The 228,366-nt window shown below is 65.6% G+C and carries 206 protein-coding genes, 8 tRNA genes and 6 pseudogenes (2 of these 220 only partly in view); 98 read left to right on the forward strand and 122 right to left on the reverse strand.

The window, feature by feature from the left end; genetic code table 11:
• Positions 1-354, forward strand: the 3' portion of a protein-coding gene (locus tag ACSYHF_RS11940; protein ID WP_447575686.1) for a hypothetical protein. Its footprint begins 288 nt before the window's first position; the window shows 354 of its 642 coding nt (coding positions 289-642); its start codon lies beyond the left edge, outside the window; the stop codon is at positions 352-354.
• Positions 355-432: 78 nt separating this feature from the next.
• On the opposite strand, the gene ACSYHF_RS11945 is transcribed toward ACSYHF_RS11940, so the two are convergent.
• Positions 433-3,159: a TonB-dependent receptor plug domain-containing protein gene (locus tag ACSYHF_RS11945; protein WP_262220930.1), complete on the reverse strand. Its 2,727-nt coding sequence runs from the start codon at positions 3,157-3,159 to the stop codon at positions 433-435.
• A 179-nt stretch (positions 3,160-3,338) separates the two neighbouring features.
• Here ACSYHF_RS11945 and ACSYHF_RS11950 point away from each other — a divergent pair, with 179 nt between their 5' ends.
• Positions 3,339-3,974 (forward strand): GNAT family N-acetyltransferase, encoded by a 636-nt coding sequence (locus ACSYHF_RS11950; RefSeq protein ID WP_134955676.1) that lies wholly within the window; start codon positions 3,339-3,341, stop codon positions 3,972-3,974.
• Here the strand turns inward: ACSYHF_RS11950 and ACSYHF_RS11955 are convergent.
• On the reverse strand, positions 3,971-4,750 hold the full coding sequence (locus ACSYHF_RS11955; protein ID WP_053499550.1) for a CDP-diacylglycerol diphosphatase: 780 nt from the start codon (positions 4,748-4,750) through the stop codon (positions 3,971-3,973). The genes ACSYHF_RS11950 and ACSYHF_RS11955 overlap by 4 nt on opposite strands.
• A 68-nt stretch (positions 4,751-4,818) precedes the next feature.
• The gene (locus tag ACSYHF_RS11960; RefSeq protein WP_447575687.1) at positions 4,819-5,478 is read right to left on the reverse strand and encodes a decarboxylase; all 660 of its coding nucleotides are present in this window, start codon (positions 5,476-5,478) and stop codon (positions 4,819-4,821) included.
• 169 nt (positions 5,479-5,647) lie between these two features.
• Here ACSYHF_RS11960 and ACSYHF_RS11965 point away from each other — a divergent pair, with 169 nt between their 5' ends.
• Positions 5,648-5,944 (forward strand): hypothetical protein, encoded by a 297-nt coding sequence (locus ACSYHF_RS11965; protein ID WP_005417035.1) that lies wholly within the window; start codon positions 5,648-5,650, stop codon positions 5,942-5,944.
• Between the two features lie 98 nt (positions 5,945-6,042).
• On the opposite strand, the gene ACSYHF_RS11970 is transcribed toward ACSYHF_RS11965, so the two are convergent.
• The 5 genes from ACSYHF_RS11970 to lldP all read right to left on the reverse strand — a co-directional run bounded on the left by ACSYHF_RS11970 (position 6,043) and on the right by lldP (position 12,361).
• Positions 6,043-6,927, reverse strand: a complete 885-nt coding sequence (locus ACSYHF_RS11970) for a hypothetical protein (RefSeq protein WP_188239353.1) — start codon at positions 6,925-6,927, stop codon at positions 6,043-6,045.
• Positions 6,928-7,037: 110 nt separating this feature from the next.
• Positions 7,038-8,744, reverse strand: coding sequence for a D-lactate dehydrogenase (dld, locus tag ACSYHF_RS11975; protein ID WP_447575688.1), 1,707 nt, complete (start codon positions 8,742-8,744; stop codon positions 7,038-7,040).
• Positions 8,741-9,880, reverse strand: a complete 1,140-nt coding sequence (lldD, locus tag ACSYHF_RS11980; RefSeq protein WP_262220925.1) for an FMN-dependent L-lactate dehydrogenase LldD — start codon at positions 9,878-9,880, stop codon at positions 8,741-8,743. Before lldD ends, dld begins: the two co-directional genes overlap by 4 nt.
• A gap of 4 nt (positions 9,881-9,884) precedes the next feature.
• Positions 9,885-10,649: a transcriptional regulator LldR gene (lldR, locus tag ACSYHF_RS11985; protein WP_005417039.1), complete on the reverse strand. Its 765-nt coding sequence runs from the start codon at positions 10,647-10,649 to the stop codon at positions 9,885-9,887.
• A gap of 53 nt (positions 10,650-10,702) precedes the next feature.
• Positions 10,703-12,361 carry an L-lactate permease gene (lldP, locus tag ACSYHF_RS11990; RefSeq protein WP_134956075.1) on the reverse strand — a complete coding sequence of 553 codons (1,659 nt, stop codon included), beginning with the start codon at positions 12,359-12,361 and terminating at the stop codon, positions 10,703-10,705.
• 239 nt (positions 12,362-12,600) lie between these two features.
• Here lldP and ACSYHF_RS11995 point away from each other — a divergent pair, with 239 nt between their 5' ends.
• Positions 12,601-12,993 carry a hypothetical protein gene (locus ACSYHF_RS11995; RefSeq protein ID WP_049422813.1) on the forward strand — a complete coding sequence of 131 codons (393 nt, stop codon included), beginning with the start codon at positions 12,601-12,603 and terminating at the stop codon, positions 12,991-12,993.
• A gap of 70 nt (positions 12,994-13,063) precedes the next feature.
• Here ACSYHF_RS11995 and ACSYHF_RS12000 read toward each other — a convergent pair whose 3' ends face one another.
• Both ACSYHF_RS12000 and ACSYHF_RS12005 read right to left on the reverse strand, forming a co-directional pair.
• Positions 13,064-13,513, reverse strand: a complete 450-nt coding sequence (locus ACSYHF_RS12000) for an MgtC/SapB family protein (protein WP_049422814.1) — start codon at positions 13,511-13,513, stop codon at positions 13,064-13,066.
• A 129-nt stretch (positions 13,514-13,642) separates the two neighbouring features.
• A complete protein-coding gene (locus ACSYHF_RS12005; protein ID WP_134956074.1) occupies positions 13,643-14,401 on the reverse strand; it encodes an SDR family NAD(P)-dependent oxidoreductase in 759 nt (252 codons plus the stop codon).
• Between the two features lie 320 nt (positions 14,402-14,721).
• Here ACSYHF_RS12005 and ACSYHF_RS12010 point away from each other — a divergent pair, with 320 nt between their 5' ends.
• Positions 14,722-15,675 carry a helix-turn-helix transcriptional regulator gene (locus ACSYHF_RS12010; protein WP_053499560.1) on the forward strand — a complete coding sequence of 318 codons (954 nt, stop codon included), beginning with the start codon at positions 14,722-14,724 and terminating at the stop codon, positions 15,673-15,675.
• Between the two features lie 251 nt (positions 15,676-15,926).
• Positions 15,927-16,391: an SMI1/KNR4 family protein gene (locus ACSYHF_RS12015; protein WP_134956073.1), complete on the forward strand. Its 465-nt coding sequence runs from the start codon at positions 15,927-15,929 to the stop codon at positions 16,389-16,391.
• A gap of 72 nt (positions 16,392-16,463) precedes the next feature.
• Here ACSYHF_RS12015 and ACSYHF_RS12020 read toward each other — a convergent pair whose 3' ends face one another.
• From ACSYHF_RS12020 to ACSYHF_RS12030, 3 genes are all read right to left on the reverse strand, one after another.
• A complete protein-coding gene (locus ACSYHF_RS12020) occupies positions 16,464-18,374 on the reverse strand; it encodes a CocE/NonD family hydrolase (RefSeq protein ID WP_070489901.1) in 1,911 nt (636 codons plus the stop codon).
• Between the two features lie 221 nt (positions 18,375-18,595).
• The gene (locus ACSYHF_RS12025) at positions 18,596-18,982 is read right to left on the reverse strand and encodes a DUF4440 domain-containing protein (RefSeq protein WP_005417047.1); all 387 of its coding nucleotides are present in this window, start codon (positions 18,980-18,982) and stop codon (positions 18,596-18,598) included.
• Positions 18,979-20,340: an MFS transporter gene (locus ACSYHF_RS12030; protein ID WP_111177310.1), complete on the reverse strand. Its 1,362-nt coding sequence runs from the start codon at positions 20,338-20,340 to the stop codon at positions 18,979-18,981. The genes ACSYHF_RS12025 and ACSYHF_RS12030 overlap by 4 nt, the downstream gene beginning before the upstream one ends.
• Before the next feature lie 105 nt (positions 20,341-20,445).
• Between ACSYHF_RS12030 and ACSYHF_RS12035 the strand changes: the two genes are divergently transcribed.
• Complete coding sequence (locus tag ACSYHF_RS12035; protein ID WP_053499568.1) at positions 20,446-21,342, forward strand: LysR family transcriptional regulator; 897 nt, start codon at positions 20,446-20,448, stop codon at positions 21,340-21,342.
• Between the two features lie 99 nt (positions 21,343-21,441).
• Here ACSYHF_RS12035 and ACSYHF_RS12040 read toward each other — a convergent pair whose 3' ends face one another.
• Complete coding sequence (locus tag ACSYHF_RS12040) at positions 21,442-24,237, reverse strand: beta-glucosidase family protein (RefSeq protein ID WP_188239357.1); 2,796 nt, start codon at positions 24,235-24,237, stop codon at positions 21,442-21,444.
• Positions 24,238-24,575: 338 nt separating this feature from the next.
• On the opposite strand from ACSYHF_RS12040, the gene ACSYHF_RS12045 reads away from it, so the two are divergent.
• Positions 24,576-25,010 (forward strand): VOC family protein, encoded by a 435-nt coding sequence (locus tag ACSYHF_RS12045; RefSeq protein ID WP_005417059.1) that lies wholly within the window; start codon positions 24,576-24,578, stop codon positions 25,008-25,010.
• Positions 25,011-25,314: 304 nt separating this feature from the next.
• A complete protein-coding gene (locus ACSYHF_RS12050; RefSeq protein ID WP_065178503.1) occupies positions 25,315-26,019 on the forward strand; it encodes an AraC family transcriptional regulator in 705 nt (234 codons plus the stop codon).
• A gap of 9 nt (positions 26,020-26,028) precedes the next feature.
• On the opposite strand, the gene ACSYHF_RS12055 is transcribed toward ACSYHF_RS12050, so the two are convergent.
• Positions 26,029-26,907 (reverse strand): sterol desaturase family protein, encoded by an 879-nt coding sequence (locus ACSYHF_RS12055; RefSeq protein ID WP_329916199.1) that lies wholly within the window; start codon positions 26,905-26,907, stop codon positions 26,029-26,031.
• A 140-nt stretch (positions 26,908-27,047) separates the two neighbouring features.
• Here ACSYHF_RS12055 and ACSYHF_RS12060 point away from each other — a divergent pair, with 140 nt between their 5' ends.
• The 8 genes from ACSYHF_RS12060 to ACSYHF_RS12095 all read left to right on the forward strand — a co-directional run bounded on the left by ACSYHF_RS12060 (position 27,048) and on the right by ACSYHF_RS12095 (position 37,141).
• Positions 27,048-27,998, forward strand: a complete 951-nt coding sequence (locus ACSYHF_RS12060) for a LysR family transcriptional regulator (protein ID WP_329916198.1) — start codon at positions 27,048-27,050, stop codon at positions 27,996-27,998.
• Positions 27,999-28,090: 92 nt separating this feature from the next.
• Positions 28,091-28,741 (forward strand): DsbA family oxidoreductase, encoded by a 651-nt coding sequence (locus tag ACSYHF_RS12065; protein ID WP_053499638.1) that lies wholly within the window; start codon positions 28,091-28,093, stop codon positions 28,739-28,741.
• Between the two features lie 36 nt (positions 28,742-28,777).
• Positions 28,778-29,785 (forward strand): cyclase family protein, encoded by a 1,008-nt coding sequence (locus ACSYHF_RS12070; protein ID WP_111128822.1) that lies wholly within the window; start codon positions 28,778-28,780, stop codon positions 29,783-29,785.
• A 311-nt stretch (positions 29,786-30,096) separates the two neighbouring features.
• Entirely contained in the window at positions 30,097-30,711 is a 615-nt protein-coding gene (gene imuA, locus ACSYHF_RS12075) for a translesion DNA synthesis-associated protein ImuA (protein ID WP_111128823.1), read from the forward strand.
• A 9-nt stretch (positions 30,712-30,720) separates the two neighbouring features.
• Complete coding sequence (locus ACSYHF_RS12080) at positions 30,721-32,130, forward strand: Y-family DNA polymerase (RefSeq protein WP_069138256.1); 1,410 nt, start codon at positions 30,721-30,723, stop codon at positions 32,128-32,130.
• Between the two features lie 6 nt (positions 32,131-32,136).
• Positions 32,137-35,247 carry an error-prone DNA polymerase gene (locus tag ACSYHF_RS12085; protein ID WP_447575689.1) on the forward strand — a complete coding sequence of 1,037 codons (3,111 nt, stop codon included), beginning with the start codon at positions 32,137-32,139 and terminating at the stop codon, positions 35,245-35,247.
• Positions 35,248-35,328: 81 nt separating this feature from the next.
• The gene (locus ACSYHF_RS12090) at positions 35,329-35,835 is read left to right on the forward strand and encodes a hypothetical protein (RefSeq protein ID WP_005417089.1); all 507 of its coding nucleotides are present in this window, start codon (positions 35,329-35,331) and stop codon (positions 35,833-35,835) included.
• 340 nt (positions 35,836-36,175) lie between these two features.
• Entirely contained in the window at positions 36,176-37,141 is a 966-nt protein-coding gene (locus tag ACSYHF_RS12095; RefSeq protein WP_253137552.1) for an IS110 family transposase, read from the forward strand.
• A gap of 54 nt (positions 37,142-37,195) precedes the next feature.
• Here the strand turns inward: ACSYHF_RS12095 and ptsJ are convergent, their stop codons facing one another.
• On the reverse strand, positions 37,196-38,482 hold the full coding sequence (ptsJ, locus tag ACSYHF_RS12100) for a MocR-like B6 salvage transcription factor PtsJ (protein WP_053499651.1): 1,287 nt from the start codon (positions 38,480-38,482) through the stop codon (positions 37,196-37,198).
• 76 nt (positions 38,483-38,558) lie between these two features.
• Here ptsJ and ACSYHF_RS12105 point away from each other — a divergent pair, with 76 nt between their 5' ends.
• The 7 genes and pseudogenes from ACSYHF_RS12105 to ACSYHF_RS12135 all read left to right on the forward strand — a co-directional run bounded on the left by ACSYHF_RS12105 (position 38,559) and on the right by ACSYHF_RS12135 (position 42,076).
• Positions 38,559-39,332, forward strand: coding sequence for a YggS family pyridoxal phosphate-dependent enzyme (locus tag ACSYHF_RS12105; protein ID WP_005417091.1), 774 nt, complete (start codon positions 38,559-38,561; stop codon positions 39,330-39,332).
• On the forward strand, positions 39,329-40,030 hold the full coding sequence (locus ACSYHF_RS12110) for a glutamine amidotransferase (protein ID WP_005417093.1): 702 nt from the start codon (positions 39,329-39,331) through the stop codon (positions 40,028-40,030). The genes ACSYHF_RS12105 and ACSYHF_RS12110 overlap by 4 nt, the downstream gene beginning before the upstream one ends.
• Positions 40,027-40,251 (forward strand): hypothetical protein, encoded by a 225-nt coding sequence (locus ACSYHF_RS12115; RefSeq protein WP_005417095.1) that lies wholly within the window; start codon positions 40,027-40,029, stop codon positions 40,249-40,251. Before ACSYHF_RS12110 ends, ACSYHF_RS12115 begins: the two co-directional genes overlap by 4 nt.
• A gap of 108 nt (positions 40,252-40,359) precedes the next feature.
• Positions 40,360-40,866 (forward strand): hypothetical protein, encoded by a 507-nt coding sequence (locus tag ACSYHF_RS12120; protein ID WP_447575690.1) that lies wholly within the window; start codon positions 40,360-40,362, stop codon positions 40,864-40,866.
• Between the two features lie 125 nt (positions 40,867-40,991).
• Positions 40,992-41,198 (forward strand): annotated as a pseudogene (locus tag ACSYHF_RS12125) (RNA polymerase sigma factor); the annotation flags it as partial.
• Between the two features lies 1 nt (position 41,199).
• Positions 41,200-41,370: pseudogene (locus tag ACSYHF_RS12130) on the forward strand (ChaN family lipoprotein); the annotation flags it as partial.
• The gene (locus tag ACSYHF_RS12135) at positions 41,363-42,076 is read left to right on the forward strand and encodes an energy transducer TonB family protein (protein WP_005417103.1); all 714 of its coding nucleotides are present in this window, start codon (positions 41,363-41,365) and stop codon (positions 42,074-42,076) included. The pseudogene ACSYHF_RS12130 and the gene ACSYHF_RS12135, both read left to right, overlap by 8 nt.
• A gap of 216 nt (positions 42,077-42,292) precedes the next feature.
• Here ACSYHF_RS12135 and ACSYHF_RS12140 read toward each other — a convergent pair whose 3' ends face one another.
• The 7 genes from ACSYHF_RS12140 to ACSYHF_RS12170 all read right to left on the reverse strand — a co-directional run bounded on the left by ACSYHF_RS12140 (position 42,293) and on the right by ACSYHF_RS12170 (position 51,730).
• Positions 42,293-43,195, reverse strand: coding sequence for a cation diffusion facilitator family transporter (locus tag ACSYHF_RS12140; protein ID WP_053499656.1), 903 nt, complete (start codon positions 43,193-43,195; stop codon positions 42,293-42,295).
• A 28-nt stretch (positions 43,196-43,223) separates the two neighbouring features.
• Positions 43,224-45,512: an Orn/Lys/Arg family decarboxylase gene (locus ACSYHF_RS12145; RefSeq protein ID WP_262233569.1), complete on the reverse strand. Its 2,289-nt coding sequence runs from the start codon at positions 45,510-45,512 to the stop codon at positions 43,224-43,226.
• Between the two features lie 20 nt (positions 45,513-45,532).
• The gene (gene adiC, locus ACSYHF_RS12150; protein ID WP_005410068.1) at positions 45,533-46,885 is read right to left on the reverse strand and encodes an arginine/agmatine antiporter; all 1,353 of its coding nucleotides are present in this window, start codon (positions 46,883-46,885) and stop codon (positions 45,533-45,535) included.
• A gap of 76 nt (positions 46,886-46,961) precedes the next feature.
• On the reverse strand, positions 46,962-48,392 hold the full coding sequence (locus ACSYHF_RS12155) for a DcaP family trimeric outer membrane transporter (RefSeq protein WP_065196105.1): 1,431 nt from the start codon (positions 48,390-48,392) through the stop codon (positions 46,962-46,964).
• A 514-nt stretch (positions 48,393-48,906) separates the two neighbouring features.
• Positions 48,907-49,746, reverse strand: coding sequence for a thiol:disulfide interchange protein DsbG (gene dsbG, locus ACSYHF_RS12160; RefSeq protein ID WP_095377155.1), 840 nt, complete (start codon positions 49,744-49,746; stop codon positions 48,907-48,909).
• Between the two features lie 30 nt (positions 49,747-49,776).
• Positions 49,777-50,580: a redoxin family protein gene (locus ACSYHF_RS12165; protein WP_032954270.1), complete on the reverse strand. Its 804-nt coding sequence runs from the start codon at positions 50,578-50,580 to the stop codon at positions 49,777-49,779.
• An 82-nt stretch (positions 50,581-50,662) separates the two neighbouring features.
• Complete coding sequence (locus ACSYHF_RS12170; protein ID WP_005417111.1) at positions 50,663-51,730, reverse strand: GlxA family transcriptional regulator; 1,068 nt, start codon at positions 51,728-51,730, stop codon at positions 50,663-50,665.
• Between the two features lie 186 nt (positions 51,731-51,916).
• Between ACSYHF_RS12170 and ACSYHF_RS12175 the strand changes: the two genes are divergently transcribed.
• From ACSYHF_RS12175 to ACSYHF_RS12205, 7 genes are all read left to right on the forward strand, one after another.
• A complete protein-coding gene (locus tag ACSYHF_RS12175) occupies positions 51,917-52,315 on the forward strand; it encodes a heavy metal-responsive transcriptional regulator (RefSeq protein WP_005417119.1) in 399 nt (132 codons plus the stop codon).
• A 103-nt stretch (positions 52,316-52,418) separates the two neighbouring features.
• Positions 52,419-52,494: transfer RNA gene (locus ACSYHF_RS12180), tRNA-Ala, on the forward strand.
• A gap of 54 nt (positions 52,495-52,548) precedes the next feature.
• Positions 52,549-52,624 (forward strand) — tRNA-Glu (locus ACSYHF_RS12185).
• Positions 52,625-52,809: 185 nt separating this feature from the next.
• Positions 52,810-52,885, forward strand: a tRNA-Ala gene (locus tag ACSYHF_RS12190).
• A gap of 49 nt (positions 52,886-52,934) precedes the next feature.
• Positions 52,935-53,010: transfer RNA gene (locus tag ACSYHF_RS12195), tRNA-Glu, on the forward strand.
• A gap of 44 nt (positions 53,011-53,054) precedes the next feature.
• Positions 53,055-53,130: transfer RNA gene (locus tag ACSYHF_RS12200), tRNA-Ala, on the forward strand.
• 47 nt (positions 53,131-53,177) lie between these two features.
• Positions 53,178-53,253: transfer RNA gene (locus ACSYHF_RS12205), tRNA-Glu, on the forward strand.
• A 95-nt stretch (positions 53,254-53,348) separates the two neighbouring features.
• On the opposite strand, the gene ACSYHF_RS12210 is transcribed toward ACSYHF_RS12205, so the two are convergent.
• Positions 53,349-53,765 carry a GNAT family N-acetyltransferase gene (locus tag ACSYHF_RS12210; RefSeq protein WP_053500686.1) on the reverse strand — a complete coding sequence of 139 codons (417 nt, stop codon included), beginning with the start codon at positions 53,763-53,765 and terminating at the stop codon, positions 53,349-53,351.
• A 76-nt stretch (positions 53,766-53,841) separates the two neighbouring features.
• Here ACSYHF_RS12210 and ACSYHF_RS12215 point away from each other — a divergent pair, with 76 nt between their 5' ends.
• Positions 53,842-54,798 carry an SOS response-associated peptidase family protein gene (locus tag ACSYHF_RS12215; RefSeq protein ID WP_005417123.1) on the forward strand — a complete coding sequence of 319 codons (957 nt, stop codon included), beginning with the start codon at positions 53,842-53,844 and terminating at the stop codon, positions 54,796-54,798.
• Positions 54,799-54,922: 124 nt separating this feature from the next.
• Here the strand turns inward: ACSYHF_RS12215 and ACSYHF_RS12220 are convergent, their stop codons facing one another.
• Positions 54,923-55,303 carry a response regulator gene (locus ACSYHF_RS12220; protein ID WP_447575691.1) on the reverse strand — a complete coding sequence of 127 codons (381 nt, stop codon included), beginning with the start codon at positions 55,301-55,303 and terminating at the stop codon, positions 54,923-54,925.
• Between the two features lie 132 nt (positions 55,304-55,435).
• Between ACSYHF_RS12220 and ACSYHF_RS12225 the strand changes: the two genes are divergently transcribed.
• The 3 genes and pseudogenes from ACSYHF_RS12225 to ACSYHF_RS12235 all read left to right on the forward strand — a co-directional run.
• Positions 55,436-55,521, forward strand: a tRNA-Leu gene (locus ACSYHF_RS12225).
• A 70-nt stretch (positions 55,522-55,591) separates the two neighbouring features.
• Entirely contained in the window at positions 55,592-55,837 is a 246-nt protein-coding gene (locus ACSYHF_RS12230; protein WP_329847471.1) for a hypothetical protein, read from the forward strand.
• A pseudogene (locus ACSYHF_RS12235) lies at positions 55,791-55,996 on the forward strand (GGDEF domain-containing protein); the annotation flags it as partial. The gene ACSYHF_RS12230 and the pseudogene ACSYHF_RS12235, both read left to right, overlap by 47 nt.
• Before the next feature lie 30 nt (positions 55,997-56,026).
• Here ACSYHF_RS12235 and ACSYHF_RS12240 read toward each other — a convergent pair.
• Positions 56,027-57,853: a methyl-accepting chemotaxis protein gene (locus tag ACSYHF_RS12240; RefSeq protein ID WP_069138247.1), complete on the reverse strand. Its 1,827-nt coding sequence runs from the start codon at positions 57,851-57,853 to the stop codon at positions 56,027-56,029.
• A gap of 532 nt (positions 57,854-58,385) precedes the next feature.
• Here ACSYHF_RS12240 and ACSYHF_RS12245 point away from each other — a divergent pair.
• The gene (locus ACSYHF_RS12245) at positions 58,386-59,474 is read left to right on the forward strand and encodes a DUF5694 domain-containing protein (protein WP_065185760.1); all 1,089 of its coding nucleotides are present in this window, start codon (positions 58,386-58,388) and stop codon (positions 59,472-59,474) included.
• A gap of 101 nt (positions 59,475-59,575) precedes the next feature.
• On the forward strand, positions 59,576-59,824 hold the full coding sequence (locus ACSYHF_RS12250) for a putative quinol monooxygenase (RefSeq protein ID WP_447575692.1): 249 nt from the start codon (positions 59,576-59,578) through the stop codon (positions 59,822-59,824).
• On the opposite strand, the gene ACSYHF_RS12255 is transcribed toward ACSYHF_RS12250, so the two are convergent.
• The 15 genes from ACSYHF_RS12255 to ppsR all read right to left on the reverse strand — a co-directional run bounded on the left by ACSYHF_RS12255 (position 59,766) and on the right by ppsR (position 74,345).
• The gene (locus ACSYHF_RS12255) at positions 59,766-60,068 is read right to left on the reverse strand and encodes a hypothetical protein (protein ID WP_032954271.1); all 303 of its coding nucleotides are present in this window, start codon (positions 60,066-60,068) and stop codon (positions 59,766-59,768) included. The two genes, ACSYHF_RS12250 and ACSYHF_RS12255, sit on opposite strands and share 59 nt — an antisense overlap.
• Before the next feature lie 62 nt (positions 60,069-60,130).
• On the reverse strand, positions 60,131-62,320 hold the full coding sequence (locus tag ACSYHF_RS12260; protein ID WP_065178518.1) for a PAS domain S-box protein: 2,190 nt from the start codon (positions 62,318-62,320) through the stop codon (positions 60,131-60,133).
• 208 nt (positions 62,321-62,528) lie between these two features.
• A complete protein-coding gene (locus ACSYHF_RS12265) occupies positions 62,529-64,916 on the reverse strand; it encodes a Tex family protein (RefSeq protein WP_447575693.1) in 2,388 nt (795 codons plus the stop codon).
• 207 nt (positions 64,917-65,123) lie between these two features.
• Entirely contained in the window at positions 65,124-65,339 is a 216-nt protein-coding gene (locus ACSYHF_RS12270) for a hypothetical protein (RefSeq protein WP_005417149.1), read from the reverse strand.
• A gap of 385 nt (positions 65,340-65,724) precedes the next feature.
• A complete protein-coding gene (locus ACSYHF_RS12275) occupies positions 65,725-66,129 on the reverse strand; it encodes a hypothetical protein (protein WP_088123871.1) in 405 nt (134 codons plus the stop codon).
• A 44-nt stretch (positions 66,130-66,173) separates the two neighbouring features.
• Positions 66,174-66,332, reverse strand: coding sequence for a PspC domain-containing protein (locus ACSYHF_RS12280; RefSeq protein WP_194430536.1), 159 nt, complete (start codon positions 66,330-66,332; stop codon positions 66,174-66,176).
• 112 nt (positions 66,333-66,444) lie between these two features.
• Positions 66,445-66,813 (reverse strand): YfeK family protein, encoded by a 369-nt coding sequence (locus ACSYHF_RS12285; RefSeq protein ID WP_447575694.1) that lies wholly within the window; start codon positions 66,811-66,813, stop codon positions 66,445-66,447.
• A 33-nt stretch (positions 66,814-66,846) separates the two neighbouring features.
• A complete protein-coding gene (gene phaC / locus ACSYHF_RS12290) occupies positions 66,847-67,914 on the reverse strand; it encodes a class III poly(R)-hydroxyalkanoic acid synthase subunit PhaC (protein ID WP_005417157.1) in 1,068 nt (355 codons plus the stop codon).
• Positions 67,911-68,960, reverse strand: coding sequence for a class III poly(R)-hydroxyalkanoic acid synthase subunit PhaE (phaE, locus tag ACSYHF_RS12295; RefSeq protein ID WP_447575695.1), 1,050 nt, complete (start codon positions 68,958-68,960; stop codon positions 67,911-67,913). Before phaE ends, phaC begins: the two co-directional genes overlap by 4 nt.
• Before the next feature lie 22 nt (positions 68,961-68,982).
• A complete protein-coding gene (locus ACSYHF_RS12300; RefSeq protein WP_134955482.1) occupies positions 68,983-69,597 on the reverse strand; it encodes a CDP-alcohol phosphatidyltransferase family protein in 615 nt (204 codons plus the stop codon).
• 528 nt (positions 69,598-70,125) lie between these two features.
• Entirely contained in the window at positions 70,126-71,487 is a 1,362-nt protein-coding gene (locus ACSYHF_RS12305) for an MATE family efflux transporter (RefSeq protein ID WP_188239369.1), read from the reverse strand.
• Between the two features lie 117 nt (positions 71,488-71,604).
• Positions 71,605-72,219: a DUF2239 family protein gene (locus ACSYHF_RS12310; protein WP_138951821.1), complete on the reverse strand. Its 615-nt coding sequence runs from the start codon at positions 72,217-72,219 to the stop codon at positions 71,605-71,607.
• Positions 72,220-72,362: 143 nt separating this feature from the next.
• Entirely contained in the window at positions 72,363-72,851 is a 489-nt protein-coding gene (locus ACSYHF_RS12315; protein ID WP_005417168.1) for an NUDIX hydrolase, read from the reverse strand.
• A gap of 42 nt (positions 72,852-72,893) precedes the next feature.
• Positions 72,894-73,403, reverse strand: a complete 510-nt coding sequence (locus ACSYHF_RS12320) for a DUF1249 domain-containing protein (RefSeq protein WP_032954273.1) — start codon at positions 73,401-73,403, stop codon at positions 72,894-72,896.
• 120 nt (positions 73,404-73,523) lie between these two features.
• Positions 73,524-74,345 (reverse strand): posphoenolpyruvate synthetase regulatory kinase/phosphorylase PpsR, encoded by an 822-nt coding sequence (gene ppsR / locus ACSYHF_RS12325; protein WP_005417170.1) that lies wholly within the window; start codon positions 74,343-74,345, stop codon positions 73,524-73,526.
• Positions 74,346-74,489: 144 nt separating this feature from the next.
• On the opposite strand from ppsR, the gene ppsA reads away from it, so the two are divergent.
• Entirely contained in the window at positions 74,490-76,868 is a 2,379-nt protein-coding gene (ppsA, locus tag ACSYHF_RS12330; RefSeq protein WP_005417171.1) for a phosphoenolpyruvate synthase, read from the forward strand.
• 145 nt (positions 76,869-77,013) lie between these two features.
• Positions 77,014-77,907, forward strand: coding sequence for a mechanosensitive ion channel family protein (locus ACSYHF_RS12335; protein WP_134955480.1), 894 nt, complete (start codon positions 77,014-77,016; stop codon positions 77,905-77,907).
• A gap of 131 nt (positions 77,908-78,038) precedes the next feature.
• Here ACSYHF_RS12335 and ACSYHF_RS12340 read toward each other — a convergent pair whose 3' ends face one another.
• The 4 genes from ACSYHF_RS12340 to tadA form a co-directional block, all read right to left on the reverse strand.
• Positions 78,039-79,154, reverse strand: a complete 1,116-nt coding sequence (locus tag ACSYHF_RS12340) for an alkene reductase (RefSeq protein WP_134955479.1) — start codon at positions 79,152-79,154, stop codon at positions 78,039-78,041.
• 207 nt (positions 79,155-79,361) lie between these two features.
• A complete protein-coding gene (locus tag ACSYHF_RS12345; protein ID WP_005417175.1) occupies positions 79,362-80,234 on the reverse strand; it encodes an EcsC family protein in 873 nt (290 codons plus the stop codon).
• Between the two features lie 144 nt (positions 80,235-80,378).
• Entirely contained in the window at positions 80,379-80,951 is a 573-nt protein-coding gene (orn, locus tag ACSYHF_RS12350; protein WP_053499815.1) for an oligoribonuclease, read from the reverse strand.
• A 75-nt stretch (positions 80,952-81,026) separates the two neighbouring features.
• Positions 81,027-81,551, reverse strand: a complete 525-nt coding sequence (gene tadA / locus ACSYHF_RS12355) for a tRNA adenosine(34) deaminase TadA (RefSeq protein WP_005417177.1) — start codon at positions 81,549-81,551, stop codon at positions 81,027-81,029.
• Between the two features lie 184 nt (positions 81,552-81,735).
• On the opposite strand from tadA, the gene ACSYHF_RS12360 reads away from it, so the two are divergent.
• Positions 81,736-82,173, forward strand: a complete 438-nt coding sequence (locus tag ACSYHF_RS12360; protein WP_053499819.1) for an acetyltransferase — start codon at positions 81,736-81,738, stop codon at positions 82,171-82,173.
• Positions 82,174-82,207: 34 nt separating this feature from the next.
• Here the strand turns inward: ACSYHF_RS12360 and ACSYHF_RS12365 are convergent, their stop codons facing one another.
• Positions 82,208-82,714, reverse strand: coding sequence for a GNAT family N-acetyltransferase (locus tag ACSYHF_RS12365; RefSeq protein ID WP_447575696.1), 507 nt, complete (start codon positions 82,712-82,714; stop codon positions 82,208-82,210).
• A gap of 246 nt (positions 82,715-82,960) precedes the next feature.
• On the opposite strand from ACSYHF_RS12365, the gene ACSYHF_RS12370 reads away from it, so the two are divergent.
• From ACSYHF_RS12370 to ACSYHF_RS12380, 3 genes are read left to right on the forward strand one after another with little or no spacing between them, the layout of a single operon-like run.
• A complete protein-coding gene (locus ACSYHF_RS12370) occupies positions 82,961-83,632 on the forward strand; it encodes a hypothetical protein (RefSeq protein ID WP_134955476.1) in 672 nt (223 codons plus the stop codon).
• A 43-nt stretch (positions 83,633-83,675) separates the two neighbouring features.
• Positions 83,676-84,329, forward strand: coding sequence for a hypothetical protein (locus tag ACSYHF_RS12375; protein WP_111127280.1), 654 nt, complete (start codon positions 83,676-83,678; stop codon positions 84,327-84,329).
• Positions 84,326-85,651 (forward strand): XVIPCD domain-containing protein, encoded by a 1,326-nt coding sequence (locus tag ACSYHF_RS12380; RefSeq protein WP_111174905.1) that lies wholly within the window; start codon positions 84,326-84,328, stop codon positions 85,649-85,651. The genes ACSYHF_RS12375 and ACSYHF_RS12380 overlap by 4 nt, the downstream gene beginning before the upstream one ends.
• 52 nt (positions 85,652-85,703) lie before the next feature.
• Here ACSYHF_RS12380 and ACSYHF_RS12385 read toward each other — a convergent pair whose 3' ends face one another.
• The 23 genes and pseudogenes from ACSYHF_RS12385 to ACSYHF_RS12495 all read right to left on the reverse strand — a co-directional run bounded on the left by ACSYHF_RS12385 (position 85,704) and on the right by ACSYHF_RS12495 (position 107,951).
• Complete coding sequence (locus ACSYHF_RS12385) at positions 85,704-86,966, reverse strand: hypothetical protein (RefSeq protein WP_428993044.1); 1,263 nt, start codon at positions 86,964-86,966, stop codon at positions 85,704-85,706.
• A gap of 97 nt (positions 86,967-87,063) precedes the next feature.
• Entirely contained in the window at positions 87,064-88,071 is a 1,008-nt protein-coding gene (locus tag ACSYHF_RS12390) for an XVIPCD domain-containing protein (protein ID WP_095377169.1), read from the reverse strand.
• Between the two features lie 57 nt (positions 88,072-88,128).
• Positions 88,129-88,665, reverse strand: coding sequence for a hypothetical protein (locus ACSYHF_RS12395; protein ID WP_032954278.1), 537 nt, complete (start codon positions 88,663-88,665; stop codon positions 88,129-88,131).
• Positions 88,666-89,155: 490 nt separating this feature from the next.
• Positions 89,156-90,169: a hypothetical protein gene (locus ACSYHF_RS12400; RefSeq protein WP_065178529.1), complete on the reverse strand. Its 1,014-nt coding sequence runs from the start codon at positions 90,167-90,169 to the stop codon at positions 89,156-89,158.
• 184 nt (positions 90,170-90,353) lie between these two features.
• Entirely contained in the window at positions 90,354-90,797 is a 444-nt protein-coding gene (locus ACSYHF_RS12405) for a DUF4189 domain-containing protein (RefSeq protein WP_196769396.1), read from the reverse strand.
• Between the two features lie 195 nt (positions 90,798-90,992).
• Positions 90,993-91,523 (reverse strand): DUF4189 domain-containing protein, encoded by a 531-nt coding sequence (locus tag ACSYHF_RS12410; RefSeq protein ID WP_081280890.1) that lies wholly within the window; start codon positions 91,521-91,523, stop codon positions 90,993-90,995.
• A gap of 21 nt (positions 91,524-91,544) precedes the next feature.
• A pseudogene (locus ACSYHF_RS12415) lies at positions 91,545-92,634 on the reverse strand (type IV secretion system protein).
• Between the two features lie 96 nt (positions 92,635-92,730).
• A complete protein-coding gene (locus tag ACSYHF_RS12420) occupies positions 92,731-93,273 on the reverse strand; it encodes a DUF4189 domain-containing protein (RefSeq protein WP_310760807.1) in 543 nt (180 codons plus the stop codon).
• A 253-nt stretch (positions 93,274-93,526) separates the two neighbouring features.
• Positions 93,527-93,763: a hypothetical protein gene (locus tag ACSYHF_RS12425; RefSeq protein WP_231109097.1), complete on the reverse strand. Its 237-nt coding sequence runs from the start codon at positions 93,761-93,763 to the stop codon at positions 93,527-93,529.
• A 211-nt stretch (positions 93,764-93,974) separates the two neighbouring features.
• On the reverse strand, positions 93,975-94,583 hold the full coding sequence (locus ACSYHF_RS12430; protein ID WP_315974269.1) for a DUF4189 domain-containing protein: 609 nt from the start codon (positions 94,581-94,583) through the stop codon (positions 93,975-93,977).
• Positions 94,498-95,655 (reverse strand): type IV secretion system protein, encoded by a 1,158-nt coding sequence (locus ACSYHF_RS12435; RefSeq protein WP_065186154.1) that lies wholly within the window; start codon positions 95,653-95,655, stop codon positions 94,498-94,500. Before ACSYHF_RS12435 ends, ACSYHF_RS12430 begins: the two co-directional genes overlap by 86 nt.
• Positions 95,656-95,734: 79 nt before the next feature.
• Positions 95,735-96,532, reverse strand: a complete 798-nt coding sequence (locus tag ACSYHF_RS12440) for a hypothetical protein (protein WP_271162860.1) — start codon at positions 96,530-96,532, stop codon at positions 95,735-95,737.
• A gap of 45 nt (positions 96,533-96,577) precedes the next feature.
• A complete protein-coding gene (locus ACSYHF_RS12445; protein WP_447575697.1) occupies positions 96,578-99,019 on the reverse strand; it encodes a VirB4 family type IV secretion/conjugal transfer ATPase in 2,442 nt (813 codons plus the stop codon).
• An 81-nt stretch (positions 99,020-99,100) separates the two neighbouring features.
• Positions 99,101-99,409: a type IV secretion system protein VirB3 gene (locus ACSYHF_RS12450; protein ID WP_019660289.1), complete on the reverse strand. Its 309-nt coding sequence runs from the start codon at positions 99,407-99,409 to the stop codon at positions 99,101-99,103.
• Positions 99,402-99,812 carry a TrbC/VirB2 family protein gene (locus ACSYHF_RS12455; protein WP_049415067.1) on the reverse strand — a complete coding sequence of 137 codons (411 nt, stop codon included), beginning with the start codon at positions 99,810-99,812 and terminating at the stop codon, positions 99,402-99,404. The genes ACSYHF_RS12450 and ACSYHF_RS12455 overlap by 8 nt, the downstream gene beginning before the upstream one ends.
• 567 nt (positions 99,813-100,379) lie before the next feature.
• A pseudogene (locus ACSYHF_RS12460) lies at positions 100,380-100,857 on the reverse strand (lytic transglycosylase domain-containing protein); the annotation flags it as partial.
• 3 nt (positions 100,858-100,860) lie between these two features.
• Positions 100,861-101,904 carry a P-type DNA transfer ATPase VirB11 gene (virB11, locus tag ACSYHF_RS12465; RefSeq protein ID WP_049415061.1) on the reverse strand — a complete coding sequence of 348 codons (1,044 nt, stop codon included), beginning with the start codon at positions 101,902-101,904 and terminating at the stop codon, positions 100,861-100,863.
• A gap of 14 nt (positions 101,905-101,918) precedes the next feature.
• On the reverse strand, positions 101,919-103,190 hold the full coding sequence (locus ACSYHF_RS12470) for a TrbI/VirB10 family protein (RefSeq protein ID WP_053500185.1): 1,272 nt from the start codon (positions 103,188-103,190) through the stop codon (positions 101,919-101,921).
• The gene (locus ACSYHF_RS12475) at positions 103,187-103,966 is read right to left on the reverse strand and encodes a TrbG/VirB9 family P-type conjugative transfer protein (RefSeq protein WP_014037652.1); all 780 of its coding nucleotides are present in this window, start codon (positions 103,964-103,966) and stop codon (positions 103,187-103,189) included. Before ACSYHF_RS12475 ends, ACSYHF_RS12470 begins: the two co-directional genes overlap by 4 nt.
• Positions 103,963-105,018 (reverse strand): virB8 family protein, encoded by a 1,056-nt coding sequence (locus ACSYHF_RS12480; protein ID WP_019660295.1) that lies wholly within the window; start codon positions 105,016-105,018, stop codon positions 103,963-103,965. The genes ACSYHF_RS12475 and ACSYHF_RS12480 overlap by 4 nt, the downstream gene beginning before the upstream one ends.
• Positions 105,019-105,107: 89 nt before the next feature.
• Positions 105,108-105,554: a hypothetical protein gene (locus ACSYHF_RS12485; protein WP_095377175.1), complete on the reverse strand. Its 447-nt coding sequence runs from the start codon at positions 105,552-105,554 to the stop codon at positions 105,108-105,110.
• Positions 105,555-105,978: 424 nt separating this feature from the next.
• Complete coding sequence (locus ACSYHF_RS12490; protein WP_061480696.1) at positions 105,979-107,658, reverse strand: type IV secretory system conjugative DNA transfer family protein; 1,680 nt, start codon at positions 107,656-107,658, stop codon at positions 105,979-105,981.
• A gap of 35 nt (positions 107,659-107,693) precedes the next feature.
• Positions 107,694-107,951 carry a hypothetical protein gene (locus ACSYHF_RS12495; protein WP_005417248.1) on the reverse strand — a complete coding sequence of 86 codons (258 nt, stop codon included), beginning with the start codon at positions 107,949-107,951 and terminating at the stop codon, positions 107,694-107,696.
• 130 nt (positions 107,952-108,081) lie between these two features.
• Here ACSYHF_RS12495 and ACSYHF_RS12500 point away from each other — a divergent pair, with 130 nt between their 5' ends.
• From ACSYHF_RS12500 to ACSYHF_RS12530, 7 genes are all read left to right on the forward strand, one after another.
• Positions 108,082-108,501, forward strand: coding sequence for an HD domain-containing protein (locus ACSYHF_RS12500; RefSeq protein WP_049415052.1), 420 nt, complete (start codon positions 108,082-108,084; stop codon positions 108,499-108,501).
• Between the two features lie 127 nt (positions 108,502-108,628).
• Positions 108,629-109,840 carry an MFS transporter gene (locus ACSYHF_RS12505; RefSeq protein WP_447575698.1) on the forward strand — a complete coding sequence of 404 codons (1,212 nt, stop codon included), beginning with the start codon at positions 108,629-108,631 and terminating at the stop codon, positions 109,838-109,840.
• A 143-nt stretch (positions 109,841-109,983) separates the two neighbouring features.
• Entirely contained in the window at positions 109,984-110,253 is a 270-nt protein-coding gene (locus ACSYHF_RS12510) for a hypothetical protein (protein ID WP_447575699.1), read from the forward strand.
• A 124-nt stretch (positions 110,254-110,377) separates the two neighbouring features.
• Complete coding sequence (locus tag ACSYHF_RS12515; protein WP_005417256.1) at positions 110,378-110,623, forward strand: hypothetical protein; 246 nt, start codon at positions 110,378-110,380, stop codon at positions 110,621-110,623.
• A 113-nt stretch (positions 110,624-110,736) separates the two neighbouring features.
• Complete coding sequence (locus tag ACSYHF_RS12520; RefSeq protein ID WP_005417258.1) at positions 110,737-110,985, forward strand: hypothetical protein; 249 nt, start codon at positions 110,737-110,739, stop codon at positions 110,983-110,985.
• 16 nt (positions 110,986-111,001) lie between these two features.
• Complete coding sequence (locus ACSYHF_RS12525; RefSeq protein WP_005417260.1) at positions 111,002-111,178, forward strand: hypothetical protein; 177 nt, start codon at positions 111,002-111,004, stop codon at positions 111,176-111,178.
• Positions 111,179-111,363: 185 nt separating this feature from the next.
• Positions 111,364-113,067 (forward strand): hybrid sensor histidine kinase/response regulator, encoded by a 1,704-nt coding sequence (locus tag ACSYHF_RS12530; RefSeq protein WP_095377220.1) that lies wholly within the window; start codon positions 111,364-111,366, stop codon positions 113,065-113,067.
• Between the two features lie 8 nt (positions 113,068-113,075).
• Here the strand turns inward: ACSYHF_RS12530 and ACSYHF_RS12535 are convergent, their stop codons facing one another.
• Positions 113,076-114,599: an FAD-dependent monooxygenase gene (locus ACSYHF_RS12535; protein WP_111127298.1), complete on the reverse strand. Its 1,524-nt coding sequence runs from the start codon at positions 114,597-114,599 to the stop codon at positions 113,076-113,078.
• Positions 114,600-114,680: 81 nt separating this feature from the next.
• Between ACSYHF_RS12535 and ACSYHF_RS12540 the strand changes: the two genes are divergently transcribed.
• A complete protein-coding gene (locus tag ACSYHF_RS12540; protein WP_111127300.1) occupies positions 114,681-115,325 on the forward strand; it encodes a TetR/AcrR family transcriptional regulator in 645 nt (214 codons plus the stop codon).
• Positions 115,326-115,397: 72 nt separating this feature from the next.
• Positions 115,398-117,539, forward strand: coding sequence for a TonB-dependent siderophore receptor (locus ACSYHF_RS12545; protein ID WP_111174764.1), 2,142 nt, complete (start codon positions 115,398-115,400; stop codon positions 117,537-117,539).
• A 49-nt stretch (positions 117,540-117,588) separates the two neighbouring features.
• Here the strand turns inward: ACSYHF_RS12545 and ACSYHF_RS12550 are convergent, their stop codons facing one another.
• The 3 genes from ACSYHF_RS12550 to ACSYHF_RS12560 all read right to left on the reverse strand — a co-directional run bounded on the left by ACSYHF_RS12550 (position 117,589) and on the right by ACSYHF_RS12560 (position 120,281).
• A complete protein-coding gene (locus tag ACSYHF_RS12550) occupies positions 117,589-118,911 on the reverse strand; it encodes a Smlt3024 family type IV secretion system effector (protein ID WP_005417268.1) in 1,323 nt (440 codons plus the stop codon).
• A gap of 19 nt (positions 118,912-118,930) precedes the next feature.
• A complete protein-coding gene (locus tag ACSYHF_RS12555) occupies positions 118,931-119,797 on the reverse strand; it encodes a Smlt3025 familytype IV secretion system inhibitor (RefSeq protein WP_065179542.1) in 867 nt (288 codons plus the stop codon).
• Positions 119,798-119,873: 76 nt separating this feature from the next.
• Entirely contained in the window at positions 119,874-120,281 is a 408-nt protein-coding gene (locus tag ACSYHF_RS12560) for a hypothetical protein (RefSeq protein ID WP_065179543.1), read from the reverse strand.
• Between the two features lie 634 nt (positions 120,282-120,915).
• Here ACSYHF_RS12560 and ACSYHF_RS12565 point away from each other — a divergent pair.
• Positions 120,916-121,365: a DUF3592 domain-containing protein gene (locus ACSYHF_RS12565; RefSeq protein WP_005417274.1), complete on the forward strand. Its 450-nt coding sequence runs from the start codon at positions 120,916-120,918 to the stop codon at positions 121,363-121,365.
• Positions 121,366-121,420: 55 nt separating this feature from the next.
• Here the strand turns inward: ACSYHF_RS12565 and ACSYHF_RS12570 are convergent, their stop codons facing one another.
• A complete protein-coding gene (locus ACSYHF_RS12570; RefSeq protein ID WP_032954284.1) occupies positions 121,421-121,774 on the reverse strand; it encodes a winged helix-turn-helix transcriptional regulator in 354 nt (117 codons plus the stop codon).
• 101 nt (positions 121,775-121,875) lie between these two features.
• On the opposite strand from ACSYHF_RS12570, the gene acuI reads away from it, so the two are divergent.
• Both acuI and ACSYHF_RS12580 read left to right on the forward strand, forming a co-directional pair.
• Positions 121,876-122,865 carry an acrylyl-CoA reductase (NADPH) gene (acuI, locus tag ACSYHF_RS12575; RefSeq protein ID WP_005417278.1) on the forward strand — a complete coding sequence of 330 codons (990 nt, stop codon included), beginning with the start codon at positions 121,876-121,878 and terminating at the stop codon, positions 122,863-122,865.
• Between the two features lie 151 nt (positions 122,866-123,016).
• On the forward strand, positions 123,017-125,770 hold the full coding sequence (locus ACSYHF_RS12580; protein WP_111127310.1) for a UvrD-helicase domain-containing protein: 2,754 nt from the start codon (positions 123,017-123,019) through the stop codon (positions 125,768-125,770).
• A 257-nt stretch (positions 125,771-126,027) separates the two neighbouring features.
• Here the strand turns inward: ACSYHF_RS12580 and ACSYHF_RS12585 are convergent, their stop codons facing one another.
• A complete protein-coding gene (locus ACSYHF_RS12585; RefSeq protein ID WP_111127312.1) occupies positions 126,028-126,621 on the reverse strand; it encodes a suppressor of fused domain protein in 594 nt (197 codons plus the stop codon).
• A gap of 456 nt (positions 126,622-127,077) precedes the next feature.
• Here ACSYHF_RS12585 and ACSYHF_RS12590 point away from each other — a divergent pair.
• Both ACSYHF_RS12590 and ACSYHF_RS12595 read left to right on the forward strand, forming a co-directional pair.
• A pseudogene (locus ACSYHF_RS12590) lies at positions 127,078-127,556 on the forward strand (hypothetical protein); the annotation flags it as partial.
• A gap of 179 nt (positions 127,557-127,735) precedes the next feature.
• Positions 127,736-129,001, forward strand: a complete 1,266-nt coding sequence (locus ACSYHF_RS12595) for an ATP-binding protein (RefSeq protein ID WP_111127314.1) — start codon at positions 127,736-127,738, stop codon at positions 128,999-129,001.
• A gap of 5 nt (positions 129,002-129,006) precedes the next feature.
• On the opposite strand, the gene ACSYHF_RS12600 is transcribed toward ACSYHF_RS12595, so the two are convergent.
• The 3 genes from ACSYHF_RS12600 to ACSYHF_RS12610 form a co-directional block, all read right to left on the reverse strand.
• Complete coding sequence (locus tag ACSYHF_RS12600; RefSeq protein ID WP_111127316.1) at positions 129,007-129,459, reverse strand: type II toxin-antitoxin system YhaV family toxin; 453 nt, start codon at positions 129,457-129,459, stop codon at positions 129,007-129,009.
• A 54-nt stretch (positions 129,460-129,513) separates the two neighbouring features.
• Entirely contained in the window at positions 129,514-129,711 is a 198-nt protein-coding gene (locus ACSYHF_RS12605; RefSeq protein ID WP_111127318.1) for a hypothetical protein, read from the reverse strand.
• Positions 129,712-130,437: 726 nt separating this feature from the next.
• Positions 130,438-130,527: transfer RNA gene (locus tag ACSYHF_RS12610), tRNA-Ser, on the reverse strand.
• Between the two features lie 124 nt (positions 130,528-130,651).
• Here ACSYHF_RS12610 and ACSYHF_RS12615 point away from each other — a divergent pair.
• Positions 130,652-131,722, forward strand: coding sequence for a DUF4241 domain-containing protein (locus ACSYHF_RS12615; RefSeq protein ID WP_111127343.1), 1,071 nt, complete (start codon positions 130,652-130,654; stop codon positions 131,720-131,722).
• 81 nt (positions 131,723-131,803) lie between these two features.
• On the opposite strand, the gene ACSYHF_RS12620 is transcribed toward ACSYHF_RS12615, so the two are convergent.
• A complete protein-coding gene (locus tag ACSYHF_RS12620) occupies positions 131,804-132,796 on the reverse strand; it encodes a LysR family transcriptional regulator (protein WP_005410175.1) in 993 nt (330 codons plus the stop codon).
• A 127-nt stretch (positions 132,797-132,923) separates the two neighbouring features.
• Between ACSYHF_RS12620 and ACSYHF_RS12625 the strand changes: the two genes are divergently transcribed.
• On the forward strand, positions 132,924-133,511 hold the full coding sequence (locus ACSYHF_RS12625) for an FMN-dependent NADH-azoreductase (protein WP_005417285.1): 588 nt from the start codon (positions 132,924-132,926) through the stop codon (positions 133,509-133,511).
• A gap of 137 nt (positions 133,512-133,648) precedes the next feature.
• Positions 133,649-133,999 (forward strand): ligand-binding protein SH3, encoded by a 351-nt coding sequence (locus ACSYHF_RS12630; protein ID WP_111127345.1) that lies wholly within the window; start codon positions 133,649-133,651, stop codon positions 133,997-133,999.
• Between the two features lie 141 nt (positions 134,000-134,140).
• Here ACSYHF_RS12630 and serS read toward each other — a convergent pair whose 3' ends face one another.
• Complete coding sequence (gene serS / locus ACSYHF_RS12635) at positions 134,141-135,421, reverse strand: serine--tRNA ligase (RefSeq protein ID WP_005417289.1); 1,281 nt, start codon at positions 135,419-135,421, stop codon at positions 134,141-134,143.
• Positions 135,422-135,534: 113 nt separating this feature from the next.
• Here serS and ACSYHF_RS12640 point away from each other — a divergent pair, with 113 nt between their 5' ends.
• The gene (locus tag ACSYHF_RS12640; protein ID WP_005417291.1) at positions 135,535-136,173 is read left to right on the forward strand and encodes an energy transducer TonB; all 639 of its coding nucleotides are present in this window, start codon (positions 135,535-135,537) and stop codon (positions 136,171-136,173) included.
• A gap of 119 nt (positions 136,174-136,292) precedes the next feature.
• On the forward strand, positions 136,293-136,865 hold the full coding sequence (locus ACSYHF_RS12645; protein ID WP_005417293.1) for an energy transducer TonB: 573 nt from the start codon (positions 136,293-136,295) through the stop codon (positions 136,863-136,865).
• A gap of 186 nt (positions 136,866-137,051) precedes the next feature.
• Here the strand turns inward: ACSYHF_RS12645 and aroA are convergent, their stop codons facing one another.
• The 4 genes from aroA to ACSYHF_RS12665 all read right to left on the reverse strand — a co-directional run bounded on the left by aroA (position 137,052) and on the right by ACSYHF_RS12665 (position 141,759).
• Positions 137,052-138,359, reverse strand: a complete 1,308-nt coding sequence (gene aroA, locus ACSYHF_RS12650) for a 3-phosphoshikimate 1-carboxyvinyltransferase (RefSeq protein WP_065178647.1) — start codon at positions 138,357-138,359, stop codon at positions 137,052-137,054.
• A 76-nt stretch (positions 138,360-138,435) separates the two neighbouring features.
• Entirely contained in the window at positions 138,436-139,635 is a 1,200-nt protein-coding gene (gene pheA / locus ACSYHF_RS12655; protein ID WP_049414995.1) for a prephenate dehydratase, read from the reverse strand.
• Positions 139,636-139,686: 51 nt separating this feature from the next.
• Complete coding sequence (serC, locus tag ACSYHF_RS12660) at positions 139,687-140,772, reverse strand: 3-phosphoserine/phosphohydroxythreonine transaminase (RefSeq protein ID WP_447575700.1); 1,086 nt, start codon at positions 140,770-140,772, stop codon at positions 139,687-139,689.
• 180 nt (positions 140,773-140,952) lie between these two features.
• Complete coding sequence (locus tag ACSYHF_RS12665) at positions 140,953-141,759, reverse strand: FHA domain-containing protein (RefSeq protein WP_032954286.1); 807 nt, start codon at positions 141,757-141,759, stop codon at positions 140,953-140,955.
• 125 nt (positions 141,760-141,884) lie between these two features.
• Between ACSYHF_RS12665 and ACSYHF_RS12670 the strand changes: the two genes are divergently transcribed.
• From ACSYHF_RS12670 to ACSYHF_RS12680, 3 genes are all read left to right on the forward strand, one after another.
• A complete protein-coding gene (locus ACSYHF_RS12670) occupies positions 141,885-142,160 on the forward strand; it encodes a polyhydroxyalkanoic acid system family protein (RefSeq protein WP_005417302.1) in 276 nt (91 codons plus the stop codon).
• An 81-nt stretch (positions 142,161-142,241) separates the two neighbouring features.
• Complete coding sequence (locus tag ACSYHF_RS12675; RefSeq protein ID WP_053497278.1) at positions 142,242-142,733, forward strand: phasin family protein; 492 nt, start codon at positions 142,242-142,244, stop codon at positions 142,731-142,733.
• 236 nt (positions 142,734-142,969) lie between these two features.
• On the forward strand, positions 142,970-143,968 hold the full coding sequence (locus ACSYHF_RS12680; RefSeq protein WP_111127351.1) for a restriction endonuclease: 999 nt from the start codon (positions 142,970-142,972) through the stop codon (positions 143,966-143,968).
• Positions 143,969-144,133: 165 nt separating this feature from the next.
• On the opposite strand, the gene ACSYHF_RS12685 is transcribed toward ACSYHF_RS12680, so the two are convergent.
• Genes ACSYHF_RS12685 through ACSYHF_RS12700 form a run of 4 tightly spaced genes read right to left on the reverse strand, consistent with a single transcriptional unit; the run spans position 144,134 to position 146,937 of the window.
• Complete coding sequence (locus tag ACSYHF_RS12685; RefSeq protein WP_447575701.1) at positions 144,134-144,526, reverse strand: type II toxin-antitoxin system HicB family antitoxin; 393 nt, start codon at positions 144,524-144,526, stop codon at positions 144,134-144,136.
• Between the two features lie 8 nt (positions 144,527-144,534).
• Positions 144,535-144,795 (reverse strand): type II toxin-antitoxin system HicA family toxin, encoded by a 261-nt coding sequence (locus ACSYHF_RS12690; protein ID WP_447575702.1) that lies wholly within the window; start codon positions 144,793-144,795, stop codon positions 144,535-144,537.
• Between the two features lie 15 nt (positions 144,796-144,810).
• The gene (gene hutC, locus ACSYHF_RS12695; protein ID WP_005417312.1) at positions 144,811-145,539 is read right to left on the reverse strand and encodes a histidine utilization repressor; all 729 of its coding nucleotides are present in this window, start codon (positions 145,537-145,539) and stop codon (positions 144,811-144,813) included.
• 27 nt (positions 145,540-145,566) lie between these two features.
• Positions 145,567-146,937 (reverse strand): formimidoylglutamate deiminase, encoded by a 1,371-nt coding sequence (locus ACSYHF_RS12700; protein ID WP_262221649.1) that lies wholly within the window; start codon positions 146,935-146,937, stop codon positions 145,567-145,569.
• Between the two features lie 67 nt (positions 146,938-147,004).
• Here ACSYHF_RS12700 and hutI point away from each other — a divergent pair, with 67 nt between their 5' ends.
• From hutI to ACSYHF_RS12730, 6 genes are all read left to right on the forward strand, one after another.
• Complete coding sequence (hutI, locus tag ACSYHF_RS12705; protein ID WP_197598602.1) at positions 147,005-148,228, forward strand: imidazolonepropionase; 1,224 nt, start codon at positions 147,005-147,007, stop codon at positions 148,226-148,228.
• A complete protein-coding gene (gene hutH / locus ACSYHF_RS12710) occupies positions 148,225-149,766 on the forward strand; it encodes a histidine ammonia-lyase (protein WP_095377189.1) in 1,542 nt (513 codons plus the stop codon). The genes hutI and hutH overlap by 4 nt, the downstream gene beginning before the upstream one ends.
• The gene (gene hutG / locus ACSYHF_RS12715; RefSeq protein ID WP_197598601.1) at positions 149,763-150,617 is read left to right on the forward strand and encodes an N-formylglutamate deformylase; all 855 of its coding nucleotides are present in this window, start codon (positions 149,763-149,765) and stop codon (positions 150,615-150,617) included. The genes hutH and hutG overlap by 4 nt, the downstream gene beginning before the upstream one ends.
• On the forward strand, positions 150,614-152,281 hold the full coding sequence (gene hutU / locus ACSYHF_RS12720; protein WP_197598600.1) for a urocanate hydratase: 1,668 nt from the start codon (positions 150,614-150,616) through the stop codon (positions 152,279-152,281). The genes hutG and hutU overlap by 4 nt, the downstream gene beginning before the upstream one ends.
• Before the next feature lie 110 nt (positions 152,282-152,391).
• Complete coding sequence (locus ACSYHF_RS12725) at positions 152,392-153,828, forward strand: serine hydrolase domain-containing protein (RefSeq protein WP_447575703.1); 1,437 nt, start codon at positions 152,392-152,394, stop codon at positions 153,826-153,828.
• 192 nt (positions 153,829-154,020) lie between these two features.
• Entirely contained in the window at positions 154,021-156,132 is a 2,112-nt protein-coding gene (locus ACSYHF_RS12730) for a TonB-dependent receptor domain-containing protein (RefSeq protein WP_197598598.1), read from the forward strand.
• A gap of 46 nt (positions 156,133-156,178) precedes the next feature.
• Here ACSYHF_RS12730 and ACSYHF_RS12735 read toward each other — a convergent pair whose 3' ends face one another.
• The 4 genes from ACSYHF_RS12735 to ACSYHF_RS12750 form a co-directional block, all read right to left on the reverse strand.
• A complete protein-coding gene (locus ACSYHF_RS12735; protein WP_111127417.1) occupies positions 156,179-156,697 on the reverse strand; it encodes a hypothetical protein in 519 nt (172 codons plus the stop codon).
• A 195-nt stretch (positions 156,698-156,892) separates the two neighbouring features.
• On the reverse strand, positions 156,893-157,672 hold the full coding sequence (locus ACSYHF_RS12740) for a hypothetical protein (protein WP_065186176.1): 780 nt from the start codon (positions 157,670-157,672) through the stop codon (positions 156,893-156,895).
• 153 nt (positions 157,673-157,825) lie between these two features.
• Entirely contained in the window at positions 157,826-158,209 is a 384-nt protein-coding gene (locus tag ACSYHF_RS12745; protein ID WP_065186177.1) for a nuclear transport factor 2 family protein, read from the reverse strand.
• A gap of 53 nt (positions 158,210-158,262) precedes the next feature.
• Positions 158,263-158,838 (reverse strand): TetR/AcrR family transcriptional regulator, encoded by a 576-nt coding sequence (locus tag ACSYHF_RS12750; protein ID WP_005417331.1) that lies wholly within the window; start codon positions 158,836-158,838, stop codon positions 158,263-158,265.
• 69 nt (positions 158,839-158,907) lie between these two features.
• Here ACSYHF_RS12750 and ACSYHF_RS12755 point away from each other — a divergent pair, with 69 nt between their 5' ends.
• A complete protein-coding gene (locus ACSYHF_RS12755) occupies positions 158,908-159,453 on the forward strand; it encodes a thioesterase family protein (protein WP_053497299.1) in 546 nt (181 codons plus the stop codon).
• A 3-nt stretch (positions 159,454-159,456) separates the two neighbouring features.
• Here ACSYHF_RS12755 and ACSYHF_RS12760 read toward each other — a convergent pair whose 3' ends face one another.
• Both ACSYHF_RS12760 and ACSYHF_RS12765 read right to left on the reverse strand, forming a co-directional pair.
• Positions 159,457-160,134 carry a hypothetical protein gene (locus ACSYHF_RS12760; protein WP_005417335.1) on the reverse strand — a complete coding sequence of 226 codons (678 nt, stop codon included), beginning with the start codon at positions 160,132-160,134 and terminating at the stop codon, positions 159,457-159,459.
• A gap of 112 nt (positions 160,135-160,246) precedes the next feature.
• On the reverse strand, positions 160,247-161,377 hold the full coding sequence (locus ACSYHF_RS12765; RefSeq protein ID WP_188247662.1) for an agmatine deiminase family protein: 1,131 nt from the start codon (positions 161,375-161,377) through the stop codon (positions 160,247-160,249).
• Positions 161,378-161,481: 104 nt separating this feature from the next.
• Between ACSYHF_RS12765 and ACSYHF_RS12770 the strand changes: the two genes are divergently transcribed.
• Positions 161,482-162,342, forward strand: a complete 861-nt coding sequence (locus ACSYHF_RS12770) for a LysR family transcriptional regulator (RefSeq protein WP_005417348.1) — start codon at positions 161,482-161,484, stop codon at positions 162,340-162,342.
• A gap of 36 nt (positions 162,343-162,378) precedes the next feature.
• On the opposite strand, the gene ACSYHF_RS12775 is transcribed toward ACSYHF_RS12770, so the two are convergent.
• The 3 genes from ACSYHF_RS12775 to ACSYHF_RS12785 all read right to left on the reverse strand — a co-directional run bounded on the left by ACSYHF_RS12775 (position 162,379) and on the right by ACSYHF_RS12785 (position 164,756).
• Positions 162,379-162,855: a hypothetical protein gene (locus ACSYHF_RS12775; RefSeq protein WP_152427464.1), complete on the reverse strand. Its 477-nt coding sequence runs from the start codon at positions 162,853-162,855 to the stop codon at positions 162,379-162,381.
• Positions 162,856-162,943: 88 nt separating this feature from the next.
• Entirely contained in the window at positions 162,944-163,741 is a 798-nt protein-coding gene (locus ACSYHF_RS12780) for an SGNH/GDSL hydrolase family protein (RefSeq protein WP_197598597.1), read from the reverse strand.
• Between the two features lie 49 nt (positions 163,742-163,790).
• The gene (locus ACSYHF_RS12785; protein ID WP_065196069.1) at positions 163,791-164,756 is read right to left on the reverse strand and encodes a DUF2268 domain-containing putative Zn-dependent protease; all 966 of its coding nucleotides are present in this window, start codon (positions 164,754-164,756) and stop codon (positions 163,791-163,793) included.
• A gap of 138 nt (positions 164,757-164,894) precedes the next feature.
• Here ACSYHF_RS12785 and ACSYHF_RS12790 point away from each other — a divergent pair, with 138 nt between their 5' ends.
• Positions 164,895-165,878, forward strand: a complete 984-nt coding sequence (locus ACSYHF_RS12790; protein ID WP_197598596.1) for a hypothetical protein — start codon at positions 164,895-164,897, stop codon at positions 165,876-165,878.
• Positions 165,879-165,891: 13 nt separating this feature from the next.
• Here the strand turns inward: ACSYHF_RS12790 and ACSYHF_RS12795 are convergent, their stop codons facing one another.
• The 4 genes from ACSYHF_RS12795 to ACSYHF_RS12810 all read right to left on the reverse strand — a co-directional run bounded on the left by ACSYHF_RS12795 (position 165,892) and on the right by ACSYHF_RS12810 (position 171,379).
• Complete coding sequence (locus ACSYHF_RS12795) at positions 165,892-166,212, reverse strand: hypothetical protein (protein ID WP_005417358.1); 321 nt, start codon at positions 166,210-166,212, stop codon at positions 165,892-165,894.
• Positions 166,213-166,339: 127 nt separating this feature from the next.
• Positions 166,340-166,870, reverse strand: coding sequence for an FtsX-like permease family protein (locus ACSYHF_RS12800; protein WP_197598595.1), 531 nt, complete (start codon positions 166,868-166,870; stop codon positions 166,340-166,342).
• A gap of 48 nt (positions 166,871-166,918) precedes the next feature.
• Complete coding sequence (locus ACSYHF_RS12805) at positions 166,919-168,751, reverse strand: M3 family metallopeptidase (protein WP_197598641.1); 1,833 nt, start codon at positions 168,749-168,751, stop codon at positions 166,919-166,921.
• Positions 168,752-168,916: 165 nt separating this feature from the next.
• The gene (locus tag ACSYHF_RS12810; RefSeq protein WP_134955315.1) at positions 168,917-171,379 is read right to left on the reverse strand and encodes a S9 family peptidase; all 2,463 of its coding nucleotides are present in this window, start codon (positions 171,377-171,379) and stop codon (positions 168,917-168,919) included.
• 293 nt (positions 171,380-171,672) lie between these two features.
• Between ACSYHF_RS12810 and ACSYHF_RS12815 the strand changes: the two genes are divergently transcribed.
• Positions 171,673-172,344, forward strand: a complete 672-nt coding sequence (locus ACSYHF_RS12815; protein WP_134955314.1) for a hypothetical protein — start codon at positions 171,673-171,675, stop codon at positions 172,342-172,344.
• A 684-nt stretch (positions 172,345-173,028) separates the two neighbouring features.
• Here the strand turns inward: ACSYHF_RS12815 and ACSYHF_RS12820 are convergent.
• Positions 173,029-173,358 carry a hypothetical protein gene (locus tag ACSYHF_RS12820; protein WP_134955313.1) on the reverse strand — a complete coding sequence of 110 codons (330 nt, stop codon included), beginning with the start codon at positions 173,356-173,358 and terminating at the stop codon, positions 173,029-173,031.
• A gap of 238 nt (positions 173,359-173,596) precedes the next feature.
• On the opposite strand from ACSYHF_RS12820, the gene ACSYHF_RS12825 reads away from it, so the two are divergent.
• Together ACSYHF_RS12825 and ACSYHF_RS12830 are read left to right on the forward strand one after the other, a co-directional pair.
• Positions 173,597-174,373: a HipA family kinase gene (locus ACSYHF_RS12825; RefSeq protein ID WP_134955312.1), complete on the forward strand. Its 777-nt coding sequence runs from the start codon at positions 173,597-173,599 to the stop codon at positions 174,371-174,373.
• Positions 174,351-174,758: a DUF3037 domain-containing protein gene (locus ACSYHF_RS12830; protein ID WP_061480045.1), complete on the forward strand. Its 408-nt coding sequence runs from the start codon at positions 174,351-174,353 to the stop codon at positions 174,756-174,758. Before ACSYHF_RS12825 ends, ACSYHF_RS12830 begins: the two co-directional genes overlap by 23 nt.
• A 294-nt stretch (positions 174,759-175,052) precedes the next feature.
• On the opposite strand, the gene ACSYHF_RS12835 is transcribed toward ACSYHF_RS12830, so the two are convergent.
• From ACSYHF_RS12835 to ACSYHF_RS12845, 3 genes are all read right to left on the reverse strand, one after another.
• Entirely contained in the window at positions 175,053-175,337 is a 285-nt protein-coding gene (locus ACSYHF_RS12835; RefSeq protein WP_134955311.1) for a hypothetical protein, read from the reverse strand.
• Positions 175,338-175,384: 47 nt separating this feature from the next.
• On the reverse strand, positions 175,385-176,473 hold the full coding sequence (locus ACSYHF_RS12840; protein WP_095377201.1) for a lysozyme inhibitor LprI family protein: 1,089 nt from the start codon (positions 176,471-176,473) through the stop codon (positions 175,385-175,387).
• A gap of 124 nt (positions 176,474-176,597) precedes the next feature.
• Positions 176,598-179,126 carry a membrane-bound PQQ-dependent dehydrogenase, glucose/quinate/shikimate family gene (locus ACSYHF_RS12845; protein ID WP_134955511.1) on the reverse strand — a complete coding sequence of 843 codons (2,529 nt, stop codon included), beginning with the start codon at positions 179,124-179,126 and terminating at the stop codon, positions 176,598-176,600.
• Positions 179,127-179,339: 213 nt separating this feature from the next.
• On the opposite strand from ACSYHF_RS12845, the gene ACSYHF_RS12850 reads away from it, so the two are divergent.
• Positions 179,340-180,452, forward strand: coding sequence for a hypothetical protein (locus ACSYHF_RS12850; RefSeq protein WP_447575704.1), 1,113 nt, complete (start codon positions 179,340-179,342; stop codon positions 180,450-180,452).
• 54 nt (positions 180,453-180,506) lie between these two features.
• On the opposite strand, the gene gyrA is transcribed toward ACSYHF_RS12850, so the two are convergent.
• From gyrA to ligA, 6 genes are all read right to left on the reverse strand, one after another.
• Positions 180,507-183,221, reverse strand: coding sequence for a DNA gyrase subunit A (gyrA, locus tag ACSYHF_RS12855; protein ID WP_065178624.1), 2,715 nt, complete (start codon positions 183,219-183,221; stop codon positions 180,507-180,509).
• 259 nt (positions 183,222-183,480) lie between these two features.
• Entirely contained in the window at positions 183,481-184,545 is a 1,065-nt protein-coding gene (gene mtnA / locus ACSYHF_RS12860) for an S-methyl-5-thioribose-1-phosphate isomerase (protein WP_053497328.1), read from the reverse strand.
• A gap of 47 nt (positions 184,546-184,592) precedes the next feature.
• Positions 184,593-185,321 carry a DUF3011 domain-containing protein gene (locus ACSYHF_RS12865; protein ID WP_005417382.1) on the reverse strand — a complete coding sequence of 243 codons (729 nt, stop codon included), beginning with the start codon at positions 185,319-185,321 and terminating at the stop codon, positions 184,593-184,595.
• 138 nt (positions 185,322-185,459) lie between these two features.
• The gene (gene epmA, locus ACSYHF_RS12870) at positions 185,460-186,416 is read right to left on the reverse strand and encodes an EF-P lysine aminoacylase EpmA (protein ID WP_111127387.1); all 957 of its coding nucleotides are present in this window, start codon (positions 186,414-186,416) and stop codon (positions 185,460-185,462) included.
• Positions 186,413-186,898 (reverse strand): N-acetyltransferase family protein, encoded by a 486-nt coding sequence (locus ACSYHF_RS12875; RefSeq protein ID WP_447575705.1) that lies wholly within the window; start codon positions 186,896-186,898, stop codon positions 186,413-186,415. Before ACSYHF_RS12875 ends, epmA begins: the two co-directional genes overlap by 4 nt.
• A 50-nt stretch (positions 186,899-186,948) precedes the next feature.
• Positions 186,949-189,420: an NAD-dependent DNA ligase LigA gene (ligA, locus tag ACSYHF_RS12880; protein WP_447576440.1), complete on the reverse strand. Its 2,472-nt coding sequence runs from the start codon at positions 189,418-189,420 to the stop codon at positions 186,949-186,951.
• A 259-nt stretch (positions 189,421-189,679) separates the two neighbouring features.
• Between ligA and ACSYHF_RS12885 the strand changes: the two genes are divergently transcribed.
• Positions 189,680-190,804 carry a pyridoxal phosphate-dependent aminotransferase gene (locus ACSYHF_RS12885; protein WP_065178621.1) on the forward strand — a complete coding sequence of 375 codons (1,125 nt, stop codon included), beginning with the start codon at positions 189,680-189,682 and terminating at the stop codon, positions 190,802-190,804.
• Between the two features lie 117 nt (positions 190,805-190,921).
• On the opposite strand, the gene zipA is transcribed toward ACSYHF_RS12885, so the two are convergent.
• From zipA to ACSYHF_RS12915, 6 genes are all read right to left on the reverse strand, one after another.
• Positions 190,922-191,662: a cell division protein ZipA gene (gene zipA, locus ACSYHF_RS12890; protein WP_447575706.1), complete on the reverse strand. Its 741-nt coding sequence runs from the start codon at positions 191,660-191,662 to the stop codon at positions 190,922-190,924.
• A gap of 46 nt (positions 191,663-191,708) precedes the next feature.
• Positions 191,709-195,212: a chromosome segregation protein SMC gene (smc, locus tag ACSYHF_RS12895; RefSeq protein ID WP_375366998.1), complete on the reverse strand. Its 3,504-nt coding sequence runs from the start codon at positions 195,210-195,212 to the stop codon at positions 191,709-191,711.
• A 259-nt stretch (positions 195,213-195,471) separates the two neighbouring features.
• Positions 195,472-195,921, reverse strand: a complete 450-nt coding sequence (gene rplI / locus ACSYHF_RS12900; protein WP_005417398.1) for a 50S ribosomal protein L9 — start codon at positions 195,919-195,921, stop codon at positions 195,472-195,474.
• 104 nt (positions 195,922-196,025) lie between these two features.
• Positions 196,026-196,256 carry a 30S ribosomal protein S18 gene (gene rpsR, locus ACSYHF_RS12905; RefSeq protein ID WP_002804494.1) on the reverse strand — a complete coding sequence of 77 codons (231 nt, stop codon included), beginning with the start codon at positions 196,254-196,256 and terminating at the stop codon, positions 196,026-196,028.
• An 11-nt stretch (positions 196,257-196,267) separates the two neighbouring features.
• Complete coding sequence (gene rpsF, locus ACSYHF_RS12910; protein ID WP_005410228.1) at positions 196,268-196,705, reverse strand: 30S ribosomal protein S6; 438 nt, start codon at positions 196,703-196,705, stop codon at positions 196,268-196,270.
• A 241-nt stretch (positions 196,706-196,946) separates the two neighbouring features.
• Positions 196,947-197,285 carry a HesB/IscA family protein gene (locus ACSYHF_RS12915; RefSeq protein ID WP_005417401.1) on the reverse strand — a complete coding sequence of 113 codons (339 nt, stop codon included), beginning with the start codon at positions 197,283-197,285 and terminating at the stop codon, positions 196,947-196,949.
• A 128-nt stretch (positions 197,286-197,413) separates the two neighbouring features.
• Between ACSYHF_RS12915 and asnS the strand changes: the two genes are divergently transcribed.
• The 12 genes from asnS to ACSYHF_RS12975 all read left to right on the forward strand — a co-directional run bounded on the left by asnS (position 197,414) and on the right by ACSYHF_RS12975 (position 207,907).
• Positions 197,414-198,808 (forward strand): asparagine--tRNA ligase, encoded by a 1,395-nt coding sequence (asnS, locus tag ACSYHF_RS12920; protein ID WP_447575707.1) that lies wholly within the window; start codon positions 197,414-197,416, stop codon positions 198,806-198,808.
• A gap of 30 nt (positions 198,809-198,838) precedes the next feature.
• Positions 198,839-199,138 (forward strand): hypothetical protein, encoded by a 300-nt coding sequence (locus tag ACSYHF_RS12925; protein ID WP_005417403.1) that lies wholly within the window; start codon positions 198,839-198,841, stop codon positions 199,136-199,138.
• 5 nt (positions 199,139-199,143) lie between these two features.
• A complete protein-coding gene (locus tag ACSYHF_RS12930) occupies positions 199,144-199,458 on the forward strand; it encodes a hypothetical protein (RefSeq protein ID WP_005417404.1) in 315 nt (104 codons plus the stop codon).
• Between the two features lie 7 nt (positions 199,459-199,465).
• Complete coding sequence (locus ACSYHF_RS12935; protein WP_065178617.1) at positions 199,466-200,104, forward strand: FMN-binding negative transcriptional regulator; 639 nt, start codon at positions 199,466-199,468, stop codon at positions 200,102-200,104.
• Between the two features lie 72 nt (positions 200,105-200,176).
• On the forward strand, positions 200,177-200,839 hold the full coding sequence (gene can / locus ACSYHF_RS12940) for a carbonate dehydratase (RefSeq protein WP_005417406.1): 663 nt from the start codon (positions 200,177-200,179) through the stop codon (positions 200,837-200,839).
• Positions 200,840-200,859: 20 nt separating this feature from the next.
• Entirely contained in the window at positions 200,860-201,387 is a 528-nt protein-coding gene (locus ACSYHF_RS12945) for a 3-hydroxyanthranilate 3,4-dioxygenase (RefSeq protein WP_197598589.1), read from the forward strand.
• A 138-nt stretch (positions 201,388-201,525) separates the two neighbouring features.
• Positions 201,526-202,800 (forward strand): kynureninase, encoded by a 1,275-nt coding sequence (gene kynU, locus ACSYHF_RS12950; protein ID WP_329887659.1) that lies wholly within the window; start codon positions 201,526-201,528, stop codon positions 202,798-202,800.
• Between the two features lie 31 nt (positions 202,801-202,831).
• Complete coding sequence (locus tag ACSYHF_RS12955; RefSeq protein ID WP_111127397.1) at positions 202,832-204,199, forward strand: FAD-dependent oxidoreductase; 1,368 nt, start codon at positions 202,832-202,834, stop codon at positions 204,197-204,199.
• Positions 204,199-205,638, forward strand: coding sequence for an exodeoxyribonuclease I (sbcB, locus tag ACSYHF_RS12960; RefSeq protein WP_262233493.1), 1,440 nt, complete (start codon positions 204,199-204,201; stop codon positions 205,636-205,638). The genes ACSYHF_RS12955 and sbcB overlap by 1 nt, the downstream gene beginning before the upstream one ends.
• The gene (locus tag ACSYHF_RS12965; RefSeq protein WP_447575708.1) at positions 205,635-206,321 is read left to right on the forward strand and encodes a DUF2461 domain-containing protein; all 687 of its coding nucleotides are present in this window, start codon (positions 205,635-205,637) and stop codon (positions 206,319-206,321) included. Before sbcB ends, ACSYHF_RS12965 begins: the two co-directional genes overlap by 4 nt.
• The gene (locus ACSYHF_RS12970) at positions 206,321-207,313 is read left to right on the forward strand and encodes an aldo/keto reductase (RefSeq protein ID WP_005417412.1); all 993 of its coding nucleotides are present in this window, start codon (positions 206,321-206,323) and stop codon (positions 207,311-207,313) included. The genes ACSYHF_RS12965 and ACSYHF_RS12970 overlap by 1 nt, the downstream gene beginning before the upstream one ends.
• A 42-nt stretch (positions 207,314-207,355) precedes the next feature.
• Positions 207,356-207,907, forward strand: coding sequence for a DUF2939 domain-containing protein (locus ACSYHF_RS12975; protein WP_095379107.1), 552 nt, complete (start codon positions 207,356-207,358; stop codon positions 207,905-207,907).
• Between the two features lie 126 nt (positions 207,908-208,033).
• Here the strand turns inward: ACSYHF_RS12975 and ACSYHF_RS12980 are convergent, their stop codons facing one another.
• Both ACSYHF_RS12980 and ACSYHF_RS12985 read right to left on the reverse strand, forming a co-directional pair.
• On the reverse strand, positions 208,034-208,978 hold the full coding sequence (locus ACSYHF_RS12980) for a 5'-nucleotidase (RefSeq protein WP_005417414.1): 945 nt from the start codon (positions 208,976-208,978) through the stop codon (positions 208,034-208,036).
• 47 nt (positions 208,979-209,025) lie between these two features.
• Positions 209,026-209,799, reverse strand: a complete 774-nt coding sequence (locus tag ACSYHF_RS12985; protein ID WP_005417415.1) for an NAD kinase — start codon at positions 209,797-209,799, stop codon at positions 209,026-209,028.
• 492 nt (positions 209,800-210,291) lie between these two features.
• On the opposite strand from ACSYHF_RS12985, the gene ACSYHF_RS12990 reads away from it, so the two are divergent.
• A complete protein-coding gene (locus ACSYHF_RS12990) occupies positions 210,292-212,136 on the forward strand; it encodes a hypothetical protein (protein ID WP_447575709.1) in 1,845 nt (614 codons plus the stop codon).
• A 116-nt stretch (positions 212,137-212,252) separates the two neighbouring features.
• Here ACSYHF_RS12990 and ACSYHF_RS12995 read toward each other — a convergent pair whose 3' ends face one another.
• On the reverse strand, positions 212,253-217,229 hold the full coding sequence (locus ACSYHF_RS12995) for an NAD-glutamate dehydrogenase (protein WP_111176098.1): 4,977 nt from the start codon (positions 217,227-217,229) through the stop codon (positions 212,253-212,255).
• Between the two features lie 250 nt (positions 217,230-217,479).
• Between ACSYHF_RS12995 and ACSYHF_RS13000 the strand changes: the two genes are divergently transcribed.
• From ACSYHF_RS13000 to ACSYHF_RS13010, 3 genes are read left to right on the forward strand one after another with little or no spacing between them, the layout of a single operon-like run.
• Positions 217,480-218,136 carry a TetR/AcrR family transcriptional regulator gene (locus tag ACSYHF_RS13000; RefSeq protein ID WP_005417420.1) on the forward strand — a complete coding sequence of 219 codons (657 nt, stop codon included), beginning with the start codon at positions 217,480-217,482 and terminating at the stop codon, positions 218,134-218,136.
• The gene (locus tag ACSYHF_RS13005; RefSeq protein ID WP_069139730.1) at positions 218,136-219,404 is read left to right on the forward strand and encodes an efflux RND transporter periplasmic adaptor subunit; all 1,269 of its coding nucleotides are present in this window, start codon (positions 218,136-218,138) and stop codon (positions 219,402-219,404) included. The genes ACSYHF_RS13000 and ACSYHF_RS13005 overlap by 1 nt, the downstream gene beginning before the upstream one ends.
• A gap of 15 nt (positions 219,405-219,419) precedes the next feature.
• The gene (locus ACSYHF_RS13010; RefSeq protein WP_005417430.1) at positions 219,420-222,593 is read left to right on the forward strand and encodes a multidrug efflux RND transporter permease subunit; all 3,174 of its coding nucleotides are present in this window, start codon (positions 219,420-219,422) and stop codon (positions 222,591-222,593) included.
• 152 nt (positions 222,594-222,745) lie between these two features.
• Here the strand turns inward: ACSYHF_RS13010 and ACSYHF_RS13015 are convergent, their stop codons facing one another.
• Entirely contained in the window at positions 222,746-223,144 is a 399-nt protein-coding gene (locus ACSYHF_RS13015) for a hypothetical protein (RefSeq protein ID WP_229766042.1), read from the reverse strand.
• A gap of 122 nt (positions 223,145-223,266) precedes the next feature.
• Positions 223,267-224,415 carry an acyl-CoA dehydrogenase family protein gene (locus ACSYHF_RS13020; protein WP_005417433.1) on the reverse strand — a complete coding sequence of 383 codons (1,149 nt, stop codon included), beginning with the start codon at positions 224,413-224,415 and terminating at the stop codon, positions 223,267-223,269.
• Between the two features lie 152 nt (positions 224,416-224,567).
• On the opposite strand from ACSYHF_RS13020, the gene ACSYHF_RS13025 reads away from it, so the two are divergent.
• The 3 genes in view from ACSYHF_RS13025 to metH are tightly spaced (at most 57 nt apart) and all read left to right on the forward strand, a layout consistent with a single transcriptional unit that may run on beyond the window.
• A complete protein-coding gene (locus ACSYHF_RS13025) occupies positions 224,568-225,497 on the forward strand; it encodes an ArsR/SmtB family transcription factor (protein WP_049465810.1) in 930 nt (309 codons plus the stop codon).
• 13 nt (positions 225,498-225,510) lie between these two features.
• Positions 225,511-226,602: a homocysteine S-methyltransferase family protein gene (locus ACSYHF_RS13030; protein ID WP_262233489.1), complete on the forward strand. Its 1,092-nt coding sequence runs from the start codon at positions 225,511-225,513 to the stop codon at positions 226,600-226,602.
• Positions 226,603-226,659: 57 nt separating this feature from the next.
• Positions 226,660-228,366: the 5' portion of a methionine synthase gene (gene metH, locus ACSYHF_RS13035; protein ID WP_447575710.1), read on the forward strand. It continues 978 nt past the right edge of the window; 1,707 of the gene's 2,685 nt are visible here — the first part of the coding sequence; its start codon is at positions 226,660-226,662; its stop codon lies off the right edge, out of view.

Raw genomic sequence — 228,366 nt, forward strand, 5'->3', positions numbered from 1 at the left:
GCCCCCGCCGACGTTCTGCAGGCGCTGGGCGCGACGCCGGGCACCGCCCTGCGCTACCGCCGCGTACAGCTGGTCTGTGGCAGCCGCGTCCTCTCCGAGGCCGACAACTGGTACCTGCCGGACCATCTCAGCCCGGCCATGAACCAGGTGCTGGACAGCACCGACGAACCCTTTGGCCGCGTGGTCGGCCCGCTCGGCTTCCAGCGCCAGACCCTGGCCGACCAGACGTTCTGGCCACCGCGTGGCGAAGGCGACGACGGTGTGGTCCTGGAAGTGCGCGCGCTGCTGCGCGATCGCCAGCAGCAGCCCTTCAGCTACGTCATCGAGTCGTACCTGCAACAGGCGCTGCCCTAGGCGACCGCGCGCGCCATCACCGCGGTGTCTAGACAGCAGAAGGCCCGGCATTGCCGGGCCTTCTGTCTGCCCGCCCGGTCAGCGGAACCGGTAGTCCAGCTGCAGCCAGTATTGGCGGCCATACGGGTCGTAGTTGCCGACCGGGTAGAACGGCCAGCCGCCCCCGTTCCTGTCTGCCGGCGGGCGGCTGTCACGCAGGTTGTTGACGATCACGCCCACCGACAGGTTCTCGCCGAACTGGCGGAACACGCTGGCGTTGTAGGTCATGTACGGCGCGATGCGACCACTGCCATCGGTCTTCGGCAGTGAACCGAAACGATTGCCGTACAGCGTGGTGGTCCAGTCACCCTGGTTCCAGGTGATGCTGCCGTTAGCCTTGCTGCGCCACTGGTAATCATCCAGCGAATTGCGGATGTCACGCTCCGGATCATCGGAGAACTGCCGGTATTTGTGCTCCAGCACCACGGTGTAGGCCAGGCGCGTGGTGAAGCGGCCATAGCGGCCGGCATCGAAACGCCAGTTGCCCTTCAGGTCCAGGCCGCGCACCGATTCGGAGGCCGCGTTGATCGGATTGATCAGCACGCGGGTCACCTGGTCCGGCTGCACCGTGGCGTTGGACGGATTGCGGATCACCCGCGACAGTGCGTCCTGGCACAGCGGTGAACCGATATCGCGCGCTTCGCCGCCCAGCGTGCGGCCCAGGCGGCAATCGGCCTCGTCACGCAGGATACGGCTGGTATCGAGGCTGGTCACCTCGTTGTCGATGCGGATGTCGTAGTAGTCGGCGCTGAAATCCAGCCCGGACAGCGGCGACCAGACCACGCCGAAGCCGTACGACTTTGCGGTTTCCGGCTGCAACTGTGCGTTGGCGCGGTTGCTGTAGTCGATCGACAGGCCGTTGTAGTCGCAGTTGTCGTACGACTGGCCTGCAGTACGGCAGCGCCAGTAATCGGTCATGCCCGGGTTGTAGCCGCGGGTCTCGGTGGCGAACACGTAGTTCATGTCCGGCGCACGGAAGCTGGTCGCGGCAGAGCCGCGGATCAACAGGCTCTCGATCGGGCGGAACTCGACGCCGAAGCTCCAGGTCGCCTTGCCGATGTGCTCGCCGCCTGCGCGGTACTGGTCGTAGCGGCCGGCCAGCGTGGTGGTCAGCGATTGCAGCAACGGCAACTGCAGTTCAACGCCGGCCGCATAGCGATCGCGATCACCGCCGGCACCGATACCGGCGCTGGTGTTCCAGAACTCGCCGGTGCCCAGCCGCGGGTCCGGGCGGTTGCGGTAGCCCTGGCTGCCGGCCTCGACCACTGCGGCCAGCGCAGCATCGCCGCCCGGCAGTGCGAACAGGCGGCCATTGACACTGGCACTGAAGGTCTGCAGCCACGCCGCGTTGCGACTTTCCTGATAGTCGGACAGGCCCGCATACTCGTTCGGAGTCAAAGGCTTGAACAGGCGCACCGGGTCCGGCGCATAGACCTCCACGCCATTGCGCACGCCCAGCTTCGGGCCCAGCAGGTACTCGTTGATGCCGGCCAGCAGCACCGGGCGACGGGTTCGGTTCTCGTAGCGCGACCGGCTGTAGACCGCCTCGTAGTCCCAGCCGCTGTCGCCGATCTGGCCGCGTGCGCCCACGTTGAACGACCACGAGTTCTCCAGGAACCGATTGGCATTGCGCGGCAGGCCACCGATTTCTTCCGGCGCGAAGCGGCGGTACCAGCTCTCCAGGTTCCCGCTGTTCTGGTTGTAGAAGTAGTTGCGTGAGGACGTCCAGGTCGGCGCGCGCGTGTTGTTGTAGATGCGCGCGCTGCCCACGGCGACATCGGCGAACAGGTCGGTGGTGTCGTTGACGTGGAAGGTCAACAGGCCATAGCCATTGAGGTTGCGCTTCTGGGTCTGCACGGTCCAGTAGCTGGCGGCGGCCTCGTTGCTGCCGCAGTACCAGCCCTGGCGCGGGTTGTTGGCACGGAACACGCTGCCGCCATAAATGCCCGACGCTGCGTCGCAGCCGCTCACGCCCGGATCGATGTTGCGGCCGGTGGCAGCATTGCGGCGATAGGCGATCGCGGTCGCCTGCGGCGCCTTGCCGGCCGGATCATCGTCCAGTGAATCCATGAAGTCGCGTTGGCGCGCGTGGATCGCCTTGCGCACGTCGAACTCGAAGCCGAACAGCGCATCCCAACGCTCGCCGGAACTGCCACCGACCACCTGCGCGCGCTGGTTGTCACCCCCGCCCTGCTGGGTGCCGCCGGCGCGCACGTTCACGTCCACGCCTTCAAAGCGGTCCTTGAGGATGATGTTGACCACACCGGCGATGGCATCGGAGCCGTACACCGCCGACGCACCGGCCGCCAGCACCTCGATGCGCTCGATCAGCGCACTGGGGATGTTGGCCAGGTTGACCACGTTTACCGAGCCCTCGTAGGCCAGCGGATAGTCGGCCTGGCGGCGGCCGTTGACCAGCACCAGCGTGCGGTTCGGGCCCAGCCCGCGCAGGTTGATGGTGTTGGCGGCCGGGGTGAAGGTATTGCCGAAGTCCTCGCCCTGCACGTTGCCGGTGTTCTCGGTCAGCGCGCTCAGCGCATCGAAGGCATTGCGGTAGCCCTGCGCGTCGATCTGCTCGCGGCTGATCACCGTCACCGGCGAGGGCCCCTCGACACTGGCGCGCGGAATGCGCGAGCCGGTGACCTTCACTTCCTGCAATGTGGTGGGCGCGCTTTCCTGCGCGAAGGCCGGCAGCGAAACCAGCATCAGGGACGACAGTGCGAGCACCAGCGGACGCGGGCGCAGCGCCTTGGGGGAGGCGGACATGGGCTTCCTGGGGGGAGTTGGGCGGGTGGTAGCGGGAGCGGCCTGTGGGGCACATAACGATCCCGTAACGAAAGTGTCCTGAATGGGTGGTTTCAACGGAAATGACCAGGCCTGATGGCCTTATGCCTGAACCGAATCAGACGGACCCACGGCACCGCCACACTTTTGCAATGAATTGCATGGTCTGGCGCGCTTCCGATACGCATCGTGCATGGATGACCAACCGCGCCACCTACACTCACCTCGCCCCGCTGCGCCCCGTCCTGCGCCGCCACCTGCTGCACCTCCAGGCAACGCCCATCACCCTGCGTTCCTTCCAGCGCACCGATCTGCCGCGCTGGCGCAACTTCGACGACCGTCGCCAGCGCGGCCAACGGCCTTCCTACGGCATTGATGAAGAGGCCCGCTTCCTTGCCAGCGTCCATCGTTCACGCCTACAGGAAGACAACGATCTGCTGGTACTGGGCGTGTTCGACGACGCGCAGGGCATCCTGCACGACCAACTGCATGTCCGCCTGCAGTCACTGCATTCGCGCTGCGCAGAACTGCAGTCGCTGCAGCACCGCAACGCCCATCCACAGGCCGCACTGCGCGCGCTGTGCCCGTTCCTGTTCGACAATGTCGGCCTGCATCGCATCTTCGTACTGCTGCCACCGGGTTGCACCACCCCTTTCGCCCAGGCACTGCAGGCCCTGGGCTTCATGCGTGAAGGCATCCTGCGCGACTTCCACCTGGACGCCGAGGGATGGCATGACCGCCAGTTGCTGGCGCTTACCGCGCCAGCGTGGCGCAGCCACCTGCAGCGGATCGGCTAGCGCACCCGCTCCAGTGCCGCACCCGCGCCGGTCAGCACCGTGCAGGCGTGATCCTGCAGTTCTTCGCCGCTGGCATCGTTGCCGCTGGCGGCATCCACGCGGGTGGCCAGCAGGATGAAGCCGGGGCCACCCTGCACGTCATCGCGTCCGGCCACCACCAGGCTCCACTGGCCCACATCGCCTACGCCGCTCAGGCCATAGGCCAGCAGGTTGAGCGGATTGGCGGTCATTTCCGCACCGGGCAACAGATAGGCCTGGTACTGATGCCCGCGCAGAAGCACCGGCAACGGTGACCAGCGTGGCCCCAGGGCGCCGGCGTGTGCATCCAGGGCCTGCAGCACGTCCGTGCGCAGGCAATCGACATGGATATGCAACTGGTGCTGCGACCGTCCGTGCGGTGAATTCAGCGCCAGGCTGGCTACGTTGCGCGGTAATGGCTGGCCCAGGGCCTGTTCGGTGTGCGCGCGCGCCTGCCAGGCGGCCGCGAAATAGTTGGGCGCCCCACGCTGGTAAAGACCGCGGTTCTCGATGCCACTTACCTTGTCCAGCGGCATCAGCAGGAACTGGTAGTCACCGTGTGCATCCTTGACCAGCACGTCACGGCGGCCGGCCGCCGTCTCCACCCGCAGGCAGCTGCCGCGCGGGCCGTCAGCTGCCTGGCAGTCACGCTCGATCAGGCGCCACAGCGCATCGGAATGGACGGGCGGCGGAGGCGGCGCGCTCGCACAGGCGGACAACAGCAGCAGCGGCGACAGCAGCAACGAGCGCAGGGACACGGCGGCGACTCACGGAACAGGCACGGCAGGCGGCGCCGCACTGCATTCTAGCCAGCGCGGTGCTGCAATCAGTAGGTGCCGAACGGCACTTCAACCACGATCGGAGCCACGCCGTCGCCCGCCTGCAGGGTGTAGCGGTCCAGTGCGCCATCATCTTCGGCGTGCGGCTGGCGCTGGAAATGCAGGGGATAACGGTCATCACCCAGGCGCACGGCGCTGCCATCGGCCTCCAGCGCGGCACCTTCGGGAATCAGCAGCCCCCCCAGGTCGCTGTAGGCCCCCGGCACATCGGTGAAACCATAGTCAGCCAGTTCATCCACGCGCTGCATCGCATAGACGTGCGGCAGGTAGGGGCGTGCCGGGCTGCGGCCATTGCTGAGGTCGGTCACCCAGGCCTGTGGCAGGTGGTATTGCTCGCGCAGTGCGGCCACGCCCAGCGACGGGCTGGCCACCTGCAGGCAGCACACCGCGCGCTTGCCCTCACGATCGACAATGGCGAATCGATCGCCGCGGGTGGCGGCCTGCGGCAGCATCGCGAACGCCAGGTTGCGCTGGGCGGGTGCGTAGCCTGCCTCGGTCTGCAGGTTGCGCCAGGCACCGAACACCGGCGCTTTCGCAGCGGCGTCCGGCGTCGGCTCGATGGCAGAGGCGGCAAACGCCACGCCCAGCACCGACACTGCCAGTACTCTTCTCGCCCTGCGCTTGTCGCGCAAACTGCCTGCCGTCATAGCGTATCCAACACCTGCACCGGAATGGCCCGGCCTGCCCGCTGGCGTGCTGCCAGCCATCCCTCCCACTATGCAATGACCACGCTGTGCCGGCAATGACCGGAGTGCTGACGCCTTTCGCGCGACGGGTGCTATCGTTCCGCCATCTTCCCTGCGCAGGAGCGCTCGCATGTCCGCCTTCCGTCTGTCCCTGTTACTGCCTGCGTCGGCCCTGCTGCTGTCGGCCTGCGTCAGCACCCCTGGCCCGCAGGTCAAGGGTACCGGCCACTGCGATGCCAGCCAGCTGGGCTGGGCAATCGGCCAGCCGGCCAACGAACCCAACATCCGCCGCCTGTCCAGCGAGAGCGGCGCCGGCCTGGTCAACCCGATCGGCCCCAGCACCATCACCACGAAGGACATCCGCCAGGATCGCCTGCGCGTGTACGTGGACAAGGACAACATCATCACCGCTACCCGTTGCGAGTAAGCGCCGCCTCAGTTTTTGTAGAGCCGAGCCCACGCTCGGCTGCTCTGCGGTCGGGCCACGCGAGAACCCGAGTCGAGCATGGCTCGGCTCTCCAGGGCTCAGGGTTCGGTATACCCCGCGCAGTCCGGCAGCGCCTGGTCGGGGTGGAACATCCCCTCCCCGAAGCGGAACAGCCGCGTGTAGCTGCACACAGGGTCCTGCTCGGTGCGCAGGTCCTTCTTCTTCAGCGGGCCCTTGGCCAGCGAATCCTCGAAACGCGAAACGCCCGCCGGAAAGCGGGTTGCCACCGTCTGGTAGCGCAGCACCGGCATGCCCTCGGCCACCGGATCCAGCCCGAGCCTGGCCGAGAACCCGTATTCGTCGTGGCAGGCGCCTGCGCGCTGCTTCATGTCCTGCTCGCTGAAACACGCACGGATCATCGCATTGCCCAGCCATGGCACCGTCAGCACGTCGTCGTCCACCTGGATGTCGTCCTGCAGGTGGCGCACGCGTGCCAACTGCAGCGTGGACGCGTCGGCACCTCCACCGGAGTACATGGTGCTGAACTTGACGATGCCGCCTACCAGCACATTCTGGTGGGCGCGATGCTGCGGGTCGGTCACCGGCTCATCGCTGCCGATACCCGGAGCCAGGCGCACGATCCACGGCCACAGCGACAGCTCGCTTTCCTGCGGCACGTCGATGCTGACGTGGTAGGTATGCGCTTCGCTTTCGCCGGCCACCCGTTCAGAGACTTCCAGCGTCGTTGGCCGATCACCGTCCTCGGCCACCGGTTGCACACGCACGCACCAGACACGATCAAGCGTGCAGTACTGCGTGCGTACTTCGCCCTGCCCGCCCTGTTCCAGCACCTGCCCCAGCGGTTCCATCACGTTGCCGGCGGCATCGCGCTGCTGCGGCAGGATAGAAGACTGCGCCAGCGCCAGCAGCGGGGTCGCCAGCAATGCAGCGCACAGGGCGGCGCGGACGGGAATGGAAGGCATGGGCGGCTCCTGTGGCTGGGATTCCGATGGTAACCGTTACCCGGACGGCGGCGGACCTGCCCGGCATCGCCCTTGTAGCGTCGAGCCACGCTCGACTGCCCTGTCCGTCCTCAATGCCCACTGCAATCGCAGCTGCCCCACCCCTTCGCCTTCGAAGTGTGGCCAATACCCGGGTTGAAGGTATTGCTCGGGTCCAGCTGCCGGTAGAAACCTGCCAGCGCCGGCTTGGCCGGGTACAGGTGGCCGACGTTGTGCTCGGCCGGATACTCGGCGCCACGCTGGTCCAGCAGCGCCCACATCGCATGCTCGATCGCCACCGGGTCTTCGCCCTTGCGCGCGATGTAGTCCTGGTGGAACACGTGGCACAGGAAGTGGCCGTAGTACAGCTTGTGCAGCAGGCGGCCGTCGATATCGGCCGGCAACTGCTCGAACCAATCCGTATCGTCGCGGCGCAATGCGATATCCAGCGCGACGATGTCCTGCACCTGCTCACGATGCACTTCACGATAGCGGACTGCCGCACCGGCCACCGCGAAGCGATGCAGGAACGCCTTGCGTCCCTCCTCGGCCGTGCAGTGGAAATAGCCGCCTTCGTGCCCGGCGAAGAACCCGCGCAACCAGGCCTCGGTTTCCGCAGCGTCCTGGGCAGAGACCTTCAGCAACAGGTGATGCTCGTAGCGTTGCCGGAACTCGCCCATGCGCTTTGGCAGGTGCGAGGGCAGCAGGCCGGTCAGCACCTGCATCACCCGGTCGGTCACCCCGCGCAGGCCCAGCCGTTCGAACCAGCCATCGACGCGGCTCTTCAATGCGAACGCCGCGGGCACACGGGAGGTACCGAGGCGATCGATCAGCAGGAAGCTGTCCTTGCCGTAGCGCTCGCCGATGTCATAGGCATCGCGGTGAATGTACTCGCCCGCGATCGGCAGGCGCTCGAAGCCGGTCAGCAGCTGGCGACGGATCGCGGTGAGGCTGTCGGTGCGATTGCTGCCGATATAGAAGACCTCGGCAGCCTCCTTCTCGAAGGTGTCCAGGCGCACCGCGAACACTGCCAGCTTGCCGGCAGATCCCGCTGCCTCGAAGTGGCGGCTGGGATCCGCATTGAAGCGTGCGGGAGTATCGGCACCGACTTTGCGTACTTCCTCGGCATAGCGTGGATCGGAAGCCGCACGGCCGTCGCCATCGCCCACGTCGGCGGCCGTGTAGTCACCGGCCTGCAGGCGCTGCAGGATCTGCTCGGGCGTATCACCCAGCGCGATGCCCAGATGGTTGACCAGCTGCAACTGGCCCTGCGCATCGACCTGCGCATACAGCGCCAGCTCGGTGTAGGCCGGGCCACGTCGCACCAGCGCGCCACCGGAGTTGTTGCAGATGCCGCCCAGCACCGAGGCACCGATGCAGGACGAGCCGATCACCGAATGCGGTTCGCGACCCAGCGGGGCCAGCGTCTGCTCCAGGCGGTCCAGCGTGGCACCGGGCAGGCACAGCACCTGGCGGCCTTCGTTCAACAACTGGATGCCGGTCAGGCGCAGCGTGTTGACCAGCACGATCGGCCGGCCATAGTCATCGCCGTCCGGGGTCGAGCCGCCGGTCAGGCCGGTGTTGGCCGCCTGCAGGATGATCGCCGCGCCGCCCTGCACCGCTGCCTGCAGCACGTGCCACAGTTCCAGCAAGGTACCCGGACGCACCACCGCCAGTACCGGGCCATCGCCGAAGCGGTAGCCGCGACGGAAGCGGCGCGTGGCCTTGTCACCGGTCAGTACATGGCGACCGCCGACCGTATCGCGCAACTGCGCCAGCACCGCACCGTGGCCACTCATGGCAGGCTGGCCAGCGAATCGCGGCCGATGTCGGCGATGCGGCGCGCGCCGGTCAGCGTCATCGCCACGCGCATTTCCTTGGCGATCAGGTCCAGCAGGTTGGCCACCCCGGCTTCGCCCTGCGCAGCCAGCGCATAGACGAAGGCGCGACCCAGCAGCACGGTGTCGGCACCCAGCGCCAGCATGCGCACCACGTCCAGGCCGGTACGGATGCCCGAATCGGCGAGAATCTTCAGGTCGCCCTGCACCGCGTCGGCGATGGCCGGCAGTGCGCGTGCGGTGGACAGCACGCCGTCCAGCTGGCGGCCACCGTGGTTGGAGACCACGATGCCATCGGCACCGAACTTCACCGCATCACGCGCGTCATCCGGGTCGAGGATGCCCTTGATCACCATCGGGCCCTTCCAGAATTCGCGGATCCACTCCAGGTCCTTCCAGGAAATGGAGGGATCGAAGTTGCTGCCCAGCCAGCCGATGTAGTCCTCCAGCCCGGTCGGGTTGCCGCGGTAGTTGGAGATGTTGCCCAGGTCATGCGGGCGGCCGAACAGGCCCACGTCCCACGCCCAGTGCGGATGGGTGATGGCCTGGCCGATACGGCGCAGCGAGGCATTCGGGCCGCTCATGCCCGAGTGTGCATCGCGGTAGCGCGCGCCCGGCACCGGCATGTCCACGGTGAACACCAGCGTGGTCACGCCGGCGGCCTGCGCCCGCTCCAGCGCGTTGCGCATGAAGCCACGGTCGCGCAGCACGTACAGCTGGAACCACATCGGCCGCTGGATGGCCGGTGCCACTTCCTCGATCGGGCACACCGACACCGTGGACAGGGTGAACGGGATGCCGCGGCTGTCGGCCGCGCGCGCCGCCTGTACCTCGCCGCGCCGCGCATACATTCCGGTCAGGCCGACCGGCGCCAGCGCCACCGGCATCGCCAGTTTTTCGCCGAACAGCTCGGTTTTCAGGCTCAGGTCGGACATGTTGCGCAGGATGCGCTGGCGCAGCGCGATGTCGGACAGGTCGGAAACGTTGCGCTTCAGCGTGTGCTCGGCATACGCGCCGCCATCGATGTAGTGGAACAGGAACGGCGGCAGCCGGCGTTCGGCAGCAGCACGGTAATCGGTGGAGGCGGAGATGATCATGGGGTCAACCGTGGGGGGAAGGCAGGCGCGAGGCCCGCGCACGCCGGGCTTCGTTGTCATCGAGGGTGCGCAGCGTGGTGTGCACGAACTCGAGGTGGGCATGCGCGGCGGCGCGCGCGCGTTCGGGGTCGCCGGCCAGCACCGCATCCATCATCTCGCGGTGCTGGTCGGACAGCGGCGAGAAGGTCCTCGCCGAGGTGTAGAGCTTTTCGCGGCTCTGCGAGATGTTGGTCTGCAGCAGTTCGAACAGCCCGCGCATCACCTGCAGCAGCACCAGGTTGTGCGAGGCCTCGGCGATGGACAGGTGGAAGGCCGCGTCGGCCTCCGCCTCGCCAGTGGGGTCGTCCTTGCCGTGCGCGTCCATCATGGTCTGGAAGGCCTGTGCGATGCGCGCGCGGTCCTCGTCGGTGGCACGCAGCGCCGCATGCCAGGCGGTGGCACCTTCCAGCGCGTGGCGGATCTCCAGCACGTCGAAGCGGTATTCCGGGTCGCCCTGGAACAGCGGCAGGTACGGCGCCAGCGGTTCATCCAGCGCCTGCCGCGCGCGTGCCGCAGGCTCGGCCACGTAGGTGCCGCCACCGACCCGTGCGGTCAACAGGCCCTGGCTGGCCAGCTGCGCGATGGCCTCGCGCAGCGCGGTGCGCGAGACCCCCAGCTGCACCGCCAGGGTGCGCTCGGCCGGCAGCCGGTCGCCCGGCCGCAGCTGTTGTTCCTGCACCAGGCCGCGCAGCTGCGCAGCCACCTTGTCCGAAATACGTTGCGTGCTCATGGCGCCATTGTGGCCCGAAGCGCGCAGCGGGTGGTCGGCCAGCCGCGCATGGCTCAGGGAATCATCCAGGTCAGCCAGTAAGCCTGGGCCAGGGTGATCAGGCCGACCATCGTGGTGAAGATCAGGCTGTGCTTGACCGTGAAGCGGAACAGATCCGATTCCTTGCCGGCCAGGCCGACCGCTGCGCAGGCAATGGCGATCGACTGCGGCGAGATCATCTTGCCGGTGACACCGCCAGTGGTGTTGGCCGCCACCAGCAGCACGTCGGACACGCCGATCTGCTGCGCGGTGGTTGCCTGCAGGGCCGAGAACAGCGCATTGGACGAGGTATCCGAACCGGTCAGGAACACGCCCAGCCAGCCCAGGAATGGCGAGAAGAACGGGAACGCGTCGCCGGTGTGCGCCAATGCCAGCGCCAACGTGGCAGACAGTCCCGAGTAGTTGGCGATGAAGGCGAACGCCAGCACCATGCCAATCGAGTAGATCGGCATGCGCAGCTCGCGCACGGTTTCGCCAAAGGTGCGCAGCGCCGAACGGGCCGGCATGCGCAGCGCGATGATCGCGATCACCGCAGCGAGGATGATCGAGGTACCGGTGGCCGAGAACCAGTCGAACTTGTAGACGGCTTCGTAGCTCAACGGTGCATCCACGATCGGCGGCATCTTCTGCACCATCTGGTCCAGGCCCGGCACCGGGATCTTGAGCACCCAGCTTTCCAGCGGGCCACCCGCCGCGAACAGCGACTTGAACGGCTTGATGCTCCACAGCGTGACCATCGCGGTGAGGATCAGGAACGGCGACCACGCCCTGGCGATCTGGCCAACGCTGTAGCGGGGCGCTTCCAGTGCCTGTGCGGCCGCCTCGGCGCTGGTTTCGGTATCGAAGCGGAAGATCCGCACCGGCTTCCAGCGGCGCAGGAACAGGGTCAGGCACACCAGCGACGCCAGCGACGCGGTGATGTCCGGCAGTTCCGGGCCGATGAAGTTGGAGGTCAGGTACTGCGCGATGGCGAACGAGCCCCCCGCAACCAGCACCGCCGGCCACGTTTCCCTGATGCCGCGCCAGCCATCCATGATCGCCATGATCCAGAACAGCACGATGATGGTCAGGAACGGCAGCTGGCGGCCGGCCATCTGGCCGATCTCGAATGCGTCCAGGCCGGTGACCTGCCCTGCCACGATGATCGGAATGCCCATCGCGCCGAACGCTACCGGCGCAGTGTTGACGATCAGGCACAGGCCGGCGGCATACAGCGGCTTGAAGCCCAGCCCGACCAGCAGCGCTGCGGTGATCGCCACCGGCGCACCGAAGCCGGCCGCGCCTTCCAGAAAGGCACCAAACGCGAAACCGACCATCAGCATCTGCAGGCGCTGGTCTTCAGTCACGGACAGGATCGAGGCGCGGATGATGTCGAACTGCCCGGTCTTGACCGAAACTTTGTAGAGGAACACCGCACCGATGATGATCCACGCGATGGGCCACAGGCCGTAGACGAAACCGAAGCCGGCCGCGCCCAGCGCCTGCGGCACCGGCATGCGGTAGAACAGCAGGGCCACGCCGAGTGCGATGGCCACGGTGATCGTGCCGGCCAGCCAGCCCTTCATGCGCAGCACGGCCAGGGCAACGAAGAAGAACGCGATCGGCAGCAGCGCGATCAGGCTCGACAACCACAGGTTGCCAGCGGGGTCGTACAGGTGTTGCCAGGGCTGCATGAAGACTCTCGACTGGGGGACGGGTTCAACACCGCAGGGGTGGGCGGTCATGGGCTTCAGCATTATTGGTCGTACCAATAATGGATTTATGGAGCCACTGGACGCAGATTGAACCGCTGATTGCGCGAAGAGCCTATTAGACCATAGGGCTAGAATCAATTATTGGTACGACCATTAAGACGGTTGAGACCGTGGCGCGCATCCACCACACTGGATCCTGCCCCATCTCTGGTACACGAATGACACTCGCCCCCACCCGCGACCTGCAGTCCATGCAGCAACAGGCAGCTGACTGCCTGGCCGGCTACGCTGAAGCGAACCTTCTCAATCATGCAGGCTTGGATGCGCTCATCGCCCACCTGCGCGCATATCCGGATTCGGGCGAACCCATGGCCCTGCCAGACTGGGATCAGGCAGGCTCAGAGCTTCAGATCGCGGGTCGAGGCGATCCATTGCCGCCATCTCTGTTGGGGCAGATCGCCACAGACAAGCACGAGGAGTTGAATGACCTGATCTGTTCCTGCGTTGAAGTGGGAATCGCAGATCTGTACGGCGCTACGACGGATGTTCCTGACCAGATGCTGGCCAGAGCACTGGCCATCCTGCAGCGCAACACTTCGCAGCAGACCTGACTGCTTCAACTCCGCCTTGGAATCACGATCAGATCCCCCGAAGGGACTCTGATCCCACTCCCTCAACCCCTTAGATCTTCTTCTCCAACCGCCGCATCACCGCCAGCACCAGCACGCACAGCACGCTCACGCCGATGGCGATCACGTACTTGCTGATCCCCACCGCGATCCCGATGGCCGCCGCCATGATCAACGAGCTGGCCGTGGTCAGGCCGCTGACCTGGTCCTCGCGTGAGCCGCGCAGGATGGTGCCGGCGGCCACGAAGCCGACGCAGGCCACCACCGCTTCAATCAGGCGTACCGGATCGACCTGCAACAGGTCGCGGTAACGCTCCTGCTGGAAATGTTCGGCCACCGAGTCGCCGAGACCGACGATCAACGCGGCGGCCCCGGCGATCAACATGTGCGTTCGCAGGCCGGCGGCGTGCTTGCCCATTTCCCGCTCGACACCGAGCACACCGCCGAACAGCATCGCTGCGGCTACGCGCAGCAGGATCGAGACATCCTGGGTAAGTTCCATGGGCAGGCTCCGGGAATTTCCCTGAGCGTCGCGTGGAATGCGTGGCACAGAGGTGAAGGCCACCCCACAGTGCGTTCACCCGGTAGCGCCGGGCGATGCCCGGCGACCCCGTAACCCGCGTTCAGCGCATCACTGCGCGAGGTAGCCACCATCGATGGCGTAGTACGTGCCGGTCGCGAACGAGGCATCGTCGCTGGCCAGCCAGGCTACCAACGCGGCCACTTCCTGCGGCGTACCCAGCCGCTTCAACGCGTGCCGCCCTTCCAGCGTGGCGCGCACCTTCGGGTCCATCTTCTCCAGCAGCGGTGTGCTGATGAAGCCCGGCCCCACTGCGTTGACACGGATGCCGTCAGCCGCATGTTCCCACGCTGCGGTCTGGGTCAGCCCGACCACGCCGTGCTTGGCCGCCACGTACGCAGTGGAACCGGCATACCCCACTTGGCCCAGGATCGAGGCCATGTTGATGATGCTGCCGCCCGTGCCGGCCGCGCGCATGGCCTGGATCTGCGCACGCTGGCACAGGAACACGCTGGTGAGGTTGACATCGATCACGCGCTGCCAGCCATCAATCGGATAGTCGCCGCTGCTGGCCGCCGGCCCGCTGATGCCGGCGTTGTTGACCGCAACGTGCAGGCCGTCGAGTTCCTTGATCGTGCGCTGCACCGCTGCCTCCACCGCCGCGTCGTCGGTGACGTCCAGCGCGATGCCGATGGCCTGTGTGCCGGTGCTGCGCAACTGCGCCACGGTGGCATCCACTGCATCCTGCTTCAGGTCCCAGACCGAGATACGGGCACCGGATGCGGCCAGCGTCTGGGCCACGGCCAGGCCGATGCCCGACACGCCGCCGGTCACGATCGCGGTCTTGCCGGTCAACTGGTAATCAATCATCTCCATTCTCCATCGGTGGGGGTATCAAAGTGGCCTGCAACAGCCAACCCACCCACCCTACGCGCACGCCCGTGATGGTCGGGCTGACATCGCATCTCCAGATCGTTCCAGCCATGAAACCTCAACCGCAGTTTATGTATGGAACTACGTACGGATATGCGTGCAAAACGCCGGCGTATGTTCTTCGGCATTTTAACTTTGGCCGTAATCGCCAATCGTTTTGACCTTATCGAAGTCAAAAGCGCGCGAATCGCGGCGACAATGGGAAACGCTTCCAGATTCTTCGACACATTCAATTCAACCTGTGTTTGCGCAGAGCGATGTCCCGATATTTCACTTTTGCTGATTACCGCCAGTTCGGCGAACGCCATGGCTACGACTACCGGATCGAAGGGAGTGAACTGCGCGACGACCAATGGGCAGGGCGTGGCGACGTCCACGAACAGTCACTGCGCGGTGGCCTGGGCCTGATCGCCTCGGACGTGCACAACCGGTTCACCTACACGGCCACCGCTGTGCACGGTGCCGGCCTGACCATCCGCCTGATGCTTCAGGGCGAAGTGGATGTCCAGTTTCCTCGTCGCAAGGGGTTCACCCTGCGCGCCGGCACAGGCATGACCACCAGCCACCATGAACCTGTGTCGATGGCCGGGCTGCATCCCGGTGGCAGCCACCTGCGCGGGGTCAGCTTGAGCGTACCGGCCGATCTGGACGTGGACATGCTGCGCCTGCCGGCACTGCAACGGGTCCTTCATTCCCCTCTGCAGTGCCGCCACTGGGCCATTCCGCATGCCTTGCTGCCGACGCTCGCCCAACTGTTCGACAGCCCCTGGCAGGACGACATCGATGCGCTGTGGCGCGAAGGCGTGGCCCTGCAGGTGTTGGCCGTCGGCCTGCAGGCCGAGGATATGCAGACCGAGCATATACGCACGCTGCGCGCCGGCCAGCGCGAGCGGCTGGAGCGAGTGCGCAGCTATCTGCATGACGACCCCAGCCATGCCCACAGCCTGATCGAACTGGCCCAGCTGGCCTGCATGAGCCCCAGCTCCTTGCGCCGCCATTTTGCCCAGCAATATGGAAGCTCGGTGTTCGACTACCTGCATGAGCAGCGCATGCGCCATGCCGAACAGGGCCTGCGCGAAAACGGATGGACCGTCGAGCAGGCTGCCGCCGCCAGCGGCTACCGCCACCCCAGCAACTTCGCCGCCGCGTTCCGCAAGCGCTTCGGCCTGGTCCCCAGCCGCTGGCGTACGGGCCCGTCGAAGGTGGGCTGAAGGCCCGGGCCCTGGCAGGTGTCGACCTTGGTCGACACGCTCCTGCGCCATTGCGGATGCCGGCCAGCGGCCGGCACTACCACACCCGCCTGGATCCACCTGCCATGGCTCAGCCCTGGTAGGTGTCGACCTTGGTCGACACGCGCTGAAAGCGATCATATTCCCGGCACATCTTTGCGCATGTCGCAGATGCCCATTGCGGCGAAAGATGGGCCGCGGCATCGTAGTAAGGCTGACTACAGGGACTTCTCGTGGACAACCGAGATCAGCCAAGCACGCCTTACTTCATCCGATGCATCCAAAGTCCGTGGCTACCCGAGACAGGCGCGCATACGGACGATCTACGCAGCTTACAGGCACATTGGAGCGAGGCAGCGATTCCAGAGGGCTTCATACAGCTCCTGCGTTGGTCAAACGGTGGGCGCTGCGTGTTCCCTCATGCTTATGTCGACCTGTGGTCCATCGCCAGCATCATTCAGCTTAACGGCAGCTACCAGATCCGTCGTTATCTTGGCGACTCCCTGATGGGCATTGGAACGGACGGTGGATCGACGCTCATTGCGCTCGATCTCCGTTTGCTCAGACCCGGCCAGATCGTCTCATTCGATCTGGCCGATCTCGATATCAGCCAGGGCAAGCCCATCGCCGAATCTATTGCCGAACTCTTTCGTAAGTTCGACAGCGGCCTGCTGACTAGCGACAACCTTTATCCTTGAACATGGAAATGCCGGCCAGCGACCGGCACTACCACGTGCTACCAGGCACGGCCCGGCGTCACCCTGCGGGCCTCAATACACCGGTAGATCGATGTAGCTGGCCTGCGCCGCGCTGTGCCACACGCGCTGCGTGGCCTTCTGGTAATCGCCCGGCTTGGCCAGGTAGATGTTCGGCACGTAGGTCTGCGGGTTGCGGTCGTACAACGGGAACAAGCTGGACTGCACCTGCACCATCACCCGGTGGCCCTTCTGGAACGTGTGGTTGGCGTTGGGCAGGTCAAAACGGTACGGCAGCACCTGGTTGGCGGCCAGCGGCTTCGGATCGCTGAAGCTCTCGCGGTAGCGGCCACGGAAGATCGCCAGCGACACCGGCAACTCATAGCCCCCCATTTCCGGCGTCGACGCTTCCTGGTCCGGATACACGTCGATCAGCTTCACCACCCAGTCGCTGTCGGTGCCGCTGGTCGAGGCCTGCAGGTGCACCACCGGCGCGCCGCCGATGCGCAACGGCGCGGTCAGCGGTTCGGTGATGAAGGTCAGCACATCCGGACGGCCATCGACAAAGCGCTGGTCCTTGACCAGCCAGGTGGTCCACATGTCGCGGTCACCGAAGCGGACCGGGCGCGGCACGAACGGCACCGGCTTGGCCGGGTCGGACACGTATTCCTCGAAGTCGCCCTCGCCCGCCGCCGGTGCCTGGAACGCCAGCTTGCCGCCGGCGCGCAGGTACAGCGGCTTGCTGCTGGCGGCACATCCCTTGTCGCAGCTGCGCGGCCAACCCTTCAAGCGGTCCCAGTGGTTTTCGCCGGTGTTGTAGATCAGCACCGGTGGCGTATCGGCCTTCGGCGCGCCATCCACCAGGTACTGGTCGAAGAACGGCTTGAGCACGTCGCGGCGGAACTGCAGCGCGGTATCGCCGTCGAACTTCAGCGCACCCAGTTCGCTGCCGCTGTAGTTCACCTGGCTGTGTCGCCACGGGCCCATCACCAGGTAATTGCGGTTGTTGCCGCTATCGCGTCCTTCCATCGCCTGATAGGCGTGGTTGGCACCCCACATGTCCTCCTGGTCCCACAGGCCCTGCAGCCACATGGTCGGCACCTTCAGCGGTGTCCTTGCCATCACCGCGTCCAGCGCCTGGCCCTGCCAGAAGCCGTCATAGGCCGGATGCTCGACCAGCTTCTTCCACCAGGTCAGCTGGTCCACGCCGGTGAAACGCGCGTAGTCACCGGCCGAACCGATGCGCAGGAAGGTGCTGTAGTCGTCGTAGCCGAGGCTGGGCAGCGGGGTACCCTTGCCGCGCTTCTCGGTCTGCATGGCGAAGTAGTTGAAGTTGACCTGGCGGAACGCACCGTAGTTGAGCCAGTCGTCGCCCATCCAGCCATCGACCATCGGGCTCTGTGGTGCGGCCACCTTCAGTGCCGGGTGCGGGTCGGTCAGCGCCATCACCACGGTGAAGCCCTCGTACGACGAGCCGAGCATGCCGACCTTGCCATTGCTCTCCGGTACGTTCTTCACCAGCCAGTCGATGGTGTCCCAGGCGTCGGTGGAATGGTCGACTTTGGTGTTGTTCAACGGCCCGCGCAGCGGCCGGGTCATCACGTAATCGCCCTCGGAGCCATACTTGCCGCGGATATCCTGGAACACGCGGATGTAGCCGCCGTCGACAAACACCTCGTCACCCTGCGGCAACAGGTCGCGCATGCGCGGCGAATCACTGCGGCTGGCGCGACCGGCAGCATCATAGGGAGTCCGGGTCAGCAGGATCGGCGCATTGTGGGCGCCCTTGGGCACAACGATCACCGTATACAGCCTGGTGCCATCACGCATCGGCACCATCACCACGCGCTTGTCGTAGTCGCGACCGACATCGGGGGCAACGAACGGCTTGCCGCTGATATCCGGGGTCATCGGCGGGGTATCGGCGGCCAGCACGGTGCTGGACAGGCAAAGGGCAATGGCTACAGCGACGGCACGCACACGCATGGACAACCCCTCCCGGCAGGAAAGCCCCAAGCCTACTCCTGCCTGGCGCCGTGAAGTGTGTGCAGGCTTTGCATTCTTCGGTGGATGCGGGCAGGACTGATGGCACATGTGCCTGCGGTGCCGCTGCGCTCGTCGGCGAAAGGTAGTGCCGGCCGCTGGCCGGCAACCGCGTAACGCGCCCAGGATCATGAAGTTGCCGGCCAGCGGCCGGCACTACCCGATCAGGCTGCCGTTACTTCATGCAACGCCAGCCAACGCCAACGGCCGTCTTCCTGCCGCAGCACGGCCAGTGCTTCACGCCAGGCCATCCCACCTTCAGCAACGCCCTGCCCTTCACGGTAGCGCAGCATTGCCAACGGTGCCGGCACCGCAATGAACTGCAGGGCATCGATTTCGATACACAGGCCCGGGCGGGCACCGTGGCCGCCAGCGAACATGCCGGCCAGTGCTTCGCGGTCCAGGCGCTGCCCAGCAATACCGACCATGCTGAAGTCGGTGCAGAAATGATCCATCAGCGCATCCAGCGTACTGGCGGCTGCTTCCGCACGGAACCAGGCCTGCAGCTTGGCGATCAGATCATGGAACTCGTTCTCTGCGGTCATCGTCATTGCATTGTCTCGGGTTGGGAAAGAGAGATCGATTGCGAACGGCGCAGCAGCGCCATCGGCAGCAGCGTCATTGCAGCGGCCAAACCCAGCGCCACGCTGGTGGCGCGTGCCGGCAGCCATTGCATGGCCAATGCCAGCAGCAGTGCGATGGCGGCGGTGCCGAGGCAGAAGCTGAGCTGGCGGTTGAGGTTCCAGAGTGCACTGGCATCGCCCAACGCCTCACCTTCCACGCCATGGAAGGCCAGCGTCTGCGCGGTGCTGCTGCACAGGCTGCCGCCGGCGCCCATCAGCGCGAACAACAATCCGGCCAGCACGAAGGCCGGCTGCGGCAGCAGCGCCATCAACAACAGGCCGCCGGCCTGCAGGAGCATGCCGGCGCGCAGTACCGCGGCCGGACCGAAGCGAGCCAGCAGGCGCTTGCTGGCCATGATCGCGATGGCCGCAGCCAGCGCCCAGGGCAGCATCAGCGCGCCGATGCGTGCCGCGCTGTAACCGGCGTGGTGCAATTGCAGGGTACTGACCAGTTGGCTGCCGATGAACACACCGGGTACGGCGAGATACACCAGCATCGCCAGCCGCAGCCCGCGATGGGACAGCAACGACCAGCGCAGCAGTGGCTGCGCCTGCCGACGTGCATGCCGCAGGTGCGTCGCCGCCAGCAACAGCGCGGCCAGCAGCAACACGGCACCTGCACCGCGATGTCCCGATTCGCCCAGCCAGGTCAGCGCCAGCAGCAGCGCGCCCAGCGCCAGCATCGCGGTGGACAGGGCATAGGCCTGCAGGCGCGGCGCACTGCGCGCGCAGTCGGCCGGCATCCAGGCCAGCACCAGACCGATGGCCACCACCGCCAATGGCAGGCTGGCCCAGAGCACGCCGCGCCAGGACAGCCACTGCACCAGCAGCCCGCCCAGTGCCGGTGCCAGGGCCGGCACCAGAAGCGCCACCAGCAGGATGCGACGGGTCAGCGCGCCACGTTGCCCGGCCGTGCATTGCCGGTACGCCGCGGCTTGCGCCACGGGAATCAGCAGACCGCCGGCCAACCCCTGCAGCAGGCGCCATCCGAGCAGCCAGCCGATCCCCGATGCGGAACCTGCCAGCGCAGCGGCAACCGCGAACAACAGCAACGCCACCAGCAGCAAGCGACGCTCGCCACAGCGCGCGGCCAGCCACGGCGCCAGCGGAATCACCACGCTCAGGCCCAGCATGTACGCTGTGCCGACCCAGGCCAGGGTGCTGACGTCGGCGTGCAGCTCCACTGCCAATGCCGGATAGGCCACCGTGGCGATGAACATGTTGACCAGATCCAGGGCGAATACCAGCAGGAAGATCGCCTCATGGCGCAGGCGGGGGGACGGCATCGGCGGCGCTCCAGCGAGGAAGCAGCCAGCATGCCGTCCGGACCCCATTGGAAAAACACGACGGCAGCTGCAACACTGTCAAATCCGTTTTGACAATGGATCGCCATGGTCAGCCTTGATCGCTTCGATATCTTCCGTGCCGTGGTCGAAGCCGGCAGCCTGACCGCTGCGGCCGATCGGCTCGGCCTCAGCCGCGCGGTGGTCAGCTTCAACCTGAAGCGGCTGGAGCAGGAGCTGGGCGTGACCCTGCTGTTGCGCAGTACCCGCCACCTGTCCCTGACCGAGGCCGGCGAGCAGTTCCTGCAACATTGCGTGCAGGCATTGGATGCTGCGCAGGCGGCGATCGATGCCGCGCGCCGCGACCAGCACCAGCTGCAGGGCGTGCTGCGCCTGACCACCACACCGGAGTACGCCCAGCTACGCCTGATTCCCGCGTTGGAGGCGTTCCGCGCGCAGCACCCGGCCCTGCAGCTGCACCTTTCAACTTCTCCAGCGCCAGCGGACCTCATTCCCGAACGCTTCGACCTGGCGATCCGCCTCGGCCGCCTGCCGGATTCGGGCCTTCACGCCAGTGAACTGGAGCGCCACCCACTGTGCGCGGTGGCCGCTCCCTCGCTGCTGGCGCGCCTGCCCTCTGCCGAGGCTGCCGACGACCCGGCACAGCTGGGCACCCTGCCCCGCCTGGGCTATCCGCGCTTGGCCGATGTGCCGGTGATCGCGCCTGATGGCAGCGGCGCCCTGTTTGCCACCAACCCGGGCAACGCGGTGGTACGCGTGGATGGTGCCAGCAGCCTGCGCGCGTTCGCCCTGGCCGGCGCCGGGGTCACCGTGCTGCCACGCTGGCTGATCGAGGACGACCTGGCCCAGGACCGGCTGCGCCCGGTGCTGCGCCAGCACCGCTTCCCGCAGCAGAGTGTCTACGCGGTCTACCCGCACAGCACGCAGCCCTCACCGAAGGTACGGCAGCTGATTGATTTCCTGCGCGACCGGTTCGCCACATAAAAAGGGGACGGAGGGGATTAAGTCGTTTATGCATAAACGACTTAATCCCCTCCGTCCCCTTTTTCAGACACGGCCCTGTGCGGGCCGTGTCGTCAGGCATCAGCGCAGCACCTGCTCCACCAGCTGCACGTCCACGGTCTGCAGCGGCTCGGCGGCATTGCGCGCCAGCTGCACCTGGTAGGTGCCACCGTCGATCTTCCACTGGCGCGCCTGTGCATCGTAGTGGGCCAGGGTCTTCGGCTCGGCTTCGATGCGGATGCGGCGCTGTTCGCCCGGCTGCAGGTTCACCTTGTCGTAGCCGATCAGGCGGATCGGCGTGGTGCTGCCTGCCGGCAGCTTCAGGTACAGCTGGGCCACATCGGCGCCGGCGCGCTTGCCGGTATTGCGGATATCGACGCTGGCGACCAGGCGCGAGCCTTCCACGCTCACCTTCAGGTTGTCATAGGCGAACGAGGTGTAGGACAGGCCATGACCAAAGGCGAAGGTCGGGGTCAGGCCCTTGACCGCCATCCACTTGTAGCCGACGTTGGCGCCTTCGATATCGAAATCGAACACATCACCGAACGGCTTGGCCGGCTTGAAGCCGAGGCCATCGATATGCGGGCGCGGCAGCTGCGATTCGTCCGTCACCCAGGTCACCGGCAGGCGGCCCGACGGATTGACCTGACCGGTCAGCAGCGCGGCGATGCCTTCGCCGCCGCGGATGCCCGGGTACCAGGCCTGCAGCATCGCTGGCACCTGCGCCAGCCAAGGGGTGCGCACCGGGCCGTTGGTTTCCAGCACCAGCACGGTCTTCGGGTTTGCCGCGGCCACCGCCGAGATCAGTGCGTCCTGGTTGTCCGGCAGCTGCATGTCCGGCAGGTCCACCGATTCGGCGGCCCACTGCGTGGCAAACACAATGGCCACATCGGCCTGCGCGGCGGCCCTGGCCGCAGCGGCGGCATTGGTCCCGTCCACATACTCGATGGTTGCGTCAGGGCGCGCCGCACGCAGCGATTCCAGCGGCGAGGACGGGTGGAAGATCACCGGGCCCGGCCAGGTGGTCGGCAGCACGCCCGGCACCGCGTTGGTGCCCTTGGCGGTCACGCCCACCATCGAGGAACCACCGCCACCGATCACGCCCTTGTCGGCGTGGCCACCGATGATGACAATGCGCTTCACGCTGTCGGCCAGCGGCAGCAGGTTGCCTTCATTGCGCAGCAGCACGCTACCCTCTTCCACCGTGCGCTGGGCCACGGCAAAGCCGGCCTCGGCATCCACCTTCTGGTGCTGCGGCGGGTTGTCGAAGTTGCCGTGCAGGAACATCGTGCGCAGGATGCGCGTGACCATGTCATTCAGGCGCGCCTGCGGCACCACGCCGCCATGCACGGCCAGACGCAGCGGTTCGTCGAAGAACACCGCTGCGTCGAACACTTCACCGGCCGACTGCTGGTCCAGGCCGGCCAGCGCCGCCTTCGAACCGCTGTGCACGCCGCCCCAGTCGGACATCACGAAACCGGGGAACTTCCATTCCTGCTTCAGCACCTGGTTCATCAGGTAGCCGTTCTCGCAGCCGTAGGTGCCGTTGATCTTGTTGTACGAGCACATCGCCACGCCCGGGCGGCCAGCCTCCAGCGCAATCTCGAACGCCAGCAGGTCCGACTCGTGCATGGCCTGTTCGCCGATGCGCACGTCGTGGAAGTTGCGGCGGGTCTCCATGTCGTTCAGCGCGAAGTGCTTCATCGAGGAGATCACGTGCTGGCTCTGCACGCCCTGGATCAGCGCGCCGACCATCGAACCGGCCAGCAGCGGATCTTCACCGGCGTATTCAAAATTGCGGCCGTTGCGCGGGTCGCGCTGCAGGTTGACGCTGCCCGACAACAGGATGTTGAAACGCTGCTGCCACGCCTCGCGGCCCATGGTCGCGCCACCGGCGAAAGCCACTTCGCGGTTCCAGCTGGACGCGGTGGATGGGCCCGATGGCATCGCCGTGGCGAAATCACCCGGGCGGATGCCGCCCGGATTGGTCACGCCGACGCCGGCATCGGCCGACTGCTGCGACGGAATGCCCAGCCGCGCCACGCCCGGCACGAAACCGGCCGAACCGACCGCGCCTTCCGGCAGTGGGCCACCATCCTTGCCCAGCCCGAAGTAGCTGTGCAGCATCTGGAACTTCTCATCCTCGGTCATCGCCTTCAGCAGCAGCGCGGCGCGCGCATCGGCGTTGAGGGTGGTGTCCATCCACGGCCTGTCGCCATGCGTGTCGGCGGCATAGGCCAGTGTCAGCAGGGTGGCGCGCAAGGCGCTGCCTTCCACCTTGAACGGCGCGCTGCTGGCGGCCTGGAAACCATCGCTGAAATAGCTGGCATCGGCTTCCAGCGCCACACGCGCCGGATCGAAGCCGGCGGCCTTGGCCGATTCACCGGCCACCGCGCCGAGCAGCACCGCCGGTGCACCCAGCCGCGAACGGGTGACCAGCGCTGGCAGCTGCGCGGCACCTGCACCGGCATCGGTATAGACCGCCACGGTGTGGCGGCCATCGTCCAGGCGCAGGTAGTTCAGGCCCGGCTGGTCCGGGCCGGATTCAGCGGCGATCGGCAGCCGGGTCAGTACGGCCTGGCCGCGCTGGGTCTGGCCATCATCCCTGCCCGCGGCAATGAAGCGGTATTCGTAACCCAGTCCGTCGGCCAGCACCTGCAGCGGATCGACCTGGCCGATGCCGCGCTGCACCTGACGCACGCTCACCGCGTCCACCTGCAGGGTCTTCAGCTGGGCGGCCAGGGCCGGCATCGCCTCGGCGGTCGGGGCCTGTTCCAGGGTCAGCACGGTGAACGCGGCAGGGTCGGCCCAGGCCGGAGCGGCCAGTGCAGCGGACAGGGCCAGGGACAGTACAAGCTGCTTTGTAAACGTTTTCATCGACGGGCGTAATTCCGTTGCCAAGGCAATCGGTCCAGGGAAAGTGCCGCCGAAGGGTGCAGCGTTCATGCCGCGCAGGGGTTGCCAGGCAACCTCCCGCAGGCCGAAGGACGGGCCGGTCTGCGCGCGGGACCCTCCTCCCGGCGTGACAACCTGCCTGCCCGGGCCGCGCAGGGCGACCCAATCCTGTGAAGATTGTGCGAGGGCGTTCACACCTGTCAACAGGACCTAAGTCACAGGGGCGATCCCAGCCTGCAGTTATCAGGCCATCACCGGCGGTCATCAGCGCGCCGTGCGAGGCTGCCGATAATGAAGGTCCCTGGCCACGAACCGAGCCCATGACCGTCCACCGCGACTTCGACCATCTCTGGCGCGACCGCTGCGATACCTCCAGCCAGCGCGCACCGCGCGTGCTGATCCGGGTGTTCGTGGCCCCCGGTGAGCTGGAACGCAGCGTGTCCTTCTACGAGCAGCTGCAGGGCGTGGTGGCCGATGCGGGCTTTCCGTTTCCGGAGGCCGGGCTGCGCCTGGCCATGGTCGGTGCGTTCCTGTTGATCGAGGGCAGCGAGGCGGCGCTGGCGCCGTTCACCTCGACCACGGGGACACTGCTGGTCGATGACGTTCGGCCTTATCACGACAAACTGGTTGCCGCCGGCGCCGAGATCATCTTCCCGTTGCAGGTGGTCCCGACCGGGGCGGCGTTCAATGCGGTGCATCCCGATGGCACGGTGGTCGAGTACGTGCATCACCGGCCGGATCCGCAGGGGCGGTGAGGGGGCGAACGGCCAGGCTGCGCCCGGCCCCCGCGGTAGTGCCGGCCGCTGGCCGGCAACCTCAGAAGCAACAGCCGAAGCAAAAGCGGGCTTCCTGTGGGATGGCGGGGTGGGTCCGGTTGCGGGGGACGCCGTGAATCCGTCCCTGGAGGCTCGGTCGCGCCATCCATGGCGCTCACGCCCCCGCAACCGGACCCACCCCGCCTTCGACAGTTCGTCGCAATCTGCAGTAGATCCACGCCATGCGTGGATGCTCTTCGATCAATCGTCGAATTACTCGATTTCGATGGAGATTCATCCACGCATGGTGTGGATCTACAATCCCTCCATGCCCTCCCCCGCCCTGCCCTGGAATGGCACGCTGCTGCTGGATGCTCACGTGGCCGTGTTGCAGGGACGTGCCGGTGACAGCGATGTACACGCGCACTATGCCCATCAGCTGCTGTTGAGCGAAGCCACTCCCTGGCACGTCGAGATCGACGGTGTGCGCCAGCAGGGCCAACGGCTGTGGGTGCCGTCGTTCCGGCCGCACGCGATCCTGTCGGCACCGGACGCGGGCTGCACGGTGTTCCTTGAGCCGGCGCATGCCGACCTCGAACAGATCCAGCAGCACCTGCACTCGCTGCCCGGCACTGCGGCCGGGCTGCACCGCTGGCTGCCACGGCTGAGCCGCGCGCAGCCACTGGACCGGCGGGTAGAGGCGGCGCTGGCCCGCATCAGCCACTACCTGCCTGGCCCGGTGCCGGCTGCCGACATCGCCGGAGCCGCGCACCTGTCGACCAGCCAGCTGCACCGGCGTTTCCAGTCCGACCTGGCGGTGACCCTGCGCGGCTGGGTGCTGTGGCAGCGTTTGCGTACCGCGCTCGCGCACCACCTGCAGGGGCACAGTCTGACCGCCAGCGCGCATGCCGCCGGCTTCGCCGACCTGGCCCATCTCTCGCGCAGCCTGCGCCGCATGTTCGGCATCGGTGCCGCACAGCTGCAGGGCCTGCAGTTGCGCGCGACCTGACACGGCCGATCACCCACGCCTGCGCAGGCCTTCGGGCAGCTCCGGCACCTCGCCATGCGGCAGTTCACGAAACGGCGCCAGCAGCTGCCCCGCGTAATCGCGTGGATAGTCAGGTTGGCTGCCGATGCCGAGGTCGCGTTGCTGCAGTCGATAGCCCGGCGCATCGAAGGCGGTCCCCAGCAGGTGATCCCAGACGGTCAGGAACAGGCCGAAGTTGACGTCACCGGCGGTGCCGTAACGTATGTGATGGAAGCGATGCAGCGGTGCCCACGCCATCACCCGGCCCAGCACACCCGGGCGCATGTCCACGTTGGAGTGCTGCAGCAGCAGCTGGATGGCGATGGCAAACGCCAGCACCGCAGCCACCGGCATCGGCAGGCCCAGCAGCAACAATGGCAGCACGCCGCCCACCGCTTCGGCCGCCTGGTGCAGCGGGTGTTTCATCAGGCCGTTGAAGCCATACATGCGGGTCACGCTGTGATGCACCGCATGCAGGCGCCACAACCAGCCGATGCGATGGCTTGCGTAGTGCACCAGGGTGATGCCGAGATCGGCAGCGATGATCGCCACCAGTACCTGCAGCGCGAATGGCCACTGCAGCGGCCACAACTGCCACGGAATGATCGCCGCCAGCAGCGGCACCGCCGCGATCGACAACAGGTTCAGGCCTTCGTTGACCAGCGCGTGCAGGGCGTCACGCACACGGTCGCCGTGGTCACGGTTGAACGCAGGGTCATACGGCCAGGCGCGCTCGGCAACGAACGAAACCGCAATGGCGATCGCCAGCAGGGCCAGCAGCCACAACGGATCGCCATGGCAGTGGCCGACCCAGACGACGGCAGTGGCGACGAATCCAAGCAGGAACAGCGGGGCATACAGGCGGAGCATCCAGTGCTTCATGGGCAACCCGGGAAGTGAGGGGCCTGCATGCTGGCGTGGCGTGTGGGTTGCTGGCTTGAACAAACGGCGCAACCCGCGCCCCCGCAGAGAGACTGCCCTGGCCCGCACCGCGTTTCCTGCATCCACGCATGGCGTGGATCTACAATGGCGCCCTCATCGCGCCCGGGACCGGCATGGATTCCTTCAACCTGATGCGCGCCTTCCGCCGCATCGTCGAACGCGGCGGGCTGGCCCGCGCTGCCGAAGACCTGGGCATGTCGCCCGCCGGGCTCAGCAAACAGCTGCGCACGCTGGAAGCGCATCTGGGCGTGGTACTGCTGCAGCGGACCACGCGGCGCATGAGCCTGACCGAGACCGGCCACGCCTATTACCGTGAATGCTGCCGCCTGCTCGACGAACTGGACGCATTGGAACGTGGCATCGCCGAGCAGCGTGGCGAGGTGACCGGGCGCCTGCGCGTCAATGTGCCGCAGTCGTTCGCGCTGAGCACGCTGTCGCCGCTGCTGCCCCGCTTCCTGCAGCAGCATCCGCAGCTGTCGCTGGATCTGGTGATGGAAGATCGCCTGCTCGACGCGGTCGGCGAAGGTTTCGATGTGTCGCTACGACTGCGTGCCGAGCTGGATGATTCACGCTTGGTGGCACGCCGGCTGGCCTCGCTGCAGCAGGTGCTGTGCGCGGCGCCGTCCTACCTGCGGCAGCATCCAGCACCGCAGGCAGTAGGGGATCTGCAGGCCCATAGCGTGCTGGCCTACAGCCTGTCCGACTCACCGGGCAGTTGGCCGCTGCTCGGCCCGGATGGCCAGGTGACGATCACCCTTCCGGCACGCGTGACCGTCAACAACAGCCTGCTGCTGCGTGACCTGCTGGTGGCGGGCATGGGCATCGGCGCCCTGCCTTCGTTCCTGGCCGCGCCGGCATTGGCGCGGGGCGAACTGCAGCAGGTGCTGCCCGACTACCGCTATCCGCCGCGCTTCGTGCATGCGGTCTACCCCACCTCGCGCCACCTGCAGCCCAAGGTGCGTGCCTTCATCGACTTCCTGCACGCCGAGCTGCCCGGCTGCGCCGGCCTGGATTCGTAACCGCCAGCGAAAACTGAGCTGCCCGCAGCGTGCTGTTTCGGCCACGCCGCGCTGCCTACTCTGCCGCCTCTCCTCTCACCGATGGCAGGCAGATGTCTCCCGTTCCTTCCCCCGCCACCGCAGCGCCGGTGGTCGATTTCTTCCACGACGTGGTCTGCGGCTGGTGCTTCGTGCTGGCCCCGCGCCTGCAGCAGGTCTCCGCCGAACTCGGCATCCAGGTGCGCCACCGCAGCTTCGTGCTGCAGGACTCGCGCGCGCAGATGGTCGAGGTGTTTGGCTCGATGGCGCGCGCCAAGGCGATCATCCTGCGCCACTGGACCGACTGCGCCGCGCATGAAGACATCGCGCGCATCGATATCGAAGGCATGCGCGCACAGGACTTCGAGTATCCGTCCGGCTGGCTCGGCGCACTGGCCTGCCAGACTGCAGGGCTGATCGGTGGCAATGATGCCCATGGCGCGATGTTCGACGCGGTGCAATGGGCGCACCTGCACCAGCACCGCAACATCGGCGATGCCGAAGTGCTGCTGGATATTGCCGAATCGCTGGGCCATCCACGTGGCGCCTTCGCTGACCACATGCGCAGCGACGCGGTGCGCCAGCGCGTGCAGGCCGATCGCGCCGAAGCTGCCGCGCTCGGCATCCGCTCCATCCCCACCGTGATCGGCGGCAACGGCCTGCGCCTGCAGACCCTGCCGCTCCCACACCTGCGCCAGGCCCTGGCGCCCCTGGTCGCGGCCTGAGCCGCCCCCTCCCCCACCCTGCAAGGAGATTTCCCCATGACCCCACGTACCCTGTCCACCGCGCTGGCCCTGCTGCTGGCCGCCACCGCCGCGTCCACCACCGTGTCCGCGCACGAACGCGTTCCCTCCGGCCAGCAGGTCGGCACCAGCCCGTGGGGGCCGAAGGACGAGATCGGCCGCCTCAACCTGATCACCGAAGCCTCGCGTGCGGCGATCCTGTCGCGGGTCAGCGGCGGCAAGGCCTATGACCTGGCCACCGAATACTACGTCGGCATGCCCAGCTGGCAGGATGCCGGCGACCCGCACTACCAGTTCTGGATGACCCACACCCCGCGCGGCACAGTGATGGACGATCCGATGGGCGTGGGCGAGGCCATGAACCTCACCCGCAGCTACACCGGCACCGCGTTCTCGATGTACAGCCACACCGGCACCCACATCGATGCGCTGAACCACTTCGGCATCCACGGGAAGATCTGGAACGGCTTCGAGGCCGACAAGCACCTCGGCGACCGCGGCTGGAATGTCACCGGCATCGAGAAATTCCCGCCGCTGATCGCGCGTGGCGTGCTGATCGACGTGGCCGGCGCCAAGGGCGTGGACATGCTGCCGGACAGCTACCGCGTCACTCGCCAGGACCTGAAGGATGCGCTGGCACGCCAGAAGGTGAAACTGCAGCAGGGTGACGTGGTGCTGATCCGCACCGGCCGGATGCGCCTGTTCGAGCAGCCCAGGGCCTACATGGCCAACCCGCCGGGCATGGGCCTGGACGCGGCACGCTTCCTGGTGGAAGACAGCGGCGCGATGATCGTCGGTGCCGACAACCTCAGCTTCGAGACCTTCCCCTCGGAGGTGTCCGACGATTACGTGCCGCTGCACACCTACCTGCTGGCTCAGCAGGGTGCGCCGATCATCGAGCTGGTGGCGCTGGACGAACTGGCCCGCGACAAGGTCTACGAATTCGCCTTCATCGGCGGCCCGCTGAAGATCCGTGGCGGCGATGCCGCGCCGCTGCGCCCGGTGGCGTTGCCGGTCCACCCGTAACCGCATCCTGTGGGTGCCGACCTTGGTCGGCACCGCGCTTTACCGCTATCCACGCATGGCGTGGATCTACCAGGCTGCGGCATGGATTTGCCGTGGCTCTCCAGTAGATCCACGCCATGCGTGGATGCTTTACCCCTTCAGCAACCTGAAACCCGGCCCTCCGATTTCATTAGTAATTCTACTTACAACGCGAGTAGCATGTCTGGTCTCAGCCCCTGATACCGGCTCGTCGATACTCGCGCCATGCCCGCCGTTTCCGCCCGTTCCTGCCGCTTCCAGCCCACCCGGCGCCTCCCTTGGAGGGCTGACTGATGGGTGCCGTCGTCGCCCTCGACCGGCTGCTGGACGGGCGCCAGCTGTGGCGCGGCCCGGCCCGCCAGGGCCCAGCCAGCGACCATCTGGCCAGCGGCCACCCGGCACTGGATGCACGCCTGCCCGGCGGCGGCTGGCCGGCCAGCGGACTGTGCGAGGTACTGCAGGCGGCGCCCGGCGTTGGCGAACTGGCGCTGGTATGGCCGGCACTGGCCAGGCTGAGCCAGCGCGACCGCCCGATCGTCCTGGTCGCTCCGCCCTACCGTCCGCATGCCCCGGCCTGGGCCGCCGCCGGGCTGGACCTGGGCCAGTTGCAGATCATCCAGGCCGCGCCGAAGCAGGCACTGTGGGCCGCCGAACAGTGCCTGCGCTCTGCGGCCTGCGCGGCGGTACTGTGCTGGCCGCATCAAGCCGACGACCGCGCCCTGCGCCGCCTGCAGGTGGCCGCCGACAGCGGCCAGTGCCTGGGCTTCGTGTTCCGCGAGGCGCAGGCCGCGCGCAATCCCTCCCCGGCCAGCCTGCGCCTGCAGCTCGACCACGGCCAGGTGCGGGTGCTGAAGTGCCGTGGCGGCCTGCCGCCGGCACAACCGTTGCCGCTGGCCATCGCCCACTGAGGACGCGCCATGCACTGGGCCTGCCTGTTGTTGCCGCAGTTGGCGCTGGACAGCGTGCTGCGCCTGCAGCCCGAACCGCAGCGGCCCTTGGTGCTGCTGCAGGGGCCGGCGCAGCGACGCGTGCTGCGCGCGGTCAGCCCGTCGGCACGTGCAGCAGGGCTGCGCCCGGGCATGCTGCTGTCGGCTGCACAGGTACTGGTGCAGGACATGCACCTGCACGACTACGACCCCAATGCCGAACAGCACACCCGGCAGCTGCTGGCCAGCTGGGCCTATGCCTACAGCTCGCAGGTCAGCCTCGATTTTCCGCATGCGCTGGTGCTGGAAATCGGTGCCAGCCGCGCCCTGTTCGGTGACTGGCTGACGATCCAGCAGCGCCTGCGCAACGAACTGCACGAACTCGGCTTCCGCCACCGCCTGGTGGCCGCGCCTACCCCACATGCCGCGCGCGTGCTGGCCAACGTCCACGATGGCCTCGGCCTTGATGCGCAGCAGCTGCCAGCGGCGCTGGCGCAGCTGCCCCTGGCGCGCTGCGGCCTGCCCAGCGAGGCGGTGACGGTGCTTGGCCGTTCCGGCCTGCGCACGTTGGGCGCGGTGCTCAAGCTGCCGCGCGACAGCCTGGCCCGGCGCTTCGCCCCCGAGGTCCTGCAGCAGCTGGATGCATTGCGCGGGCTGCCCACCGCGCCATTGCGCTACTACCAGCCACCGGACCGTTTCGATGCGCGCATCGAATTCGAATACGAGATCGAATCCAGCCAGGCCCTGCTGTTCCCGCTGCGCCGCCTGCTGCTGGACCTGGCTGCCTTCCTGTGTTCGCGCGATGGCGGCGTGCAGCGCTTCGACCTGCATTTCGAGCATGACCTGTTGCCGGCCAGCGTGCTGACCATCGGCCTGTTGGCGCCCGAACGCGATCCCGCGTTGCTGTTCGAGATCGCGCGCAACCGCATGGAAGCGTTCGCCCTGCCCGCCGGCAGCCGCGCACTGCGCCTGCAGGCCGAACAGCTGCCACCGTTCGTGCCGGCCGCGCGTGACCTGTTCGACACCCGGCCGGCACAGGCGATGCCCTGGAACCAGCTGCGCGAGCGCCTGCGCGCGCGGCTGGGCGATGACGCCGTGCAGCCGCTGGCGGTGCAGGCCGACCATCGCCCCGAACGCGCCAGCGGCATCCAGCCAGCGGCCAGGCCGCCGGCATACTGGCCACTGCGCCCCGGTTGGCTGCTGGACACCCCACAGCCGCTGCGTGACCCGCGCCTGCGCATCATCGCCGGGCCGGAGCGGATCGAATCGGGCTGGTGGGACCAGGCTGACGCGCGCCGCGACTACTACGTGGTGGAAACCGCGCATGGCCAGCGCGGCTGGGCCTTCCGCGCGCGCAACGATCCGCATGCGCCGTGGATGCTGCACGGCTGGTTCGGCTGAGCCGCCATGCGCAGCGAACTGCCCGGCTACGCCGAACTGCACTGCCTGTCGGCCTTCAGTTTCCAGCGCGGTGCTTCGATCGCCGAAGAGTTGTTCGCGCGCGCCGCTGGCCAGGGCTACCGCGCGTTGGCGATCACCGACGAATGCTCGCTGGCCGGCATCGTGCGTGCCTGGCAAGCGGCGAAGGCGCATGGCGTGGCGCTGATCGTCGGTGCCGAATTCCAGGTCGAGGACGGGCCGAAGCTGGCCCTGCTGTGCACCGACCAGGCCGCCTATGCCGGGCTCTGCCAGTTGATCACGACCTGCCGGCGGCGGGCTGCCAAGGGCGAATACCGCTGCCTGCGCGACGATCTGCTCGGCCTGCCCGACGGTTTGTTGTGCCTGTGGCTGGACCGGCAGCCATCCGCCACCGATCTTGAATTGCTACGCACCGGCTTCGATGATCGGCTGTGGCTGGCGGTGGAACTGCACCGCGAACACGATGACGCACGCCGCCTGCAGCAGCTGCAGGCCTTCGGCGAACGCCACCGCCTGCCCCTGGTCGCCAGTGGCGATGTGCACATGCACGTGCGACGCCGCCGCGCCCTGCAGGACACGCTGACCGCGATCCGCCACCGCTGCAGCGTGGCCGAGGCCGGCTGGCGCCTGTTTCCCAATGGCGAGCGCCACCTGCGCCCGCGTACCGCGCTGGTCCAGCTGTATCCGCCCGAACTGCTGGCTGAAACCCTGCGCATCGCCGAGCGCTGCCACTTCACCCTGGAACAGCTGCAGTACACCTATCCGCGCGAGCTGGTGCCCGAAGGACACGATCCGGACAGCTGGCTGCGCGTGCTGGTCGAGCGCGGCATCCAGTGGCGCTGGAAAGGCGGCATCGAAGCGAAGCAACGCACGCAGATCGAGCACGAACTGGCGCTGATCAAGCAGAAGAACTACGCCTCCTACTTCCTCACCGTGCAGGACATCGTGCGCTTTGCGCGCAGCCAGGACATCCTCTGCCAGGGCCGTGGCTCAGCGGCCAACTCAGCGGTGTGCTTCGTGCTGGGCGTGACCGAGATCGACCCGGCACGCAGCAACCTGCTGTTCGAGCGCTTCATCTCCGCCGAGCGCGACGAACCACCGGATATCGACATCGACTTCGAGCACGAGCGGCGCGAGGAGGTGCTGCAGTACGTGTTCAAGCGCTACGGCCGCGAGCGCGCCGCACTGACCGCGGTGGCGATCAGCTACCGTGGCCGCAGCGCGATCCGCGACGTGGCCCGCGCGCTGGGCCTGCCGATGGACCAGGTCAACGAACTGGGCGCGGCGATGGACCACTGGGGCGGCAACATCCCGCTGCCGGAAACCCTGCGCGAGCGTGGCTTCGATCCGGACACGCCGTTGATGCGGCGCCTGCTGGCACTCACCGCAGAGCTGATCGATTTTCCGCGCCACCTGTCGCAGCACCCGGGCGGTTTCGTGATTTCCGAGCATCCACTGTCGACCCTGGTACCGGTGGAGAACGCGGCGATGGCCGACCGCACCGTCATCCAGTGGGACAAGGATGACCTGGATGCCACCGGCCTGATGAAGGTCGACTGCCTGGCATTGGGCATGCTCACGGCCATCCGCAAGTGCCTAGCGATGCTGCAGCAGCATGGCCTGCACAGCGGGCGCATGGATGCGATCCCCGACGAAGACACCCCCACCTACGACATGATCAGCGCCGCCGACACCATCGGCGTGTTCCAGATCGAGTCGCGCGCACAGATGGCGATGCTGCCGCGCATGCAGCCACGCAACTTCTACGATCTGGTGATCGAAGTGGCGATCGTGCGTCCCGGCCCGATCCAGGGCGACATGGTGCATCCCTACCTGGAGCGGCGCCGGATCCTGCGCGAACAAGGCCCGGACGCGTTGAACGACCCGGACAACCCGCTCTACCCACCGCAGCTGGAACGCGTGTTCGCGCGTACGCTGGGCGTGCCATTGTTCCAGGAGCAGGTGATGCAGCTGGCGGTGGATGCGGCCGGCTACACCCCGGGCGAGGCCGATGCCCTGCGCCGTTCGATGGCGGCCTGGAAGCGCCGCGGTGGGCTGGAACCACATCGCGAGAAACTGCTGGCCGGCATGCTGAGAAACAACTTCAGCCGCGAATACGGCGAGCACCTGTTCGAGCAGATCAAGGGATTCGGCGATTACGGTTTCCCGGAAAGTCATGCCGCCAGCTTCGCCCTGCTGACCTATGCCAGCTGCTGGCTGAAGTGCCATCATCCCGCCGCGTTCACTGCCAGCCTGATCAACAGCCAGCCGCTGGGTTTCTACAGCCCTGACCAGCTGCTGCAGGACGCGCGGCGGCATGGCATTACCGTTCTTCCCGTGGACGTACGCCACAGCGACTGGGACTGCACGCTGGACTTCAGCAGGGGGCCGGCGGCGATCCGTCTGGGCCTGCGTCTGATTGACGGCTGCAACGAAGATGCCGTGCAGGCCATCATGCGCGAGCGCGCGCGGCGCCCGTTCGACGACGTCGGCGACCTGTGCCAGCGCACCGCGCTGGACCGCCGCCAGCAGGGCCTGCTGGCCGATGCCGGCGCACTGCGCGGGCTCAGTGGCCATCGCCATCGTGCACGCTGGGATATCTCGGGCGTAGAGAACCGGCTGCCGCTGTTCGACCAGGCCCGTGCCACTGCCGAAGCCCGCGTGCCCCTGCCACTGCCCAGCGCCTGGGAGGACATGCAGGCCGACTACCGCAGCACCGGCACCACCCTCGGCCGCCACCCGATCTCGTTCCTGCGCGCGCAGCTGCGCAGCCGCGGCTGCCTGGATGCCGCGCAGCTGGCCGGGCACGGCCATGGCCGCCGCGTGCGCATCGCCGGACTGGTGCGCATGCGCCAGCGCCCGCAGACCGCCAGTGGCGTTACCTTCCTCACCCTTGAAGACGAGACCGGGATGGTCAACGCCGTGGTCTGGCGCCACCTGGCCGACCGCCAGCACCGGGTGCTGGTCGACACCCAGCTGATGCAGATCGATGGCCGCCTGGAGCGCGTTGATGGCGTGCAGCATGTCATCGTGCAGCGCATGCACTGCCTGGATGAGCTGCTGCAGGGACTGCGCAGCCACAGCCGCGATTTCCACTGACGATACAGATCGTCACACAACGAACTGGCCTTTGCCCGCTGGCATCCGCTATCGTCGGCCTATCCAAGGAAGGACGACCCGATGCCCCGTGTGCTGCTGCTGACCACCCTGGTGGTCTCGACCCTTGCCCTGCTCGTTTCCGGCTGGACCGCCTGGAGCCTGCATCGCAGCCAATCGCCTGAGCGGATCATCGAAGCGCGTGGCCTGGTCATCCACGATGGCACTGGCCAACCACGGCTGATCCTCGGTGCGCCGGTGCCGGACCCCCTCAGCAGGGGCCGCACCCAGGGACCGCGTGCAACTGCGCTGTCCGGCCTGATCCTGCTTGGCCCCGACGGTTCCGAGCGCGGCGGTTATGGCACCAGCGACCGCGGGGGCGAAGCCCTGCTCACTCTGGACGATGCCACTGGCACCACCGAAGTCTTCAAGGTCGTCGCCAATCCGGACCGTGGCGCCAGCCTGATGGTCAAGCACCAGAACAATACCGGCGCCATGCTCACGTCCTGGCAGGGCAAGCCGGAGCTGATGTTCGTCGATGACAGTGGCCAGTCCTACTACGTGCGCCCCAACGCCAACGCCGCGCCCTGATCTGCTTCTAGCGTCGAGCCATGCTCGACTTTGTTTCGCCCCTGTAGCGCCGAGCCATGCTCGGCTGCTTCTAGCAACAGCAGCCGAGCATGGCTCGGCTCTTGTGTCTCGGATGGTGCCCTGATCAGGCACAATTCCCCGGTGACCCGGGAGGCTCCGATGACGCTGCCTCGGCTCTTAAGCCTTTGAGCTTGCAAAGTAGATTCAGCGCGTCGGCGGCCTGACACCGCCTTGGAACTTGAACGGTATCTTAGGCCCACCCTTGGGTGAGAGCCTGTACTCACAAGGGCAAGTCTGGCGGCTTCCGATCACGATCGTAAGTTCAAGCTGGAGCGAAATCATGCAATTTATCGGCATCGACGCTGCCAAGGCGACCTTTGATATCGCCTTGCCGCTGCCTGATGGCAAATATCGAACCAAGGCCAAACTCCCCAATTCAGCCAAGGGCTTTAATGAGCTTCTTGCTTGGCGCGCCAAGCATGCGCCGAACGCGGCGGTAGGCATGGAGGCCACCGGTATCTACCACGAAGCTTTGGCGCGAACCTTGGTGGAAGCAGGGGTGGTGGTTCATGTGGCCAATCCCGCCCGGGTAAAGGCGTTTGGACAGGCGGAGGGCATCCGGACCAAGACGGACCGCAGCGATGCCAAGCTGATTGCCCGGTTCTTTGAGGCGCAGCGCTCGGAGAAGTTGCATCCCTACGTTCCGCCGACCCCCTCGGAGGTGAAACTGCGTGCCTTGGTACGGCGTCGAGATGACCTCCAGGAAATGCTGCAGATGGAGCGCAATCGCCTGGACGTTGCCGACATCTCGGTCCAGCAAGGGATCAAGGATGTGATCCAGACGCTGGAGGAGCAGATCAAGCAGGTCCAGAAGGCGATTGAGGACCATATCGATAACGATCCGGACCTGCGCCAGCGTCATCACCTGCTTACCAGCATTCCCGGTGTAGGCAACACCAGCAGTGCCCAGCTGCTGGCCATGCTGGGGGATCTAAGCAAATACAGCGACGTGCGCCAGGTGGTTGCCCACGCAGGCCTGAATCCGGCCCAGCGTCAATCAGGAAACTACGAAGGCAAATCCCACATATCACGCGTGGGCGACGCCAATTTCCGCAAAAAGCTGTACATGCCGGCGTTGACCGGGAAGACCTACAACCCCAGGCTGAAGTCCTTTGCAGACCGGCTCAGCGCGAAAGGGAAGCCCTTCAAGGTCGTCATGTGTGCGGTGATGCGCAAGCTCATCCATCTGGTTTGGGGCGTACTGAAAAGCGGCCGCCCATTTGAGCCTGACGGCGCCCTTGCCTAGGCAAGGGCAACACGGTATCTACAAAGGTGAAGTAGCGTCGAGCATGGCTGGGCGCTATACCCCACACACCGCCGCCAGGTCATCGGCCAGCTGCCGCAGCTGCGCCGCCCCCAGCGCCGCGCAGGTGATGCGCAGGCCATGCGCTGGTGCAGCCACCGCAAACACTTCGCCAGCACGCACATGCCATCCGCGCGCAGCCAGCGCCAGCACCTGTGGATGGCTGTCGGCCGGCAACGGCAGCCACAGGTTCAATCCCTCCATCGGCAACGGCGTCGGCACGCCACGCACGCGCAGCAGTTCCTGTAGCGACTGCAGGCGCTGCTGGTACCGCTCGCCTGCCGAGGCGATCTTTGCCCGCTGCGGCGCCGATGCCAGCACCGAAGTGGCGGCATCCTGCAGCAGATGACTGACCCAACCGATGCCGGACGCCAATCGCAACCGCAACCGCATCGCGGTCTCGTCATCACAGGCCAGCCAGGCCAGGCGCAGGTCGGGGCCGAGCGGCTTGGACAGCGAACGCAGCAGCGCCCAGCGCCGGCCATCCAGCGGCAGTACCGAGTGGTAGGCCTGCTGCGAGAGCAGTGCGTAGTGGTCATCGATCAGCACCGCCACCTGCGGATAGGCCGCCAGCAGCTGGCGCAACGCCCGTGCCCGCTTCGCATCCAGGCTGGCCCCGGTCGGATTGTGCGCCCGTGGGGTCAACAGCACCGCGCGTGCACCGGCCTCCAGCGCCTGTCGCAGCGATTCGACCTGCATGCCATGCGCATCCATCGTCACCGGCAACGGCGCATGGCCGACGGCATTGAGCACATTGAGGCTACCGAGGAAGCATGGATCCTCCACCGCGATGCGATCGCCCGGCAGCAGCCATGCCGCCAACAGGCGCTCGATGCCATCGACCGCGCCATGGGTCAGCTCCAGCGCGTACCCCTCGGGGCAATCCGCATCTAGCGAGGCGCGTGCCAACGCCTGCAACCTCGGGTCGACCGTGCCCACGCCGTACAACCGCGGTGCCGCCGCGGCCAGGCGCAGGCTGGGCAACAGGCGCGGATCCGGATTGCCACCGGCCAGGTCCTGCAGCGCCAACCCCGGCGTACTGCCCTCGCGCGCCAGCATCGGCGGCAGGCCACGCACCACCGTGCCGCGCCGGCCTGCGGTGCTGGCCAGGCCGGCCGCGTCCAATCGCTTGTAGGCGGCGGCCACGGTGTTGCGATTGACCCCCAGCTGATCGGCCAGATCGCGAACCGGCGGCAGCACGCTGCCGGCCGGCAGACGGCCTTTGCCGATGCCATCGCGGATGCTGTCGAAGATCGACTCGGCGCTATGCCCGGTGATTTTCATTTTGTCCTATGCCAAAATAATTCTTGTCCTGTGCCAGTGTATCCCACCCTGGCCGCCCTGCATTGGAGGTGCCCGCATGCCCCTTGCCGCCGCCGACTGGCCCGTCGCCCAGTCTGTTGAACAGATCGCCGCCAACCTGGGTACGGTGCGCCAACGCATCGCCGATGCGTGTGCCCGCGTCGGCCGGGACCCGGCCAGCGTGCGCCTGCTGCCGGTCAGCAAGACCGTCGATGACGCCCGCATCCGCATGGCGGTGGCCGCCGGTTGCCGCGAGCTGGGCGAGAACAAGGTGCAGGAGGCGCAACGCAAGGCCGAGACGATGGCCGATCTGGGCGTGCACTGGTCGGTGATCGGGCATCTGCAGACCAACAAGGCGCGCTACGTGGCGCGCTTCGCCAGCGAGTTCCAGGCGCTTGACAGCCTGCGCGTGGCCGAAGCGCTGCAGCAGCGCCTGCAGCTGGAAGACCGCACGCTGGATGTTTTCGTGCAGGTCAACACCTCCGCCGAACCCAGCAAGTACGGACTGGAACCCGCTGCCGTCGAGGCATTCGTGCAGCAGCTGCCAGTCTTCGACCGGCTACGCGTGCGTGGCCTGATGACTCTGGCCATCTTCACTCCCGAAGTCGAACGTGTGCGCGCGTGCTTCGTGCGCCTGCGCGAACTGCGCGAGCAGCTGCAGCGTACCGCCCCACCCGGCATCGACCTGTCGCAGCTGTCGATGGGCATGTCCGGCGACTTCGAGGTGGCCATCGAGGAAGGCGCCACCGTGGTCCGTGTCGGCCAGGCCATCTTCGGCGCACGCGCCACCCCGGACAGTTTCTACTGGCCCAGCAATGGAGCCCCGGCATGAAGCACGCGGTTGTCCTGCAACACGTTGCCTTCGAGGACCTTGGCACCCTGCAACCGTTGCTGCTGGCCCAGAGCTGGCAGCTGCAGGTGCTGCAGGCGGGTGTAGATGCACTCGATCCGGCCGAAGCGGCTGACCTGCTGGTGGTGCTGGGTGGCCCGATCAGCGTCAACGATGTTGATGTTTACCCGTTCCTCAACGATAGCATCGCGCTGTTGCAAGGGCGTTTGCAGCAGCAGCGGCCCACGCTGGGCATCTGCCTGGGCGCGCAGCTGATGGCACGTGCACTCGGTGCCGATGTCGCCGCCAGTGGTGGCAAGGAGATCGGCTTTGCGCCACTGCTGCTCACCGATGACGGTCAGCGCTCGCCACTGCAGGCCCTGCAGGGCATTCCGGTACTGCATTGGCATGGCGAGGCGTTCGAACTCCCAGCGGGTGCACGCCGCCTGGCCAGCACGCCGGCCTGCCGCCACCAGGCTTTTGCCATCGGTAACCATGCGCTGGCACTGCAATGCCATCCGGAGCTGGACGCGCGCCAGTTCGAGCGCTGGCTGATCGGTCACACCCTGGAACTGGCGCAGGCCGGCATCGATCCGAACGACCTGCGCACGCAGGCGCGTCGCTATGGCGCGCCACTGGCCGCGGCCGCCACCGCGATGTTCGACCATTGGCTGCAGGACCTGCCGGAGCTACCGCGATGAACTACCGATTGCAGATCCACCGCGATGGCGCCTACTGGGGCCACTTCGACTGCAGCGGCCCCGATGCCATGCAACGCATGGACGCCATCGCCGCACAGCTGCCTGCAGACCAGGGCTTCCAGCTGAAACGGCAGAAAGGCATCGGCGAAGAGCGCATCCTGTCCAGCAATGCCGATGGCCTGCGCGTACTGGCTTCGCAGATCCAGTACCGCGACCTCTGACGATCGTCACGGTAGTGCCGGCCGCTGGCCGGCACCCGACGGGCAACAGATTTGCCGGCCAGCGGCCCGCACTACCCCGGCTGTTCGCCCGCGTGCGAAGCTTCACCCATGCTTACCCTGCAACGCGGCAGCCACTACGGACTGCTCATCGCACCGCGCTGGCCCTCTACCCGCATCCAGCTGGAAGAAGAAGTGCTGCAACGTTTGCTCGACGCGCAGGCATTGCTGCCTGCCGGGCTGGGCCTGCTCGTCACGCGCGGCTTCGAACCCAGCCACAGCCGGCTCGGCAGCTTCCGTCGTGGCGTGCGTTGGCTCGGCATCGCGGTGTTCCGCGCCTGCTATCCGCAGCGCCATGATGAAGTCGGTGCCATCTTCGGCGCCAACGGCCACGACATCGATGGCCGTCATATCGATGTCTCAGTGGTATTGCACGGCAAGCGGCTGCGGCTGCTGCCACTGGGCGTGTTCACCCCGCCGCGCTGGCAGCAGCGTCGCACCGCCCGCCATGCCGAAGCGATCGCCCGGGTGAAGCGCAGCCTCCAGCACTGCGGTTTCGAGCTGCATCACAACCCCACCGAAGCCCTGCAGATCCACTGCGATTATCGTCCGCGCTGACCTCGCAGTCGGCCACGCATGCCGTGCCTTGCGCTCACGGATGCAAATGATTCTCTTTTGCTGTAAGATGTAGCCGCTGCCCTTGCCGCCGCGGGCTGTTCCCTTTCCCAGTTGTCGCCCGCCCCGTGTCCACGCCTGTCGAACCGACGGATGTCGCGCAGCTGTGCGCGGCCCACTACCGGCCGCTGCACGCCCATGTCCGCCGTAAACTCCCGCAACGCAGCGACGCCGATGATGTCGTCCAGGAGACCTGGCTGCGCGTCGTCAGAATCGCCGCCAGTGGCCTGCTGAGCAATGGCCGCGCTTACCTGTACCGCGTCGCCCACAACCTGAGCCGCGGCACCCGCGCTGCTGGTGGCCGGTCGCTGGCATGTACTGCGCGGTACTGGCATGCCGGGCTACCTGCCAGCGGGCACACCAGCGCTGGTGATCGCGCTCGCTTCAGTCGGTGCATCCGTCGATGCGGCCGACGCCGACCTGCTATGGGTGCTGGACGATGAGTGAGCGCGGCCAACACTGGCAGGCGATCGCCATCAGCATTGGGCTTCACCTGTTGCCCCTGCTGCTGTTGGTGCACTGGGTGGCCGCGCCGCCATTGCTGCCGCCGCCCGAGCAGGACGTGCGCATCAGCCTGCGCCTGCTGGCACCGGCGACGCCGCCGCAGCCAGTGGAAGAACGCCAGGCCGACACCCCCAGCCAGGCGCAGCAGGCGCGCGCATCCCAACCCACGAAGTCACCCCCTCCACCGAAGCCCACCGCCGCACGCGAGGGCGAAGTGGCCGCCAGCGAACGCAGTGGCGCTGGCCGGCAAGCCCTGCCGGTCGCCCCGCCTGCGGCCGCGACCGATGCAAGTCCCGCACCGGCATCGATCACGGCCGCGCCGCCCGCTCCCGACGCCCCACCGGCGGACTTCCAGGCCGGCGCCGCCAGCGACCAGTGGGAAGCCCGCCTGATGGCGCGGCTGGAGCGCTATCGCTACTACCCTGCTGCGGCCCGCTCACGGCGCCAGCAGGGCACTGCCTGGGTCAGGGCCAGCATCGATCGCCAGGGACGCCTGCTGGCCCTGCGGTTGGAGCAGTCCAGTGGCCAGCCGATGCTTGACGGCGCCGCACTGCAGACCTTCCGCCGCGCGCAGCCGCTGCCGCCCATTCCCGATGAACTGAAGGCACCACAGGAACTGGTGGTGCCGGTGGAGTACTACCTGCGCTAGGCGTTGTGGAACTGTGCTGCAGTCTGCAACCTCAACCCAGGTTCAGGTCAAACACATCCGGCGCAACAGAGCAGTCCGCCGTGTGCAACGATCGCAGCGTGCTGTATCGCCGGGCCCATGCCCGGCTGCTCCATGCGAACGGCAGCCGAGCATGGGCTCGGCTCTACAGGGGAACAGAACCTGGCCGGGCGAGGCCCCGGCGCGAAAGAGGCAAGGCTACGTCCACGCCGGATCCGCAGTGAAATCGATGGTCAACCAGAACGTGCTGCCCCGCGCATCCAGCCGCACGGCGATCTCATCGCGCATCGCATCGACCTCGCCCACCGAGCCCAATGGCGTACCGGGGTCTGCCAGCACATGGATCTCGATGAAGCGCATCCGCCCCATCTTCGCCACGTGGCTGGTGAAACCGGCATAGCCACGCTCGGACACGAATGCCTGCATTACCTGCTGCACGCGCCGGTCCAGGTCATCCGGCGCCACCTGCAGCACTTCGCGCATGGCCTTCCATGCACTGCGCGCCGGCACTGGCAGTACCGCCAGGCTGATCAACGCCAGCACGATCGAATCCAGGTACGGGACCCAGTGGTGCCACTCGCCGCCATGCAGGACAAGGGCCAGCACGAAGGCCAGCACCACCGCCAGGCTCATCAATCCACCCAGCAGCCAGCCTCTTACATCCAGCCACAACAACGCCGAGCGCAGGCGCCGCGCACGCTGCGCGACGAACGTCGCCATTGCCAGGTTGCTGGCACTCAGCAGCGCCGCCCACCACAGCGCGGGCCCGAATTTCACTTCGTGCCCGCCCGTGGTCAAGCCGATGACCGCGTTGGCCAGCGCGTACACGCAGGCCAGCGACAGGATCACCCCGCCGAGTGCCTCGACCATCGGCTCCAGATGCCAATAGCCGTACTGGAAGCGCGGGCTCTGCTCCCGCGCCACCAGCCGCAGTACCGACAACGACACCAGGGTCAAGGCAACGTCGACCAGGCTGTACACGCCGTCGAACAGGATCGCCTGCGATCCCACCAGCAGGCCACCGATGAAGCCGACCGCGCTCACCGCGATGGTCACCCCGATGGAGAACTTCAGGATGCGTTGCTCGCGCGCGGTATCCATCGCTCGCCGAAGGGCCGACCGTCCCCGGTCAGGCCTTCAGCACCTCCACCCTGTACGAGGTCACATCGCCATCGTGCTCGATGATGAGCCCGTGCACATCCGACTCGAAGCCCGGGAAACGCGCATTCTGTTCACGGGCAATACGCAGTGACTGGATGATCGGCTCGTCGCTGTCGCCGAATCGCTCGCCCGGCATGATGGTCGGAATGCCCGGCGGATACGGCACCAGCATGGTCGCCGCGACGCGACCACTGAGCTGCTCGATGTCGACCCGCTCGATCTCGCCCTTCACCAGGTGGTTGTAGGCATCGGCCGGGGTCATCACCGGCGTCGGCAGATCCACGTACATCTCGCGCATCACCTTGGCGACCTCGAATTCCTGGTTGAACGCGTGCAATGCATCGCACAGGTCACGCAGTCCCCAGCCAGCGTAGGCAATCGGATAGTCCGCCGCCAGCGTCGGCAATGCCTGGCTCAACGGCGCGTTGCAGTCGTACAGCTCCTTGAAGGCCATCAGCTCGGTGACCAGCGTGCTCCACTTGCCCTTGGTGATGCCCATCGAGAACAGGAACAGCACCGAATACAGGTTGGTCTTCTCCACAGTGATGCCGCGGCCCCACAGGAACTTGCTCAGCACCGCCGCCGGAATGCCCAGCGTGCCCATGCTGCCGTCCATCGCCAGGCCCGGGGTCAGCAGGGTCACTTTGATCGGGTCGATCAGCACGTAGTCATCGACCAGATTCTCGAAGCCGTGCCAGTGCGCATCCGGCTGCAGGTACCACTCCTCGCGCTTGGCCACCAGCGGAGCCGGCGTATCGCCCTTGTCCAGGCTGCGCTCGACCTTGGTCGGCTGCCACACACTGAACCACCAGTCGTCGCGCCCGAGGTCGTCACGCACGTGCAGCATCGCGCGGCGGAAGGCGATCGCCTCGTCATGCATTTCCTGCACCAGCGAACGGCCGGCCTCGCCCTCCATCATCTTCGAGGCCACGTCACAGGCCGCGATCACCCCATAATGCGGGCTGGTCGAGGTGTGCATCATGAACGACTCGTTGAAGCGCTCGGCATCCAGGTCGCGCTGCGCCGAGTTGCGTACGTGGATCATCGACGCCTGCGAGAACGCGGCCAGCAACTTGTGGGTGGAATGCGTGGTGAAGATGATCGCATCCTGCTCGCGCGGCTTGCCCTTGGCCATGCCGTAGTGGTTCTCATAGAACGGATGGAACGCGGCGTAGGCGTACCAGGCTTCGTCGAAGTGCAGGAAGTCGACCGCGCTGCCGATTTCGTCGGCGATCTTCTCGGCGTTGTAGCACAGGCCGTCGTAGGTCGAGTTGGTCACCACTGCAATGCGCGGCTTGGAACCGGCCTTGTAGGCCTGGCTGGCCAGCGGGTTGGCGGCGATGCGCTGCTGCAGCGATTCCGGTGTGAACTGATCCAGGCTGATCGGGCCGATGATGCCGTGTGCGTTGCGGCTTGGGGTGAAGTACACCGGCACCGCGCCGGTCATGATCAGCGCGTGCAGCAGCGACTTGTGGCAGTTGCGGTCGACGAACACCACGTCGCCGCGGGCCACCGTGCCATGCCAGACGATCTTGTTGGCGGTGGAGGTGCCATTGGTGACGAAGAAGGTATGGTCGGCACCGAAGTTGCGCGCCGCCTCTTCCTCGGCATCCTTGATCGGGCCGGTGTGATCCAGCAGTGAGCCCAGCTCCGGCACCGAGATCGACAGATCGCTGCGCAGGGTGTTCTCACCGTAGAACTGGTGGAACGCACGGCCGACCGGCGACTTGGTGAATGCCACGCCGCCTGCATGGCCCGGCGTATGCCAGGAGTAGTTCGACTCTGCCGCATGATGGATCAGCGCCTTGAAGAACGGCGGCAAGAGATTCTTCATGTAGTCTTCGGCCGCGCGCATCACCTGCCGCGAGATGAAGCTCTTGGTGTCTTCAAACAGGAAGATGAAGCCGTGGATGTACTTGAGCAGCTTGCTCGGCACCTTTTCGATGGTGCGGCGCTCGCCGTACAGGAACACCGGCAGGTTGGCGCGGCGCGCACTCTGCTCGCGCAGGAAGGCGGTGAGGCGCTGGAACTCGCCATCCACCTCTTCGCTGCCATCGATCGAGATCAGCACCGCCGAGGCCGCCACGTAGGTACGGGCTCCGGCACGCGCATCATCCAGGTTCAGCCCGCACAGCACCCGCTGGTCGTTGCTGCGCAGCTCTTCCACCAGGGCGCGGATCAGGATGCCGCCGATGCGCGGCGACTCGTAGTCGTTGTCGATGACAATGACCGGGTAGTCCAGGGACTTGAAGTACACGTTGATTCTCCTTGTCGAACTCAGGAACGCTGGGCGCCGGCGCTGATGGCCGATGCCTCGCGGGCGCGCTGCCGCTGCTGGCGGCGCTCCTCGCTGAAGAAGGGATAGAACACGGTGATGAACAGCACGAACAGGAAGGCGTATTGCACGATGGTTCCCGACGAGCCGTAGATCGCCCACAGGCAGTACACGACGGTCAGGCTGGTGAGGGTCCAGAACGCACCGGTATGGACCAGGGTGTGCGAACGCTCGACCACGAAGTAGCAGGCCACGCACGAGTAGATGTAGGGCAGCAGGGTCAGCACCACGGCCGCCGACGTGATCACGTCGAACTGGGCCGACGCGGTTTCCGAGGTGGACGTCACCAGCACCGCCAGGGTCATCAGCACCGCCACGATCAGCACGCCCTTGACCGGCACGTCGTCCTTGTTGGTCTTGCTGAAGATGCTCGGGAACAGGCCATCATCCGAGGCCGCCTTGGCACTCTGCGCGGTCAGCAGGATCCAGCCGCCCAGCGAACCGGCAGCGCCGATGAAGGCGCACAGGCTGACCAGCGCGCCGCCCCAGCCGCCGACCGCCTTGGCCGCCGCCAGCGCGAACGGCGCGTCGGAGGTCTGCAGCTCGCCATTGGGCACCATGCCCATGATCACTGAGGAACTGGCGATGTAGGCGATGGCAGCCAGGAACACACCGGCCAGCGTCGCGCGGGCGACGTTCTTCTCCGGATTTTCGACCACACCGGCAGTCACCGATGCAGACTCGACACCGATGAAGGCCCACAGGGTCAGTGCCGCGGCACTGGAGATCGCACCGAAGTTGGACTCACCGGACACGTTGTAGGCGCCCTTGAAAATGTCGGCATCGAAGAAGAACCAGCCGAAAATGGCGATGCCCAGGATCGGCACCAGCGCGAAACTGGTGGTGACCGTCTGCACACGGCTGACGAAGGCCGGGCCGATCACGTTGGCAAAGCTCAGCGCCCACACCAGGATCAGCACCGCGATGCAGCGCACCAGCGGCTCGGACAGGATCGGGAAGAAGTAGCTGAAGTAGCCCACCGCGGCGATCGGTATGGCAACGTTGCCGATCCAGTTGGCGAACCAGTAGATGGTATTGGTCTGGAAGCCCATGTAAGGCCCGAACCAGTCACGCGCATAGGCATACGGACCGCCCGCCTTCGGCGCCAGCTTGCCCAGCTTGGCGAATACGAAGGCCAGCAACAGCGCACCGGCCGTGGTGATCAGCCAGCCCCAGATCGATGCGGTACCGATCTTGGCCAGGCTGGACGGCAACAGGAACACGCCTGAGCCCATCATGTTGCCGGCGACGAGGAAGGTGGCTCCGACCACCCCGATTTTCTTTGCTTCTGCCATGACAATCTCCTGTACTGGCATGAGCCCGGTGCGGCCGGGCGTGGGGACGGTTGCGCTGGCGTAACGCCGCTGGCGCTTACTTGATGAAGTTGTATTGCAGGCTGCCCTGCACCCGGACCGTGTCGCCGCGCGCGCCGCCCTGCTGTTCCAGGCGGCCGTACAGCAGCTCCATGCCCATCGTCCACGACGGCGCCGGGCTCCAGATCAGGTTGAACACGCCGTATCGGCTCTGCCGGAAGGCGTCGGCAGCGAGTGCCGCGTTCCGCTCCAGGGTCAGCTGGCCGAAGATCAGGTTCGAACGCCACAGCTCGGACCAGTAATGCGTGTAGCCGACGAAGCCGCCGTGCAGGTCCAGCGCGTCGAGACGGCCATCGGCACCGACCACCGCGTCCAGCCCGGAGCCGGTCAGGTCCGCGGTGTAGCGGCTGAGGCCGCGCCCGCCGAGCGCGCCGAACAGCAACAGATCGCGCTCGCCTACCGATGCCGAGCCACTGAACTGCAGGCCGCCGGCCATGCGCCGGTCGCGCTCGCCCTCGCCGTCATAGGCCAGGCTGCGCGCCACCGCGCCCAGCTGAAGATGGCCCCAGTCACGCTCCATGCGTGCGGTCACGGTCACATCCGGCAGCCGGTTCACTGCGGCCCGTTCATCACTGGCACCGGCCAGTTCGGTCTTGGGGTCTTCGGCGGCCAGCGTCAGGGTGTTGCCCTTGCCCATCGCGAAGCTGTGGTGGATGCCGGCCACCAGCAGATAGCCGGCGCCGCCGGGACCGGCGAAGTCGAGCGTGTCGGGCAGGCTGTCCGGGTCCATGAAACTGGAGTAACCGTAGCCGGCATAGGTATTGCCAAGCTGGCCATACGCGTGGCGCAGGCGGAACGCGTAGCCATCGCTGCTGCCGAAGAAATCATTCTCCAGGTAGAAGCGCAGGTTGCCGTGCGTGGTCGGGCGCCGCGCCTCGAAGCTGAAGCGGGTCTGCTTGGCGTGGATATTGAAATTGGAAACATCGCGATGGCTGCCGCCCACCGGCATCGACGAAGGGATGAACTGATCCTCGTCACCGGCCGCGCGCGAATCTGCAATCGCATCGAGCTTGGCATAGCCGCCAATGCGGATCACCGTGTCAGTACCTGGAATGGCAAAGAAGCCCTTCAGATCCGGGTCGGTCGGCCCAGCGGCGCTGTCGGGACGCGAGGCCGCCGTTGAGGGATCGGCCACCGATTCGCGCTGCGGCAGCACCGGTTGCGCCACACCCGGCACCTGGGTGGGATGCAGCAGGTTGGCGCTGCTGCCAGGTGGTGTCACCGGCGCCGCTACCTGCGCAGCGGCCGCGACAGCGCCCTCGCGTTGTTCGAGCTGATCCAGGCGCTTCTGCATGCCCTCCAGTGCCTGCCGCATGGCAGCGATTTCCTGGCGCAATGCGTGCGCATCCTCCTGGCCATTCTGCTGCGCATATGCTGGCGTGACCGCCAGCGCGGTCAGGCAGGCCAGACTCAGTACCGCAAAGCGCATTGCATCCTCCCTGGACGAACATTCGCAGCGCACTGACGGCGCGCGCGCAGGCGCAGCTCCGACGTTGCGTTGCCGTTGCTGGAAATGCGGGTACTGCGTCGACGACACCGGCCAGCCTGCGCGTGGCAGGCAACAGGACGATGACACTGCCCCGCCCGTACCGATATCGACGCCATCAGGGCCGCACTGCCGGAGAGGTGGCGACCGCAGCAGTCTGGGTAACAACCAGGGAGTGAGAACGTCGTGAATGGCTGTGCCGACTGCCCCGGTTCAGGGAGTGTCAGGCGCGGCATCCCTGGCGCGTTGACGCTGTATTCCATGCGTCACAGGCTAGTCCGCCTGTCGTTTTTGGCCTTGATTGGAATCAAGGCGCGATGCTTGATGTCAGTCACGATTCAGACGTGACGACGAACAGGTGGTGCGCAGCCTGCATCACCCGCACAAGTGACGAAACGCAACAGGCCCGCATGCTGCCATGCGGGCCTGTGGTGTCGCATCACGACATGGGTGCCGATCAGCGTGGGCCCAGCACCGTCTGCAGGTCAGCGCCCTGTGGCAGGCCGGCGCGACGCTGCACCTGGCCCTGTGCATCCTGGAACAGGATGCCCGGCGTGCCCTGGAAGCCCATTTCAATCATCAGCACCTGGTTGGCGTCGAGCTTGGCGGCGATCTCGCGGCTGATGCTCGGCAGGGCCTTGATGCCACCTCGGTCGAACTGGTGTTCGTTCTCCAGCAAGGCCGCACTCGGGTCACGCGCAGACAGGATGGCCGCAGCCTTGGCCGGGCTGTCCTCGCGAATCACGCCGACCATGATGTGGCGCAACTGCACCTTGCCGGCGTCGACCCACGGACGCGCCGCTTCCCAGAACTTGTGGCAGTACGGGCAGTTGGCATCACTGAAGGTATAGACCACGCGCGGCGCATCGGCCTTGCCGTCACGCACCCAGGCACTGGCCTCCAGCTTGGTCCACATCTTGGCCGACATCGGTGCTGCGACCAGCTTCTCCACCGCCTCGGCGGCCACGTCGTTGCCCTCGGCATCGAACAGGCTGCCTACCAGCACATGCTTGCCGTCGGCGGTGACATAGGCTGCGGCCGGCTGCTGCCCGCCCACCACGCCAGCGAATCCACGCAGGCCACCCGGTGCATCGAACTCGGCAACGACTTCAAAACCGTGCTTCTCGATGCCTTTCAGCACTGCGGGGCGCTCGCCCTTGGCCGCTGGGGCCTGAGCGCTCGCTGCCGGCGCGGTCGCCTTGCCCGGCGGGGTCTGGGCCTGGCTGCAGGCGGCCAATGCCAGCATGACCGGCAGCAACAGCACCGCCGGAGCGATGCGCAGGGAAGTCGACAACATGGGAACTCCGTAGTGAGATGCCCGCGCAGGCTACCGCAGCCGGCGCAGTTTGTGTTCAAGACCCGCCGCCGTCAGTTCGCCAAGGTGCAGTTCACGCAGGCGGCCTTCGGCGTCGAAGAACAGCGTCGACGGATAGGCTTGTACACCCAGCACGGTTGACGCCGACGCGGTATCGTCCAGCAATACGTTGCCCAGCCAGAGCTGTTCGGATGCGATGAAACCCTTCACTTCGTCCAGGGTTTCCCCCTGGTTGAGGAACACGAACTGCACGTCAGTGTGGGTCTGCTGTGCGGATGCCAGTACCGGCATCTCGCGACGGCAGGGACCACACCAGCTGGCCCAGAGATTCAGCACCACCGGTTTGCCACGGAACTGCTGCAGATCGATCCTGCGCCCCTGCAGATCGGCCACCTGTACCGCCGGCAGCGGCATCCGCTGCTCCTGCCATGTTGCCAGCAGGTGGCTGCCCGCCGCCCACAGCACCACACCCACCAGCGCGCCCGCCAACACCGGCGCACGTAACGCGCGCCACAACCGCAGCCGCCAGGTGCCCCACGCCAGGCCCGCAACCAGCACGACTGCAAGGTGATACCCACCGTCGGCGATCTGCAGGATGCTCCAGGGGGCCTCACGGTAGAGCGCGAAGTTCAAGGCCACGAAGCTGATGCGTCCACACAGCAGGCCGATCAGCAACATGTCCAGGACCAAGCTGGCCCCGGAAGGCACTGCCATCCCGTCCTTCGGCCGCGGCCACAGGTGGGCCACCGCCATGGCCAGCAGCACGCACATCAGGATCAGCACCACCGGCATCGGCACCGGTCCAACACTCGACATCAACCCACCTGTCCCATCATCTCGTTGCCTGCATGGTCAAAGCGTCGCGCCCAGGTTGCAAGTGCGACGCCCAACGCCGGCTTCAGGCCGCGCTGCGCGGCATCTGCATGCCAGGCGCCGGTTGCAGCCCGCGCAGGCTGCCCGCCACCGACGACAACAGCGGCCGTTCGCGCCGTTTGTTGTTGACCTGCCGCCGATAGTTGGCCGGCGTCATTCCAACAATGCGCAGGAACAGGCGGCGGAATGCGCTCTGGTCTGCATAGCCCACACCCCAGGCCACTTCATCGATACCCGCCCCCTGTTGCAGCAATGTCTGCGCCTTGGCGATACGCAACCGCTGGCAATACTCGATCGGACGCAGGCCGGTGGCCTTCAGGAAGCGCCGCTGCAGAGTCCGTGGCTCCAGTCCGGAGACCTCGCAGATCGCTCCGAGCGTGGCCCCACGCGCAGCGGTGGTATGCAGCCAGCGTTGCGCCTTCAGTACGTCGCGATCGCCGTGGGCGAAGTTGGCACTGAAACGCTCCAGATCCTGCTGGATCGCCGCGGGCACCGTGATCCCCAACTGCTGCGCCACGGAACTCGCTACGCCCTGGCCGTGCAGCCGGTACAGCAGCCGCAGGGCGAGGAAGCGCCAAGCCTGGGAACCGGCCACTGTCAGCAGATCACCGTCGTCGACCAGCGCGCGCTCACTGGGCACCCAGCTGGCCGACTGCCCCTGCAGGCCCGGATGGCGCCCGAGGTCCGGCCCACTGACGGTGCGCCCGGCAAGCAGACCCGCGCGTGCCAGCATGCTGACACCATCGCTGGCAGCTGCCAGCAGACTGCCGCCATCGTAATGCGCGCGCAGCCAATCCAGCAGGACCTCATCGGCGCGCAGGCAGACGCCTTGACTGATCTGGCCAGGCACGGCGATCACGGCGGGAATGTCCGCCTCGAGCATCTCCGCGCCGGCAATGCGATGCACGCCGGTCTGGCTGGCTGGCACGACCCAGCGGGTCACCAGGACACGCTTGAACGGGCGACGCTGCTGCTGGGCAAGCCGGTTGGCGACGTGTGCCATTTCGGTCAGCACCGAGGCCGCCGACGGGTCCCCTCCCGGGTACTCGACCACCGCGACCTCTACGAATCCCTCGTTCCTGAATCCTTCCACAGAGCATCTCCTCGGTTCGTTGCAGGCCATCCAGCGGCCGGTTCAGGCGCAGGGTAGGAACTGCCACGACGGCGGGGCTATGAAGAAAGTTGCAAAGTGCGCTGAATGCGCCGTCAGCGACGGGAGCTTGACCCTGGACCTGACTCCAGGCTTCAGAATGACCGGCAGCATCCGCAGGAATCCGCCATGAACATTGGTCAACTGGCGCGCCAGGCCGGCGTACCGATCGATACCGTGCGCTACTACGAGCGCCAGCAGTTGCTGCCCACCGCGGCACGCTCGGCCGGGGGCTATCGCATCTTCGGTGAGCAGGACCTGCGCCGGCTGCGCTTCATCCGCCGCGCCAAGACGCTGGGCTTCAGCCTGGAACAAATCGCCGAACTGCTGGCACTCAGTGATGGCCATCCGCAGGACATGGGCAGCGTGCGCGACGCGGCGCAAGCCCGACTGCAGGACATCGCGCAGCGCATGGCTGAACTGCAACGCATGCACAGCGCGCTCTCGCAGCTGGTCGACGCCTGCCCCGGCCACGGCACCCTGGATCAGTGCCCAATCCTGGCGGCGCTGACCGACGGCGCCGACTGAGTACGTGCGATCGTCGCCCCCCTCGCAACGCACGTGAAGAAAAGTGCAACAAATGCTTGCCAACCCTCTGGGGCAAGGCTATTATTTCGCTCCTCAGCGACGTGGGGCCATAGCTCAGCTGGGAGAGCGCCTGCATGGCATGCAGGAGGTCAGCGGTTCGATCCCGCTTGGCTCCACCAATCTTTCGGCATTAGGCCGTCGAAAGGTCGCTAAAGAACATTGATGAGAATTGCGTCCCCATCGTCTAGAGGCCTAGGACATCACCCTTTCACGGTGGCGACCGGGGTTCGAATCCCCGTGGGGACGCCACTCATCACGAACAACGAGGACCCGGCCGATAACCGGGTCTTTTTTGTTCACCGCCTACCGGCATTCAGGTTGTGGCGTTGCGGTTCCCCTGCCCTTGGTGGCAAAGGTTGAATCGGGACGAAAAAAGTTCGAAAAAAGCTTCCACAAACGTGAACACGCAGGTATGATAGGCGGCTCGGTAACACGGGGCCATAGCTCAGCTGGGAGAGCGCCTGCATGGCATGCAGGAGGTCAGCGGTTCGATCCCGCTTGGCTCCACCACTTTCGACATTAGGCCGTCGAAAGTTCTACAACTTGAAGTTTTTCGTGCGTCCCCATCGTCTAGAGGCCTAGGACATCACCCTTTCACGGTGGCGACCGGGGTTCGAATCCCCGTGGGGACGCCAGTTTCAAAACGGACTCTGCTCCTGGCAGATATCCAGAGTTTCATGGGGCCATAGCTCAGCTGGGAGAGCGCCTGCATGGCATGCAGGAGGTCAGCGGTTCGATCCCGCTTGGCTCCACCACTTCGACATTAGGCCGTCGAAGGATCTACAACTTGAAGTTTTCGTGCGTCCCCATCGTCTAGAGGCCTAGGACATCACCCTTTCACGGTGGCGACCGGGGTTCGAATCCCCGTGGGGACGCCAATTCTTGAAAACCCCGGCTTCGGCCGGGGTTTTTCTTTGCCCGCGATCTGCCATCAAACCTCCCTGCGCGTAGATGGCTTCACCCCGCCCATGGCTCAGAACCGCCGATACATCCCGATCGATGCCGGCGCAGTCGGTGCGAAACCAAACTGTGCATACAGCCGATGCGCCTCGCCATCGGCCAGCAGGCTGACGTACGCCGACGGCGGCAGGTTGGCCTGCATCCAGCCGTCCAGCCGCCGCATCACTTCCTTGCCCAGGCCCTGCCCCTGCAAACGCGGCAGCACCGCGATATCACAGACCTGCAGGTGGCAGCCGCCATCGCCGACGATACGGCCCATCGCCACAAGTTCTGCACCCTGGTAAGCGCACACGCCGAACAACGTATTGGGCAGCGCGCGGGCGGCTGCTTCGCGGGACTTGGCGCTGAGGCCTGCGAGCACGCGCAACTGGCAGTAGTCCTCGACCGTGGGTACGGCTTCGCGGAACTGGCAGGTGATGGAACCATTCATGCGGCATCTCCGGATGGGTCGGGCTATCCTGCCGCATCCACGTCGCAGCCGCTGCGACCCAGGCCCAAAGAGTCCCATGTGCTATTCCGCCCTGATCCGCGCTGACTACGCCAAGCTGGTACGCGAGTTCGGCGCCATCCTGTCGCTGGAGGACTTCGCCGAGCTGTACGCACACGATCCGGGCAAGAAGCGGCCGAAGACCCCGAAGGCGATGGATGACGGATTCGCCGGTGCGCGTACCGAACAGGGGCGGGACATCGTGGCGAAGATCCAGCAATGGCATGCGCAGGAGCAACAGGCACTGGAGGCCGAACTGGCCCGGCAACGCGAACGACGCGATATTGCCCATGCCACGCTGGCCACCCGGCCCACGCAGAAGGCGCGCAACGACCTGCGCGTGGCCGGCAACCGCATCGAGCGCGCACAGGCCCGGCTGGAAGACCTGCATCGGGTGCAGCTGCTGCCGCGTGACAACCGCATTTTCCCCGGCACCTACGCACCGGTGATGGTCAGCGAGAACGGCCAGCGCGTGATCAGGCCGATGCGCTACCAGTGCCGGCTGCCGGACAAGCCGGCGCGCAACGACGTGCTTTACCCCGGCACTTACAATGCGCGGCGCGACAGCCTGGAAGGTTACTGGCGGGGTGCGTTCGGACTGCGCCATGGCGTGGTGGTGGTACAGGCGTTCTACGAGCACGTGCCCCGCCACGCCATCGCCGGCCGCACCCTCGGTGCCGACGAAAAGGAACAGGACGTGGTACTCGAATTCCGTCCCGATCCGCCCCGCGACCTGCTGCTGGCCTGCCTCTGGGCAGAATGGGAAGGACCGGAAGGCCGCCTGCTGTCGTTTGCCACGATCACCGACGCACCGCCCAGCGACGTCGCCGCTGCCGGGCATGACCGCGGCGTAGTGCCGATCCGCAAGGAACACCTCGACGCCTGGCTCAACCCCGAACCGGATGACCTGGCGCGCCAGTACCGCATCCTCGACGACCGCGAGGAGATCCGTTACGTGTACGAGGAAGCGGGCTGAGCGCCGGACGCAATTGAAAAACCCCGCCTGGGCGGGGTTCCTGGATCAGGGGTTGCCGCCGAACATCGCAGACGCGAGCATTCAGCCGTCGGCAGTATCCCCCTGCCGGTCCGTGGCGGACGGCTCAGGCCTTGACGCTGGAGCGACCCACCGCTCGCGCCAGCGCGCGTGACAGATCAGCCGACAGGTACGGCTTGACCAGCAGCAGGCCGGCCAACATCGGCGCCGGCAGCTGCTCGGCCAGCATCCCGGTGGCCAGCACGAACGGAATGCCACGCGATGAAAGCGCTGCAGCCACCGGCTCACTGGTCTCGTTGCGGGCCAGCCGGTAATCCAGCAGGGCCACGTCAGGAGTGCTCTGCTCCAGCAGCCGCAGGGACTCGGACACACTCGCTGCGAGGCCAACCACGACCGCACCGGCATGCACCAGCTGCATCTGCAGCAGGGCCGCGCTCATTTCGTCGTTCTCGACCACCAGCACCCTCAGGTCCTGCAACACTGTCATCGGCTACCGCTCCTGGAGGCAATTGCACGCTGGGAGTATAGCTATCAAGGGGCCAATGCCGACAGAAACCGCCCTCATAGGCCCTCCTACTATGCATCGCCTGCCGACCTCGGTTACACTCGCACGCTGCCTGCCGGTGTGGCGGAATGGTATACGCAGCTGACTCAAAATCAGCCGGGGGTGACCCCATGAAGGTTCGAGTCCTTTCACCGGCACCACTGCATCAAAGGCCAGGTCCATGACCTGGCCTTTTGCATTTCCCGGGCCAGAGCGCCGACACTGGCAGGCATGCCCCAGCATGTCCTGCCCGCGCGATTGCCCCTCCTGCGGGCGTCCGACGCCGTCGCCCGGTCCCACTACTTCTCGCTGCCGGGCGTGATCGAGCACACCAGCTGGGGCGACGTTTCCGAACGGGCGATGGCGCTGCAGATCGCCCGCCATCTGCCTGACGCATCCGATCAGCGCCGGGCGCTGGGACGCCAACACCCTGCAGGCGGTCGCCGCGATCCTCGACGGCTGCCCGCAACGCAGTGATGACCTGCTGGCCCGCGACGGCGGCGAGGAATTCATCGCCACCCTGCGAGCGCCTGCGCGCCGCCGTGGAAACCGCCGCCCTGCCCGCCGCTGAGGCCCCATGTGACCATCAGCATCGGCGTAGCCTGGCAGGCTGCGCATGAGCAGGCCGACCCACGATGCCGGGGAACAACACTCCGACCGCCGGGCCTAGACCGCGCGCAGCACCGCCGCGCCATGCAGGTGCCCGGCCCCGCCCTGCACCCGGAAGCTGGCCACCGTCTGCAGCAGCTGCGCCGACTGCTCTTCCATGCTGCGCGCTGCGGCCGAGGCTTCCTCGACCAGCGCGGCGTTCTGCTGGGTGCCCTGATCGATCAGATCGACGGCATGGTTCATCTGCTGGATGTCGTCGCTCTGCTGCTGCGCGGCCGTGCTGATCTCGGACATCAGATCACTGACACGGCGCACATTGACCACGATCTCGTCCATGGTGCGTCCGGCGCTCTCAACCTGCGCGGTACCGGCGCCGACATTGGCCACCGACGCATCGATCAGCTGCTTGATCTCCTTCGCGGCACTGGCCGAGCGCTGCGACAGTTCGCGGATCTCGGTGGCGACCACGGCGAAGCCACGCCCGTGTTCGCCCGCACGCGCTGCTTCCACCGCCGCGTTCAACGCAAGGATGTTGGTCTGGAAAGCAATGCCGTCGATCACGCCGATGATGTCGACGATGCGCCGCGAGGACGCGTTGATCACGGCCATGGTCTCGACCACTTCGTGCACCACGTTGCCACCGCGGGCAGCGACATCAGCAGCACCACCGGCCAGCTGACTGGCCTGCCGTGCGTTGGTCGCGGTGCGCTGCACGGTCTCGGCCAGGCCCTTCATCGACACCGCGGTCTCCTCCAGCGACGCGGCCTGCTGCTCGGTGCGCTGCGACAGATCGCTGTTGCCCTGCGCGATCTCGGTGGCACCGACGGCGATGGTGTCGGCGGCGAACTTGATCTGGGCGATGATCGCGGCCATCGCCTCCACCAACGAATTCACGCCTTCGCACAGCTCGGCGATCGGCCCGTTCTTGTCGGCAGTGGCCACGCGCCGGGTCAGGTCGCCCTCCTTCGCGGCCGCCACCACTTCACGGGTCTGCGCCACGGCACGTTGCATGGCCTGGTTCTCATGCACCTGCGCGGTGATGTCGGTGGCGTACTTGACCACCTTGAACGGCTTTCCGTTGAGATCCAGGATCGGGTTGTAGGACGCCTGGATCCAGACCTCGCGCCCGCCCTTGCCGAGGCGCCGGTACTGGCCGGCATCGTATTCGCCACGGCCGAGCTTCTCCCAGAACTGGCGATACTCGGCACTGCCACGATACTCGGGCTCGACGAACAGCGAGTGGTGCTGGCCACGCACGTCGTCCAGGCTGTAGCCGGTGGCGGCCAGGAAGTTGTCGTTGGCCGAAAGGATGCGGCCGTCCATGCCGAACTCGATCACCGCCTGCGACTTGTCGATCGCCGCCAGCTGCCCGGCCGAGTCGGCTGCCTGCAGCTTCTGCGCAGTGATGTCGGTGGCGAACTTGACCACCTTGTATGGCCGCCCCTGCCGGTCCAGCACCGGGTTGTACGAGGCCTGGATCCAGATCTCGCGCTGGCCCTTGCCGAAGCGCCGGTACTGGCCAGCGTCATATTCGCCACGCCCCAGCCGCGCCCAGAACTCGCGGTACTCGGCGCTGCGCGCCTGCTCGGGATCGACGAACAGGGAATGATGCTTTCCCTGGATCTCCTCCAGCCGGTAGCCCATCGCCTGCAGGAAGTTGTCATTGGCCTGCAGGATGGTGCCATCGAGGGCGAACTCGATGACCGCCTGGACCCGGTGCAGCGCCGCGACCTGGGCTTCCAGCTCGGCACGGCCATCGGACACGGCCTCGGCGCCGGTGCGGTGCTGGGGAGCCAGCGCGCCCAGCAGGGCACGCCACGGCGACCAACGGGTATGCAGCTCGGCCGGCGCCTGCGCGCCCGCCGTGAAGCCTGGAATGAGCATTGTCTGATCCTCGGTGTCCGGTAAGCGGTTGCGACCCGACGGGCGGGATGCCCGGCGGCAACTTCAGGTGCCAGGGACTACAGGTGCCAACCGGCACCTCTCGAGCGACTGCCACGAACGTCTGCTGCGGGTGCGATCGGCATCTGGGAGCGGCGGAACACACAGCGCGGGCCGCCCATCGGGGACGGCCTGGGGTCCTGCGGCGGGTGACTGGAGCGGGATCCAGAGGGAGTATCGGCGAGGCGATCGGTGGCTTTAGCCGGATTACGCGACGTCCGTCGCAACTTCAGATGCGGCTGCAGGGACGCGGTAGACAATCGCGATGTACTTCACATTCTGCTCACGCTCGGCGGGGCACGGGGTGTCGTCACGGAACATATCGCGCGTTGCCGCCGTCACTGGGCATAGCCTTGCCCGGCACGCCGATGCAGTTCAAGCCCAAAAGGTTTGCATGACCAACGGGCGATTCCATGGCAGGTGAAAATGGCCAGCATGCAGCGAACCGCAGGACGCTCACTGACACGGAGATCGCATGTTCCCACGCTTGGCCAGCTTCCTGATCCTGGGCCTGTGCAGTACCGGCGCCCTCGCTGCCGATGCCACCTATCGGCCCGCCTTCCAGCCGGACCAGCTGAAGGGGCCGCCTGCAGGGCGACCGAACGAGGTACTGGTACTGGGCACCGCCCACCTGTCCGGCCTGCCCAAGTCCTTCCAGCCCGCCTTGCTTGAACCGTTGCTGCAGCGACTGGTCGCCTGGAAGCCCGGGCTGATCGCCACCGAAGACCTGTCCGGCCTCCAGTGCGATTCCATGCGTCGCTACCCGGAACGCTATGCGGAGAGCGTGGCCACCTACTGCTTCGACACCACCGCTGCGCAGGCTGCCACCGGCCTGGACGTGCCTTCAGCGAACGCCCAGGCCGAGCGCCTGCTTGCGACCTGGCCGGACGAGCCGACGCCCGCCCAGCGTCGTCGGCTCGCCGCATTGTTCCTGGCTGCGGGCGAACGCGGCTCGGCGCAGGTGCAATGGCTGCGCCTGCCTGCGTCCGAGCGCAAAGCCGGCGATGGGCTGACGCCGGCCCTGGTCGAGATCCTCGGCAAAGGCCTGGTCCGCCGCAATGAAACCAGCCTGATCGCCGCCGTCGTTGCCGCCCGCCTCGGGCATGAACGGCTGTGGGCCGTGGACGACCACACGGCCGATTCTCCCACACCGGCGGAGGATAAGGCGGCGGCCAGTGCAGCCATCACCGGTGCCTGGAACAATACGTACTTGCGGGCGCGACGGGAGGCCGATGAACGCCTCGTGGCCAATCTGGACAAGCCCGGTGGCGTCATGGCGCTGTATCAGGATTACAACAGCCCGGCGGCAGCGATGGCAGCGTACCAGAGCGACTTCGGCGCGACGCTCGTCGAGCCGTCCTCCAAGGCGTTCGGCCGGATGTATGTCGGTTACTGGGAAACCCGCAACCTGCGCATGGTCGCCAACATCCGCGACGTGCTGGGCCTGCACCCTGGCAGCCGAATGCTGGCCATCGTCGGTGCCTCGCACAAGGGCTACTACGAGGCCTACCTCAACCAGATGCACGACGTGCAGCTGGTCAGTACGGACGCAGTACTGCGTTGACCAGGATAGGTGCCGGCCATGCGCTGGCACTATCCTGCAAGGCCCGTCTGCAGGTGCCGACATGCTGAAAGTGATCGCCGAGGATCATCCATCCCGATGCCGTGGATACCGTGCTTCCCCTGTACCGCGAGCTGGTCGCATGCACGCAGCGAGAGCCGCTCTGCCTCGGCTATGAACTGTTCGTCGACCAGAAGGACCCCGGGCATTTCGTCTTCATCGAGCAATGGCCGGACCGCGACGCACTGGATATCCATTGCGCCAGCGAGCACTTCCAGCGTCTGGTGCCTCAGATCAACGCGTTCCAGCGCGCACCGTGCCGGGTCCTGCTGATGGACGCCGCACGGGTGTAGTGCCGGAAGCGAGACGCCCGCCGACGCTGCGGCCATGCCGCCACAGCAACAGGCAGGCTGCAACCGTGCAGGCCAGGCTCAGGACCAGCAGCGCGACCGCGCCTTGCTGCAGCACGGGCAACAACGCCTGCGCGTACGGGTCGCCGCGCAGCTGTTCGGCGCGCAGGCAGGTGGCCAGCGCCAGGCACCAGCCGATCAGGGCCGGAATGAACATGCGCACCGCAACCGGGTTCCAGGCATTCATGGGTTCACCTGCTTGAGTGGAGATGCGCGCAGTATTCGCGCGCGTCCTCTCACAGGCTGAGATCAGTCCTGGGCGGCATCGGCATCGTCGCCTGGAAGCCCCGACAGCTCGCCCTGCACCTGCACGTTGTTGCGCCCCAGCGCCTTGGCCCGGTAGCACTGTGCATCGGCAGCGGCCACTGCCTGGTCCACGCTCATGCCCCCCGCCAGGGGCGCGATGCCGATGCTGGCACCGACCCGCAGCCGGTGCTGATCCCATGGAATGGACAGCGCTGACAGGGTCTGCAGGAGCTCACCGCCGATCCGTGCGGCACGACGCGGCGTACACCCGGACAGGATCACCGCGAACTCGTCGCCGCCCAGCCGCGCCACCACGTCCGAATCACGCACACCATGTCGCAGCACACTGGCCACCGCCCACAGCACGGCATCGCCGGCCAGGTGGCCCCAGGTGTCGTTGACCGGCTTGAAGCGGTCCAGATCGATGTACATCAGCGAGGCGGCCTGCCCGGTGCGCTCGACGCGGGTGATCGCCTGCTGCAGGTGCACCTCGAAACCGCGGCGGTTGCTCAGTTCGGTGAGTGGATCGATCTCGGCCAGGTGGCGGGCTTCGCGCTGCCGCGCCCGCTGCTGGGTGTCGTCGCGCAGCACCCACACCGCGCCGCGCACATGGCCTTCGTCATCGCGCAGCCAGGCCCGCGTCAGATCCACCGGCACCGTTGCCGTGCCCAGGCGCAGCAGCAGGTCGGCATGCAGGTCCACCGCGTTGCTTTCCGGGTCCAGGAGTACCTGCACATCCAGCACCGAGCCGGGCGCGTACTCGGTGGTCAGCGCCAGCACGTCCTGCACCCTGTGCCCGGCCAGCGACAGCGCGCCATCACCGGCCAGGGTGCGTACCGCGGCCGCGTTGGCATAGTCGATGCGGCCGTCAAGGTTGACGCTGAGCACCAGGTCGGCCACCGCATCCAGGGTGATGCGACTGCGCTGTTCGCTCTCGAACAGGCGTTGCTCACTGCTGCGCTGGGCGGTGATGTCCTGGATCTGCGACACGAAATGCAGTGGCTGGCCATGCTCGCTGCGCACCAGCGACACTGACAGCCGCGCCCAGATGATGCGGCCGTCGCGGTCGAGATAGCGCTTTTCAAGGTGGTAATGGCTGCGCCGTCCGGCCAGCAGGTCCTGCACCAGGGCCAGGTCGGTCTGCAGGTCATCGGGATGGGTCAGGCGCTGGAAGTCGACCTGCAGCAGCTCTTCGCGCGGGTAACCCAGGATCCGGCACAGCGCATCATTGACGTCCAGCCAACGCCCCTCCAGCGACACCAGCGCCATGCCCAACGCCGCCGACGTGAATGCACCGGCGAACTTCTCCGCCGACAGCCGCGCCTCAGCCCGTGCCTGCAGGATCTCGGTGATGTCGATGGCCATGCCGACGTAGCCGATGCGTGCGCCATCGGCACCTTCCATGCGGCTGATCGACAGGCGCACCTGGCGTGGCAGGCCCTCCTTGCGCAGCAACGTCCACTGCCGCGAGTAGGTCTGCCCGTCAGCGCGAGCACTGAGCGCTTCGAACACGTCGGGAAGGTTGCCCTCGGCATCGGCCAGCGGCTCCAGCCAGGCTTTCAGTTCCTCCGGATCGTGGAACGCATCGAGCCGGCGCTGGCCGACCACCTCCGCTGCGCTGTAGCCCAGCAGGCGCTCCGCACCCGTGTTGAACAGGGTGATGGTGCCATCGGTATCGGTGGCGATCACCGCTACCTCATCGGACGCATCGACCACGGCCTGCAGGCGTTGCCGGGTCTCGGCCGCGTCCTGCCTCGCCTGCTGCAGCTCGGTGACGTCAGCATGCGCGCCGGCCATCCACAGCGGCTTGCCCTGCCCATCCCATTCGAAGACCCGCCCGCGGTCCTGGATCCAGATCCACTGCCCGTTCTTGTGGCGCATGCGCAGCAGGCAGGCGTAGTTGTCGCTGCGGCCTTCGAAATGCTCATCCAGCGCCGCATCGGACAGCGCGATGTCATCGGGATGGACCAGCTTCAGGAACGTCTTCTGGCAGATGGGTTGCAGCTCTTCCAGGCGGTAGCCGACGATCTCAGCCCAGCGCGCGTTGACCCGCATCTCGCCGGTCTGCACGTTCCATTCCCAGGTTCCCGCGGCGGTACCGTCGATGATCATCGCCAGGCGGCGACGCTCTTCCGCCAGCTCCTGCAGGCGGCGCTCCAGCAGTCCATTGCCGTGGGTGCCCTGGCCCGGCATCAATCCGGTCCCCTGCCGGCACGGGCAGGCGCCGACCGCAGCGGAACGCTGCGGCCTGCAACGAAGATGGCGGGTCGTGCTGGCGTCATGGCCCTCCCCAGCAACAGCGGGGTGGCCGGACGCCTCCCCTCAAGCGCAAGTGTGCGCAATCACGGGGAAAATCGACAAGTCCCCCGCCACGAATCAAGTGTGACGGGGAACGCGGTCCTCAACTGCGCTTGGCGCGGGCGAAGGCCTCGGCCAGGGCGTTGTTGGCCGGCCGCGCGGGCGCGGCGGGACGGCTGCCATTGCCTTGGCCCCGGTTCGGCCCGCGGTTCTGGCCGCCTGCATCGCGGCGCGGACCCTGCCCATGGCCGCGCTCATCACGCTGGCCCGGGCGGCTGGTCGCTTGCCCGGGGGTATCGTCCAGGCGCCGGGTCAGGGCGATGCGCTTGCGCGCCACGTCCACCTCCAGCACCTTCACCTTGACGATATCACCGGCCTTGACCACGTCGCGCGGGTCCTTCACGAACGTATCGGAAAGCGCCGAGATGTGGATCAGGCCGTCCTGGTGCACACCGATATCGACGAAGGCACCGAAGGCCGCCACGTTGCTGACCACACCCTCGAGCACCATGCCCTCGCGCAGGTCCTTGATGTCCTCGACGCCCTCGGCGAAGCGTGCCGCCTTGAACTCGGGACGTGGGTCTCGGCCCGGCTTCTCCAGTTCCTTGAGGATGTCACGCACGGTCGGCACGCCGAAGGTGGCATCGGTGAACTGCTCGGCCTTCAGGCCGCGCAGGAAGCTGCCATCACCGATCAGCGCCTTGATCGGGCGCGCGGTGCTGGCCACGATGCGCTCGACCACCGGGTAGGCTTCCGGGTGTACCGCCGAAGCATCCAGCGGCTCATCACCGTCGGCAATGCGCAGGAAGCCCGCGCACTGTTCAAAGGTCTTCTCGCCCAGGCGCGCGACCTTCAGCAGGTCCTTGCGGCGCTTGAACGGGCCGTTCGCATCACGGTGGCGCACGATGTTCTCGGCCACCGTGGCCGACAGGCCAGACACCCGCGACAACAGTGCAGCCGAAGCGGTGTTCACGTACACGCCCACCGCGTTCACGCAGTCCTCCACGCGGGCATCCAGCGCGCGCGCCAGGCGGTACTGGTCCACATCGTGCTGGTACTGGCCGACACCGATCGCCTTGGGTTCGATCTTCACCAGTTCGGCCAGCGGGTCCTGCAGGCGGCGGGCGATCGACACCGCCCCACGTAGCGACACGTCCAGCCCCGGGAACTCCCTGGCCGCGAACTCGGACGCCGAATACACCGACGCCCCGGCCTCGCTGACCACTACCTTCTGCAGCTTCGGGTTGGCAGCGGCCTTGATCGCTTCACCAGCCAGCTTGTCGGTTTCGCGGCTGGCGGTGCCGTTGCCGATCGCGATCAGTTCCACGTTGTGCTTGGCGCACAGCTGCTTGATCGTCTGCAGCGACTGCTCCCACTGGCGACGCGGCTCGTGCGGGTAGATGGTGTCGGTGGCGACCAGCTTGCCGGTGGCATCGACCACGGCGATCTTGCAGCCGGTGCGGATGCCCGGGTCCAGTCCGAGCACGGTCTTCGGGCCGGCGGGTGCCGCCAGCAACAGGTCCTTCAGGTTGTCGCCGAACACCGCGATGGCTTCGGCTTCGGCCTTTTCGCGGGCCTGGTTGAACAGGTCCAGCAGCAGATGGGTGTGCAGCTTGGCGCGCCAGGTCAGCCGGCACGCATCCAGCAGCCAGCGGTCGGCGGCACGGTCCTGGTCGGCGATGCCGGCCTTGCGCGCCACGCGTCCTTCGGCGTACTGATGGCCAGTCTCGGCATCGCTGCCCGGGTCCAGTTCCAGGAACAGGATCTCCTCGCGGCGCGCACGGAACAGTGCCAGCAAGCGATGCGACGGAATCTTCGCCAGCGCCTCGGCATGCTCGAAGTAGTCGCGGTACTTGGCGCCCTCGGTTTCCTTGCCCTCGGCGACGCGGGCACGGATCACCCCGGTCTCGCCCAGCCAGGTGCGCAGTTCACCGACCAGCGCGGCGTCTTCGCCCCAGCGCTCCATCAGGATCGCGCGCGCGCCTTCCAACGCGGCCTTGGTGTCGGCTACGCCCTTGTCGGCGTCGACGAAGGTGGCCGCGAACGTCTGCGGGTCCTGCGTCGGGTCGGCCAGCAGGCCATCGGCCAACGGCTCCAGGCCGGCCTCGCGGGCGATCTGCGCACGGGTGCGGCGCTTGGGCTTGTACGGCAGGTACAGGTCTTCCAGCCGGCTCTTGGTGTCGGCGGCCAGGATGTCATTGCGCAGCTCGTCACTGAGCTTGCCCTGCTCGCCGATGCTGGCCAGCACCGCCGCACGGCGGTCCTCCAGCTCGCGCAGGTAGGTCAGCCGGGTTTCCAGGTTGCGCAGCTGGGTGTCGTCCAGGCCACCGGTCACTTCCTTGCGGTAGCGCGCGATGAACGGAACGCTGGCGCCTTCGTCGAGCAGGCCGACTGCGGCGCGTACCTGGGCGGACTGGGCACCGATCTCGTCGGCGATGGTCTGGGCGATCTGCTGGGCGAGCGCGCTCTGGGCGTTCTTGGCGTCGTGCATTGCTTCAGGTCTGTGCCGCGTTTCGGGAAGCCCCCATTCTGGCAATCCGCGACGGAGCCGGACAAGGCATTGACAGGGGGCGAGGTTCAGCGGCGAAGCCGGATTGGACGCCGGCATCCTGGCAAAGAGCGGGCTCGGACTGGCCCGGGGCTGGGATGCCGGCGCGGGCGCGCGATGGTGGGCGCGCCCTGCCGCGTGTTGCGTCGGTCAGCGGTAGTGGCGAGCGGCGCGCTGCATGACGATGTCGTCACGCATGCCTTCCAGGGCCATCAGGCGGACCTTGCCGACACCCTGCAGTTCCATGAACCGCTCCGTGTAGAACTCCGGCCCCAGCGCGGTGTCGGCGCGGGATTTGCTGAAGCCGTAGGGCACCACGCCCTTCTCGCCATCCTTGCTACCACCGACATAAAGAACGATTGCCATGTGATGTATTCCTCCAAATTGCTACTGCGTACTGCGCTCGATGAGCGATGCTGCGAGCTCATCAAGGAAGAGCTTACCGCGTCGAACCTGACTGGAACGTCACGAAGGCTAATGACGATCGGTTGCATGCAGATGACTGCGGGATCGCTGCAGAATGCTTACGGATCTTTAACTTCCGGCTAACGAATCGGTGGGGGATTCCCGCCAACGGCGCAGCCCCTCGTGGGTGGTTTGGTTGGTCGCGGAAAGCCGGTTTCCTGTGGGCTGGCCGGGAGGGTGGGTAGGCCGGGGACGCCGTGAACCCAACCCGACCGACCAGCGCGAGGGTTTTGCATTTGACAACCAGGCATCACCACCCACGAGGGGCTGCGCCGTTGGCTGGAAACTACGGCCACCAACCACGCCCGAACCGGGCGAAATGATCGGCCGCGCGCTCGAACGGGTTGCGCGCGCTCACCCCGCCGCACAGCAGGTACACCGGCAGGTACAGCGGCCCCAGCACCATGTACTGGTAAACGTGCGCGCGCTCGTGGTCGTCCAGCCGGATCAGCGGCTCCACGCCCCACCCCGCCTGATGCGCATAGGTCCGGCAACAGATGCCGAGGTCATGGCCGGTATGCAGGATCACGTTGCCCAGGGTGATCGCACCGCCCGGCCCCCACGGCCAGTGATCGAACACCACGGCGCAGTCCCGCCCGCTCCAGCGCAGCGTCGCGCCGCCAAGCATGCCGGCCAAGCCGCCGATCAGGCCGATCAGTGTGTTGGGCAACGTCCATGCGGCGCCCAGCATCTGCAGCGCGCGCAGCCAGAGCGGCCAGGATCGAGCGGCGGTGTTCAATCCGCCTCGTTCGGAATCAGCAGCCACAGGATCAGGTAGATCAGAATGCCGGGGAAGGCGGCCGAGCCGATCGATACCAGCACGAACACGATCCGCACCAGGGTGGGGTTCCAGCCGAAGCGATGGGCAATGCCGCCCATCACGCCGGCAATCATGCGGTCGTTCAATGAACGCGACAGCGTCTTGGGCGTGGTGTTCACGGCGGTGTCTCCTCGGCTTGCGGGCAGAATCAGTCGAGCACGCCGCGACTCTACACCGCCTCCGTGTCTACGGCGTGCGGAGACGCAGCGCCTGCAGCCGCGCACCGAACCAGGCGGCCGCGGTCTGTTCAGGCTGCCCCGGGCACTGGATGCGGTAAGGCTTCCCGCTCATGCTGCTCTGGCTGGCGGCGCGCTCGATGAACTGCTCGGCGCTGTCCACCATGTCCTTCTTCAGCAGGTAGTCGTACTTGCGCTGCAGATGGGCGCGCGCATCGCCGCCGTCGTACCAGCTGCCATTGCGCTGGAAACGGCACTGCGAGCCGTCCAGGCTGGAAATCAGCTGGGCGATCTCCCGGCGTGCATCGGCACTGGGTGCGGGGTGGGCAAATTGTGCTGCCAGCAGTGCCGCAAGAATCAACGAAATCCGGTACGTCATCATCCCCCCAGGTCAGTCGAGCATGGCTCGACTCTACAGGTCACGCGCCTTCAACCAGCCATCGATCGTGGCCGGCACTTCGCGCTGGGCGCGGCCGGACACATAGATACCAATGTGGCCACCGCGGAAACTGGACTCGGTGTAGTCGTCCGTACCCAGGCGCCCACGCATCGCGCGCGAGGCGTCCGGCGGTACCAGATGGTCCTGCTCGGCATAGATGTTCAGCACCGGCAAGGTCACCTGCGACAGATCCACGGCTTCCTCGCCGATCCGCACCGTACCGTTCACCAGGCCGTTGCCCTGGTAGAACTGCTTGATGAAGTCACGGAACGCCTCGCCCGCCAGGTCCGGCGAATCGAAGATCCATTTTTCCATGCGCAGGAAATCCTCCAGCGCCGCCTTGTCGTCGAGGATATCGAGCAGACCGACGTACTTCTGCACGTTTAGGCGGAATGGCTTGAGCATCAGGTAGCTGGCATTCATCAGGTCAGCCGGTATGTTGCCCAGCGTATCCACCAGCAGATCCACGTCCACCTGCCGCGCCCAGTGCGAGAGCATGTTGTCGGCCGTCTGGAAATCGACCGGGGTGACCATGGTGATCAGCTTGCCCAGCTTCTCCCGGCGCAGCGCGGCATAGCACAGCGCGAACACACCGCCCTGGCAGATGCCGAGCAGGTCGATCGGGCCGCCACTGCGCACGCGCAGTGCATCCACCGCACCATCGATATAGCGCAGCAGATAGTCCTCCAGCGTCTGGAAGCGCTCCGAACGATCCGGGTAGCCCCAGTCCAGCACGTACACGTCCTGCCCGAGCGCCAACAGCTTCTGCACCAGGGAGCGGTCGGCCTGCAGGTCGACCATGTACGGCCGGTTGACCAGCGCGTAGACGATCAGCAGCGGCGTGCGCCGGGTCGGCGCCTGTTCGCCGACGAAGCGGTAGAGCACCACCTTGCCGTCGCGCCACACTTCCTCGCGGGCGGTCACGCCATAGTCAACGTCTTCCACCTGCGGCAGCAGCTTCAGCCCTTCCATCAGCTTGCGCTGCATGGCCAGGGTCTCCTGCATCAGGTCATCGGCGTTGAAGCCCAGCGGTCCCTTCATCGGTCACGTGCCCGTGAGGTGGTGCGAGATTCGGACTTTCTGGCAGCCGCCTTCTTTGCCGGCGCGGCCCTCTTCGCGGCCTTGCGGGCGGCTGGCTTCACCTTCGCCGGCGTCGGCTGCGCCACCGGATCGACCGCAGCGGTTCCAGCCAGCACCGCCACTTGTGCCTGCAGCCGGCGCAGGCCGCGCTCCAGCTCGGCGATGCGGCGGTGTGCGGCATCCATCTCGCTGCGGGTCGGCAGGCCGATACGTTCACTCATCTGTTCCACCTCGCGCTGCAGGCCGGCGCGCAGACGCATCTGCGCGTTGCCCAGCGAGGCGTACACCTGCTGGAACGGTTCGGACATGGCGACCTTGGCGTAGGCCTCCTCGGCCACTTCGATCCACAGGTCGAACATCGCGCGGGCGCTGGTCAGCTGGCTGCCCGGCTGTTCGTGCTCGGCCAGGCGCTGCTCGAACAGCGCAAATGCCTCGTCCAGTGCCCGCTTGATCTGGTCGACATAGGCGCGCGAATGCTGCTGGTATTCTTCCTGCGCACGCAGCAGGGCCTGCCAGCGCGCCTGGTGCTCGCGGCCGGGGCCGAATGCCGGGCTCTGCAGCCACGGGCCCGCCTGCAGCTGGAACTGCTGCAGCCATGCGGCGAATTCAGGTACTGCGGCACCGGCGTGGGTGCTGCCGCGGGCGCCCTGCAGCATCCATTGCAGCATGCCGTCGCCCTGCCCCTGCACCGCCTCGCGCCAGGCCTGGGCCACGTCGGCACTGCTGGCGTCGCGGCCGGCAAACCGAGCGGCGACCTCCTGCATGGTGCCGTACCAGCTGCCCGCCTGTTCGCGGAACCGGCGCATGGCATCTTCCGGCGCGCCGGGCGCCTGTTCGGGCAGCAATTGGCCCCACCAGTCAAACAACCGTTGCCAGCTGCCGGGGTCGTCACCGGCAGGTGCAGCGGGCGCGCCCGCATGGCGCAGAGCATCACCCCAGGCGCCGAAGTACTGCCGGGCCAGCGTCTCGAAATCGCTGCTGCCGGCATCGTGGGCCGAGCTGGTCATCGCAGGCCTCCGCAGGGCTGGCTCATGGCTTGGGGATACGCAGGGTCTTGCTGATCATCAGCGACCCGGACAGGGCGAACAACAGCACCATCGGGTGCAGCTGCCACGGTCCGATCTGCCACTGGCCGAACCAGATGTTCTGGCCGATGGCATCGGTGCCGGCGGCGATCGCCAGTACGATCACCAGCACCAGGCTGGTCGGGATCGGGGTGCCCTCGAAATACGCGACCTTGCCCTCATCGCCGGTCATTGCCTCGGCTGTGACGTTGTAGCGTGCCAGGCGGCTGACGCCGCAGCAGACGAAGTAGCTCAGCACCAGCCAGTCCCAGCCACCCTGCATGCCGCAGGCATAGGCCAGCGCCGCTGGGGCCACCCCGAAGGAGATCACGTCGGACAGCGAGTCCAGCTCGCGGCCCAGGGTGGAGCTGGACTTGCGCCAGCGCGCGATGCGCCCATCAAGGGCGTCGAAGATGAAGGCCAACGGGATCAGCGCCATGCCGAACAGCAGGTAGCCACGCTCGCCGTCCTGCAGGAAGCGCATGGCGGCAAATACCGCACCGGTGCCGCAGAAAGCATTGGCCAGGGTGAACCAGTCGGCCAGCTGGAATTCGCGCAGCATCGAGAAGTGACGTTTCATGGGGACTCACGGAGCATCAAGGCCCACAGGTTACCGCGAGCGCCGTCGCTGGTGACAGCGCTGACGGGGCCCACCCTTCACCGCCCCCTCACCCGCCCTCACCGGCGGTGAATTTTTCGCCACCCATCTTGACAGCCTAGGGGGGTGGCCCCTGTCGCGGCTTATCCACAAAGTTGCCCACGCGTAATCCACACCCCCTGTGGACAACCAGATCTCACCGACTGCGACGGTGGACATTTCCTCATCACCCTGACACGGGGTTTCCCTACTTCCCAAGCCGCGAGGTCGGCGCTATGGTCACCAGCGGGCCCGCCGCCGCCACGCGCGATTCCTGGTGACGGGCGATGATGATGCCGGATGCTTCCACCCTGGCCGCGCAGCTGCGAAGGCCCCGCCGCAGCGCTGCACTGGCGGTCAACACCCTGTGCTTGTACTTCCGCCTGCTGCTGGCGCAGCGGCGCTGAAGTGGTAGAGCCGGCCGCTGGCCGGCTGCACCTGCCATTCCGGAGTGCCGGCCAGCGGCCGGCACTACCCAGCGTGCACCCGCCGCCAACGCGCGAAGCACAACACCTGCATCACCAGCATGGCCAGCAACCCCAGCGGCCACGCCCACCACACGCCGGCCAGCCCGTGCTGCGCCTGCATCCACATCGCCAGCGGCAGTTCCACCAGCAGCACCGCTGCCATACCCAGCAACGCTGGCAACCATACCGTGCCGCTGCCGCGCATCACCCCGACAAGCACCGCGCTGATTCCCATCGCCAGCACGCCCCACACCACAGTGCGCAGCTGCAACGCAGCCAGCTCGCGCACATCGGCTGCCGCCAGGATCAGCCCGGTCAGCCCGCGCGCCAGCGCCACAACCAGCACCACCACCACGCTCAGCGTCGCCAGCGCCACCAGCACACCAGTCCGGGCGATGGCCGGCAGCCGTGCTGTACGCCCGGCGCCCATCGCATGCGCCGCGAGGATGGTGGCGGTGATCCCCAACGACATTGCCGGCAACTGCACCCAGTTCATCAGCTGGTTGACCGCACCGTAGGCGGCCGTAGCGGTGTAGCCGTAACGGTTGATCCAGCCCAGCAACACGATTTCGGCGACGGCCAGGCTGAGCATCTGCAGCGAGGAGGGTATGCCGATGCGCAGCATCGATCGGATGATCGCGCCATCGAAACGAATGGCATGCAACAACTCAGGGCCCGGTGCCAAGGGATGTCCTGCCCGATGCCAACGCAACAACAGCCAGCCCAGGGCCAACAGCGAGGCAAACGCCGCCGACACCGCCGCACTGGCCGATCCCAGCCGCGGCAGGCCGGCCCAGCCCAGAATCAGCAGCGGCGTGCACAGCAGGCCCACCGCCGTGGCCAGCAGCAGCGCATGCAGTGGCGTCTTCGCATCGCCTACTGCGCGGCTCACGGCAGTGGCCAGCCACAGGAGGAAAAACGCCGGCGCCGCCAGCAGCAGCACGCGCGCGTAGACGATGGACTCACCGAGGATCGGTGCCGGTGTACCCAGTGACATCAGAAGCTGTGGTGCGAAACCGCTCCCCAGAGCCATCACCAGCACCGACAGCACAAGGATCAGCGCCACCGCACTGCCAGCCACCGCGCGCACCTGCTGCGGCCGCCCCGCGCCCCAGGCGTGCCCGATCAGCACCATCGCGCCGGTCGCCAGGCCCATCACCAGGGCCAGCAGCAGGAAGAAGACCGGGAAGAACGCAGCGGCCACGGCCACCGCCTGGGTACCGAGCAGATGGCCGAGGTAGATGTTGTCCAGCGTGCCTGCGGCCAGCTGCAGCGCATTGGTCAGCAGCATCGGCAGCAGCAGGGCCAGGTAGGTGCGCCACAGAGGCGGCGCGACCAGGGGCGTGGGATGTACAGGGGAGTTCATGGGGTTCTCTGGGCAAGGCGCTGCCCTGCCCGGCGTTTCCACCAGCAAAGCAAGCACAGGGGACCGGGCCGTGGCCCGCGATCAGGTGGCGCCGCCGTTCAACGACGGCGCGATGGATCAGCCGTCAGCGCTGTCGAACGCCAGACGCAGGGCGTGGTCGCGCACATCCCTGGGCCAGGAATGCAGCACCGCTTCCAGGCCCGCACGGTCGTGCGCGAACAGCACGCGGATGGCCTCCTCGAAGCCCGGCAGGTCACCGGCGATGGTCTGCAGGAAGAGATAGGCGCGCTCGGCATCGCGACGCCGGCGGTCCTTGTCCGCACCGGCGCGGCTGGCCGCCTCCACCAGTTTTCGCAATGCCACCGAGGCGCCGCCCGGCTGCTCGGCCAGCCAGGCCCAATGGCGCGGCAGCAAGGTCACTTCACGGGCGACCACGCCCAGCTTGGGGCGGCCACGGCCACGCGGGGTCGCAGCGTCTTCGGCAGTGATTTCGGCATCCGCCTCGTCAGAGGGGGGAAACGCTTCGGTTACCCGCGCCAGCAGTTCCTCGTCACTGCCGCGCGTATCGAAATCGCGGGTGCGACCGGTGGCGTTGTCGAACACCAGCAATGGTCCGGCAGCGTTGTCGGCGCGCAGCCGCTTGAGCGCCAGTGCCGCCACTTCCGGGCTGCCGCAGGCAACGAGGCGATGGCCGTCGAAACAACTGAAGGGAGGGAGTCGGGACGCAGGCATGGCAATGGCATCAGAGGTGATGCGCGAATATTGCCCGGGTAATTTATGGCTGTCAATATTGCCCGGGCATTAATCGACCAAAAGAGCGTGCCAACCCAGATTGGCACTCCCCGGAATGGTTGGCACCTCCCCGCTTCACCGGGTCACAGCCGGCTGTAGGACCAACTGACCATGCGCCCGTCCTTGTACGGCATCACGCCGTGGAACGGGCGCGGGTCGGCGTCGAACACCAGCGGCAGGAAGTTGCGGTCGCCTTCCCACATCGGCAGCGTGTCCAGCTTGTCCAGATCTACCCACTCCAGCGTGCCTTCGTGGTTGCCGCCGTGCGGGGTACCTTCGAAGCTGTCGATGACGAACACGAAGCCCAGCCAGTCTTCGCCGTGCTTGCCGAAACCGGGCCAGCTGAGAGTGCCGCGCAGGCGCATGCCGGTGCAGTCGATGCCGGCTTCCTCGGCAATCTCGCGGCGCATGCTGGCCGCCACGTCCTCGTCCGCTTCGATCTTGCCACCCAGGCCGTTGTACTTGCCGAGGTGATGGTCACCGGGGCGCGTATTGCGATGGATCATCAGCACCTGGCGACGATCGGGCGACAGCACATAGCCCAGAGTGGCGACGATCGGGGTGTACGGCATGGGGCGGCATCCAGCGGCAGGTCAGCCCTGGATTATGGCCGATCAGCGCACGAGCGACAGGCGGCGCTCGGCAGGCGCACCGGCGCCATCGGGGTCACGGCGCAGCGTTGCGACGCCGTGGCCGCGCTCGGCCAGGTATTCCAGCCACTTGCCGAGGAAGGTGTTCATCCGCATGCGATGACTGATCAACTCCGCCGGCGGCGGGTACAGGCCCATGGTGTCCTGCCAGCGGCGGCCGACGTAGCAATGGGTGGTCTCGGCCTGGCGCGCGTCACGGTACAGGCGAACATAGGCCGAGGGATCCGGCTCGCCGGTGACCGGGTCGGCAATGTCGTAGGTCAGCCGCAGTTCCACCGTATAGCGGTGGCACTCGATCACGTCCAGGCGGACATCCAGGCCGTCGCCGATCGAGGAAATGTAGCTGCCCGCCGCCAGTCCCGCCGGTTCGAACAGGCGCACCAGATGGCGGTAGTTCTCCGCGTACAGGCCCATGAGCCAGCTCAGCCGGCTCAGGCGGGGAATGCGTTCGGTACGGGGCAAGGCTCGGGCCATGGGTCGATCCTACACGTTGGTGCTTCAACGTGGGGGCGCCTCAAGCCACAGCCAACCCGACGGTCGCTTTCATCGTGGTAGTGCCGGCCGCTGGCCGGCAGCCCCGCAGTGCGAAAAGGGTCAATACAGCTCGCGCTGCAGCCCCAATGTGGCCAGCACCTTGCTGGAAATCTCCTCGATCGAGGTGTGGGTGGTGCTCAGGGTCGGGATCCGCTCCATGCGGAACATGGTCTCGGCCGCGGCCACCTCGCGCTTGCAGGTGTCCAGGTTGGCGTAGCGCGAGTTCGGGCGGCGCTCCTGGCGGATCTGCTGCAGGCGGTCCGGATCGATGGTCAACCCGAACAGCTTGCGCCGGTAGTTGCGCAGGCGCGGCGGCAGGCGGTCGCTTTCCAGGTCTTCGTCGGTCAGCGGGTAGTTGGCCGCGCGCACTCCGTAATGCAGAGCCAGGTAGATGCAGGTGGGCGTCTTGCCGGCGCGCGACACCGCCACCAGGATCACGTCGGCATCGTCATAGTTCACTGCGATGCCGTCGTCATGGGTCAGGGCGAAGTTCATCGCGTTGATGCGGCGGTGGTACGTGTCGAAATCGACCATGCCGTGGGCCTGGCCGACCCGGGCCAGGCGAGGGCTGGCCAGTTCGCGCTCCAGCGGCTCGATGAACGGCGCGAACACATCCAGCATCAGGGCACCGCTGTCGGCCAGGATCAGGCTCAGGCTCTGGTCCACGCAGGAGTTCACCACGATCGGCCGGACCTGGTACCGCTCCCCCGCCGCCTGGATCCGGGCGCAGGCTTCACGCGCTTTTTCAGGGTCGTCGACAAACGACATCCGATCGGTAATGAAGCTGAACCCGGAGAACTGGGTCAGCAGGCTATGCCCAATGGTTTCAGCGGTGATACCGGTTCCATCGGAAACGTAGAACACCGGACGGATGGTCGACATGCGCGCTTTTACCCCCTACGAAGCTTAAAAAGGCCGCCAGCACAAGCTTGTGCCGACGGTGCTCTGCCCGGCATCATATCGGCTTCTTCCTACGGACGCGGCCACTCAGCCCGCCTCGGGCGATGGCCAAACGGAGCATCGCGCTTGAACGAGAACATCCTGTGGTTGCACGAACTGCGTCTGGCCGATCTGGCCCGCGTAGGCGGCAAGAATTCGTCCCTGGGCGAGATGATCGGCAACCTGGCCGGTCTGGGCGTTTCGGTGCCGGGCGGTTATGCCACCACCGCTGAAGCCTTCAAGGACTTCATCGCGCACAACGACCTGTCCAAGCGCATCTTCGACAGGCTGGCCACGCTGGACGTCGAGGACGTCAACGCGCTGACCGCAGCCGGCAAGGAAATCCGCGGCTGGGTAATCGACGCCCCGCTGCAGCCGCAGCTGGACCAGGACATCCGCACCGCCTACGCCAAGCTGAGCGCCGAGAATGGCGGCGGCGACGTGGCCGTGGCCGTGCGTTCGTCTGCCACTGCCGAGGATCTGCCGGATGCGTCCTTCGCCGGCCAGCAGGAAACCTTCCTCAACGTGACCGGTGCCGACGACGTCGTGCACAAGGTCAAGGAAGTGTTCGCCTCGCTGTACAACGACCGCGCCATCGCCTACCGCGTGCACCACGGCTTCAAGCATGAGGACGTGTTCCTGTCCGCCGGCGTGCAGCTGATGGTGCGTTCGGGCGTCGGTTCCTCCGGCGTGCTGTTCACCCTGGACACCGAATCCGGCTTCCGCGACGTGGTGTTCGTCACCTCCTCGTTCGGCTTGGGCGAGATGGTCGTGCAGGGCGCGGTCAATCCGGACGAATACTACGTCTACAAGCCCACCCTGCAGGCCGGCAAGCCGGCGATCCTGCGCCGCTCGCTCGGCAGCAAGGCGATCCGCATGGTGTATTCGGATGTCCCCGGTGAGCGCGTCCGTATCGAAGACACGCCGGCCGAACTGCGCACCACCTTCTCGATCAGCGACGAGGACGTGCAGGAACTGGCCAAGCAGGCGCTGGTCATCGAAAAGCACTACGGCCGCCCGATGGACATCGAGTGGGCCAAGGACGGTGTCAGCGGCAAGCTGTTCATCGTGCAGGCGCGCCCGGAAACGGTGAAGTCGCGCAGCCACGCCACCCAGATCGAGCGCTTCGCGCTGACCGAGAAGGGCGGCAAGGTGCTGGCCGAGGGCCGTGCCGTCGGCGCCAAGATCGGTTCGGGCGTGGCCCGCGTGGTGAAGACGCTGGACGACATGAACCGCGTGCAGCCCGGCGACGTGCTGATCGCCGACATGACCGATCCGGATTGGGAACCGGTGATGAAGCGCGCCTCGGCCATCGTCACCAACCGCGGTGGCCGCACCTGCCACGCCGCGATCATCGCGCGCGAGCTGGGCGTGCCGGCCGTGGTTGGTTCGGGCAACGCGACCCAGGTCATCGAAGATGGCCAGCTGGTCACCGTCAGCTGCGCTGAAGGCGATACCGGCTTCATCTACGAAGGCAAGCTCGGCTTTGAACGCACCACCACCGATCTGGGCAACATGCCGCCGGCGCCGCTGAAGATCATGATGAACGTGGCCAACCCGGAACGTGCCTTCGACTTCGGCCAGCTGCCGAACGCCGGCATCGGCCTGGCCCGCCTGGAAATGATCATCGCCAGCCACATCGGCATCCATCCGAATGCGCTGCTGGAATACGACCGCCAGGACGCCGCGACCAAGAAGAAGATCGACGAGAAGATCGCCGGCTACGGTGATCCGGTCAGCTTCTACGTCGACCGCCTGGCCGAAGGCATCGCCACCCTCACCGCCTCGGTCGCCCCGAACGCCGTGATCGTGCGCCTGTCGGACTTCAAGTCCAACGAGTACGCCAACCTGATCGGCGGCAGCAACTACGAGCCGCACGAAGAGAACCCGATGATCGGCTTCCGCGGCGCCAGCCGTTACGTCGATCCGAGCTTCTCGGCCGCCTTCGCGCTGGAGTGCAAGGCCGTGCTGCGCGTGCGCAACGAAATGGGCCTGGACAACCTGTGGGTCATGATTCCGTTCGTGCGCACCCTGGAAGAAGGCCGCAAGGTCATCGAGGTGCTGGAACAGAACGGCCTGAAGCAGGGCGAGAACGGCCTGAAGATCATCATGATGTGCGAAGTGCCGTCCAACGCACTGCTCGCCGATGAATTCCTGGAAATCTTCGACGGCTTCTCGATCGGCTCCAACGACCTGACCCAGCTGAGCCTGGGCCTGGACCGCGACTCGTCGATCGTCGCGCACCTGTTCGACGAACGTAACCCGGCAGTGAAGAAGCTGCTGTCGATGGCGATCAAGGCAGCACGTGCCAAGGGCAAGTACGTTGGCATCTGCGGCCAGGGCCCGTCCGATCACCCGGATCTGGCCGAATGGCTGATGCAGGAAGGCATCGAGTCGGTGTCGCTGAACCCGGACACCGTGGTTGATACCTGGCTGCGCCTGGCCAAGCTGAAGGCCAACGGCTGATGCCGTGATGGGCTGACGTCGCTTTCATCGACGTCCGCCCATACTGCTGCTGCACGCAAGCCCCGCCTCTGCGGGGCTTGCTGTTTCTGGCGTCCACGCACGCCCGGCCCCACGCAGACATCGCTACGCAGCAAAGGACTTCCGCATGATCGCCGCCGCACCTCCCGCCCCCGCCGCAACGCCCTGGTTCCACTCGCTCAACTGGGAGCGCCTGCTGGAAACCTACGGTGTGCCGTTACTGGCCGCCATCGTGGTGCTGCTGGTGGGCCTGTGGGTGGCGCGTCGCCTGTCCAACGCGATGCCGCGCGCCACAGCGCGCATGGGCGTGGACCCGATGCTGGGCAGCTTCCTGCGCAACGTGGTGTACGCCGCATCGCTGGTGATCGTGGTGGTGCTGGCCATCGGCACGCTGGGCGTGCAGATCACGCCGCTGCTGGCCGTGCTCGGCACCGCCGGCCTGGCCGTTGGCCTTGCCCTGAAGGATTCGCTGTCCAACATCGCCTCGGGCGTGATGCTGGTGACACTGCGGCCGTTCCGCGTCGGCGACGTAGTCACCGTTGCCGGACAGACCGGCACGGTGCGCGAAGTGCGCATCTTCCAGACCGTCATCACCGGTGCCGATAACCAGCACACCACCATTCCGAACACGTTGATCACCGCTGCACCGATCATCAACCTCACCGCCGAACCGACCCGCCGCGTCGAACTGGTGATCGGCATCGGCTATGAAGACAACATCCAGCTGGCGCGCGATACCGCGCTGGCGTTGATGAAGGCCGACCCACGCGTGCTGCAGACACCGGCACCGGACGTGGTGGTGTATGAGCTGGGCGCGCACGCCATCAACCTGGGCATCCGCTGCTACGTGAAGTCGGCCGACTGGTTCGGTACCAAGGTCACGCTGCTGGAGCAGCTGAAGCTGGGCTTCGACAAAGCCGGCATCAACATCCCGTATCCGCAGCAGGACATGCACCTTTACCTGCATGGCAAGGATGGCGGCGTGGTCGAGGCGGAGGCGCTGGTGCGCGACAAGCCCTGATCCCAAACAGAAATGCCGGCCAGCGGCCGGCACTACCCTGCCCCGCGCCCCCTGGTAGTGCCGGCCGCTGGCCGGCACCCACCCATCTCCATGCACCGGTAGTGCCGGCCGCTGGCCGGCAGCCTTCAGGATCAGGCCGCGACGCTCTCTTCCAGCGTCGGATAATCGGTGAAGCCCGCCGCGCCACCGCCAAAGAACGTCGCCCGATCCGGCGGGTTCAATTCCGCCCCCAGACGCAGACGCTCCGGCAAATCCGGGTTGGCGATGAACGGGCGACCGAAGCCGATCAAGTCGGCCCAGCCTTCAGCCAGTGCCTGCTCGGCGCGCTCGGCGGTGTACTTGCCGGCGTAGATCAGCGTGCCCGGGTAGACCATGCGCAGCGCCTGCTTGAACGCCACCGGCATCAGCGGTGCATCGTCCCAGTCAGCTTCGGCGATATGCAGGTAACCCACGCCCAGCTCACCCAGCAGGTGCGCCGCGGCCAGATAGGTGGCCTGCGGCGTATCGTCCACCGCACCCTGCAACGTGGTCAGTGGCGCCAGGCGCACGCCGACGCGATCACCACCGACCACCGCAACCACCGCCTGCACCACCTCGCGCAGGAACCGCAGGCGGTTCTGCAACGCGCCGCCATAGCCGTCGGTGCGCTGGTTGGCCTGCGAGTCGATGAACTGGTTGATCAGGTAGCCATTGGCACCGTGCAACTCCACGCCATCGAAGCCTGCGTCCAGCGCGCTGCGTGCCGCCTGGGCGTAGTCGGCGACGATGCCGGGAATCTCGTCTTCGCGCAGCGCGCGCGGCATCGAATGCTGGATCATTTCGCCCACCCCGGCTTCGGGACCTGCCCCGGTCGGGTCGACGAACACCTTCACGCCTTCCGCCAACAACGCCGACGACGACACCGGGGCGGCACCACCCGGCTGCAGGGCCACGTGCGAGACCCGGCCCACATGCCACAGCTGGGCGTAGATGCGGCCGCCAGCGGCGCGCACCGCATCGGTCACCCGACGCCAGCCCTGCACCTGTTCCGGGCTGTGGATGCCCGGGGTCCAGGCATAGCCCTGGCCCTGCGGGCTGATCTGGGTGCCCTCGCTGACGATCAGGCCGGCACTGGCGCGTTGGGCGTAGTAGGCGGCCATGTCCGCGGTGGCGACGTTGCCGTCGGCGGCACGCGAGCGGGTCATCGGCGGCATCACGATGCGGTTGGGCAGGGTCAAGGCGCCCAAGCGGTGGGGAGTGAACAACATGGCGGCGATCTCTTGCGGGGGGACTGCCGCAAAGGATGGGGATGCCAGCTGCCAGGCAACAGGCATGCACTGGCAAAACAATTGTTCCCCGAAGGCAAGGATGGCCCGCCGGGGGGCAGAGCCCCTTCCTGCGGAACGGGATCCGGCCCCGCGCGCAACCGGGGGCGGGTCCCTTTGCAACGCAAAGGGCTCCGACCGCGAAGCCGGTTACAGCGTGGGTTCGATCAGCACGCCGCCATGCGCCACGCGGTCATAGCAGGCGCGCACCACATCTTCCCCATACTTCAACTCCAGCCGGCGCACGATGAAGTGACCACGCGCCATGTCCTGGTAGTAATCGGTGAACATGGTATTCAGTGTTGCACCCGCGGCCGCACCAACGATCGGCACCGCCTGCGCAGCGAATTTCTCGGTAACAACCACGCCGAAGCGCGCCGCCACCTTCTCCACCATCTTCGCCAGCAGCTTGCCGGCTTCCTTCGGCGCCACGCCCAGCGTCAGGTCGCGGCCGGTCACCACCCGCCCGGCCAGCTCGGCCGACAGGTGGCGCATCACATCGGTGGTGAAGCCGCGGGCCAGGTAATAGCCCGTCTCGCTGGCGTCATCACGCGGCGAGTTGCCGCCCAGCGCGAACACCTCCAGGCACGCCTGGCGGGTGCTGAACTCGGACAGGTCAAACCCCTCGCTGCGGGCGACGTCGGCCACCGCACGCATCATGATCGTGGTCGACACCGGCAACTCGATGAGCAGGGCGGCAAAGCCGAAGGCACCGCCGACCGCACCGGAGGTGGCTGCCGCCAATTTGTGCCAGCGGGTCGACGCTCCCTTGCCGGGCGAGTTGTCCATGCTCCACAGGGCTGCCTGCGCCGACTTGGACAGTGCCGCCTGCACCGCACCGTGGATGCGGTTGGAGACCGAACTGGGCAGCGCCTTCACCGCGAACTCCAGCGGCGTACCGACCAGGTTCGCCATGCGCGCGGTCAGGGTCGGCGCTTCCAGCAGCGCCACCGCGCGCTGCAGGTCGGACCAGTCGCGGGCGTCATGGGCGATGTCGCGGGGAAGCAGGATGGGCTCGTTCATGGCGCCGATCTTAGCGCCCGGAAGTTGAACGGTTCGTCGTGGGTCACGACAGTAAGGCGCGGATCCCGCGCCTTGCCGGCCAGCGGCCGGCACTACCCGTTGGTGTGTCACCCGGTAGCGCCGGGCCATGCCCGACGGCGTCGTTCAGGCAGCCGGCAGGCCCGACAGCGCGCCCATGAACTGGCGGTAGTGGCGCAGCTCGGCGATCGAATCGTGTACATCGCTCAGCGCGGTATGGTTGCTGTTCTTGCCGACGCCGGCGGCCACGCTCGGCGCCCAGCGCTTGGCCAGTTCCTTCACCGTGGACACGTCCAGGTTGCGGTAGTGGAAGTACTTCTCCAGCCTCGGCATCTGGCGATGCAGGAAGCGGCGATCCTGGCAGATCGAGTTGCCGCACATCGGCGAAAGACCGGCCGGAATCCACTGCGCCAGGAAGTTCACCGTCTGCGCTTCGGCCTGGCCCAGGGTGGTGGTGCTGTCCACCACGCGCTGCCACAGGCCGGAACGACGGTGCTGGTTGCGGTTCCACTCATCCATCGCTTCCAGCGTTTCCAGCGGATGGTGGATGGCAAACTCGGGGCCTTCAGCCAGCACATTGAGCTGGGCATCGGTGACCACGGTGGCGATCTCGATGATCGAATCGTTGTCGGTATCCAACCCGGTCATCTCCAGGTCGATCCAGATCAGTCGCTCGTTGGCCGCGCCGGTGTCCGCCATTGTGTCGCCTCGTTGCTGGGCAGGCGCGCGGCCTACCGGTGAAGGAAAGAGGCGCCCATCATACCCGTTCGCCCCTCAGCCCTCGCCCGCATGGTCTTCCAGCAGCAACGGCGGCTTGCCGCGCTTGGCGCGGAAATAATTGGTCAGGCGCATGCTGGCCTCCTTGGCCAGCACCCCACCGTGGATTTCCACCCGGTGATTGTGCCGGGCATCACCCAGCAGGTCGAACACGCTGCCGCAGGCGCCGGTCTTGGGGTCGCTGGCGCCGTAGACCAAGCGGGCGACGCGTGCATGCACGATGGCCATCGCGCACATCGCGCAGGGTTCGAGGGTCACGTACAGGGTGCTGCCGAGCAGCCGATGATTGGCCAGCCGCGTGCCGCCGGCGCGCATGGCCACGATCTCGGCATGCGCACTGGGATCGTGCGAGGCGATGTTGAGGTTCCAGCCCTCGCCCAGCAGCTGGCCATCGGCGCCCACCAGTACCGCACCGACCGGAATCTCGTCGAACTCGCGCTGCGCACGCTCGGCCAGCGCCAGCGCATGGCGCATCCAGTGTTCATCGGCGTCGTGCACCGGTACACCCAGGGCATCGGTCATGGCGGTTCTCGCGTGTCTGCAGGGCCGGGATGGCCGCCGGGGCCGCATTGTACGCCCGCGGCCGTGCAGGCGGCGCGGGTATCGGCGGTGCCATTGCGCGCGACCGGTGGTCCAAGCAGCGAGCGCGCTGAAGCCAGGCTGCAGGCCTCATACTGAGCCCTTCCGCAAGCACCTTGGTGAACACATGACCACCCTCCGTCCCTCGCGCGCCGATGACGGCGCCGCCCTCGTCGACCTCTGGCGCCGTGCCGTCGACGCCACCCACGACTTCCTCAGCGCCGAAGACCGGCAGGCCATCGATGCCGAAGTCGCCAGCTTCCTGCCGCAGGCGCCGATGACCGTTGCGGTCGATGCACAGGATCGGCCACTGGGCTTCATGCTGATCGACGGCACGCACATGGAAGCGCTGTTCATCGATCCGGACGTGCGCGGCACTGGTATCGGCCGGCAACTGCTGCAGCACGCGCTGGCCCGGCATCCGCAGCTGAGTACCGACGTCAATGAGCAGAACGCACAGGCCGTCGGCTTCTACCTGCGCATGGGCTTCGTCGAAACCGGCCGCTCACCGCTAGATTCGCAGGGCCGTCCGTATCCCCTGATCCATCTCCGGCACAACGGCTGACATTGGACGGATATTCGAGGCCCGCCCCCGATCATCAGGCCGTGGCTTCGAATGCCGGTGAGTACTGTACCTCTCCCTGCGCCATCGACGGCCTCAGGTGCAGCGCCTGGAAGTACTCTGGCGGAACACCCGGCAGCACCAGGCCCGGCTCGGCGCGGAATCCGAATCGACCGTAGTACGCGGGTTCTCCCAGCAATACGCAGCCCTGCGCCCCCTGCTCACGCAGTGCATCAAGCGCCGCATGCATCAGCGCCGCGCCGACACCCTGCCCCTGCCATACTGGCAGCACCGAGATTGGTCCCAGGCCAAACCAGCCCGTACTGCCATCGCTGACCGTCACCGGCGACAAGGCAACATGCCCGACGACCTGCCCGTCCTTCTCGGCGACCAGCGAGAGACTCAGCTCTCCACGCGAACGCAGTGCATCCACAATGAACTGCTCGGTGTGGCTGCTGTGTGGGGCTTCGCGGAAGGCTGCCTCGGTGAGTGCGTGGATGACAGCGCGGTCTTCGCGGATTTCAGGGCGGATCGTGCAGTTCAAGGAGAGCGCCTTCAATGAAGTGATGGATATGTGAATGATTGATTTCAGTCACGGATTCAGCCGCAGACCTGCCTCCGGCAGCAATGCCAACGTGATGATCGCGAGCCTTGTGCGGCAAGCGATCCGCCCGGGCAATGCCTCGCCGGGGCGTCAAAAATCCGTCTCCAAGGGTGGCACAGCGCTCCCGGCACGTTCCATAATCGAGAAACCTGCCACCCAGGAAGGATAGATGGACATGGACGCACGATGCAGGCTCGCGCCATGCGTGTAGCTCGCCCCGAACCCAGGGGGCGGCCGCTGCTGGCATTGCTCGCCCTCGTCCCGCTGGCGGCATGTTCGCCCTACGCCGACGCCGAGCGTGACGTCGCCGCGGGTGGACGCGGCCTGGCCAAACTCAACCCGGCGCCGAAGCAGGCCTACGAACTGGTGCTGACACTGAAGGACGCGCCGGGCCCGTTCGCGATCGTGGAGGGCGTGGCCCAGTACGACGTCAGTAACTACGAAGACTGCGGGCGGATCATATGGTCCACCGGTACGGCAAGCCGCATTACCAGCCAGGAACCGGTGGAACTGCGCAGGGTTGGCGAGAACGAATACCGCGGTACGTTCTACCTCGACCGCATGCAGGATCAGGACTATTACGATCGCGGTACGTGCCACTGGACGCTGACCGGTGTTGGCGCGATGTTGCGTGCGACGAACGGCGAAGCCGATACGCGATTCCTGACGTTCATCGACAAGAAGCGCATGGACGCGGGGAGCCAGTTGACGCGGTACTACCCACGCGCCGACTACCCGCGGATCGAAGAGATCACCGGATACGGAGCAAGTGGCAAGGAAGATCCTTCGGCGTACAGGGAAGAGCTGCGCAATGCGCTGTTCTCAACCACCACCACTGTGCAGAGGCTTGTGCCATGAACTGCCAGTGCCACATTTCCCCCTACACACCAGGAGGCCGACATTGCGCCACAAGATGATTCCGTGCCTTGCTCTGCTTCTGTTGACCGCCTGCCATCCGGAGACCGCCATGAACCAGGAACGTGCCGCTGCTGAAGCCGATGTCGCCCAGGGTGGGCGCGGCCTCGCCAAGCTCAACCCCAGCCCGCGCAAGGCCTATGAACTGGTGCTGCGCCTGAAGGACGCCCCGGGTGATTTCGCTGTGGTTGAAGGCGTGGCCCAGTACGACGTCACCAACGAAGACCAGTGCGGCCACATCGAGCCGGCCACCGGCACGGCTGCTCGCATCACCAGCCAGGAGCCGGTGGAACTGCGCAAGGTCGCTGATGGCGAGTACCGCGGCACGCTGTATGCGGACCGCATGCTGGATGAAGACTACTACGGTCGTGGCGTGTGCAAGTGGGAGTTCACCGGCGCCGGGGCAATGCTGAAGGCAACGGGTGCTGAAGAAGAGACCCGTTTCCTGACTTTCGTCAAGGCGGAACCGCTGACTGAAGGCAAGACCCACACGCTTTACTATCCGGACGCAGCCTATCCGCGGGCACCACTTGCTGCCAACTATCCGGCCACCGGCAAGGCTGACCCGGCTGACTACGTTGCTGAACTTCAGGGCAAGTTGTTCACGATGAGTCTCAGCGCCAGCGAGGTCAACCCATGACCATCAGCACGCAGGATTATGCGGCGCTTTCCGACGATGCCTACAAGGATCGCGCTGTCGGCCGGAGGCGTCCGGGGGAAGAAGAGCTCGTCACGATCAACGGGCATGAATACAAGATTCTCGATCACGTCAATAATCGGCTCAATGGTTACCAAGGCACGGTTTATCAGCGAGCCGACACCAACGAGATCGTGGTCGCTCATCGCGGCACCGAGCAGATAGCTCGTGATGCCATCCTGACCGACGGCGGCATGGTCGTCGCCCGCACCAATGTGCAAGCGCCCGATGCCATTGCTTTGACCAAGAGTGCACTGGATTACGCGAAGCAGGACGCCGCCTTTGGAGGCCGTGCTCCTGAGGTCACCGTCACCGGTCACTCCCTCGGCGGCGCCCTGGCCCAGATTACCTCGCATCACTTCAACATCAAGGGTGAGACCTTCAACGCCTACGGCGCGGTCAGCCTCGGCTACCGCATCCCGGAAGGCGGCAACACCATGATCAATCATGTCATGGCCTCCGATCCGGTCAGCGCCGCCTCGCCGCACTTCGGCCAGGTGCGCATCTATGCCAAGCCGGAGGAGATCAGGACGCTGTCTGCTGCCGGTTTCAGCAACCACTCGTTGCGCGCCCTGATTCCAGACTACCCGGTCATCGCGGCAGCCAGTTCTTTGGGCTCCCACAAACTGGGTAACTTCCTCGATCAAGGCTCGGTGCTGAAGCACCCGGAAACCCAGACGCTGGCGAAAGACAACGCCAGGATGATCGAGGAGTACCGCGACAACCTGGAATCGCTGCGCAGCGGTATCACCCGTGCGGCGCGGGGCATTCCAGGCGGCGCCGTCGACCTGTACGACCACATCCGCGGCCCGCTGCAGCCCGGTGAGCCGGCACGCCGCGAAGCGGAGAAGAACGGCCATCACACCAGCATGCTGCGAATGGACGATGCCAACCATGTGGGCAACCCACTGTTCAACGACGCGATCCGTGGCGTGCACGCGCAGGATGTCCGCGTCGGCCGGGTACCAGACGTGATGAGCACGCAACTGGCAGGCAGCCTGGCCGCCGAAATGCACGCAGCAGGCGGCAAGCGCATCGACGAAGTGGTCATGAATGCCGATGCCTCGCGCAGCTTCGCCGTGCAGGGCCAGGGCGGCGACCCCGCCCACCTTCGCGTATCGGTCGATACGGCAGTGGCGATGAACACCCCGCTGGAACAGAGCAGCCAGCGCATCGACCAGCAGGCCGCCGACCAGCGCGTTACGCTGGAGCGCGACCAGCAGCTGGAACAGCAGCGGAACCAGACCCGCAGCCTGCAGGCCTGATGCAGCGCGGGAGCCGGTCAGCCCGGCTCCCGCATCACTTCGAGACTCCGGCTCAGGGGCCGGACGCTGCCATTGGCACGGATGCTGCGGCCGTCACGAACAGATCGGGCCCGGAATCCGGGAATCCGCCACAGGCGCGATCGCCGGGTGCCACCGGGTCACAGGGCCACTGCGCGCGCGCGACCTTCTCGCGCAGCTCGAAGCGATCACCGGTCCAGACCACGAACGCGATGTGCTCACGGTTCCAGTCACTGTAGGCGCGCGGACCACCCTTCTGCGCCGACTCCGGGTATTGCACGAACCAACGCATGGCCGGGCCGTACTGCAGCTTGCTGTGGTCCAGGCTGATCCGGCCCTCACGCGACAGCTGGCGCGCACGATCGGCCTCCGTGACCGGGGGCATCGTCGGCATGGCATCGGCGGTCACATCCCTCGGCGCCGCATCCCCGCGGACCTGGTACACACGCTGGGCTACATAAGCCTCGCGGCAATCACCCGCTGGCACACGAACCGGCTCCGCGCCGTACTCATCACGGTTGGCGACCTGGTCGCTGCAGGTGAACGGCGCCGACACCAGATAGAACGTGCTGTCGGCGTCGCGCCCTTCCAGCGAACGCACCCAGATGTCGCCCATCCGCACGATGAAGTCCGGGCGCTGGCCATAGCCCGGCACAGCCTTGAACCAGGCCTTCTGCCGCACCTCACGCTCGCGCCAGCTGCGCGGAAGGTGGATGTCCTGCGCGGGCAGCGCGACCAGCAACGCGGCCAGATGCGTCGGCATGGTGCCCTGGCAGGCGCCAATCAGCAGGTCGCCCTGGGTCGCCAGCCGCCCGGCCAGATCCACCGGGCAGCGGGCACCGAGCGCCCGCTCGGTCGCCTGCTCTGGCGGCAACGGCACGATGGCCAATGCCGACGGAGCGGGGGCTACCGCGGGAACGGTTGGCTCGACGGCGGCAGGCGGTGCAGCCACAGGCGCCGCCGCTGCGGGCGCAACGGGCGCCGGGTCCGCAGCCGACGCCGGCTGCGTGTCCACCACCGGTGTCGCAGGGGGTGTCACGGCAGCCGGTACTTCGGGAGCCGGCGCCGCGACAACGGCGTCGGCCGCCGTGGGCGCTGCAACGGGCGCCGCCCCTGCAGGCGCCTCAACGATTGCATCTGCAGCGGGGGGCGTCTCCACGGCGGGTGCCGCTGTCTCCTGAGCCTGTGCCGACGCTGCGGCAAGTCCAAGTGACAGCAGCCAGACCGCCGGCAAGCGGCGCACGGATGCAGTGCAGCGGGCAGCGGCGTGCCGGGTATTCGAGGGAACGATTCGCATGTGGTGTCCTTACGAGTGGGTTTCCATGTCGGCGCCACTGGGCGCCACGCGTCGTACGTAAAGCGCCTGCGGGCACTCTGCCCGCCGGCATCAGGTGCTACAGGGATCGAGAGCGCTGCTCCTGCTCGCGGGCGAGCGCGGCCGCGGGGTCCTGCTGGGCGACACTGGCGGCCAACTGCTGGCTGCTCTGCGCCAGCGGCTGCTGCGCCGCCTGTTCGCGCTCGACCGAAGCGCGCAGCATGGCCGGGTCACCCAGCGCGCCCTGCACGGCAAACAACGTGCGGCCGTCGTTGCCAGCCAGGAGATGATCGATGCGCGACATCCCCGCCTTCTGCGCGCTCAGCGCCAGTGCGCCGGCAGCATTGTCCAGTTCCTGCACGCTGCGCAGACCGCTTTGTGGTCCCATCTGCTGCAGATGGTGGCGGGCGCCCTGGAACAGGGCATGCCCCGGCGCGCCAGGCTGCGACATGTCGCGCACGGTGGCCTGCTGGGCCGGCGCCCCGACTTCGCCCCGCTCCAGCCGCGCCATCACATCAGGCGTCAGCTTCTGCTGCCACACCTCGAATCGCTGCTGGCGGGCCTCGATGCCGTTCAGGCCACCATTGATCGCGCGCGTCGCTTCGCGCACGTCCTCGCGCGCCGCTTCCGGCACCCGCGTCTGCCACTGCCACACGGCAATGCGGCCTGCGTGCTCGGGCTGCGCGGCCAGTTCCGGGTGGTTCACCAGGTCCAGATCCAGCGCCTTGCCGGCACGCTCGTAATTCTCCTTGCCGACCAGAGGCAGATAGCCACGGCCGTGATACTTCAGCGCATCGCCAGGCGCGTCATTGCCCATACGCCCGCCATACATCAGTTCGGCCAGGCTCTCCGGCCGCCCACGCAGCGCCTCCTGGCGAGCGCTCTCAAGCGCACCATTGCCATTGCGCCACGCCGCTTCCACCGGGATCTGCGAGATACCCCGGGTGAAGTTGAAACTTTCATTGAGCCGGCTCAGGCCACGGGACTCGTGCCCGGCCTGCGCCATGAAGTTGGCCAGTTCCCGGGACGAGGTCATGCCGGCCTCCGTGGCCTGCCGCAACAGCTGCGACTCCCTATCCTGCGACACGGTGAAACTCCTGCTCGATCATCGTTGGATACTCCCGCCTCCTCACCGGCATGGCACTCAGGGCAAGCTGACGTCGGCGACGACGGACGGATCGAAATCCTCGAACCGCACCCGGCCAAGTTCGGCGGCCGAGAAGTCACGCGTATGGGTGGCCTCGGTCTCGGTGTCGACCACCCTGCGCTGCACGCCATGCACCCAGCACGCCTGCTCGGCAGGTGCATACCGGAACGTGTAGACGCTGCTCCAGCGTTCGCGACTGCCGCCGTTGGTGATCACACTGAACGCACCATCCTCGATGGTCACGTACGCGAAGGGATCGCCGGCAATGCCTCCCCGGGTGGAACACGGCACCAGCTTGTCGTTGCGCGCCGCCAACTGCCATCGACCCGTGGCGTCGCCCAGCAGCAGCAACAGCACCCGGTTGGGACCGTGCTCGCCGGGCAGCAAGCCCTCCGGAGGAGGTTGGTCGATCACCAGCAGCTGGTCCTGGAAACCATTGCCGGTCAGATCACCGCGCACGGCTTCCAGCAGGTTCGCGCCGGACGGAACGAACGCCAAGGCATTGTCCATGTGTACGCCACTCCCCTTCTCCATCCCCTGCAACTCCTTCAATCCCGTCCTGCCAGTTCCCGAGCGGAGGCCGGAAACGGGGCGATGCCTCGCACGTGCCCTGCGGCCGCCATGGCGGATGATAGCCCCGAGCCCACGGCAACCGCGATGGTGGCAAGCGTCATCCGCAACGCGGCGGGTCAGAGTCCTCATGGACGGGAAAGCTCCTGCGTTCGATGGCACCTGTGCGTCGGGATTTTGACGCACACGCAGCTTACTTCGAGGAGGCGGCGCTCGTCGAAGGGGGCTTGGAATGAAAAGCGCACTTGATCACATAAAAAGCGCGGTTAACGTGAATGGTGGCTTATCCGACAATCAGACACGCGGTGGATGGCACCGCAGGTATGACTCGCATTCCCACATACGGTCTGGTCCGGCCGGGGCGATGTTGCACGGAAGGTCTGCGTCGCCTATGCGGATGGGTACTGGATCCTGCACGCGCCTTGTATCCGCGCGTCGTGGCCAGCAATCGCGATCAGCGCAACTGCTGGGCGCATGCGGCCCCCTGTGTGGCGTAGTCGCGGACGTAGCCGTCCGTCGCCAGCACCGTGATATCGCATCGATTGTTCACGTCACTGACGACATGCCCATGAGCATTCAACCCCTGCACACGCTCGCCACGATGCAGGTACAACGTGCGCAAACCATCGGCCCCATGCTCCACACGATCCGGTGGGCCCCACTTCCGCACGAATTCCTGCTCTGTCTTGCCGATCCACAGGTCCATGAGATTGTTGCGACCCACTCGGTTCGCTGCGCGACGCGACTCATCCAAAGCCCTGCTGGTTTCATTCTGGCCGCGCGCCACAGTCGCTTCAAGGCTACGCACAGTCCGATCCATTTCAGCGTCGGTCAGCCGATAGGTGAATGCTGGGCGTTTGCCGTCCTTCCACAGGCTGGCCCAGATGAAATCCACAGGCGATTGCCCGGCGTCACCGATGGAAAGGAAGCCACGCTTCATCATTTCCGCCGGCACCTTGGCCTTGGGATCAGGCCCCACGAGACAGGCAAAACGCACCAGTTGCACCTGCCAAGGAGCAATCGCCTCGGTTCGCGGTTCGAACTTATCCGGAGGGTCGTTCTCCATTGGCCGATCGCGCCACTGGATCAGACTCGTCCTGATGGCCACGGTGTTCCGTGAGCAGTTCACCCAGTACTTTCTGACCAATCGATTCGGTTTGGTCGCGTTCTCGTAGACGGTATCGACCTGGATCTCGTACACCGGCTCCGGCCCAGCAACGGGCTCACCGGGCTTTGGCGGCTTCCTGCGGCGCAACTGCTTCAGGTACGCGTTCTGCTCTGCCGGCGTGGCACGCTGAAGAAAACCGCCCAGATCCGAGCGGTCGGCGAGCGTTTGCGTATCGACCACCCATGCCTCGCGGTTCGGCGTTTCGCCACCGGTGAAGATGACCCAGCTATCAGTGGCTTGTGCCAGCGAAGCGAACAGCAGTCCGCCAATCAGCAAGGCAACACGGCCTGGATTCTGCATGATTCGTTCCTTCCAATGGCGCGAAGACTTGCGGCATCGCGGGTGGCGCCTAATAGCTCGACCTGGCGCGTCGCCTCGAGCGACGCCAACCCTCAGCACAATGCCGAATGGCATCCATGATGCGAAGACAAAGGGAGCGCGACGGCTTCGCCACGCCTGCAAGGCAAAGCATGCACGACCAAACTCAGAAGCTGTGAAATTCAGGCAGTGAGCACTCCGAGTAGGCCACGGCACAAGCGCCCCCCTGTGCATCCGTACACTTCTCTTTTGCCAGCGCTATGGCAGTTGATTTATCCACCGCGGAAGTGATTGATCCTTTGCCCCGGCTAGAGGACGGGACGACATACGCCACGCACTGATTGTAGTAACTAATGGCCACACGGCAGTCCTTTGCCCCTTCCGCTTGGCACCTCGTAATCGCTTGTCGCTCCGCGTCCAGCTTTGAGGGCTGTCCCGTGCTTGTACCAACGAGCGTAGAACTACCGGATTCAGCAATCGCTCCCCACCGCGTCACCCACTCGCCTGTGGGCGCTGCAGGCACATCTACGGACGCACCCGAAGATGCATCTGGAATTGGGGCACAACCCTCAACCCCCTGTCCGATCAGCACGGGCTCGGCGAGGCTCACACCAGATTCGACATCGGCAACGCCGCTGCCGAACCCTAGGGCTTGAGCCAATCTTCCGTAGCTATTGCCAATCAGCGAGATGGGATTTTGATGCAGTTGACCACGCCAGGACCAGCACCACAATGAACCCGAGCATGTAAACTCATCATCCTAGACACTCAAAAACAACCGCATCTTCACCTGGCAGACGTGCGCTTAAAACTCACGAAAAACGGGTTTTGAGCATTCCGAATAGGCGATCACACAGCTACCGCCACCAGTATCTCTGCAACTGCGAAGTGCGTTGGCCCTCACAGTATCAATGTCCACTGCAGTATTCACGGAGCCCCGACCTTTGCCTGTCGATGGAGCGGAATATGCGACACATTGATTGTAATAGCTCACAGTAGTCCTGCAGTCCCTCGCCCCTTCCGCCGCGCATTTTCTAATTGCGTCGGATTCAGCGGCGTCCTTACTCCTCTTGTTTGCCGAGGTTCCAACCAAATTCGAAGTCGGAGATTCCGCGACGGCCCCCCAAGTTGTGAGCCACTCCCCGGTCGGAACCGGCGGGGAGTCCACAGTCCCCGAAGCGGCACCGGAAGACGCGCCAGGTATTGGCGCACACCCTTGCACACCCTGTCCTCCGATAGGATAAAACCCTGAAGGACAACTCCCTCCTTCAGAGTAGGCTGAGAATGGAACAAGGAATGTCAGAGCGAAAGCCAGAAAGCCACGATTTAATCGCATTGGAATACCCCACAAACTGATTCAGACATTTACTGCGGGAGCATTGCCACGCTGCCCGGCCTGCGCGGGTGCATCCGTTGCACCGCTAAATCGTGGCATCGAGCTCTGAGCTGGCGTCTCGAACGCCTGGTTGTTGCTGGGAGCATTGGGCTTATACGAGGAGCCGCCAGTAGAGCCGGGCGGCTGCCCTTGAGGGCCCGGCTGGGCTGCTGGGGATCCGCCTATCTGCGAATATGCCATGAAGCTACCCAGCGTGCCCTGGAAGAACATCGCCGCCATTGGGGGAGCGGTCAGGATCAGGGTCGTGAGGATCAGGCCCATGCCGCCCTGCTGCATCGCCTGGCTGGTCATGCCGTCGCTGGAGGCGCCGTCGAGCAGGAACTTGTTGACCAGGGCGGTGGACCAGAACGCGGTCGAGACACGGATCACCATGTCCAGCGCGATCGATCCATTGCTGCCAGTACCGCCATCGAGAACATCGTGCCGATGCCATAGAACAGCCATCGCTGGAACAGCTGCTTGGTCTGGTCGAACAGCAGACACAGAATGAACAAGGGACCCAGGCCGATGAACAGCGCCAGCGCGACCTCGTAGAGCAGCAACATCGCACCAGCGGTGACCGCCGGGCCGCCGGTCCCCAGGCCAACCGCCCGCGAGGCACGATTCTTGTCGTCGCGCAGGTTGCCGTCATCGAGCACCTTGATCGCGTCAATGTCCGACAGGCCCGCCTGCATCCAGGCTAGGCTGGTGTCGATCTGATCCTCCGGCGAGTCATTCTTGCCGGTCACCACATAGGTGATCTCGTTCTTGAGTCCTTGATCAGGAAGTTTTTCAGGCTGCCAACGAACATCGCCATGCTGGTTGCGACACTGACGATCAGTGCCGCACGAGCCATGTTCGTCACCAGAATCATCATCGAATCGCGACTGCGACCCGTGACGATGCGGAATCCCTGGATCAGCACCCACAGGGTCATCAGTATCAGGGTGATGCTATCGACCCACGCCATCAGTTTGCCGAGCAATTCGATGCCGAACTCGTCAATCCTCTTGCGCGGATACGACAGGATCGACCGGAAGAACACGAAGTCCCCGACCGATCGGACCCACATGGCGTTTTGAGATAAGCATCCAGCCAACGCACATGCACTGAGCCTGATCACGAACGTGGCGCCGTTGAACAGACTTCAATTGGGTCAACTCAACTTTCAAAATTTTCGAAAAACTGGCTCGGAGCAATCAGCGTAAAAAACGGTGCACTTTTTGCCACTCGGATCCACGCACTTTCTCTGCGCTTCTGCAATCGCAATCCTCTTTTTTGGAGCACGGCCAACCGCAGATTGGGCTCCAGGTAAATCAGCAGATGGAACTAACCATGCCACGCATTGGTTTGAGTAGGATACCGTAACCTTGCAATCCCGTGCTCCACCACCAGCGCACCGCCGCATGGCTTCAGAAGCAGCAAGCTCTGCAGATCGCATATCTGAGACCATTCCCACCTCGGAAGTAGCAAGAGAGGTCGCTATCGCTCCCCAAGTGCTGATCCATTCGCCTGTGGGCCGAGGCGGCAAGGGTATCTGGTCACCTGATCCAGCAGCGCCACCAGGAATTGGAGCGCAGCCGCTCGCGCCCTGCCCCCCAATTGGGTAGAAGCCCGGAGGGCAACTTCCGCCCTCCGCACGACCAAGATTTGGAAGAAAGGCGCCAAGAACACCAAACGATGCCAACACAATGAACGGATACATGCGCATGATATGACGACTCTCCAATTTCTGCGGAAACGCTTCCGCTTTCAGTTAACGAGTGGGCGCATTTCCAAGCGCTCCGAGAGTATGGCTCGGCGCATCATGACTTGGCGCCACCTTCGGCATCGTCAACTGACTGCTCTCTGCGCGCCGCTCGGCACTCGTGGGATCAGTAGGCTTGTAACTACCCGGCGGCTGTCCATTAGGTCCCGGCGCAGCAGCCACCGGGCTGCCACCTATCTGCGAATATGCCATGAAGCTACCCAAGGTGCCCTGGAAGAACATGGCCGCCATTGGGGGGCGCAGTCAGAATCAAGGTCGTCAGGATCAATCCCATGCCGCCCTGCTGCATCGCCTGACTGGTCATACCGTCACTGGACGCGACCATGAGCGGGAACTTGTTCACAAGCGCTGTCATCCAGAACGAGGCCGACACGCGGATCACCATGTCCAGCGCGATAGATACCATCGCCGCAAGAACCACCATCGAGAACATGGTGCCTATGCCGTAGAACAACTACCTTTGAACAGCTGCTTGGCCTAGGCAAACAGCAGACAGAAGATGCACAGGGACCGCAGGACGAAGAACGAGGCCCAAAGCGACCTCGTACAGCAAACGCTCTGAATGTTGGTTTGGTCAATACTCGCTAACAAGCCGTAATGCGACCTCTAACAACTCATGCCTGTACGCCCCGGTCGCACTTCGCTCAGTAAGACTTGAAGAGCGGCTCAGTGCAGTCGGTATAGAGCACCTTGCATTGCCCAATGCTCTCCTTACTGCACGCAGCCAGCACATTCTGGGTTGCACTTTCGCGCGATGCTCCCGTGTTCGTCCTTACCTTCCGTCCTTCCTGCGCGGTCGCGTAGGCAACGCACTGGTTCTTGTAAGTTGTCAGGACTTTGCAGTCGGTCGCCCCATACTGCGCACATCGCTCTTGGGCTTCTGTCTCGGCTGCCGACTTATCCTTATGACCCTTGGATGCCCCCATGTCACCAGACGCAGGTGACAGAGAGATGGCACCCCACGTCTTGATCCAACGGCCGTCGGGCCTGGGCGCAGATGTGCCGCTCTCCCCCCCAGTTGGAATCGGGGCGCACCCACCGACACCCGGGCCACCGATTGGGTACTGACCTGGCGGGCAACGCCCTTCTGCAAATGCTTGGCCGGCAGCTACCAACGTAATCATCAGAAGAATCACGCGCGAAGCCAAAGACATATTTACCTCTTCATCAATTGCCGCTGATCTTATTCGCAGCCCGGAGCCCAGTCTCCTGGGGGGACAGCAGCCCCCCTTGCGGAACAGTGAGCCTGCCATTCCCAGCTGAATTACTGGTTTCCGGATTGACAGAATCCTGCTTCGAAGGAGCAGCTGGTGTATAGGTGCCGGGTGGACGCCCATCCGCACTCGGAGTAGCGGCTGCGCTACCACCTATCTGCGAATATGCCATGAAGCTACCCAAGGTGCCCTGGAAGAACATGGCCGCCATTGGGGGCGCAGTCAGAATCAAGGTCGTCAGGATCAATCCCATGCCACCCTGCTGCATCGCCTGACTGGTCATACCGTCACTGGACGCGCCCATGAGCGGGAACTTGTTCACAAGCGCTGTCATCCAGAACGAGGCCGACACGCGGATCACCATGTCCAGCGCGATAGATACCATCGCCGCCAGTACCGCCATGGAGAACATGGTTCCAATGCCGTAGAACAGCCATCGCTGGAACAGCTGCTTGGTCTGGTCGAACAGAAGGCAAAGAATGAACAGTGGTCCCAAGCCGATGAACAGGGCCATGGCGACCTCATACAGCAGCAACATGGAACCTGCCGTCACTGCAGGTCCGCCCGTGCCCAGGCCGATGAACCACATCGCACGGGTCTTGTCAGCCTGCAGCTCGGGATCATTGAGAATCTTGATCCCATCGATGCTGGACAGCGCCACCTGCATCCAGGCAAGGCTCTTGTCGATCTGCGCCTCGGGCTTCTCGTCCTTGCCGGTCACAACGTGCGTGATCAGGCCCTTCACGTCTTCCGTCAGGAATTCATGGAGGTCGCGGCCGAACATGCCCATGCTCGTCGCCACCGCCACGATCAGGGCGGCGCGCGCCATGTTGGTCACCAGGATCATCATCGAATCCCGGCTGCGGCCGGTGACGATCCGATAGCCCTGCACCAGCACCCACAGGGTCATCAGGGTCAGCGCGATGCCGCCGACCCACGTCATCATGTTCTCCATCAAATGGAAGCCGAACTTGCCAATCCTGTCGCGCAGGTAGTCAAGAATCAGCTTGAAGAACACGAAGTCGCCGATCGACTGGATACGCACAGCGTGCTCCATCAGATCCTGGAACCCGCCCGAAAAATCAAAGTTGGCAATCGACCTGATCGTCATTCCTGCAATCCCTTGGTAATACTGCTTTTCCACCGGTGGCGACGCCCATGCACTTGCTCCGCCTACCCCACCGCCGGCCTTAATCGATGGACAGTGCCGTCTTCAGCGCGACGGTCTTCACCAGATCGCTCGCAAGAGTCTTGGTGGGATCACCCTTGAGCGCCGCCTGTGCCACGATCTTCTGGTTGGCTTCCATTACTTCAATGTAGGCATCGTAAGAACGCATGCGTCCTTCCCAGCTCTGCGCTGCCACTTCCAGGTTGTTGGCCATGCGGGTCGCTTCGCTGTCCGAACCCTGGACGTTGCCCTGATCATTGCTGAGGATGCGCAGATCGAAAATTTCCTTCAGGCCCGACTCCATCTGGGGAATGGACTGCGCGAGGAACATGACCGAATCGTTGTACTTGCGATTCTGCATCATGCGGATGTTCACGCAGATCTGGGTCTGCTGTTCCTTGATGTCCCCGGTCGGATTGAACACAAGGCTCTTGAAGAGATCACCGGGCGAGAAACTGCTCTTGCTGCCACAGGTCTCCGCCACCAGATAGTCCGCAGGCACGGGTACCAACGGCTGCCCTTCCGGCAGGCCGATCTTGCGCATCTGCGCCTGCACCTTCACCAGCGCCTGAGCGTATTGGTCAAGCGTTCTCTTCCAGCGTTCTGCCTGCTCGGCATACTCGGCGGCGTCGGCCGTGTAACTCGTAATCGAATTCCTATACTCATAGATGGCCTGCAGCAGGTTCGAGTAATCGAACACCGGCCAGCCTGCGTTCGCCGTCGTGGTTGCCAATGACATCACGGCGCCCACTGCCAGCGCGCTCAGTCTCGTGCTGCGCGGCATACGGGCCTTCTTACTGTTCTTGTGCGGACTGTTCATCATCGTCTCCATAGTCGGTCGTTCAAGAGCGTCGGGACACCCGACTCACGCCACAGCTTCCGTACTTGCCGTCTTGCCCGAACCCTTTCGATTCTTGTAGAAATCTTCCAGCCACTGCTCCGGCGTCAGCTCATCCACGGTGATCCGGTTGCGGACTGCAGCGGTCTGCAACACCCGATGCATGATGTCGATGTTGTCGGTCGAGGCCGAGATCACCGAGAGGATGTCGTCCATGCCACGCAGGTTGAGCTGGCAGACGCTGGACGCATGGCCCTGCTTGACCAGGAAGCAGCGCGAGCGCTCGTCCAGGGCGGTAACCACCCTGAACTCGGCCTCGGTCAGCTTCAGGCCGTCCATGTAGTCGCTCTTGCTGGCATTCGGGTTCGGCAGCAGGATCAGCGTGGCGGTCTGCTCGATCAGCGCGGCGGAGATATCGCTCTTCAGCGCGTCCTCCGGGCTCTGCGTCGCGAAGATGCCAAGACCGTTCTGCTTACGGATGGTCTTCTGCTTGTTCTTCGCGAACTCCTTCAGGCCACCCTCGCCGTCCAGGATCTTCCAGAACTCGTCCATCACGTAGATCAGCGGACGACCATCGATCAGCGACTCCAGGCGGTGCAGCAGGTAGTTGATGACCGGCACACGCACTTCGGGGTTGTCGATGATGTCGGTGTAGTCGAAGCCGATGATATTGGCCTTGCTCAGGTCAACGGTATCGATCGGATTATCAAATACCCAGCCCAGCGAATTGCCCGAGGTCCAGCGGCGCATGCGCGCGTAGAGCCCATCGTCACCCATGTTGGGCAGGCTCTTCTGGAAATTGGTCATGCTGCGCAGATGCATCGGCGTATCGAGCATGCTTTCCACCGCGCGATAGATGTCTTCTTCCTCGCGGGCGCTGTACTCACGCTTGCCGGCCAGCACCTTGATCAGGTCGGCCAGGAACTGCACGTTGGCTTCGTTGTTCTCGCACTGGAACGGGTTGAAGCCGGTCGGCGCGCCGTTCTCCAGGGCCAGGTAGTTGCCTCCGCAGGCCCGCACGAAGATTTCCGCACCACGGTCCTTGTCGAAGAAGAAGATGGTCGGCGACGGCTCATACTTCTGCACCTGGCTGAGCAGGAAGTTGATCAGCGCGGTCTTACCGGTACCGGACTTGCCGATCACCATGGTGTTGGCGATCGCCTTCTCCCCCAGCGAGTTTTCCGACGGATGGGTCGCGTGGAAGTTGAAGTAGTACGGCTGGCCGTTGGTGGTCTGCAGCGTGGTGACGCAGTCGCCCCACGGGTTATTGTGCTGCTTGCCGGTCGCGAAGTTGTGCAGCGGCGACAGGCCCAGGAAGTTCAGCGAGCTGACATTGGCCAAGCGGGTGCGATAGCGCCAGTTGGCCGGCAGCTGCGAATAGAAGGACGAGGTGACCGCCAGGTCTTCCTTGGTCGACACGAAACCCGCATTGGACAGCTCGGCGCGCGTCGTGGCCACGTTCTGCGACAGTTTGGCCTGGCTGTCGCCGTAGACCGTCATGATGAAGTGGTACTCGCCCAGCACGAAATTACCCGACGACAGCTGGTCCATCGCCTGGTCCAGCTCGACGATCTGGCTGACTGCCTTGTCACCGGAGGAGATCATCATGCCCTTAGTGCGGTCGAGCACCTTGAGCGCGTCCTGACGCCCCATCGGGCTGAACGAATGGGTGATGACGTACTCGTAGTCCAGGTACTTCAGGCCGTTGAGGATGCCCGGGTAAGTCCCCTCGGCATACTCCTTGATGTTCAGGATGGCGCCGAAGTGGTTGGCACCATTAGGGGTATTGATGACGAAGTCACCGGTCTTGGACGAGAACATGTGCCGGCTGACCGGCAGGTAGTCCTTGATTGGTGCCGACAGCACCGGGACCGGCTCGTCAATGCGATTGATCAGGTAGCCGAACAGCTCCAGCGTTTCAGAGAACACCACGCCGTTCTTTGCCTCGTACATTCCCAGGCGGTACGGCGCGTAGTCGCGGATGACGGCCTCGACGTTGCCGGCCAGCTCCATCAACTTTTCTACTGCCTGCTCCTGCTCGGCGCGCAGCTTGTCCACGTTCGCCGACTTCTCGACGAAGCGCTTACCCGCCACCACGGGGCGATAGATCATGGTCAGGTACAGCTCGTTCTGCATGATGCGCTGCGAGGACAGCATGCCCATGTACTGATCGGACACGTCCTGGTTGAAGCGCTGCTTGTAGTTGCTCTTGCCCTTCAGCGTGCGGCGACGACGGATGTCATGCACCCAGAACGCCACGTTCACGAAGTCGGGAGCACGCAGCGTCTGCAGCAGGCGGTTGAACGTGTTGTGGCGATGCTCCAGCTCCCACTCCTCACGGCCGACGAACGGCAACCCTTCCAGATGCCAGGTCAGCAGGTAGTCGCCGCCCGTGGTCTTGACCACGTTCGGGGCGACGTGCGACGACAACGGGATAAACTCACTGATGGAGGTGTCAGGGCTGAACATACGACTGCTTCCAAAGAGGTAGTGCCAAGGAGTTACAAAGGACCCGGCGGGCGCGGACGCCCGCCAGGCCGGATCCGGACCTCAATCCATTCGGGCCGGCTTGTCGCGGTAATGGTTGGGGTTGAACACCCACATGCCATCGTGTTCCTGCACGTTGCGGACTTTCAGCTTGAACATCAGGCGCAGGCCCAACAGGCGGAAGATCATTTCGTCACGCTTGGCCATCTGCCGCATGATGAAGACCGCCACCGGAATGGTGAGCAGGAACCAGAAGTTCGTATACATGCTGAGCAGCAGCAAACCACCTGCCACCATGAAGAATGGCAGGTAAGGCACGCCCAGGAACATGGCCGGGCGCGTGCAGCCGCGGAACACGACGTTCTTATGCACTGTAGTACTGGATCGCGTTTTTGATCAGGTAGTAGCCAGTGCTGGTACCAGCACCGCACTTGCCATCACTACCTTCGCCCAGCAGCATGCGTGCGATCTGGCCAGCGGCACCGATCAGCACGCCACCGATCAGAATCGGCGCGACGTCACCGATGCGCTTGTGCGCGAAGGCGATCTGGTAGCCGGCGAAGATCACCGCAATGGTCACCACGGCGATTGAGGCCATGTTCAGCAGGCCGTTGATGTTGGAGAAGAAACCGCAGACCTTCTTGTCGGTGCCGCCGAAGTCGGGACTGGTGGCGAACACCTGCGGGGCGAACAGTGCGCCAACGAAGATCGTGGCCATCAGCAGGGTCTTCAGCGTGCGCTGGGCCTGGACGAGGTCGAGATTGGATCGCTTCATGGATTGATTTCCTTGTTGATGGACTAACACAACTGAATCGGCCAGCCGGGGGACTGGCCGCACCACGACTTCGTCAGAACACGAAGGCCGCATCCCCTGCGGGAATCTGCTGCACCGGTGCGGCCTGCACCGGCGCGTTGTACGAATTGTCGGTACCGGCCACAGGCTGGTTACGCTCGCTCCAGGGGCGCAACATCACCGGCCCTTCGTTGCCGACGCCAGCCGCACCCGGCAATTGCTGCGGCATGGCCATCGCCTGTGCGGGGCCCTGCTGCGGCATGCCGCCGGCCTGCTGCTGCGGATAGGCGCCCGCCTGGGCCGGCTGCGCCTGCGGCTGCATCATCCGATCCACCGAACCCAGTACCACCTTGGACAGCGCCTGGTCGGCGATGTTCAGCAGGCTGCCCCGCGCCATCGCCCCGGTGGACGGGTACACGACATAGGCGCGTGCGGGATCTTCCGACGGCACGTACACGGGGCCATTGGATTGAGCAACGATGCGCGCCTGCGCCGGCGAAACCAGCTGCGGGTGATGCTCGACCTTCACCGCGCGGCGCTCCCCCCGACTGACCACGTCGATCGGTGCGACACCATTGCCGGCAACCTGCTGGCCGCGGCGGATCGAGTCGTAGATCTTCTGCACGTAGCCGTGACGGAAGCCGGTTTCGAAGTTGCCCGAGTAGTAACAGCTGAACGACTTGCCCCAGTCACCACCGGAGCGCTTGTAGCACTCGGCGAGGATGCGCGAACCGGCCTGCAGGTTCGGGCACTGCTGGAAGGCCTTCTCGTAGGAATCCAGCCCGTATTTGCCCAGGTTGTAGCGATTGACCTGGGCCAGCCCGATCGAGAAGTTGTAGCCCTTCTCTTCCAGCATGCGCACCGTCGCCAGCGCTTCATCCAAGGCCTTGGGCTGGCGCACCAGTGCACCGCCGACCACGCCGATGGCGTAGGGATTGCGCGACGATTCGACATTGATGACGTGCTGCATCACATCCATCGATACGGCCATCTCCGGGCACGCCATCATTTCCAGTCCTGGCAGCATCCCTCAGCCCTCCTGCCCCTGGGCACGCCCAGGATTGAAGTCGATGCCGGTGATGTAGCGCGAGCCGGCATGCGCCTTGATATGCACGACGATATCGATCGTCATCATCAACAGCCGCTTGATCACGTTGAACTCCAGGCCCGAACCCTCGGCTGACGCCTTCACCATCAGTGCCAGCTGGTCCCAGGTCTGCTCCGGGCTGCCTGCATGGCAGCTGGTGATCGAGCCCGGGTGGCCAGACGCGCAGTTGCGGATGAAGTAGAACGCTTCGTCACCGCGCAGCTCGGCCAGGATGATGCGCTCGGGCTTCATGCGCAGGCAGGCTTCCATGCAGCTCTTGGCCGTGACATTGCTGGTGCTCTGCCCGCCCTTGGAATACAGCAGGTGCACGACATTGGGCTGGGTCAGGAACAGCTCGCGTGCGTCCTCGATGGTGACCAGGCGCTCGTTGTCCGGGATATGGTTGACCAGCGCCTTCATGAAGGTGGTCTTGCCGCTACCGGTCGCACCGGATACCACGATGTTCTTGCGGTACATCACCGCACGCCGGAAGAACTCGGCGTACTCGCGCGAATGGCGCAGCTCCAGCAGCTCGCGATCCTGCTCGCTGATGCTGCCATCACTCTCCAGGATCTGGTTGAAGAAGCCATCTTCGTGATACTGGCTGAGCGACTTGGTGTGCTTGGACGGCAGACGGATGGTGATCGACACCTTGCCTGCATCACATGCCGGCGGAATCACGAACTGCGCACGCTGGCCGGTGGGGAACGTGAGCGACACGACCGGATCGGCATCGGTGATGCGCTGGCCGGTGTTGCTCTCGTTCACCACCGCCGTGCAGAACTGCCGGGCCCGCTCGAAGGTCAGGCTCGGCACGTCCACCCGCTGCCACCCCGCCCGGGTTTCCAGGTACAGCTCACCGGGACGGTTGATGCAGATTTCCGTCACTTCCGGAGAGGTCATGTACTCGGCGATGCCCAGCACTTCGTACTGATAGCGCAGGAAATCGCTGGAGACGAGGGCGAGGGGTGACACTTCGGCGTCCATGATCGTTCGTTGGGTTACCGGCGGGGATGCAGCACGTTGGTGAAGTCGACGTCCTTGGCGACGTAGACGTTCACGATCGTGCCCTGGTTGATGGTGACGGTTGGCGGACGACGGTTGCTGCTGAGTGCCTCGTTGGCCAGGCGCTCCATCGTGCGTGCGGTAGCACTCTCGTAGGGCGACTGCACCGTCATGCCATTGTTGGCGATGGTCGTGGTCTCCGGACCGTGCTCGGCGGCCGCATACTTGAAGGCGTCGGAAATCAGGCTGATCATCAGCGCCGATGCGATACGGCTACCCCAGTGCGCGCTGTACTGGCCCGGATGACCGGCGCCACCCAGCTGATCCACGCCCGGGCTGGACATCGCAACGTCGATGCCATTCGGTGTGGTGATGCGATCCCAGATCACTTCCACGCGCTTGCCCATCGGACCGCCGCCGTAGGCGCCATAGATCTTGGAGCCCTTCGGCAGCAGCAGGTTACGGCCGTTGATCGAGTACACCGGCTCGGTCAGCAGGCACGAGGTGTAGCCGGCGAGGTCGGTGATGATGCGGGTTTCCAGCACGCAACGCAGGTAGGTGCCACGCACCAGCAGCGCATCGGGGCTTTGGATGTAGGTGGCGCTGGAGACATCCTCGACGTCCGGGCCGCGGCGAACCTTTGCGGGAGCGGTGTTGCCGTTCTGCGCCTGCAGCGTGGCGAGCATGGCCTGTTCGTAGGATGAAGGAGGACCCCCAGCCTGACCCTGCCCTTCACCCATGCCACCCACGCCACCGCCAGACCCGGCAATGCGGCGATCAAGCAGCGAGGGGCCACGCTCGATCTCGCGCTCCTGACGCGTGCCCATCATCGCTGGCGAAATGGCATTGCTCTCCTGCGGCGGCAGCGGTGGCAGCATCGGAATCGGGTCAGCGGGCTGCATCGCCTGCGACGGAACCGGATCCGTCTGCACGGCGTCCGGCAGCGTCGGCGTAGACACGCGCGCAACTTCCGGCACCTTCTGCACGGCATTCTTGTCATCCTGCCCCTTCCGGAACAGCAGGAAGCCCATGGCCACCAGCAGCAGCACGATACCGCCGAGGAACAGCAGCGCCTTGCGGTTCAACCGCTGCTCTTCGGCAGAGCGCAGCTGCGGCGCGGCCGCATCCAGATCCGGCGCAGGCTCGGCCTGGGTCGTGCCGAAGTAGGGATTCGACGGCGCGTCCGCGGCACCCTGTGCGCCGTACGGGCTCTGGCTCTCGTCGCGTCCGTTGTTCGGGTCGTTTCCGGGAGTGTTCTGCTGGCTCATTTCTTCACGTTCCTTCGCAGGCCGACGACGAAGTCGCCGTGGCGGATGACCAGGTACGGGTGCGTCCCGTGCACGATCAGCGTATTGCCTTCAACCGTGGTGTTGACCACGAAGTCTTCACCGTATTCCGTTTCACGACCGAACACCGCCGGGAAGATGCCGGTCTTGTACTCCGGCGAATTCGGCAGTTTCAGGTAGGTGAAACGACCATCGTCGTAGGCGTTGACCGGGATCAGCCACCCCATCTTCTTCGCCTTGCTGGTCGAATAGGAGTAGTTGAAGTTGTACTGCCGGTCCTTGGCCAGTTCCGAGCTCAACAACGGCTTGGCCTCTTCTTCGACCGCTTCCTGGGCGACACCGAACACGGTGTCGTTGGGATAGACGAAGGCGATCTTGTACTGCACGCCTGCACGGCGTGCCTGCTCCAGCTGGCGCCAGTCGGTGGCTACTACCTTCAGTTCGAAGATGTAGGAATGGGTCTCGGTGCGCACCATCATGTTGGTGTCGACGTCGACGTTCTTCGGCTTGAGGTAGAACACGTTCTCGCGACGGGTCAGTTCCCAGCCGCTGCTGAAGCCGGTGCTGTAGTCGAGGATCTTCTCGTTCGGGCTCAACTCGATCTGGGTGGTCAGGCCCAGGCCGGTGCGAACCGGATAGATGCGGTCCTTCTCGTACTCGTAGTGGTCAACCGCCTGCGCCATCGCCGCTGCTGAGAACAGCAACGACAACATCGACAGCAGCGCCAGCGCGCTTCCCCTGATATTTCGACTACTCATCGGTTGCTTGCTCCATCAGCAGTTCCGGTGGAATTGTTCTGCGCCGGCCTCATGGCCGGCTGTCCGGGCATGGCCTGCCCCGGCATTGCTTGCCCCTGCACCGGCTGACCCGGCATCGGTTGGCCCTGTACAGGCTGTCCCGGCATTGCCTGACCCGGTACCTGGCCGTTGGCTGGCACCGCGACCGGCTGGCCGGTGGCCGGGTCGATCATGGTGGCCGCGGCCGGATTGTTGGGATCGTAGACACCCTGCGCCTGCTGCGCGGCCTGCGCGGCCTGCTGCGCCTGTGCCTGCATGGCGCCGTCATCCGGCACCGGCACGCCACGCGAGTAGTCGTTGTCGACGCGGTACTCGGTGACCTGGAACGCCAGCGGATTGAGGATGCGATCCTGCTCGGACAACGCCAGGTTCTGGTTGTACTCGAAGCGCATCGTCACCAGCTGGTTGTCCAGGTAGGTAGAGACGCCGGTGCGCTTGTCCAGCAGGCTGCGCTGGATGCGCACCGAAGCGCCGCGGAAGCTGCCGTTCGGTTCTGCGCCCAGCGGCGTGATGCTGAGGATCTTGACCCGGATCGCGCGTTCGCGGCCATACATCACGAACGGGTTCTGCGGATTGTTGCCGGCATAGCGGACACGCATGGACTGCGCCACCGGATCGGTAGACATCACGAACACCAGTTCCCAGTCACGCAGCCCCATCACCGCCGAGTCGTACGATTCGCGCGCGAGCACGTACTGGGCGACGTTACTGCGATTGATCGCTTCGTTGGTGGTGATCGTCTCGCCCTGGAACGTGCCACTCAGGCGCGCGACGGTCGCGGTACCCGTGTAGGCATCGGCCATCACCAGGAACGGCACCTTCTCCTTCAGCGGCAGCATGTAGTAGTAGCCCCCCGCCAGCGCGAGCGACATCAGCAACGAGCCCGTGGCGACCCACCACGCGCGCCGCTCGCTGCGGCGCGCCATGTCGGCCACGGTGATCTCGTAGCTGACCGCCTTGGCGACCGACTGCTCGACCTTGGGACTATTGCCGGGATCCTTCTTGCGGAACATGGATTCTTCCGTACTGCTGAAACATCAATGGGCGTGGCACCCCTGCGACAGGCGCGGGGAGCGGCACGTTCGATGATTTCGAGGTGGGCTCAGGTGCCGCTCTTGGAATCAGCGCCCTGCGCCGACGCGGTCGGCGTCGAGCCAGCGCTCTGCACAACGATCTGGTTGCCAACGATGGAGACGGAGATGCCCTGCGCCGCATAGGCTGCGGTCAGATCGATCACGGCCTGCTGTGCGTTGGTGGTGTCGATGTTCGAGACCGCGCCATACAGAGTGAAATCCGAGCTGAGGCGGTAGTCCAGCGTGCGCCCGGAATCCTTGGCCCAGCGCTCGAGCATGGCTTTGAGCGTGCCATCCATCGGCGAGGCCTGGTAGACGTAGCTGGAGTACAGCGGAATTTCGGTCGTCGTCGCAGCAAAGCGGTTGACCGGCTTCCAGCGGCCTCCGAAATCCGGAGCGGACTTGGTGGCGCAACCGGCCACCATCAGCGCCGCCACTGCGGCGATGGACATTTTCGCGATAAACGCCTGATTCATACGGGCTTCACTTTGACGTACGAAAAAGCAGTCCCGAGCATTGGTCCCCTGGTCGTCCGGCGCTGCATCGCGCACGCCGGAATCGGAGGGACACGCTGTGTGCAGCGCACCCACTCCGGCTCCCCTGCAGCCCAAAGGCTGCCAACCAGGTCGCGGGGCCATCGGCGCAGCCGACAACACATCCGCATACCTCACCAACGTCGAAACCATCCTTGTTTCCATGGCACAAACTCCTGGCCACCCTGCTGCTACATCTTCGACATCCAGCACACACTTCTGGACGACATGCACAGGGTCGCACAACCACGCGTCAATTCCATGTCAGACAAGTCTGAAAATCCATGAACAAATGCCAAATTCTTGACCGAAATCACGAATTCACATCCTTAACTTCGAATCAAATTCACAAATTAAGCGTCGTGAATTAGACGTTCAGCATCGGAACGTCCACCTTCGGCAGCAGCCTCGAAGTGAAGTAGCGGTCCTTGTAGTAGCGGATCTTGTCGCACTTCACCGGATGCGGTATGCCCTCATACAGGAACACCTCCATGTCCGGCCCCATTGCCTTCAGCTCCTGCGGCAGCATCAGCGCGCGCCGTTCCTCGGTGAAGTTGTGGGTCTTCTCGCGGGCATGGGTGACGTTCTTCTTGCGCACCGTGGTGTAGCCCAGCATGTCCGAATAGTCATTGGCATCCTGTTGCTCACGCGGCGCGTACAGGATCTGCAGGGCATGGTTGGTGATGATGGTGCGTGACACTTCCCGGCCGTAGGTGGCGTCGAGCTGGGACATGCTCTGGATGATCGGCAGCAGGCGGATGTTGTAGCCAGCCATGTAGGACACCGCCGAGGCGATGATCTCCACTTTGCCGATCGAGGTGAATTCGTCCATCAGCAGCAGGCACTGGTACTTCAGGTCCGGGTTGGACTTGGGCAGTTCCTTGGTGTTGAGGTTGATCAGCTGGCTGAAGAACAGGTTGATGATCAGCCGGCTCTCGGCCAGCTTGTTCGGCTGGATGCCAATATAGATGGTCATCTTCTTCTTGCGGACATCGGTCAGCAGGAAGTCGTTGCAGCTGGTGGCCTTGTCCAGCACCGGATTGATCCAGGGATTGAGCGGTTCCTTGAAGGTGCCCAGGATCGAGGCGAAGGTCTCATCGGCCTGCGACAGCATGTTGGCGAATGCCGAACGTGCATTGGCGCTGAGGAACGGCCGCTCCGACAGGGTCTTGAGGTACTTCTTCAGGTCGGTGCCGTCGCCGGAGGACAGACGGTACACCGCACCGAGCGTGGGGGTGCCGGCGCCGCCCGGGAAACCGCTGCTGCGCTCGTCGTCCCAGTTCTCGAACAGGTACAGGGTGAAGGCCATGAACGCGTTGCGCGCCTGGCTGACCCAGAATTTCTGGTCCTCGGCCCCGTCCGGATACAGCATCGCGGCGATGCTCATCAGGTCCGACACGCGGAAGGCCGGATCATCGGAGACGTAACTGAGCGGGTTCCAGCGGTGCGTGCGCCGGTCCTCGGCGAAGGGATTGAACAGGTAGATTTCCTGGCCCTGGCTGGCGCGCCAGCCACTGGTCAGGTCGAAGTTCTCCTGCTTGATGTCCAGCACCACCAGCGATTCGCCGTACTCCAGCAGGTTCGGGATGACCACGCCCACGCCCTTGCCCGAGCGGGTCGGCGCGGCCAGGATCACGAACTGCTGGCCATCCAGGCGCACCAGCTTGCCGCCATGGCTGCCGACCACGATGCTCTGCCCGGTCTTCTTGAACATGCCGTGCTTGGCCAGGTCGGCGCCGGTGGCGAAGCGCGCGTCGCCGTGCAGCGAGCGCTTGTCCTTCTTCAGCAGCAGCACCAGGCCGGCCACCAGCAGCACCAGCAGGGGCAGGCCGAAGCCCACGTAGCCAGCCCATTTGATCTTGCCCACGAAGGGCGCGACCTGCGGTTGGCCGATGGCGTGGACGTACTGGTAGTAGGTGTTCCAGGTGAACAGCTGGGTGTCCAGCCCCAGGAACAGCAGGGTCAGATAGCCGGAAAACACGAAACCGAGCAGCAGGGTCGCCAGCGTGATGATGGCGATGAGCAGATACTTCTTACTGGGCAACACCCGAATCCTCCATGATGCGCACGCGGCGCGACGGCCTAGCGGTGGCGCCAGCGCGACGCCTTCTTCCGCAGGTGGTTCTCGTTTTCCAGCCCGGGCTCCTCGCCCTCTTCACGCACCAGTTGCAGCAAGCGTTGGCGCGCTTCGGCCAGTGATATCAGGTCGGTCAAACGATCCCCATCGTCGGCGACGACCGCATGGCCGACCACATCGCCGGGAGCGTACACCGGCTCGTAGGACACCGCTACCAGCTGATAGCGTCCACGGGTTTCCAGCACATGCCTGAATTCCTGCATCTCACTCCTCCTTGTCGGGGCAACACTGCGTCCCCTGCCTCGCCATCATGCCCGTGGCAGCGTCATGGGCGCATCCACAACCGCTGCGGCTTTTGCGCGAAACTGTGCGCGGATATCCAAGGAGACTGCAATGGACTGGGTAGCACTTGCCCGTACGCTGGCCACCGAGGCCCACGCGGGGCAGATCGACAAGGCCGGCCAGCCTTATATCGGCCATGTGGCGCGGGTGGCGGCCGCCGTGCGCGGCGACGATGACGCCGAAGTGGTGGCCTGGCTGCATGACGTGGCCGAGGACTGCCCGGCGTTTGCCGCGCGGATCGAGGTATTCCCTGCGCCGCTGCGCGAAGCGGTGCAACTGCTCAACCGCGATGCAGCTCCTGACGCGGACAGCTACTACGCGCGCATTGCCGCCCACCCGCTTGCATTGAAAGTGAAGCGCGCCGATCTGGATGACAACGCCGATCCACAGCGGCTGGCGATGCTGGACGGGACCACGGCAGGGCGCCTTCGCGACAAATACGCTCATGCCCGGGCGGCGCTGGGCATCTGAGCCGGCCGCGAGGCGGCGCGGAGGGCCGGCGTGTCACCGATCAAACGCTGATTTACCCTGAGTGCTGCTGCTCCTGTTGCAGTGCAGCAGTACAATGGACGGCTCCCCCGCCCCATCGCGCCCCCGCATGAGCCCCAACTCTTCCCTGGCTGCGCGGCTGACGCCCCGCCAGCGCACCCTGATCATCCTCGCCCTGTCGCTGGGTGGATTTGCCATCGGCACCAGCGAATTCGCCAGCATGGGGCTGATGCTGGAGATCAGCCGCGGCCTGTCGATTTCCGAAACCCAGGTCGGGCACCTGATCAGCGCCTACGCCATCGGCGTGGTGGTCGGTGCCCCGATCCTCGCCTTCGTGGGTGCCAGCTTCCCGCGCCGCAAGCTGCTGTTGGCGCTGATGGGCTTCTACGCGATCGGCAACCTGGCCAGCGCGCTGGCACCGAATTACGGCACGATGCTGGTGGCACGCTTCGTCGCCGGCCTGCCGCATGGCGCCTACTTCGGCGTTGCGATGCTGGTGGCCGCTGCGATCAGCCCTGCCGGCCAGCGCGGCCAGGCGATGTCGCGGGTGCTGCTGGGCCTGTCGATCGCGATCCTGGTCGGCAATCCGTTGACCACCTGGCTGGGCCAGCAGTTGAGCTGGCGCACCGCCTTTGCCCTGGTCAGCGTGCTGGCCATTGCCACGGTGGCGATGATCGCGCGCTTCCTGCTGCCGGACCCGGACGAAGTGCGTACCTCGCCGATGCGCGAACTGCGCGCCTTCAACACTCCCCAGGTGTGGCTGGCGCTGGCGATCGGTGCGGTCGGCTTCGCCGGCATGTTCTGCGTGTTCACCTACCTCGCACCCACCCTCGTGCAGGTCACCGGCGTGGCCGAATCGTGGATGCCGCTGGCAGTAGGCGTGTTCGGCATCGGCGCGATCATCGGCAACATCGCCGGTGGCTGGCTGGTGGACAAGTTCCATTTTAAGGCCGCCGCCGTGGTGCTGCTGTGGTCGATCGTGATGCTGCTGCTGTATCCGCTGGCCGCACAGTCGGTGTGGACCATCGGCCCGATGATCATCACGGTCGGCACCATGGGTGCGCTGGCGGCGGTGCTGCAGACGCGCCTGATGGACGTGGCCGGCGAAGCGCAGACGCTGGCGGCGGCCTCCAATCACGCCGCCTTCAATACCGCCAACGCACTCGGCCCGTGGCTGGGCGGCATGGCGATCAGCGCCGGCTTCAGCCCGGCCAGTACCGGCTATGTCGGTGCAGCCACCGCGATCGGCGGCCTGCTGCTGTGGTGCGTGGCGGTGATGCTGGACAGGAAGCACAAGACCGTCGCCGCCGGCAACCACTGAAGAACGGACGACCGCATCCACAGGTCGACCGGTCGACTGCGCGGTCTTCGTCGCGCTCCTGACGCGCGATGAACACATTTCGTGGATGTGCATTTGGGCACAGTGCAGCCGACGCCGTTTTCTCGGCCTGCACCGGACCCGCAATGCACCACCCTCGCGCCCCTGCCCGCCACGATGCCATCGCCTTGCAGGCCGGCATGCTGGGCAGCGTGTTGGGGGTGGCGTTGTCCAAGGCCATCGCCTTGTCCGCGTTGGCAGCCGATTCGATGATGGGGATCGGGCTGTGGGTGGTGGCCTGCGCACTGCTGGCTGCCTGGGCGCTCGCAGCCTATCTGGCCTGCCTGGCGCTGAGCCGTCGTGTGTTCGTGCTGATGGTGGCGCTGTGCATGGTGCTGATGATGTGCATCGCCTGACCCAGCAGGGGCCGGACTATCGCGCATTTGTTACAGAATAACAAGTGCAATGGGTCCGATTGTGCATGCCCGGCGTCACGGATTTGAATTCCATGACCATCCTGGCATTACCCGAGGCCACCCCATGAACCTGCAGCCTTCGTTCCGCGCCACCCTCACTGCCATCGCTCTGGCGTCGCTCAGCGCCTGCGCCACCTACGACGACAGCGCCATGCATCCGACCTGCCAAGAGTCACCCCATCTGAAGGATCTGCCACGCGAGGTCGCTGCCCGCGAGAGCCGTTGCAACAAGGGTGTGGAAGTGTGGTCGAGCGAGCGCGGCGGCAGTGACAAGCCGCTGGACCTGAGCGGAAAGAAAAAGGATCTCTGAAATGGAGCGCTGCCGGTTGCCGCAGCTGTCTTGATCATGTCCATGCACCTGGGCGACTGGCCCATCACAACCGGCGCGCGACGATGAGGTCTCCCCACCCTGTCGAGATTCAGATGCCGGACACTGCCCACCCTGTCATTCGCGCGTTCGAGGCCGTGTTCGATCTGTCAGGGGGCGTGCAGCGCATCACCGCGCTCACGGTCACCTGCCGGCATTGCACGTCGACCAGTTCGGCCAGTGAGGACAATCTGGTGCACTTGCCAGGTGGAGCATTGTTCCGCTGCGACGGGTGCGGCTGCCATCAACCGGTCAGCCATGCCCGTCTGTCGGACTGGCAACCGGCGTCGTTGCTGGGTATCTGAGGACCGCGACGTGGTAATGACTGTGGAACAGCGGAAAATACTCCAGGCCATCGCCGCTGCAGAACCGGTGCGCGGTGATGCCGCAACGTGGGCGGTGACCGCCGGATGGGCGGTACAGGCAGAGGACGGGGATATCGACCTCACCGAGGCTGGCCGGGATGCGCTCACCGCGCAGGCAGGTCGTGAGGGCTAGACCCGCCGCTCAGGCCAGCGTCGCCTCCCTTCGCGCTGCGCCGCGATAGCGGCAACCTGCGGAGCAAAGGGTGCATCCCTGCCACGTCGGCGGCGAAGTGGCGAGGCCTTTCATGTCGGCGGTGTGCAGAGCGTCATGACATGCGCTCGGCTATGCTGCGCCACCTTCCTGCGCCAATGGCGGCCATGCATCCTTTTCCCCTGCCAGTCTCTGCACCTGATCAGCTCGCCTACCGACTGCTGCAGGACAGTGACTGGGCCCGCTCGGCCACTGCCGCAAGCGCACCCGCCGAACTTCGCACGTTGCTGGCGATGATCCTGGATTCGCCAGAACCCCTGTGGCTTGCCTGGGGCAAGGAAGACAAGGCGTTCTTCTTCAATGATGCGTACCTGCCCATGCTGGGGGAAAAACTGCACGGCGCGATGGGCAATCGCCTGGAGGATGTCTGGGCGGACGTATGGCCGAACGTGGTGCAGGCCGTCAACGATGCCTTCGCCGGCACCAGCCGCAGCTTCAAGAACCTCCCACTGATGATGGATCGCGACGGCACGCTGCGTGAAACATTCTGGACGTTCTCCTATTCGCCGCTGCGCGTCGGCTGCGGCAGTGTGGCCGGCATCCTGTGCGTGGTCAGCGAACAGACCGAACGGGTGATCGAGCGCGACCTGCACAGCCGCCAGGTCGCGGCGATCACCGAGCAGGCGCGGGAGGCCCATCTGGAACTGGTGCGCGCCCGCGAGCAGCTGCGCCAGTCGCAGAAGCTGGAGGCGATCGGCCAGCTCACCGGCGGGGTGGCCCACGACTTCAACAACCTGCTGCAGGTCATCACCGGTTCGGTAGACATGCTCCTGCACACGTGGCCGGCAGACGACACCCGGCGCCGCTACATCCAGGCCATTGCAACAGCGTCGGACCGCGCCACCAAGCTGACCGCGCAACTGCTTGCATTCTCGCGTCGCCAGAGCCTGTCGCCGGAGGTCTTCGACCTCTGCGAAAGCGTGCACGCGCTCTCGGATATCATCACCACGGTACTTGGCGCGCGCATCCAGGTGTCGTTGACATTGCCCGATACACCGATGCCGGTACTGCTGGACCGGACCCAGCTGGACACCGCATTGATCAACATCGCGGTCAATGCCCGCGACGCGATCGAGGGACACGGCCGGGTGACCATCGAAGTGGAACGGGTAACCGCCGTGCCTTCGGTGCGCTTCGCCGCGCCGATGAAGGGCGACTTTGCCGCGATCAGTGTGACCGACACCGGAGCGGGCATCGACCCTGCGGTGGTTGACCGCATTTTCGAGCCCTTCTTCACCACCAAGAGCGTGGGCGCTGGGACCGGGCTCGGTCTCAGCCAGGTATTCGGCTTCGTCAAGCAGTCAGAAGGTGAGGTGGACGTGCAGAGCCAGGCCGGCGCCGGTACCCGCTTTACGCTGTACCTGCCGCTGGCGCAGGCAGGAGAAACGGCGGAACGGCCGGCGGCGCAATCGGGGCTGCAGCATGGGCATGGCGTCTGCGTGCTGGTGGTGGAAGACAACGTCGACGTGGCCGAATTTGCGGTGGGCGCCCTGCGCGAACTCGACTACAGCGTGGTCCTTGCACGCAATGCGGACGAGGCCCTGGCCGAGCTGGAACGGGATGCCGCGCGCTTCCATGTGGTGTTCAGCGACGTGGTAATGCCAGGCATGAACGGCCTGGATCTGGCCCGTGCCATCCGCGCCCGCTTCCCGGAGCTTCCGGTGATCCTCACCAGCGGCTACAGCGAATTGCTGGCGCGGGATCCTGGCCATGGCTTCACCCTGCTGCGCAAGCCGTACTCATTGAAGCAGCTGGCCTCGGTGATGACCGAGACCGCGCGCCGCGCGCTGGCTGTGATGGCATCGCCCTAGCCGGTCGCTCACCACGGCAAACCGAACCAGCGTTCCAGCGAAGACTCCAGCCCCGACGTGTCGCCGCCAGCATCGCAGGCCCAGGCCACAATACCGTCAGGGCGGACCAGCAACGCACCCAGTCCCATCGTATCGCGCGCCGTGGATATCACGCAGGGAACCGAGCGTTGCCAGCGCGCAAAGATCGGGCCGAGTGAAACGCCGGTATCGAGCCCCAGCAGCACGCCCTTCCCTGCGCGCAGCAGCTCCCCCATGCGATCGCCATTGGCCAGCTGGACGTCAGGCACGCTTTGGCCAACCCACGGATGCTCGCCGTTGAACACCGGTGGTTGTGCCACGCCCCACAACCGCTCAGCGAGATAGGTGGCACCGTCGCGGGTCGCGGCCAGGTCGGCGAAGACCGCCGCCAGCGCGCGCTGCCCTGGGCCTGGTCGCATCAACGCCACCTGCGCACGCGACCAGTCGAGCACCCGCGCGCCGATCGGATGGCGCTCCGCCTGATAGCTGTCCAGCAGCGTCTCGGCGACGTCGCCTCGCGCCACGGCGGCCAGCTTCCACCCCAGGTTCATCGCATCGCCGATGCCGAGATTCAGGCCCTGCCCTCCCAGCGGCGAATGCATGTGCGCCGCATCACCAGCCAACAGCACGCGGCCGCTGCGATAGGCCGTGGCCTGGCGCGCGGCATCGGTCCATGTGGTGGCCAGATGCAACGCGGTGATCGTTGCCTGGCGCCCGGACACCCGCCGCAGCAACGCCTGGGCGGCGTGCAGGTCCAGTGGCCCGCGGTGGCCTGCGCCACCGTCGAAATCGGCCAGCGCCAGCACGCCCGGCGGGTTGAAATTGCACATGCCGTATTCGGTGAACTGACGCCCCGGGGTGAGCACCGACGGATCGGCCAGCTCAACCTGCAGCGTGTACCCGGTGAACTCGGGCGCCGTCCCTGCGAACTCGAAGCCGGAGTGCTTGCGTACCGTGCTGCGGGCGCCATCGCAACCGACCAGCCATCGGCCCCGCATCAGCCCGCGACCGGTCTGCACCTGCATCTGTGCGTCGTGTGCCTGCACTGCCTGCACCGAACAGCCCCGCTCGATCTGCACACCCAGCGACACTGCGCGCTCGGCCAGCACCGTTTCCAGCGACTGAAGCTCCACCGCCATCTGGGTGGGTACCGGGGTCGGCAGGCGATCACGCCAGCGCCCGCTGTCCACGTCATCCAGCGCGAACGGAATGCCGGCGAAGTGGCCTCCCAGCGGCCGCGGTTGCGCCAGCCAATGGGCGGTGCCGGGCGGCGGTGCGCCCTTGTCCGGCTTCAGCACCTGGCGGGCTGCGACCGCGTCCAGCAGGCCGCGCCGATCCAGCGCTTCCAACGTGGGCGCGTTCAAGCCGCGCAGGCCAAAGGGCAGGCGCTTCAGGGCTGAATCGGGCGACTCAGCCTGCTCCAGCAGCAGGACCGAACAGCCGGCCTGGGCCAGCTCGCAGGACAGGAACAGGCCGACCGGGCCGGCCCCGGCAATGACAACGTCGTACAGCATCAGGTTCCCCCGCCTGCGCCGGCCCGGCGCTCTGGTGAGCACAATGTTACACTCGGTGTACGTTTACACAAGCCAACCGCCATGACCCCGCCCCAAGGCCGTCGCGAGCAACGCAAGGCACAGACCCGACAGGCAATTTCCGATGTCGCCACCGCGCTGATCATCCGGCGTGGCTTCGAGGCGGTGTCGATGTCCGAGATCGCCAAGGCCGCCGGGGTCTCGCGCAAGACAGTCTTCAACTATTTCGCCAGCAAGGAGGACCTGGTATTCGACCGCGACGAGGAGGCGCGGGCGTTGCTGCGCGAGGGCATGGCGGCGCGCCGCGGCATGACGCCGCTGGCCGCCTTCCAGTCTCTGGTGAGGGAGCTGCTCGACAGCGGCCATCCCCTGTTGCGGATCAACTCCGGTGCAGCGACCTTCTGGGCCACCGTGGCCGACAGTCCGGTGCTGGTGGCGCACGCGCGACGGCTGCAGGCACTGCTGGCCGACGACCTCACGCTGTTGATGGCAAGCGCGGTCGGGCGGCCAGCGGATGATGCCGAGGCACGCCTGGGTGCGGCGATGCTGCTGGCGTCGATGGTGGCGGCCTATCAGGGAGGCCTGGCCAGCCAGCAGGAGGGTGAGGATCCGCGCCAGGCGATGCTGCAGCTGATCGTGCGCGGCGGGACCGGCGTGCTGGTGGCCCTGGCCGGCACCCCGTATACCGACCCGGGCCCGCGTCCATAGCGCATTCGGGGGATAGGTCTCGAAGCACTGCAAATGCTAATCTTTCTCATTTGCAGCCCAGCCTCGTCCCTCATGCCCTTTCCAACCCCGCTCAAGCACGCCCTCTGCCTGGCGCTGCCCCTTTCCCTGGCTACACCTGCACTGGCTTCCGAGGCCTCCGCTGACACCCCGAAAGACCTGGACAAAGTGGAAGTCCGCGGCCGCGCGCAGACCCTGTACCGGGCCGACGATGCCGCTGTCGGCACCCGCACCGATACCCCGCTGGAACTGGTACCGCAGTCGATCCAGGTCGTGCCGCGCGAGCTGATCGACGACCAGGCGGCGCGCCAGGTCACCGATCTGTACCGCAGCATCAGCGGCATCAGCTTCTTCAGCTATGCCGGCGTCACCCTGCGCGGGTTCCGCCAGGAGAACGTGCTCTACGACGGCCTTCGCGGTGATCCCTATGCAGGCTTCTCGGTGCCGCAACTGTTCAATATCGAACGCGTGGAAGTGTTGAAAGGTCCGGCCGGTGCGCTGTACGGCGGTGGTGATGCGGGCGGTGTCATCAATTATGTAACGCGCAAGCCCAAGGCGCGCGCCGAACGCCGCATCGAGATGCAGGCAGGCGACAGGGACTTCCGCGCCGGATCGATCGAAGGCACCGGCCCCTTGAATGCCAGCGGCAGCATTCGCTATCGCGCCGGCCTGTATGCCGACAGCGAGCAGGGCGTGCGCTGGAATACCGACAGCGAAAGCGTGATCGGCGATGCCTCGCTGGCCTTCGATGTCGGCCAGACCGGCGAACTGGTGCTGCAGTTCACCGACATCACCCAGAACCTGGGCGGCAACCGCCTGCGCGGCGTGCCGGTGAACGATGCAGGCAGCTTCCTGACCGACCGGCGATGGAACCACAACGAGGCCAGTGACTTCCTCGACATGCGCGCCAAGGTCGCACTGGCGCAGTATCGTTTCGCACCGCGCGACAACCTGGACGTGGACATTGCCGCGCGCTGGTTCAGCAACAACGAGCACCAGATGTACCACGAGCCGATGGGGCTGATTGATCGTGATCGCGACGGCGTGGCCGAGTGGATGACGCGCCAGCTGCGCAACCAGATCCGCGACAACGAGGCCTTCACCGCCAGCGGCAATGCCGTCTGGCGGATCAACACCGGCCGTATCGAACACAAGGTGCTGTTCGGTGCCGACGTGTATCAGCTCGACGCCGACTTCACCGCGCAGACCGCCAACAGTGCCGACCTGACACGCGGCGCCGGCCCTGTGCGCGGCATCGACCTGTTCCACCCGGTCTATGGCGCGAGCACCTGGCACGACTACAACCTGGCCACCCTGCCCTGGCGCAGCACCGCCACCCGCAGCAAACGCTACGGCGGCTATCTGCAGGATGAGCTGGCACTGGGCACCCGCTGGCATGTGCTGGCCGGACTGCGCTGGGATGGCTTCAAGGATGAGGACCGCATGGGTGGCAGCAGCGTGGATGGCAATGCGCTCAGCTGGCGTCTGGGCAGCACCTTTGCCGCCCGGGACGGCGTGAACCTGTACGCCAACGTCGCCAGTGGCTTCGTGCCGCAGAGTGCCGCCAACCAGAATCCGGCGGCCGGTGGGCCCTTCGACGCTGAGCGCAGCAGGCAATGGGAAATCGGCCTGAAATCCCTGCTGGCCGACCGTGTGACCCTGAACATGGCGGCCTACCGCATCGACCGCAGCAACATCGTGCAGGCCACCGGCGAAGTGCGAGACGGCGTGAACCAGCTGGCCGCGCTGGGCCTGGTACGCAGCACAGGCATGGAACTGGACCTGCTGGCCGACGTGACCGAGCGCTGGGTGGTGAACCTGACCTATGCCTACAACGACGCACGGGTGAAGGACGCCGGACCGAATGGCATCACCAATGCCTCAGGCGACCGCTTCGCGAATGCGCCACGCAACAAGCTCGGCCTGTGGACACGCTACGACCTGCCGTCGATCAACTCGGCCATCGGCTTCGGCGCCGACCATGTGGGCGAGCGTGTCAGCCTGGATGGGCAGACGGTCAAGGCTTACACGGTATTCGACATGAGCTGGAAGACCACGTGGAAGCAGTGGCAGTTCCAGGCCAACGTCAAGAATCTGTTCGACAAGGTGTACGCAGCCAGTGGCTTCATCGAACGCAACGGGCACTTCCCGGGCGAGCCGCGGCGGGTGTATGTGCAGGCGGCCTACCGCTTCTGAGAAGGCCTTCCAGCAGAGCCGGGCGCCCGCGCGGCTCTGCTGCGTAACCTCAGCCCATCCGCATCGCAGGGTTGTCACGCGCGTGGACGTCGTTGTCCTGCTGGCGCTGCATGGTCGCCTGCTGTCGCTCCAGGCTGGCGGCCTCGATCTGCCGCAGCGAGTGTTCGACCGGCGTCTGCACTGCCGTGTCCGTAGGCATGACGGCTCGCAGATGCGCGGGATCGCTCATCTCGCCCTGCACCACGAACACGTTGCGGCCGGCCGGATGCTCGGCGGTCTGCGCGCTCAGCAGCACATGGTCGGCCCGTTCAAGCTGGTTGCGACGGGCCAATGCCATCACGCTCGCTACGAGGCGCTCGCTGTTCTCATCGTGGGTACGCCCGGCGCCGGCATCGATCGCGGCCACGCCTTCGCGCACCTGTTGCATCAGTGCGTAGTCGCGGTGGCCCGGACCAATGTCGGCCAGGCGGGTCGGTGCCTGCGAGGGATCCGGCACGTCGTCCACGGCGGCGGTCAGCGGGCTGCGGGTGATGGTCCGGTACGGGTCGTCCGGGTGGAACTGGGTGCGTTTTTCCTGGCGTTCCAGACGGACCTCGCGCGCGTCGTTGAGTTCGGCGATGCGGGCGGGGTCGGTGATCTCCCGCATCGACATGTGGCCGCCGCCCGCGCTGACACTGGCCCACTTCCTGTCCGCTGCGAAGTACATTGCGTAGTAGCTGTTGCCACCGATGACGTTCGGATCGACCGCCGAGCGCCCTTCCAATGCCTGAGTGGCTTCCAGCACGCTCAACCGGGTGAGGTACTGGCCGCCCTTCGCCCATCCCATCTGGCTGATGGCATCGACACTGGTATTGCCTACGCGCGGGCCGCCGGCGTAGTCGTTGTTGAGCATGTTGGTCCAGATCTGCTCCAGCTTCTCGGGGCCGCTCTTCTGTTCAGCCGCCTGCAGCAACACGCGCGGCGTCCAGCAGTTGGGATCGAGTTCATGCCGTTCAAATGCGCGGTCGTGAGCCAGCATCACGTCTTTGCCGGGAAGATTCAGTGCCAGGTCGGATCGCCCCTGCTCCATCCAAAACAGGCGTCGCTCCAGGTCCTGGCGCAGAAGCGTCTGCCCAAACATCTCCCATTGGCGCTCGCTCAGCTGCGCGTCGGGAAAGCCGGAGCCCTTGCCTTCCTGATGCCGGGCATACTCCTGTGCATAGCTGTTTGCAACGCGGCCAGGCAAGCTGTCGTTGCGAACCACGCCCAGCGCAAGCGTCCCATAGCCATCCGCGTCCGGCAGCTGCGACAGATAGTTCCAGTACAACTCGCGGTTTCCAGCCTTGGCATAGCTGGCCAGAATCTTGAGATTTTCTTGCGTCAATCCGCCCATCGCCTGCTCCTGAATGCACTCACTTCCGGACCCGGGAGCGCGCGAGAACATCCCGCACCGCATCTTCCATCCGCTTCCAGTCCGCCAGGAAGGCCCGCTTGTAGTTCAGCGAGATGGAAAGCTTGTTCTCCACATCCGAGAAATAGTGGAAGCACCCCGCGGCGGCTTGTCCCTGCTCACTGATGACCTGATCGCCCTGCAGTCGAACGCCGTCCCCCCGGAACGCCGTGTTTTCGCATTTGATGAATGTGGTCAGGTTGCCGTTGGGAGCGCGCGCGATGTACCAGTCATCTTCATAGGCAGGATTGCGGGTGGGCGGTTGTCCATAGCGTGCTTCGTACTCCTTCGAGAAAACCGCCATCCTCGTTTCATCGATGGCGTAAGGCGTCAGGCCCATGACATCGGGCTGCGCAATCCGCAGATCGAGCCGATCCCGAGGATCCTTTCGCTCCACCGACCCCTCCTCGGTGGATGCCTGGTTGGAGGACAAGCGCTCCAATGATGTTTCGATTGGCGCACGATCGATGTAGTCGATCGCCACAGCAATCTCCTTCCGGAAATCATTCGTACGCGGATTGGCCCGGGCGCCCGGCGCCGTCGGCTTCATGTCCGGCCACTCGATGACCAGCGTCACGCCCTCGCCTGGCCACGGTGCGATCTGGCTGTCCAGGTAGTTGGCCGGAATGCGGAAGGTATTCGGCCCGAGCTTCACGTCCACGGGCGCATCGGTATAGGTGTGGCCGTTGATCGTGCGGCCGGTCTGCGTTGCGCCGGACATGGCGGGATTCCTTTCGTGTTCGGTGGACGGTGACCGTGCACATGCGCTGGCGCTCACCGCGACGGCAAGTGCAAGCGTCAGGCAACGGCTCGGGGACATCACGTGCATGGGCATTCCATTGCAGGGTTCCAGCGCCACTATAAGGAGCCGGGCGTCAACGGAACAGGAACCGCATCGCAGCCCTTCATGGAACCAGGCAGCGCTCTACCTGCAGTGACAGCACTTGGCAGGCGTTGAACAGGCCCTCGACCACGGCGGCGGAGGGACAGCAGGCGGGATCGTCGCTCTCCCGCGCCACATGCGCAGCGTGCAGCACCGCGGTCAACGCCGTGATGCCCGAAATGCTTCGGGTCGCCAGGGCCATGTCGAAGGCGCGGCCGGGGCTCAGGCACATTTCACTCCAGGCCTCGCCATCAGCGCGCAGGTTCCTGCCGTGGCCTGCCAGATGTGCAAAGAATGCCGATGGCGTGACGAACTCGGCGGATTCGCGGAGCGCGTCCTCCAGCGTTTCGGCCAAGGCAGCGGGAAGATCGCGCACGGCGGCGCCCAGCAGCGCATGCAGGCGGGGATGGTCGGGAAGACGTTCGGGCATGACGGCAACCTCACGATGTGGCCACCTGCAGATGCAAGGTGGCGGACGGTGCGGGTTGGCGTGCCGGATACGTAGTACGAAAGCCGACGGGCCCTAAGACCCCCACGCACCATCCGCCATGAACTGACAGAGAGTGCATTGTCGTGATCGCAACATACGTTGCAACTACGACGCCTTGTACTACGTAAGTTCGAGACGCCAATCCCGGCCAGGGCGAGTGCCTTGGCGCGGCGATAATGGGCGCACTCCGTCGTGGATGGAAAGTAGGAAAAGTCCGCGCTGACACGTTCCTACGCTGGTTGCGTCACGGGATGGCGAACCGCCCACCGACTGACGCGCTTCGTTGGTACATCGCGCCTGCCTGCGCGTGGGACCCAACGATCACTTCGAGCCGGACACGACACACCGGCTATGGCGATCGCGCAGAAAGTCGCAATACGCACGGCCTTCCCTTCCAGCTCGAACACCATCGGCCCGCGCTGGAGACACACCGGGAACCGTTGCATGGAAGCGCCCAGAGCTATATTCGAGCGCGAGATCTGATCACAACGGAATGTGCGCGCCGCGCCATTTTCATACGAGATCCGCGAGCTGATGACTATAGTCGCCGACCTCAATGGATCAGGAGCTCATCATGGAATTCACTTCCTGGCGCAACATCCTTGTTGCCGCTGGTATAGCTGTCGCACTTTCCGTGGCCGCCTACAACGATCATCATCGTCATGCGCTTACTGATGGCGCTGAAGGGCGCGATGCGGTGGGCCTCGTCACCGAGGTGCATTGGGATGAGAAGAGGGGCAGAAAGAGCAACTTCGTCCTGAATGTCGAGTTCGAAACTGAAGACGGCCAATCACGCGTTGAGAAGATTGCGGTCTCCAACGACCTTGGTAATCGGATGCGTGCCACCGACGAGGCGGAGGAAATTGATATCCGCTACAACGCCAAAGACCCGTCCGTGGCGATGGCCGTTGGCGAAGCGGACAACTCCCTGCTGTTGTTGTGGCTGGCAATCGCCTCCGGGCTGGTCACCCTGGCACTGCTGGCCACCCGGGTGGTGCAGGGCCGGAAAGCGCAGCCGGCCTGACCCATCCAGGCGCGAGCGCATCCACCAATGCGCTCGCGCAGAGCCAAAAGTCTCTTCAACTCTGGCAATCGCCTTCCGTGCTTCCATGGCCGCGATAGGTCTCGCCCCACTCGCGCATGGCCAGCAGCACCGGCACCAGCGTGCGACCGAACTCGGACAGCTCGTATTCCACCTTGGGTGGCACTTCCGGATACACGTGGCGGATCACCACGCCATCGGCTTCCAGTTCACGCAGCTGGCTGGTGAGCATGGACTGGGTGGCATTAGGCACCCGCCGCGTCAGTTCCATGAAACGTCGCTTGCCGGTCATCAGGTGAAACAGAATGATCGGCTTCCACACGCCACCGATCACGGACAGCGTGACTTCCACCGCACACCCGCTCTTGCCATCCCAACGCCTGCTACGCATGCATACTCCGGAAAACCATAGTACCTACGGAAAATCATCGTTCTTGTTGCAATAGTGGCACGAGCCTAGCATGGCCCCATTCCATGAATGTGAGGCCATCCATGACGTTCAAAGCCCTGCTGACCGGCAAGACGAACAACCAGCTTTCGACCGAGCTGGTCGATTTCGACGAGGCGGACCTGATGGACGGCGATGTCCTGGTGCAGGTCGAGTACTCCACGCTCAACTACAAGGATGCGCTTGCGCTCACCGGCAAGAGTCCGATCATCCGGAGATTCCCGCTCATTCCCGGCATCGATCTGGCAGGCGTGGTACTGGAATCCAGCAGGGCCGACTTCAAGCCAGGCGACCGCGTCGTGCTCAATGGCTGGGACCTGAGCATGGGCCACCACGGCGGCCTGGCACAGCGCGCCCGCGTACGCGGCGAATGGCTCAACCGGATTCCTGGCAACCTGAGCACCCGTGACGCCATGGCCATCGGTACCGCTGGCTATACCGCGATGCTGTGCGTGCTGGCCCTGGAACATGCCGGGGTGACGCCCGAGAAGGGCGATGTGCTGGTGACTGGCGCCAACGGTGGCGTCGGCTCGATTGCGGTGGCGATCCTGTCGAAGCTGGGCTATCGCGTGGTAGCCGCCACCGGACGCCCGGAGCATGCTGAGTATCTGCACAACCTGGGTGCGGCCGAGATCATCGATCGTGCGCAGCTTTCGGAGCCGCGCGAGCGGCCGGTGAGTGCCGAACGCTGGGCCGGCGTGGTGGATGTGGCCGGCGGCCCTACCCTGGTCAACGCCATCGCCGAGACGAAGTATCGCGGTGCCGTGGCCGCGTGCGGCCTGGCGCAGAGCGACGCTCTGCACGGCTCGGTATTGCCCTTCATCCTGCGCAACGTGACCCTGGCCGGCGTGGATTCGGTGAATGCCCCACAAGAGGTTCGCCAGCGCGCCTGGGATCGGCTTGCGACCGACCTGGACCCGCAGAAGCTGGAAAGCACCGTGCAGCAGATCGGCCTCGCCGAGGTGCTGGATGTCTATGAGCAGATCATCCCCGGCAAGGTGCGCGGCCGCATCGTCGTGGATGTGAACGCCTGACGCCTGTCGCGCTGGCGAGGGTGCAATGCCATCGCTGGCTCACGCGCGCGACTGACCGGAAAACGCAGCGTGCCACGCCAAGCCGCCTTATCATGGGGCGGCAAGGGCGCTTTACGCCCGGTGACGTACGCAAGGCAGTATCTGGATGTCTATGGAATGGCGCCCCTCGGTCTGGGGCCAGCGTGTGACCCGCTCGCCGGACTGGCAGTTGCGGCTGGATGGCGAACAGCTCGCGCTTTTGATCGACGGCAGGCAATACCACCAGCATGTGGCGAACGAACACAGCGTGCGGGTCGTTCGCGGCGTGCTCTGGTCCCGGGTCGAACTGACGACCGAGCACGGTGAAGCACTGTCCGTGGATGGGCTGCCCAACAGCCAGGGCTCCGGGCTTGCCGCTGCCGTTCAGCACGTGCTTTTCGCGCGCTCCAGACGAGGGCGCAAGGCACTGTTTGAGCACGTTCTGGCGCAGATCCAGGCGTGGCTGGCCGAGGCAGATGCGCTTACCGACCGAGGCACCACCGGCCGCCGCTGGATCACGTACGAACAGCAGCAGGCGTTGCTGGCCGAACGCCCGTCCCTGCCCCTCACGTCAGCCGAGCTGGAGCAGCTGTTCCTCGACGAGGAGGTGCATGACGACCTGCACTCGGACCGCCACCGCATGGCACTGGATGCACTGCACGACTGGCAGCTGGATTGGCCCGCCATGTGGGCGGACGCCAATGAGGCAATGGCGACCCGTGAACTGGGTCTGGCCAAGCCCTTCCTGGACCGGGTCGAGAGCAGGCCGCTGACCGAGGAGCAGGCCCGCGCCGTCATCTGCTTCGACAACCGGGTGCAGGTCGTGGCCGCGGCCGGCTCTGGCAAGACCTCCACGATGGTTGCCAAGGCCGCTTATGCCATCGATCGCGGCTTTTTCCAGCCCGAACGGATTGTGATGCTCGCCTTCAACAAGGACGCCGCTCAGGAGCTGGAAGAGCGCGCGCAGCGATGCTTCGACCGGCTCGGCATGGGCGACACCATGGTGGAAGCCTGGACCTTCCACGCCCTGGGCCTGTCCCTCATCGCCAAGGCCACAGGGCGCAAGCCGGATATCCCGGAATGGGCGGTCGACGCGACGCTGGGCTTCAACAAGCTGGCCGAACTGGTGGACGACCTGAAGGACCGTTCGACCCACTTCCGCACCCAGTGGGACATGTTCCGCCTGGTGTTCGGACGCGATCTGCCGCCGTTGGGTGCCGACATGATGGCCGATGGTTACGACCGCGATGGCACGCCCTACATGCGTACCCTGCAGGGTGAGCGAGTGAAGAGCCTGGAAGAGTGCGTCATCGCCGACTGGCTGTTCTACAACGGCGTGGCGTACGACTACGAGCGGCGCTACGAGTTCGATACCGCGACGGATACCCACCGCCAGTATCGTCCTGACTTCTACTATCCGGACGCCCAGCTGTATCACGAGCACTTTGCGCTGGATGCCGATGGCCAGCCGCCGAAGCACTTTGCCAACTACAGCGAAGGGATGCGCTGGAAGCGGCAGCAGCATGCGGCACGCGGCACCGCACTGGTCGAAACGACGTCGTTCGGCCTGCGCAGTGGACAGGCCCTGCAGCATCTTGCCGAGCGGCTGGGTGCGTCTGGTGTCGAACTCGACCCGCACCCGGACCGCGAGCTGCCTGACCAGGGCGCCAAGCCGATGCCGGATGCAGACCTGATTGGCCTGATGCGCACCTTCATTGCGCATGCCAAGAGCAACTGCCTGACGCTGGATGACATGGCCGCACGCCTGCGGCAGATGCCTGAGGATCAGTTCAAGGAACGCTACCGGCGCTTCCTGGAGATCGCCGGGCCGGTTTTCCAGGCCTGGGACGATGCACTGGCTGACGAGCGCAGCATCGATTTCGAGGACATGCTCAACATGGCCGCCGGGCTGCTGGAACAGGGCCACTATGAATCACCCTACGATCTGGTGATGGCCGACGAATTCCAGGATGCCTCGCGCGCCCGTGCGCGCCTCTGCCGTGCGCTGGTCAGCCAACCGGGCCGCTATCTGTTTGCGGTGGGCGATGACTGGCAGTCGATCAATCGCTTCGCTGGCGCCGACGTTTCGGTGATGACCGGATTCCGTGAATGGATGGGGCATGGCCAGGTGCTGAAACTGGAGCAGACATTCCGATGCCCGCAGGCACTGTGTGATGTTTCCAGCCGCTTCATCAGCCGCAACCCCGCGCAGATCGCCAAGAAGGTCCGCTCTGCTGCGCCGGCAATGGGCCCGGTGCTGCAGGCGTTCCAGATGAACCGGCGTGAGGAGGTGCAGGATGGCGTTCGCCAATACCTGTCGAAACTGCACCAGCAACTATTGTCAGGCGCGGTGGCGCAGGGCCGCAACGGGCGCGTGACGGTCTTTGTTCTGGGGCGCTACCGCGCGGACCGCGGCGCGGTGCCTTCGGATTGGAAGACGGCCTTTGGCAGCACGATGGACGTCGAGTTCCTGACCGCACATCGATCGAAGGGGCGCGAGGCGGACTACGTGATCCTGCCGGGCATGATCAACCGCAGCTTCCCGAGCCTGCGCGCCGATGACCCGGTGCTTTCGCTGGCGATGCCGGATGGTGATACCTATCCGCTGAGCGAAGAACGACGCCTGTTCTATGTCGCGCTGACGCGTGCGCGACGGTCGGTTGCGATGTTCACCCTGCAGGGCAAGCACTCGCCATTCCTGGATGAGCTGGTGGAGGACGGGGCAGTGGAAATAACAAGCCTGTCTGGCGTGGCCGTCAATGAAGAACGCTGCTCAGTGTGCAAGGTTGGCGTGTTTGTGGACCGCAATGGACCGCATGGGGCTTTCCGGTCGTGCTCGAGCTATCCGTTGTGCCACAACAGGCCGAAGGGTGGACGACGCGGGTAAGTGCATTCATCTGCGCACTCAGCGCGGCGATGTTAGACCTGGCCAAACTTTCATCAAGAGTTATGCCCGGGGCTTGGTCCCGTCAGGGGATCGGCCATCCATGCCTGCAGCTGGACCTCGTCAACTTTCGATGGATGACCCCATGGAACAGTGGCATCTCGCGAGACCGCTGGCGTTGGTCCTACACCAGATCGAGGTGATGAGCGGCATCATGCCGCCCCTTCTCGACCGACCGACTCAGCCAGGGCGTCAACACCTCAATCCGGCACTGCCTGCTGCCTCGACATGTCCAGTATGTTCACATTCTGGTCGACGAGCCGGGCTTCAAAGGCGTCGCTGCCAAATTCCTGGATAAAAAAGCGCTCCTCCTCGTAGATCGAGATGCATTGAAGCCAGTTGACCTGCAGCGGCGGAATATCAAGCTGCGGAAAATGATCTTCATTCCAGAAGAATGGTACAGCCAGATAAACGTGAGGCATCCTTGGATTTGGAATGTAATCACGAAATATGTTCTCCACAACGCACCCCGGAAGTACAGATCTCTTATTCTTTATGATGTGGAGCGCGACTGACGCAACGGCATTCACCCAGTAGCCCTCAGAGGCGAGCGCTGCAGCACATAGCTCAACTCTCGTGAAGAGCTCATCGCCAGAACCTGTAATCAACGCAACCTCCGACACACCGATCGTTCCGATCGATACAATCTCCGGGTCGACGGGGTCTAGGCATGTCAGCATGTCGATTGACGCAGTCCCTGCCTCATCCAGGTATTCGCGGACCTGTGGTGTGCCGCCAAATATTTTCTGTTCGTACTTAGCTACCAATCTGCATTGAGCACTTGGGATAGGCATGTCTCACTCCGAACATCAGTCGATTGTACTTTTCCGTTCTCCTGGCCTCACGACAACGCGCTAGTCCTGTAGAGGCTGGAGTTGGGGTCAGACTTTCTATGTAACGCTGCCTCACACTGAGTAGCGCAGAGGCGAGGTCAATTCACAGCCCGACGGCATCGCACAAATCTAGGTCGAGGTTGGCGCCCTTATAGACACGCATGAGGCGCGGCAGTCTAACGAAGGGAGATGGCGAGTCAATGCAACTATGCGGAATCTGATGAAAGGTGGCGACGCAATTGAAACCACCGCTTCCATCTTTCCCCCACAAGGCCATACCGTTGGGCTGTGTTGGCTGTAACCAACTTTTGAACGTAAGAGTGCGCGAGGTACGGGGCTCCAGCGGACAAGGGGTCGATAGCGTCATGCTTGCGCTGTGATAGCTGACGGCATCCTTGTGCGGCGCATCGGCCGCTTGCCAACTACAGCGAAGGGATGCACTGGAAGCGCCAGCGGCATGTGGCGCGCGGCACCGCGCTGGTCCAGACGACGTCGTTTGGCCTGCGCAGTGGACATGCCCTGCAGGACCTTGCGGAGCGGATTGGTGCGCCTGACATCGAACTCGACCCGGACCCGGACCCGGACCCGGACCCGGACCATGAGCTGCCCGAACAGGGTGTCAAGCCAATGCCCGATGTGGACCTGATCGACTTAATGCGGACCTTCATTGCCCATGCCCTCAGGCTCTCTGCAATGCCTCCAGTCACTTCGTCAGCAGGAACCCCGCGCAGATCGTAAAGGAGGTTCGTTCTACTACACCGGCTATGAGCCCGGTGTTGCAGGCGTTCCAGATGAATCGACGCGAGGAGCTGCAGGATGGCGTTCGCCGGCACCTCGCCAAGCTGCATCAGCAGTTGTTGTCCGGGGCGGTGCTAGAGAAGCGGCGAAAGAGGATGGAGGCCCGGTCAGCATTCGCTGAAAGCAGATTAAGGGCTAAGTAGAGCCCCAGAACGCTCGAACAGCTTCGACGCGTGGACTTGGACTGGATCAAACCTAGCAACGCCGGTAGGCTACTACTGCGACGCGAAGGCGGCTCGAGTTCTCTTAGACCAATCACAAGGCAGTCACCACATCGATGTTCACCAAATCAATTTCCAACATTGAGACTGTTCATGCGATCCGGTCGGAGCTCAATGAAGCCTTTAGCCCGGGCGCACCCGTGCTTGAAAGGGATCTTTTCGCCGGCCGACTGGACCAGTTGCGCTTGCTGATTGATGCGGTGGAGCAGCGCGGTCGTCACGCGTTGATATTCGGAGAGCGAGGCGTTGGAAAAACATCTCTAGCAAACGTGCTGAACCTAGTCGTCCGCAATCCTCTCTTCAAAACCCTGTATGCAAAACTAAATGCCGAACCCGGGGAGAATTTTACTAGCCTTTGGAAAAAGATCTTCCGTAGGCTTATGACTGACGCGCGAGTGGACAGGGAGATCGCACAGCTATTCGAAAATATTTGCGATCAGCATTATGGCGAGCTATCTATTGACGACATTGTGGTGACGTTGAGCGCCATACCTGCAAGAGCATCGGCGCTGATCGTCATCGATGAATTCGACCGAATCCAATCGACCGAGGTCACGGCGGCGATTGCTGACACACTTAAGGCTCTCTCAGATTACTCGAGTCGGGCGACTATTGTCCTAGTTGGCGTAGCTGATGACGTTGGCCAACTTATCGAGGGGCATCGCTCCGTTGCCCGCGCGATGGTTCAGGTGAAGATGCCTCGAATGTCACAGCAGGAGCTGGCCCAGATTATTGCCACCCGCTACAAGCGTTGCGGCATGCGAGCAGATGAGGAAGCGATGTGGAAGATGACTTTCCTAGCGCGCGGACTGCCATTCTATGCGCAGCTTATCGGCATGCATTCCGGACGCGCGGCTCTCGATGAGCATCGTCGAGAGATCAATGCCGTTGACGTGAGCAGCGCGCTAAGCGCCTCTGTCAGCGAACTGGATCAGAGCATTCAAGATAGCTATATGAAGGCTATTCGCAGCCCACGTAATGATGCACTCTTTGCGCATGTGCTGCTCGCATGTGCGCTGGCCAAAGGAGACGAACTCGGTGCATTCCAGCAATCCGCGGTCACTCAACCCCTGAATCGCATCCTTCCAGGTAAGAACTACAAGCCAGCAACATTCGCGTCCCATATGAACGAATTCTGCAATGAGCAGAGGGGCGGCGTATTGCACCGAGATGGCGAATCAAGAAATTATCGCTATCGATTTAGCGACCCGCTTATGCAACCATTCGTCATACTGAAGGGCTTAGCAACCGGAATGATTGACGACGATACCGCCGAGGTCTATCAGAATCGTCGTCAGCTCGAACTTTCGGACCAATGGTGACTAGTCTAGGACTTAACTGCTAAAGAGGCCGCGTGCCTCTCTAGTTCTTCGAAATCGGACGGCACAGTTCCGCGCTTCAATAGGGCCTTAAATACGACATAGACATCGGTACGCGCCCCCGCCTTCCGAAGTGTATTCTCGTCGTTGTACCAGGCGTAGATGATAGTTCGCCTGTCGCTGCGGAACTGGAAGAACAATCGATATCTCGACGGCATGCCCCCTTTCACTCGACGCCATGCGGCACGACCAAGTGTACTCACGACATAATCAACGTGAGTTGGGTCCTGGGGTACACGCTCAAAAATTACCCGGTCAAGGCGATCGAGCAACTTCCAATCGGGAGAATCCGCGAATCCTTCTGGATCATCTTCAGCCTTACGCTCGACTGCAGCAAGAAGCTGCTCGTACTTTTCCAAGAAAAGGCGATGCGCCTTCAACTTCCATCCCTTGACGATCAAGCAGCCCCCTAGCTGAAGAATCGCAGCTCAACGAAAGCCGCGAGGGCGCCAAGCTTACCCCTCCGAGTGGGCGCCTTGGAAGCGCTCAGCCTTCAGTCGAAGGAGAGACACCCGGTCACGCAAGGCGGCCGTCAAATCAACGATCGCATCGCCAGACCTCACTTCCCTGTCGAACATGGACAGCATCAACGCCTCTGCCACCTCAACATCGTCGGCAAAGCTCAGATCAACAGATTTCGCAACGCCATTCATAATCACTCCTTGACTCCGGGCAGCACAAAGGGCAAGCAATCGCCCGCCCTCGAACCGTTAAAAGCCATAAATTTCTCGGTGTCAAGTCTATTGACAACTGTAAAAAGTGTCAACCTTTGGTAGCTAAGCAGCCGTCACCAGATTTGGTATCTGTCCCTTTGCACCTTCGCGCGGAGTCCACTCCCGGCCCCCAATACCCGCAACCGATTGATTTAACAAAACAAATTCTCAGAGAATCACCACCTCGCTAAGCTGGCGGCCTGCGCGGCTCCAGCCCTTCCTTGACCCGCTCCAACCCCTTCGCCCCCCGTCTCGGCCAAGCGCTGAGCCTATTGCAGGTGCTCGCGGGTCGGCGGCAGGCCGGGCAGCGGTTCGAGCGGTTCGCTCGGCCTGGTGTCCAGCAGCCGGGCCACGGCTGCTCGCAGGCGCAACTCTAGGTAGACCTGACCGCGCACCAGAGCTCGGCGTAGCGCTTGCGTTGGGCCAGGCTCGCCGCTCACACGTCTGTGCCTACAGCAACCAAAAGCTGCAGCGCTCAGCAGTTCCAGCTTGGGCTGGCCGACCGTCCTATCAGGGCTCGCCGCATCGGAAGCCATCATGGGCGCGGCTGAAAGTTCGGCAGCAGTTCGAGCAGAATCGACCTTTGCAGGTGGATGGGTAAGCGGGCGGGTAGCGAAAGCTGTAGAAACGAAAAAGCCCCTATTTCTAGGAGCTTTTTGCAAAGACTGGCGGAGAGAGTGGGATTCGAACCCACGGAAGGTTTGACCCTTCGCCGGTTTTCAAGACCGGTGCCTTAAACCGCTCGGCCATCTCTCCAATCGGGTCCCGGTCGCCCGGGCAGCGGCGTATTCTCGCACGTGAAGGGCATTTGCCCAAGACCACCCTTGCTCCCGACCTTCGCATCCGGCACGGTGGGGCCTTCACTGCAATCGGAGCCCCCATGGCCCATCTCGACCTGGCCAACCTGCGCACCACCCTGCTGGACGACACCCAGCTGGCCGCAGTGGCCCTGCACCGCACGTTCGCCGGGCACCTGCCGGTCAGCAGCGGGCACCTGGTGGTCTGCGATCCGCTGGTCCAGGCCGAAGCGCCCGCGCTGGCCGACTACACCGCCCCGCTGGGCCGGCATGCGGTCGAGATCATCGTGCACAGCGGCCGCCCGGCACTGGCCGTGGTCTGGTTCAAGCCCCGCGAAGCCCTCACGGCATCTGCCCTGCACTGGCAGATGGCGCGCTGGACCACGCAGGACCTGACCGGACTGGATGAGGACAGCTTCATCGGCTACCCGGTCGACGCCGGCATCGGCTGCTTCATGGACACCGACACCCAGCAGGCACTGCTGGCCCTGATCGAACGGGCCGATGGCGACGAAGGCGGCGAGTGGTCGGATGCGCTGATCGACCATGACGGCTTGGATGAGGGCGCCGAATACCGCCCTTGGGGCGAGGACTCACCATACGGCCTGGTCGTATTCACCAGCGGCTGGGGCGACGGCGTTTACCCCAGCTACTGGGCGCTGGATACGTCCGGCATTCCAGTCGCTCTGGTCACCGATTTCCTGTGCATCCAGAGCGGAGACGGGCGCGACGAGCGCGAGATCGCCGACCAGGCCTATCGCGACAGCCTCCCATACGAAGAGGCTGAAGCGCTGGCACGGCTTGTAGCGGCGGTGGAACGCGATGATGCTAACGCATTGCGCGACCTGCTGAAGGATGCGCCACAGCGCGCCAACCAGATCGAGCCTGGTTGCGGCGGCACCGCCGTGTTCGAGGCGATCCGTCTGGACCGCCCAGAGGCATTGCGGGTACTCCTGCAGGGCGGCGCGTTGCCGGCAATGCCCGAGCGGCTGCACATGAGCAAGGTGACCAGCTACCTGGACTATGCGCGCTTCCTGAAGAAGCCACGCAGCGCGGAGCTGATGGCGGTGCTGGAAGCACCGGTCATGGCCGAGCCCACACCGGCCGCACCGCCGCAGCGCAGCTTCTGGGACCGGTTGTTCGGGCGGAAGTGACCGGGGCCGGAAAGCAGCAACGCCGGGCATGGCCCGGCGCTACCGTTTCACAGATTGGCGGTGCAGTTGCGGGCAGGTGCCTCAGCCCGCATCCACTGCCAACGCGCCCAGCGCACTGGCCTTGATCCGCTCCTTGGCCTTTTCACAGGCGCCACCGCAATCCAGGCGCGAGGCCTCCAGCTGCGGCGGCAGGTGCTCGGCCAGGAAGTCGATGAACACGCGCACCGCCGGCAGCAGGCCGCGGCGCGAGGCGAACACGGCGTGGCACACGCCCTGCGGCAGTGACCAGTCCGGCAGCACCACTTCCAGCTCGCCGTTGCGCACGGCGTCGGCGCACACGGTCTCCGGCAGCATGGTGATGCCGAAACCGTCCTTCACCATGCTCTGCAGCAGCGGGAAGTCGAAACCGGCCACGCGCGGCTGCAAGTCGACCCGGCGCACTTCGCCTTCCGGGCCATGCAGTTCCCAGCGCTGGCGTGCTTCGTCTTCGCTGATGCTGAGGGTGACGTGCTGGGTGAGCTCTTCCGGGTCCTTGGGGCGTCCGGCGCGGTCCAGGTACTTCGGGCTGGCCACCAGCAGTTCCTGCACCTGGCCGAAGCTGCGCATCACCAGGCTGCCGTCGTCATCCAGGCGCGAACGCACGCGCAGGGCGACGTCGTAGCCTTCATTGATGATATCCACGCGGCGGTTGCTGATGTTCAGCTGCAGCCGCACCTTCGGGTACTGCTCAAGGAACTTGGGCAGCAGCTTGGGCAGCTGCATCTGCGCCAGTGACACCGGCACGCTGGCGCGCACCACGCCGCGCGGCTCCGCGCTGAGGCGGTCCACCACTTCGCGGGCGGCCTGGGCCTCGGCCAGCATTGTCTGCGCATGGCGATGCACGCTGGTGCCGACATCGGTGACCGCGAAACGGCGCGTGGAGCGCTGCAGCAGGCGTACCCCCAGGTCGGTTTCCAGCTGGCTGATGCGGCGGCTCAGGCGCGACTTGGGAATACCCAGTGCGCGCTCGGCGGCGGCGAATCCGCCGTGGTCGACCACCATCGCGAAGTAGTACAGGTCATTCAGGTCATGCATACCCGAGTTCCATATCTAGAACAATACGTGGCATTCAACCACCTTTATTCCGCCTTTGCAACAACCTATCGTTCTCTCCGTCGGCGGGGCCACCCCGCCCCTTCCTCCCAGAACACAGGTGACTGCCATGAAGCTTCTGCATCTCGACGCCAGCGTGCTTGGCGACAACTCCGTCTCGCGCCAGCTGTCGGCCGCTGTGGTCGCCCGCTTCGCCAGCCAGATCGATGGCCTGCAGGTCGATTATCGCGATCTTGACGCCAATCCGGTACCGCATCTGCGCAGCAGCTCGCTGGCCAAGACCGACGCGGCCGAGGCGACCGACGCTGAACAGGTGATGCAGCAGTTCCTGGACGCCGACATCGTGGTGATCGGCGCGCCGATGTACAACTTCAGCATTCCATCCACGCTGAAGGCCTGGATCGACCGCGTGGCCGTGGCCGGCCGCACCTTCAAGTACACCGAGAACGGCCCGGTGGGCCTGGCCGGTGGCAAGCGGGTGATCATCGCCAGCAGCCGTGGCGGCATCTACACCGACTCGCCGGCCGACTTCCAGGAGCCGTTCCTGCGCCAGGTGTTCGCCTTCATGGGCATCAACGAGGTCGAATTCGTGCGCGCCGAAGGCATCGCCTATTCGCCGCAGCACCGTGAAGACGCCATTGCCGGTGCGCTGGCGGCACTTCCGTCGCACGAAGCGGCCGAAGCCGTCGCTGCGTAACGCGTTCCAACGTTCGGCGCCCCTCTCTCCTCGTCTGGGCGCTGAACGCGGGCCGGGATCCCCTCCCCCATCCCGGCCCACCCTGGCGGCCCCGCTGTGCGGGGCCGTCTTCTTTTGCGACGCGCTAGGCTGGGGGCATGAACTACATCGTGACGGCTGCGCACCGCAGCGAATTTCCGCACCCGATCACCCTGCGCCGCGGCCAGGCGCTGGTAGTGGGCGAACGCTATGAAGGCCCGGAGGGCTGGGACGACTGGTTCCTGTGCGAGGCCGAGGGGCAGCAGCCCGGCTTCGTGCCGGCGCCGGTGATCGGCCGCGATGCGCAGGGTGGCGCGTTTGCCACCGAGGATTACTGCGCGCGGGAGCTGGATGTGGATCCGGGGCAGCTGCTGCGAGGGATGCGCACGCTTAACGGGTGGGCATGGTGCATGCCGGAGGCCGGCGAACCGGGATGGGTGCCGTTGGAGAAGCTGCGCGCTGTGGAGTGATCGCCGGGGTTCATCCACGCATGGCGTGGATCTACTGGGGCATCGTTGAATTCATGCCCGGCGCGTGCAACATCCTCAAGTAGATCCACGCCATGCGTGGGTACGGTGCCATGCAAGCATGGCACCCACCCAGCCAGAGAATCAGGCGATGGTTTCCAGGCCGCCCATGTACGGGCGCAGGGCCTCCGGCACGGTGATGCTGCCGTCGACGTTCTGGTAGTTCTCCATCACCGCGATCATCGCGCGGCCAACCGCCACGCCCGAGCCGTTCAGGGTATGCACCAGCTCAGGCTTGCCGGTGGCCGGGTTGCGCCAGCGCGCCTGCATGCGGCGGGCCTGGAAGTCACCACAGTTCGAGCACGAGGAGATCTCGCGGTAAGTCTCCTGCGACGGCAGCCAGACTTCCAGATCGTAGGTCTTCACCGCCGAGAAGCCCATGTCGCCGGTGCACAGCAGCACCTTGCGGTACGGCAGGCCCAGCTTTTCCAGCACCACTTCGGCACAGCGGGTCATGCGCTGGTGCTCGGCGTCGCTGTCTTCCGGGCGGCTGATCGAGACCAGCTCGACCTTCTCGAACTGGTGCTGGCGGATCATGCCGCGCACGTCGCGGCCCCCGCTGCCGGCCTCGGCACGGAAGCACATCGAGTGGGCGGTCATGCGCAGCGGCAGGCGCTCGGCGTCGACGATCTCGTCGCGCACGATGTTGGTCAGCGGCACTTCCGAGGTCGGGATCAGGTACCGCGTGGAGTCGCCCACGGCGGTCTTGAACAGGTCGTCCTCGAACTTCGGCAGCTGGCTGGTGCCACGCAGCGAATCGGCGTTGACCAGCAGCGGCACGTTGGTTTCCTCATAGCCGTGCTCACCGGTGTGCAGGTCGACCATGAACTGGGCCAGCGCACGGTGCAGGCGCGCGATCGGGCCGCGCAGTACGGTGAAGCGCGAGCCGGACAGCTTGGCCGCGGTCTCGCCGTCCAGCCAGCCGTTGCGCGCACCCAGCTCAACGTGGTCGAGCACCTTGAAGTCGAACTGGCGCGGAGTACCCCAGCGCGCCTGCTCGACATTGTCGTTCTCGTCGGCACCGGCCGGCACGTCATCGGCCGGCAGGTTCGGAATCCCCATAGAGATCGCTTCGATCTTCTCGCGCAGCTCGTCCAGCGCCACTTCCGAGGCCTTCAGCTCGTCGGCGAATGCAGCGACCTCGGCCATGATGGCCGACACGTCCTCGCCCTTGGCCTTGGCCTGGCCGATGGCCTTGGAACGGCTGTTGCGCAGGCTCTGCAGCTCCTGGGTACGCACCTGGATGCGCTTGCGATCGGCCTCCAGGGACTCCAGGGCAGACACGTCGAGCTCGAAGCCGCGGCTGGTGCGCAGGCGTTCGGCGAGGTCGGCGGGCTGGTGGCGGAGCAGGGCTGGATCAAGCATGGCAGGTGTCGTGGTGGGTATCAGGGATGGGATTATCGCTTGTTATACGGATTTCTGCCGCCCGGTTCATTCCCGCCGTGGCAGAATCGGGGCATTCCGTACTGGTCCGGTCCATGTCTGCACCCCGCTCGTCGTCCGCCAAGTCGTTTACCGTGCATATCCCGCGCAACGCCCTGAAGATCGCCGGCATCGCCTTCGGCGTGGGCGTACTGCTGTTCGTGCTGGTCTGGTACACCGGTCGCGACAAGGAATTCTTCCGCGCCGACCCGGCCGCACAGACCCCACAGGAGACGGCGCAGGTGGAACCGCTGCCCGAACCGCTGGCTGCGGCCGCCGGTTCCAGCGACATGCCCGATGCCAAGCCGGCCCCGGTCGAGGAGGAAGCCCCGAAGCTGGTCGAAACCCCGCCGCCACCGCCGGCGCCCGTCGCTGAAGCGGCCCCGGTCGCACCGGCCCCGGCGCCGGCTGCTACAGGCAACAGCCAGCCGATGCCGATTGCCGGCCAGTCGCCTCCACCGGCCTACCCGGCCGCCGCGCTGCGCGCCGGCGAGACCGGCAGCGTGGTGGTGCGCGTGGACGTGGATGCCACCGGCTATCCGAACAATGCCACGGTGATCCAGCGCAGCGGCTCACGCGAGCTCGACCGTGCCGCGACCGATGCGGTGCGCCGCTGGCGCTTCACCCCGGCGCAGAGCAACGGCCAGGCCGTACCGGGCAGCATTGAAGTGCCGTTCGACTTCAAGACCCAGTAACTGAACGTTTCCCGGCAGGCAAACTGAACCCTGCCGGTCGCGTTGACGCAACGCTGACACTTCCCGCCACTGGCCCGCGCAACACTCTCCCCGTCGTCCATTGACGGAAGGAGTTTGCGATGACCGCCACCACCCACGAAGACCTTCATTCGCCGCAGCTGCAGCAGGACGCCAGCGAACAGCACAAGCCCACGTCGCCCTGGATGTGGATCGCGCTGATCGTGGCGATGTTTGCCGCCGCGCTGCTCTGGCTGCGTCACTCGAACCAGGAAGACGTGGCGCCGGCACCGGTCGGCGAGCGCATGCTGCCCGCGCCCGAGCAGGCGCCGGTCGCCGATGTACAACAGCCTGCGGCCCGCCAGGCCGCAGCGGCCGGCAACCAGCGCAAGGCCCCCCCTGCCGTACGCAATCGCGAGGCACGCCCGCTGGCAGGCAACAGCAAGCCGACCTACCCCGCTGCCGCGCTGCGCAATGGCGTGCAGGGCAGCGTGATCGCCAGCCTGAATGTCGATGCCCGCGGCCAGGTCACCAATGCTGCGATTGTTTCGCGCAGCGGCGAGCGCAGCCGTGACCTGGATCGTGCGGTGCTGAGCGCCGTGCAGAACTGGAAGTTCCAGCCGGCGATGCATGAAGGCCGTGCAGTGGCCAGTGTGGTGCGGGTCCCGGTGGATTTCCGTACCGGACAGCGTTGATCGCGGACGAGGGGTTCGTGATGTTTAGACGGAGGCTTCGGCCTCCGTCCTTTTATGCGGAGAAGCGTGCCGACCAAGGTCGGCACCTACCGGGCGATGTGAGCGTGCCGACCGAGGTCGGCACCTACCGGACAGGGGGCGCGTGCCAACCATGGTTGGCACCTACCGGAAAACCTGATCGGCCGATCAGGCCAGGTTGAAGCCGGCGCTGCGCGCCAGGCCGTCGAAGTCCGGGAAGGAGGTGGCGACGTTGGCGATGTCGTTGATGCGCACTTCGCCGTCGCTGATCTGGCCGGCAATGGCAAACGCCATGGCAATACGGTGGTCACCGTGGCTTTCGATGGTGCCGCTGCCCAGGCGCACGCCCCCGTGCAGGGTGGCGCCGTCTTCGGTCTCGTCCACCTGCATGCCCAGCGCACGCAGGCCGGTGGCCATCGCCGCAAGGCGGTCGGATTCCTTCACTCGCAGTTCGGCCGCACCGCTCACCACGGTCTGGCCCTCGGCGGCCGCAGCGGCCACGAACAGCGCCGGGAACTCGTCGATCATGTCCGGCACGAGCGCTTCCGGAATGCGTGCGCCCTTCAGCGGGGCGTAGCGCACCACCAGGTCGGCCACCGGTTCACCGCCCTGTTCTGCCGGGTTCTCTTCGCTGATGTCCGCACCCATCAGGCGCAGCGCATGCAGCAGGCCAGTGCGACGCGGATTCAGGCCGACCTGCTTCAGGCGCAGCTCGGAGCCGGGAATGATGCTGGCGGCGACCAGGTAGAACGCGGCCGAAGAGAAATCGGCGGGCACCACGATATCCGTGGCGCGCAGGCGCTGGCCACCGCGCAGGCGGGCCTTGCCCGGCGAAAACGCGATGTCCACGCCGAATGCGGACAACATGCGCTCGGTGTAGTCGCGGGTCGGGTGCGGTTCGGTCACGCTGGTTTCGCCCTGCGCATACAGCCCGGCCAGCAGCACCGCCGACTTGACCTGCGCACTGGCCACCGGCGAGGCGAAATCGATGCCGTGCAGCGCTTGGCCACCATGCACGTGCAGCGGCGGCGTGCCGTCGTCCTGGGTGTCGATCCTTGCGCCCATCTGCGACAGCGGGCCGGTCACGCGGCGCATCGGGCGGCCGGACAGCGATTCATCGCCGATCAGCGTGCAGTCGAAGGCCTGGCCTGCCAGCAGGCCCGCCAGCAGGCGCATGCCGGTACCGGCATTGCCGCAGTCCAGCGGTGCCTGCGGTGCTTTCAGGCCGTCGATACCCACCCCATGCACGATGCGCTGCGACGGGCTGGGGGTTTCGATGCGCACCCCCAACTGGCTGAAGATGCGCGCGGTGGCGCGGGTGTCTTCGCCTTCCAGGAAGCCTTCGATGTGCGAGGTGCCATCGGCCAGCGCGGCAAACATCACCGAGCGGTGCGAGACCGACTTGTCGCCGGGAATGGTCAGGCTGCCCTGCAGCGGCTGGCCCTTGCGGGCAATCCAGTGTTGCGCGTTGCTCATCGTTCGATCATTCCGTAAACACCGGCAGCGCCGGCGATGCATCAGGGAGCGGCTGCTGTTGCCGCCACAGCAGCACTCAGGGCACGGCCACCGGATAGGAGCCCAGCACCTTGATCTGCGCCGAGTGCGCTTCCAGTTCGGCCAGCGCGGCCTGCATCGGCGCGTCGTCGATATGGCCGGCCAGGTCGATGAAGAAACCGTACTCCCACTTGCCGTGGTGTGACGGCCGCGACTCGATTCGGTTCATGCTGATGCCGTGGCGGGCGAACGGGCTGAGCACGTCGAACAGCGCACCGGGCTTGTCATGGATGAACACCAGCACCGAGGTGCGGTCGTGCCCGGAGGTCGGGAAAATGTTGCGACCCACCACCAGGAAGCGGGTGGTGTTGTCGGCATCGTTCTGGATCGGCTTGGTGACCACCTTCTTCAGGCCGTACACGTGGCCGGCACTCTCGCCGCCGATGGCCGCCGCGTCGTCGGCGTTGCGCGCACGACGCGCGCCTTCGGCGTTGCTCGACACCGGAATCTTCTCGGCCTTCGGCAGGTTGGCGCGCAGCCACGCCGAGGTCTGCATGAACGACTGCGGATGCGCGTAGATGCGCTCGATGTCCTCGATGCGGCCGCTGCGCGACATCAGGAACTGCTGCACGCGCAGTTCCACTTCGCCGCAGATCTTCAGGTTGGAGGTCAGGAACATGTCCAGGGTGATCTGGATGGTGCCCTGCCCCGAATTCTCCACCGGCACTACGCCGAAATCGGCGTTGCCCGCTTCCACTTCCTGGAACACCTCTTCGATGCTGGCCATCGGCAGGCCCAGCGCCGAGCGGCCGAAGTGCTTGAGCACGGCCTGCTGGCTGAAGGTGCCTTCCGGGCCGAGGTAACCGATCTTCAGCGGCTCCTGCTGGGCCAGGCAGGCCGACATGATCTCGCGGTAGACGTGCACCAGCAGTTCATCGCTGAGCGGGCCTTCGTTGCGGTCCACCACCATGCGCAGCACCTGCGCTTCGCGCTCGGGGCGGTAGTAGTCGACGGCGGCGGCGAGCTTGCCCTTGGCCTTGCCGACCTGGTGGGCGAAGCGCGCGCGCTCGGCGATCAGGCTCTGGATGTCGCGGTCGATCTGGTCGATCTTCGAGCGCACATCGGCCAGCGCCAGCGGCGCCAGGGTGGGTGCCGGGTTCGAGGTGGCCTTGGCCTTGCCCTTCGCCTTGGTGGGCACGCTGTCCTTGGCCGGTTCGGCCTTCTTCGGCGCCTTCTTGCTGGATTTGCTGCTTGCCATCGGAATTCCTTGTTGCGGGGCACGCACCCGACGGTGCGCGCCGTTCATTGCTCAGCCGTGACGCTGCTGGAAATCGGCCATGAAGGCGACCAGCGCCTCGGCCCCGGCCAGCGGCATGGCGTTGTACAGCGAGGCACGGATGCCACCGACGACCTTGTGCCCCTTCAGCGCCAGCAGGCCAGCGGCCTTGGCCTCGGCCACGAAGCGGGCATCGAGATCGGCATCGGGCAGGAAGAACGGGATGTTCATCCGCGAACGGGCCGCGTGTGCAACCTCATTGCGGTAGAAGCCGCCGGAACCGTCGATGGCGCCGTACACCAGCGCGGCCTTGGCGGCATTGCGCCTGGCGAACTCGGCCACGCCGCCCTCGGCCAGCATCCACTTGAACACCAGGCCGGCCAGGTACCAGTTCCAGGTTGGCGGGGTGTTGAGCATCGAATCGCGGGCGACATGCGAGCGGTAATCGAAGATGTCCGCGCGTGGCTGGCCACTGCGCTCGAGCAGGTCGCGGCGGATGATCATCACCGCGATGCCGACCGGGCCCAGGTTCTTCTGCGCGCCGGCATAGATCACGCCGTAGCGGCGCACGTCCAGCGGCTCGCTGGCGATGGACGAGCTGAAGTCGGCGATCAGCGGAACGTTGCCGGTGTCGGGCACATCACGGAACTCGACGCCGTGGATGGTCTCGTTGGCGGTGATGTGCACGTAGGCGGCATCGGGTGACAGCTGCCAGTCGGCGCGCGGCGGCAGCGTGCGATAGCCATCGGCCTCGCTGCTGGCGCCGATGTTGACGTCCACGTAAACACCGGCCTGCCTGACCGCGGTCTTGCCCCAGTGGCCACTGACCACGTAGTCGGCACGCTGGCCGGGGGCGGCGAAGTTCAGCGGGATCAACGCCTGCTGGGTGGTGGCACCACCGGACAGGAACAGCACCGCATAGTCTTCGGGAATATCGAGCAGGCGACGCAGGTCGGCCTCGGCCTCGGCGGCCACGGACATGAATTCCGCGCCGCGATGGCTCATTTCCACGATCGAAGCGCCGGACCCGTGCCAGTCCAGCATTTCCGCCTGCGCCTGGCGCAGGACCGATTCCGGCAAGGTCGCAGGGCCGGCACTGAAGTTGAACGCGCGCGTCATGTCACACCTGTGGGGCAAGACCCCTAGTATGCCGCAGTGCACCAGCCTTGCGGCCTTGTGCGGCAAGGGAAATTTGGTTTCATCGGAATCCATCGGCAACGCGACCAGGTAGTGCCGGCCGCTGGCCGGCAACCTAACGGATTCGGGGCGGCGGTTGCCGGCCAGCGGCCGGCACTACCGTCAGCGCGCGCCGAACCAGAGCAGCAGGCTGAGCAGCGCGGCCAGCAGCAGCGCACTGACCAGCAGCCACGGCCAGCGCCGCACCCTGCGCGGCGCAGCCGGCAGCACCGGCGCCTGTTCCACGTCCTCGCCCGACTCGTCCTCGACCGGCAACGACCGTCGGCGCGGATCATGCGGCACTTCCAGCACGAAACGGTGCTGGCCATCGAACACCACCTGGTCGCCGGCCTGCAGCCAGCAATGGCGCACGGCCACGCCATTGACGCGGGTGCCGTCGGCACTGCCGAGATCGCGCAGCAGCACGCGTTCGCCGTGCACTTCCACGCGGGCATGCTGCTCGGCAAAAGCCGGGTCATCGATGGCGATGTCGGCCTCGTTGCCACGCCCGATCAGGCGGGCCCGCGACAGGGTGAAGCTGCGGCCATGATGGAGACCGCCGACACCGCGCAGCAGCCGCTGCTGCTCGTCGCTGCCATCTTCGGCTTTCGGCGCAGGCGCCTGCAGCAGGCTTTCGACCTCGCCCTGCAGGACCATCTCCACGCCATCCACATACACCGCATCGCCTGCACGCAGCAGGGCCATCCGGCGTACCGGGCGACCGTTGACGTGGACGCCGCGGATGCCGTTGCCGACCTGCAGCCAGAGGCCGCGATCATCCATGCAGAACTGGGCCAGCAGCAGTGCGCCGTGGCCAGGATCTCCGAGCCGCACGCTGCCGTTGGCCTGGCGCACGATGCGCTGCACCCCGGGCCGCAAGGGCTGGTCGGGCTGTTGTTGTTGACTGAAGTGAACAAGCAGGTTCTGCACGCGGCGCAGCCTAGCAGGTTGGTCGCCAACGAAGAAGAACCCACGATGAGTGCTTGGCGCGGCGGCCCTTGATGCGCACAATGCTTGCCCTCTTCGACCATCCCCGCCCTGCGCCAGGAGCCTGCATGTCCACCATCGATGTCCGCCACGCCCACGCCCTGCCCGATGCACAGGCGCGCGCCGCGATCGAACAGGTCGCTGCCAAGCTGTCCGAGCGCTTTGGCCTGAAGTCGTCCTGGACCGCCGACGTACTGAACTTCTCCGGCAGCGGCGTGGACGGTGCGATCGAACTGCAGCCGGGCGCGGTGCGCGTAACCGCCAAACTGGGCTTCCTGCTGTCGGCGATGAAGGGCATGGTCGAAGGCGAGATCCAGCGTGTGCTGAAGGAAAAGCTGGGCTGAACCCCGGCGGCGGCCGTCACGGCCGTGCAACGCCGGTGCGCGCTACTCTCGGGGGCAGGCCCAACTCCCACGGGAAGTGCGATGAACCACTACGAGAACGACGACCGCCGCAACGACGATGCCTCTTTCGGTGACCAGGCCGAGCGCTTCTCGCGCAAGCTGAGCGATTCGGCCCAGCAGGTCTGGCTGGCCGGGTTGGGTGCGCTGGGTCGCGCCCAGGCCGAGGGCAGCCGCTTCTTCGACGGCCTTGTGAAGGAAGGCGAAGCCTGGGAAGCCCGCCGCCGTGAACGCAACGGCGACCAGGGCCCGGGCTGGCGTGACAATGTCGAGACCTCGCTGGACGAGGCCCGCGAGAAGGCCTCCGGCACCTGGAACAAGGTCGAGAAGGCCTTCGATGACCAGGTGCAGGGCGTACTCAAGCGCCTGCATGTACCCACCGCCGACGAAGTGACCGCGCTGGAGGCGCGCATTGATGCCCTGCACGCGCGCTTGGCCAAGCTGGAAAACCGCGCCGCGTCCGGCACCGATGCCCCTGCTCCGGGCAGCCATCAGTCACCGGACAGCGTGCCCTGACCACGATTGTTGCAATGCAATAAAAATTGATTGACAATCGCGAGCAACCCGCCAATCGCTTCGGCTGCCGTTTGTTCCCTCCCCTCACGGCTACAGGATTGGCGGGTTTTTCGTGCCCGCTGTACGTCGATCTGCGCGCTCCATCACGCTTTCTGTCAGGAACATCCTGACCCGGCCAGGCACCGCGACCTTTACACTGTCGTTCTCCGCTTTCGCCCCTTCCGCCCTACTCCTGCATGCTCCCCTGGATCCTGGCCCTGCTGTCGGCCCTGCTTAGCTGTTTCCTGGCCGTTGTCTATCTGTGGTGGGTCAAGCGGCGGCAGAAGGAGATGCAACTCGGCCTGCAGGCCCTGGCGGGCATGCATTGGCGCGAATTCTCCGTTCTGGTCAAGCGCATGCTGCGCGAACAGCGCGGCCTGCGTGAACTGATCGATCCGGCGGAAGAAGCCCGCGAGCCAAGCAGCGATTTCATGCTCAGCGATGGCCCCAACCACTGGCTGGTGTCGTGCAAGCACGGCCTGGCCTACCGCATCGGCACCGCCGCAGTGAACGAGCTGGGTGCGGCCGCGCGCCTGGCCGGCGCCAAGGGCGGCGTGCTGCTGACCGAAGGCCGCATCGAGCGCGACGGCCGCAGCGCCGCCGAGAAGCAGGCGGTTGAAGTGCTGGACGGCCCGCGCCTGTGGCCATTGCTGCAGCCTTACCTGCCCGGCGACATCGAAGCGCGCGTGCGCGCCAGCGCCCGGCACGAAGCGCTGCGCCGCATCGCCATCGCCGCACTGGGTTCGGCAACGCTGGGGCTGCTGGTTGGCCTGGGCCTGCAGGGCCTGCGTGTGGAAGAGGCCGCGCCGGTTGCTGCAGCGTCGGTGGTGGCGACGCCTTCAACCACGCCTGCGACCGTACCTGCCCCGAACGAGGCAGCCCCCGTAGCCGCCGCCGAGGCTGCCGTCGCCTCGGCGACCGACCCGCGCAGCAACCCCAATCCGGATGCAGCCACGCTGGATCGCTACCAGGCCGATCTGGCCCGCGCCCTGGCCGGCAAGCCCGGCATCGCCAGCGGTGTCTGGCTGACCCGGCAGACGCTGGCGATCAACCGCACCGGTGAACTGGAAAAGGTCTGGCCGCAGGTCTGTGAGGAAGTGCTGCACTACCCCGCCCTGCGCAACGTGCGCATCCAGCTCAATGCCCGCCCCGGCGTGGATGAGCCGGTGCGCTGGCGGCAGTGCGCTACGTATTGATGGGGCAACATCCACGCATGGCGCGGATCTACTGAATCCCGATACACGAATCTCTGGTAGATCCACGCCATGCGTGGATGCCTTTGCAGAGTCGAGCCACGCTCGACTCATCGCGCATCGCGCGAACAGCAGCCGAGCATGGGCTGGGCTCTACAAGGCGCCCGCTCAGCCCAATGCTGCGAGATGGGCGATGTAACTGGAGCGGGACTCGCCGGCCGCCTTGGCCTGCGCATCCAGCCTGGCCAGGATGCGACGCGGCAGGCTGATGTTGACCCGCTCGATGGTGTCGTCCAGCAGAGATGGATCAATGCAGATGTAGGCAAGAATCCAGGCCGTACCCCTGGGAGCCTCGGCGACGATCTTCTGTGGCGCAGAAGGACTGGGAATCGAGCGCCCCTCATCCAGGGCCGCATCGATCCAGGCAAGCGCAGACTCCTCGGCCGCGCTGAGTGCATCGTCAAGCGTGTCGGCTGCCGAGAAGCACCCCGGCAGATCGGGAACGATGACCCCCCACGCGGTGCGTTCATCGCCGGCCTCAATCAAGACTGGATAGCGCATGGGACCTCCTACGTCAGTCCTGCGAGCTTCCGCAACGCCTGAACCAGCCCCTTGTCCAGATCCTTTCTGGGGTGAGGCACGGTGATGATGCGAGGCCACTGCGGGTGCACGAATACATGATGGGATCCGCGAATCCTGCACAGGTCCAACCTGCCGCCTCCAGATCGCGGATGAGTTCCCTGCTCTTCATGCAGGGACGATACACATCGCACACACGCACCAACAGAGTTCAAGACGACAGCCGTACCGGACCAGTAGATCCACGCCATGCGTGGATGGAATCCCTAGCGAGCGCCCGGCGCGAAGCGCGCAACCAGGTCCCAGGCATCCCCCAGGAACACCTGCCGCACGCGGGTGATCGGCTGTTCACCGCGCCAGGTCAGGCGCTCGATCACCAGGCAGGCGGTGCCCGGTTTCACGTCCAGCAGCCTGGCCGTGGCGGTGTCCGCACCCCAGGCACTGATTCGATGCTGCGCGCGCGTCCAGGACACGTTCTGCAGCAACCAGCTGCCCGGCGCGGTGGTACTGAAATCGACTTCCAGTACCTCGGGCACACCCACCGGACTGATCAGGCGATGCTCCAGCGCCAGCGGACGGCCATCGGCCAGGTGCAGGCAGCGCATCGCCAGCAGCTTCTCGCTGCCGGCCAGCTCCACTTCACCGGCATTGCCGGCGTCGGCCAGGCGCAGCTCGCGCTGCAGCAGGCGGTACGCGTACTGATGGCCGCGCGAACCGACCTCCATCGCGATATCGGGAATCTCCAGCGCCACCTGCTCCAGGTGAGGCGGCTGACGCGCTACGAATGAACCGGCGCGACGGCGGCGCTCGATCATGCCGCTCTCGGCCAGCGCGGTCAGCACCTTGTTCACCGTCATCCGCGAGCAGCCGTACTGCTCCATCAGCTCGTGCTCGTAGGGAATACGGAAGCCCGGCGCCCACTCTCCGCTGAGGATGCGGCTTTCCAGATCGCTGCGGATACGCTGGTTGAGCGTGGCGGACTTGCTTGCCTTCACGTAATGGGATCCCGGTGGCGGAGGCGATCAGCCCAGCACGCCACGCAGGGCGGCGGCGAAGGCGGTGGTGATCGCCTCGCGCTGCAGGTGGCGGCCCTCGGCCACGCATTGGCGGCCATGGCGCCAGACCGATCGCAGCGCGCCATTACGTGCGGCGAACACCCAGCTGTCAAGCCATGCGTCATCCTGTCGCGCCTGCAGCGCCGGGTGTGCGGCATCCAGTTCGACCAGATCGGCACTGGCGCCGACCTGCAGGCCAGCGGCCACGCCCAGCGCCTGCGCTCCACCGCGCAGTGCGCCTTCGAACAGGAAACGACCGGTGCTGCGGCTGGCATCCGGCGCCAGTACATTGCGCCCGCGCAAGGTCAGCCGCTGGCCGTACTCAAGCAGGCGCAGTTCTTCGGCCGCATCGATCAGCACATTGGAATCGGAGCCGACGCCGAAGCGCCCGCCCTCGCGCGCGAACGCCTGCATCGGGAACAGGCCGTCACCCAGGTTGGCCTCGGTGATCGGGCACAGGCCGGCCACGGCCTGGCTGGCCACGATCGCCGCGCGCTCGTCGTCGGTGATGTGGGTGGCATGCACCAGGCACCAGCGCGCATCCACCGCCGCATGGTTGTACAGCCACTGCACCGGCCGCTGGCCGCTCCAGGCCAGGCAGGCCTCGACTTCGCGCACCTGCTCGGCGATATGGATGTGCACCGGGCCATCGGTGAGCGGCAGCAACGCACTCAGTTCTTCGCCGGTAACCGCGCGCAGGCTGTGCGGGGCAATGCCGAGCACCGCGTCGGGCAGCGCGGCCAATGCCGGCTTCGCGGCATCCAGCAGCTGCGCGAAACCGTCCACATCGTGGATCAGGCGACGCTGCGCTGGATTCGGCGGCGCCCCGCCGAAATCGGCATGCGCATAGAACACCGGCAGCAGGGTCAGGCCGATACCGGTCTGGTTGGCGGCGGCGGCAATCCGTGCACTCATCTCGGCACGGTTGGCATAGGCGTGGCCATCGGCCTCGTGATGCAGGTAATGGAACTCGCCGACCCGGGTGAAGCCGCTTTCCAGCATTTCCATGTAGGCCTGGGCGGCGATGGCCTGCACCGCATCCGGGCGCAGATGGGCCAGGAAGCGGTACATCAGCTCGCGCCAGCTCCAGAAGCTGTCGCCGTCACCGCCGCCGATCTCGGTCAGGCCGGCCATGCCGCGCTGGAAGGCGTGGCTGTGCAGGTTGGGCAGGCCCGGCACCAGGATGCCGACGCGGGTGTCACCGCCCTGCGGGGCCTGCCCCTTGCTGATTGCCGTGATGCGGCCGTCCCGCACCTGCAGGCGGACATCGCGGGCCCAGCCCTCGGCCAGCAGGGCGTGGGTGGCATGGAAACTGAGCAGGGAACGCGAATCGGACATGGCTGGACAACCCGAAATGGACGCCTATATTGTATAGACATATAAGCACAGCCGCGTTGTGGATGCCATGCACGTCGATACCCTCTGGTCCAACGTCCACCTGATCACCCTCGATGGCGAGGGCCTGGGTGTCATCCGCGATGGCGTACTGGCCTGCGCCGAGGGCCGCATCGTCCACGTCGGCGCTGCCGGCAGCGATGCGCACCTGCAGCCGACCACCCGCATCGACGGTGAAGGCCGCTGGATCTCGCCGGGCCTGATCGACTGCCACACCCACCTGGTCTACGCCGGCAACCGCGCCAACGAATTCGAGCAGCGCCTGCAGGGCGTCAGCTATGCCGAGATCGCCCGTGCCGGCGGCGGCATCGTCTCCACCGTGCGCGCCACCCGCGCTGCCACCCCGGAACAGCTGGCCGCCGAAAGCCGGCCGCGCCTGCTGGCGATGCGCGCCGAAGGCGTGACCACGATCGAAATCAAGTCCGGCTACGGCCTCACCCTGCCCGACGAGCGCAAGCAGCTGCAGGTGGCGCGTGCGCTGGGCGAGGAATGCCGGGTCAACGTGGTGACCACCTTCCTCGGCGCACACGCGGTTCCGCCGGGCCACGAGGCACAGGAGTACACCGACGAGGTGTGCGAGGTAATGATTCCGGCCATTGCTGCCGAAGGCCTGGCCGAAGCGGTGGACGTGTTCTGCGAGAACATCGCCTTCTCGCCCGCGCAGGCGCGGCAGGTGTTCGAGGCCGCCCGCGCGAACGGACTGGCGGTGAAGATCCACGCCGAACAGCTGAGCAACCAGCACGGTGCCGAGCTGGCGGCCAGCTTCGGTGCACTGTCGGCCGACCATATCGAACATCTGGACGATGCCGGGATCGCCGCGATGGCCGCTGCCGGTACCGTCGCCGTGCTGCTGCCCGGTGCTTTCTATTTCACCCGCGATACCACCCTGCCGCCGATCGCCGCGCTGCGTGCGGCCGGCGTGCCGCTGGCGCTGGCCACCGACAGCAACCCGGGCACTTCGCCGCTGACCAGCCCGCTGCTGGCGATGAACATGGGCGCCACCCTGTTCCGCCTGACCGTGGATGAGTGCATCGCCGGCTTCACCCGTGAAGCGGCGCGCGCACTGGGCCACGGCGAGCGCATCGGCCGCCTGGCGGTGGGCATGGACTGCGACCTGGCGATCTGGGATATCGATGCGCCCGCCGACCTGGTCTATCGCATTGGATTCAACCCGCTGCACGCGCGCGTGGCGCGCGGGCAGCCCGACCTGCCTGCCTCCTGGAGCAACACATGAGCAACACCCTGGTTCTTCGCCCCGGCCATGTCACTCTCGCCCAGTGGCGGCAGGTCTATCGCGGTGCGCCGCTGTCGCTGGACCCGGTCGCACTGCCGGTGGTGCGCGCCAGTGCTGCGGCGGTGGCCGCCATCGTCGCCAAGGGCGCACCGGTGTATGGCATCAACACCGGCTTCGGCAAGCTGGCCAGCGTGCGCATCGAGCGCGAAGACCTGGCCACCCTGCAGCGGAACATCGTGCTCTCGCATGCCGCCGGCGTGGGCGAGCCGATGCCGGCCAGCGTGGTGCGGTTGATGATGGCGCTGAAGCTGGTCAGCCTGGCGCAGGGCGCATCGGGCATTCGCGAGGAAACCCTGCTGCTGCTCGAAGCGATGCTGGTCAAGGGCGTATTGCCCGTGGTGCCGGCACAAGGCTCGGTGGGTGCCTCGGGCGATCTGGCGCCGCTCTCGCACCTGGCCAGCGTGATGCTGGGCGTGGGCGAAGCCTTCATCGATGGCGAGCGCCTGCCGGCGGTCGATGCCCTGGCACGTGCCGGCCTGCAGCCGATCGAACTGGGAGCGAAGGAAGGCCTTGCGCTGCTCAATGGCACGCAGTTCTCCACCGCCTACGCGCTGGCCGGCCTGTTCGAGATCGAGACCGTGTTCCAGGCCGCACTGGTCACCGGCGCGCTGTCGGTGGAAGCGGCCAAGGGCTCGGACACGCCGTTCGACCCGCGCATCCACGCCATCCGCGGCCAGCGCGGGCAGATTGCCACTGCCGCGACGCTGCGCACGCTGATGCAGGGCTCGGAGATCCGCGAATCGCACCGTGACAACGACGTGCGCGTGCAGGACCCGTACTGCCTGCGCTGCCAGCCGCAGGTGATGGGCGCGGCGCTGGACATCCTGCGCCAGGCCGCGACCACGCTGGAAATCGAAGCCAACGGCGTCTCCGACAATCCGCTGGTGTTCACCGACACCGGCGAAGCACTGTCCGGCGGCAACTTCCACGCCGAGCCGGTCGCCTTCGCCGCCGACATGCTGGCGATGGCGGTGTGCGAGATCGGCTCGATCAGCGAGCGCCGCCTGGCGATGCTGGTGGACCCGGCGCTGTCCGGCCTGCCGGCGTTCCTGACCCCGCGCCCGGGCCTGAATTCCGGCTTCATGATTCCGCAGGTGACCGCGGCTGCACTGGTCTCGGAAAACAAGCAGCGCGCCTACCCGGCCAGCGTTGATTCAATCCCGACCTCGGCCAACCAGGAAGACCATGTGTCGATGGCCGCGCACGGCGCACGCCGCCTGATGCAGATGGCCGAGAACGCCGCCAACGTGATCGGTATCGAACTGCTGGCCGCAGCACAGGGCTGCGACTTCCACGCCCCGCTGCGCTCCAGTGCCGCGCTGGAAAGCGTGCGCGCCAGCCTGCGTGCGCAGGTGCCGACACTGGAAGAAGACCGCTACTTCCATCCGGACATGGTGACCGCCACGAATCTGGTGCGCAGCGGTGCGCTGGCGCAGGGCCTGGGCGATCTGTTGCCGACCGTGGAACCGCAGGCATGACGACCCTTCCCGAATGGCTGACGGTGCACGAGGGCGACGCCCCCCTCATCGTCAGCTTCCCGCATACCGGCAGCGAGCTGCCGCACGACCTGATCGGCGACTACCACTCGCCGTGGCTGGCACGCCGCGACGCCGACTGGTGGGTGCACGAGCTGTACGACTTCGTGCGTGGCATGGGCGCGACCACGGTGCGCTCGGCAATCTCGCGTTCGGTGATCGACCTCAACCGCGATCCCAGCGGCGTGTCGCTGTACCCGGGCCAGAACACCACCGGCCTGTGCCCGCTGGCGACCTTCGACAACCAGCCGCTGTACCACGCCGGGCGCGAACCGGACGACGCAGAAATCGCCCGTCGCCGCGACACGTATTTCCTGCCTTACCACGATGCGCTGGCTTCGCAGATCACGCGCCTGCGTGCACGCCACGGCACCGTGGTGGTGTACGACGCGCACTCGATCCGCTCACACATCCCGCATCTGTTCGACGGGGAGCTGCCGCAGTTCAACCTGGGCACCGCTGGCCCGTCCGGCGCACCTGACACGTCCTGCGACAACGCCTTGAGCGACGTGGTGGAGAACCTGCTGAAGATCAGTGGCATGAGCCAGGTGCGCAACGGCCGTTTCAAGGGTGGCTGGATCACCCGCCACTACAGCAACATCGCCGGCGGCGTGCACAGCCTGCAGATGGAGCTGGCCTGCCGCGGCTACATGCACGAGCCCCTGCCGGACCAGGTGGACGAGCACAGCTGGCCCACCCCGCTCGACCCCGACCACGCCGCACCGCTGCGCCACACCCTGGCGCAGGTGCTCAATGCCTGCCTTGAATTCGCTACGAACCGGAGCGCCGCATGACCCGCAACGACCCGTCCCGCACCATCGCCGCGCCGACCGGCACCACGCTGAACGCCAAGAGCTGGCTGACCGAAGCGCCGCTGCGCATGCTGATGAACAACCTGCACCCCGATGTGGCCGAGCGCCCGCAGGAACTGGTGGTGTACGGCGGCATCGGCCGCGCCGCACGCGACTGGGAGAGCTTCGATGCCATCGTCGAAACGCTCAAGCGCCTGGACGACGACCAGACCCTGCTGGTGCAGTCGGGCAAGCCGGTGGGCGTGTTCCGCACCCACGCCGATGCGCCGCGCGTACTGATCGCCAATTCCAACCTGGTACCGCGCTGGGCCAACTGGGACCACTTCAACGAGCTGGATAGGAAGGGCCTGGCCATGTACGGCCAGATGACCGCAGGCAGCTGGATCTACATCGGCGCGCAGGGCATCGTGCAGGGCACCTACGAGACCTTCGTGGAGATGGGGCGCCAGCATTTCGGTGGCGACCTGACCGGGAAGTGGCTGTTCACCGGTGGCCTCGGCGGCATGGGCGGCGCACAGCCGCTGGCCGCCGTGATGGCCGGCGCCTCCTGCCTGGCCGTCGAGTGCCGCAAGAGCAGCATCGACATGCGCCTGCGCACCGGCTACCTGGATACCTGGACCGACAACCTGGACGAAGCGCTGCGCCTGATCGATGAAGCCTGCAAGGCCGGCACGCCGAAGTCGGTGGGCCTGCTCGGCAACGTCGCCGACGTGCTGGCCGAACTGCTCAAGCGGGGCGTGAAGCCGGACCTGCTGACCGACCAGACCTCCGCGCACGACCCGGTGAACGGCTACCTGCCGCAGGGCTGGACCGTCGAGCAATGGGACGAAAAGCGCGTGTCCGCGCCGAAGGAAGTGGAGAAAGCAGCGCGCGCGTCGATGGCCAACCATATCCGCGCCATGCTCGGCTTCCACGCACTCGGCGTGCCGACCGTGGACTACGGCAACAACCTGCGGCAGATGGCGCTGGAAGAAGGCGTGGAGAACGCGTTCGACTTCCCCGGCTTCGTGCCGGCCTACATCCGCCCGCTGTTCTGCCGCGGCATCGGCCCGTTCCGCTGGGCGGCACTGAGTGGCGACCCGGAAGACATCGCCAAGACCGATGCCAAGGTGAAGGAACTGATTCCGGACAATCCCCACCTGCACCGCTGGCTGGACATGGCCGCCGAGAAGATCAAGTTCCAGGGCCTGCCGGCGCGCATCTGCTGGGTCGGCCTGGGTGATCGCGATCGACTCGGACTGGCGTTCAACGAGATGGTCGCCAACGGCGAACTGAAGGCGCCGGTGGTGATCGGACGTGACCACCTGGACAGCGGCAGCGTGGCCTCGCCAAACCGCGAAACCGAAGCGATGGCCGATGGCTCCGACGCGGTGTCCGACTGGCCGCTGCTGAACGCCCTGCTCAACACCGCCAGCGGCGCGACCTGGGTCTCGCTGCACCATGGCGGCGGCGTGGGCATGGGCTTCTCCCAGCATGCCGGCATGGTGATCGTCTGCGACGGTACCGATGCAGCGGCGAAGCGGATTGGCCGCGTGCTGTGGAACGACCCAGCCACCGGCGTCATGCGCCACGCCGATGCGGGGTATGACATCGCGATCGACTGTGCGAAGGAAAAGGGACTGGATCTGCCGGCGATCCTGGGCTGATCGCAGGGGTGCCGGCCCGCGGCCGGCACTCCCTGATGCGGGAATCGGTGCCCTTGACCCGCTCTTCCGTCTTGACCACCATGCGCCATCACCGCTGATGGATCACCGCGATGTACCGCACCTTTGCTGCTGCATTGCTCTGCGTCCTGTTCGCTGCTCCGCCCGCATCAGCGAGTGACCTCTCCGCCGGCGTCTCTACCCAGCTCGACGCCCAACTGCAGGCCAACCTCGAACGCTACGGCATCGCCGGTCAGGCGGTACTGGTCGCCCACAACGGCCAGGTGCTGTACCAGGGCGCCAGCAGCGAACGTGATCGCGCTACGCACACACCTGCCGCCGTCGATTCCATCTTCGCCGCGCAGTCCATGGCTAAATTGCTGACAAGCACGCTGGTGATGCAACTGGTGGACCAGGGCAAGGTGGATCTTGACGCGCTGGCCAGCCGTTATGTTCCGGACCTGCCGATTGCATGGCAGGCGATCCACGTGCGTGATTTCCTCAACCACAGCTCGGGTATCGGCGAGTACTACAACCGGGTGGATAACCGCTGGGTGAGCAAGGGCTACCCCGGTGTAGCGCCTGACCTTGGCACTGCGCTGAAGGTGGCCGGCGCGACACCGATGCAGTTCGCCACCGGCAGCCGCGTGCAGTACACCCAGGCCAACTACCTGGTGCTGACGGCGTTGCTGGAAGCGCACTACCGCAAGCCCTACCCGACCATCGCGCGCAAACGCATCCTGCAGCCATTGAAGATGGCCAGCACCTCGTGGGGCGTTGCCAGCGTGCCGGCCCGGCGCGCGGCGGTGCCGTACATCGGCAAGGATGGCCAACTGCAGCCTGCCAATGAAGATCCCTGGCCGGACTACGGCTGGGGCCATGCCGATCTGCAGACCACCGTGGGCGACATGAACCGCTTCCTGCAGGCGCTGGCGACCGGCACGCTGGTGCGTACGGAGACCCTGGAAAAGCTCTGGCAGCCGCAGAAACTGAGCGGTGGCGGCAGCAATTTCTTCTCCACCGGATGGGACACCACCCGCAGCGACGGCTACACCCAGGTCGGCCATGATGGCGGCACCCGTGTACGTGCGCGGCTGGCCTACAAGGGCACGCTGGCCAGCGGCTACTGGGTATTCGTTTACCTCACCAACGGCAGCGCCCGCAATGTCTGGTCGAGCACGCTGGTGGAAAGCACGATGGCGGTCGCGGCGCCGCAGGCGTTTCCGCACGCGGTGCTGTCCGAGGGGCTGGTCGCGTATGCGCTGGATGATGATGCAGGCGCTGCCCAGGCGATACGCAGTTGGTTGCGCGATAACAACCGGGTGGCGGGCAGCGAGCTGGAACGAGCGATCAACGCCAGCGGCTATGCCATCCGCGAGAGCCTTGGTGCACGCAGGGCGTTGAAGGTATTCGCCCTCAACACCGAGCTGTATCCGGATTCGGCCAATGTGTGGGACAGCCTGGCCGAGTGTCATGCGGCATTGGGCGAGAAGGAAGCAGCTGATCAGTTCTACGCAAAGTCGAAGACGCTGACGAAACTCTCGCCATAGACCCTGCTGTAGAGCCGAGCCCATGCTTGGCTGCTCTTTGTCGCGATGGCAGACAACCCGCGCTGCGCGATTAGCCGAGCGCGGGCTCGGCTCTACAGGAACGCGGCGGGCGGCCATACGCCGCCGATGGGTGACGTGGCGCCGTCGACCTGTTAACTTGCGCGCCACCTTCGTGGTTTACAGCATTTCCGTATGTCGCTCTCGTCGTACCGCCCCATCCCCTCGCTGCTGTCTCTGACCGTTTCCCTTGGCCTCGCCTCCACTGCCGCTGCAGTCCCGCAGGCCACCACGCTGGATGCTGTGCAGGTCTCCGCTGCTGCCGATGCCAGCGCCCAAGCGCGCGAAGCGCTGAAGCGCATCCCCGGCGCCAGCAACGTCATCGACGTGGCCAAGGCCGATAGCCGCCTGTCCTCCAGCGCGGATGTGCTGGCCTACCAGCCGGGCATCAGTGCGCAGTCGCCGGGCAATGAGGGCACCAAGATCTCGATCCGCGGTTCGGGCATCAACCGTGGCCCGGGTGCGCATGCGTCTGGTATTGCAGTTTCGATCGACGGGCTGCCGCTGACCGGACCGGGCGGCACGCCCTACGAGCTGCTCGAACCGCTGTGGCTTTCACGCGTGGAAGTGCTGCGGGGCGCCAATGGTTTCGAGCGCGGCGCGCTGGCGCTGGGCGGTGCCATCGACTACGTCAGCCGCAGCGGCCGTGATTCGGCGGGCGTGCAGCTGCACTACGAAGCCGGCAGCCGTGGCTACCAGAAGCGCGGCCTCAGCTGGGGCGGCGTCAACGGCGATGTCGACTACTTCCTGGCCTACACCGATACCGAGTTCGACGGTTACCAGCGCCATGCGCACGGCGACGGCAAGGGCGCGATGGCCAACATCGGCTGGCAGATCACGCCCGATCTGCAGACGCGCTTCTTCGTGCGCTACCGCGAAACCAATCACGAAACGCCCGGTCGCTTGACCCGCGACCAGATCCGCAACGATCCACATGCCGCGAATGCGGCCAACCTGGCCATCGATGCGCGCCGCCCGCAGCCGGGCAGCACCTGGGTGGGCAATGTCACCACGCTGCAGATCGATGAGGATTCGTCGCTGCAGGCCGGGCTGGTCTACCACACCTACCCGATGGACTTGAACGAGAGCCTGTACCGCCAGCAGCTGGACTACGCCAACCTCAACGCCACACTGGACTACCGCCGCCGCCACCGGCTGTTCGGGCTGGACAACGAGACCACGGTCGGCCTGCGCGTCACCCATGACCTGGATGCCGATGTGCGCGAGTCGCTGCGCTTTGCCAGCAACGGCTATACCGCCGGCACGCGCACGCGCGACTTCCGCCACCACGGCACCGACAGCACACTGCACGTCAGCAACACCCTCGCCTTCAATGACCGCCTGCGCATGCAGGCTGGGCTGGCGCTGATCAACACCCGCCGCGATGTGCAGGTGACCTGGCCAAGCAGCAGCGGCCGCCTGCGTGACCACGACTGGGACTACGCACCGCGACTGGGCTTTACCTGGCAGCACAGCGCGCAAACCCAGTGGTTCGGCAACCTCAGCCGTTCGGTGGAGGCACCGCACCCGTGGTCGATGATCTGGGGCTCGAACCAGTACTTCGGGCCGGGCAATGGCCCGTCCACCGGCCGCCAGCGCGCGCCGGTGCCGATGCAGAACCAGACCGCCACCACGCTGGAACTGGGCGCGCGCGGTGACGCGGCGCTGGGTCGCTGGGAACTGACCGGCTACTACGCCCACGTGAATCACGAACTGCTGAGCGTCGAACTGCAACCGCTGCCGAACCTGTTCATCGCCGAGAACAATGCCAGCCCCACCGTGCACCGCGGTATCGAAGCCGGATTGGACAGCACGCTGTGGCAGGCTGCACCGGGCCGCCTGTCGCTGCGCCAGGCGTATACCTTCAGCGACTTCCGCTACCGCCACGATGCACGTTTCGGCAGCAACCGCCTGCCCGGCCTGCCGCGCCACGCCTACCAGGCCGAGCTGCGCTTCGATCATGCATCCGGCCTGTACGCGGCACTGAACACCGAATACGCCTCGCGCATCGCGGTGGACTATGCCAACAGCTACTGGGCCGACAGCCATGTGATCTTCGGCAGCCGCATCGGCTACAACGCCCCCGGCGGTCGCTGGCAGGCCTGGGCGGAGATGCGCAACATCGGCAACCGCCACTATGCCGCCACGGTCACACCGGGCTACGACGATGCCGGCAAGGATGTTGCGCGCTCGACCCCGGGCGAAGGTCGTGGCCTCTATGCAGGCGTGCGCTGGCGCTTTGAGTGATTGCCGCAGGCGGCGCCGGGTGTGATCCGGCGCCGTCGTTCCAGGGTCAGCCGATACGCCAGGACGGCAGGCGCTCGCTGCGCTTCCAGATGGAAGGCGCCAAGCCGACCAGCACCAGTGCCGCCAGCCACTTCGGTGAGGTATTGAGCAGTGTCGAGGTGAGCGAGCCATCGACGGGAGCCGCCATTTCCTGCCACGGGTTGTAGCCCAGGTAGACGACGCTGCCAGCCCACCACGACAACGCCAGGCCGATGCCCACCAGCAGCAGCGCCAGCGTGCGGCAGGTCCAGCGCTGCGAGGTGGTTCCCCACTCGCGGGACACCGCTACCAGCAGACCCACCACCAGCAGCGACACCAGTGCCACCAGGCCGATATCAACCTTCGGTCCAATGCGCTCATAGGCGCAGGCGCGGCATTGCGCCTCTTCCGCGGCAGTGCCGGCTTCAGCGCCATCGCCCTGCCCGGCTGCCGGCTGCGCCAGTGCTGCAAACGGCAACCACACCGCCAGCAGCGTCACCATGATCCAACGAAACAACGTCCTGTTCCTGCGTGCAGCGACATCCATGCGCTCTTCCTCGTCAGTGGTTGTGTGTCTCAGTGGGCGTTCGGCCATCCAGCGCCCCGGTTCCCGATGCAGTACGACAAGCTCCGGATAGGTGAAACCGCCAGGACACGAATCCTCGGCGACCGCGATCATAGCCCACTGTTCAGGGCGGCTGAAAACAGGTCGGGACCGGGCCATATGAAGGAAGCAACCGCATTACAGCCCCTGGATGACCTGCAGCAGGTGGCTCGCACCCGGCACGAGTTCCTGAGCAAGCCAGCCCAGCACCGCGAAGAACAGCAACAGGCCGATCAGCGGCCAGACCGTGTGCGACACGCATACCCGCCACCATCCCTGCTCGTGCATGCCCTGCATGCGCCGGTACAGGCCGCCGGCGATCGCCGCGTCCACCAGCAGTTCGGCCATCAGCACCGGCGCCGACCACACCACCCACACGCTGGCCAGCAGGACGGTCGCCACCAGCGCGACGATGCCGAGGATGGCCAGCAACGGCAAGCCCGCTTCGTCTTCAGCGAGCCCGGCCAACGGCAGCTCTCCGGCGTCGCCACTGCTCACCGATGCCGGCTCGTTCCACGAGGCCGACGCACCGCCACCGCCGGAACGGCCGCCGGCGCCGCTCCACGGTGATTCCACGGCACTGCCGCGAGGGGATGGGCTGCCACCGCCCACATCCGGCGACAGGCCATCCAGCACGTTGTCCCAACGCCAGCGGATCCAGATCCACATCAGCAGCAGGAACACGCCGTAGGCCAGCACTACGGCCATTGGGTAGCGAAACCACATCGCGTCGATACCGGCCAGGCGCAGCAGGTGCGAGGCAAGGAAACCGGCCGCACCGGTCAGGGCGACGATCAGTGCCATCTGCAGGCGTGGCCAACCGCGCTGCTGCAAGTGCCTGCGCGCACGCACGACTTCGCTGCCGCGGTTCATCGGCAATGTCAGTGGGCTGCGTGAAAAATGGCGCGAGCGCTTCATGCCGCCGCCAGGGGGCGGGAGGCATCGCGGCCAGGGACCTCGGGAACCTGATGCTGCATGCGGACATCCTTGCCGGGCACGCGTAGGCGGTGTTGGGCGGATTCTACCGCGGGCAGCTCCGCTGTCCAGACGGCGGTTCCAAGCGGCCGTTCCTCAGCTGCGATCAATGATCCGTTCGATGCGGCCACCCGCGAACACGAACTCGCTCTGGCCCTGCAGTTCCAGCTCAGTGCCCGCACGCGGTCCATCGGGAACATCCTGCGCGAACACGCCGCGCCAGCCAATCGTCGCCGTCGCCTGGTCGCCATCGAACACCAGCGCCAGCAAGCGCTGTTCGCGCTCCCGGAACAGGCGCGCAGACTGGCGTGCCAGTTCGCCAAAGGCATCGACGCCTTCGGTGACCATCGTCAGCTGGCCGCCGCTGTGGTTCTCGAAGCGTACGTTGTGCGCCAGCACCGCCAGCATGGCGTCGATATCGAAGCGGTTGTAGGCCTGCAGGTAGTGCTCGATCAACTGACGATGGTGCAATTCGTCCATGGCGGCATCCAGTCGTGGGCTGCTGGCGAGTCTGGCCTGTCGGCACCGGCCGATCAAGGCCGCGTGGCCGCCTTCAGCAGCTGCGCGGCCACCTGATCGAACGGGGCGATGTCCTGCAGCGCACGGCACATCGCCACCGCCCCCTCCACGCTGGCGATCACCAGGCTGGCTAGCTCAGCCGCTGCTGGCGGGGCGTGTCCTTCGGCGACGAATGCCGAGGCGAGGTGGCCGTGCCAGCGTGCGAACACCTCGGCGGCCGCCGCGCGGGGTTGGCTGGGTGTCGCCTCCACCGGCTCCTCCACGGCAGCGGCCAGCACCGGGCAGCCAGCGCGGAACCCGGAGCGCAGCAGACGCTCGCGCCACATCGCAAGGAACTGCTGCAGGCCCTGTACCGCCCCATCCTTCAACAGCTCCACCAGCAGCGCCTCCACCTTGTCGCCGGCCATGTGGGTGGCGCGCGCCAGCAGCTCCTGCTTGCCGCCGGGAAAGTGATGGTAGGTGGAGCCCAATGGCGCCTCGGCCAGCTTGGTCACTTCGCGGATGCTGGTGGCATTGAGGCCCACCCGCGCCAGCATCTGCGCCGCGGCATCGATCACGCGCTGTGGGGCATCGGACGGTCGCGGGCTCACGGCGGTCTCCTTGCTAAGACAGTCGTCATAGATTAGCGTACCGGCGATTCTATAACGGTCGTCATAGCCATGAATCTCTGGTTCCGCCTGCTCCACCTGCTGCTGTGCAGCCTGTTCCGGCCGAAGCTGGAGGCCCCGTTCGGGGTCTCGCGGCTGCAGTTCCGGGTGCTGCCCAACGACCTGGACAGCAACCTGCACATGACCAACGGCCGCTACTGGAACATCTTCGACCTGGGCCGGCTGGACCTGATCCTGCGCATGGGTCTGGGCCGGGTGGCGCTGCGCGAGAAATGGGCGCCGATCGTCGGCGCCGGCACCATCCAGTTCCGCCGCGAATTGAAGCCGTTCCAGCGCTTCACCCTGGAAACACGACTGGTGGGCTGGGTCGGCTCGCGCGGCATCATGGAGCAGCGCGTGCTGATCGGTGCCGAGCAGAAGATCGCCACGCGCGCGTTGCTGGTCACCGGCATCTACGACCGCCGCGCGCGCCAGTTCCTGGGCATGCCGAAGATGATGGAAGCGATCGGTGTGGTTGCCCCGCCCTCGCCGCCGCTCGGTGCGGCCGCCGAAGCGTTGCTGGCGGCCGATGCAGCGTTGAAGCAGGACGATGCCTGAGCTTCAGGGGGCGGCCAGCGGCACCGCGTGCAGTTTGCGCGATACGACCTGGGTGCGCCCTCCCACATGCAGCACGTACTCGAAGGACTGCCGCATGCGGCTGTACGCGCCACCCTCCGGCACGCCGTAGTTGGCGCCCACGCTGAGGGTATGCCGGCCTGGCGGCAACGGCTTGAGCATCACCCAGTAGCCGTCGGCGGCGGCCAGCCGTGAGTCTGCGTCATCGTCATCCATGCGGAAGCAGCCTTCACTGCGCACCCGATGCATGCGCATGTCGCCCAAGGGTTGGCCATCCAGCAGCACTACTGCACTGATCAGATAATCGTTGTTGACCGCCGCCCCCGCCTGCAGCTCCTTGCAGGACACAGACTCATCCACCTGGTAGTGCGCCATGTTGATGATCGGCAGCAACAGGTACTTGCCCGCCGGCACCACGCATTCGCGATGTGGCCGGAAACGGCCATTGGTGCCGGCCAGGTTCCAGACCGGGCCTTCCTGGCCCACATCGCATACACGGCCATCCGGGTCGAGATAGGGCGCGCCGCCCTGGGCGTCGGCCCAGCGCCACCAGCGGGCGGTCCATTCGGCCAGTGAAACTCCGGCCACCGGCTCACGCGTCAGCGGCGAAGGCGCCGCCGTGTCTGCACTGAACGCCGGTACGGCTGCCAGCAGCAGTGCCATCGTTGCGCCGCTGCGGCGCAGCCATCCCTGGATTCCCTTCCGCATCACCCACCCCATCGTCCCTGGCGGCCACGCTGCGTGGCCGGCTTCGGCGCCACTGTACCTTGGCCGACTACACCTTCGGTATGTTCTTGGTCACGCAATGGATGCCGCCACCGCCGCCGGCAATCGCATCGATGTCCACCTGCTCGATCACACGGCCGGGATACATGTCTTCCAGCAGTTCACGGCAGACACCATCGGCTTCGTCGTCACCGAACTGCGGCGCGACCACGGCGCCGTTGATCGGCAGGTAGTTGATGTAGCCCATGGCCAGATCGTCGTTGTCGCGGGTATGCACGTTGTCGCGCCCGTCCAGCGGCGGCGGCAGCGTGTGCACCTGCAGGCGACGGCCATCGGCATCGGTGGCCCCGCGCAGGATGTCCAGGTGCTCGCGGGTCAGATCGTAGTCGTAGGACTCCGGATCATTGTCCAGGTTGGCGATCACCACGCCCGGCCGCGCGAAGCGCGCATAGAAATCCACGTGCGCATCGGTGATGTCCTCGCCGGCGATGCCGGGCAGCCAGATCACCTTGCGCAGGCCGAGGTGGTGCTTCAGCTCCGCCTCGATATCCGCGCGCGACCAGTCCGGATTGCGGTTGCGGTTCACCCAGCAGCTCTCGGTGAGGATCGCGGTACCGTGGCCATCAACTTCGATGCCCCCGCCCTCGCCCACCAGGTCGCTTTCCAACAGCGTGGCGCCGGTCACCTGCGCCAGCCACGGCGCCACGGCGCCATCGTTGCGCGCCCTCTGCTTGCCGCCCCAGCCATTGAAGTTGAAGTCGACCAGGCCCAGCCCGCCCTGGCCATCCGTGACGAAGCAGCCGCCGTAATCGCGCACCCAGATGTCATCCAGCGGCACCTCGAGGAACTCGATGTTGTCGCGGCCGCAGCGGTCCTGCGCCTGCTTCAGCTGCTCCGGGCGGCACAGCACGCTGACCGGCTGGTGGCGGGCGATGGTGCGGGCCAGCCGTGCCACGGCGGTGTTCACCGCATCAGCCTGCGCGCCCCAGACCCGAGGCTGCGCGGCGAAGGCCAGGAAAACGCGCTCCTGCGGGCCGTGCTCGTCCGGCATGCGCCAGACGCCTGCACCCGGCCCCGCTGCGGACACGCGGCCCGGCAGCCCGGCCAGGCCCAGTGCGGCCAGTCCGCCAAGACCGGCGGCGCCGGCCAGCTGGGTGAGGAAATGACGACGGCTGCTCATGACAGGCTCCAGGGCCGATGTGGAATAGCGCCTATGCTGCGCTTGCCCATCCAAAAGCAAAAACGATAGATTCAGCCATCAATTGAACAGTTTTCCTAATCAGGATGCTCAAGCACTGGCCCCCGCTGAACGCGCTGCGTGGTTTCGAGGCGGCCGCCCGCCTGGGCAGCTTCCACCGGGCGGCCGAGGAACTGCACCTGACCCAGTCGGCCATCAGCCAGCAGATCCGGGGCCTGGAGGCGTCGCTGCAGCAGCCGTTGTTTTTCCGGCAGGGCCGCAGCGTCACCCTCACCGACGCCGGCATCGACCTGTTGGAAACCACCCAGTCGCTGCTGCGGCAGCTGGCCAGCGGCATCCGCCGGCTCGATCAGTACCGCAAGCCGAATCAACTGATCGTCAACACCAGCCCGGCCTTCGCCCGCCATTGGCTGGTGCCGCGCCTGGCCAGCTTCCACCGCCTGCACCCCGGCGCCGACCTGTGGCTGCTGACCAGCGAGGATGCGCCGGACATGACCACGCAGACGCTGGACGTGGCGGTACGCGACGACCTCGACTCACAGGCACAGTGCCAGCACCGCGTGCTGCTGCAGGACCGTCTCTATCCAGCCTGCCATCCGGCCCTTCTCGCCACGCCCGTGCACGAACGCCTGACCCTGCATGGCGAGCGCGAAATGGACTGGAGCCAGTGGCAGGTCCAGGGCGGCGCCGATGTCGGACAGCACCGCGAGGGCATGAACTTCTCCGAGCCCGGGCAGCTGCTGGATGCCGCCTGCCAAGGGCTGGGTATCGCACTGGTCAGCGAACTTCTTGCCGCGCGCGCCTGCGAGCAGGGCCTGCTGCAGCCGCTGGATGAGGCACGCGTGCGCGGCCCGCGCTGGAGCTGGCTGGTGCATGAGGACAGTGCGGCCGATCCGCTGGTGATCAGTTTCTGCGAGTGGCTGTTGGCAACAATGTCGCTCAAGTAGTACCCCGCCACCTGCAAGCACAGACTTCACGCGACTTTAGATTGCATCCTTCAGAACACGCTTCAATCTGCGCGAGTGCGATTCAACCGCTTTCCAATTCCAATCCCTCACGGGAGGAAGATCGATTCCACCGCGCTCTCTGGCGAAGGCGCCGCGTTCGGACATGCGATAGATACTTGCCAAGCAACTGGCGTCTTGATTCACCGGCAGAAAAACGTGTATTAGCCCCCATCCTGCAACGCTCGAGCGCATCTTCCCGCGATCTGGCCCCTTGGTCAGCTCAAATTCTCGGATGGTGACGTCACCATCCATATCGGGATATCTCACTCCGACAAAAACCGCTCCTCCTTTTACCTGCCGGAGCAATTCCGCATAGCTGCATAGATCCTCTGCGCTACCGAATCGCTGGAGAGTCTCGCCCGGCGTGGAGTAGATTTCGGTGACCAGCGACGGTGCGCGCTTGAAAATTGCGCGCGCCACAATCTCTACTACCGTGAGCGAAACAGCGCCCATCGTCCCTCCCGATCCAAATCAGCCATTCTGCAACAAACAAGCGCCAGCGACTGCGGCGTATGCGTCAATGTCTGACGTTCCGGCCTGACTATGGTGCTCCAGCATTCATGTCCCTGAGAGCTCGGCCAATCGCTGCCTCGGCCAGCGGCGCCATCACCGCATAGCCCTTCGCCGTGGGATGCACGCCATCCTCGGCCAGCTGCGGATCGAGGCCACCAGCCGCATTGGTCATCGGCGTGTAGTAGTCCAGATAGACCAGCTGCTTCGCATCGGCGTAGCGCTTCAATGCCGCGTTCAATGCGCGCACCTTGGGAGCAGGTGCCGTGCCCGGCAACCACGGGTAATCGCTGACCGGCAGCACCGATGCCAGTACCACGGCGATGCCATGTGCGCGTGCCAGGTCCACCATCGCGTGCAGGTTGTCTTCAATCATCGCCTGCGTGGACGGGCCGGTGTTGCCGGCGATGTCGTTGGTGCCGGCCAGGATCACCACCACCTGTGGCTTCAGGGCCAGCACGTCCTGCGGGAACCGCACCAGCATCTGCGCCGTGGTCTGGCCACTGATGCCGCGGTTGAGCCAGCCCTTGCCGGGAAAGAACGATGCGCTGCCTTCCCTGCCCCAGCCTTCGGTGATGGAATCACCGTAGAACACCACGCGTGGTTGCCCCGGTACAGCGGCAGGCAGTCGCGCGTTGGCGTCGCGATAACGCTGCAGTTGCGGCCAATCGGCCAGGCGCTGCTGCATGAAGCGCACTTCGTCCGCGCGCAGGCTTTCGACAGGCTCCAGCAGCAACGGGTTGATCGCGGGTATCTCGGCCGCCACCCCGTGGGCGCTCAGCGCGATACCGAGGGCAACTGCGGCCAGGCCGCCGGACAAGGAACGCATGGGGTCTCTCCCTTGAATGTCCGGGCCAGTCTAGCGCGCGGCCCCGCGCTTACCGCGCCGCCGACCGCGCGGCCACGCCGGTCACCTTGGCCGGCATCCACATGCCGGGCGTCCAGCCACTGGCAGCCAGGATTGCCTTCGGGTTGTCCTGCTGGATCAGCGCACGCACTGCATCGCGCTTGTCCTTGGCCTGCAGGTAATAGGCCTTGGCGATGCGGTAGCCCACCCAATACCCGAGGTCATAGGGCTCCTGCGAACCGGGCTTGTAGTTGTACAGCCACGGCGACAGATCGGTACTGTCCACATCCAGCGCAAAGGCGCTTTCAATGTGGACCTCGCGGCCGCGCGTCCATGCCGCATGGCGACTGTTGCCGACGTTGCCGGAAATCAATTCGGCGATGAATTCGGCGATGCCTTCGCCCAGCGAAACACGCAGCACCGTCGCATGCGGGTCGCCGGGCTCGAAATCGGTCAGGCCGGTCTGCTGGATGTGCACGTACTCGTGCGCGATCACGTGCACGAAACGGTCCTGCACGTTGGGATTCATGAAATCGGCTGCACACAGCGCTTCCAGGCCGATGATCACCCCACTCTTCGAGGTCAACCCGACCGGCCGACCACGGCCGACCGCAAGAGTCACCGGAGGAAACGCGGCCTGCGGATAGATCGCCTGCAGGTTGCCGAACACCTGCACCAGGCGCTGCTTCACCGCCGGCAGCTCCGCCAGGCAGCTGCGGCCCTGCACATACACCCCGGGCTGGCTGGCAATGGCTTCGGCCATGCGTTCGGGCGTGACCCGGCGCGCCTTCGCCAGTTCACTCAGGCCCGGACTGCCTTCGGCCAGGTAACCGGCCAGCTGGGCGACGCTGGGCTTGCCGCCGGTGCTGTCGTAGAGCGCGTAGAAGCGGCTGGCATCGGTGGTGAGGATCTGCGGCCCCGGCGGGGTACCCGCCGACGCCACGCCGACCGCCCCGGCACAGGCCAGGGCAAGCAGGCAACGCAGGAAGCTGGACATCGCTCCGTCCTTGGTGGAGTGCATGCGAAGCGCGCAATCTATCACTCCGCCCCGGCCACCGCAGCGGGTACATGCAGGCCCTTCGGGGCTGTGCCAGACTCACTCAGGCACCTGCCATGGATGATGGAGCACCGTACGATGATGATCGTTCCCGCGTACTGGGCCGAAGCCCGCCTGCAGGCCCGTTTCCGTGGCCGGCCGGTGGTCGTACGCCGCTTCGGCTGGTCCGATGAGGGTCCTGCCGAGGCCCAGGCCCACGCCGACCGCCGCGCCAACGAAGCCCTCAATGCCATCCTCGCCGGGCAGGCGCTGCCGCGTCGCGAAGTGCGCAGCAACTATGGCGTGGAGGGTGTGCCAATCCGCGAGCAGATCGTGCAGCGCGACGGCGATGTCATCATCACCCGCAACAGCTATGGCGCGTTGTGCCTCAACAGCCCCGACGTGCTGTTTGCCGACATCGACCATGCGCAGCCACCGGCCGGATGCGTGATACCGGCCATCGTGGCTGCGATCGTGCTGCTTGCCGGCGCCGTCATCGGCACCCTGCTCTGGCACTGGCTGGTGGGCCTGGTACTGGGCGTGGCGGCAGTGCTGCTGGTCAACGCGACACTGCTGATGCGGCGGAAGCAGCGCCTGGCCGCCGCCGGCGGTGCTGAAGGGCTTGCGCTGAAACGCGTGGACGCCTTCAGCGAACAGCATCCCGATTGGCACCTGCGTGCCTACCGCACACCCGCCGGGCTGCGCGTGCTGGCGATGCATGCCACGTTCTCACCGGAGGACGAGCAGCTCCAGGCATTCTTCAAGGCACTGGGCACCGACACCCTGTACGCGCGCATGTGCCGGCTGCAGCATTGTTTCCGTGCGCGACTGACACCGAAGCCGTGGCGCGTCGGCCTGAAGTACCGCATCCGGCCGCCGGTGGCCGCGTGGTCAGCCGAACAGGCCAACAATCCGGATCGACTGGCCTGGATTGCCGAGTACGAAAAGAAGAGTGCCGGCTTTGCCGCGTGCACCTACCTGCGCAGCTTCGGCGACACCTCCCGGGTGCATGCCAAGGCCGAGCATGTGCGCGAGCTGCACGATCGGCTGTCGCACGCGCAGGACCGGTTACCGCTGGCCTGAACGCAATGAGCGCTCAGTCCACGCCCTGCACGAACGGCTGCCCTGCCAGGGTAGTGCCCAGCCGCACCGCGATCTGCTGACCTTCCTTTTCGAAGGTCGTCGCGCACTGCTTGGCGCCCCTTTGGCATCCGACTTCCGGAAAGCCCTCGAGTGACTCAGGCGCGCCCTGAACCGGACTCACCTGCCACCCTGCCGCATCCATGAGGCGCTTGGCCTTGGCATAAGGCATGCCGGCGACAATGCCCAGCTGCGCCAGTTCGGAGGGGAGTGATTGGCCATGCAGGCTCGGCGTCATCACCAGCGCCAACACTGCGACAACACGTTTGGACTTCATAGGTGAAACCCATGGCAGACAGCAACAGGCCTGCAGCGTATCGCAGCTTCCGCACGCCATGGCACCCGCATCACATATGGTTACGCAATCGCAACGGCCAATGACACGAGGTCACCCTCCGGATCCATCAGGTACTGTTGAGAACCGCCACGGGGGCCTCGCGCGCCGCCCGCCGCGCCGGCACCCAGGCAGCCAGCTGCCCCAGGGCGAACACCAGCCCGACGCCCAGCACCAGGTACCCGGGATCGATGCGAGGTACCTCGTAGTAGCGCGAAACCCAGACATTCAACGCCAATGCCAGTACGCTGCCAGCGATCGCGCCGACGAAGGTCAGCATCAGATTCTCGATCATGAAGAAGCTGATCACATCGCGCCTGCGGGCACCCAACGCACGTCGTATGCCGATCTGCGGATAGCGCTTGCGGACCCAGAAGCTGGCCAGCCCATACACGCCCGTGCCGGTCACGATCAACAGCGAGATGCCGGTGCACAGGAAGATGATCGCCATGGTCTGGTCACGCCGGAAGTATTCCGCACGCAGTTCGCTGAAGCGCTGAACCCGGGGCAGCATCCGGTTCGCTTCGCGCGCGGCCAGCGCATTGCGGGCCGAGTCGAGGACCGCGGAAAGCGCGTCCGGCTCGCTGCGCACCGCGTACATCACCCGGGTGCCATCGGGAATCAGCGGCAGCAGCAGGCTGTCGCCTGTTCAGCGACCGCGCTTGCGCTCGATTTCCGCGTGCAGTCCCTGCAGCTGCGCCAGGTACTGCTGGAAGATGCCCAGATCCTCCTCGACCAGGCGTGACCAGTCGGGCTTCGTACTCAGCAACTGCTCGACCTGCTGCTGCGGTGGGCGATCAAAGCCCTCGCCCAGGACGGCCAGGTAGCGCTCCCTGAATCCCTCCGGATCCTGCTGGTCCTGGGCGAAGAGCTGCACCGCAATCAGTCCGGCATACAGGTAATTGGCCAGGTAAAGCGGATCCTCATACATCAGCCGCTTGGATATCCAGGTGCTGCGCAGCTCGGGATACTGCTCCGATGCGCCCCCGTACCTGCCCAGCACCTTCATCGTCAGCGTATCAAGCGCGTCTGCGTTGCCAACCTCATCGGCGGCCACGTCCTGATAGATGGACTGTTCCAGATCGGCCTCTTCAGACGATACGAACAGCTGCAGGATGATGTCATCGAGCAACGACTTCAGGTAATACGCCTTGGCACGTGGATCACTGGCCTGCCGGTAGAGCTGATCGCGGAACTTCAGTTCGTTGTAGATGGCGAAGGCCTCGGTCAACCACTTGTTGCCGTTGCGCTGGAATGATGATGCGCCGCCGCGCTGCATCCACTGGCCATGCATGGCATGGCCGGCTTCGTGAGCGATCTGGACATCCCCCTCCAGATCGCCCTGGCGATGGCCAACGAACAGCAACGAAGGCACGCCGGGGGCGCTGATCGAAAACGCATCCATCGCGCGCCGCCCTGCCGATCCGCCCAGATCCATGCGTCCGCCCGCAGGATCGAGCAGCCCGCGCAGCCCTGTCACGTAATCCGGCCCCAGCACCTGCATTGATACCGCCGCCGCATCACGCAACTGCGCCAGGTCAAGCGGCGGAGGAATATAGCCCGCATCAGGCAGGTCCATGTCCCAGATCTGTGGAGACGCCTGGCCCATGCGCTCAAGATGGGTCAACTGCATCTGCTGGTAGTTCCGCCGCAGCAGCGCGTGGCGCGCTACCGCCGCCAGTGTCGCGTCGACGGCGGCCTGATCCAGGCCCATGTGCCGGTAGCTGCGGTCAGGCGCAGTTCCATCGCCCAGCAGTTCCGACGCATGCTCGTTGAGGCGGACCAGGCCCAGCAGCACCGTTGCCATTTCGCTGCGCCGCGACGCCATTCCCTGCCAGTAGGCACGCCATGCCGCTTCGCGCAGTGAACGGTCCGGCAGGCGGGAAAGGGCTCTCGCGTCGGTGCGACTGTCGAGCGTGCGGCCTTCATGTTCGAAACGCGCAAAGGGGGCCGACTGCAGCAGCTGCCGGTGCAGACGCCCGAAGCTGTCCAGCGCCGGGTCAGCCAACGTGTCGACCGCATCCACCAGCGCTGCATTGGCCGGCTGCACATCCTCCCGCAACGCCCGTTCACGCAGGTCGGCATGCGGCCCGATCCAGGCAGCGTGCGCGGGCGCATCACGCAATGCCTGCTTGGCAATCGCCGCGATGCGTCCACATGTGCTGGCGACTTCGCCCTGGGTGTTGGCCAGCCGGGCATCGTCGGCATTGCGCGCGGCCTGAAGATGCAGGTAGCCATGGTGCCGGAGGCACTCGCCATACAGCTGTTCGGCCTGCTGGAACCTCACGTCTGGCGGCGCATGAAGTGCCTTGAGGGCATGGGTCCTCCGCTCGAGGTTCTGCCACGCCTCACGTTCCTGGGAGGCGCTGCCAAAGTAGCTGCGGTCATCTGCCCGCAGAGCCTGCGCTTCCACTCCGTGTGTCATCCCGGCCAACAGCGTCGCGATGACAAAAGTGATGGCGCGCATCCCATTGCGATGCATCGATGTCTCCTGGTCTGTTTCCACTCCCAGCTTAGCAGCCCGGGTGGACCCGGATGCCGCATGGCAGGTGGCTTCCCGATTCCCGATTGCGCATCCGGATCCAGGCCGTCTGCCCACTCACATCCCGATACAGCAAGGCCGCCTTGAGGCGGCCTTCCCGTTCCATTACTTGGCGTTCTTCACGTAGGTGTCGAACCAGTTCAGCATTTCCGCCACCAGCTGCTCGTTCGATTCCAGCGCGGTGTACCAGTGCGGTTCGTTCGGCAGCATCACCAGCCGCGTGATGCCGCCGTTGCCTCGGATCGCCTGGTAGAGCTTGCGCGACTGGAACGGCTCAGTGCCCGGGTTGGCGTCGTCCTCGCCGTGGACCAGCAGCAGCGGCAGCTTGATCTTGTCGGCATAGAAGAACGGAGAGGCCTTCAGGTACACGTCCTGCGCCTGCCAGACCGAACGGCGTTCGTTCTGGAAGCCGAACGGGGTGAAGGTCTTGTTGTACGAACCGCTGGTCGCCACGCCAGCCTTGAACAGGTTGGTATGGGCGATCAGGTTGGCGGTCATCAGGCCGCCATGGCTGTGGCCGGTCACGCCGATGCGGTTGCGATCGACCACGCCCATGTCCACCGCCTTGTCCACCGCCGCCTTGGCGTCAGCTTCCAGCTGCTCCAGGTAGGTGTCGTAGGCGTTCTTCGGGTCACCTACGATCGGGAACGAGGCGTTGTCGATGATCGCGTAGCCGGCCAGCAGCATCAGGCGGTACGGCTGCAAGCGGGTGAAGGTCTGCTGCGAACCGGACACCTGCCCCGCCTGCGCGGCGTTGGCGAAGTCGGCCGGGTAGGCGTACAGGATCGCCGGCACACGCTGGCCTTCCTTGTAGCCCGGCGGCGTGTACAGGGTGAACGACAGGTCCACGCCATCAGCACGCTTGTAGGTCACCAGCTGCTTCTTGATCTGGCGCACTTCCGGAGTCGGGTCGACCAGCTTGGTCAGCGCGGTCGCGGTGGACGCGAACTGCGCCTCGCCGGTCTTCGCATCGGCCACCGCCTCACCCTGCTGACGGATGAAGGCGTTCGGCGGATCGATCACCGACTGGTGCCAGGTCAGGTAGCGCCCAGGCGTATTGCTGAAACCAAGGAACTGCTCGTAGGCATCGGCGCTGCTGCGGAACAGGCGCTCGCTCTTCAGCGTGCCGAGGTGGAGGCGGTCGAGGAACGGACGGTCGCCCTGCGGCGAGGCACCACGGCCGCTGAGGAAAACATGGTTGCCCTCACGGCGCACGACCTGCGCACCATTCGGCAGGCGGGTGAAGACCAGGTTGCCGGGGTTGCCGTACAGCTCATCGCTGGACATGTCCCACAGCAGGCGGCCTTCCTTCTTCGGCTGGTCCACATCGACGATGCGGGTCTGCATCCAGTGGCGGTTCTCGTCGTTCTCGAACTGGAACGCCACGGCCGGATCGGCAGTCCATGCGAAGCCTTCGAAGCGCTGTGCGGTGCGGGTGATCTCGACCGGCTTGCCGTTGAACGGCGCCTTCAGCATCAGCACCCGGTCGCGATGCGGCACGCTGACCTTCCAGTCACCCTTGTCCAGCGCTTCGGCATAGACCAGGGTGGCCGGATCGGTGGCACGCCAGTCGAAACCACGCGGGCCTTCCGGTACGCCGTGCACCGGCACGCGGTCGGCCAGCGGCAGGCTGGCGATCGGCGTGGACTTGCCGCTGGCGATATCCAGCACGGCCACGTCGTTGGCGAAGCGCTGGTAGGTCACCGCATGCGAGTACGGCGCCTTGATCGATTCGGTCAGCACGTGCACGCCATCGGGCGCGGCGCTGACTTCGTTGAACAGCGCCGGCTGCCCGACCGGACGCACGCTGTTGGCGGCAGTATCAACCACGGCCAGCTGCGAGGCGCCGTAATAAGCGAACAGCTTCTCGTCATGCACGCTGGTCAGCGTGTCGCGGGCTTCGTAGGTGCTGCTCTCGCCACTGCTGCCCAGCGACTCCTGTGCATCCGGGCCGGTCGGTACGCCACCGTTGGACGGTGCTGGGCCCTGGTTGGCCGGCACCAGCTTCACCAGCAGGTTCTGGCTGCCGCCCAGCCACTGCACGGTATAGCCGAAAATCGGGTTCAGCTGCACATTCGGCACCTGCTTCACCTGGCCGGTAGCGGCATCGCCCACCCACAGCTGCACGCTGGTATCGACCGCGTTCTGGAACGCAAAGTGGCTGCCATCGGCCGACCACAGCGCGCCGGTGGCACAGCCCTGCGGCAGGTTGACCTTGGTCTGCTGGCCACTGCCGATGTCGACCAGGGTGAAGTCGGCCACGCAGGCCGGGATGCCATAGCCACCGGGGGTGTCATGGCGGCTGCGGTTCTTCGGTTCCAGGCGCACGCCAGCCAGCTTCAGGTACGGCTGGGCGACACGGCTGATCGACGGGTAGGTCTGCGCGGTAGTCAACAGCAGGCGCTGGCCGCCCGGGGCCACGTTCGGCGCCGGCGGCGGCGGTGCCTTCAACACCTTGAGCAGGTGTTCCGGCGGCTTCGCGTAGTCTGCAAGCGCCGGGCCAGCGGCCAGCAGGCCGAAGGTGGCAACGGCAACGGCCGCCGCCAGAGAGGTTCGACGGATGAGCATCCTTATCCCCTGGGTGTGAATGGGTACCCGGAATCGGGCAAGGTCCCGAATCTAGCACCGCAGGGGTTGTCGTGAATGGGCCGGAAGGGCTAGTGGCCGGATGGGGCAAAGTGCGGCCCGAAGCGCAGCCTCCCCGCTTGTCAACAGCCAGCCGCAGAGCGCGCTAAGCCTTTCGGGCCAAGGGTCCCAGCGGATTTCGGCTCTGTCCGCGCAAATTGCCGTTCGAGTCAACAATGGGATGCAGGTCTCGACCGCGCCAAAAATTGGAGATGCGATCTTCTACCCTGTAATTCATGATCCTGCGCAATATCTATCTCTACCTGAACCCAGACGAGCATTGGGGCGATCCAATCTCAGAACTCGGGTTTTCGCTGGGCACCACATTCGGATTCAAAACCAGATATATCTGCAATTACCTGGAGCGCCACCTCAAGAAGCTGCGTTTCAGAACGGCTGGCTTCAACAAGATCTGTATTCAAGGATCGAAGCTGGAAACGGCAACATGGGCTGTGCAGGGCGCCCATGCCGTTGTTCCGCGTGTTTCATTTAACGCCAGCGTTTATGAAGCACTTGACGATGACAACAGGCACGAGCTTTACATCGCCATGATCCTGGACGGACTCTCCGGTCTGGCAGAACACCACGTCATCCCGATTTCGGAGATCCTCGACGGGATTGCCGAATTCAGGGCCGGCGGGTACAAGAACGAATGGGTGCACCAAACCAAGTACTATCGCACTGATCGGGTTCGAGCAACGCTCCACTGCAGCCTCAAACCAAACAACTTCAGCATGACACTGGACATCAGCAAGGACGGTCATACCGTGCTGAGGGAGGTCATCCTCGAATGTCTGCCGGACGAAATCATTTTTGCCCATCGACTTGGCAGTCTTGAGTGGTGCGAGGACACGATCACTGTCCGCCAGAAGGATGGGGCGATCCTCTATCGCTCTACAAGCCTATGAATCCCTCAGATCCAGCCAAAAGGTCGACAGGTACTATCAGATGGAAGCCTGGGCAGCATGTCGTACTCAAGCTGAGGGAGGATCTATTGACGATTGCACAGATGCGCAACAGATCAGTAATGCGCTTTTTCGATATCTGCTCAAGTGAAGATTCTTGGGATTCCCCTGACTTGAGCCAATACCGGCCATTGTTCCAGGTGTTCGTTGGAACGTGGTCCACCAACGACTGGCAATGCGGAAGATAGCCATTGGTACCCGTTGCCTGATTGAGCTTCCCAACTACTGGACTCGCCCCTACAGCTCAATGGATCGGCAGTATTTCACGAGTTCCGCCGACAGCCTATTCTTTGGTGGACGGCTGATCGATCTAGGACCCGGGAATGATCTTGATGTCACACAAGCTCCCGTAATCAAGCACAGCCTCTCAGTCGACGAAGACCGGGAAGCGATCGAAGCGTTCGAGCTGACCAACATGCGGGGGGGAGTGACGACCTCCAGGACAGGCTTGTTCGACATTTCACCACCGGGATAGATCGGGACGATCTCAAATTTGAGATCTTTCCCGATCTTTGGCCCGATCGTCAGGCATTGAGCCCGCTGACCCGCAGATTGCCCGAACGGCTGCGCTAGCTGAGTTCGGTTCCAACAGGGCAACCCGTTGCACCTGCCAGACTTGGCCTGGCACTACTGCTGCGCGTGCAGGTCCCAGGTGGCCAGGTAGTCGGGGTCGACCACGATCATGCCACTGTTCCGCATGCGGTACTCCCCGGGCTCGGCTGGCTGATACTGGTCCAGCATCGGCGGCAGGTAGCGCTCGTGGCCATCATTCTCGTCGGCCAGCACCACGCCCTCGTCGGCGCTGATGCGCAGCACCGTGCCGGCATACTGCTCCAGCCCCTTTACCTGGCCGTCGCCGCCATAGCGGGTCACACCTACCAGTACGACCTTGCCGATCATTTCCTCGACCTTGGCGTCGTCCAAGGGCGGCAGCATGGGAGTGAATTCGTCGCTCATCGGTGCACCTCCGTAGCCTGCAGGACATCGTGGATGAGGTTTCCGCTTCGCAGTGCGCGTCGCTGGCAGCCGAGCAAATGCCCGGCCTGAAGCCTCTGCATCGAGAGTGCCAGTACGCCCATGAACCCAAGGGTTCCTGGAGCACGATGCTGCCATCACAGGCGGAAGGGACAGGTGAAGGCCGAACTCGGTCCTCGCCGATCAGGGGGGTGCACCTGCACCACGCTAGAATGCGCCCATGCGCACCGTACATGCCCTCCGCTACATCACCCCGTTACGGGAAGGCGGCTCCCTGCCCGCCGTGGTCGAGACCGACGACGACGGCATGGCCGTGCTGAAGTTCCGCGGCGCCGGCCAAGGCCCGAAGGCGTTGATCGCCGAGCTGATTGCCGGTGAGATGGCACGCACGCTGGGCCTGCCGATTCCGGAAATCCTGTTCGTCGAGCTGGATCGCGAGTTCGCCCGCACCGAGCCCGACCCGGAAATCCAGGAGCTGATCCGCGCCAGCGAGGGCCTGAACCTGGGCCTGGACTACCTGCCGGGTGCGATCAATTACGATCCGGCGGCGATGCCGGTGGATGCAGACCTGGCCTCGCGCATCGTCTGGTTCGATGCATTCACCAGCAACGTTGATCGCACCACCCGCAACCCCAACCTGATGGTGTGGCACCGCAAGCTGTACCTGATCGACCACGGCGCGGCGATGTACTTCCACCACGACTGGGCCAATGCCGGCGATGCCTGCGAAAAGCCGTTCGTGCTGATCCGCGACCATGTGCTGCTGTCGTTCGCCAGCCGCATCGCCGAGGTGGATACCGAACTGGCCGCGCGCCTGAGCGATACCGAGATCGAGCGCATCGTCGGCCTGGTGCCGGACAGCTGGCTGGTCAACGAGCCGGCATTCGACAGTCCGCAGGCCTATCGCCAGGGCTACATCGACTATCTCAAGCATCGCCTGAAAGTGCGTGCGGTGTTCGTGCAGGAGGCCGTCCGTGCCCACGCTGCACACGTATGACTATGCGGTCATCCGCGTGGTACCGCGGGTGGAACGCGAGGAGTTCATCAACGTCGGAGTGATCGTCTCCTGCCCCGGCGCGCGCCATCTGGAAGCGGCCATCGAGATCGATCCGGCACGCCTGCACGCGTTCGCTCCAGCGCTTGATCAGGATGCGTTGCAACCGTGGCTGGATGCGATCGTGGCCATCTGCCGTGGCGACGCCAGCGCCGGACCGATCGCACAGCTGCCCGCGCGCGCCCGCTTTCATTTCCTCACCGCCAAGCGCAGCTCGGTTGTGCAGATGTCGAGCACGCATGTCGGCCGCACTGCCGACCCGGCGGGTGTGGTGGAACACCTGATGACGAAGATGGTGCGGGTACCGGCACCAACCGAGCAACATTGATTGGGTAGAGTCGACCGCTGGTCGACTGCCGTTCGCGGGAAGCAGGCGCACCGTCTTCGTGGCCGTACCGGTGCTCCCTACCCTCGCCCTGCACCACGAAACCAAGCCATACCAGCCCTTGTGGTTCTGCGCCGTGGTGGCCCGCTGCAGCAATGCAGGTGAGACCAGCGCTCCGCTTTGCAGGCGTGGGCGAGCTTCATCTTGTCCGGCGTTTCAGCGCCCACGATCTGGAACCGCTTCACCTGCCGCAGATTGGCCAGGTCCATGACGGTCGTCACCCCAGCTGCATCCACGCTAGGGACTCTGCCGCAACACCTCGACCGTGACGGCGAACGCCTTGATGCGATGCCATTCGCTCCGCTCATACGGCAGCGATTCCACGCCCATGCCGATCTGGTACCGCACCGCTTCCTCGGGCGCGGCGAAATCACGCGATTCGTGCTGCGCCGTGGCCAGCACATAGGCAATCTGCCGATGGTCGGTAATGCCGTTGTCGATGCAGGTACGCACGATCATCTCGACCGACTGGTCCCGGGTCAGGCCGAAGCCCACCCCACCTTTTCCATAGCCTTCGCTCATCCTTCAGCTCTCCAGTTCCGGAACGCATCCGTTCGTCGGGGGAAGACCTACTTCAGCAGGTCCGATTCGGTAGGGGCCTCGCCCCTGCAGGTGTCATAGCGGCGCTGCAGCAGCGTGCGTGGCCCGGTTCCGCGCAGCTGGATGACCTTGTCCTCGCGCGCGCACGGGCTGACCTTCGCGCGCAGCACGAACCGCCCATTGTCGATATGGTCGATGTCGCGCCCGCCGATGGCCGCTTCCAATGCCTTGGCACGCACATAGCGGTTGACCTTGGCGTCGAACAGGTAGAACGCATGCACCGGAACGTTGTAGACACCGTTGTTGTCCTGCCACACCTGCAGGTCCGGCATGCCATCGCCATTGAAATCCGAAACGGTCAGCAGCACGGCCGCCGCACCCTGGGCATCGGCGCCAGCGCGGGTCAGGCGCGGCTGCACGCCCGTGACCGCCACGTTGCGCCCGCCACGGGTAACGCCCATGCTCCGCACCCTGCAGGTCGTCACGTTGTCGGCGCCGCCGCAGTCGGCCACCTGGAAGACCACCTGCAATGCAGGCGTGATCCTGCCCTCGCCGGGCCGCAGGACGATCCTGCCCTGTTTGTCGGGCGCGGCATCGGCGGTATGCACAGCGGCCTGCGCCGGCGCCGAGTCCGCCTTGGCTTCCGCCACCAGCGCCGCCGCACCGCCGCCCTGCAGCTGGCGGGCACGCAGCAGGGTCATGTGCGTGCGGCATTGCTGTGAATCCAGCTGGGCAACGGCCGTGCTGCCTTCCGGGCAACGACTGTCGCGCTGGCGCAGCCATTGCCGCTGCAGATCGCGCAGCACCTGCTGATCACTGGCGGTCAGCGTGGAGCGCGCCGCACTGTAGGCGGCGTTGAGCGCATCGTCGTGCACCTTGAATTCAGCGTCGACACAACGACGACGGGCGTCCAGTGCGGTGACCGCGGCCGCCATGCAGGGCGCATAGGCAGGGCTCAGAAAGCGTGCATCGCCGGCAATCAGTTCGGCACCACTGGGCACCTTGCGTGCGGCGGGCTGCGGCTGCGCCTGAGCGCTTGCCCACAGGCAGGGGCCAAGCAGAAGCAGTCCTGCCAGCAACCGGGTGGCACGCCCCGATAGGCGTTCAGAGTTCAGCATGCGTTTCCTTCCCTGGGGGCATTGGCCGGCCCCGTCCTGTTCCGATGATGGATGCTGCCCGGTCGCCAGCGCAATTTCAGCTACAGCGGTCACAGCCCCGCGTGCGTGTTCAGGCCGGCGATCGCTATTTCGGCAGGGCGAAGGCCATCACGTAATCGCCGTTCGGGGTTTCCATGAAATGGTGGCCGCCGGCCATGATCACCACGAACTGGCGTCCGTCCTGTTCATACACCATCGGCGTAGCCTGCCCGCCCGCGGGCAGCGCCGCGTGCCACAGCTCCTTGCCGGTCTTCAGGTCGATGGCGCGCAGCAGGTCATCGGTGGCGGCCGCGATGAAGATCAGCCCGCTGGCGGTCACCACCGAACCGCCGTTGTTCGGCGTGCCGATCTCGATCGGCAGGCCGGAACGGATGCCGAACGGCCCATTGCCGCGCGCACTGCCAAACGGACGATCCCACAACAGCTTGCCGGTGCGCAGGTCGATGGCACGGATGCCGCCGTAGGGAGGCTGCTTGCACAGCAGACCCGTGAACGGCAGCCGCCAGCCGGCATTGACCTGGATGCCATACGGCGTTCCCACCTGCGGATCGCCGGCCCCCTCGCCACCGCCCCTGTCGGCACGGATCTTCTCGCGCGGCAGCCAGCCCAGGCGGTCGGCTTCGGCACGTGGCACCAGCCGGTTGTAGTTGGGCATATCGTTGTAGTTGGCCACGATCACGCCGCGGCGCGTATCGATGGACACACTGCCCCAATCCGAACCGCCGTTGTAGCCGGGGTATTCGATGGAATGGCGATCACTGCTCGGCGGCGTGTAGAAGCCTTCGTAATAGGCCTTGCGGAACTGGATGCGGCAGATCAGCTGGTCGATCGGGGTGATGCCCCACATGTCGCGCTCGGTCAGGTCATGCTCGCGGCGCAGCGTGTGGTACAGCGAGAACAGCTGCGTGGGTGAGCGCTGTTCCGGTTCGACACCGCCGACCGGCACCTTGCGCTCTTCGGCAGCGGTCAGCAGCTGGCCGTTGCGGCGGTCGAGGATGTAGAGATCACCTTGCTTGGTCGGCAGCAGGAGTGCCGGCACCTTGCCTGCCGCCGTCGGGTAATCGATCAGGCTGGCCTGCGAACCCAGGTCGTAATCCCACACGTCCTTGCGCACGGCCTGGAAATGCCAGGCCGGCTTGCCGGTGGCCACATCGATCGCCACCAGCGACGTCGCATAGCGGTTCTGGTTTTCCGTACGCGAGCCACTCCAGTAATCGCCCGCAGAATTGCCCAGCGGCAGATAGACCAGCCCCAGCGCCTCATCACCGGTCGCGGTGGTCCACATGTTCGGCGTGCCACGCGTGTAGGTCTGCCCATGCGGCGGCAGGCCGCTGCGCTCGGGCTGGTCCATGTCCCACGCCCAGCGCAGCTTGCCGGTGATCGCGTCGTAGGCCTGGATCACGCCCGATGGCGCGTCGCGGCGCTGACCATCCAGCACCTGGTGGCCGGTGACGATCACGCCGCGCACGATGGCCGGGGGCGAGGTGATCGACACATAGCCGGGTGGTACCTCACCCATGCCGAGGGTGATGTCGACCTGGCCGTTGTTGCCGAAGTTCGCGCAGGGACGGCCGCTATCTGCATCCACTGCAATGATGCGCCCGTCCAGCGTGCCTTCGATGATGCGCGCCCAGCACGCCGGACGGCTGCCCGGTGCAGCGCTGCGGCTCACGCTGGTCGGCGGCTCGGGCAACGCCAGATCAGCCGCGGCATCGGCCAGGGTGGCATCGGCCAGGATCGGCGCTGCCGGTTGCTCGTAGTAGCTCACACCACGGCAGGCGGCGGTGTACGGGATCGAGGCGTCCTTCACCTTCGGATCGAACCGCCACAGTTCCTTGCCGCTGGCAGCGTCGAGCGCGATCAGGCGGTTGCGTGCAGTGCACAGGTACAGGCGGTCGCCGATCTTCAGCGGCGTGGTTTCCGCACCCCAGCGCTTCTTCGGCAGGTCACCGGTGCGGAACTGCCAGGCCAGCTGCAACGTGGCCACGTTGGCCGGGGTGATCTGCTGCAGCGGCGAATAGCGGGTGGCGGCATTGCTGCGGCCCCACGCCGGCCAGTCTCCCTCGGCCGGCTGGTCGGCCGGTTGCAGGCCGGTGGTATCCCGCGTGGGTTCCAGTCCGGCGCTGGCCGCGCCTTCCGGGAACGACTGGTGCCCGTCCACTTCACCATGCGGTGCGAACGCCAACCCGAAGGCAGCGACGAACACCAGCATCAGGACGCCCGCCACGCTGCGCGACAGGCGCTTTGAAACCGGTTCGCGAAGGGTCGGCGCGAGCAGCGCCAGCCCGATGCCGAGCGCGGTCACCAGGCCCAGCCGCGGCACCCAGCGCCAGTAGTCGCTGCCCGATTCCCACCAGGTCCAAAGCAGCGTGCCGACGAACACCAGCGCATACAGCAGCGCGCCGCTGCGGCGATTGCCGAACAACAACAGGCCACTGGCCAGAAGGCCGGCCCCGGCGATGGCGTAGTACGCAGACCCGCCCAGGCTGAGCAGCCACGCGCCGAGCCCGCCGATGACCAGGCCGAGCACGACCAGCAGCAGCGACAGCACAGTAACGAGAGGGTGCCGGGAAGCGCGGACGGGAGCAGGAGCGGACTGCGGCGTGGCGGACATCGTCGATCTCCGGGGGCAGCATGCGTCGTTATCCCACCGCCTGCGTGAAGCGCGCGTTCTTTGTCCAACCTGCAAATCGTAGCGAATTGATTCGACGAGCAGAAAGGATAGAACCAAGAGAGCGAACGTATGTTCGCGCCATGAGGCACTTTAGGCCATTCTATTCAGGCCATGCAACGCATGAGAGACCCGCCACCATCAAACGCGCACTGGATGAAGGAACCTGAAAAGATGCAGTTTGCTGATTTTCTATCAACCATTGAAATGAAATCATCACTATCTTCATTTCAGAACAAGCTAAGGGCCGTGAGGACAGACCTCTATGAACCAGAAGGATTCATAGACATCCTCGATATTCTACTGACATCAATACAAGACCACGCAACCGACATTGACTCCCTATGCCGATTCAACATAGAGAGCATCGGCGGTCAATTCAGAAAAGAACTATTGAAATTCATCCACATCTCGGGCGCAAAGGAAGAAGAGTCATCCGCATATAGAGTTTTCTGCCTCGCATACAGGCTACTTTGCGAGCTGGAATTTCACAAAGATATAAATAACGAGCCCGAGCTACACTCGATCCACAACTATGTCGACAAAAATCATGCTCTCTTCCCAACTGAAATAGCCAGACAACTTCATTTCGCAATCTATCTAATGCCCGCAAGAATTGCGAGCAGAGCACTGCGGGATCCGGCAATATCAAGCTTTAAGGATTTCTCAAATTCCGTTGAGAACTCTATACGTCTAAAGAAGCAGTGGGAAGATGAAAATCTTGAAAGAAGCCAAAGACTAGAAGCTCTTTCTGACCAGATCAAGAAGCTGTCCTCGGACTACAATTTCGTCAACCTCGTCCACGGATTCAGCTCAATAAGGACGAAAAAGAACAAGGAACTTCTCACATCATTCGTTTCCGCTATCGCACTTGCATTGTTACTTCTAGCGGCACCCGCCATCCAAATATCATTTATTCTTGCAAATCTTAATGAAATTGAGAGCCACAAGCTCACGTTGGTCTACTCACTCCCCTCTCTGGTGGCCATTGAACTGTTCATATTGTATTTTTTCAGAATAGTCCTATTACAGTTTAGGTCAGTAAAAGCTCAACTCCTTCAGATAGATCTTCGCATTGCACTTTGCCAATTTATCGAAGGATATTCGGATTACGCCTCAAAGATTAGAAAACAAGACGCCTCATCACTAAAAAGATTTGAGTCATTAATCTTTAGTGGACTGGTATTAGACGGCTCAGACATTCCTTCCACGTTCGATGGCCTCGACCAGCTAACCGGAATACTGAAGAGTCTTAAAGGGAACTCATAAAAAAACGCCGGCGCTATGCCGGCGTTTTTTCTTCAGCTGTGGAATGCAGCAGAATCAGTCCTGTGCGGCGTCCTCGCTGCTGGCCGCAGCCGGGGCGCTGTCGGTCGTGGCCGGGGCGGCGACTGCCACCTCGTCCTCGTCCTCGTCGATCGAGGCATCCATGCGCTCCACCGCCTGCAGCTTCTCGTCCTTGGACAGGCGGATCAGGGTCACGCCCTGGGTGTTGCGGCCGACGCGGCTGATTTCCGAGCCACGCGTACGCACCAGCGTACCGCCGTCGGAGATCAGCAGGACTTCGTCGCGGGAGCCCATCAGCACTGCGGCGACCAGCTTGCCATTGCGCTCGGTGGTCTGGATGCCGATCACGCCCTGCGTGCCACGGCCCTTGCGCGGGTAATCCGGCAGCGGGGTGCGCTTGCCGTAGCCGTTCTCGGTGGCGGTGAGGATGTACTGCACGCTGGCGTCGTCGGCACTATCGATCACCGCATCACCCGTGGCGGCGGCTTCCTCGACACCGTTGTCGTCCTCGTTCTCGTCCTCGATGCCACCGGCACTTTCGGCCACGATCAGGCTGACCACTTCCTCGCCGGCCGGCATCCTGATGCCACGCACGCCGGTTGCGGTACGGCCCATCGAGCGGACTTTGTCCTCGCCGAAGCGCACGGTCTTGCCGTTGGAGGCGAACAGCAGGATGTCGCGCTGGCCGTCGGTCAGGCCGACGCCGACCAGCGCATCGCCCTCATCGAGGTTGATCGCGATCTTGCCGCGGGCCAGACGGAAGGCGAACTCGCCCAGCGGGGTCTTCTTGACCGTACCGTTCTTCGTGGCGAAGAACACGAACTGGCCATCGGCGTACTCGCGCACCGGCAGCACGGCCTGCACGCGTTCGCCCGGTTCCAGCGGAATCCAGTTGATGATCGGACGGCCGCGGGCGTTGGAACCCGCTTCCGGCAGCTGGTAGACCGGCAGCCAGAACACCTTGCCCGAGCTGGTGAAGGTCAGCAGCGTGTCGTGCGTGTTGACCAGCCACAACTGTTCGATGAAATCCTCTTCCTTGGTCGCCGCCGCACTGCGGCCACGCCCACCGCGGCGCTGTGCGCGGTACACGCTCACCGGCTGCCGCTTCACGTAACCTGCATGCGACACGGTGACCACCACGTCTTCCGGTGCGATCAGGTCGAGGATGTCCAGGTCTTCTTCGCTGTGGCGGATTTCGGTGCGACGTTCGTCGCCGAACTCGGCCTTGACGTTGACCAGCTCCTCGCGGATCACCTGCAGCAGGCGGTCGGGATCTTCCAGGATGTGGATCAGCCCGGCGATCACTTCCAGCAGCTGCTTGTACTCGTCGGTCAGGCGGTCCTGCTCCAGCCCGGTCAGGCGGTGCAGGCGCATTTCCAGGATCTGGGTGGCCTGGATCTCGGTCAGCTGGTAGCCGCCCTCGATCAGGCCCACGCCCTTGGGCAGGTCTTCCGGGCGCGAGGCTTCGGCACCGGCGGCACCCAGCATCGCACCGACCAGGCCCGGCTCCCACACGCGCGCCAGCATGCGCTCGCGTGCTTCGTTCGGGTTCGGCGAGGTCTTGATCAGTTCGATCATCTCGTCGATGTTGGCCAGCGCGACGGTCAGGCCTTCCAGCACATGGGCGCGGGCGCGCGCCTTGCGCAGCTCGAACACGGTGCGGCGGGTGACCACTTCGCGACGGTGGCGGACGAACGCCTCCAGCATCTGCTTCAGATTCATCAACTGCGGGCGGCCGTCGACCAGCGCCACCATGTTGATGCCGAACACCGATTCCATCTGCGTCTGCTGGTACAGGTTGTTCAGCACAACCTCGGCAGATTCGCCGCGCTTGATCTCGATGTAGATGCGCATGCCGTCCTTGTCGGACTCATCGCGCAGCTCGCTGATGCCTTCGATCTTCTTTTCCTTGACCAGCTCGGCGATCTTTTCGATCAGACGCGCCTTGTTCACCTGGTAAGGAATTTCAGTGACGATGATCGATTCGCGGCCATTGTCGGCCACTTCGATATCGGCCTTGGCACGGATACGCACGCGGCCACGGCCGGTGCGGTAGCCAGCGACGATGCCGGCGGTGCCGTTGATGATGCCGGCAGTCGGGAAATCAGGGCCCGGGATGTACTCCATCAGGCCGTCGACGTCGATCTCCGGGTTGTCGATCAGCGCAATGCAGGCGTTGATCGATTCGCTCAGGTTGTGCGGCGGGATGTTGGTCGCCATGCCCACCGCGATACCGGCCGAGCCGTTGACCAGCAGGTTCGGGAACCGGGTCGGCATGACCGTCGGCTCCAGTTCCTTTTCGTCGTAGTTGGGCTGGAAGTCGACGGTTTCCTTGTCGATGTCCGCCATCAGCTCGTGCGCGAGGCGCGACATGCGCGCTTCGGTGTATCGCATGGCCGCGGCGGAGTCGCCGTCGATGGAGCCGAAGTTACCCTGGCCATCGACCAGCATGTAGCGCAGCGAGAACGGCTGTGCCAGGCGCACCAGCGTGTCGTACACCGACTGATCGCCATGCGGGTGGTACTTACCGATGACGTCACCGACGATACGCGCCGACTTGAAGTAGGGCTTGTTGCTGTGCGCGTTGAGCTCGTTCATCGCGTACAGCACGCGGCGATGCACCGGCTTGAGGCCGTCGCGCGCATCCGGCAGCGCGCGGCCCACGATCACGCTCATGGCGTAATCGAGGTAGCTCTTGCGCATCTCGTCTTCCAGGTTGACCTGGATGATTTCCTTGGCGGTTTCTGCCATTCGGGTTCCGTTGTCTGGTAGCGGTCCAGTCCGGCGCAGCCCTCTGCGGGAGGGGGTCGCGCCGGAACCTCGATTCAACCTGTGGATACTACCACAACGGGCTGTTTTCCGCCTGCCTTTACGGGGATTTTACCGGCACAAATCAGGAACTTAGGGGCCCTACCGATGCTGTAGGGCCGAGCCCATGCCCGGCTCGGCCGGCAATACGCCGCAGCCGAGCATGGGCTCGGCTCTACACACGTCCGCGGTCCTGCCCGCCTCAGCCGCCGAAGGCGGCGCGCATGTTCTCGGCGGTCGGGTTCAGGATCACCCCGCGCTCGGTCACGATGGCGTCGATCAGCTCGCCCGGGGTGACATCGAACACCGGGTTCCAGGCGGCAATGCCTTCGGCCACGGTGCGGGCACCGCCCACGCCATACAGCTCACCCGGGTCGCGCTGCTCGATCTCGATCTGGCTGCCGTCCACGGTCTCCATGTCCACGGTCGAGGACGGCGCCACCACCATGAACTTCACGCCGTGGTGGCGTGCGGCAATGGCCAGTTGGTAGGTGCCGATCTTGTTGGCGGTATCACCATTGGCGCAGATGCGGTCTGCGCCCACGATCACCCACTGCACGGCACCGGTCTTCATCAGGTGCGAGGCCGCCGAGTCGGCGATCAGGGTGGCATCGATACCGTCCTGCTGCAGCTCCCACACGGTCAGGCGTGCACCCTGCAGCCACGGCCGGGTCTCGCCGGCGAACACGCGCGCGATGCGGTGCTGGGCCATGCCGGCGCGAATGACGCCCAGCGCGGTACCGAAGCCGGCGGTGGCCAGCGAGCCGGTATTGCAGTGGGTCAGCACACCGCTGCCAGCCTCGATCAGGCCAGCGCCCAGTGCGCCCATGTGGCGGTTGGCCGCCAGGTCTTCCTCTGCGATCGCCTGCGCTTCGGACTCCAGCAACGCCTTCCAGTCGGCGCCGGCAGCGTTCAGGCAACGGCGCATCCGTGCCAGCGCCCAGGCCAGATTGACCGCAGTAGGGCGCGATGCGTTCAGGCGCTGCAGTGCCGGCTCCAGCTGCTGCAACGCGTGCGCACCGTCTGCGGCCTGCACCTCGCGCGCGGCCAGCACCACGCCCCAGGCGGCGGCAATGCCGATCGCCGGCGCGCCACGCACGGTCAGTGCGTGGATGGCGCTGGCAACCTCGTCACTGTCATGGCAGACCACGTGCTCGACCACGAACGGCAGCTTGCGCTGGTCCAGCAGTTGCAAGGCATCGCCGGTCCACAGGATCGGGCGGATGTGGTCGTAACGGGCGTAGTCGATGTCGGAGGCAGTGTTCATGGGCCCATTGTAGGGCCACGCCCCGCGTGGTTGGAGCCTGCCCCGGCTCAATTCACCGAGAATTCGGCGCGGCAGCCGCCATCCACCCAGATCCCGTTGCGGTTCCAGCCCCAGGTGCTGCCTTCCTCGCAGGGCGTGCTGGACAGCTGCTCGGAGACCACAGCACCCACCGAGATGCTCGCGCCGCAGAAGCGGCGCTTCTTCGACTTCGATTCGCAGGTCAGGCGGCGCGGCACATCGACGAAGCGGCCATCCTCGTCGGCCACCTCGAAATCGCCCTGGCAGCCACGGCTGGTCCAGACTTCATTGCGCTTGTAGCCCCATCCCTGGCCTTCCCGGCACGGCAGCACCGACAACTGGCGAAGCAGGCGCACCGGCGCGCCATCCAGGCGTACCGGGCAACTCTGCGGACGGCCATTGGATTCGCAGCGCACCACGCGGCGCACCAGGCGCTTGCCTTCCGTTGCCGCAGGTGCCGCACCCTGCGCACGGCGCGCCCGGAATTCGGCGCGGCAGCCAAGGGTGACCCACACGCCGCTGCGGTCGGTGCCCCACTCGCTGCCGCGGATGCAGCTGTTGCTCGACAGCTGGCGCACCAGATCGACGCCGTTGGCCACGTCGATATCGCAGTGTACCCAGCCCATGTCGCGGGACTCGCAGGTCACCACTTCATCGTCGTAGCCCACCTGCTGGGCCGACGCCGGCGACGGCAGCCAGGCACCCCAGAGCGCAATGGAGTACATCGGTGCAGCGACAACCGCAAACCACTTGACCAAAGCCTTCCCCAGCAGGAATGGATGAACTGCATGCCAGTGTCCGGCATTGGCCGTGATAAGAGCATCATCCTGCTTACCGACGCAAGCGCACAGAGCCCGCGTTTCGTTCAGCCTGCAATGTTCAGCAACACGCGGGCGTCACGCGTGGGCAAAGTCGTAGGCCAGCACATCGGCAATGCGTGGCGTGCGGTTCATCGCCATCAGCAGGCGATCGACACCCACCGCCACGCCGGCACAGGCCGGCAACGCTGGCAACGCCGCCAGCAGCGCCTCATCCAGTGGCGGCTGCACCTGCCCGCGTTCGTGGCGGCGTTGCTGGTCGCGCCGGAAGCGGGCGCGCTGCTCGTCGGCGTCGTTCAGTTCGTGATAGCCGTTGGCCAGCTCCACTGCACCCAGGTACAGCTCGAAACGCTCGGCCAGCGGCGGCGTGCCGGCGCGGATGCGTGCCAGCGCGGCCTGGCTGGCTGGCCAGTCATGCACCACGGTCATGACCGCGTCATCGAAATGCGGCTGGATACGATGGGTCATCAACAGGTCGAGCCAGTCATCACGGGTCAATCCGACCGGGTCAATGTGCACCTCGCCCAACGCGGCACGCAGCGTGGACTCATCCGCCTCGAACGGATCCACGCCAAGGTGCTGCTGGAACAGCTCGCGGTAACTCAGCACGCGCAGGGTCGCACGGTGTCCAACCAGGGCCAGCGCCTGCCCGATCAGCTCGGCGGTCTCCTGTACCAGCCGATGGTGGTCCCAACCGACCCGATACCATTCCAGCATGGTGAATTCCGGGTTGTGGCGACCACCGGCCTCGCCATTGCGGAACACCCGGCCCAGTTCGTAACAGTCGCCCACGCCGGCAGCGAGCAGGCGCTTGAGCGGATACTCCGGCGAGGTGCGCAGCCAGCGGCGGCGTCCGCCGGCATCGACATGCCCGGTGAAGTCGGTATGGAAGCTGTCGATGTTCGGCTCGGTGTTGCCTGCCACCGACAGGATCGGCGTCTCCACCTCGAGCACATCGCGCTCTGCAAAGAAGCGGCGCACCAGCGCGTTGAGCGCGGCGCGCTGCTGCAGCGCGCGCAGCAGGGCCTCGCTCACAGGATGCCCTCCGGGCACGGATGGTCGAGCGGCAGGGTCAGCAGATCGCGCGTATCGTCGATGTAGCCGCTGGCCAGGTACAGGCGGCGTGCCAGTTCGTTGTGGTGGTTCACTTCCAGGCGAAGGCGACTGACGCCACGACCGCGAGCGCGCTGTTCGCAGATGGCCAGCGCCTGCTTGCCGCGGCCACGACCGCGCGCACGATGGCTCAGGTACAGCTCGTCCAGCAGCATGAAGTGGCCGCCCTGCTCCAGGCTGAAGCCCATCGCGATCACCGCGTAGCCGACTACCTCGCCCGCCTCGTCCAGCCACAACAGCACTTCACCATTGCGCGGATCGGCCAGCAGCGCGTCCACGCCGCGACGCACGCGCGCGTCATCGAAGTCGATCCTGTCTTCGGCGTAGAACTCGCGCATCAGCGCGATCAACAGCTCCTCGTCGGCACGGGTGGCCAGGCGGAAATCCAGCGGGGCGGTCTGCATCGGTGTTCCTTTGTGTTTCATGCCGGGCGCGGGGACACCCGGCGGGATCGTCACTCGTGTTCGGCCAGATAGGCCAGCAGGCGGTCTTCGTCCCACACCGGCACGCCCAGCGACTGCGCCTTGTCCAGCTTGGAACCCGCTTCGGTACCGGCGACCACGAAGCTGGTCTTCTTCGAGACGCTGCCGGAGACCTTTGCACCGAGGGCCTCCAGGCGCTCCTTGGCGGCATCGCGGGTGAGCTGGGCCAGGGTGCCGGTCAGCACCACGGTCTGCCCATCCAGCGGGCCGGCCACGATCTCGGCCAGCGCCGGTGCCTTGGCCAGGATCTGCTGCATCGCCTTCTCGGCTGCCAGCAGCATCGCGCCATGGCCCTCGCTGTCCAGCCACTGGGCCAGGCCACGCGCGGTGTCGTCCGGCAATCCTGCGTTGACGAACTGCCCATGCTCGGCGTCGAGCACCGCCTGGGCACCGGGCAACGCGGCCACCAGTCTCTCCGCGCGCAGGCGGGTGATGCCGGGAATCTCTGATTCGACCAACAGCTGCTCCAGGTCCAGCCCCTCGCGCAGCCTGGCGCTGGGCGCGTGCACATCGCTGATGCGGACCTGGCCGACCTGCAGCAGGTCATCGATGGCCTGCTGGTTGCCCTGCTGTTCGAAGAAGTGGCCGAGCGACCGCGCCACTTCGCCACCGATGTCCGGCACGCGCTTGAACAATGGCCACGGCAGGTGGCGGATCAGTTCCAGGTCACCGAACCACTGCGCCAGCGCCTTGGCCGTGCTTTCGCCCACGTGCTCGATGCCCAGCGCGAACAGCAGCCGTTCCAGCGTGGCGGCACGACTGGCGTCGATGGCCGCGATCAGGTTGTCGGCCCACTTGGTCGCGATCTTCTTCGTGTTCCATTCGAAGCGGGCCGGCTGCGCCAGCGCCTGCGCGCGCCAGCCCGGATCGTTGCCGTCCAGCCTGAGCACCGCATTGAGCACCGCGCCACTGCCTTCAGCCGGCAGGTGCAGCTTCAGTGCGGCGGCCAGCGCCGAGGGATCTTCAGCGTCCAGCACCAGCTTCAGGTGCAGCAGCTGGTCACGACTGAGCCGGTACAGGTCGGCCACGCTCTTGACGATGCCAGCGTCGACCAGGGTTTCAATGTACTTGTCGCCCAGGCCGTCGATGTCCATCGCGCGGCGCGAAGCGAAATGGGCAATGGCTTCCTTGCGCTGCGCCGGGCAGGACAGCTCGCCCGAGCAGCGCCATGCGGCCGCCCCTTCCTCGCGCACGATCTCCGAGCCGCACACCGGGCAGCGCGTCGGCATCTGCCAGGGCGTGGTGCCCTGCGGGCGGCGATCGAGGATGACGCTGACCACTTCCGGGATCACGTCGCCGGCACGGCGCACGATCACGCTGTCGCCGACGCGCACGTCGAGGCGTGCGATCTGGTCGGCGTTGTGCAGCGTGGCGTTGGACACGATCACGCCGGCCACGGCCACCGGTGCCAGCCGCGCGACCGGTGTGGCGGCACCGGTGCGGCCGATCTGGATCTCGATCGCCTCCACCGTGGTGCTCTGTTCCTGTGCCGGGAACTTGTGCGCGATGGCCCAGCGCGGCGCGCGCGAAACGAACCCCATCGCCTGCTGGCCGGCACGGTCATCCAGCTTGTAGACCACGCCATCGATGTCGAACGGCAGGCTGTCGCGACGCTCGCCGATGTCACGGTAGTAGCCGAGCAGGCCGTCGGTGCCTTCCACCACCTTGCACAACTCGCTGACCGGAAAGCCCCAGGCACCGAGCTGCGCCAGCGTGCCCGAATGGGTATCGGGCAGCTCGCCGCCCTGCACTTCACCGGTACCGTAGGCAAAGAAGCTCAACCTGCGCTGCGCACTGATCTTCGGGTCGAGCTGGCGCAGCGACCCGGCCGCCGCATTGCGCGGGTTGGCCAGCACCTTGCCGCCGTGCAGGCGCGCACGTTCGTTGTATGCCTCGAAATCGGCACGCGCCATGTAGACTTCGCCGCGCACCTCCAGCACGTCCGGCCAGTCCTTGCCGTGCAGCCGCTTGGGAACATCGCCGATCTCGCGCAGGTTGGCGGTCACGTCCTCGCCGGTGCTGCCATCGCCGCGGGTCGCGCCGAGCACGAAATGACCATCCTCATAGCGCAGGCTGATCGCCAGGCCGTCCATCTTCGGCTCGGCCGAAAACTGCAGGCTGCGGCGGCCCAGGCGTTCATCGATGCGGCGCACGAAATCCGCCACTTCCTCATCGCTGAAGGCGTTGGACAGCGACAACATCGGCACCGCATGGCGGACTTCGGGGAAACGGCCGGAGGGACGCGCGCCGACCTGCTGGGTCGGACTGTCGGCCCGGGCCAGTTCCGGATGTTCGCGCTCCAGTGCTTCCAGCTCGCGCACCATCCGGTCGTAGTCGATGTCGGGGATCTCCGGGGCGTCCAGCTCATGGTAGGCGCGGTTGGCCTGGGCGATCTGCCGGCGGAGATCTTCGGCGCGTTCGGCGGGGCTGGAGCTCATCGGAATCCGGTGGTTCTGGGATGGCCGGGGATTCTACCGCGCCCGGCCGTCAGGCCCTGTAATGCCCCCCCTTCGCAGCGCCGAGCCATGCTCGACGGGCGCCCCCCCCTGCCCTGGTGGATGCCAACCATCTCCCCGCCCCGGCAGGTGCCCAACCTTGGTTGGCACACCTGCAGCCGACCATGGCTCGGCACTACAAAAAGCGGGCTTGCCGCCCACCGCAACCAGCGCTAGCGTGCGAAGGCTACTCCTCGGAATCCCACCCGTGACCCTGCCTGCTTCCCGTAGACGCTTCCTGCAACTGGCCGGTGCCGGCCTCGCCGTCGCTGGCAGCGGACTGCCGCGGCTTGGCCAGGCCCAACCTGCGGCCGCCGTCGCCCCGGCCCCTGCCGAAGGCGTGGTACTGCTGAACTTCAACGAGTGCCCCTACGGCCCCTCGCCGGCGGCCCAGCAGGCCGCGCGCGACAGTATCGCCAGTTGCGGCCGCTACCGCTTCGCCCTGGCCGCACAGGTGCGCGATGCCTTCATCGAGCAGGCACGTATTCCGGCCGACCACGTGCGCCTCTATCCCGGCTCAAGCGAGCCGTTGAACCGCGCCGCCACGGTGTGGACCGGGCCGCAGGCGGGATTGGTGGTGGCCGACCCGACCTTCGAGACCCTGGGCGAGGTCGCCGCTGCTCGCGGCGCCCATGTGCAGAAGGTGCCGCTGCGCGACGACGGCGCGCATGACCTGCGTGCGATGGTCGCCGCCGCGCAAGCGCGCCCGACCGGGCTGGTGTATGTGTGCAATCCGAACAACCCGACCGGTTCGATCAGCCCACCGGATGAGCTCGCCTGGCTGCTGGCCCACAAGCCCGCATCGACCCGCGTGCTGGTCGACGAAGCCTACCTGCAGTACAGCGAGCAGCCGAGCCTGATCGCGCAGGTAGCGCAGCGCGATGACCTGATCGTGCTGCGCACGTTCTCCAAGCTGTACGGCATGGCCGGCCTGCGCCTGGGCGTGGCGGCCGCACATCCCGACCGCCTGCGCGAACTGGCCAGCCTGGGTGACAACCCACTGCCCGTGCCAGCACTGGCCGCAGCACTGGCCAGCCTGCAGGATCCCCAGTTGATCGCGCAGCGGCGCCTGCAGAATGCCCAGGTGCGGCAGGCCACCATCGCGTGGCTGGGCAAGCGTGGTTTCAGCTGCGTCCCGTCGGAAGCGAACTGCTTCGTGGTGGATGTGCAGCGCGACGGTGCCGCCTTTGCCAAGGCGATGGCAGACAACGGCGTGATCATTGGCCGCAGCTGGCCGATCTGGCCACAGCGCGTGCGCGTGACCGTCGGCACCGAAGACGAGATGGCCGCATTCCGCCGTGCGTTCGCCAAGGTGGCCGGCGTACCGGCCTGACCCCGTTGGTGGGGGCGAACTTGGTTCGCCCCATCCACGCATGGCGTGGATCTGCTGTTGTGGATGCCGACCGTTGGTCGGGGTGGGTGCCGACCGTTGGTCGGCACGCCATGGCGCTCACCAGCGCGGGGTCTTGGTCAGCGGCGGTGCCTGGTGCTGGCGGTCGTAGGCACGCAGCTCGTCGCGGATGTGCGCGATGCGCTGGCGGCCCAGGGCATTGCGGCTGTCATCCAGCACCACGCCATCGAGCAGCTCGGCCATGCGCTGCACGGTCGGCAGCATCTTCTCCCAGGCATCAAGCGCGGTCAGCGGCGCCGGCAGGGTCAGGAAGAAGGCGATGGCCGGGGTTTCCATGGCACGGATGTTGGCCATGTCGAAGCTGCCCGGCTTCATGATGCTGGCCATCGAGAAGATCGGGCCGCGCTCGGGGTGGCCTTCCACCAGGCGGTGGAACACGTTCATGTGGCCGAATACCAGGCCGGTCTTCTCCGCCGCCACCACGATGTCTTCGCCGCGCAGCTGCTCGTCGGCACGGGCGGCCACGAACAGCGAGACGATCTTGTCGAAATCCTGGGTGGTGCGCTTGCCGAGGTCGTTGGCCGCGCCCGGATCGGTGTCGGCCAGGCCAAGTTCGGCCTGCTCGCCTTCGCCGCGCATGCCCGGTTCGACGCGGCCCTCGGCCACCACGACGCCGTCCTCGCCCAGGACCGGTTCGCGGCGCTCGCCACTGGCCGGTTCCGCGTTCTCCACGCGACGGCCCTGGGGCTTCTTCTTCGGACGGCCAAACAGGAAGATCGCGGCGATCAACAGCAGGCCGGCGGCCAGGATGCCGATGCGCAACAGTGCCGTGTCGGACATTCGATAGGTTCTCCGGCTAATTCATTCAGGTAACTAGGATGGCACGTCAGGCCGCGCCCGCCAATCGCGCCGCTTCTTCCAGGTCCACGCTGACCAGGCGGCTGACGCCCGGCTCACGCATGGTCACGCCCGACAGCTGGTGCGCGGCCTCCATCGTCGCCTTGTTGTGGCTGACGAACAGGAACTGCACCTTCTCGCTCATTTCCTTGACCATGTTGGCCAGGCGGCCGACGTTGGCTTCGTCCAGCGGCGCGTCCACCTCGTCCAGCAGGCAGAACGGGGCGGGATTCAACTGGAAGATGGCGAACACCAGCGCCACCGCGGTCATCGCTTTCTCGCCGCCGGACAGCAGCGAGATGCTCGACACGCGCTTGCCCGGCGGGCGCGCCATGATGGTCACGCCCGTGTCGAGCAGGTCTTCACCGGTCAGTTCCAGGTAGGCGTGGCCGCCACCGAACAGGCGCGGATACAGGGCCTGGACGCCGGCGTTGACGCGGTCGAAGGTGTCCTTGAAGCGCCCGCGGGTCTCGCGATCGATCTTGCGGATGGCATCCTCAAGTGTTTCCAGCGCCGTGGTCAGGTCGGCGTGCTGCGAATCCAGGTAGTCCGAACGCTGCGAAGCCTCGCCGTACTCGTGGATGGCGGCCAGGTTGACCGGCTCCAGCCGGCGCATGCGTGCGTCGATCTGGTGCACGGCCTGCTCCCAGTCGCCCAGGCGGGCGTCCTCGGGTAGTGCATTGAGCACGTCCTGCAGCACGAAGCCGGCCTTTTCCACCGCCGCCTGCAGGGTGTCGGCGCTGAGCACCAAGGCCTGCTGGTCGAGCTTGCGCTGCGAAATGCGCTCGCGCTGGGCCAACGCCTGCTCGTCGCGCTGATGGCGGGTCTGCTCGTAGTTGCGCAGCTCGGCGTCGATGCCGTCCAGCAGCGTTCGCGCCTCGGTCAGCACACGGTCGGCCCGCACGCGCTCTTCCAGCGCGTTCTGGTGTTCGGCCTGCAGCGATTCGACCGGCGAATCCCCTTCGTCCAGCTGCGAGTGCAGCTCGCCCAGCCGCGCGTCCAGCTGCCCGCGCTGGGTGCCCATGCGTTCCAGCGCCTGGCTCAACGAGTCCAGCTGCGCGCGCTGCGATTCCAGGGTCAAGGCCAGCGAATGCGCGCGCTCGCGTACCGCGCGGGCGGCATCGCGGGCCAGGTCACGGGCCTCGGTCAACTGCCGACGTTCGCCCTCCAGCCGCTGCCGGGTCGATTCCAGGTCGCCCATGCTGCTGACCGCACTCTCCAGCCGCGAGCGCGCTTCACGCGCCTGCTCGTTGTTGGCTTCCAGCGTTTCCTGCAACTGCTTCAGCTCGCCCTCGATGCGGTCGATGCGGGTGCGTGCCGCTTCCACCTTGCCCTGCTGGCCCTGCAGCTGGCCGGCCAGCTCGGACACCGCGCGGTGGGCCTGGTAGAGCGCGCGCTGCGCGTCCTCGCGCTGCTGCTCGGCTGCCTGCAGCTGCTCACGGAAACCGCTCAGCTGCTCTTCCAGCTCGGCCTCGCGGTCCTGCAGCTGCTCGATCTGCTCACGCAGTTCGTTGATCTCACGCTCGCGCAGCAGCGCACCCTGCTCGGCGGCACCGGAGCGCGACACGCGCAGCCAGCCCTGGCCCAGCCGCTCGCCGCCCTGGGTGATGATCGAATCGCCTTCCGGCAGGCTCGCCTGCAGGGCCTTCGCCTCGGACAGGTCCTTCGCACCATGCAGGTGCGCCAGCAGCCGACGGATCGCCGCCGGGCCGCGCACGCGTGCCGCCAGCGAGGTCGGCGCCACCTTCAGTTCAGCAGCATCGTCGGCGACCAGCGCAATGTGGCCTTCGCCAAGTTCGCCCAGCGCGCCGACCAGGCTGGCCGGGTCATCGACCAGCACGCCTTCGATCAGCTGGCCCAGCGCACTTTCCACCGCGTTCTCCCAGCCGGCATCCACGTCCAGGCGTTCGCCGACGCGCGCCGCCGAATCCAGCCCGCGCGCCTTCAGCCAGGCCACGGCTGCACCCTGCTCCTGGCCCAGCGCGGCCTGCTGCAGGGTTTCCAGCGAGGCCAGGCGACCGCGCAGGCCGTTGGCCTGCTTGCGCAGTTCAGCCAGTTCGTTCTGGCCATTGCGCTGCTGTTCCTGCACTGCCGTCACGCCCTGCTTGCGCAGCTCGACGTCTTCACTCAATTCATCCAGTGCGGCCTTCTGCGTGTCGTGCTGCAGGTGCAGCTGCTCGAAGGCTTCTTCCAGCGCGTCCACGTCCAGGCCTGCGCGTTCGGCGGCCAGGGCCTCGCGACGCCGGTCGGCGTCGAGGATCTGCTTGTCCAGGTAGTCCACGCGCGTGCGCTCGACATCGCCGGCGCGCGAGGCTTCCGAACTCTGCGAGGTGTGCTGTTCCCAGCGCTGCTGCCAGCTGGCCAGCCGCTCTTCAGCCTCACGCAGGCTTTCCTGCTTGATCTCGTTTTCTTCCTGCAGTGCTTCCAGCTGCGGAGTGGCGGCCTCCACCGCCTCGCGCAGCACCCTCAGTTTGGCCTCGTCGCCGCTGATGTGCTGGCCCAGTTCGGCCAGCGCCTGCTGGGTTTCATCGCGCGCCTTGTGCAGGCGCTGCGACAGCTCGCGCTGGTGCTGGATCTGCTGCTCCAGGCGCGCCAGCGTGCTGCCGACCTGGTAGACCGCAGCCTGCGCGGTGTTCAGCGCGTCGGCGGCCTCTTCGCGCCGCGCGCGCGAGGTCTCGATGCGGGCCTCGGCATCACGCTGGTCGGCGATCAGCTGCTGCAGCCTCGTCTCTTCCTGCGACAGGCCTTCGCGCAGCTTCGACAGGCGCCCGTCGAGGCCGCGGAATTCCAGCGCCTTCCACTCGGCGTCCTTGACCCGGCGCTCTTCCTGCAGGGCCTGGTACTGCTCGGCCTGCTTGGCCTGGCGCTTGAGGTGCTCCAGCTGCTTGCTGATCTCGTCGCGCAGGTCGCCCAGCCGGTCCAGGTTCTCGCGGGTGTGGCGGATGCGGGTCTCGGTCTCCTTGCGGCGCTCCTTGTACTTGGAGATGCCGGCTGCCTCTTCCAGGTAGACGCGCAGGTCTTCCGGGCGCGCCTCGATGATCTGGCTGATCATGCCCTGCTCGATGATCGAGTAGCTGCGCGGCCCCAGGCCGGTGCCGAGGAACAGGTCGGTGATGTCGCGGCGGCGGCACTTGGTGCCGTTGAGGTAGTAGTTGCTGGTGCCGTCGCGGCTGACCGTGCGCTTGACCGAGATTTCGTTGAACGCGGCGTACTCGCCGGAGATCGTGTGGTCGGAGTTGTCGAAGATCAGTTCGACCGTGGCCTGCGACACCGGCTTGCGGGCATTGGAACCGGAAAAGATCACGTCGGTCAGCGAGTCGCCGCGCAGGCGGCTGGCCGAGCTCTCGCCCATGACCCAGCGCACGGCGTCGATGATGTTCGACTTGCCGCAGCCATTGGGGCCCACCACGCCGGTCATGTTGGTCGGCAGGTGCAGGGTGGTCGGATCGACGAACGACTTGAAGCCGGACAGCTTGATCGTGGAAAGACGCATAGGGGTTCCGGACTGGGGCCGGCAAGCGGCCTGCGTTTACCCTCCAAGTCATTGATCCTGTTGGGATCGATGCCCGTGGAACGGGTGTGACGCCCTGAGTATACCGATGTGGCCGTGTTCTACGAATGGGCGTGGAACATTGCCCGGCCCTGCCCCGCCGGCCGCACGTGGCCCGAGCTGGCGAAACGGAACCATAAAACAAAACGGGCACCCTTGCGGGCGCCCGTTCTGCGGTGATGCCAGGCCTTGCGGCGTGGGATCAGGCTTCGGCGACGACGACGACCTTGACGGTGGTCTCGACGTCGGCGTGCAGGTGGACCAGCACGTCGTATTCGCCGATGTTGCGGAAGGCGCCTTCACCCAGGATGACTTCGCTCTTCTCCAGCGGCAGGCCGGCGGCAGTGAAGGCTTCGGCGATGTCGCGCGGGCCGACCGAGCCGTACAGCTTGCCTTCGGTCGAAGCGTTGGCGGCGATGGTCACGCTCGCGCCTTCCAGCTTGGCCTTGCGGCCTTCAGCTTCTGCGTGGATGGCCTGGGCCTTGGCTTCGTACTCGGCGCGCTTGGCTTCGAACTCGGCCTTGTTGCTCTCGGTGGCCGGCACGGCCTTGCCCTGCGGCACGAGGAAGTTACGGCCGTAGCCCGGCTTCACGTCGACCAGGTCGCCCAGGTTGCCGAGGTTGGTGACTTTCTGCAGGAGGATCAGCTGCATGGTATTGCTCCAGATGAGTTATTCGTTAGCGAGGCGATGCCCCGCAACAAAGGCTGTCCGAATAGCTGGCACAGCGGGGGCGGCACCGGGCCGCCCCGCCGGCATCAGACGTCGTGGTTGTCGGTGTACGGGATCAGGGCCAGGAAGCGAGCGCGCTTGACGGCGGTCGCCAGCTGGCGCTGGTACTTCGACTTGGTACCGGTGACGCGGCTCGGCACGATCTTGCCGTTCTCGGTCAGGTACTGGCGCAGGGTGTTGAGATCCTTGTAGTCGATCTCCTTCACACCTTCAGCAGTGAACTTGCAGAACTTGCGGCGACGGAAGAACTTGGACATGGGAAGGCTCCTTAGGCGGCGGAAGCGGCGTCGTCGCCGGCTTCGTTGTCAGCGGTGTTGTTGGACTCGCCTTCTTCGTCGTCACGACGACGGCGCTCACCGCGCTCCGGCTTGTCACCCTTCTCGTCCTTGCTCTTCATGATCAGCGACTGCTCGGTGTCAGCCTCGTCACGCTTGATGACCAGGTTGCGCAGCACGGCGTCGTTGAAGCGGAAGCTCTCGGTCAGTTCGTTCAGAACGGCCTGGTCGGCTTCGATGTTCATCAGCACGTAGTGGGCCTTCACCAGGTTCTGGATCGGGTACGCCAGCTGGCGGCGGCCCCAGTCTTCCAGACGGTGGATGGTGCCGTTGCCGTTCTCGACCAGCGACTTGTAGCGCTCGATCATGGCCGGGACCTGCTCGCTCTGGTCCGGGTGGACCATGAACACGATTTCGTAATGACGACTCATGTTTTTTCTACCTTTCGGATGTGGCCTTTCGGCCGGACAGCCCCCCGCCGTTGAGACCGCGGTGGGGCAAGGATTCCCGCCAGGAAGGCAGGAAGCCGCGCATTATGGCGCAGATGGGGATGGCGGGCAACCGGGGGCACCCGACCTTCTGAACCGGGATGCCCTGCCCCGGTACCGATCAAGGTCGGCACCCACCAAGCGGGTAGCGCCGGCCATGCCCGGCGGGCGCCAAAGCCGCGCGTCAGGCCTTGTCGGCGTCGGTGGTGAAGCTTTCGCCGCAGCCGCACTCGGCGGTGGCGTTCGGGTTGCTGAACGTGAAGGTCTCGCTCAGGCCATGCTTGCCGAAGTCGATCACGGTGCCGTCCACCAGCGCCAGGCTCTTGGCGTCGACATAGATCTTCACGCCGTCCTGGTCGAACACGGTATCGCCCTCGCGCTCGTCGCGGGCCAGGTCGGTCACGTGGCCCCAACCGGAGCAGCCGGTCCTGGTCACGCCGAAACGCAGGCCCAGCGCGCCGGGGGTCTGGGCGACGAAGCGCTGCACGCGCTCGAAGGCAATGGGGGTCAGGCTGACGGCCATGGGGCTACTCCAGAGGTACGGGGACATTATAAGGAGCCGTTGCCACGAAAAATGCCTCGCAAGCAGAACGCTGCAACCGGTAAACTCCCGTGTTCACAGATCGAGTCGATCAGCAGAGGATTCAAGTCATGACGGTGGTCAGCGTTGAACATGCGCTTGCCGGGAAGATCCCGGAAGGCGGCGAAGTCACGGTACGCGGATGGGTGCGCACGGTGCGCGGTTCAGCGAATCTGGCCTTCGTGAATGTGAGCGACGGCTCCTGCTTCGCCCCGATCCAGATCGTGGCCAACGACACCCTGCCCAACTTCGACGAGATCAAGCGCCTGACCAGCGGCTGCTCGGTCATCGGCACCGGCACCCTGGTGAAGTCGCAGGGCAAGGGCCAGTCGTTCGAGATCCAGGCCAGCACGCTGGACGTGGTCGGCTGGGTCGAAGACCCGCTCACCTACCCGATCCAGCCCAAGCCGATGTCGCCGGAGTTCCTGCGCGAAGTGGCGCACCTGCGCCCGCGCACCAACCTGTTCGGCGCAGTCACCCGCATCCGCAACTGCCTGGCCCAGGCCGTGCACCGCTTCTTCCACGAGAACGGCTTCAACTGGATCAGCACCCCGATCATCACCACCTCCGATGCCGAAGGCGCCGGCCAGATGTTCCGTGTGTCCACCCTGGACATGGTGAACCTGCCGCGTGACGAGAAGGGTGCGATCGACTTCAGCCGCGACTTCTTCGGCAAGGAAACGTTCCTGACCGTGTCCGGCCAGCTGAACGTCGAGGCGTACTGCCTGGCGCTGAGCAAGGTCTACACCTTCGGCCCGACCTTCCGCGCCGAGAACAGCCACACCACCCGCCATCTGGCGGAGTTCTGGATGATCGAGCCGGAAATCGCCTTCGCCGACCTGGCCGAAGACGCACGCCTGGCCGAAGAGTTCCTGAAGTACCTGTTCCGCGCCGTGCTGAACGAGCGCAGCGACGACCTGGCCTTCATCGCCGAGCGCGTGGACAAGAACGCGATCACCAAGCTGGAAGATTTCATCAACGCACCGTTCGAGCGCATCGACTACACCGATGCGGTCAGCCTGCTGCAGAAGTCCGGCAGGAAGTTCGACTTCCCGGTGGAATGGGGCCTGGACCTGCAGACCGAGCACGAGCGCTGGCTGACCGAGGAGCATGTCGGCCGTCCGGTGGTGGTGACCAACTATCCGGAGCACATCAAGGCCTTCTACATGCGCCTGAACGACGACGGCAAGACCGTCGCCGCGATGGACGTGCTGGCCCCGGGCATCGGCGAGATCATCGGTGGCAGCCAGCGTGAGGAGCGCCTCGACGTGCTGGACGCGCGCATGGCCCAGTTCGGCCTGGATCGTGAGCACTACAGCTGGTACCGCGACTTCCGCCGCTATGGCTCGGTGCCTCACGCCGGCTTCGGCCTGGGCTTCGAACGCCTGGTGGTGTACGTCTGCGGGCTGTCCAACATCCGCGATGCGATCCCCTACCCGCGCGCCCCGGGCAGCGCGGACTTCTAAGCCCCACACGTCCACGGAGGTACGGCTCCCATGACCCTGTTCTTCGCCCTGTGTTTCGTCGGCGTTGCAGTGGCCGGGTTCAGTGCCTTCGTGATCTTCTGGCCGCTGACCCTGGTGCACGTTCGCGACCGCCATCCGGCGCTCGCCGAGCGCTTCGGCAGCGGCGCCTTCCTCAAGCCCGATGCCCTGGCCTGGCTGTTGCGCCGCGACTATCGCCAGCAGCCGGACCGCTCGCTGTCCGGGCTGGCGACGCCGGCCTGGGTATCGCTGCTGACCCTGCTGGCCGGACTGGGCATGGCCGCCCTGCTCTGGCTGGCCTCGCTCTGGTAACCCCCATGAATGACATTTCCGCCTCGCGCGACAGCTGGTGGCTGGCCAGCCTCGGCAACACCCTGATCTGGGCGCGCCTGCGCGTTCGCCCGGCCGGCACCGCTGAGGTGCTCGACAGCGACGGCAACACGCTGAGCTATGACAGCGAAGACACCGCCCGTTCGCAGCTGTTCGACGCCGAATTCGTCGAGTATGACGGTCTGGACGAGGAAGACGCGCTGGTGCGTGGCTTCAGCCTGCACGAAGTGCAGCCGCCGCAGGCCGACAACGACGAAGGCCTGCGCGGCCGCATGATCCAGTCGCTGGGCGCGCGCGCCTGATCCAGGCATGTTCACTCCACGCGCCTTCGCCGAGACCGACCTGCTCTGGCTGGACCGCCTGCTGGCGCGTGATCCATTCGTCACTGTGCTCACCCCCGGCAGCGATGGCCTGCCGGAGCTGACCCGGATGCCGGTGCTGTACCGGCGCGAGGGCGAGCGCATCGAGCTGCGCGGGCACTGGGCCCGCGCCAACCCGCAGTCGCGCCACGGCGGTGCGGCCAAGGTGCTGGTCGACGGACCACACGGCTACGTCTCGGCCAGCTGGTATCCGGACAAGGAGCCTGCCGCACGGGTGCCGACCTGGAACTACGCCGCCGCCGAGCTGCGTGGCCAGTTGCACACCTTCGACGACACCGATGCGCTGGCCGGGCTGGTCGGCGCGATCAGCGACCACTTCGAAGCCAGCGTCGGCCAGGCCTGGCAGTTCGATGCCACGCGTGCCGAACATGGCCCGGAACTGCGTGCCATCGTCGGCTTCCGTTTCCAGGTCGAACACGTGCAGCTGAAGCTGAAGCTGAGCCAGAACCATCCCGACGCCAACCAGCGCGCCGTGATCGCCGAACTGGAACAGCTGGGCACCCCTTCCTCCACCGAGTTGGCGCAGTGGATGCGCTGGCACCGCGAACAGGCCGCCCGCAGCGGCTGAACACCCCCGATTCCCGCGACGTCGCAGCTGGATGGCTGCGGTGCGCCCCCACCCGACGCCAGGGACCCGAACATGAAAGACATCCACAAGCTGCTGCAGAACAACCGCGACTGGGCCGACCGCATCGAGAAGGAGGACCCCGACTTCTTCCACCAGCTGGCCAAGCAGCAGCATCCCGAGTACCTGTGGATCGGCTGCTCCGATTCGCGCGTGCCGGCCAACCAGATCATCGGCATGGCGCCGGGCGAAGTGTTCGTGCACCGCAACGTCGCCAACGTGGTCGCCCACACCGACCTCAACTGCCTGAGCGTGGTGCAGTACGCGGTGGACCAGCTGAAGGTCAAGCACATCCTGATCGTCGGCCACTACGGCTGCGGCGGCGTGCATGCCTGCCTGCACAACACCCGCGTCGGCCTGGCCGACAACTGGCTGCGCCATGTCGGTGACGTGGTGCAGAAGCACCAGGGCATCCTCGACGCCATCGAAGACGACGAACTCAAGCACGCCCGGCTGTGCGAGCTGAACGTGATCGAGCAGGTCGCCAACCTCTGCCGCTCGACCATCGTGCTGGATGCCTGGGCCCGCGGCCAGAAGCTGATGGTGCACGGCTGGGTCTACAGCCTGAAAGACGGACGCGTGCGTGAAATGGGCATCGACGTCGGTTCGCTGGAAGAGCTGCAGCCAGCGTATGAAAAAGCGCTGTCCTTCGTGCCGCGCAAGGGCCGTCGCGACTGATCCCCACACGGATGACCACCATGCTCGCTCCACCGATCAACCTGCACGCCTGGATCGAAGAGAACCGCCACCTGCTGAAGCCGCCGGTGGGCAACAAGATGATCGACAACGGCGATTTCATCGTGATGGTGGTCGGCGGGCCGAACTCGCGTACCGACTACCACTACGACGAAGGCCCCGAGTGGTTCTACCAGCTCGAAGGCGAGATGGTGCTGAAGGTGCAGGAGGACGGCGCGGTACGCGACATTCCGATCCGCGCCGGCGAGATCTTCCTGTTGCCGGCGAAGGTGCCGCACTCGCCGCGGCGCCCGCCCGGGGGCATCGGCCTGGTGGTCGAGCGCAAGCGGCTGCCGCATGAGATGGACGGCGTGATCTGGCACTGCGAGCGCTGCAACCACAAGCTGCACGAAGAGTATTTCCCGCTGCAGAACATCGAAACCGACCTGCCCAAGGTGTTTGCGCGCTATCACGCCAGCCTGGAACTGCGTACCTGCAGCCAGTGCGGGCACGTGGATCCGCTGCCGGTGCCGGCGGCGGCGGCGGGCTGAGCACCTGCCCCTGTAGAGCCGAGCCCATGCTCGGCTTCGTGGCCCGGCAGCCGAGCATGGGCTCGGCTCTACAGGTTCGGCGGCAGGCACGCCGCCAAGCGCTACACTGGCGGTCCCGTTGCAGCCTGTTGCCCGACCATGTCCGACCTGCTCAGCCGCACCCACGCCATCGCCCTGGACGCCGCCGATCCGCTGCGCCCGCTGCGTGGCGAATTCCTGATTCCGCGCCATGGAGGCGGCGAGCAGACCTACTTCGTCGGCAACTCGCTGGGCCTGCAGCCGCGCGGTGCGCAGGCAGCGGTGCAGGAAGTGATGAAACAATGGGGCGAACTGGCGGTGGAAGGCCACTTCACCGGCCCGACGCAGTGGCTGTCATACCACCGCCTGGTGAGCGCGCAGCTGGCCCGAGTGGTCGGCGCACTGCCCAGCGAGGTGGTAGCGATGAACACGCTGAGCGTGAACCTGCACCTGATGATGGTCAGCTTCTACCGGCCGACCACGCAGCGCCCGGTGATCCTGATGGAAGCCGGCGCATTCCCGACCGACCGCCACGCGGTGGAAGCTCAGATCCGCTTCCATGGTTTCGACCCGGCCGAGTGTCTGGTGGAAGTGCAGCCGGACGAAGCCAACGGCACGATTTCGCTGGCCGCGATCGAACGCGCCATCGCCGAGCACGGCCCGCGCCTGGCGCTGGTGCTGTGGCCCGGCGTGCAGTACCGCACCGGCCAGGCCTTCGACCTCGATGCGATCACGCGCGCCGCACGCCTGCAGGGCGCACGCATCGGCTTCGACCTGGCGCACTCGGTTGGCAACCTGCCGCTGCGCCTGCATGAGGTGGCGCCCGATTTCGCCGTGTGGTGCCACTACAAATACCTCAACAGCGGCCCGGGCGCGGTGGCCGGCGCGTTCGTGCACGAGCGCCACCATCGCGACACCACCCTGCCGCGCTTTGCCGGCTGGTGGGGCCATGAGGAATCGACCCGCTTCCAGATGGCGCCCCAGTTCACCCCCGCCATCGGTGCCGAAGGCTGGCAGTTGAGCAATCCGCCGATCCTCGGCCTGGCACCACTGCGTGCCTCGCTGGACCTGTTCGAGCGTGCCGGCATGGAGGCGCTGCGCAGCAAATCGCTGGCGCTGACCGGCCTGCTCGAAACACTGGTCCGCGCACGCCTGCCGCAGGTGCTGGACATCATTACCCCGGCCGATCCGCAGCGCCGCGGCTGCCAGTTGTCGCTGCGCGTGATCGGTGGCCGCGAGCGTGGCCGTGCACTGTTCGAGCACCTGCGCGGCATCGGCGTGCTCGGCGACTGGCGCGAGCCTGACGTGATCCGCATCTCGCCCACCCCGCTCTACAACCGCTACCTGGACGTGCACCATTTCGTCGAGGAAGTGGAAGCCTGGGCCGGCCTGTAAGCCGACCCCTCCCCTGCTGCTGGACAGTTCGTTGATCGCACACGCCTCCCGCTCGTTGAGCATTATCGGTGCCGGCCTTGCCGGGTCCCTGCTGGCCATCCTGCTGTCACGGCAAGGCTGGCGCATCACCCTGTACGAACGCCGTGGCGATCCCCGCATTGCCGACTACGAGAGCGGTCGTTCGATCAACCTGGCGTTGGCCGAGCGCGGGCGCAATGCACTGCGCCAGGCCGGCGTGGAAGACGAGGTGATGGCGCGCGCGGTGATGATGCGCGGGCGCATGGTGCATCCACGCGACGGCGAACCGCAGCTGCAGCGCTATGGCCGCGACGACAGCGAGGTGATCTGGTCGATCCATCGCAGCGATCTGAACACCACGCTGCTGGAACTGGCCGAACAGGCCGGTGCCACCGTGCACTTCCATCGCCGCCTGCACACCGTGGATTTCGATGCGGGCTACGCGCGTTTCATCGATGACCGTGACGACAGCCCGCACGACATCCGTTTTGACACCCTGATCGGTGCCGACGGCGCGGGCTCGGCACTGCGCGCGGCGATGAACCGTCGTGCGCCGCTGGGCGAGGACATCGCCTTCCTTGACCATTCGTACAAGGAACTGGAGATCCCGCCGGCCGCCGACGGCGGCTTCCGCATCGAGCGCAATGCGCTGCACATCTGGCCGCGCGGCCACTACATGTGCATCGCGTTGCCCAACCACGAAGGCACTTTCACGGTCACCCTGTTCCTGCCCAACCAGGGCGATCCCAGCTTTGCCACGGTCAACACCGGCGCGCAGGCCGAGGCGCTGTTCGCGCGCGAGTTCGCCGACACCCTGCCGCTGATTCCCAACCTGCGCAAGGACTGGGAACAACACCCGCCGGGCCTGCTCGGCACGCTCACCCTGGAACGCTGGCATCAGCAGGGCCGCGCCGTACTGATCGGTGACGCCGCGCATGCGATGGTGCCGTTCCACGGCCAGGGCATGAACTGCGCATTCGAGGACTGCGTTGCACTGGCCCGCCAGCTGATGGAGGCCGATGACCTGGAAAGCGCGTTCGCCGCGTTCGAAGCCGAGCGCAAACCGAATGCACGTGCCATCCAGCAGATGGCGCTTGAGAACTACCTGGAGATGCGCGACCGCGTGGCCGACCCTGCATTCCTGCTGCAACGCGAGCTGGAGCAGGAACTGCAGCGGCGCTGGCCGACCCGCTTCGTGCCGCATTACACGATGGTCACCTTCCTGCACACGCCCTACGCCGAGGCGCTGCGCCGCACCGAACTGCAGCGCGACCTGCTGGTTGCAGCCACCGCCGGTCACGATTCACTGGACAACATCGACTGGGCCGCACTGGAAACGCAGGTCCACGCGCAGTTGCCGGTCCTGGAGGGCGCGCACTGATGGCAGACAGCTTCCTGTTCTACGACCTGGAAACCTTCGGCCAGGACCCGCGGCGCACGCGCATCTCGCAGTTCGCCGCGATCCGCACCGATGCCGACCTCAACCAGATCGACACGCCGGTCAGCTTCTTCGTGCGCCCGGCAGACGACCTGCTGCCCTCGCCGATGGCCACCCTGGTCACCGGCATCACCCCGCAGCAGGCCCTGGCCGAGGGCATCAGCGAGGCCGAAGCCTTCGACCGCATCAACGAGCAGCTGTCGCGCCCCGGCACCTGCGCACTTGGCTACAACACCCTGCGCTTCGACGATGAGTTCGTCCGCTACGGGTTGTTCCGCAACTTCCACGATCCCTACGAGCGCGAGTGGCGCAATGGCAATTCACGCTGGGACCTGCTGGACATGCTGCGGCTGATGCGCGCGATGCGCCCGGACGGCATCCGGTGGCCGCTGCGCGAAGACGGCGCCACCTCGTTCAAGCTCGAGCACCTGGCCGAGGCCAACAACGTGCGCGAAGGCGATGCGCACGAAGCGCTGTCAGACGTGCGCGCCACCATCGGCATGGCTCGGCTGTTCAAGCAGTCGCAGCCGCGCCTGTGGGAGTACGCACTGAAGCTGCGCGACAAGCGCTTCGTCGGCGGCCTGCTGGACGTGGCCGCGATGAAGCCGGTCCTGCACATTTCCATGCGCTACCCTGCCAGCCGCCTTTGCGCCGCACCGGTTCTGCCCTTGGCCGTACACCCGACCATCAACAACCGGGTGATCGTGTTCGACCTGGAAGGCGAGATCGACGACCTGCTGGAGCTGCCGGCCGAGGTGATCGCACAGCGCCTGTACATGCGGGCCAGCGAGCTGCCCGAAGGCGTGACACGCGTGCCGCTGAAGGAAGTACACCTGAACAAGGTGCCGGCACTGATCGCATGGAACCACCTGCGCGCCGACGACCATGCGCGCCTCGGCCTGGACGTGGCCGCGATCGAGGCCAAGGTGGAACGGCTGCGCGCGTTCGCTCCACAGCTGGCCGAGAAGGCACGCCAGGTCTACAACCAGCCCCGCGTCGCGACCGTGGCCGATGTCGATGCCTCGCTGTACGACGGATTCCTCGGCAACGGCGACAAGCCGCTGCTCGCGCTGGCACGCACCACCGCGCCGGAGCAGCTGGCCGCGCTGGAAGGCCGCTTCCGCGACCCGCGCCTTCCAGAGCTGCTGTTCCGCTACCGCGCACGCAACCATCCCGGCAGCCTCGCGCCGGCTGAACACCAGCGTTGGCAGGATTACCGCCGCCAGCGCCTGCTCGGCGACGGCGGCCTGGGCGAACTCAACCTGCCCCAGTACCGGCAACAGCTTGATGCACTGGCCGCCGAAGCGCCCGGCGACGCGCGGCGCCAGGCCCTGCTGCAATCGTTGCGCGACTGGGGCCAGCACCTGCAGGAGACGCTGTGAGCACCTATTTCTCGGACGCCAGTTTCAAGTTCCTGCGCAGCCTGGCGCGGCACAACGACAAGACCTGGTTCAACGACCACCGCCAGCAGTATGAAGACCACGTCCGGCAGCCGTTCCTGCGCCTGCTGGGCGACCTGCAGCCGGCACTGGCCGAGGTCAGCGAGCACTTCCGCGCCGATACCCGCGGCGTCGGTGGCTCGCTGTTCCGCATCCACCGTGACGCGCGCTTTTCCAACGACAAGTCACCGTACAAGACGTGGCAGGGTGCGCGCCTGTTCCATGAGCGCCGCCGAGAGGTGGCCGCGCCGTCCTTCTATGTGCACCTGCAACCCGGCGAGAGCTTCGTCGGCGCCGGCCTGTGGCATCCGGAACCGGAAACCCAGCGCCGCGTGCGCCATTTCATCCTCGACAACCCGGGCAGCTGGAAGGCCGCCTCGCACGCGCCGGCCCTGCGCAAGCGCTTCGATTTCGAGGAGAGCGAGAAGCTGGTGCGCCCCCCTCGTGGCTTCCCGGCCGACTTCGAGTTCATCGACGACCTCAAGCACCGCAACTGGGTGATGTGGCGCTCGCTGGACGACGCCACGATGACCGGCCCACGCCTGCTGTCCACGCTGGGCAAGGACCTGGCCGCGCTCGGCCCGTTCGTCGACTACCTGTGCGCTGCGCTGGACCTGGAATTCTGATGTCGCAGAATCTTCCGCTGGCCCGCCAGCGGCGCGTGCTCGGCCGCACCAGCCTGGCCGTTTCACCGATCGGATTGGGCTGCTCCGGCTTCTGGGGTCATCGCCGCTTCCCCGAGCATGAGGCGGCTGCTGTGGTCGAACATGCGCTTGCCCACGGGGTGAACCTGCTCGATACCGGTCACAACTATTCCGGCTTCCATGCCGAGCCGCGCCTGGGCCGCATCCTGCGCCCGTTGCTGAAGCAGTACCCGCGCGATTCACTGGTGATCTCAAGCAAGGGCGGCACGCTGACCGGCCAGGCCGGCATCAGCGGCGCCGAGCAACGCAACTTCTCGCCCGCGGCCATCACCGCCAGCTGCGAGGCGTCGCTGCGCAACCTCGGCCTGGACCATCTTGATGTCTACCAGCTGCATGGCGCCAGCGAACACGACATCAGTGACGACCTGCTGGCGGCACTGCAGCGCCTGCGCGAACGTGGGTTGATCCGGTACACCGGCATCAACACCCACTCGGCCTCGACCCTGCGCTGGATGATCGCCCATCCGGACGCCTTCGATGTGGTACTGCTGGACTACAACGCCCTGCAGCAGGACCGAGAACCGCTTATCGATCGGCTGCAGGCAGTGGGCATCGGCGTGCTGGCCGGCACCGTGCTGGCGCAAGGACACCTGCTGCCCGCGCGTGCGCGCCTGCCACGGCTGGCCGATGGCTGGTATCTGGCGCGCGCGTGGCTGAAGCCCAGCAGCCGCCAGCTGATGCGCAGTGCCCGCCAGATGCGGCGCGCGGTGGCCACGATCCACAGCCAGCGCCCGGCCCAGACCGCCTTCGCCTATGCGCTGGGCCATCCCGGCGTTGCCAGCGGCATCCTCGGCACCACCCGCACCCGCAGCCTGGACGAAGTGCTGGCGACGCGGCTGGAGGCGCTGACTCCGGCGGAACGCCAACGGCTGGTCGATGCCTTCGGTGATGGCCGTGGTTCGCCCAGTCAGTGAGTCTTCACCCGGCACTGCCGCCGTTGCGGCAGTCTGTCCGGCATGAAGAAGCTCACCGCACTGCTTGTGCTGCTGGTCCTGGCCTTGGCGGCCTGGTGGTTCGGCGGCCCGTACCTGACCGTCAATGGCCTGTCCAAGGCCATCGAGCAGCGCGACACTGCGCGCCTGGAGCGCTACGTCGATTTCCCGCGCGTGCGCAGCAGCCTGCGCGCGCAGCTCAATGACTACCTGGTGCGCCAGGCCGGCCCAGACGTGGCGGCCAGCCCGTTCGGTGCCCTCCTCTACGGCCTCGGCGACCAGCTCGGGGGGGCCGCGGTGGACACCCTGGTGACCCCGACCGGGATCGGCGCGATGCTGCAGGGCCACGTGCTGTGGAAGCGTGGCCGCAATGAACTGCAGGGTGGCGACGCCTTCGGCGCAACTGAACCGGCGCGGCCGTTGAAGAATGCCGAACATCATTTCGAAGCGCTGGACCGCTTCGTGATCGATGTGGATCGCGGCCCCGGCCAGCCACCGATGAAGGTGGTGCTGGAGCCGCAGGGCCTGCGCTGGAAAGTGGTGGACCTGCAGTTGGGGATGTCGGGCAGCCCGTAGCCCCATGCCGCTGCGCTCGCCGGACATGGCCCGGCGCTGCGCCGCCTCATACCCCGCTCTGGTAGACGCCCACCTTGGTGGGCGCGGCTGCGCCGCGATGCCAACCAGGGTTGGCAGCTACCGGGCTCAGCCCTCGTTGGCGACGCCGTGCGGTACGTGGCCGGCGGCTACATGCTCGCGGGCGCTGTCGATGTTGTGCTGCGAATCATCGAAGAAGATGTCGGCACCGAAGGCCTGCAGGAACGGCCCCTTGTGCCGGCCGCCGAGGAACAGTGCTTCGTCCAGGCGCACGCCCCACTCCCGCAGGGTACGGATCACCCGCTCGTGCGCCGGGGCCGACCGCGCGGTCACCAGTGCGGTACGGATCGGCGCGCTGTCGCCAGCCGGGAACACTTCCTGCAGCGTGTGCAGGGCCGACAGGAAGCCGCGGAAGGGGCCGCCACTGAGTGGCTCGCGGGCGCGTTCGCGTTCGTGGCGGCCAAAGGCTTCCACGCCCTGCTCGCGCGAAATGCGCTCACTCTCGTCACCGAAGATCACTGCGTCACCGTCGAAGGCAATGCGCAGCTGGCCGGCCGGGCGACCGGTATCGATCTGGTCGGCCGCTGCCGCAGCGGTCTCGCCCGGTGGTTTGGGCAGGATGGTCGCCGCCGCGATGCCATGGCGCAGCGCACTGCGCACCGATTCCGGGTTGGCCGACAGGAACAGGTCGGTGCCGAACGGCTTCACATACGGCCAGGTCGGCTCGCCAGCGGTGAACGTCGCACGGATGATGCCCAGGCCGTAATGCTGGATCGAGTTGAAGATACGCAGGCCGGTATCGGCCGAATTGCGCGACAGCAGGATCACCTCGACCCGCGGGTTCTCCGGGCTGGCGCCCTGGTTCAGTGCCAGCAGCTTGCGCACTACGGGAAAGGCCACGCCGGGACCGAGGATGTCGTCCTCATGTTGGCGCTGGAACTCGGCATAGGCCGCCACGCCATCGCTCTCGAACAGCGCGTGGCTTTCCTCGAGGTCGAACAGCGCGCGCGAGGTGACCGCGACGGTCAGCAAACGGGGGGAGTTGTCGCCCATCGGTGGGGGTCCTTCAAGCGGTCGGCGGGGCCGGCCGCCCATTGTCCTCAAAAAACGAACTGTTCGCTCAGGATCCGGTCTTCCAGGTTGTGCTCCGGGTCGAACAGCAGGGTCACACGACGGTCCCTCGACTCGCGGATGGTAACCTCGACCACATCGCGGGTCTCGTGCGAATCAGCGGTGACGCTGACCGGACGCTTGTAGGGATCGAGCACGCGGAAGCGCACTTCGGTGTCGGCCTTGAGGATCGCCCCGCGCCAGCGTCGCGGCCGATACGGAGCCAGCGGCGTCAGCGCGATGGTATGCGACCCCAGCGGCAACACCGGGCCGTGCGCGGAATAATTGTAGGCGGTACTGCCGGCCGGGGTGGCCACCAGCACGCCGTCACCGATCAGCTCGGCCACCCGCTCCTGGCCGTTGAGGTCGATGCCGATATGGGCCGCCTGCCGGGTCTGGCGAAGGAGCGAGACATCGTTGTACGCCAGCGAGCCGGTGCTGGTCCCGGACTCGGTCAGCGCCACCATTTCCAGTGGGCGCAGGTTGGCCGGTTCGGCACGCGCAATGCGGGCCTGCACGTCATCGTCGCCGCGGTACTGGTTCATCAGGAAGCCAACGGTGCCCAGCTTCATGCCGAACACCGGCTTGCCCAGGTGCCCGTGCCGGTGCAGGGTCTGCAGCATGAAACCGTCGCCACCCAGCGGGCACAGCACGTCGGCCTGCTCGGGCGCGTGATCGCCATAACGCGAGATCATCGCCGCGCGGGCCATCTGTGCAGGTTCGGCGGTGCTGGCCAGGAAAGCGATGCGGGGGGTGTCGCTCATCAGGCGTGGGGCCCTGGAAGTGTGGATAGAGCATACCTCGCCACTGCTCCAACGCAACTGAGGTTGCCGATTCCAATGCTGCCTGTCTGACTTCCGATTCCCAAGCGATGCCCTCCTCTGCACGCCACCAAGTAGAACGCCTGGGCGACGGCGGCCACAGCCCTCCAGAACCGGCCTACGCCCAAGGCTGATTGTTCCTTCGCTCCCTGGATGTGCGGGGAAACAATCGCGTTGGGTCCGATACCAACTACATCGTGGATGACGGAAGCCGCACTTTTGCGGGCAGCCGTGACCGCTTGGCACACGCGAACAACGTCGCGGAGGTTTCCATCTGCTCGAGGTGACTCTGTAAAAAATCCAACACATCGAAGGCCGCTCGCATCGTTTACCGACAACGTCCGATAGCTCCCGTCCGGTACTGCACCGACCATGCAGCAGCGTACTCGCCGTTCCGCGGCTGATTGCGCTCCACCCTTCAGAGAGAGAGGACACATGAACTTCAAGCACCTCAGCCTTGCGTTGGCGGCACTACTGCCGTCCTGGGCCAGTCTTGCCCAAGACGCAGCCACTTCTCAGCAAACCGCAGCGGCAAAGGCCCATATCGGCTTCCTGAGCCCGGCATCAAACGCCTACCGCGAGCTGCTGCCGGGCAACTATACGAATCTGTACTTCACGCTACGCAATGATGACTGGCAGGACCGGGTGCGGCTGCCCACCTCGCTGTCGTTGTCCGAGCGTTCCATCTATCTGGCCAACCTGGCGACATCGCCCCGCCATCTGGAGGTCGACGGTGTATTCACCCATCTGCCCTCAGAGGTCAGAAAGGTGATGTTGCCCGCCGGCCAGAACCTGGCCGTCAGCAACAGGATGAGCATGGCCTGGCGCCTGTCCCCGAAGCACCTGCGCGAGATCAATGGCCCGAACGAAGCGCGCTGGCGCATTCCTTCAAACGGACGCAAGCTCGCAACGGTACTCAATCTCCGTGATGGGCAGCATGTCGGCCAGGTGGGCCTGCCCGACGGCGCACACTCCTATGACACGGTTACCATTCGGCACACGGCAACGTGGCCGAGCTCGGTCATCGCAGCCGATACGCAGTTCCCGCGCTCGAACCTGCGGATCGAGTCGGGTGACGTGCACCACTACGCCTTTGATCCCTTCTTCCGCGTGTGGAAACTGAATCATGCAACCTATCGCCCCGTACTTCCGAATGACGCATCGCGAAAGACGAGTACGGCACGCACACTGGTCACGGCCACCAACGAGAACTTCCGGGGCTACTATCTGAATTTCCCCGATAGCCCGTCGGACCGTGATCGCCGCATGTTCAAGGTCGCTGATTCGAAAGTGATCGATCCGAGCTGGGGACTGAAGATCAAGGATGACAACATCTTTGACCGCGAGGCCCACGTCTGGACCAACCCCGGCGAAGAGTTCGAGTTCATGTACGTCGACGACGGCGGCTCCGGTTCCGGCCATTGGCACGCACTTCGCTATCCGGTGTCGCGCGTCGACGTTGACAAGTCTCGTGGTGGCAAGGTCGACAACGCAGCCGCACTGCTCACCTGGGTGACCACGGGCGGCGGCACGGTCACACTGCCCGATGCGTTCCAGCGCCTGACGCGACTGGTTGTGGAGAATGTCACCGGCACCCATCCTTACCCGGCACCTAGGACGACCACGGTCATCGGGCCCGGCCTGTCGGACAAGGTACTGCCGGGCGAGCAGGTGTCCTATCGCCTCAGGGACTACAAGTGGATTCGTGAAACGACCACTGTCGACGTGGTGTTTGCCGTTTCCGGCCAGCTCGGCGAGATCGGTTCGAAGGACATGGCCTTGGAGTTGATGCGCGAAAGCCTGGCGAAGACCAACCAGGCGCTCGACAACTCGGGAGCGACGTTCCGCTTCCGTGAAGCGGCAGTGCGTGATATCACCGTGCCGTACTACCTGCCGACCTATGCCATCCCCGAGTGGATTGCCAATCATGCACCGCAGGTGATCAGCGACAGCGGGGCGGACGGCGTGTACTTCGGTGGTGTGGCCACCGGCTGCAACGGCGTCCACCACTCCAAGCCGCGCAAGCAGTTTGCGGTGGCAATGAACCTGCTCTGCTCCACCGACATGCTTCGTGAGGAAATGGGCAAGGCACTGGGCATGAAGGTCAATGGCATGCAGGGCGTTCCGGTCATCGGCGCCGGCAACAAGCTGCCGCTGTACCCGACGCCGTTGCGCTTCGTGGACGATGGCAACCGCGCCATCAACCCCGGCCAGCGCGACGAAGTGCAGCACATGAACGGTGTCGCCGCCGAAGTCGCCCGCTACGGCCACGCGCGTTGATGGACTGATTGCTGGCAGCCATCGGCGGCCAGCGGCCCCGGATACAGAACGGCCCCGCTTTCGCGGGGCCGTTCCTTTTCTCCACGCACGCCGGGCACGGCCCGGCACTACGTCACTTACGCACCATGCGCGGCCAGCTGGCCCAGGCGCTGCACCGCGACCGAGACGGTCGGGTAGTCCAGGGTCTTCTGCTCGGCCAGTTCGGCCAGCATCGCCAGGGTGAAGCGCAGGCTGTTGTCATCGCGGCCCATCCAGGCAGCGACCTTGGCCTCGGCACTGCTGCCCTTGGTGCCCAGCACCTGCCCGGCCAGGTTGCGGTGGTTGGCTGCAAGCTCATCACGCAGCACGCCACGCGCCACCGCGTGCCAACGACCGTTGACTTCCAGCGCGTCGACCTGCTCGAACAGCCACGGCAGCTGCAGGGCATCGCCCAGGCGGAAGTGGACCTTGGACACGTCCACCGGCTTCAGCTTGCGGGTGCGGGCCAGTTCGATGATGTCGAACGCCGGTTCCAGGAAGTGCAGTTCGGCCAGCTGTTGTGCCAGTGCAGACGGCAGGCCCTTTTCCTTCCACTCGGCCACCAGGGCTTCGTAGGTCGGACGCTGCGAATCCGGCAGCACGCCCGAAGCGACGCGGATGTCGTTGAACGGTCCCTGGTAGCGGTTGACCGCTTCGGTGATGCCCGGCATCGCGCCCGGGCGCGACAGCAGCCAACGCACGAACGAGCGCTGCAGCTTCCAGATCACTTCCAGGGCGTCGATCTGCACCGACTCCGGCACCTTGCCGTCGAGCGCGTCGATCTGTGCCCACAACGCGCGCGCATCCAGCGTTTCGCGGCTGATGGTGTAGGCCTTGGCGACCTCGGCGATGGAACGGCCGGTGTCTTCCTGCATGCGCATCAGGAAGGTGGCGCCCATGCGGTTGATGGTCTGGTTGGTCACGGCCGTGGCGATGATTTCGCGCTTCAGGCGGTGACGCTCCATCGCGTCGGCGTACTTCTTCTGCAGCGGGGTCGGGAAGTAGCGCTGCAGCTCCTTGGACAGGTACGGATCTTCCGGAATGTCCGAATCCAGCAGCTGGTTGAACGCCACCAGCTTGGAATAGGACAGCAGCACCGACAGCTCCGGACGGGTCAGGCCCTGGCCGCGTGCCTTGCGCTGCGAGAGCTCGGCATCGGACGGCAGGAACTCGATCTGGCGATCAAGCAGGCCCTGCTGTTCCAAGGTGCGGATGAAGTGCTGCTTGGACCCCAGGCGCTTGACTGCCATCCGCTCCATCAGGCTCAGCGCCTGGTTCTGGCGGTAGTTGTCGTTGAGCACCAGCTCGGCGACCTCATCGGTCATCGACGCAAGCAGCTTGTTGCGCTGCTCGACGGTCAGCTTCTTGGCCCGCACCACATCGTTGAGCAGGATCTTGATGTTGACTTCGTGGTCGGAGGTATCGACGCCGGCCGAGTTGTCGATGAAGTCGGTGTTGAGCAGCACGCCGGCCTGGGCAGCCTCGATGCGGCCCAGCTGGGTCATGCCCAGGTTGCCGCCCTCGCCCACCACCTTGCAGCGCAGCTCGCCACCGTTCACGCGCAGCGCGTTGTTGGCGCGATCGCCGACATCGCTGTGCTGCTCGCTGGCGGCCTTGACGTAGGTACCGATGCCGCCATTCCACAGCAGGTCGACCGGTGCCTTCAGGATCGCGCTCATCAGATCGTTCGGCGACAGCGCCTTGACGTTCTCGTCCAGGCCCAGCGCTTCGCGCACCTGCGGGGTGATCTCGATCGACTTCAGGCTGCGCGGGTACACGCCGCCGCCCTTGCTGATCAGCTTGGTGTCGTAGTCCGCCCAGCTCGAACGCGGCAGGGTGAACAGGCGCTCACGCTCGATGAACGACGTGGCCGCATCCGGATTCGGGTCCAGGAAGATGTGGCGGTGGTCGAACGCAGCGACCAGGCGGATGTGGCGAGACAGCAGCATGCCGTTGCCGAACACGTCGCCGGACATATCGCCGACGCCAACCGCAGTGAAGTCCTGGCTCTGGCTGTCGCGGCCCAGCGCACGGAAGTGGCGCTTGACCGATTCCCACGCGCCGCGCGCGGTGATGCCCATGCCCTTGTGGTCGTAGCCGACCGAACCACCGGAGGCGAATGCATCGCCCATCCAGAAGCCGTGCGCGATGGCCAGGCCGTTGGCGATGTCGGAGAAGGTCGCAGTGCCCTTGTCGGCGGCCACCACCAGGTACGGATCGTCCATGTCGTGGCGCACGACATCCACCGGCGGCACGATCTTGTTGTTGACGATGTTGTCGGTGATGTCCAGCAGGCCCTGGATGAACAGCTTGTAGCAGGCCACGCCGTTGGCGAAGATCGCATCGCGGTCGCCGTTCACCGGCGGGGTCTTGGCGAAGAAGCCGCCCTTCGCGCCGACCGGCACGATGACAGTGTTCTTGACCATCTGTGCCTTGACCAGGCCCAGCACTTCGGTACGGAAGTCTTCGCGACGATCCGACCAGCGCAGGCCGCCACGCGCAACCGCGCCGAAGCGCAGGTGGGTACCTTCCACGCGCGGGCCGTACACGAAGATCTCGCGGTACGGGCGCGGCTTCGGCAGGTCCGGCACCAGCGCCGAATCGAACTTGAAGCTGATGACATGGCCGTGCTGGCCGTTGGCATCGGTCTGGTAGTAGCTGGTACGCAGGGTCGCGTCGATCACGCCCATGAACGAGCGCAGGATGCGGTCCTCGTCCAGGCTGGACACGCGATCCATCAGCTTCAGCAGTGCATCGCGAGCGGCCTGCATCTGCGCGTCGCGGTCCCCCTTGCGGGCATCGACCACGCTCTTGAGCACCTTCAGGGTGGCATCGTCGCCAGCGGCCAGCACATCGAAGTGGGCCTTCAGCTGGGCCTGACCGGCCGCGATGTCGTCCTTGCTCTCATGGCCGGTAGCCGGATCGAAGCGGGCCTCGAACAGTTCGACCAGCAGGCGGGCCAGCAGCGGGTAACGCGCGAAGGTGCCTTCCACGTAGGCCTGCGAGAACGGCACGCCGGTCTGCAGCAGGTACTTGCAGTAGCCACGCAGCATGGCGACCTGGCGCCAGTGCAGGCCAGCAGCCAGCACCAGGCGGTTGAAGCCGTCGTTCTCGGCGTCGCCGTGCCAGACGCGGGCGAAGGTCTCGCCAAAGGCTTCATCGACACTGGCGGCATCGATCACGCCAGCGGTCGACTCGACCTCGAAGTCCTGCACGTACACCGGCGCGTTGTCGACCGACAGGCGGTACGGACGCTCGGCGATCACGCGCAGGCCCATGTTTTCCATCATCGGCAGCGCGTCCGACAGCGGGATGTCATCCAGCTGGCGATACAGCTTCAGGCGCAGGCCATCGCCGCTTTCGCGCGGCACGGCCTGCAGGCTCAGGCGCAGGTCGTCCGGGCCGGTCAGCGCGTCGAGCTGGCTGACATCGTTGGCGGCAACGGCGGTGCTGTTGTCTTCGATGTAGCCGGCCGGCAGCGCCTTGCCGATGCGGGCGGCGATGCGCAGGCCTTCGGTCTCGCCGTGGCGGCTCACCAGCGCTTCGCGCAGGTCGTCCTGCCAGTTGCGCAGCACCTGGGCCAGCTTCTGCTCCAGTTCGGCGGTATCGACGTCGAGCATTTCACCCGGCTTCGGGCGCACGATCAGGTGAACCTGCGCCAGCGGCGATTCGCCCAGCACCACCGAGCTGTCGACGAACTCGCCGTGCAGCGCGTCCTTGAGCATCGCTTCGATGCGCAGGCGCACGTCGGTGTTGAAGCGCTCGCGCGGCAGGTAGACCAGCGCGGAGATGAAACGGCTGTACTTGTCACGGCGCAGGAACAGGCGGCTGCGCACGCGTTCCTGCAGGCCCAGCACGCCCATCGCGGTGCGGAACAGCTCGTCCTCGCTGGACTGGAACAGTTCTTCGCGCGGCAGGGTTTCCAGGATATGGCGCAGGGCCTTGCCACTGTGGCTGGCCGGGGCCAGCCCGGACTGCTTCATCACATGCTCGTGGCGCTGGCGCACCAGCGGGATTTCCCACGGGCGACGGTTGTAGGCGCTGGAGGTGAACAGGCCGAGGAAACGCTGCTCGCCGATGATCTTGCCCTTGGCGTCGAACTCCAGCACGCCGATGTAGTCCATGTAGCCGGCGCGGTGCACGCGCGAACGGGCATTGGTCTTGGTCAGGATCAGCGCATCCTTCAAACCTGACGTGGTATTCAGGCCCTGCGCGGCCAGCGTCTTGACCGGACGGGCGGCGGACTTGTCCTTGCCGCGCATCAGGCCCAGGCCGGTGTCGTTCAGCGGCGCCAGCACCTCTTCCTTGCCCTGCTTCTCGACGCGGTACTCGCGGTAGCCGAAGAAGGTGAAGTGGTTGTCAGCGGCCCAGCGCAGGAACTCCTGTGCTTCCTTGCGCGACGCGTCGTCGACGGGCAGCTGGCGGCTGCCCAGGTCGTCGGCCAGTGCCAGCGCCTTGTCCTTCATCGGCTGCCAGTCGCGCACGATTGCACGCACTTCATCCAGCGCCTTGTTGATGGCCTGCTCGATGGCGGCCATCGCATCGGCCGGCTGGCGGTCGATTTCCAGCAGCATCACCGACTCGGCATCACCTTCGCCGACCTTGACCAGCTTGCCGGCCTTGTCGCGGGTGAAACGCAGTACCGGGTGGCCCAGCACGTGGACGCCCACGCCCTGCTCGGCCAGCGACATGGTGACGGTATCGACCAGGAACGGCATGTCGTCGTTGACGATCTGCAGCACGGTATGCGGCGATTCCCAACCGTTGGCCTTCGCGGTCGGATTGAACACGCGGACGTTGGCCTTGCCAGCCTTGCGGGCCCGGGCGAATTCCAGCGTCTCAGCCGCGAGAGCGGCCCACTCTTCAGCGCTGTGGTGCGGGAACTCGTCCGACTCCATGCGCTTGTAGAAGTCAGTGGCGAAGGCCACTGCTTCGGCCTGTGCGGCCGCGGGGTAGCGCTTGCGCAAGGCCGTGTACACCGGCTCCAGGGAGAAACCAGCGGTCACTGCGACCTCCGACTCTGCTGGTTTCGTCTTGTTTTTCACGGTCTTGGCTGCGGTTTTTTGCGGTTTCATGGCAGAGCGATGCGCTTGCTCAGTTGGGAAAATGAAATTGTAGCCCTACCGCACGAAAAGGCCTTGCTGCAGGACGGAATAAGCAGATTCGGGTTTGCTGCGGTTTAGACGCCTATTCAGTTCGCTCCGGTATGGAGCGGGCGCCTGCTTCAGCACTGCCGACAGGATCGGCAAAGCGTGTTACTGGAAGACACACGCGGCGACGCCGATTCGATTCCACAATCCTGAACTGGACGGTATAGTCCACCGCGTGAACCCGGCCTACCTCCCCGTTGCCCTCGACGCACGCGATGAGCGCGTGTTCGATGCCGTGCGCGAACTGCTGGCCCAGCAGGGCATCCAGATGAGCATGGACGCGGTGGCCCAGCATGCCGGCTGTTCCAAGCAGACCCTCTACTCGCGCTATGGCAGCAAGCAGCAACTGCTGCGCCGGGTAATGCAGCGCCACGTCGGCCACGCCACCGGGGCCATGGTTCGTGCACTCCGCAGTGACGACCTGCGTGCCAGCCTGCTCCAGTTCGCCACCGACTTCCTGGAGCATTTCAACCAACCGCACGTAGGGCAGGCCTGCCGGCTGATCGCGGCCGAGGCGGCCCAGTTTCCCGAAGAGGCGCGTACGCTGTACCGGCATGGTGCCGGCGCGTTGTCGCTTCATCTTGCTGAATGGATTGAAACCGTTTGCATGCAGGGCCAGCTCCGGCATGACGACCCGCACTTCATGGCCGAACTGCTGCTGAGCATGATCGCCGGTCAGGATTTCGACAAACAGCGCTTCCATACCCCCCACCGTGATGACGCGCTCTTGCGTCGGCGCTGGGCAGAGTTCTCCGTCGACAGCTTCCTGCGCGCCTTCGCGCCTCAGCCGTCGCCGGCCCCGTCTACAAACCAACCCCGGAGTTCCTCCTGATGACCGCCCCACTCCGCACCCTTGCCTTGACGTGCGCCGTTGCTGTCGCGCTGGCTGCCTGCAAGAAGCCGGAACAGCAGACGCCCCCGCCGCCGGAGGTGGGCGTGATCGACGCCAAGCCGCAGACCCTGCCGCTGCAGCGCGAACTGGTCGGCCGCCTGTCGCCGTTCCGCAGCGCCGACGTCCGCGCACGCGTGCCCGGCGTGCTGCTCAAGCGCGTCTACCAGGAAGGCTCGCAGGTCAAGCAGGGCCAGACCCTGTTCCTGATCGACCCGGCGCCGCTGCGAGCCTCGCTCAACGCCTCCGAGGCCCAGCTGGCCTCGGCCCGCGCGACCTACGCCAACGCCAAGGTCGCCGCCGACCGCGCACGCTCGCTGGCCCCGCAGCAGTTCGTCTCCAAGTCCGACCTGGACAACGCCGAATCGGCCGAGCGCACCGCGCTGGCCGCGGTCAAACAGGCCGAAGCGGCAGTGACCTCCTCGCGGATCAACCTGGGCTATGCCGAAGTGACCGCGCCGATCAGTGGCGTGGCCAACAAGCAGCAGGTCACCGAGGGCGCGCTGGTGGGCCAGGGCGATGTGACCCTGCTGACCACCGTCGACCAGCTCGACCCGCTGTACGTCAACTTCTCGTTGAGCGTGGACGAGCTGACCCAGCTGCGCGCGCAGCAGGCCAAGGGCGCGCTGGCGCTGTCCGGCGACGGCAAGGCCACGGTCAACGTCAAGCTCGCCGACGGCACCACCTATGGTGAGCCGGGCACGCTGGACTTCTCCTCGACCACGGTCGACCCGGCCACCGGCGCCGTGTCGTTGCGCGCGCTGCTGCCGAACCCGCAGCAGATCCTGCTGCCGGGCGCCTTCGTCAGCTTCCAGGCCAACCTGGGCGAGCGCAACAACGCCTTCCTGGTGCCGCAGCAGGCCCTGCTGCGCGATACCACCGGCGGCTACGTGATGGTGGTCGGCGCCGACGGCAAGGTCGTGCGCAAGAACGTGAAGACCGATGGCGCGCAGAACGGCAACTGGCTGGTCAGCGACGGCCTGGCCGCCGGTGACAAGGTGATCGTGGCCGGCGTGCAGAAGGTCAAGGAAGGTGCACCGGCGGTGGCCAAGCCGTGGACCCCTGGCCAGGACGCCAACGGCAAGCCGGCCGCAGGCGGCGCCGCCCCGGCGGGCGCTGCACCGGCTGCAGGCAAGGCACCGGCCGACGCGGCCAAGCCCGAGCAGGCCGATGCGGCCAAGCCGGCCGCCACCGATTCGAACAAGCAGTAACGGGAACCTTCCGTCATGCCTAAATTTTTCATCGAACATCCAGTCTTCGCCTGGGTGGTTGCGATCCTGATCTCGCTCAGCGGCGTGATCGCGATCCTCAACCTGGGCGTGGAGTCCTATCCCAACATCGCCCCGCCGCAGGTCACCGTCTCGGCGACCTATCCGGGCGCCAGCGCCGATACCACGGAAAAGTCGGTCACCCAGGTGATCGAGCAGCAGCTGACCGGCATCGATCACCTGCTGTACTTCAGCTCCTCGTCCGCCTCCAACGGCCGTGCACAGATCACCCTGACCTTCGAGACCGGTACCGATCCGGACATCGCCCAGGTGCAGGTGCAGAACAAGGTCTCGCTGGCCACGCCACGCCTGCCTTCGGAAGTCACCCAGCAGGGCGTGGTGGTGGCCAAGGCCAACGCCGGCTTCCTGATGGTGGTGGCGCTGCAGTCCGATACCCCGACCATCAACCGTGACGCGCTGAACGACATCGTGGGCTCGCGCGTGCTCGACCAGGTCTCGCGCATCCCCGGCGTCGGCAGCACCCAGCAGTTTGGTTCCGAGTACGCCATGAACATCTGGCTGAACCCGGAAAAGATGCAGGGCTACGGCCTGTCGGCCAGCCAGGTACTGGCCGCGGTGCGTGCGCAGAACGTGCAGTTCGCCGCCGGCGCGCTGGGTTCGGATCCGTCGCCGGAAGGCCAGCACTTCACCGCCACGGTCTCGGCCGAAGGCCGCTTCAGCTCGCCGCAGGAATTCGAGAACATCATCCTGCGTGCCAACGCTGATGGCTCGCGCGTGCTGCTGAAGGACATCGCCCGCGTCGCCTTCGGTGCCAACAACTACGGCTTCGACACCCAGTACAACGGCAAGCCGACCGGCGCCTTCGCCATCCAGCTGCTGCCGGGCGCCAACGCCCTGAACGTGGCCGAAGCGGTGCGCGCCAAGATGGACGAGCTGCAGCCCAGCTTCCCGGCCGGCGTCACCTGGTTCTCGCCGTACGACAGCACCACCTTCGTCAAGATCTCGATCCAGGAAGTGGTCAAGACACTGTTTGAAGCAGTGCTCCTGGTGTTCCTGGTGATGCTGATCTTCCTGCAGAACTTCCGCGCCACGCTGATCCCGACCCTGGTCATCCCGGTGGCGCTGCTCGGTACCTTCCTGGGCATGTGGATGATCGGCTTCACGATCAACCAGCTGACGCTGTTCGCGATGGTGCTGGCGATCGGCATCGTGGTCGACGACGCGATCGTGGTGATCGAGAACGTCGAACGCATCATGACCGAGGAGGGCCTGGCGCCGAAGCCGGCCACGCAGAAGGCGATGACCCAGATCACCGGCGCGGTGGTGGCGATCACCGTCGTGCTGGCCGCGGTGTTCATCCCCTCCGCCCTGCAGGGCGGTGCTGCCGGCGAGATCTACAAGCAGTTCGCGCTGACCATCGCCATCTCGATGGCGTTCTCGGCGTTCCTGGCGCTGGGCTTCACCCCGGCGCTGTGCGCGACCTTCCTCAAGCCGACGCACAACGACAACCCGAACATCGTCTACCGCACCTTCAACAAGTACTACGACAAGATCAGCCACACCTACGTGGGGCACATCACCTCGGCGGTGCGCCATGCGCCGCGCTGGATGATCCTATTCGTGGTGCTGACCGCGCTGTGCGGCTTCCTGTTCACCCGCATGCCGGGCAGCTTCCTGCCGGAAGAGGACCAGGGCTATGCGCTGGCGATCGTGCAGCTGCCGCCGGGCTCGACCAAGGGCCAGACCAACGAAGTGTTCGCGCAGATGCGTGGCATCCTGGAAAAGCAGGATGGCTATGAAGGCATGCTGCAGGTGGCCGGCTTCAGCTTCGTCGGTTCCGGCGAGAACGTGGGCATGGGCTTCATCCGCCTGAAGCCGTGGGAGGAACGCAAGTTCACCGCGCCCGAGTTCATCCAGAACATGAACGGCGCGTTCTACGGCATCAAGGAAGCGCAGATTTTCGTGGTCAACCTGCCCACCGTGCAGGGCCTCGGCCAGTTCGGTGGCTTTGACATGTGGCTGCAGGACCGTAGCGGTGCCGGCTACGAACAGTTGACCCAGGCCCGCAACATCCTGCTCGGCCAGGCCGCGCAGAAGCCGGACCACCTGGTTGGCGTGCGCCCCAACGGCCTGGAAAACGCGCCGCAGCTGCAGCTGCACGTGGACCGTGTGCAGGCGCAGTCGATGGGCATGTCGGTGTCGGACGTGTACAGCACCATCCAGCTGATGCTGGCCCCGGTGTACGTCAACGACTTCTTCTACGAAGGCCGCATCAAGCGCGTGACCATGCAGGCCGATGGTCCGTACCGCACTGGCCAGGAATCGCTGAAGAGCTTCTACAGCCCGTCCAGTCTGACCCAGAACGCCGATGGCACCAACGCGATGATCCCGTTGAACACGGTGGTCAAGTCCGAATGGGTGTCGGCGCCGCCGTCGCTGAGCCGCTACAACGGCTACTCGGCGATCAACATCGTCGGTTCGCAGGCACCGGGCACCAGCTCGGGTGAGGCGATGCAGACCATGGAAGGCATCGTCAACGACGACCTGCCGGCCGGCTTCGGCTACGACTGGTCGGGCATGTCCTACCAGGAAATCCTGGCCGGCAACGCTGCGACCCTGCTGCTGGTGCTGTCCATCGTGGTGGTGTTCCTGTGCCTTGCCGCCCTGTATGAAAGCTGGTCGATCCCGGTGGCGGTGCTGCTGGTGGTGCCGCTGGGTGTGCTGGGTGCCCTCGGCCTGTCGATGCTGCGCGGCCTGCCCAACGATCTGTTCTTCAAGATCGGCCTGATCACCGTGATCGGCCTGGCGGCGAAGAACGCGATCCTGATCGTGGAGTTCGCGGTGGAGCAGCGCGCAGCAGGCAAGAACCTGCGTGATGCCACCATCGAAGCGGCGCGCCTGCGTTTCCGCCCGATCCTGATGACCTCGTTCGCGTTCATCATGGGCGTGATCCCGATGGCGATCTCCACCGGTGCCGGCGCCAACTCCCGCCACGCCATCGGTACCGGCGTGATCGGCGGCATGCTGTTCGCCACCCTGCTCGGCCTGCTGATGATCCCGGTGTTCTTCGTGGTCGTGCGCCGCATGCTGGGCGACAAGCTGGACGAACCGTCCAAGGAGTTCATGGAACGCCAGCGCGATGCGGATGCCGCACATCGTCCGGATCGTTGATCCGGTGCTGCGCTGAGAACGAGAAGGCCCCGGAGCGATCCGGGGCCTTTTTATTGCCACAATTGAATTCATGCCAACCCAGGTTGGCATCTACCGGAACAACGGCATGGCCGATATCCGTCAACCTGGGTTGGCGCTGTTCGGGCAACGCCTCAGCGCATCACCGCGACCACGGCGCACACCGCCACCAGAATCAGCGAGGCCCACTGCATGGGTACGAAGAAGAAATGGTGGGGCGCGGCCTCCCCCTTCTGCCGCGGCGCACGGTTGAGCCACAGGCCCAGCACCACGTTCACCGCTGCGCCGAGGCCTGCGCCCAACAGAACCTGTGACAGCGGAGTATTGCCCTTGGGGCCGTCATGCGGAAAGAAGTACGCCAGCAGCAGGATCGCTGCAATCGGCGTCACCAGCGTCATGATTCCCCAACCGCGATAGATCATCGTGCAGACCCATGAAAAAAACGGCCTGCATTGTAGCGGGGCTTTGGGAGGGCGCCGCAGAATGAAATGTATGGCGATGCGCAGGTTGCCGCTCTGTAGAGCCGAGCCCATGCTCGGCTGCTTGTACCGGAGCCGAGCATGGGCTCGGCTCTACAGACGGCCAGAGAACAGCGCATCCACGCGTGGCGTGGACCTACCGCCGCGCCGCCATTGCGGCGGCGCGGCCCTGCGACTCAGCGCAGCCCGGTTTCGTTGCGGGCGATCACCAGGCGCTGGATCTCCGAAGTACCTTCGTAGATCTCGGTGATCTTGGCATCACGGAAGTAGCGCTCCAGCGGCATTTCCTTGGAATACCCCATGCCGCCGTGGATCTGCACCGCCTGGTGGGTAATCCACATCGCCGCCTCAGAGGCGGTCAGCTTGGCAATGGCAGCCTCATTGCTGAAGCGCTTGCCCTGGCCCTTCACCCACGCCGCGCGCAGGGTCAGCAGCAGCGCTGCGTCCAGCTTGCACTTCATGTCGGCAATCTTGGCCTGGGTCATCTGGAAGGTACCGATGGCCGCGCCGAATGCCTTGCGCTCCTTGACGTATTCAATCGTCGCTTCATAGGCGGCACGGGCGATGCCGATGGCCTGCGAAGCGATGCCGATGCGACCGGCATCGAGCACGCTCATGGCGATCTTGAATCCCTCGCCTTCCTGGCCCAGCACGTCTTCGGCCTGCGCCACGTAGTCGTTGAACTCGATCTCGCAGGTGGCCGAGGCGCGGATGCCCAGCTTGGGCTCGGTCTTGCCACGACCGAAACCGGCCTTGTCGGTATCGATGATGAAGGCGGTGATGCCGCGCGCGGCCTTGTCCGGCTCGCTCATCGCGAACAGCACGATGTACTTGGCCACCGGACCGGAGGTGATCCAGCTCTTCTTGCCATTGATGACGAAGGTGCCGTCGGCCTGCTTCACCGCGCGGCAGCGCATGGCGGTGGCATCGGAACCGGACTGCGGCTCGGTCAGCGCGAACGCGCCGATGGCCGTGCCTTCGGCGATGGCACGTACGTAGGTCTGCTTCTGCTGCTCGGTACCGTGGGTCAGGATGCCGTTGCAGAACAGCGAATTGTTGACCGACATGATGGTCGAATGGGCTGCGTCGGCGGCGGCGACCTCCACCATCGCCAGCACGTACGCAACCGGGTCCATGCCCGCACCGCCGTATTCGGTCGGCACTTCAATGCCCATCAGGCCGTTCTCGCCCAGCAGGCGGATGTTGTCCAGCGGGAACTCGCCGGTGCGGTCATGATGCTCCGCACTGGGGGCGATCTTCTCCTGCGCGATGCGCCGCGCAACGTCCTGCAGCATCAACTGCTCTTCGGTAAAGCTGAAATCCACAACACCCTCCCGGGTACATGAAGTTATGGGCCGCATACGGCGCGCCCAGGTGCTCCGATTGTACCGGGGCCCGGCAGTTTCCGTACGCTGGCGACTTGACCGCGACAGCCCCTTCAGCGAATATATCTCTATATCGCGATAGGTAGATGTTTATGGATCTGGAAGACTGGTCGACCCGCCTGAAGGTGTTCGCCGATGCCACTCGCGTGCGCCTGCTGGCGCTGCTGGAGCAGGAGGAACTGACCGTGGCCGAACTGTCGGCGATCACCCGGCTGGCGCAGCCGCGCGTGTCCACCCACCTGGCACGCCTGAAGGAAGCCGGCCTGGTCCGCGACCGCCGTGCCGGCGTGTCGGCCTACTACCGCTTCGACGAGGCCCAGCTGGACCCCGCGCAGCGTGCATTGTGGCATGCCTTGAGCAACGGAAGCGATGACCCGCTGCTGCGCCAGGACGCTGAACGCGTGGCCGCCGTGCTGGCCCACCGCGCCTCCGACCAGAACTGGGCCGACAGCGTGGCCGGCGACATGGAACGCCACTACTCGCCGGGGCGCACGTGGGAAGCGCTGGCCCGCACCGCGCTGCCGCTGCTTGAGACCGGCGACGTGCTGGATATCGCCTCTGGTGATGGCGTGCTGGCCGAACTGGTTGCCCCGCATGCCAAGCGCTACATCTGCATCGACACCAGCGCGCGCGTGGTTGCCGCCGCCAGTGAACGCCTGCGCCGCCTGCCCAACGTGGAAGTGCGCGAGGGCGACATGCATGCCCTGCCGTTCAAGGACAGCAGCTTCGATCTGGTCGTGCTGATGCACGCGTTGACCTACGCCAGCAAACCGGCGCAGGCAGTGACCGAAGCCGCGCGCGTACTGCGACCGGGTGGCCGCCTGCTGCTGTGCAGCCTGGCCCGGCACGAGCACAAGGCGGCCGTGGAGGCCTATGGCCACGTCAACCTCGGCTTCAGCGACAAGGAACTGCGCAGGTTCGTCGACAAGGCCGGCCTGCAGGTGTCCAGCCTGGAGACGGTCACCCGCGAGAAGCGTCCGCCGCACTTCGAAGTGATTTCGCTGATCGCCAACAAGCCCTGAGCCCGAGACCGCCATGCCCGCCCTGCCCTGGTTGCATCCAGATCGTGCCAACGCCCTGCTCGACGCCCTGCGCGAGCGGATCCTGATCATCGATGGTGCGATGGGCACGATGATCCAGCGCCACGGCCTGCAGGAAGACGATTACCGTGGCGAACGCTTCGCCGGTGGCTATGACCATCTGCATGGCTCCGGCTGTGATCACGCCACACCGGAAGGCCATGACCTGAAGGGCAACAACGATCTGCTGCTGCTGACCCGGCCGCAGATCGTCGCCGATATCCACACCGCCTACCTCGAGGCCGGTGCGGACCTGGTCGAAACCAACACCTTCAATGCAACCTCGGTCAGCCAGGCCGACTACCACCTCGAGCACCTGGTGTACGAGTTGAACAAGGCCGGCGCTGCGGTCGCGCGCACGTGCTGTGATGCAGTGGCCGCAACCACTCCGGGCAAGCCGCGCTTCGTGATCGGGGTGATCGGCCCGACCAGCCGCACCGCTTCGATCAGCCCCGACGTCAACGATCCCGGCTTCCGCAATACCAGCTTTGACGAGCTGCGCGACACCTACCGCGAAGCCATCGAGGGCCTGATCGACGGCGGCGCCGATACCCTGATGGTCGAGACCATCTTCGACACGCTCAACGCCAAGGCCGCGCTGTATGCGCTGGAGGAAGCGTTCGATGCGCGCGGCGGGCGGCTGCCGGTGATGATCTCCGGCACCATCACCGACGCTTCCGGTCGCACCCTGTCCGGGCAGACCACCGAGGCCTTCCACGCATCGCTCGCCCACGCCCGACCGTTGTCGATCGGCTTGAACTGCGCGCTGGGCGCCGATGCGATGCGCCCGCATGTGGAAACCCTCTCGCAGGTCGCCGACTGTTACGTCAGCGCCCACCCCAATGCAGGCCTACCCAACGCGTTCGGCGAGTACGACGAAACCCCTGAAGAGATGGCCACCACCCTGCGCGGCTTCGCCGAGGATGGCCTGTTGAACCTGGTCGGCGGCTGCTGTGGCTCCACCCCCGAGCATATCCGTGCGATTGCCAATGCCGTGGCCGGACTGCCGCCGCGCGCACTGCCCGGCACCCGGGAGCAGGCCGCATGAACGTTGCCGCCACCGTCCCGCACTTCCCGCCCTACTGCTGTTGAGCCGACGCCTGCCATGACGCCTGTCCGCCCTACCCGCCTGTCCGGCCTGGAACCTCTGGTCATCACCCCGGACCTGCTGTTCATCAATGTCGGCGAACGCACCAACGTCACCGGCAGCGCGCAGTTCCGCAAGCTGATCAAGGAAGGCCGCTACGAGGAGGCGGTGGACGTGGCCCGCCAGCAGGTAGCCAGCGGCGCGCAGATCCTCGACGTCAACATGGATGAGGGCCTGATCGATTCGGAAGCGGCGATGACGCGCTACCTCAACCTGATCATGTCCGAGCCGGACATCGCGCGCATCCCGGTGATGGTCGACTCGTCCAAGTGGAGCGTGATCGAGGCCGGCCTGAAATGCCTGCAGGGCAAGAGCGTGGTCAACTCGATCTCGCTGAAGGAAGGCGAAGCGCTGTTCCGCGAGCACGCGCGCAAGGTGCTGCGCTATGGTGCCGCGGCAGTGGTGATGGCGTTTGACGAGGCCGGGCAGGCAGACACCTGTGCGCGCAAGGTCGAGATCTGCACACGCGCCTACCGCATCCTGGTCGACGAGATCGGCTTCCCGCCGCAGGACATCATCTTCGACCCGAACATCTTCGCCGTCGCCACCGGCATTGAAGAGCACGACAACTACGCGGTGGACTTCATCGAAGCCACCCGCATCATCAAGCAGACCCTTCCGCACTGCCATGTCTCCGGCGGCGTCTCCAACGTCTCGTTCTCGTTCCGAGGCAACGAAACCGTGCGCCAGGCCATCCATTCGGTGTTCCTGTACCACGCGATCGCCGCCGGCATGGACATGGGCATCGTCAACGCCGGCGCGATGCCGATCTACGACGAACTGGAGCCGGACCTGCGCGAGCGTGTCGAGGACGTGATCCTCAACCGCCGAAGCGATGCCACCGAGCGCCTGCTGGAGATCGCCGAGCGCTACAAGGGCAAGAAGGGCGCGGCGAAGACCGAAGATCTGGCCTGGCGCGACAAGCCGGTGGCACAGCGCTTGGCACATGCCCTGGTACACGGCCTGGATGCCTTCGTCGAGGAAGACACCGAACTGGCCAGGCAGGCCTCCAGCCGCCCGCTGGACGTGATCGAAGGACCGCTTATGGACGGCATGAACATCGTCGGCGACCTGTTCGGCGCCGGCAAGATGTTCCTGCCACAGGTGGTGAAATCCGCGCGCGTGATGAAGAAGGCCGTGGCCTACCTGCTGCCTTACATCGAAGCGGAAAAGGCGCGCAGCGGTGACACCGCCAAGAGCAACGGCAAGATCATCATGGCCACGGTGAAGGGCGATGTGCATGACATCGGCAAGAACATCGTCGGCGTCGTACTGGCCTGCAACAACTTCGACGTGGTCGACCTCGGCGTGATGGTGCCGGCGCAGAAGATCCTCGATGCTGCCCGCGAGCACAACGCAGACCTGATCGGCCTGTCCGGGCTGATCACCCCGTCCCTGGAGGAGATGAGCCACGTCGCCCGCGAGATGGAGCGCCAGGGCTTCGACCTGCCGCTGCTGATCGGGGGCGCGACCACTTCGCGTGCGCATACCGCGCTGAAGATCGACCCGCACTACAAGGCGCCGACAGTGTGGGTGAAGGATGCGTCGCGCGCGGTTGGCGTGGCGCAGTCGCTGATCTCGCGTGATCTGCGCGAGGCCTTCGTTGCCGCCAACGAAGCCGACTATGCCGAAATCCGCGCACGCCACCGCAACCGGGGCGACGCC

The sequence above is a fragment of the Stenotrophomonas maltophilia group sp. P373 genome (assembly GCF_053295075.1).

Bases quoted from the DNA above. Each gene is read 5' to 3' on its own strand.
- ACSYHF_RS12305 (WP_188239369.1), bottom strand. From the start codon at position 71,487: ATGAACTCCCCTGTACATCCCACGCCCCTGGTCGCGCCGCCTCTGTGG.
- lldP (WP_134956075.1), bottom strand. From the start codon at position 12,361: ATGCAGCCCTGGCAACACCTGTACGACCCCGCTGGCAACCTGTGGTTG.
- ACSYHF_RS12510 (WP_447575699.1), top strand. From the start codon at position 109,984: ATGCACCACCCTCGCGCCCCTGCCCGCCACGATGCCATCGCCTTGCAG.
- ACSYHF_RS12335 (WP_134955480.1), top strand. From the start codon at position 77,014: ATGATCGCCGCCGCACCTCCCGCCCCCGCCGCAACGCCCTGGTTCCAC.
- ACSYHF_RS12735 (WP_111127417.1), bottom strand. From the start codon at position 156,697: ATGGATGTCGCTGCACGCAGGAACAGGACGTTGTTTCGTTGGATCATG.
- lldD (WP_262220925.1), bottom strand. From the start codon at position 9,880: ATGATCATCTCCGCCTCCACCGATTACCGTGCTGCTGCCGAACGCCGG.
- ACSYHF_RS12400 (WP_065178529.1), bottom strand. From the start codon at position 90,169: ATGCAGAATCCAGGCCGTGTTGCCTTGCTGATTGGCGGACTGCTGTTC.
- ACSYHF_RS12495 (WP_005417248.1), bottom strand. From the start codon at position 107,951: ATGCAGGAATTCAGGCATGTGCTGGAAACCCGTGGACGCTATCAGCTG.
- acuI (WP_005417278.1), top strand. From the start codon at position 121,876: ATGACGTTCAAAGCCCTGCTGACCGGCAAGACGAACAACCAGCTTTCG.
- ACSYHF_RS12530 (WP_095377220.1), top strand. From the start codon at position 111,364: ATGCATCCTTTTCCCCTGCCAGTCTCTGCACCTGATCAGCTCGCCTAC.
- ACSYHF_RS12500 (WP_049415052.1), top strand. From the start codon at position 108,082: ATGGACTGGGTAGCACTTGCCCGTACGCTGGCCACCGAGGCCCACGCG.
- ACSYHF_RS12065 (WP_053499638.1), top strand. From the start codon at position 28,091: ATGTCTCCCGTTCCTTCCCCCGCCACCGCAGCGCCGGTGGTCGATTTC.
- ACSYHF_RS12505 (WP_447575698.1), top strand. From the start codon at position 108,629: ATGAGCCCCAACTCTTCCCTGGCTGCGCGGCTGACGCCCCGCCAGCGC.
- ACSYHF_RS13030 (WP_262233489.1), top strand. From the start codon at position 225,511: ATGCCCGCCCTGCCCTGGTTGCATCCAGATCGTGCCAACGCCCTGCTC.
- ACSYHF_RS12560 (WP_065179543.1), bottom strand. From the start codon at position 120,281: ATGCCCGAACGTCTTCCCGACCATCCCCGCCTGCATGCGCTGCTGGGC.
- hutG (WP_197598601.1), top strand. From the start codon at position 149,763: ATGACGACCCTTCCCGAATGGCTGACGGTGCACGAGGGCGACGCCCCC.
- ACSYHF_RS13010 (WP_005417430.1), top strand. From the start codon at position 219,420: ATGCCTAAATTTTTCATCGAACATCCAGTCTTCGCCTGGGTGGTTGCG.
- ACSYHF_RS12760 (WP_005417335.1), bottom strand. From the start codon at position 160,134: ATGGCACTGCTGCTGGCAGCCGTACCGGCGTTCAGTGCAGACACGGCG.
- ACSYHF_RS12280 (WP_194430536.1), bottom strand. From the start codon at position 66,332: ATGATTGCCGGCGTGATGGGCGGCATTGCCCATCGCTTCGGCTGGAAC.
- ACSYHF_RS12435 (WP_065186154.1), bottom strand. From the start codon at position 95,655: ATGACGATCAGGTCGATTGCCAACTTTGATTTTTCGGGCGGGTTCCAG.
- ACSYHF_RS12090 (WP_005417089.1), top strand. From the start codon at position 35,329: ATGCCCCGTGTGCTGCTGCTGACCACCCTGGTGGTCTCGACCCTTGCC.
- ACSYHF_RS12050 (WP_065178503.1), top strand. From the start codon at position 25,315: ATGGTGTGGATCTACAATCCCTCCATGCCCTCCCCCGCCCTGCCCTGG.
- lldR (WP_005417039.1), bottom strand. From the start codon at position 10,649: ATGAGCACGCAACGTATTTCGGACAAGGTGGCTGCGCAGCTGCGCGGC.
- hutU (WP_197598600.1), top strand. From the start codon at position 150,614: ATGACCCGCAACGACCCGTCCCGCACCATCGCCGCGCCGACCGGCACC.
- ACSYHF_RS12120 (WP_447575690.1), top strand. From the start codon at position 40,360: ATGCTTACCCTGCAACGCGGCAGCCACTACGGACTGCTCATCGCACCG.
- ACSYHF_RS12670 (WP_005417302.1), top strand. From the start codon at position 141,885: ATGTCCACCATCGATGTCCGCCACGCCCACGCCCTGCCCGATGCACAG.
- ACSYHF_RS12990 (WP_447575709.1), top strand. From the start codon at position 210,292: ATGAACTTCAAGCACCTCAGCCTTGCGTTGGCGGCACTACTGCCGTCC.
- smc (WP_375366998.1), bottom strand. From the start codon at position 195,212: ATGCGTCTTTCCACGATCAAGCTGTCCGGCTTCAAGTCGTTCGTCGAT.
- ACSYHF_RS12220 (WP_447575691.1), bottom strand. From the start codon at position 55,303: ATGACAGTGTTGCAGGACCTGAGGGTGCTGGTGGTCGAGAACGACGAA.
- ACSYHF_RS12210 (WP_053500686.1), bottom strand. From the start codon at position 53,765: ATGAATGGTTCCATCACCTGCCAGTTCCGCGAAGCCGTACCCACGGTC.
- ACSYHF_RS12140 (WP_053499656.1), bottom strand. From the start codon at position 43,195: ATGGATACCGCGCGCGAGCAACGCATCCTGAAGTTCTCCATCGGGGTG.
- ACSYHF_RS12985 (WP_005417415.1), bottom strand. From the start codon at position 209,799: ATGAGCGACACCCCCCGCATCGCTTTCCTGGCCAGCACCGCCGAACCT.
- ACSYHF_RS12585 (WP_111127312.1), bottom strand. From the start codon at position 126,621: ATGCCTATCCCAAGTGCTCAATGCAGATTGGTAGCTAAGTACGAACAG.
- ACSYHF_RS12515 (WP_005417256.1), top strand. From the start codon at position 110,378: ATGAACCTGCAGCCTTCGTTCCGCGCCACCCTCACTGCCATCGCTCTG.
- ACSYHF_RS12800 (WP_197598595.1), bottom strand. From the start codon at position 166,870: ATGTACGCGGTGCGCAGCGAGCCGGACGCGCTTTCCGCGGTCCTCGAC.
- ACSYHF_RS12155 (WP_065196105.1), bottom strand. From the start codon at position 48,392: ATGCGCTTTGCGGTACTGAGTCTGGCCTGCCTGACCGCGCTGGCGGTC.
- ACSYHF_RS12535 (WP_111127298.1), bottom strand. From the start codon at position 114,599: ATGCTGTACGACGTTGTCATTGCCGGGGCCGGCCCGGTCGGCCTGTTC.
- ACSYHF_RS12395 (WP_032954278.1), bottom strand. From the start codon at position 88,665: ATGGAGAAGGGGAGTGGCGTACACATGGACAATGCCTTGGCGTTCGTT.
- ACSYHF_RS12835 (WP_134955311.1), bottom strand. From the start codon at position 175,337: ATGAGCGAAGGCTATGGAAAAGGTGGGGTGGGCTTCGGCCTGACCCGG.
- aroA (WP_065178647.1), bottom strand. From the start codon at position 138,359: ATGAGCAACGCGCAACACTGGATTGCCCGCAAGGGCCAGCCGCTGCAG.
- ACSYHF_RS12455 (WP_049415067.1), bottom strand. From the start codon at position 99,812: ATGAAGCGATCCAATCTCGACCTCGTCCAGGCCCAGCGCACGCTGAAG.
- ACSYHF_RS12850 (WP_447575704.1), top strand. From the start codon at position 179,340: ATGAAGGAACCTGAAAAGATGCAGTTTGCTGATTTTCTATCAACCATT.
- ACSYHF_RS12700 (WP_262221649.1), bottom strand. From the start codon at position 146,937: ATGTCCGATTCGCGTTCCCTGCTCAGTTTCCATGCCACCCACGCCCTG.
- ACSYHF_RS12580 (WP_111127310.1), top strand. From the start codon at position 123,017: ATGGAATGGCGCCCCTCGGTCTGGGGCCAGCGTGTGACCCGCTCGCCG.
- ACSYHF_RS12020 (WP_070489901.1), bottom strand. From the start codon at position 18,374: ATGCGTGTGCGTGCCGTCGCTGTAGCCATTGCCCTTTGCCTGTCCAGC.
- ACSYHF_RS12815 (WP_134955314.1), top strand. From the start codon at position 171,673: ATGATCCTGCGCAATATCTATCTCTACCTGAACCCAGACGAGCATTGG.
- ACSYHF_RS12625 (WP_005417285.1), top strand. From the start codon at position 132,924: ATGAAGCTTCTGCATCTCGACGCCAGCGTGCTTGGCGACAACTCCGTC.
- ACSYHF_RS12275 (WP_088123871.1), bottom strand. From the start codon at position 66,129: ATGCTGGGCGCCGCATGGACGTTGCCCAACACACTGATCGGCCTGATC.
- ACSYHF_RS12725 (WP_447575703.1), top strand. From the start codon at position 152,392: ATGTACCGCACCTTTGCTGCTGCATTGCTCTGCGTCCTGTTCGCTGCT.
- ACSYHF_RS12430 (WP_315974269.1), bottom strand. From the start codon at position 94,583: ATGGCAGGCTCACTGTTCCGCAAGGGGGGCTGCTGTCCCCCCAGGAGA.
- ACSYHF_RS12740 (WP_065186176.1), bottom strand. From the start codon at position 157,672: ATGAAGCGCTCGCGCCATTTTTCACGCAGCCCACTGACATTGCCGATG.
- ACSYHF_RS12380 (WP_111174905.1), top strand. From the start codon at position 84,326: ATGACCATCAGCACGCAGGATTATGCGGCGCTTTCCGACGATGCCTAC.
- ACSYHF_RS12085 (WP_447575689.1), top strand. From the start codon at position 32,137: ATGCGCAGCGAACTGCCCGGCTACGCCGAACTGCACTGCCTGTCGGCC.
- serC (WP_447575700.1), bottom strand. From the start codon at position 140,772: ATGACGCGCGCGTTCAACTTCAGTGCCGGCCCTGCGACCTTGCCGGAA.
- ACSYHF_RS12310 (WP_138951821.1), bottom strand. From the start codon at position 72,219: ATGCCTGCGTCCCGACTCCCTCCCTTCAGTTGTTTCGACGGCCATCGC.
- ACSYHF_RS11965 (WP_005417035.1), top strand. From the start codon at position 5,648: ATGTCCGCCTTCCGTCTGTCCCTGTTACTGCCTGCGTCGGCCCTGCTG.
- asnS (WP_447575707.1), top strand. From the start codon at position 197,414: ATGACGGTGGTCAGCGTTGAACATGCGCTTGCCGGGAAGATCCCGGAA.
- ACSYHF_RS11970 (WP_188239353.1), bottom strand. From the start codon at position 6,927: ATGCCTTCCATTCCCGTCCGCGCCGCCCTGTGCGCTGCATTGCTGGCG.
- ACSYHF_RS12485 (WP_095377175.1), bottom strand. From the start codon at position 105,554: ATGAATCAGGCGTTTATCGCGAAAATGTCCATCGCCGCAGTGGCGGCG.
- ACSYHF_RS12915 (WP_005417401.1), bottom strand. From the start codon at position 197,285: ATGGCCGTCAGCCTGACCCCCATTGCCTTCGAGCGCGTGCAGCGCTTC.
- ACSYHF_RS12445 (WP_447575697.1), bottom strand. From the start codon at position 99,019: ATGTTCAGCCCTGACACCTCCATCAGTGAGTTTATCCCGTTGTCGTCG.
- ACSYHF_RS12135 (WP_005417103.1), top strand. From the start codon at position 41,363: ATGAGTGAGCGCGGCCAACACTGGCAGGCGATCGCCATCAGCATTGGG.
- ACSYHF_RS12040 (WP_188239357.1), bottom strand. From the start codon at position 24,237: ATGAAAACGTTTACAAAGCAGCTTGTACTGTCCCTGGCCCTGTCCGCT.
- hutI (WP_197598602.1), top strand. From the start codon at position 147,005: ATGCACGTCGATACCCTCTGGTCCAACGTCCACCTGATCACCCTCGAT.
- adiC (WP_005410068.1), bottom strand. From the start codon at position 46,885: ATGGCAGAAGCAAAGAAAATCGGGGTGGTCGGAGCCACCTTCCTCGTC.
- ACSYHF_RS12935 (WP_065178617.1), top strand. From the start codon at position 199,466: ATGTTCACTCCACGCGCCTTCGCCGAGACCGACCTGCTCTGGCTGGAC.
- ACSYHF_RS12260 (WP_065178518.1), bottom strand. From the start codon at position 62,320: ATGCCGGGCCAGGGCACCCACGGCAATGGACTGCTGGAGCGCCGCCTG.
- ACSYHF_RS12595 (WP_111127314.1), top strand. From the start codon at position 127,736: ATGTTCACCAAATCAATTTCCAACATTGAGACTGTTCATGCGATCCGG.
- ACSYHF_RS12055 (WP_329916199.1), bottom strand. From the start codon at position 26,907: ATGCTCCGCCTGTATGCCCCGCTGTTCCTGCTTGGATTCGTCGCCACT.
- rpsF (WP_005410228.1), bottom strand. From the start codon at position 196,705: ATGAGTCGTCATTACGAAATCGTGTTCATGGTCCACCCGGACCAGAGC.
- imuA (WP_111128823.1), top strand. From the start codon at position 30,097: ATGGGTGCCGTCGTCGCCCTCGACCGGCTGCTGGACGGGCGCCAGCTG.
- ACSYHF_RS13025 (WP_049465810.1), top strand. From the start codon at position 224,568: ATGGATCTGGAAGACTGGTCGACCCGCCTGAAGGTGTTCGCCGATGCC.
- ACSYHF_RS12790 (WP_197598596.1), top strand. From the start codon at position 164,895: ATGATGATCGTTCCCGCGTACTGGGCCGAAGCCCGCCTGCAGGCCCGT.
- phaC (WP_005417157.1), bottom strand. From the start codon at position 67,914: ATGAAGGGACCGCTGGGCTTCAACGCCGATGACCTGATGCAGGAGACC.
- ACSYHF_RS12010 (WP_053499560.1), top strand. From the start codon at position 14,722: ATGTCCCGATATTTCACTTTTGCTGATTACCGCCAGTTCGGCGAACGC.
- ACSYHF_RS12795 (WP_005417358.1), bottom strand. From the start codon at position 166,212: ATGAAGTCCAAACGTGTTGTCGCAGTGTTGGCGCTGGTGATGACGCCG.
- ACSYHF_RS12105 (WP_005417091.1), top strand. From the start codon at position 38,559: ATGCCCCTTGCCGCCGCCGACTGGCCCGTCGCCCAGTCTGTTGAACAG.
- ACSYHF_RS12785 (WP_065196069.1), bottom strand. From the start codon at position 164,756: ATGTCCAGCTTCCTGCGTTGCCTGCTTGCCCTGGCCTGTGCCGGGGCG.
- hutH (WP_095377189.1), top strand. From the start codon at position 148,225: ATGAGCAACACCCTGGTTCTTCGCCCCGGCCATGTCACTCTCGCCCAG.
- ACSYHF_RS12115 (WP_005417095.1), top strand. From the start codon at position 40,027: ATGAACTACCGATTGCAGATCCACCGCGATGGCGCCTACTGGGGCCAC.
- ACSYHF_RS12420 (WP_310760807.1), bottom strand. From the start codon at position 93,273: ATGCGCATGTATCCGTTCATTGTGTTGGCATCGTTTGGTGTTCTTGGC.
- ACSYHF_RS12525 (WP_005417260.1), top strand. From the start codon at position 111,002: ATGACTGTGGAACAGCGGAAAATACTCCAGGCCATCGCCGCTGCAGAA.
- ACSYHF_RS12845 (WP_134955511.1), bottom strand. From the start codon at position 179,126: ATGTCCGCCACGCCGCAGTCCGCTCCTGCTCCCGTCCGCGCTTCCCGG.
- ACSYHF_RS12730 (WP_197598598.1), top strand. From the start codon at position 154,021: ATGTCGCTCTCGTCGTACCGCCCCATCCCCTCGCTGCTGTCTCTGACC.
- zipA (WP_447575706.1), bottom strand. From the start codon at position 191,662: ATGTCCGACACGGCACTGTTGCGCATCGGCATCCTGGCCGCCGGCCTG.
- ACSYHF_RS12520 (WP_005417258.1), top strand. From the start codon at position 110,737: ATGCCGGACACTGCCCACCCTGTCATTCGCGCGTTCGAGGCCGTGTTC.
- ACSYHF_RS12340 (WP_134955479.1), bottom strand. From the start codon at position 79,154: ATGTTGTTCACTCCCCACCGCTTGGGCGCCTTGACCCTGCCCAACCGC.
- orn (WP_053499815.1), bottom strand. From the start codon at position 80,951: ATGGCGGACACCGGCGCGGCCAACGAGCGACTGATCTGGATCGACCTG.
- ACSYHF_RS12690 (WP_447575702.1), bottom strand. From the start codon at position 144,795: ATGGCGTGGATCTACTGGTCCGGTACGGCTGTCGTCTTGAACTCTGTT.
- ACSYHF_RS12680 (WP_111127351.1), top strand. From the start codon at position 142,970: ATGCTCCCCTGGATCCTGGCCCTGCTGTCGGCCCTGCTTAGCTGTTTC.
- ptsJ (WP_053499651.1), bottom strand. From the start codon at position 38,482: ATGAAAATCACCGGGCATAGCGCCGAGTCGATCTTCGACAGCATCCGC.
- ACSYHF_RS12360 (WP_053499819.1), top strand. From the start codon at position 81,736: ATGACCACCCTCCGTCCCTCGCGCGCCGATGACGGCGCCGCCCTCGTC.
- ACSYHF_RS12925 (WP_005417403.1), top strand. From the start codon at position 198,839: ATGACCCTGTTCTTCGCCCTGTGTTTCGTCGGCGTTGCAGTGGCCGGG.
- virB11 (WP_049415061.1), bottom strand. From the start codon at position 101,904: ATGGACGCCGAAGTGTCACCCCTCGCCCTCGTCTCCAGCGATTTCCTG.
- gyrA (WP_065178624.1), bottom strand. From the start codon at position 183,221: ATGGCAGAAACCGCCAAGGAAATCATCCAGGTCAACCTGGAAGACGAG.
- ACSYHF_RS11945 (WP_262220930.1), bottom strand. From the start codon at position 3,159: ATGTCCGCCTCCCCCAAGGCGCTGCGCCCGCGTCCGCTGGTGCTCGCA.
- can (WP_005417406.1), top strand. From the start codon at position 200,177: ATGAAAGACATCCACAAGCTGCTGCAGAACAACCGCGACTGGGCCGAC.
- ACSYHF_RS12605 (WP_111127318.1), bottom strand. From the start codon at position 129,711: ATGAATGGCGTTGCGAAATCTGTTGATCTGAGCTTTGCCGACGATGTT.
- ACSYHF_RS12945 (WP_197598589.1), top strand. From the start codon at position 200,860: ATGCTCGCTCCACCGATCAACCTGCACGCCTGGATCGAAGAGAACCGC.
- ACSYHF_RS12025 (WP_005417047.1), bottom strand. From the start codon at position 18,982: ATGACGATGACCGCAGAGAACGAGTTCCATGATCTGATCGCCAAGCTG.
- ACSYHF_RS12685 (WP_447575701.1), bottom strand. From the start codon at position 144,526: ATGCGCTATCCAGTCTTGATTGAGGCCGGCGATGAACGCACCGCGTGG.
- ACSYHF_RS12215 (WP_005417123.1), top strand. From the start codon at position 53,842: ATGTGCTATTCCGCCCTGATCCGCGCTGACTACGCCAAGCTGGTACGC.
- ACSYHF_RS12810 (WP_134955315.1), bottom strand. From the start codon at position 171,379: ATGCTCATCCGTCGAACCTCTCTGGCGGCGGCCGTTGCCGTTGCCACC.
- ACSYHF_RS12930 (WP_005417404.1), top strand. From the start codon at position 199,144: ATGAATGACATTTCCGCCTCGCGCGACAGCTGGTGGCTGGCCAGCCTC.
- kynU (WP_329887659.1), top strand. From the start codon at position 201,526: ATGTCCGACCTGCTCAGCCGCACCCACGCCATCGCCCTGGACGCCGCC.
- ACSYHF_RS12410 (WP_081280890.1), bottom strand. From the start codon at position 91,523: ATGCGATTAAATCGTGGCTTTCTGGCTTTCGCTCTGACATTCCTTGTT.
- ACSYHF_RS12825 (WP_134955312.1), top strand. From the start codon at position 173,597: ATGCGCACCGTACATGCCCTCCGCTACATCACCCCGTTACGGGAAGGC.
- ACSYHF_RS13015 (WP_229766042.1), bottom strand. From the start codon at position 223,144: ATGGGCTCGGCTCTACAGAGCGGCAACCTGCGCATCGCCATACATTTC.
- ACSYHF_RS12555 (WP_065179542.1), bottom strand. From the start codon at position 119,797: ATGCACGTGATGTCCCCGAGCCGTTGCCTGACGCTTGCACTTGCCGTC.
- rplI (WP_005417398.1), bottom strand. From the start codon at position 195,921: ATGCAGCTGATCCTCCTGCAGAAAGTCACCAACCTCGGCAACCTGGGC.
- ACSYHF_RS12240 (WP_069138247.1), bottom strand. From the start codon at position 57,853: ATGCTCATTCCAGGCTTCACGGCGGGCGCGCAGGCGCCGGCCGAGCTG.
- ACSYHF_RS12570 (WP_032954284.1), bottom strand. From the start codon at position 121,774: ATGCGTAGCAGGCGTTGGGATGGCAAGAGCGGGTGTGCGGTGGAAGTC.
- ACSYHF_RS12425 (WP_231109097.1), bottom strand. From the start codon at position 93,763: ATGTTCTCGATGGTGGTTCTTGCGGCGATGGTATCTATCGCGCTGGAC.
- ACSYHF_RS12770 (WP_005417348.1), top strand. From the start codon at position 161,482: ATGCTCAAGCACTGGCCCCCGCTGAACGCGCTGCGTGGTTTCGAGGCG.
- sbcB (WP_262233493.1), top strand. From the start codon at position 204,199: ATGGCAGACAGCTTCCTGTTCTACGACCTGGAAACCTTCGGCCAGGAC.
- ACSYHF_RS12820 (WP_134955313.1), bottom strand. From the start codon at position 173,358: ATGAGCGACGAATTCACTCCCATGCTGCCGCCCTTGGACGACGCCAAG.
- ACSYHF_RS12320 (WP_032954273.1), bottom strand. From the start codon at position 73,403: ATGGCCCGAGCCTTGCCCCGTACCGAACGCATTCCCCGCCTGAGCCGG.
- ACSYHF_RS12480 (WP_019660295.1), bottom strand. From the start codon at position 105,018: ATGTTCCGCAAGAAGGATCCCGGCAATAGTCCCAAGGTCGAGCAGTCG.
- ACSYHF_RS12645 (WP_005417293.1), top strand. From the start codon at position 136,293: ATGACCGCCACCACCCACGAAGACCTTCATTCGCCGCAGCTGCAGCAG.
- ACSYHF_RS11995 (WP_049422813.1), top strand. From the start codon at position 12,601: ATGACACTCGCCCCCACCCGCGACCTGCAGTCCATGCAGCAACAGGCA.
- ACSYHF_RS12345 (WP_005417175.1), bottom strand. From the start codon at position 80,234: ATGAACGAGCCCATCCTGCTTCCCCGCGACATCGCCCATGACGCCCGC.
- ACSYHF_RS12045 (WP_005417059.1), top strand. From the start codon at position 24,576: ATGACCGTCCACCGCGACTTCGACCATCTCTGGCGCGACCGCTGCGAT.
- ACSYHF_RS12980 (WP_005417414.1), bottom strand. From the start codon at position 208,978: ATGGGCGACAACTCCCCCCGTTTGCTGACCGTCGCGGTCACCTCGCGC.
- ACSYHF_RS12230 (WP_329847471.1), top strand. From the start codon at position 55,592: ATGCCCCAGCATGTCCTGCCCGCGCGATTGCCCCTCCTGCGGGCGTCC.
- serS (WP_005417289.1), bottom strand. From the start codon at position 135,421: ATGCTTGATCCAGCCCTGCTCCGCCACCAGCCCGCCGACCTCGCCGAA.
- ACSYHF_RS12755 (WP_053497299.1), top strand. From the start codon at position 158,908: ATGAATCTCTGGTTCCGCCTGCTCCACCTGCTGCTGTGCAGCCTGTTC.
- ACSYHF_RS12110 (WP_005417093.1), top strand. From the start codon at position 39,329: ATGAAGCACGCGGTTGTCCTGCAACACGTTGCCTTCGAGGACCTTGGC.
- tadA (WP_005417177.1), bottom strand. From the start codon at position 81,551: ATGACCGATGCCCTGGGTGTACCGGTGCACGACGCCGATGAACACTGG.
- ACSYHF_RS12805 (WP_197598641.1), bottom strand. From the start codon at position 168,751: ATGCATCGCAATGGGATGCGCGCCATCACTTTTGTCATCGCGACGCTG.
- ACSYHF_RS12765 (WP_188247662.1), bottom strand. From the start codon at position 161,377: ATGAGCAGCCGTCGTCATTTCCTCACCCAGCTGGCCGGCGCCGCCGGT.
- ACSYHF_RS12620 (WP_005410175.1), bottom strand. From the start codon at position 132,796: ATGCATGACCTGAATGACCTGTACTACTTCGCGATGGTGGTCGACCAC.
- pheA (WP_049414995.1), bottom strand. From the start codon at position 139,635: ATGGCAAGCAGCAAATCCAGCAAGAAGGCGCCGAAGAAGGCCGAACCG.
- ACSYHF_RS12060 (WP_329916198.1), top strand. From the start codon at position 27,048: ATGGCGTGGATCTACAATGGCGCCCTCATCGCGCCCGGGACCGGCATG.
- ACSYHF_RS12270 (WP_005417149.1), bottom strand. From the start codon at position 65,339: ATGGCAATCGTTCTTTATGTCGGTGGTAGCAAGGATGGCGAGAAGGGC.
- ACSYHF_RS12315 (WP_005417168.1), bottom strand. From the start codon at position 72,851: ATGCCGTACACCCCGATCGTCGCCACTCTGGGCTATGTGCTGTCGCCC.
- ACSYHF_RS12775 (WP_152427464.1), bottom strand. From the start codon at position 162,855: ATGGGCGCTGTTTCGCTCACGGTAGTAGAGATTGTGGCGCGCGCAATT.
- ACSYHF_RS12640 (WP_005417291.1), top strand. From the start codon at position 135,535: ATGTCTGCACCCCGCTCGTCGTCCGCCAAGTCGTTTACCGTGCATATC.
- ACSYHF_RS12035 (WP_053499568.1), top strand. From the start codon at position 20,446: ATGGTCAGCCTTGATCGCTTCGATATCTTCCGTGCCGTGGTCGAAGCC.
- ACSYHF_RS12080 (WP_069138256.1), top strand. From the start codon at position 30,721: ATGCACTGGGCCTGCCTGTTGTTGCCGCAGTTGGCGCTGGACAGCGTG.
- phaE (WP_447575695.1), bottom strand. From the start codon at position 68,960: ATGACCAGCTCGGCCCACGATGCCGGCAGCAGCGATTTCGAGACGCTG.
- ACSYHF_RS12070 (WP_111128822.1), top strand. From the start codon at position 28,778: ATGACCCCACGTACCCTGTCCACCGCGCTGGCCCTGCTGCTGGCCGCC.
- ACSYHF_RS12780 (WP_197598597.1), bottom strand. From the start codon at position 163,741: ATGCGTTCCTTGTCCGGCGGCCTGGCCGCAGTTGCCCTCGGTATCGCG.
- ACSYHF_RS12370 (WP_134955476.1), top strand. From the start codon at position 82,961: ATGCAGGCTCGCGCCATGCGTGTAGCTCGCCCCGAACCCAGGGGGCGG.
- ACSYHF_RS12255 (WP_032954271.1), bottom strand. From the start codon at position 60,068: ATGAATGCCTGGAACCCGGTTGCGGTGCGCATGTTCATTCCGGCCCTG.
- mtnA (WP_053497328.1), bottom strand. From the start codon at position 184,545: ATGAACACTGCCTCCGACATCGACTACGCCCGTTACGACCACATCCGC.
- rpsR (WP_002804494.1), bottom strand. From the start codon at position 196,256: ATGTCCAAGTTCTTCCGTCGCCGCAAGTTCTGCAAGTTCACTGCTGAA.
- ACSYHF_RS12615 (WP_111127343.1), top strand. From the start codon at position 130,652: ATGGCCCATCTCGACCTGGCCAACCTGCGCACCACCCTGCTGGACGAC.
- ACSYHF_RS13005 (WP_069139730.1), top strand. From the start codon at position 218,136: ATGACCGCCCCACTCCGCACCCTTGCCTTGACGTGCGCCGTTGCTGTC.
- ACSYHF_RS12095 (WP_253137552.1), top strand. From the start codon at position 36,176: ATGCAATTTATCGGCATCGACGCTGCCAAGGCGACCTTTGATATCGCC.
- ACSYHF_RS12540 (WP_111127300.1), top strand. From the start codon at position 114,681: ATGACCCCGCCCCAAGGCCGTCGCGAGCAACGCAAGGCACAGACCCGA.
- ACSYHF_RS12565 (WP_005417274.1), top strand. From the start codon at position 120,916: ATGGAATTCACTTCCTGGCGCAACATCCTTGTTGCCGCTGGTATAGCT.
- ACSYHF_RS12285 (WP_447575694.1), bottom strand. From the start codon at position 66,813: ATGACGTACCGGATTTCGTTGATTCTTGCGGCACTGCTGGCAGCACAA.
- ACSYHF_RS12005 (WP_134956074.1), bottom strand. From the start codon at position 14,401: ATGATTGATTACCAGTTGACCGGCAAGACCGCGATCGTGACCGGCGGC.
- ACSYHF_RS12245 (WP_065185760.1), top strand. From the start codon at position 58,386: ATGTTCCCACGCTTGGCCAGCTTCCTGATCCTGGGCCTGTGCAGTACC.
- ACSYHF_RS12675 (WP_053497278.1), top strand. From the start codon at position 142,242: ATGAACCACTACGAGAACGACGACCGCCGCAACGACGATGCCTCTTTC.
- ppsR (WP_005417170.1), bottom strand. From the start codon at position 74,345: ATGTCGACCATCCGTCCGGTGTTCTACGTTTCCGATGGAACCGGTATC.
- ACSYHF_RS12475 (WP_014037652.1), bottom strand. From the start codon at position 103,966: ATGAGTAGTCGAAATATCAGGGGAAGCGCGCTGGCGCTGCTGTCGATG.
- ACSYHF_RS12440 (WP_271162860.1), bottom strand. From the start codon at position 96,532: ATGAACAGTCCGCACAAGAACAGTAAGAAGGCCCGTATGCCGCGCAGC.
- ACSYHF_RS12385 (WP_428993044.1), bottom strand. From the start codon at position 86,966: ATGCGAATCGTTCCCTCGAATACCCGGCACGCCGCTGCCCGCTGCACT.
- ACSYHF_RS12745 (WP_065186177.1), bottom strand. From the start codon at position 158,209: ATGGACGAATTGCACCATCGTCAGTTGATCGAGCACTACCTGCAGGCC.
- ACSYHF_RS11960 (WP_447575687.1), bottom strand. From the start codon at position 5,478: ATGACGGCAGGCAGTTTGCGCGACAAGCGCAGGGCGAGAAGAGTACTG.
- ACSYHF_RS12030 (WP_111177310.1), bottom strand. From the start codon at position 20,340: ATGCCGTCCCCCCGCCTGCGCCATGAGGCGATCTTCCTGCTGGTATTC.
- ACSYHF_RS12470 (WP_053500185.1), bottom strand. From the start codon at position 103,190: ATGAGCCAGCAGAACACTCCCGGAAACGACCCGAACAACGGACGCGAC.
- ACSYHF_RS12550 (WP_005417268.1), bottom strand. From the start codon at position 118,911: ATGGGCGGATTGACGCAAGAAAATCTCAAGATTCTGGCCAGCTATGCC.
- ACSYHF_RS12545 (WP_111174764.1), top strand. From the start codon at position 115,398: ATGCCCTTTCCAACCCCGCTCAAGCACGCCCTCTGCCTGGCGCTGCCC.
- ACSYHF_RS12840 (WP_095377201.1), bottom strand. From the start codon at position 176,473: ATGCTGAACTCTGAACGCCTATCGGGGCGTGCCACCCGGTTGCTGGCA.
- ACSYHF_RS11950 (WP_134955676.1), top strand. From the start codon at position 3,339: ATGGTCTGGCGCGCTTCCGATACGCATCGTGCATGGATGACCAACCGC.
- ACSYHF_RS12975 (WP_095379107.1), top strand. From the start codon at position 207,356: ATGAAGAAGCTCACCGCACTGCTTGTGCTGCTGGTCCTGGCCTTGGCG.
- ACSYHF_RS12995 (WP_111176098.1), bottom strand. From the start codon at position 217,229: ATGAAACCGCAAAAAACCGCAGCCAAGACCGTGAAAAACAAGACGAAA.
- ACSYHF_RS12265 (WP_447575693.1), bottom strand. From the start codon at position 64,916: ATGCACGACGCCAAGAACGCCCAGAGCGCGCTCGCCCAGCAGATCGCC.
- ACSYHF_RS12300 (WP_134955482.1), bottom strand. From the start codon at position 69,597: ATGAAACGTCACTTCTCGATGCTGCGCGAATTCCAGCTGGCCGACTGG.
- dld (WP_447575688.1), bottom strand. From the start codon at position 8,744: ATGAGTGGCCACGGTGCGGTGCTGGCGCAGTTGCGCGATACGGTCGGC.
- ACSYHF_RS12000 (WP_049422814.1), bottom strand. From the start codon at position 13,513: ATGGAACTTACCCAGGATGTCTCGATCCTGCTGCGCGTAGCCGCAGCG.
- ACSYHF_RS12175 (WP_005417119.1), top strand. From the start codon at position 51,917: ATGAACATTGGTCAACTGGCGCGCCAGGCCGGCGTACCGATCGATACC.
- dsbG (WP_095377155.1), bottom strand. From the start codon at position 49,746: ATGTTGTCGACTTCCCTGCGCATCGCTCCGGCGGTGCTGTTGCTGCCG.
- ACSYHF_RS12165 (WP_032954270.1), bottom strand. From the start codon at position 50,580: ATGTCGAGTGTTGGACCGGTGCCGATGCCGGTGGTGCTGATCCTGATG.
- ACSYHF_RS12630 (WP_111127345.1), top strand. From the start codon at position 133,649: ATGAACTACATCGTGACGGCTGCGCACCGCAGCGAATTTCCGCACCCG.
- ACSYHF_RS12970 (WP_005417412.1), top strand. From the start codon at position 206,321: ATGTCGCAGAATCTTCCGCTGGCCCGCCAGCGGCGCGTGCTCGGCCGC.
- ACSYHF_RS12875 (WP_447575705.1), bottom strand. From the start codon at position 186,898: ATGCAGACCGCCCCGCTGGATTTCCGCCTGGCCACCCGTGCCGACGAG.